The sequence below is a fragment of the Microbacterium sp. JAI119 genome, from assembly GCF_013410135.1.
Classification (GTDB): Bacteria; Actinomycetota; Actinomycetes; order Actinomycetales; family Microbacteriaceae; genus Microbacterium; species Microbacterium oxydans.
The window spans coordinates 339860-561615 of record NZ_JACCCK010000001.1; the positions used below are offsets into that span (position 1 = coordinate 339860).

General features: G+C 69.1%; 229 protein-coding genes, 1 tRNA gene and 1 riboswitch (2 of these 231 running past the window's edge). Of the genes, 126 read left to right on the top strand and 104 right to left on the bottom strand.

The window, feature by feature from the left end; translation table 11 throughout:
* Together HDC31_RS01510 and HDC31_RS01515 are read left to right on the top strand one after the other, a co-directional pair.
* Nucleotides 1-132, top strand: the 3' end of a protein-coding gene (locus HDC31_RS01510) for a serine hydrolase (protein ID WP_179515755.1). It extends 996 nt beyond the left edge of the window; only the last 132 of its 1128 coding nucleotides appear in the window; its start codon lies off the left edge, out of view; the stop codon is at nt 130-132.
* The gene (locus HDC31_RS01515; protein ID WP_061015772.1) at nt 129-1757 is read left to right on the top strand and encodes an ABC transporter ATP-binding protein; all 1629 of its coding nucleotides are present in this window, start codon (nt 129-131) and stop codon (nt 1755-1757) included. Before HDC31_RS01510 ends, HDC31_RS01515 begins: the two co-directional genes overlap by 4 nt.
* A 44-nt stretch (nt 1758-1801) precedes the next feature.
* On the opposite strand, the gene HDC31_RS01520 is transcribed toward HDC31_RS01515, so the two are convergent.
* Genes HDC31_RS01520 through HDC31_RS01540 form a run of 5 tightly spaced genes read right to left on the bottom strand, consistent with a single transcriptional unit; the run spans nt 1802 to nt 4694 of the window.
* Entirely contained in the window at nt 1802-1966 is a 165-nt protein-coding gene (locus HDC31_RS01520) for a hypothetical protein (protein WP_164734122.1), read from the bottom strand.
* Complete coding sequence (locus HDC31_RS01525) at nt 1963-2541, bottom strand: YdeI family protein (RefSeq protein ID WP_179515756.1); 579 nt, start codon at nt 2539-2541, stop codon at nt 1963-1965. Before HDC31_RS01525 ends, HDC31_RS01520 begins: the two co-directional genes overlap by 4 nt.
* A 3-nt stretch (nt 2542-2544) precedes the next feature.
* Complete coding sequence (locus HDC31_RS01530) at nt 2545-3366, bottom strand: HAD-IIA family hydrolase (RefSeq protein ID WP_046747460.1); 822 nt, start codon at nt 3364-3366, stop codon at nt 2545-2547.
* 32 nt (nt 3367-3398) lie between these two features.
* The gene (locus HDC31_RS01535; protein ID WP_046747461.1) at nt 3399-4028 is read right to left on the bottom strand and encodes a metal-dependent transcriptional regulator; all 630 of its coding nucleotides are present in this window, start codon (nt 4026-4028) and stop codon (nt 3399-3401) included.
* 9 nt (nt 4029-4037) lie between these two features.
* The gene (locus HDC31_RS01540) at nt 4038-4694 is read right to left on the bottom strand and encodes a TetR/AcrR family transcriptional regulator (RefSeq protein ID WP_113681522.1); all 657 of its coding nucleotides are present in this window, start codon (nt 4692-4694) and stop codon (nt 4038-4040) included.
* Between the two features lie 81 nt (nt 4695-4775).
* Here HDC31_RS01540 and HDC31_RS01545 point away from each other — a divergent pair, with 81 nt between their 5' ends.
* The gene (locus tag HDC31_RS01545) at nt 4776-6389 is read left to right on the top strand and encodes an amidohydrolase (protein WP_179515757.1); all 1614 of its coding nucleotides are present in this window, start codon (nt 4776-4778) and stop codon (nt 6387-6389) included.
* A gap of 62 nt (nt 6390-6451) precedes the next feature.
* Entirely contained in the window at nt 6452-7897 is a 1446-nt protein-coding gene (locus HDC31_RS01550) for a Na+/H+ antiporter NhaC family protein (RefSeq protein ID WP_046747464.1), read from the top strand.
* 15 nt (nt 7898-7912) lie between these two features.
* Here the strand turns inward: HDC31_RS01550 and HDC31_RS01555 are convergent, their stop codons facing one another.
* Together HDC31_RS01555 and HDC31_RS01560 are read right to left on the bottom strand one after the other, a co-directional pair.
* Nucleotides 7913-8212: a hypothetical protein gene (locus HDC31_RS01555; protein WP_046747465.1), complete on the bottom strand. Its 300-nt coding sequence runs from the start codon at nt 8210-8212 to the stop codon at nt 7913-7915.
* Between the two features lie 19 nt (nt 8213-8231).
* Nucleotides 8232-9500, bottom strand: a complete 1269-nt coding sequence (locus HDC31_RS01560; RefSeq protein WP_113680367.1) for an Nramp family divalent metal transporter — start codon at nt 9498-9500, stop codon at nt 8232-8234.
* 94 nt (nt 9501-9594) lie between these two features.
* Between HDC31_RS01560 and HDC31_RS01565 the strand changes: the two genes are divergently transcribed.
* Nucleotides 9595-10233, top strand: a complete 639-nt coding sequence (locus tag HDC31_RS01565) for a TrmH family RNA methyltransferase (RefSeq protein WP_113680366.1) — start codon at nt 9595-9597, stop codon at nt 10231-10233.
* 19 nt (nt 10234-10252) lie between these two features.
* Here HDC31_RS01565 and HDC31_RS01570 read toward each other — a convergent pair whose 3' ends face one another.
* Both HDC31_RS01570 and HDC31_RS01575 read right to left on the bottom strand, forming a co-directional pair.
* Complete coding sequence (locus HDC31_RS01570) at nt 10253-10564, bottom strand: hypothetical protein (protein ID WP_113680365.1); 312 nt, start codon at nt 10562-10564, stop codon at nt 10253-10255.
* Nucleotides 10565-10682: 118 nt separating this feature from the next.
* Nucleotides 10683-12005: an MATE family efflux transporter gene (locus HDC31_RS01575; RefSeq protein ID WP_058631709.1), complete on the bottom strand. Its 1323-nt coding sequence runs from the start codon at nt 12003-12005 to the stop codon at nt 10683-10685.
* 84 nt (nt 12006-12089) lie between these two features.
* Between HDC31_RS01575 and HDC31_RS01580 the strand changes: the two genes are divergently transcribed.
* The gene (locus HDC31_RS01580) at nt 12090-12659 is read left to right on the top strand and encodes a DUF1992 domain-containing protein (RefSeq protein WP_061017836.1); all 570 of its coding nucleotides are present in this window, start codon (nt 12090-12092) and stop codon (nt 12657-12659) included.
* A gap of 66 nt (nt 12660-12725) precedes the next feature.
* Here the strand turns inward: HDC31_RS01580 and HDC31_RS01585 are convergent, their stop codons facing one another.
* Nucleotides 12726-13214, bottom strand: coding sequence for a DoxX family membrane protein (locus tag HDC31_RS01585; RefSeq protein ID WP_113680646.1), 489 nt, complete (start codon nt 13212-13214; stop codon nt 12726-12728).
* A complete protein-coding gene (locus tag HDC31_RS01590) occupies nt 13211-13666 on the bottom strand; it encodes a DM13 domain-containing protein (RefSeq protein ID WP_113680645.1) in 456 nt (151 codons plus the stop codon). Before HDC31_RS01590 ends, HDC31_RS01585 begins: the two co-directional genes overlap by 4 nt.
* A gap of 167 nt (nt 13667-13833) precedes the next feature.
* Between HDC31_RS01590 and HDC31_RS01595 the strand changes: the two genes are divergently transcribed.
* The 5 genes from HDC31_RS01595 (at nt 13834) to HDC31_RS01615 (ending at nt 19232) form a co-directional block, all read left to right on the top strand.
* The gene (locus tag HDC31_RS01595) at nt 13834-14568 is read left to right on the top strand and encodes a response regulator transcription factor (protein ID WP_058631705.1); all 735 of its coding nucleotides are present in this window, start codon (nt 13834-13836) and stop codon (nt 14566-14568) included.
* Nucleotides 14565-15719, top strand: a complete 1155-nt coding sequence (locus HDC31_RS01600) for a sensor histidine kinase KdpD (protein WP_113680644.1) — start codon at nt 14565-14567, stop codon at nt 15717-15719. The genes HDC31_RS01595 and HDC31_RS01600 overlap by 4 nt, the downstream gene beginning before the upstream one ends.
* Nucleotides 15720-15729: 10 nt before the next feature.
* On the top strand, nt 15730-17694 hold the full coding sequence (locus tag HDC31_RS01605) for a M13 family metallopeptidase (protein WP_113680643.1): 1965 nt from the start codon (nt 15730-15732) through the stop codon (nt 17692-17694).
* Nucleotides 17695-17804: 110 nt separating this feature from the next.
* Complete coding sequence (locus tag HDC31_RS01610) at nt 17805-18770, top strand: serine hydrolase (RefSeq protein ID WP_046747475.1); 966 nt, start codon at nt 17805-17807, stop codon at nt 18768-18770.
* Nucleotides 18771-18812: 42 nt separating this feature from the next.
* On the top strand, nt 18813-19232 hold the full coding sequence (locus HDC31_RS01615; protein WP_046747476.1) for a hypothetical protein: 420 nt from the start codon (nt 18813-18815) through the stop codon (nt 19230-19232).
* A 12-nt stretch (nt 19233-19244) separates the two neighbouring features.
* Here HDC31_RS01615 and HDC31_RS01620 read toward each other — a convergent pair whose 3' ends face one another.
* Complete coding sequence (locus tag HDC31_RS01620; protein ID WP_179515758.1) at nt 19245-20687, bottom strand: MFS transporter; 1443 nt, start codon at nt 20685-20687, stop codon at nt 19245-19247.
* Nucleotides 20688-20756: 69 nt separating this feature from the next.
* Here HDC31_RS01620 and HDC31_RS01625 point away from each other — a divergent pair, with 69 nt between their 5' ends.
* The gene (locus HDC31_RS01625; protein WP_046747477.1) at nt 20757-21446 is read left to right on the top strand and encodes a GNAT family N-acetyltransferase; all 690 of its coding nucleotides are present in this window, start codon (nt 20757-20759) and stop codon (nt 21444-21446) included.
* Nucleotides 21447-21467: 21 nt separating this feature from the next.
* Here the strand turns inward: HDC31_RS01625 and HDC31_RS01630 are convergent, their stop codons facing one another.
* Nucleotides 21468-22937, bottom strand: coding sequence for a peptide MFS transporter (locus HDC31_RS01630; protein ID WP_179515759.1), 1470 nt, complete (start codon nt 22935-22937; stop codon nt 21468-21470).
* A 116-nt stretch (nt 22938-23053) separates the two neighbouring features.
* Between HDC31_RS01630 and HDC31_RS01635 the strand changes: the two genes are divergently transcribed.
* Nucleotides 23054-24439: a glycine--tRNA ligase gene (locus tag HDC31_RS01635; RefSeq protein WP_046747479.1), complete on the top strand. Its 1386-nt coding sequence runs from the start codon at nt 23054-23056 to the stop codon at nt 24437-24439.
* 119 nt (nt 24440-24558) lie between these two features.
* On the opposite strand, the gene HDC31_RS01640 is transcribed toward HDC31_RS01635, so the two are convergent.
* A complete protein-coding gene (locus tag HDC31_RS01640; RefSeq protein ID WP_113680642.1) occupies nt 24559-25515 on the bottom strand; it encodes a YafY family protein in 957 nt (318 codons plus the stop codon).
* A gap of 69 nt (nt 25516-25584) precedes the next feature.
* On the opposite strand from HDC31_RS01640, the gene HDC31_RS01645 reads away from it, so the two are divergent.
* The gene (locus tag HDC31_RS01645) at nt 25585-26733 is read left to right on the top strand and encodes an epoxide hydrolase family protein (protein WP_113680641.1); all 1149 of its coding nucleotides are present in this window, start codon (nt 25585-25587) and stop codon (nt 26731-26733) included.
* Nucleotides 26734-26875: 142 nt separating this feature from the next.
* Here the strand turns inward: HDC31_RS01645 and HDC31_RS01650 are convergent, their stop codons facing one another.
* Genes HDC31_RS01650 through HDC31_RS01660 form a run of 3 tightly spaced genes read right to left on the bottom strand, consistent with a single transcriptional unit; the run spans nt 26876 to nt 29199 of the window.
* A complete protein-coding gene (locus HDC31_RS01650) occupies nt 26876-27301 on the bottom strand; it encodes a DUF1801 domain-containing protein (protein ID WP_061017816.1) in 426 nt (141 codons plus the stop codon).
* Entirely contained in the window at nt 27298-27870 is a 573-nt protein-coding gene (locus HDC31_RS01655; protein WP_058631694.1) for an HhH-GPD-type base excision DNA repair protein, read from the bottom strand. The genes HDC31_RS01650 and HDC31_RS01655 overlap by 4 nt, the downstream gene beginning before the upstream one ends.
* Nucleotides 27871-27903: 33 nt before the next feature.
* Nucleotides 27904-29199: a glutamyl-tRNA reductase gene (locus tag HDC31_RS01660; protein ID WP_061017813.1), complete on the bottom strand. Its 1296-nt coding sequence runs from the start codon at nt 29197-29199 to the stop codon at nt 27904-27906.
* 87 nt (nt 29200-29286) lie between these two features.
* Between HDC31_RS01660 and hemE the strand changes: the two genes are divergently transcribed.
* The 10 genes from hemE to HDC31_RS01710 all read left to right on the top strand — a co-directional run bounded on the left by hemE (nt 29287) and on the right by HDC31_RS01710 (nt 38199).
* The gene (gene hemE, locus HDC31_RS01665; RefSeq protein WP_046747485.1) at nt 29287-30309 is read left to right on the top strand and encodes a uroporphyrinogen decarboxylase; all 1023 of its coding nucleotides are present in this window, start codon (nt 29287-29289) and stop codon (nt 30307-30309) included.
* Nucleotides 30310-30404: 95 nt separating this feature from the next.
* Nucleotides 30405-31997, top strand: coding sequence for an NAD(P)/FAD-dependent oxidoreductase (locus HDC31_RS01670; RefSeq protein ID WP_179515760.1), 1593 nt, complete (start codon nt 30405-30407; stop codon nt 31995-31997).
* 180 nt (nt 31998-32177) lie between these two features.
* Nucleotides 32178-32624: a hypothetical protein gene (locus HDC31_RS01675; RefSeq protein ID WP_046747488.1), complete on the top strand. Its 447-nt coding sequence runs from the start codon at nt 32178-32180 to the stop codon at nt 32622-32624.
* 1 nt (nt 32625) lies between these two features.
* Nucleotides 32626-33033, top strand: coding sequence for a phage holin family protein (locus tag HDC31_RS01680; protein WP_046747489.1), 408 nt, complete (start codon nt 32626-32628; stop codon nt 33031-33033).
* On the top strand, nt 33020-33292 hold the full coding sequence (locus tag HDC31_RS01685; RefSeq protein ID WP_046747490.1) for a hypothetical protein: 273 nt from the start codon (nt 33020-33022) through the stop codon (nt 33290-33292). The genes HDC31_RS01680 and HDC31_RS01685 overlap by 14 nt, the downstream gene beginning before the upstream one ends.
* 113 nt (nt 33293-33405) lie before the next feature.
* Nucleotides 33406-34086 carry a hydrogen peroxide-dependent heme synthase gene (gene hemQ / locus HDC31_RS01690; RefSeq protein WP_046747491.1) on the top strand — a complete coding sequence of 227 codons (681 nt, stop codon included), beginning with the start codon at nt 33406-33408 and terminating at the stop codon, nt 34084-34086.
* Nucleotides 34087-34090: 4 nt separating this feature from the next.
* Nucleotides 34091-35086, top strand: a complete 996-nt coding sequence (gene hemC / locus HDC31_RS01695; protein ID WP_058631692.1) for a hydroxymethylbilane synthase — start codon at nt 34091-34093, stop codon at nt 35084-35086.
* Nucleotides 35083-35880: a uroporphyrinogen-III synthase gene (locus HDC31_RS01700; RefSeq protein ID WP_046747493.1), complete on the top strand. Its 798-nt coding sequence runs from the start codon at nt 35083-35085 to the stop codon at nt 35878-35880. Before hemC ends, HDC31_RS01700 begins: the two co-directional genes overlap by 4 nt.
* A complete protein-coding gene (gene hemB / locus HDC31_RS01705; RefSeq protein ID WP_058631691.1) occupies nt 35877-36854 on the top strand; it encodes a porphobilinogen synthase in 978 nt (325 codons plus the stop codon). The genes HDC31_RS01700 and hemB overlap by 4 nt, the downstream gene beginning before the upstream one ends.
* Nucleotides 36855-36876: 22 nt before the next feature.
* Complete coding sequence (locus tag HDC31_RS01710) at nt 36877-38199, top strand: glutamate-1-semialdehyde 2,1-aminomutase (RefSeq protein ID WP_179515761.1); 1323 nt, start codon at nt 36877-36879, stop codon at nt 38197-38199.
* Between the two features lie 91 nt (nt 38200-38290).
* Here HDC31_RS01710 and HDC31_RS01715 read toward each other — a convergent pair whose 3' ends face one another.
* Nucleotides 38291-39790: an HNH endonuclease signature motif containing protein gene (locus HDC31_RS01715; protein WP_113680362.1), complete on the bottom strand. Its 1500-nt coding sequence runs from the start codon at nt 39788-39790 to the stop codon at nt 38291-38293.
* A 133-nt stretch (nt 39791-39923) separates the two neighbouring features.
* Between HDC31_RS01715 and HDC31_RS01720 the strand changes: the two genes are divergently transcribed.
* A complete protein-coding gene (locus tag HDC31_RS01720) occupies nt 39924-40373 on the top strand; it encodes a hypothetical protein (RefSeq protein WP_046747664.1) in 450 nt (149 codons plus the stop codon).
* Nucleotides 40374-40476: 103 nt separating this feature from the next.
* Here HDC31_RS01720 and HDC31_RS19990 read toward each other — a convergent pair whose 3' ends face one another.
* Entirely contained in the window at nt 40477-42537 is a 2061-nt protein-coding gene (locus HDC31_RS19990; RefSeq protein WP_218867281.1) for an ATP-binding cassette domain-containing protein, read from the bottom strand.
* A 112-nt stretch (nt 42538-42649) separates the two neighbouring features.
* Between HDC31_RS19990 and HDC31_RS01730 the strand changes: the two genes are divergently transcribed.
* From HDC31_RS01730 to HDC31_RS01740, 3 genes are all read left to right on the top strand, one after another.
* The gene (locus HDC31_RS01730; protein WP_113680361.1) at nt 42650-43711 is read left to right on the top strand and encodes an enoyl-CoA hydratase/isomerase family protein; all 1062 of its coding nucleotides are present in this window, start codon (nt 42650-42652) and stop codon (nt 43709-43711) included.
* A 234-nt stretch (nt 43712-43945) separates the two neighbouring features.
* On the top strand, nt 43946-45673 hold the full coding sequence (locus HDC31_RS01735) for an ABC transporter ATP-binding protein (protein ID WP_058631687.1): 1728 nt from the start codon (nt 43946-43948) through the stop codon (nt 45671-45673).
* Nucleotides 45670-47931, top strand: a complete 2262-nt coding sequence (locus tag HDC31_RS01740) for an ABC transporter ATP-binding protein (RefSeq protein ID WP_058631686.1) — start codon at nt 45670-45672, stop codon at nt 47929-47931. The genes HDC31_RS01735 and HDC31_RS01740 overlap by 4 nt, the downstream gene beginning before the upstream one ends.
* Before the next feature lie 79 nt (nt 47932-48010).
* Here HDC31_RS01740 and HDC31_RS20460 read toward each other — a convergent pair whose 3' ends face one another.
* Complete coding sequence (locus tag HDC31_RS20460; RefSeq protein ID WP_061016864.1) at nt 48011-49669, bottom strand: D-alanyl-D-alanine carboxypeptidase family protein; 1659 nt, start codon at nt 49667-49669, stop codon at nt 48011-48013.
* 81 nt (nt 49670-49750) lie between these two features.
* Nucleotides 49751-49860, top strand: a riboswitch (TPP riboswitch).
* Here HDC31_RS20460 and HDC31_RS01750 point away from each other — a divergent pair.
* The 3 genes from HDC31_RS01750 (at nt 49853) to HDC31_RS01760 (ending at nt 52739) form a co-directional block, all read left to right on the top strand.
* Complete coding sequence (locus tag HDC31_RS01750) at nt 49853-50509, top strand: ECF transporter S component (RefSeq protein ID WP_046747499.1); 657 nt, start codon at nt 49853-49855, stop codon at nt 50507-50509. It overlaps the preceding riboswitch by 8 nt.
* 2 nt (nt 50510-50511) lie before the next feature.
* Nucleotides 50512-51963, top strand: coding sequence for an ABC transporter ATP-binding protein (locus HDC31_RS01755; RefSeq protein WP_374939215.1), 1452 nt, complete (start codon nt 50512-50514; stop codon nt 51961-51963).
* Nucleotides 51960-52739 (top strand): energy-coupling factor transporter transmembrane protein EcfT, encoded by a 780-nt coding sequence (locus HDC31_RS01760; RefSeq protein WP_113680161.1) that lies wholly within the window; start codon nt 51960-51962, stop codon nt 52737-52739. Before HDC31_RS01755 ends, HDC31_RS01760 begins: the two co-directional genes overlap by 4 nt.
* Here the strand turns inward: HDC31_RS01760 and HDC31_RS01765 are convergent.
* The 6 genes from HDC31_RS01765 to HDC31_RS01790 all read right to left on the bottom strand — a co-directional run bounded on the left by HDC31_RS01765 (nt 52736) and on the right by HDC31_RS01790 (nt 56441).
* A complete protein-coding gene (locus HDC31_RS01765; RefSeq protein WP_230977790.1) occupies nt 52736-53080 on the bottom strand; it encodes a CHY zinc finger protein in 345 nt (114 codons plus the stop codon). The two genes, HDC31_RS01760 and HDC31_RS01765, sit on opposite strands and share 4 nt — an antisense overlap.
* On the bottom strand, nt 53077-53802 hold the full coding sequence (locus HDC31_RS01770; protein WP_179515762.1) for an aminoglycoside 3'-phosphotransferase: 726 nt from the start codon (nt 53800-53802) through the stop codon (nt 53077-53079). The genes HDC31_RS01765 and HDC31_RS01770 overlap by 4 nt, the downstream gene beginning before the upstream one ends.
* A 33-nt stretch (nt 53803-53835) precedes the next feature.
* Nucleotides 53836-54789: a cytochrome c oxidase assembly protein gene (locus HDC31_RS01775; protein ID WP_257021912.1), complete on the bottom strand. Its 954-nt coding sequence runs from the start codon at nt 54787-54789 to the stop codon at nt 53836-53838.
* Nucleotides 54786-55322 carry a signal peptidase II gene (locus HDC31_RS01780; protein ID WP_113680160.1) on the bottom strand — a complete coding sequence of 179 codons (537 nt, stop codon included), beginning with the start codon at nt 55320-55322 and terminating at the stop codon, nt 54786-54788. Before HDC31_RS01780 ends, HDC31_RS01775 begins: the two co-directional genes overlap by 4 nt.
* Entirely contained in the window at nt 55312-55704 is a 393-nt protein-coding gene (locus tag HDC31_RS01785; protein ID WP_113680159.1) for a hypothetical protein, read from the bottom strand. Before HDC31_RS01785 ends, HDC31_RS01780 begins: the two co-directional genes overlap by 11 nt.
* A 251-nt stretch (nt 55705-55955) precedes the next feature.
* Nucleotides 55956-56441, bottom strand: a complete 486-nt coding sequence (locus HDC31_RS01790) for a hypothetical protein (protein WP_179515763.1) — start codon at nt 56439-56441, stop codon at nt 55956-55958.
* A gap of 169 nt (nt 56442-56610) precedes the next feature.
* On the opposite strand from HDC31_RS01790, the gene HDC31_RS01795 reads away from it, so the two are divergent.
* Together HDC31_RS01795 and HDC31_RS01800 are read left to right on the top strand one after the other, a co-directional pair.
* Complete coding sequence (locus HDC31_RS01795; protein WP_046747505.1) at nt 56611-57369, top strand: SDR family NAD(P)-dependent oxidoreductase; 759 nt, start codon at nt 56611-56613, stop codon at nt 57367-57369.
* Nucleotides 57370-57416: 47 nt separating this feature from the next.
* Nucleotides 57417-58247, top strand: coding sequence for an NAD(P)-dependent oxidoreductase (locus tag HDC31_RS01800; protein ID WP_058631678.1), 831 nt, complete (start codon nt 57417-57419; stop codon nt 58245-58247).
* 184 nt (nt 58248-58431) lie between these two features.
* Here HDC31_RS01800 and HDC31_RS01805 read toward each other — a convergent pair whose 3' ends face one another.
* The 4 genes from HDC31_RS01805 to HDC31_RS01820 form a co-directional block, all read right to left on the bottom strand.
* Nucleotides 58432-59181, bottom strand: coding sequence for a sulfite exporter TauE/SafE family protein (locus tag HDC31_RS01805; RefSeq protein ID WP_113680157.1), 750 nt, complete (start codon nt 59179-59181; stop codon nt 58432-58434).
* Entirely contained in the window at nt 59178-59765 is a 588-nt protein-coding gene (locus HDC31_RS01810) for an ankyrin repeat domain-containing protein (protein WP_257021913.1), read from the bottom strand. Before HDC31_RS01810 ends, HDC31_RS01805 begins: the two co-directional genes overlap by 4 nt.
* Before the next feature lie 174 nt (nt 59766-59939).
* Nucleotides 59940-60578, bottom strand: coding sequence for a bifunctional 4-hydroxy-2-oxoglutarate aldolase/2-dehydro-3-deoxy-phosphogluconate aldolase (locus tag HDC31_RS01815; RefSeq protein ID WP_058631675.1), 639 nt, complete (start codon nt 60576-60578; stop codon nt 59940-59942).
* A 62-nt stretch (nt 60579-60640) separates the two neighbouring features.
* Nucleotides 60641-61180, bottom strand: a complete 540-nt coding sequence (locus tag HDC31_RS01820) for a ribosomal protein L7/L12 (protein ID WP_113680155.1) — start codon at nt 61178-61180, stop codon at nt 60641-60643.
* A gap of 70 nt (nt 61181-61250) precedes the next feature.
* Here HDC31_RS01820 and rlmN point away from each other — a divergent pair, with 70 nt between their 5' ends.
* Nucleotides 61251-62537: a 23S rRNA (adenine(2503)-C(2))-methyltransferase RlmN gene (gene rlmN, locus HDC31_RS01825; protein WP_179515764.1), complete on the top strand. Its 1287-nt coding sequence runs from the start codon at nt 61251-61253 to the stop codon at nt 62535-62537.
* Here rlmN and HDC31_RS01830 read toward each other — a convergent pair.
* Entirely contained in the window at nt 62486-63163 is a 678-nt protein-coding gene (locus HDC31_RS01830) for an NAD(P)H-dependent oxidoreductase (protein ID WP_113680154.1), read from the bottom strand. The two genes, rlmN and HDC31_RS01830, sit on opposite strands and share 52 nt — an antisense overlap.
* Before the next feature lie 65 nt (nt 63164-63228).
* On the opposite strand from HDC31_RS01830, the gene HDC31_RS01835 reads away from it, so the two are divergent.
* The 5 genes from HDC31_RS01835 (at nt 63229) to HDC31_RS01855 (ending at nt 67526) form a co-directional block, all read left to right on the top strand.
* The gene (locus HDC31_RS01835; RefSeq protein WP_113680163.1) at nt 63229-63792 is read left to right on the top strand and encodes a TetR/AcrR family transcriptional regulator; all 564 of its coding nucleotides are present in this window, start codon (nt 63229-63231) and stop codon (nt 63790-63792) included.
* Between the two features lie 132 nt (nt 63793-63924).
* The gene (locus HDC31_RS01840; protein WP_061015089.1) at nt 63925-65565 is read left to right on the top strand and encodes a DUF4407 domain-containing protein; all 1641 of its coding nucleotides are present in this window, start codon (nt 63925-63927) and stop codon (nt 65563-65565) included.
* Between the two features lie 88 nt (nt 65566-65653).
* Complete coding sequence (locus tag HDC31_RS01845; RefSeq protein ID WP_179515765.1) at nt 65654-65926, top strand: hypothetical protein; 273 nt, start codon at nt 65654-65656, stop codon at nt 65924-65926.
* Between the two features lie 10 nt (nt 65927-65936).
* The gene (locus HDC31_RS01850; RefSeq protein WP_257021914.1) at nt 65937-66458 is read left to right on the top strand and encodes a hypothetical protein; all 522 of its coding nucleotides are present in this window, start codon (nt 65937-65939) and stop codon (nt 66456-66458) included.
* Nucleotides 66459-66512: 54 nt separating this feature from the next.
* On the top strand, nt 66513-67526 hold the full coding sequence (locus HDC31_RS01855; protein WP_113680153.1) for an aldo/keto reductase family protein: 1014 nt from the start codon (nt 66513-66515) through the stop codon (nt 67524-67526).
* A gap of 103 nt (nt 67527-67629) precedes the next feature.
* On the opposite strand, the gene HDC31_RS01860 is transcribed toward HDC31_RS01855, so the two are convergent.
* The 4 genes from HDC31_RS01860 to HDC31_RS01875 are packed head-to-tail and all read right to left on the bottom strand — an operon-like array spanning nt 67630 to nt 72119.
* On the bottom strand, nt 67630-68550 hold the full coding sequence (locus HDC31_RS01860; protein ID WP_197077676.1) for a carbohydrate ABC transporter permease: 921 nt from the start codon (nt 68548-68550) through the stop codon (nt 67630-67632).
* The gene (locus HDC31_RS01865) at nt 68547-69509 is read right to left on the bottom strand and encodes a carbohydrate ABC transporter permease (RefSeq protein WP_058631669.1); all 963 of its coding nucleotides are present in this window, start codon (nt 69507-69509) and stop codon (nt 68547-68549) included. The genes HDC31_RS01860 and HDC31_RS01865 overlap by 4 nt, the downstream gene beginning before the upstream one ends.
* Nucleotides 69510-69512: 3 nt before the next feature.
* On the bottom strand, nt 69513-70823 hold the full coding sequence (locus tag HDC31_RS01870) for a sugar ABC transporter substrate-binding protein (protein WP_113680152.1): 1311 nt from the start codon (nt 70821-70823) through the stop codon (nt 69513-69515).
* Between the two features lie 60 nt (nt 70824-70883).
* On the bottom strand, nt 70884-72119 hold the full coding sequence (locus HDC31_RS01875; protein WP_141368423.1) for an aminotransferase class V-fold PLP-dependent enzyme: 1236 nt from the start codon (nt 72117-72119) through the stop codon (nt 70884-70886).
* Between the two features lie 165 nt (nt 72120-72284).
* Between HDC31_RS01875 and HDC31_RS01880 the strand changes: the two genes are divergently transcribed.
* Complete coding sequence (locus HDC31_RS01880; protein ID WP_046747518.1) at nt 72285-72962, top strand: FadR/GntR family transcriptional regulator; 678 nt, start codon at nt 72285-72287, stop codon at nt 72960-72962.
* 118 nt (nt 72963-73080) lie between these two features.
* Here HDC31_RS01880 and HDC31_RS01885 read toward each other — a convergent pair whose 3' ends face one another.
* From HDC31_RS01885 to HDC31_RS01905, 5 genes are read right to left on the bottom strand one after another with little or no spacing between them, the layout of a single operon-like run.
* On the bottom strand, nt 73081-73596 hold the full coding sequence (locus HDC31_RS01885) for a glycine cleavage system protein R (protein WP_046747674.1): 516 nt from the start codon (nt 73594-73596) through the stop codon (nt 73081-73083).
* Nucleotides 73597-73619: 23 nt separating this feature from the next.
* Entirely contained in the window at nt 73620-74678 is a 1059-nt protein-coding gene (locus HDC31_RS01890; RefSeq protein WP_179515766.1) for a PLP-dependent cysteine synthase family protein, read from the bottom strand.
* Between the two features lie 21 nt (nt 74679-74699).
* Nucleotides 74700-75512 (bottom strand): GntR family transcriptional regulator, encoded by an 813-nt coding sequence (locus HDC31_RS01895; protein ID WP_113681632.1) that lies wholly within the window; start codon nt 75510-75512, stop codon nt 74700-74702.
* Complete coding sequence (gene rbsD, locus HDC31_RS01900; RefSeq protein ID WP_113681631.1) at nt 75512-75916, bottom strand: D-ribose pyranase; 405 nt, start codon at nt 75914-75916, stop codon at nt 75512-75514. The genes HDC31_RS01895 and rbsD overlap by 1 nt, the downstream gene beginning before the upstream one ends.
* A 38-nt stretch (nt 75917-75954) precedes the next feature.
* Nucleotides 75955-76917 carry a ribokinase gene (locus HDC31_RS01905; RefSeq protein ID WP_179515767.1) on the bottom strand — a complete coding sequence of 321 codons (963 nt, stop codon included), beginning with the start codon at nt 76915-76917 and terminating at the stop codon, nt 75955-75957.
* 118 nt (nt 76918-77035) lie between these two features.
* Here HDC31_RS01905 and HDC31_RS01910 point away from each other — a divergent pair, with 118 nt between their 5' ends.
* Nucleotides 77036-77698, top strand: a complete 663-nt coding sequence (locus HDC31_RS01910) for a transaldolase family protein (protein WP_113681630.1) — start codon at nt 77036-77038, stop codon at nt 77696-77698.
* 18 nt (nt 77699-77716) lie between these two features.
* On the opposite strand, the gene HDC31_RS01915 is transcribed toward HDC31_RS01910, so the two are convergent.
* Entirely contained in the window at nt 77717-78394 is a 678-nt protein-coding gene (locus HDC31_RS01915) for a FadR/GntR family transcriptional regulator (RefSeq protein ID WP_113681629.1), read from the bottom strand.
* A gap of 47 nt (nt 78395-78441) precedes the next feature.
* Between HDC31_RS01915 and HDC31_RS01920 the strand changes: the two genes are divergently transcribed.
* Nucleotides 78442-79353 (top strand): amidohydrolase, encoded by a 912-nt coding sequence (locus tag HDC31_RS01920; RefSeq protein WP_061017502.1) that lies wholly within the window; start codon nt 78442-78444, stop codon nt 79351-79353.
* A gap of 87 nt (nt 79354-79440) precedes the next feature.
* On the opposite strand, the gene HDC31_RS01925 is transcribed toward HDC31_RS01920, so the two are convergent.
* Together HDC31_RS01925 and HDC31_RS01930 are read right to left on the bottom strand one after the other, a co-directional pair.
* Nucleotides 79441-80223 (bottom strand): SDR family NAD(P)-dependent oxidoreductase, encoded by a 783-nt coding sequence (locus HDC31_RS01925; RefSeq protein WP_113681628.1) that lies wholly within the window; start codon nt 80221-80223, stop codon nt 79441-79443.
* Nucleotides 80205-81065, bottom strand: a complete 861-nt coding sequence (locus HDC31_RS01930) for a fumarylacetoacetate hydrolase family protein (protein WP_046747527.1) — start codon at nt 81063-81065, stop codon at nt 80205-80207. The genes HDC31_RS01925 and HDC31_RS01930 overlap by 19 nt, the downstream gene beginning before the upstream one ends.
* 123 nt (nt 81066-81188) lie before the next feature.
* On the opposite strand from HDC31_RS01930, the gene HDC31_RS01935 reads away from it, so the two are divergent.
* The 3 genes from HDC31_RS01935 to HDC31_RS01945 are packed head-to-tail and all read left to right on the top strand — an operon-like array spanning nt 81189 to nt 83920.
* Nucleotides 81189-82484, top strand: coding sequence for an L-fuconate dehydratase (locus HDC31_RS01935; protein ID WP_179515768.1), 1296 nt, complete (start codon nt 81189-81191; stop codon nt 82482-82484).
* On the top strand, nt 82471-83469 hold the full coding sequence (locus HDC31_RS01940) for an aldo/keto reductase (RefSeq protein ID WP_113681626.1): 999 nt from the start codon (nt 82471-82473) through the stop codon (nt 83467-83469). Before HDC31_RS01935 ends, HDC31_RS01940 begins: the two co-directional genes overlap by 14 nt.
* Before the next feature lie 31 nt (nt 83470-83500).
* The gene (locus tag HDC31_RS01945; protein WP_113681625.1) at nt 83501-83920 is read left to right on the top strand and encodes an RbsD/FucU family protein; all 420 of its coding nucleotides are present in this window, start codon (nt 83501-83503) and stop codon (nt 83918-83920) included.
* A gap of 40 nt (nt 83921-83960) precedes the next feature.
* Here HDC31_RS01945 and HDC31_RS01950 read toward each other — a convergent pair whose 3' ends face one another.
* Nucleotides 83961-84962: a LacI family DNA-binding transcriptional regulator gene (locus HDC31_RS01950; protein WP_179515769.1), complete on the bottom strand. Its 1002-nt coding sequence runs from the start codon at nt 84960-84962 to the stop codon at nt 83961-83963.
* A gap of 227 nt (nt 84963-85189) precedes the next feature.
* Between HDC31_RS01950 and HDC31_RS01955 the strand changes: the two genes are divergently transcribed.
* The 5 genes from HDC31_RS01955 to HDC31_RS01975 all read left to right on the top strand — a co-directional run bounded on the left by HDC31_RS01955 (nt 85190) and on the right by HDC31_RS01975 (nt 90673).
* Nucleotides 85190-86059, top strand: a complete 870-nt coding sequence (locus HDC31_RS01955; protein WP_061015291.1) for a sugar phosphate isomerase/epimerase — start codon at nt 85190-85192, stop codon at nt 86057-86059.
* A 179-nt stretch (nt 86060-86238) separates the two neighbouring features.
* Nucleotides 86239-87741 carry a sugar ABC transporter ATP-binding protein gene (locus tag HDC31_RS01960; RefSeq protein WP_046747533.1) on the top strand — a complete coding sequence of 501 codons (1503 nt, stop codon included), beginning with the start codon at nt 86239-86241 and terminating at the stop codon, nt 87739-87741.
* Nucleotides 87741-88775 carry an ABC transporter permease gene (locus tag HDC31_RS01965; protein ID WP_179515770.1) on the top strand — a complete coding sequence of 345 codons (1035 nt, stop codon included), beginning with the start codon at nt 87741-87743 and terminating at the stop codon, nt 88773-88775. The genes HDC31_RS01960 and HDC31_RS01965 overlap by 1 nt, the downstream gene beginning before the upstream one ends.
* 158 nt (nt 88776-88933) lie before the next feature.
* Entirely contained in the window at nt 88934-89935 is a 1002-nt protein-coding gene (locus HDC31_RS01970; RefSeq protein ID WP_058633100.1) for an ABC transporter substrate-binding protein, read from the top strand.
* 156 nt (nt 89936-90091) lie between these two features.
* Nucleotides 90092-90673 carry a glyoxalase/bleomycin resistance/extradiol dioxygenase family protein gene (locus HDC31_RS01975; RefSeq protein ID WP_113681624.1) on the top strand — a complete coding sequence of 194 codons (582 nt, stop codon included), beginning with the start codon at nt 90092-90094 and terminating at the stop codon, nt 90671-90673.
* 13 nt (nt 90674-90686) lie between these two features.
* Here HDC31_RS01975 and HDC31_RS01980 read toward each other — a convergent pair whose 3' ends face one another.
* The 7 genes from HDC31_RS01980 to HDC31_RS02010 all read right to left on the bottom strand — a co-directional run bounded on the left by HDC31_RS01980 (nt 90687) and on the right by HDC31_RS02010 (nt 96916).
* On the bottom strand, nt 90687-90983 hold the full coding sequence (locus HDC31_RS01980; protein WP_258546503.1) for a putative quinol monooxygenase: 297 nt from the start codon (nt 90981-90983) through the stop codon (nt 90687-90689).
* 74 nt (nt 90984-91057) lie between these two features.
* The gene (locus HDC31_RS01985; RefSeq protein WP_046747536.1) at nt 91058-92029 is read right to left on the bottom strand and encodes a phosphotriesterase; all 972 of its coding nucleotides are present in this window, start codon (nt 92027-92029) and stop codon (nt 91058-91060) included.
* On the bottom strand, nt 92029-92988 hold the full coding sequence (locus HDC31_RS01990) for a shikimate dehydrogenase (protein WP_179515771.1): 960 nt from the start codon (nt 92986-92988) through the stop codon (nt 92029-92031). Before HDC31_RS01990 ends, HDC31_RS01985 begins: the two co-directional genes overlap by 1 nt.
* Entirely contained in the window at nt 92985-93956 is a 972-nt protein-coding gene (locus tag HDC31_RS01995) for a phosphoglycerate dehydrogenase (protein ID WP_218867285.1), read from the bottom strand. The genes HDC31_RS01990 and HDC31_RS01995 overlap by 4 nt, the downstream gene beginning before the upstream one ends.
* Nucleotides 93956-95446 carry a xylulokinase gene (gene xylB / locus HDC31_RS02000; protein WP_179515773.1) on the bottom strand — a complete coding sequence of 497 codons (1491 nt, stop codon included), beginning with the start codon at nt 95444-95446 and terminating at the stop codon, nt 93956-93958. The genes HDC31_RS01995 and xylB overlap by 1 nt, the downstream gene beginning before the upstream one ends.
* Nucleotides 95447-95454: 8 nt before the next feature.
* Nucleotides 95455-96030: a glucose-6-phosphate isomerase family protein gene (locus HDC31_RS02005; RefSeq protein ID WP_046747538.1), complete on the bottom strand. Its 576-nt coding sequence runs from the start codon at nt 96028-96030 to the stop codon at nt 95455-95457.
* Between the two features lie 187 nt (nt 96031-96217).
* Nucleotides 96218-96916 carry an alpha/beta hydrolase gene (locus HDC31_RS02010; protein ID WP_113680580.1) on the bottom strand — a complete coding sequence of 233 codons (699 nt, stop codon included), beginning with the start codon at nt 96914-96916 and terminating at the stop codon, nt 96218-96220.
* Nucleotides 96917-97023: 107 nt separating this feature from the next.
* On the opposite strand from HDC31_RS02010, the gene HDC31_RS02015 reads away from it, so the two are divergent.
* Complete coding sequence (locus tag HDC31_RS02015) at nt 97024-98082, top strand: AraC family transcriptional regulator (protein ID WP_179515774.1); 1059 nt, start codon at nt 97024-97026, stop codon at nt 98080-98082.
* Here the strand turns inward: HDC31_RS02015 and HDC31_RS02020 are convergent.
* The gene (locus HDC31_RS02020; RefSeq protein WP_046747541.1) at nt 98055-98591 is read right to left on the bottom strand and encodes a CGNR zinc finger domain-containing protein; all 537 of its coding nucleotides are present in this window, start codon (nt 98589-98591) and stop codon (nt 98055-98057) included. The genes HDC31_RS02015 and HDC31_RS02020 overlap by 28 nt on opposite strands.
* A gap of 39 nt (nt 98592-98630) precedes the next feature.
* Here HDC31_RS02020 and HDC31_RS02025 point away from each other — a divergent pair, with 39 nt between their 5' ends.
* The 7 genes from HDC31_RS02025 (at nt 98631) to HDC31_RS20120 (ending at nt 105543) form a co-directional block, all read left to right on the top strand.
* Entirely contained in the window at nt 98631-99617 is a 987-nt protein-coding gene (locus HDC31_RS02025; protein WP_113680579.1) for a DMT family transporter, read from the top strand.
* Between the two features lie 40 nt (nt 99618-99657).
* Complete coding sequence (locus HDC31_RS02030) at nt 99658-100323, top strand: GntR family transcriptional regulator (protein ID WP_113680578.1); 666 nt, start codon at nt 99658-99660, stop codon at nt 100321-100323.
* Between the two features lie 3 nt (nt 100324-100326).
* A complete protein-coding gene (locus HDC31_RS02035; protein WP_179515775.1) occupies nt 100327-101853 on the top strand; it encodes an MmgE/PrpD family protein in 1527 nt (508 codons plus the stop codon).
* Nucleotides 101853-102755 (top strand): methylisocitrate lyase, encoded by a 903-nt coding sequence (gene prpB, locus HDC31_RS02040; RefSeq protein WP_058632947.1) that lies wholly within the window; start codon nt 101853-101855, stop codon nt 102753-102755. The genes HDC31_RS02035 and prpB overlap by 1 nt, the downstream gene beginning before the upstream one ends.
* Before the next feature lie 2 nt (nt 102756-102757).
* Nucleotides 102758-103888 carry a bifunctional 2-methylcitrate synthase/citrate synthase gene (locus HDC31_RS02045; RefSeq protein WP_046747546.1) on the top strand — a complete coding sequence of 377 codons (1131 nt, stop codon included), beginning with the start codon at nt 102758-102760 and terminating at the stop codon, nt 103886-103888.
* Between the two features lie 174 nt (nt 103889-104062).
* Nucleotides 104063-104851 carry an MFS transporter gene (locus tag HDC31_RS20115; protein WP_257021915.1) on the top strand — a complete coding sequence of 263 codons (789 nt, stop codon included), beginning with the start codon at nt 104063-104065 and terminating at the stop codon, nt 104849-104851.
* On the top strand, nt 104836-105543 hold the full coding sequence (locus tag HDC31_RS20120) for an MFS transporter (protein ID WP_308472267.1): 708 nt from the start codon (nt 104836-104838) through the stop codon (nt 105541-105543). Before HDC31_RS20115 ends, HDC31_RS20120 begins: the two co-directional genes overlap by 16 nt.
* Before the next feature lie 8 nt (nt 105544-105551).
* Here the strand turns inward: HDC31_RS20120 and HDC31_RS02055 are convergent, their stop codons facing one another.
* The 3 genes from HDC31_RS02055 to HDC31_RS02065 form a co-directional block, all read right to left on the bottom strand.
* Complete coding sequence (locus HDC31_RS02055; RefSeq protein ID WP_113680576.1) at nt 105552-106055, bottom strand: ClbS/DfsB family four-helix bundle protein; 504 nt, start codon at nt 106053-106055, stop codon at nt 105552-105554.
* On the bottom strand, nt 106055-106483 hold the full coding sequence (locus HDC31_RS02060; protein WP_211368704.1) for a hypothetical protein: 429 nt from the start codon (nt 106481-106483) through the stop codon (nt 106055-106057). The genes HDC31_RS02055 and HDC31_RS02060 overlap by 1 nt, the downstream gene beginning before the upstream one ends.
* 98 nt (nt 106484-106581) lie before the next feature.
* Nucleotides 106582-107166: an antibiotic biosynthesis monooxygenase gene (locus HDC31_RS02065; protein WP_046747548.1), complete on the bottom strand. Its 585-nt coding sequence runs from the start codon at nt 107164-107166 to the stop codon at nt 106582-106584.
* A gap of 414 nt (nt 107167-107580) precedes the next feature.
* Here HDC31_RS02065 and HDC31_RS02070 point away from each other — a divergent pair, with 414 nt between their 5' ends.
* The 4 genes from HDC31_RS02070 to HDC31_RS02085 all read left to right on the top strand — a co-directional run bounded on the left by HDC31_RS02070 (nt 107581) and on the right by HDC31_RS02085 (nt 112117).
* Nucleotides 107581-109083 (top strand): CoA-acylating methylmalonate-semialdehyde dehydrogenase, encoded by a 1503-nt coding sequence (locus tag HDC31_RS02070; RefSeq protein WP_113680574.1) that lies wholly within the window; start codon nt 107581-107583, stop codon nt 109081-109083.
* A 41-nt stretch (nt 109084-109124) separates the two neighbouring features.
* Entirely contained in the window at nt 109125-110327 is a 1203-nt protein-coding gene (locus tag HDC31_RS02075; protein ID WP_046747550.1) for an acyl-CoA dehydrogenase family protein, read from the top strand.
* A complete protein-coding gene (gene mmsB / locus HDC31_RS02080; protein WP_113680572.1) occupies nt 110324-111229 on the top strand; it encodes a 3-hydroxyisobutyrate dehydrogenase in 906 nt (301 codons plus the stop codon). The genes HDC31_RS02075 and mmsB overlap by 4 nt, the downstream gene beginning before the upstream one ends.
* A 111-nt stretch (nt 111230-111340) precedes the next feature.
* Nucleotides 111341-112117 carry an enoyl-CoA hydratase-related protein gene (locus tag HDC31_RS02085; protein ID WP_113680581.1) on the top strand — a complete coding sequence of 259 codons (777 nt, stop codon included), beginning with the start codon at nt 111341-111343 and terminating at the stop codon, nt 112115-112117.
* Nucleotides 112118-112213: 96 nt separating this feature from the next.
* On the opposite strand, the gene HDC31_RS02090 is transcribed toward HDC31_RS02085, so the two are convergent.
* From HDC31_RS02090 to HDC31_RS02100, 3 genes are read right to left on the bottom strand one after another with little or no spacing between them, the layout of a single operon-like run.
* Nucleotides 112214-112657, bottom strand: a complete 444-nt coding sequence (locus tag HDC31_RS02090) for a YdeI/OmpD-associated family protein (protein ID WP_061017017.1) — start codon at nt 112655-112657, stop codon at nt 112214-112216.
* Complete coding sequence (locus HDC31_RS02095; RefSeq protein WP_258546276.1) at nt 112654-113166, bottom strand: SRPBCC family protein; 513 nt, start codon at nt 113164-113166, stop codon at nt 112654-112656. Before HDC31_RS02095 ends, HDC31_RS02090 begins: the two co-directional genes overlap by 4 nt.
* Nucleotides 113126-113662 carry a MarR family winged helix-turn-helix transcriptional regulator gene (locus tag HDC31_RS02100; RefSeq protein ID WP_045264412.1) on the bottom strand — a complete coding sequence of 179 codons (537 nt, stop codon included), beginning with the start codon at nt 113660-113662 and terminating at the stop codon, nt 113126-113128. The genes HDC31_RS02095 and HDC31_RS02100 overlap by 41 nt, the downstream gene beginning before the upstream one ends.
* A 157-nt stretch (nt 113663-113819) precedes the next feature.
* On the opposite strand from HDC31_RS02100, the gene HDC31_RS02105 reads away from it, so the two are divergent.
* Genes HDC31_RS02105 through HDC31_RS02125 form a run of 5 tightly spaced genes read left to right on the top strand, consistent with a single transcriptional unit; the run spans nt 113820 to nt 118956 of the window.
* Complete coding sequence (locus tag HDC31_RS02105; RefSeq protein WP_058632939.1) at nt 113820-114596, top strand: electron transfer flavoprotein subunit beta/FixA family protein; 777 nt, start codon at nt 113820-113822, stop codon at nt 114594-114596.
* Between the two features lies 1 nt (nt 114597).
* The gene (locus HDC31_RS02110) at nt 114598-115569 is read left to right on the top strand and encodes an electron transfer flavoprotein subunit alpha/FixB family protein (RefSeq protein WP_058632938.1); all 972 of its coding nucleotides are present in this window, start codon (nt 114598-114600) and stop codon (nt 115567-115569) included.
* A 2-nt stretch (nt 115570-115571) separates the two neighbouring features.
* A complete protein-coding gene (locus HDC31_RS02115; RefSeq protein ID WP_179515776.1) occupies nt 115572-117308 on the top strand; it encodes a cytochrome b/b6 domain-containing protein in 1737 nt (578 codons plus the stop codon).
* Nucleotides 117309-117312: 4 nt separating this feature from the next.
* The gene (locus tag HDC31_RS02120; RefSeq protein WP_113681815.1) at nt 117313-117771 is read left to right on the top strand and encodes an ASCH domain-containing protein; all 459 of its coding nucleotides are present in this window, start codon (nt 117313-117315) and stop codon (nt 117769-117771) included.
* Between the two features lie 33 nt (nt 117772-117804).
* Nucleotides 117805-118956 (top strand): acetyl-CoA C-acetyltransferase, encoded by a 1152-nt coding sequence (locus tag HDC31_RS02125; RefSeq protein ID WP_113681816.1) that lies wholly within the window; start codon nt 117805-117807, stop codon nt 118954-118956.
* 76 nt (nt 118957-119032) lie between these two features.
* On the opposite strand, the gene HDC31_RS02130 is transcribed toward HDC31_RS02125, so the two are convergent.
* A complete protein-coding gene (locus HDC31_RS02130; protein ID WP_045264712.1) occupies nt 119033-119542 on the bottom strand; it encodes a GNAT family N-acetyltransferase in 510 nt (169 codons plus the stop codon).
* A gap of 131 nt (nt 119543-119673) precedes the next feature.
* On the opposite strand from HDC31_RS02130, the gene HDC31_RS02135 reads away from it, so the two are divergent.
* Both HDC31_RS02135 and HDC31_RS02140 read left to right on the top strand, forming a co-directional pair.
* Nucleotides 119674-120234: an acyl-CoA thioesterase gene (locus tag HDC31_RS02135; protein WP_058632957.1), complete on the top strand. Its 561-nt coding sequence runs from the start codon at nt 119674-119676 to the stop codon at nt 120232-120234.
* 87 nt (nt 120235-120321) lie between these two features.
* Nucleotides 120322-121722 (top strand): hypothetical protein, encoded by a 1401-nt coding sequence (locus HDC31_RS02140; RefSeq protein WP_179515777.1) that lies wholly within the window; start codon nt 120322-120324, stop codon nt 121720-121722.
* Here HDC31_RS02140 and HDC31_RS02145 read toward each other — a convergent pair.
* From HDC31_RS02145 to HDC31_RS02155, 3 genes are read right to left on the bottom strand one after another with little or no spacing between them, the layout of a single operon-like run.
* Nucleotides 121677-122276 (bottom strand): hypothetical protein, encoded by a 600-nt coding sequence (locus HDC31_RS02145; protein ID WP_147251399.1) that lies wholly within the window; start codon nt 122274-122276, stop codon nt 121677-121679. The two genes, HDC31_RS02140 and HDC31_RS02145, sit on opposite strands and share 46 nt — an antisense overlap.
* A complete protein-coding gene (locus HDC31_RS02150; protein ID WP_061017035.1) occupies nt 122273-122833 on the bottom strand; it encodes a hypothetical protein in 561 nt (186 codons plus the stop codon). Before HDC31_RS02150 ends, HDC31_RS02145 begins: the two co-directional genes overlap by 4 nt.
* A complete protein-coding gene (locus tag HDC31_RS02155) occupies nt 122830-123525 on the bottom strand; it encodes a hypothetical protein (RefSeq protein ID WP_113681820.1) in 696 nt (231 codons plus the stop codon). Before HDC31_RS02155 ends, HDC31_RS02150 begins: the two co-directional genes overlap by 4 nt.
* A 180-nt stretch (nt 123526-123705) precedes the next feature.
* Between HDC31_RS02155 and HDC31_RS02160 the strand changes: the two genes are divergently transcribed.
* The 6 genes from HDC31_RS02160 to rocD all read left to right on the top strand — a co-directional run bounded on the left by HDC31_RS02160 (nt 123706) and on the right by rocD (nt 131411).
* Nucleotides 123706-127356 (top strand): bifunctional proline dehydrogenase/L-glutamate gamma-semialdehyde dehydrogenase, encoded by a 3651-nt coding sequence (locus HDC31_RS02160; RefSeq protein ID WP_179515778.1) that lies wholly within the window; start codon nt 123706-123708, stop codon nt 127354-127356.
* 51 nt (nt 127357-127407) lie between these two features.
* Entirely contained in the window at nt 127408-127872 is a 465-nt protein-coding gene (locus HDC31_RS02165) for a hypothetical protein (RefSeq protein WP_258546558.1), read from the top strand.
* Entirely contained in the window at nt 127872-128102 is a 231-nt protein-coding gene (locus tag HDC31_RS02170) for a helix-turn-helix transcriptional regulator (protein WP_113681843.1), read from the top strand. Before HDC31_RS02165 ends, HDC31_RS02170 begins: the two co-directional genes overlap by 1 nt.
* Nucleotides 128099-129115 (top strand): NAD(P)-dependent alcohol dehydrogenase, encoded by a 1017-nt coding sequence (locus HDC31_RS02175; RefSeq protein WP_061017042.1) that lies wholly within the window; start codon nt 128099-128101, stop codon nt 129113-129115. Before HDC31_RS02170 ends, HDC31_RS02175 begins: the two co-directional genes overlap by 4 nt.
* Before the next feature lie 215 nt (nt 129116-129330).
* Nucleotides 129331-130209, top strand: a complete 879-nt coding sequence (gene ddaH / locus HDC31_RS02180; RefSeq protein WP_046747564.1) for a dimethylargininase — start codon at nt 129331-129333, stop codon at nt 130207-130209.
* Nucleotides 130206-131411, top strand: a complete 1206-nt coding sequence (gene rocD / locus HDC31_RS02185; protein ID WP_179515779.1) for an ornithine--oxo-acid transaminase — start codon at nt 130206-130208, stop codon at nt 131409-131411. Before ddaH ends, rocD begins: the two co-directional genes overlap by 4 nt.
* Nucleotides 131412-131498: 87 nt before the next feature.
* Here the strand turns inward: rocD and HDC31_RS02190 are convergent, their stop codons facing one another.
* The 3 genes from HDC31_RS02190 to HDC31_RS02200 all read right to left on the bottom strand — a co-directional run bounded on the left by HDC31_RS02190 (nt 131499) and on the right by HDC31_RS02200 (nt 133629).
* A complete protein-coding gene (locus HDC31_RS02190; RefSeq protein ID WP_045264425.1) occupies nt 131499-131786 on the bottom strand; it encodes a hypothetical protein in 288 nt (95 codons plus the stop codon).
* Between the two features lie 62 nt (nt 131787-131848).
* Nucleotides 131849-133183: an MFS transporter gene (locus HDC31_RS02195; protein ID WP_082108607.1), complete on the bottom strand. Its 1335-nt coding sequence runs from the start codon at nt 133181-133183 to the stop codon at nt 131849-131851.
* A gap of 5 nt (nt 133184-133188) precedes the next feature.
* Nucleotides 133189-133629, bottom strand: a complete 441-nt coding sequence (locus tag HDC31_RS02200; RefSeq protein WP_046747567.1) for a MarR family winged helix-turn-helix transcriptional regulator — start codon at nt 133627-133629, stop codon at nt 133189-133191.
* 59 nt (nt 133630-133688) lie between these two features.
* Here HDC31_RS02200 and HDC31_RS02205 point away from each other — a divergent pair, with 59 nt between their 5' ends.
* From HDC31_RS02205 to HDC31_RS02225, 5 genes are all read left to right on the top strand, one after another.
* Nucleotides 133689-134426: a copper homeostasis protein CutC gene (locus HDC31_RS02205; RefSeq protein ID WP_179515780.1), complete on the top strand. Its 738-nt coding sequence runs from the start codon at nt 133689-133691 to the stop codon at nt 134424-134426.
* Between the two features lie 35 nt (nt 134427-134461).
* A complete protein-coding gene (locus HDC31_RS02210) occupies nt 134462-135313 on the top strand; it encodes an alpha/beta fold hydrolase (RefSeq protein ID WP_113681413.1) in 852 nt (283 codons plus the stop codon).
* Nucleotides 135314-135576: 263 nt separating this feature from the next.
* Nucleotides 135577-136314: a DUF1684 domain-containing protein gene (locus HDC31_RS02215; RefSeq protein ID WP_046747570.1), complete on the top strand. Its 738-nt coding sequence runs from the start codon at nt 135577-135579 to the stop codon at nt 136312-136314.
* A 38-nt stretch (nt 136315-136352) separates the two neighbouring features.
* Nucleotides 136353-137402, top strand: a complete 1050-nt coding sequence (locus HDC31_RS02220) for a biotin/lipoate A/B protein ligase family protein (protein ID WP_046747571.1) — start codon at nt 136353-136355, stop codon at nt 137400-137402.
* Nucleotides 137403-137449: 47 nt separating this feature from the next.
* On the top strand, nt 137450-138460 hold the full coding sequence (locus tag HDC31_RS02225) for a DNA-methyltransferase (RefSeq protein ID WP_374939216.1): 1011 nt from the start codon (nt 137450-137452) through the stop codon (nt 138458-138460).
* A 34-nt stretch (nt 138461-138494) separates the two neighbouring features.
* Here HDC31_RS02225 and HDC31_RS02230 read toward each other — a convergent pair whose 3' ends face one another.
* Nucleotides 138495-139064: a TetR/AcrR family transcriptional regulator gene (locus tag HDC31_RS02230; RefSeq protein WP_113681567.1), complete on the bottom strand. Its 570-nt coding sequence runs from the start codon at nt 139062-139064 to the stop codon at nt 138495-138497.
* A gap of 166 nt (nt 139065-139230) precedes the next feature.
* Here HDC31_RS02230 and HDC31_RS02235 point away from each other — a divergent pair, with 166 nt between their 5' ends.
* A complete protein-coding gene (locus HDC31_RS02235) occupies nt 139231-140538 on the top strand; it encodes an MFS transporter (RefSeq protein ID WP_113681566.1) in 1308 nt (435 codons plus the stop codon).
* A 29-nt stretch (nt 140539-140567) separates the two neighbouring features.
* Nucleotides 140568-142076 carry a carboxylesterase/lipase family protein gene (locus HDC31_RS02240; protein ID WP_113681569.1) on the top strand — a complete coding sequence of 503 codons (1509 nt, stop codon included), beginning with the start codon at nt 140568-140570 and terminating at the stop codon, nt 142074-142076.
* A 24-nt stretch (nt 142077-142100) separates the two neighbouring features.
* On the opposite strand, the gene HDC31_RS02245 is transcribed toward HDC31_RS02240, so the two are convergent.
* Genes HDC31_RS02245 through HDC31_RS02255 form a run of 3 tightly spaced genes read right to left on the bottom strand, consistent with a single transcriptional unit; the run spans nt 142101 to nt 144344 of the window.
* Nucleotides 142101-142448 (bottom strand): cupin domain-containing protein, encoded by a 348-nt coding sequence (locus HDC31_RS02245; protein ID WP_058632923.1) that lies wholly within the window; start codon nt 142446-142448, stop codon nt 142101-142103.
* The gene (locus tag HDC31_RS02250; RefSeq protein ID WP_113681565.1) at nt 142445-143848 is read right to left on the bottom strand and encodes an FAD-binding oxidoreductase; all 1404 of its coding nucleotides are present in this window, start codon (nt 143846-143848) and stop codon (nt 142445-142447) included. The genes HDC31_RS02245 and HDC31_RS02250 overlap by 4 nt, the downstream gene beginning before the upstream one ends.
* 28 nt (nt 143849-143876) lie before the next feature.
* Nucleotides 143877-144344, bottom strand: a complete 468-nt coding sequence (locus tag HDC31_RS02255) for an Lrp/AsnC family transcriptional regulator (protein ID WP_046747577.1) — start codon at nt 144342-144344, stop codon at nt 143877-143879.
* Between the two features lie 99 nt (nt 144345-144443).
* Here HDC31_RS02255 and HDC31_RS02260 point away from each other — a divergent pair, with 99 nt between their 5' ends.
* Nucleotides 144444-145895, top strand: a complete 1452-nt coding sequence (locus tag HDC31_RS02260) for a gamma-aminobutyraldehyde dehydrogenase (protein WP_058632921.1) — start codon at nt 144444-144446, stop codon at nt 145893-145895.
* A 26-nt stretch (nt 145896-145921) separates the two neighbouring features.
* Here HDC31_RS02260 and HDC31_RS02265 read toward each other — a convergent pair whose 3' ends face one another.
* Both HDC31_RS02265 and HDC31_RS02270 read right to left on the bottom strand, forming a co-directional pair.
* Entirely contained in the window at nt 145922-146446 is a 525-nt protein-coding gene (locus tag HDC31_RS02265; RefSeq protein ID WP_058632920.1) for a GNAT family N-acetyltransferase, read from the bottom strand.
* Nucleotides 146447-146497: 51 nt separating this feature from the next.
* Complete coding sequence (locus tag HDC31_RS02270; RefSeq protein WP_046747580.1) at nt 146498-147265, bottom strand: M23 family metallopeptidase; 768 nt, start codon at nt 147263-147265, stop codon at nt 146498-146500.
* A gap of 983 nt (nt 147266-148248) precedes the next feature.
* Between HDC31_RS02270 and HDC31_RS02275 the strand changes: the two genes are divergently transcribed.
* From HDC31_RS02275 to HDC31_RS02290, 4 genes are all read left to right on the top strand, one after another.
* Nucleotides 148249-149775, top strand: coding sequence for an HNH endonuclease signature motif containing protein (locus HDC31_RS02275; RefSeq protein ID WP_179515781.1), 1527 nt, complete (start codon nt 148249-148251; stop codon nt 149773-149775).
* Nucleotides 149776-150089: 314 nt separating this feature from the next.
* A complete protein-coding gene (locus HDC31_RS02280) occupies nt 150090-151238 on the top strand; it encodes an ROK family transcriptional regulator (protein ID WP_061015520.1) in 1149 nt (382 codons plus the stop codon).
* A 91-nt stretch (nt 151239-151329) separates the two neighbouring features.
* On the top strand, nt 151330-152259 hold the full coding sequence (locus HDC31_RS02285) for a polysaccharide deacetylase family protein (RefSeq protein ID WP_058632961.1): 930 nt from the start codon (nt 151330-151332) through the stop codon (nt 152257-152259).
* On the top strand, nt 152256-153608 hold the full coding sequence (locus HDC31_RS02290; protein WP_113680805.1) for an MFS transporter: 1353 nt from the start codon (nt 152256-152258) through the stop codon (nt 153606-153608). Before HDC31_RS02285 ends, HDC31_RS02290 begins: the two co-directional genes overlap by 4 nt.
* A 3-nt stretch (nt 153609-153611) precedes the next feature.
* Here HDC31_RS02290 and galE read toward each other — a convergent pair whose 3' ends face one another.
* Genes galE through galT form a run of 3 tightly spaced genes read right to left on the bottom strand, consistent with a single transcriptional unit; the run spans nt 153612 to nt 157057 of the window.
* Nucleotides 153612-154592, bottom strand: a complete 981-nt coding sequence (gene galE, locus HDC31_RS02295) for a UDP-glucose 4-epimerase GalE (protein WP_113680804.1) — start codon at nt 154590-154592, stop codon at nt 153612-153614.
* Nucleotides 154593-154640: 48 nt separating this feature from the next.
* On the bottom strand, nt 154641-155858 hold the full coding sequence (gene galK / locus HDC31_RS02300) for a galactokinase (protein ID WP_179515782.1): 1218 nt from the start codon (nt 155856-155858) through the stop codon (nt 154641-154643).
* A complete protein-coding gene (gene galT / locus HDC31_RS02305) occupies nt 155855-157057 on the bottom strand; it encodes a galactose-1-phosphate uridylyltransferase (protein ID WP_113680803.1) in 1203 nt (400 codons plus the stop codon). The genes galK and galT overlap by 4 nt, the downstream gene beginning before the upstream one ends.
* 162 nt (nt 157058-157219) lie before the next feature.
* Between galT and HDC31_RS02310 the strand changes: the two genes are divergently transcribed.
* The 6 genes from HDC31_RS02310 (at nt 157220) to HDC31_RS02335 (ending at nt 163837) form a co-directional block, all read left to right on the top strand.
* A complete protein-coding gene (locus HDC31_RS02310) occupies nt 157220-158176 on the top strand; it encodes a LacI family DNA-binding transcriptional regulator (protein ID WP_113680806.1) in 957 nt (318 codons plus the stop codon).
* A 147-nt stretch (nt 158177-158323) separates the two neighbouring features.
* The gene (locus HDC31_RS02315) at nt 158324-159487 is read left to right on the top strand and encodes a Gfo/Idh/MocA family protein (protein WP_046747686.1); all 1164 of its coding nucleotides are present in this window, start codon (nt 158324-158326) and stop codon (nt 159485-159487) included.
* A gap of 7 nt (nt 159488-159494) precedes the next feature.
* Entirely contained in the window at nt 159495-160658 is a 1164-nt protein-coding gene (locus HDC31_RS02320; RefSeq protein ID WP_113680802.1) for a dihydrodipicolinate synthase family protein, read from the top strand.
* Nucleotides 160655-161533 carry a sugar phosphate isomerase/epimerase gene (locus tag HDC31_RS02325; RefSeq protein WP_179515783.1) on the top strand — a complete coding sequence of 293 codons (879 nt, stop codon included), beginning with the start codon at nt 160655-160657 and terminating at the stop codon, nt 161531-161533. The genes HDC31_RS02320 and HDC31_RS02325 overlap by 4 nt, the downstream gene beginning before the upstream one ends.
* A 76-nt stretch (nt 161534-161609) precedes the next feature.
* The gene (locus HDC31_RS02330; protein WP_058632968.1) at nt 161610-162674 is read left to right on the top strand and encodes a LacI family DNA-binding transcriptional regulator; all 1065 of its coding nucleotides are present in this window, start codon (nt 161610-161612) and stop codon (nt 162672-162674) included.
* Nucleotides 162671-163837: a glycerate kinase gene (locus HDC31_RS02335; RefSeq protein WP_179515784.1), complete on the top strand. Its 1167-nt coding sequence runs from the start codon at nt 162671-162673 to the stop codon at nt 163835-163837. The genes HDC31_RS02330 and HDC31_RS02335 overlap by 4 nt, the downstream gene beginning before the upstream one ends.
* Nucleotides 163838-163868: 31 nt before the next feature.
* Here the strand turns inward: HDC31_RS02335 and pgm are convergent, their stop codons facing one another.
* Nucleotides 163869-165512 carry a phosphoglucomutase (alpha-D-glucose-1,6-bisphosphate-dependent) gene (pgm, locus tag HDC31_RS02340; RefSeq protein ID WP_141368496.1) on the bottom strand — a complete coding sequence of 548 codons (1644 nt, stop codon included), beginning with the start codon at nt 165510-165512 and terminating at the stop codon, nt 163869-163871.
* Between the two features lie 169 nt (nt 165513-165681).
* On the opposite strand from pgm, the gene pheA reads away from it, so the two are divergent.
* Complete coding sequence (pheA, locus tag HDC31_RS02345; RefSeq protein WP_045264466.1) at nt 165682-166632, top strand: prephenate dehydratase; 951 nt, start codon at nt 165682-165684, stop codon at nt 166630-166632.
* 30 nt (nt 166633-166662) lie between these two features.
* On the opposite strand, the gene HDC31_RS02350 is transcribed toward pheA, so the two are convergent.
* The 3 genes from HDC31_RS02350 to HDC31_RS02360 all read right to left on the bottom strand — a co-directional run bounded on the left by HDC31_RS02350 (nt 166663) and on the right by HDC31_RS02360 (nt 168534).
* Nucleotides 166663-166872, bottom strand: a complete 210-nt coding sequence (locus tag HDC31_RS02350) for a methyltransferase (protein ID WP_113681398.1) — start codon at nt 166870-166872, stop codon at nt 166663-166665.
* An 83-nt stretch (nt 166873-166955) separates the two neighbouring features.
* Nucleotides 166956-167996, bottom strand: a complete 1041-nt coding sequence (locus HDC31_RS02355) for an LLM class flavin-dependent oxidoreductase (RefSeq protein ID WP_179515785.1) — start codon at nt 167994-167996, stop codon at nt 166956-166958.
* A gap of 115 nt (nt 167997-168111) precedes the next feature.
* Entirely contained in the window at nt 168112-168534 is a 423-nt protein-coding gene (locus HDC31_RS02360) for an Hsp20/alpha crystallin family protein (RefSeq protein ID WP_058632973.1), read from the bottom strand.
* A gap of 134 nt (nt 168535-168668) precedes the next feature.
* Between HDC31_RS02360 and HDC31_RS02365 the strand changes: the two genes are divergently transcribed.
* Nucleotides 168669-168995, top strand: coding sequence for a MerR family transcriptional regulator (locus tag HDC31_RS02365; protein WP_046747595.1), 327 nt, complete (start codon nt 168669-168671; stop codon nt 168993-168995).
* 54 nt (nt 168996-169049) lie between these two features.
* Nucleotides 169050-170780: a sodium:proton antiporter gene (locus HDC31_RS02370; RefSeq protein WP_058632974.1), complete on the top strand. Its 1731-nt coding sequence runs from the start codon at nt 169050-169052 to the stop codon at nt 170778-170780.
* A 270-nt stretch (nt 170781-171050) separates the two neighbouring features.
* Here the strand turns inward: HDC31_RS02370 and HDC31_RS02375 are convergent, their stop codons facing one another.
* The 4 genes from HDC31_RS02375 to HDC31_RS02390 all read right to left on the bottom strand — a co-directional run bounded on the left by HDC31_RS02375 (nt 171051) and on the right by HDC31_RS02390 (nt 174127).
* Nucleotides 171051-172475, bottom strand: a complete 1425-nt coding sequence (locus HDC31_RS02375; RefSeq protein WP_174799748.1) for a dicarboxylate/amino acid:cation symporter — start codon at nt 172473-172475, stop codon at nt 171051-171053.
* 142 nt (nt 172476-172617) lie between these two features.
* Nucleotides 172618-172854 carry a helix-turn-helix transcriptional regulator gene (locus HDC31_RS02380; RefSeq protein WP_046747597.1) on the bottom strand — a complete coding sequence of 79 codons (237 nt, stop codon included), beginning with the start codon at nt 172852-172854 and terminating at the stop codon, nt 172618-172620.
* Nucleotides 172851-173498: a hypothetical protein gene (locus tag HDC31_RS02385; RefSeq protein WP_113681399.1), complete on the bottom strand. Its 648-nt coding sequence runs from the start codon at nt 173496-173498 to the stop codon at nt 172851-172853. Before HDC31_RS02385 ends, HDC31_RS02380 begins: the two co-directional genes overlap by 4 nt.
* Entirely contained in the window at nt 173498-174127 is a 630-nt protein-coding gene (locus tag HDC31_RS02390) for a hypothetical protein (protein ID WP_113681400.1), read from the bottom strand. The genes HDC31_RS02385 and HDC31_RS02390 overlap by 1 nt, the downstream gene beginning before the upstream one ends.
* 204 nt (nt 174128-174331) lie before the next feature.
* Between HDC31_RS02390 and HDC31_RS02395 the strand changes: the two genes are divergently transcribed.
* The 4 genes from HDC31_RS02395 (at nt 174332) to HDC31_RS02410 (ending at nt 179149) form a co-directional block, all read left to right on the top strand.
* A complete protein-coding gene (locus HDC31_RS02395; protein WP_046747599.1) occupies nt 174332-176866 on the top strand; it encodes an ATP-dependent Clp protease ATP-binding subunit in 2535 nt (844 codons plus the stop codon).
* A gap of 275 nt (nt 176867-177141) precedes the next feature.
* Nucleotides 177142-177642: an amino-acid N-acetyltransferase gene (locus HDC31_RS02400; protein WP_046747600.1), complete on the top strand. Its 501-nt coding sequence runs from the start codon at nt 177142-177144 to the stop codon at nt 177640-177642.
* A gap of 71 nt (nt 177643-177713) precedes the next feature.
* Nucleotides 177714-178364, top strand: coding sequence for a hypothetical protein (locus HDC31_RS02405; protein WP_046747601.1), 651 nt, complete (start codon nt 177714-177716; stop codon nt 178362-178364).
* Between the two features lie 374 nt (nt 178365-178738).
* Nucleotides 178739-179149, top strand: coding sequence for a hypothetical protein (locus HDC31_RS02410; RefSeq protein ID WP_046747602.1), 411 nt, complete (start codon nt 178739-178741; stop codon nt 179147-179149).
* Nucleotides 179150-179229: 80 nt separating this feature from the next.
* Here the strand turns inward: HDC31_RS02410 and radA are convergent, their stop codons facing one another.
* The gene (radA, locus tag HDC31_RS02415; RefSeq protein WP_058630739.1) at nt 179230-180597 is read right to left on the bottom strand and encodes a DNA repair protein RadA; all 1368 of its coding nucleotides are present in this window, start codon (nt 180595-180597) and stop codon (nt 179230-179232) included.
* Nucleotides 180598-180697: 100 nt separating this feature from the next.
* Between radA and HDC31_RS02420 the strand changes: the two genes are divergently transcribed.
* From HDC31_RS02420 to cydC, 5 genes are read left to right on the top strand one after another with little or no spacing between them, the layout of a single operon-like run.
* Nucleotides 180698-181408 carry a metalloregulator ArsR/SmtB family transcription factor gene (locus HDC31_RS02420; RefSeq protein WP_029259881.1) on the top strand — a complete coding sequence of 237 codons (711 nt, stop codon included), beginning with the start codon at nt 180698-180700 and terminating at the stop codon, nt 181406-181408.
* Nucleotides 181395-182810 (top strand): cytochrome ubiquinol oxidase subunit I, encoded by a 1416-nt coding sequence (locus tag HDC31_RS02425; protein ID WP_029259882.1) that lies wholly within the window; start codon nt 181395-181397, stop codon nt 182808-182810. The genes HDC31_RS02420 and HDC31_RS02425 overlap by 14 nt, the downstream gene beginning before the upstream one ends.
* Nucleotides 182811-182824: 14 nt before the next feature.
* On the top strand, nt 182825-183853 hold the full coding sequence (gene cydB, locus HDC31_RS02430) for a cytochrome d ubiquinol oxidase subunit II (protein ID WP_029259883.1): 1029 nt from the start codon (nt 182825-182827) through the stop codon (nt 183851-183853).
* Entirely contained in the window at nt 183850-185520 is a 1671-nt protein-coding gene (gene cydD, locus HDC31_RS02435; protein WP_179515786.1) for a thiol reductant ABC exporter subunit CydD, read from the top strand. The genes cydB and cydD overlap by 4 nt, the downstream gene beginning before the upstream one ends.
* Nucleotides 185517-187205 (top strand): thiol reductant ABC exporter subunit CydC, encoded by a 1689-nt coding sequence (gene cydC / locus HDC31_RS02440; RefSeq protein ID WP_179515787.1) that lies wholly within the window; start codon nt 185517-185519, stop codon nt 187203-187205. The genes cydD and cydC overlap by 4 nt, the downstream gene beginning before the upstream one ends.
* Before the next feature lie 40 nt (nt 187206-187245).
* Here cydC and HDC31_RS02445 read toward each other — a convergent pair whose 3' ends face one another.
* Nucleotides 187246-188022: a hypothetical protein gene (locus HDC31_RS02445; protein WP_179515788.1), complete on the bottom strand. Its 777-nt coding sequence runs from the start codon at nt 188020-188022 to the stop codon at nt 187246-187248.
* A gap of 128 nt (nt 188023-188150) precedes the next feature.
* Between HDC31_RS02445 and HDC31_RS02450 the strand changes: the two genes are divergently transcribed.
* Together HDC31_RS02450 and HDC31_RS02455 are read left to right on the top strand one after the other, a co-directional pair.
* Nucleotides 188151-189197, top strand: a complete 1047-nt coding sequence (locus HDC31_RS02450; RefSeq protein WP_113681634.1) for a hypothetical protein — start codon at nt 188151-188153, stop codon at nt 189195-189197.
* Between the two features lie 51 nt (nt 189198-189248).
* Nucleotides 189249-189339 (top strand) — tRNA-Ser (locus HDC31_RS02455).
* 214 nt (nt 189340-189553) lie between these two features.
* Here the strand turns inward: HDC31_RS02455 and HDC31_RS02460 are convergent.
* Nucleotides 189554-189694, bottom strand: a complete 141-nt coding sequence (locus HDC31_RS02460) for a hypothetical protein (RefSeq protein WP_179515789.1) — start codon at nt 189692-189694, stop codon at nt 189554-189556.
* On the opposite strand from HDC31_RS02460, the gene HDC31_RS02465 reads away from it, so the two are divergent.
* Nucleotides 189685-189948: a hypothetical protein gene (locus HDC31_RS02465; RefSeq protein WP_257021916.1), complete on the top strand. Its 264-nt coding sequence runs from the start codon at nt 189685-189687 to the stop codon at nt 189946-189948. The genes HDC31_RS02460 and HDC31_RS02465 overlap by 10 nt on opposite strands.
* Nucleotides 189949-189992: 44 nt before the next feature.
* On the opposite strand, the gene HDC31_RS02470 is transcribed toward HDC31_RS02465, so the two are convergent.
* Together HDC31_RS02470 and HDC31_RS02475 are read right to left on the bottom strand one after the other, a co-directional pair.
* Nucleotides 189993-190949 (bottom strand): CPBP family intramembrane glutamic endopeptidase, encoded by a 957-nt coding sequence (locus tag HDC31_RS02470; RefSeq protein ID WP_113681635.1) that lies wholly within the window; start codon nt 190947-190949, stop codon nt 189993-189995.
* A complete protein-coding gene (locus HDC31_RS02475) occupies nt 190946-192337 on the bottom strand; it encodes an FAD-binding oxidoreductase (protein WP_179515791.1) in 1392 nt (463 codons plus the stop codon). The genes HDC31_RS02470 and HDC31_RS02475 overlap by 4 nt, the downstream gene beginning before the upstream one ends.
* A gap of 127 nt (nt 192338-192464) precedes the next feature.
* Between HDC31_RS02475 and HDC31_RS02480 the strand changes: the two genes are divergently transcribed.
* Nucleotides 192465-193661: a peptide synthetase gene (locus tag HDC31_RS02480; protein WP_179515792.1), complete on the top strand. Its 1197-nt coding sequence runs from the start codon at nt 192465-192467 to the stop codon at nt 193659-193661.
* Between the two features lie 14 nt (nt 193662-193675).
* Here HDC31_RS02480 and HDC31_RS02485 read toward each other — a convergent pair whose 3' ends face one another.
* The gene (locus HDC31_RS02485) at nt 193676-194446 is read right to left on the bottom strand and encodes an oxidoreductase (RefSeq protein WP_113680126.1); all 771 of its coding nucleotides are present in this window, start codon (nt 194444-194446) and stop codon (nt 193676-193678) included.
* A gap of 54 nt (nt 194447-194500) precedes the next feature.
* Here HDC31_RS02485 and HDC31_RS02490 point away from each other — a divergent pair, with 54 nt between their 5' ends.
* Entirely contained in the window at nt 194501-194815 is a 315-nt protein-coding gene (locus HDC31_RS02490; protein WP_113680127.1) for a helix-turn-helix transcriptional regulator, read from the top strand.
* A 118-nt stretch (nt 194816-194933) separates the two neighbouring features.
* On the opposite strand, the gene HDC31_RS02495 is transcribed toward HDC31_RS02490, so the two are convergent.
* The gene (locus HDC31_RS02495; protein ID WP_113680128.1) at nt 194934-195545 is read right to left on the bottom strand and encodes a TetR/AcrR family transcriptional regulator; all 612 of its coding nucleotides are present in this window, start codon (nt 195543-195545) and stop codon (nt 194934-194936) included.
* A 90-nt stretch (nt 195546-195635) separates the two neighbouring features.
* Between HDC31_RS02495 and HDC31_RS02500 the strand changes: the two genes are divergently transcribed.
* Together HDC31_RS02500 and HDC31_RS02505 are read left to right on the top strand one after the other, a co-directional pair.
* Nucleotides 195636-196277, top strand: a complete 642-nt coding sequence (locus HDC31_RS02500; protein ID WP_257021917.1) for a hypothetical protein — start codon at nt 195636-195638, stop codon at nt 196275-196277.
* 20 nt (nt 196278-196297) lie between these two features.
* Complete coding sequence (locus HDC31_RS02505) at nt 196298-197224, top strand: CPBP family intramembrane glutamic endopeptidase (RefSeq protein ID WP_113680130.1); 927 nt, start codon at nt 196298-196300, stop codon at nt 197222-197224.
* A 19-nt stretch (nt 197225-197243) separates the two neighbouring features.
* On the opposite strand, the gene HDC31_RS02510 is transcribed toward HDC31_RS02505, so the two are convergent.
* Together HDC31_RS02510 and HDC31_RS02515 are read right to left on the bottom strand one after the other, a co-directional pair.
* Nucleotides 197244-197861: a hypothetical protein gene (locus HDC31_RS02510; RefSeq protein ID WP_113680131.1), complete on the bottom strand. Its 618-nt coding sequence runs from the start codon at nt 197859-197861 to the stop codon at nt 197244-197246.
* 276 nt (nt 197862-198137) lie between these two features.
* A complete protein-coding gene (locus HDC31_RS02515) occupies nt 198138-199079 on the bottom strand; it encodes a LysR family transcriptional regulator (protein WP_046747612.1) in 942 nt (313 codons plus the stop codon).
* Between the two features lie 121 nt (nt 199080-199200).
* Between HDC31_RS02515 and HDC31_RS02520 the strand changes: the two genes are divergently transcribed.
* The 4 genes from HDC31_RS02520 (at nt 199201) to HDC31_RS02535 (ending at nt 203901) form a co-directional block, all read left to right on the top strand.
* Nucleotides 199201-200205 carry a DUF1852 domain-containing protein gene (locus HDC31_RS02520; RefSeq protein ID WP_058630750.1) on the top strand — a complete coding sequence of 335 codons (1005 nt, stop codon included), beginning with the start codon at nt 199201-199203 and terminating at the stop codon, nt 200203-200205.
* Between the two features lie 20 nt (nt 200206-200225).
* Nucleotides 200226-201260 carry a methionine synthase gene (locus HDC31_RS02525; RefSeq protein ID WP_058630749.1) on the top strand — a complete coding sequence of 345 codons (1035 nt, stop codon included), beginning with the start codon at nt 200226-200228 and terminating at the stop codon, nt 201258-201260.
* A 141-nt stretch (nt 201261-201401) separates the two neighbouring features.
* Nucleotides 201402-202151, top strand: coding sequence for an alpha/beta hydrolase (locus HDC31_RS02530; protein WP_179515793.1), 750 nt, complete (start codon nt 201402-201404; stop codon nt 202149-202151).
* 349 nt (nt 202152-202500) lie between these two features.
* Complete coding sequence (locus HDC31_RS02535) at nt 202501-203901, top strand: serine/threonine-protein kinase (RefSeq protein WP_113680133.1); 1401 nt, start codon at nt 202501-202503, stop codon at nt 203899-203901.
* 14 nt (nt 203902-203915) lie between these two features.
* Here HDC31_RS02535 and HDC31_RS02540 read toward each other — a convergent pair whose 3' ends face one another.
* Nucleotides 203916-204350 (bottom strand): hypothetical protein, encoded by a 435-nt coding sequence (locus HDC31_RS02540; RefSeq protein ID WP_113680134.1) that lies wholly within the window; start codon nt 204348-204350, stop codon nt 203916-203918.
* A gap of 216 nt (nt 204351-204566) precedes the next feature.
* Here HDC31_RS02540 and HDC31_RS02545 point away from each other — a divergent pair, with 216 nt between their 5' ends.
* Nucleotides 204567-204905 carry a hypothetical protein gene (locus tag HDC31_RS02545; protein ID WP_058630723.1) on the top strand — a complete coding sequence of 113 codons (339 nt, stop codon included), beginning with the start codon at nt 204567-204569 and terminating at the stop codon, nt 204903-204905.
* 68 nt (nt 204906-204973) lie between these two features.
* On the opposite strand, the gene HDC31_RS02550 is transcribed toward HDC31_RS02545, so the two are convergent.
* The gene (locus HDC31_RS02550) at nt 204974-205123 is read right to left on the bottom strand and encodes a hypothetical protein (protein ID WP_170224116.1); all 150 of its coding nucleotides are present in this window, start codon (nt 205121-205123) and stop codon (nt 204974-204976) included.
* 103 nt (nt 205124-205226) lie between these two features.
* Here HDC31_RS02550 and HDC31_RS02555 point away from each other — a divergent pair, with 103 nt between their 5' ends.
* The 3 genes from HDC31_RS02555 (at nt 205227) to HDC31_RS02565 (ending at nt 206728) form a co-directional block, all read left to right on the top strand.
* Complete coding sequence (locus HDC31_RS02555) at nt 205227-205757, top strand: hypothetical protein (protein ID WP_058630722.1); 531 nt, start codon at nt 205227-205229, stop codon at nt 205755-205757.
* Nucleotides 205758-205822: 65 nt separating this feature from the next.
* Complete coding sequence (locus HDC31_RS02560; protein WP_058630721.1) at nt 205823-206119, top strand: hypothetical protein; 297 nt, start codon at nt 205823-205825, stop codon at nt 206117-206119.
* A gap of 36 nt (nt 206120-206155) precedes the next feature.
* A complete protein-coding gene (locus HDC31_RS02565; protein WP_179515794.1) occupies nt 206156-206728 on the top strand; it encodes a hypothetical protein in 573 nt (190 codons plus the stop codon).
* Nucleotides 206729-206778: 50 nt separating this feature from the next.
* Here the strand turns inward: HDC31_RS02565 and HDC31_RS02570 are convergent, their stop codons facing one another.
* The 3 genes from HDC31_RS02570 to HDC31_RS02580 all read right to left on the bottom strand — a co-directional run bounded on the left by HDC31_RS02570 (nt 206779) and on the right by HDC31_RS02580 (nt 208701).
* Complete coding sequence (locus HDC31_RS02570; protein ID WP_157543558.1) at nt 206779-206949, bottom strand: hypothetical protein; 171 nt, start codon at nt 206947-206949, stop codon at nt 206779-206781.
* 46 nt (nt 206950-206995) lie between these two features.
* Nucleotides 206996-207154 carry a hypothetical protein gene (locus HDC31_RS02575; RefSeq protein WP_157543557.1) on the bottom strand — a complete coding sequence of 53 codons (159 nt, stop codon included), beginning with the start codon at nt 207152-207154 and terminating at the stop codon, nt 206996-206998.
* 146 nt (nt 207155-207300) lie between these two features.
* Nucleotides 207301-208701 (bottom strand): threonine/serine exporter ThrE family protein, encoded by a 1401-nt coding sequence (locus tag HDC31_RS02580; RefSeq protein ID WP_046747621.1) that lies wholly within the window; start codon nt 208699-208701, stop codon nt 207301-207303.
* Between the two features lie 361 nt (nt 208702-209062).
* Between HDC31_RS02580 and HDC31_RS02585 the strand changes: the two genes are divergently transcribed.
* From HDC31_RS02585 to HDC31_RS02595, 3 genes are all read left to right on the top strand, one after another.
* The gene (locus HDC31_RS02585; RefSeq protein ID WP_058630718.1) at nt 209063-209413 is read left to right on the top strand and encodes a hypothetical protein; all 351 of its coding nucleotides are present in this window, start codon (nt 209063-209065) and stop codon (nt 209411-209413) included.
* Between the two features lie 63 nt (nt 209414-209476).
* A complete protein-coding gene (locus tag HDC31_RS02590) occupies nt 209477-209731 on the top strand; it encodes a hypothetical protein (protein ID WP_113680135.1) in 255 nt (84 codons plus the stop codon).
* Complete coding sequence (locus HDC31_RS02595; RefSeq protein ID WP_113680136.1) at nt 209728-210171, top strand: BLUF domain-containing protein; 444 nt, start codon at nt 209728-209730, stop codon at nt 210169-210171. Before HDC31_RS02590 ends, HDC31_RS02595 begins: the two co-directional genes overlap by 4 nt.
* Before the next feature lie 18 nt (nt 210172-210189).
* Here HDC31_RS02595 and HDC31_RS02600 read toward each other — a convergent pair whose 3' ends face one another.
* The 4 genes from HDC31_RS02600 to HDC31_RS02615 form a co-directional block, all read right to left on the bottom strand.
* A complete protein-coding gene (locus HDC31_RS02600; protein ID WP_046747624.1) occupies nt 210190-210840 on the bottom strand; it encodes a TetR/AcrR family transcriptional regulator in 651 nt (216 codons plus the stop codon).
* Complete coding sequence (locus tag HDC31_RS02605; protein WP_113680137.1) at nt 210837-213017, bottom strand: YhgE/Pip domain-containing protein; 2181 nt, start codon at nt 213015-213017, stop codon at nt 210837-210839. The genes HDC31_RS02600 and HDC31_RS02605 overlap by 4 nt, the downstream gene beginning before the upstream one ends.
* On the bottom strand, nt 213014-215965 hold the full coding sequence (locus HDC31_RS20465; protein WP_179515795.1) for a YhgE/Pip domain-containing protein: 2952 nt from the start codon (nt 215963-215965) through the stop codon (nt 213014-213016). The genes HDC31_RS02605 and HDC31_RS20465 overlap by 4 nt, the downstream gene beginning before the upstream one ends.
* Before the next feature lie 66 nt (nt 215966-216031).
* Nucleotides 216032-216586 carry a hypothetical protein gene (locus HDC31_RS02615; RefSeq protein ID WP_058630715.1) on the bottom strand — a complete coding sequence of 185 codons (555 nt, stop codon included), beginning with the start codon at nt 216584-216586 and terminating at the stop codon, nt 216032-216034.
* A 122-nt stretch (nt 216587-216708) separates the two neighbouring features.
* Here HDC31_RS02615 and HDC31_RS02620 point away from each other — a divergent pair, with 122 nt between their 5' ends.
* Nucleotides 216709-217536 (top strand): SDR family NAD(P)-dependent oxidoreductase, encoded by an 828-nt coding sequence (locus HDC31_RS02620; protein ID WP_179515796.1) that lies wholly within the window; start codon nt 216709-216711, stop codon nt 217534-217536.
* Here HDC31_RS02620 and HDC31_RS02625 read toward each other — a convergent pair whose 3' ends face one another.
* Both HDC31_RS02625 and HDC31_RS02630 read right to left on the bottom strand, forming a co-directional pair.
* On the bottom strand, nt 217537-218190 hold the full coding sequence (locus HDC31_RS02625) for an NADPH-dependent F420 reductase (protein WP_113681078.1): 654 nt from the start codon (nt 218188-218190) through the stop codon (nt 217537-217539).
* Nucleotides 218191-218201: 11 nt separating this feature from the next.
* A complete protein-coding gene (locus tag HDC31_RS02630; protein ID WP_179516080.1) occupies nt 218202-219302 on the bottom strand; it encodes an LLM class flavin-dependent oxidoreductase in 1101 nt (366 codons plus the stop codon).
* A 96-nt stretch (nt 219303-219398) separates the two neighbouring features.
* Between HDC31_RS02630 and HDC31_RS02635 the strand changes: the two genes are divergently transcribed.
* Nucleotides 219399-219899 carry a MarR family winged helix-turn-helix transcriptional regulator gene (locus tag HDC31_RS02635; protein WP_113681077.1) on the top strand — a complete coding sequence of 167 codons (501 nt, stop codon included), beginning with the start codon at nt 219399-219401 and terminating at the stop codon, nt 219897-219899.
* 49 nt (nt 219900-219948) lie between these two features.
* Here the strand turns inward: HDC31_RS02635 and HDC31_RS02640 are convergent, their stop codons facing one another.
* Nucleotides 219949-220521 (bottom strand): GNAT family N-acetyltransferase, encoded by a 573-nt coding sequence (locus tag HDC31_RS02640; RefSeq protein WP_179515797.1) that lies wholly within the window; start codon nt 220519-220521, stop codon nt 219949-219951.
* A 2-nt stretch (nt 220522-220523) separates the two neighbouring features.
* Nucleotides 220524-220835 (bottom strand): NIPSNAP family protein, encoded by a 312-nt coding sequence (locus tag HDC31_RS02645; RefSeq protein ID WP_046747632.1) that lies wholly within the window; start codon nt 220833-220835, stop codon nt 220524-220526.
* Nucleotides 220836-220912: 77 nt separating this feature from the next.
* Between HDC31_RS02645 and HDC31_RS02650 the strand changes: the two genes are divergently transcribed.
* On the top strand, nt 220913-221756 hold the 5' portion of the coding sequence (locus HDC31_RS02650) for a formylglycine-generating enzyme family protein (RefSeq protein ID WP_179516081.1). The gene runs 50 nt beyond the window's last position; 844 of the gene's 894 nt are visible here — the first part of the coding sequence; the start codon lies at nt 220913-220915; its stop codon lies beyond the right edge, outside the window.

The window sequence follows — 221756 nt, forward strand, 5'->3', positions numbered from 1 at the left end:
TTCGCCTCCGAACCCGTGCCGACCGAGACGCTGTGGCGCGCAGCGCTCCCCGCGCTCCTGCCCGGCGGCACCGACCCCGGCAACAACGCTTCTGACAACGCTTTCGACACTGAAGGAACGAGTACCCCATGAGCACCACCGAGCCCGTGCTGAGCATCAGCGGCCTCGCCGTCGCCTTCCGGACCGGTTCCGAGCTGGTCACCGCGGTCAGCGACGTCACCATCGACATCGCCGCAGGTGAGACCGTCGCGGTCGTGGGGGAGTCGGGGTCGGGCAAGTCGACCACTGCGGCCGCGGTCAACCGTCTGCTGCCGGAGAACGGCGTGATCACGGCCGGCAGCATCCGCTTCGACGGTCGTGAGCTGACCGATCTGCCCGAGAACGCGATGATCTCGCTGAGGGGCGCCGGGATCGGGCTCGTGCCGCAGGATCCGATGTCGAACCTCAACCCGCTCATGCGCGTGGGCGAGCAGATCGGCGAAGCGCTCGAGGTGCACGGGTACACGCGCGGCGACGCCACCACGGCACGGGTCGTCGAGCTGCTGGAGATGGTGGGGATCGCCGATGCCGCGCAGCGCGCGCACCAGTATCCGCACGAGTTCTCCGGCGGCATGCGTCAGCGTGTCCTGATCGCGATGGGCCTGGCCTGCAAGCCGCGCCTGCTGATCGCCGACGAGCCCACCTCCGCGCTCGACGTGACCGTGCAGCGCCGCATCCTCGACCAGCTCGATTCGCTCACCGACGAACTCGGCACTGCGGTCTTCCTGATCACGCACGACCTCGCCCTCGCCGCCGAGCGCGCCGACCGCATCGTGGTGATGTTCCGCGGTCGTGTGGTCGAGGAGGGCACCTCCGCCCAGGTGCTCGGCGCCCCGCAGCACGAGTACACCAAGCAGCTGCTCGCCGCGGCTCCGAGCCTCGCCTCGCACCGTGACGCCCTGCCGCAGCGCGAAACCTCAACGGGTACACCGTTCGTCGAGATCCGCGACCTCCGCAAGGAGTTCGCCCTGCGCGCGCCCAAGCCGGGGGAGCCCGAGACGTTCACCGCCGTCGACGGGGTCAGCTTCGAGATCCGCCGCGGCACGACGGTCTCGATCGTGGGCGAGTCGGGATCCGGCAAGTCGACCACGGCGAACATGGTGCTCGGCCTCGAGGATGCCACGTCGGGGTCGATCCTGTTCGACGGGCTCGACCTGACCACGCTCCGGCGCAAAGAGCTGTTCGCCCTGCGCCGTCGCGTGCAGCCCGTGTTCCAGAACCCCTACGCCTCGCTCGACCCGCGTTACACGGTCGAGCAGTCGATCGCCGAGCCCCTGCGCGTGCACCGCATCGGCACCGCGGCCACCCGGCACTCGCGCGTGCTCGAGCTGCTGGAGCAGGTGGCCCTGCCCGCGGCCATGGCCGAACGACTGCCGCATGAGCTCTCCGGAGGGCAGCGTCAGCGCGTGGCGATCGCCCGGGCACTCGCGCTCGAACCCGAGCTGGTGGTGCTGGACGAGGCGGTGTCGGCCCTCGACGTGCTGGTGCAGGCGCAGATCCTCGACCTGCTCGCCGACCTGCAGAAGCGGCTCGGGCTCAGCTACCTCTTCATCAGCCACGACCTCGCGGTGGTGCGCATGATCTCCGACGAGGTGCACGTCATGCAGCGCGGTGTCGTGGTCGAGAGCGGCACCCCCGAGCGCATCTTCGACGCCCCGCAGCACCCGTACACGCGAGAGCTTCTCGCCGCGATCCCCGGGGCGTCTCTGGCGTCCTGATCGCGCTCGGTCGTCGACCACCGCCGTCGTCGACGACCGCAGGTTCAGCGCTTGCGGTCGTCGTCGTCCCAGGGGCCTTCCCACCAGCCGGCGCGGTCGTCGTCGCCGGGGCCGCGCCGACGGGAGCGGACGAACTGCACGATGAAGACCGTCAGCGTCGACAGCAGGATCACGAACATCACGAGGAACAGCAGGTCGCTCTGGTTCATGGGCGTCTCCCTTCCGCAGCGTCCGCCACGATCTTGGCGATGCGCACCGCCCGGGTCTCCGGTCTCTTGGCCATCGCGATGTGGGTGAGTCCGAACTTCTTCACCGACTTCGGGAATGCGTCCCAGTTCGCGCGCGCGACGGGCAGAGCATCGAGCGCGGTGGTGAGTTCGTCCGGCTCGATACCCGCCTCCGGTCCGTCGAGCACGGTCCACGAGCCGTTCGCCTTCGCCATCTCCAGCGCTCGGATGCCGGCGGGTGCGAGCATTCCTGCCGCTTCCAGTTCGGCGATGCGCGCCTTGTTGGTGGCCGCCCACCCGCTGCCGGGACGCCGCGGCGAGAACCACTGCCCGTTGGCGCGGTCGTCCGTCCCGTCGCCGAACACGCGCACGGGGCCGTCGATCCATCCGAAGCAGAGCGCCTGACGGACGGCATCCTCGTAGCCGACGCCGTCCGACGCCCCGCGCACGCTCAGCAGCCAGACCCCCGCCGTGCGCTCGTGATTCTCCTCGAGCCAGGCGCGCCACGCCGCCGCATCAGCGGCCCGGAACCGTTCCCCCTCGTCCAGCGCGCCCACGGGCTACTTCTTCGTCTTGCCCGGCTTCACCGTCGTGATCGTCTCGGTGATCCGCGGCAGCAGGTCGGCCACCGACTGCACGATCTCGTCGGGGCGGAACGGGTACTTCTCGATCTCGGCCTGGTCGCTGATCCCGGTGAGCACCAGCACGGTGTGCAGGCCCGCCTCGATGCCGGCGACGACGTCGGTGTCCATGCGGTCGCCGATCATGCCCGTTCGCTTCGAGTGCGCGCCGATCTTGTTCAGCGCCGAGCGGAACATCATGGGGTTCGGCTTGCCGACGACGTAGGGCTCCTTGCCCGTGGCCTTCGTGATGAGGGCGGCGATGGCTCCGGTGGCCGGCAGTGGACCGTCGGTGCTCGGGCCCGTGGCGTCGGGGTTCGTCACGATGAAGCGTGCGCCGCCGATGATGAGCCGGATCGCCTTCGTGATCGCCTCGAAGGAGTAGTTGCGCGTCTCGCCGACCACCACGAAGTCCGGGTTCGTCTCGGTCATGATGAAGCCGGCGTCGTGCAGGGCGGTGAGGATGCCGGCCTCGCCGATCACGAAGGCCGAGCCGCCGGGGAGCTGCTGCTTCAGGAAGTCGGCTGTCGCGAGCGCCGAGGTCCAGATGCGCTCCTCCGGCACATGCAGGCCGCTGATGCGCAGGCGTGCGGACAGGTCGCGTGCGGTGAAGATCGAGTTGTTGGTGAGCACCAGGTACGGGATGCCGGCGCTCTCCCATCCGGCGAGCAGTTCGGATGCTCCGGGGATGGCGTCGTTCTCATGGACGAGCACGCCGTCCATGTCGGTGAGCCAGCATTCGATGTCGTCACGTTTTGCCATGTGCACAGCCTAGGGGCCGCACCTTTCCGGCGTCAGGCCGTGAGCCAGATCGCGTCGGCGGCGTGCGCGACCTCGGCCTCCGCGCCGCCGACGGAGAAGCCGCCGTCGGTCACCTCGACCTCGACGCCCACGGCGATCCCGGCAGCTTCGACGGCGCGGAGCACCTCGGGGTCCTGGTCGCTCACCCGCAGCACGCGGCCGACGTGTCCGACAGGGGCATCGGCGAGCAGCACGAACGGAGCGCGTTCGATGCGGCCCTCGGCGTCCGGGATCGCGTCGCCGTGCGGGTCGAAGCGGGGGCGTCCCAGGCGCGCATCGATGCCCTCCAGCAGCCGGTCGCTGATGGTGTGCTCGAGCACCTCGGCCTCGTCGTGCACCTCGTCCCAGCCGTAGTCGAACTCCTGCACCAGCCAGGTCTCGACCAGGCGGTGCCGGCGCACCATGGCCAGCGCGCGCTTCGTCCCTGCTTCGGTCAATCGCACCGCTCCGTAGGGCACGTGCGAGACGAGTCCGGCGGCGGCGAGCTTCTTCACCATCTCGGTGACCGACGATGGCGCGATGCCGAGCTTCGCGGCCAGCACCGAGGGGGTGATCGGTGCGTCCTGCCACTCGGTATGCGCGTAGACGGTCTTCAGATAGTCGTCAGCTGCAGGGGATGCCACCCGCCCAGCCTACGTGGTGCTCTCGCGCGCCCATGCGGTGAGTCCGTGGATGAGCGCCCGCACCCCGATCTCGAACGTGCGGCGGGCGGGGTCGGTGCTGAGCCGGGCCCTGGCGGCCTCGGCCTCGGCGAAGGTCGGGAACTGCGGGGCGAGCTCTCCCGGTGCCATGTTGTCGGCGGGGGCGAGGGCGTCCAGCGCGGAGCCGATGATGAACGACTCCAGTGCCACGATGGCGTCCACGATGGTCTCGGTGGGCCACTCGTCGTGCGCGAGCAGGCGTGCGATCTGGTCGTAGTCGGCGAACGAGCCTTCGTCGGCATCGATCGGCGAGGTGGCGAGCATCACCATGGCCTCCGGTGCGGCGATCGCGGCGTCGCGGTAGCTGTGCGCCCAGGTGAGCAGTGCGTCCTCGACGGGCAGCTCGTGGAGGACGGGGGAGACGAGCGCACGGCTGACCTGCCCGCGCATGGCCCGGATCACGGCGTCCCGGTTGGCGAAGTGGTGATAGAGCGCGGAGGTGCGCACGCCGAGCGATTCCGCGAGTGCGGTCATGGTGAACTGTCGCGGCGTGCGCTGGGCGCTCAGCCGGAACGCGGCCTTGAGGATGCGCTCCTCGGTGAGCACCTGGGTCGACGGCCGCCCGACGCTGCGCGGAGATTTCGTCATCGTGCTCGATTCTGCTCAGGTGTCTGGTATTTTATTGAAACTCTTTCAATACTGAACTCTTCAACGGACGAAGGCGCAGTCATGACCGGTTTCGACGCCGACACCATTGTCACCGACGCACGCGTGGTGACGATGGACCCGCGCCGCCCGTTCGCCACAGCCTTCGCCGTGCGCGAAGGGCGCTTCCTCGCGGTCGGGGACGATGCGCTGGTCCGAGAGCTGCGCGGACCTCGCACCCGCGTACGCGATCTCGGTGGAGCGGCCGTCACGCCTGGCCTCATCGACGCGCACCTGCATCCGATCCAGGGGATCGAGCTGACGGCGGGCATCGACCTCGGGGGTCTGACCACCGGGGCGGCGCTGCTCGCCGCCCTTCGCGTCGAGGCCGACCGCGCGCTCGCCGAAGATGCGGACCCGTGGGTGCGCGGCTGGAATCTCGACTACGACGTGTTCCACGACCTGCCGATGACCGCCGCCGCGATCGAGGACGCGGTGCGCGGACTCCCGGCGCTGCTCATCGTGTTCGACGGGCACACCGCTCTCGCCAGCCGCGCCGGCCTGGCCCGGGCGGGCATCACCGGCGCACGCGCGTTCGAGGATTCGTCGTGCGTGGTCGTCGATGCCGACGGCCACCCCACAGGGGAGCTGCGCGAACTCGGCGCCTACGAGCCGGTACGTCTGAGCGCGCCCGCCCGGACCCGTGAGCAGACCCTTGCCATCGGGCACGACCTGCTGCGCGGACTGCGCGACTCCGGACTCACCGGCGGCACGATCATGGACGGCGGCTTCGCCACGCTCGATCTGCTCGATGCTCTGGAGCAGGGTCCGGGTCTTCCCATCCGCATCGTCTCGGCGATCGACCACGAGCCCGGCTTCGACGAGGAACGGACGATCGAGAACCTGCGGATGCGGGACCGACGCGGCGAGCGCTGGCGGGGCGGATCGGTCAAGCTCTACGCCGACGGCGTGGTCGAGACGGGGACCGCCTGGCTGCACGCGCCCGATTCCGCCGGCGAGGGACTGGAGCCGTTCTGGAAGGACGTGGCCGCGTACGGCCGCACCGTGCGCCGATACACCGAGGCCGGGTTCCAGGTCGCGACGCACGCGATCGGCGACCGGGCGGTGGGCGAGGTCGTCGACGCGTACCTCGCGGCCGGCGTACGCAGCGCTTCCGGCGCCCCGCATCGTATCGAGCACCTCGAGACGACGACCGACCGCGATGTCGCTCGCATCGCCGCCGCCGGGATCACCGCCTCGATGCAGCCCCTGCACATGCAGTGGCGCAAGGCGGACGGCTCGGACGACTGGTCCCACCGGCTCGGACCCGAGCGTGCCGCGCGCGCGTGGCGGGTGCGCGACTACTGGGACGCGGGAGCCCCTCTCGCCCTCGGGTCGGACTGGCCCATCGCGCAGAACGATGCTCGTATCGGCCTCGCATGGTCGATGCTGCGCCGACGGCCCGGTGACCCTGATGCGCCCGTGTTCGAGCCCGACCAGGTGCTCTCCCCGTACCAGGCGCTGCACGGCTACACCGTGGGCGCCGCCCTGGCTCAGGGAGATGCCGACCTCGGCCGCATCGCCCCCGGGTTCAAGGCCGACTACGCCGTGTGGGCGGAGAACCCGCTGCACGTCTCCCCGGACGACCTCCCCGACCTTCCCGTACAGGGGACGGTCGTCGGCGGCGTCGAGCCCTGACCCCGGCTCGCCGCCCCCTCGCGCCCGCATCCTCCACACTCCTCCACACTGAGGTGACCCCCATGCCCGAATTCGGCGCTCTCGCGCTCCTGCCCATCGTGGTGATCCTGATCGTCGCGGTCGCCACCAGACGCACCCTGTTCGCCCTCTTCTGCGGCACCGTCGCCGGGGCGCTGATCCTCGGCGGCTGGGGCGGCTTCGACGTCTGGGTCGAGTACACCGGCACAGCCCTCTCCAACGAGACGGCGCAGTGGCTGCTGCTGATCGTCGCGCTGTTCGGCATGCTGATGATGCTGTTCGAGAAGTCGGGCATCGTCACCGATTTCGCCGACTGGGCCGAGCGGTTCGTCACCTCCCGGCGCAAGTCGCTGGTGCTGACCTTCCTGCTCTCGATCGTGCTGTTCGTCGACGACTACCTCAACGTGCTCACCACCGGCACATCGATGAAGCGGGTCACCGACCGCTACCGGGTTCCGCGCACCCAGCTCGGCGCGATCATGAAGATGACGGCCGCGCCGATCGCCGTCCTCATCCCCGTCTCGACGTGGGCTCTGTTCTTCTCCGGGCTCTTCGAGGCGCAGGGGGTGACCGTCGGCGGCACCGGCTTCGGGGCGTACCTGCAGGCGATCCCGTTCATCTTCTTCGGCTGGGCAGCCCTGGCCGTCGCCCTCCTGATGAGCGTCGGCTGGCTGCCGAGGTTCGGCGCGATCAAGCGCGATGCGATCCGTGCCGAGCGCGATGGCGACGTCTTCCCGGTCGGCACGACCGACGAGGAGCGCAGGGCCGAGGGGGCGGCTCTCCTCGCCGAGCTGAAGGCGGACGACCCGGACGGCTCGACCGCGCAGCGGGTGGCGACAGCCCTCGCGACGTCGACCGAGACCGGGAGAAAGCCGCAGCCGTGGGGATTCCTGATCGCCATGGCCGTGCTCGTCGGAGTGACGATCGCGACGAACGCCAACGTGGTCGCCGGCACCGCCGCGTCTCTCGCGGTGACGATCGTGATCGTGCTCGTGCAGCGCCGACTCCGCATCCGCGGGGTGCTGGACGCCGCGCTCGAGGGCATCGAGAGCATGCTGTTCGTGATGGTGCTCACCGTGCTCGCGTTCATGGTGCAGGAGATGAACATCACCCTGCAGCTGGCGGAGTTCGTGATCCAGGTCACCGAGCCCGTGCTCACTCCGGCCCTGCTGCCGGCGATCGTGTTCGCGGTGTGCGGCGTCTACGCCTACGCGACGGGATCGTTCTGGGACCTGGCCGCCGTCATCACCCCGGTCGTCCTCCCTCTCGCGATCGCGCTCGGAGCGGATCCGATCCTCGCGGGTGCCGCCGTGTTCTCCGGTGCGGCGCTCGGCAGCACCACGTGCCTGTACGGCGACGGCATCATCCTCGCGTCGCGGTCGATCGGCATCAAGCCGATCAATCTGATGCTCGCGATCCTGCCCTACGCGGGGATCGCGGCCGGATTGTCGTTCGTGCTCTACCTGGTGACGGGATTCGTCACGGCGTAGTGCCGTCAGCGCGGGTCAGTTCGCGACGGCGACCAGGATGCCGAACGCGGCCTGACCCGCGAAGAAAACGACGAGGAACCCGAGGAGCGCGGCGGCCAGAGACAGGCGGCCGTCGAAGTCCTCGATGTCGGCCATGCCGATCTTGCGTGCCCGGAACGCCAGCACGAGCGTGGCGATTCCGAGGGCGAGCTGCACCCACGGGCTCGCGAGGTCGATGACCTTCGGGAAAGCGATCAGCACGGCGCCGATCACGCCCGTCGCGAAGCCGGTCCAGGTGAGGATGCGGACGTTGCGGCGGGCGTTCTCGGCAGACATGTGTCGAGCCTATCCGGGCTCAGGCGCCCGTCAGCACCAGCCAGAGCAGGGCGCCGTTGAGCGCGATCAGGAGCACGGAGGCGATCACACCTGCCGCCGTCGTCCAGCGGCTGTTCACCCAGGAGCCGAGGGTGCGTCGCTGCGCGGTCAGGGCGACCAGGGGGATCAGTGCGAACGGGATCCCGAACGACAGCACCACCTGGCTGAGGACCAGCGCGAGCGTCGGGTCGAAGCCGATGCCGAGGATCACGAGCGCCGGGATCAACGTGACCAGTCGACGGGCGAGCAGGGGGATGCGCACATGCAGCAGGCCGTGCATGATCTCCGCCCCGGCGTAGGCGCCCACCGAGGTCGACGCCAGCCCTGAGGCGAGCAGACCCACGGCGAAGAAGGTCGCCACGACCGGCCCGAGTCCGGCAGCGAGCGCGGCGTGCGCGCCCTCCAGGGAGTCGGTGCCCTCGACTCCCGCGAGGTTCGCGGCGGCGAGCAACAGGATGCACAGGTTCACGGAGCCGGCGACCACCATGGCGATCGACACGTCCCAGCGGGTGGCCGTGAGCAGGCGGCGGATGCGCGACGCCTCGGTGCGCACGGCCTCGTCGCCGATGTGGTCGGTCGCGGCGCCGAAGCGGTCGCGGGCCAGGGAGGAGTGTGCGTAGATCGCATGCGGCATGATCGTCGCGCCGAGGATGGAGGCGGCGAGCAGGACCGAGCCGGTGTCTTCGAACCGGGGCACCATGCCGCCGATGACGCCCGCCGGGTCGGGGGGCGCGACGAACACGCCTGCGACGAAGCCGATCGTGATGATCGCCATGAGCGCGATGATGACGAACTCGAACGGACGGGCACCGCGACGGCTCTGCACCGTGAGCAGGATCATCGAGACCGCGCCGGTGATGAGGCCGCCGAGCAGCAGCGGCACGTCGAACAGCAGGTTGAGGGCGACCGCGCCTCCGATGACCTCGGCCAGGTCGGTCGCCATCGCGACCAGCTCCGCCTGCAGCCAGTATGCACGGCGGGCCCAGGGGCGCGTGAGCCGTGAGCCCAGCAGCTCCGGGAGGCTCTGCCCGGTGACGACCCCGAGCTTGGCCGACAGGTACTGGATCAGCCAGGCCATCACGTTGCCCGCGACCACGACCCACACCAGCAGGTAGCCGTACTGCGCCCCCGCGGTCATGTTGCTGGCGACGTTGCCGGGGTCCAGGTAAGCGACGCCCGCGACGAGGGCCGGCCCGAGCAGCCACAGACTGCGCGGAGCCCTGGCCGGGGGAACGGTCGGGTTCGTCATCGGAGCGGAAGCATTTTTAGGCACACCGAAACCGTAGCGTATTTTTCGGTGGACCTAAATATCCCCGGACGTGTGGCGGCGCTAGCCTGGCGGGATGGATGACGCGAGCACAGGATCGATCGCCCAACCCGGGTACGGCGTGGGCCCGTGGCCCGGAGGCGAGACGGCCTGGCCGGAGGGCGAGCAGTACGACCCTGAGCTCCTGGCGGCGGGGGACACCCGCAACGTGATCGACCGCTACCGCTACTGGCGGATGGAGGCGATCGTCGCCGACCTCGACACCCGGCGGCATCCGTTCCACGTCGCGATCGAGAACTGGCAGCACGACATGAACATCGGGTCGATCGTGCGCAGCGCCAATGCTTTCCTCGCCGACACCGTGCACATCATCGGTCGCCGCCGCTGGAACAAGCGCGGTGCGATGGTCACCGACCGCTACCAGCACGTCGTGCACCACGAAGACGTCGAGACGTTCGCCGCCTGGGCTGCGGCCGAAGGAGTCCCGATCATCGCGGTCGACAACGTCGAGGGAGCGGTACCCGTCGACAAGGCCGATCTGCCGCAGCGCTGCGTGCTGCTGTTCGGGCAGGAGGGTCCCGGCCTCTCGGCCGAGGCGCTCGCCGCTGCGTCCGCCCACATCGAGATCACCCAGTACGGATCCACGCGCTCGATCAACGCCAGCGCCGCGGCCGCCGTGATCATGTACGAGTGGTGCCGGAGACACGCGGCCTGAACCCGGCTCGTGTGATCGGTCAGCCGCGGTCGATGCCGAAGATGTGGCGATAGATCGCGCTCACGTCGCGATCGAGATGATCCATGCGCTCATGCACCGCCCGGATCTCCGTGCGCACGCCGGCGAACTCGCTGCCCGTCTCGGTGCGCACGCTCGCGAACTCGCTCCGGAACTCGGTGCGCACGCTCGCGAACTCGTTCCGCATCTCCGTGCGCACGCCATCGAACCCGTTCTGCATCGTGCGCAGGAACATCGTCGAGATCAGTGTGATCGTGCCGAACATCCCCGCGGCGAAGACGCCGATCAGAGTCCATACCTGTGGCTCCGTCATCCCCAACATCCCTTCAGTGTCCCTCGATCCTCGTCGAGGGCGCCAGGGGTCGGAGACGTAGTATTCCGCGGATTCCGGGCGTTGTGGAGAAGTCGTGATCGCCGGGTTCGGTGCAGTGTCAGGCTGTGGCGGAGAGCCAGCGCCCCGAGCGCACCCGCCAACCCAGAGTCCCGAGTCGCGCGAGCAGGTACACGCCGAAGAAGGCGACCGCGAGCCAGACGAGTCCCGCAGTGCCGTCGACCCCCGTCGCCGTGACGATCCACAGGGCGGGGAGGAACGGCACGAGGTTCAGGCCGCCGGCGATCGCGAGGTATCGGGCGTCGTTCGCGCCCATGAGCACCCCGTCGAGCACGAAGACCACACCGGCGATCGGCTGGGCGACGGCGAGCACGAGCAGCGCCGGTTGCACGAGGGAGGCGATCTCCGCTGATCCGGTGAAGACGATGCCGAGCACCCCCGACAGCGCGGCGATCAGCGCGCCGACGATCACGCCGAACCATGCGCCCCAAGCGACGGTGCGGGCCAGCACACGGTGCACCTGCTGCTCGTCTCCGGCTCCGAGTTCCTTGCCGATGAGCGCTTGCGCTGCGATCGCGAGGGCGTCGAGCGCGAACGCGGCGGCCGAGAAGATCGTGAAGACGATCTGCCATCCGGCCAGCTCGTCCGTGCCGATTCCGGTGGCGACGCCCACGGTCGCGAGCAGTGCGACGCGCAGGCTCACGGTGCGCAGGAACAGCCAGCCGCCCGATGTCGCGGTGCTGCGAAGACCCGCGCCCTGTGCGCGCAGCGAGGCGCTGTGCCGGGTGGCGAGACGACGGACGACCAGCACGTAGGCGGCGACCATCCCCCATTGCGCGGTCACGGTGCCGGCGGCGGAGCCCGCGATGCCCCAGCCGAGTCCGTAGATGAAGAGCCAGTTGAGCAGGGCGTTCGCGCCGAACCCGAGGCCCGCGATCCACAGCGGCGTCATGGTGTCCTGCATTCCGCGCAGGAGTCCGGTCGCGGCGAACACGATGAGCATGGCGGGAAGACCCCACATCGAGATCACGAGGTACTCGTTCGCCTGGGCGGCCACGGCTTCGCTGGCACCGAACAGCGAGACCAGCCACGGCGAGGAGACCGCTCCGATGACCGCGAGCACGGCGCCGAGCCCGAGGGCCAGCCACATGCCGTTGACTCCCACCGAGACGGCCTCTCCCGGCTGCCCCGCTCCGAAGCGCCGGGCGACGGCCGGCGTCGTGGAGTAGGCGAGGAAGACCATGAGTCCCACGATCGTCTGGAGCACGGCTCCTGCGATGCCGAGCCCGGCGAGCGGTGTGGTCCCGAGGTGCCCGACGAGCGCGGCATCCACGATCAGGAACGCGGGCTCCGCGATCAGCGCGCCGAGAGCGGGGATAGCCAGCCTCAGGATCTCTCGGTTGAGGGAGGCGCGCGCGGTCATCCTCCGAGCCTATGACCTGGCGCCGACCTCGCCCGCTGCCATGGACGTAGGGTGAAGGAGACCCGGATGTCACGGAGGTGCATCATGACGGACCCCAGAGACGCGGCGGCGCGGTACCTCGCACGCAGGAGCGAGCGTGCGGACGCCGACGGGAGCGCGGACGGCGACGCGAGCGAGGAGTCGGGGGCCGCACCGGGTTTCGCCGCTGCCGTCGATCCTGCGGCGTTCATCGAGACGGCGATCCAGGTGGCGATCCGTCGCGGAGAGTTCGACGATCTCCCCGGCGCGGGCAAGCCTCTCGAAGGGCTCGGGACCCACCACGATCCCGACTGGTGGATCCGCCGCAAGATCCAGACCGAGAACCTGACCGGCCTCGGGCCGCCCGCGATCCTGCTGCGCACCGAGGACAGGGAGTTGGACGACCAGCTCGACCTGCTCGGGCGCGAGTCCGATGTGCGCGACGTGCTGGAGGACTTCAACCGTCGCGTGCGGGAGGCGCGTCGCCAGCTTCAGGGCGGTCCGCCGGTCGTGACACCCCTCCGTGACGTGGATCACGAGGTGGCCGCCTGGGCCGAGCGCCGTGCCGCACGCCCGGCCCCCGCCCCTGCCGAGCAGCCGCGTCGCCGACGCTTCCGCGCGCGACGACGCGACTGACCCGGACGCCCGCCCCTCCGCGACGCGATCCGGTCCCCTCTCGGCAGGTTCAGCCCTCCCGTCGCTTCAGCCCTCCCACAGGCCTGAAGCCGTCTCGGTGCCTTGTGCGCGACGCGCACGAAGCCATCCATCCACTCCGAGCCGTGCAGCGGCCGGGACGAGGAGCACGACGGCGGAGAGCATGACCATCGCCGGATACTGGGCGATCAGCTGATCGGCGCTCCAGTAGAGCATCAGTGTTCCGATCGACAGGAAGGCGGTGATCCTGGTCAGCAGGCCCGCGACCAGCAGCACGCCGAGGGCGACCTCGAGGGCGGGCATCACCACGCCGAACAGCTCGGGCGCCGTCCCCATGAACGACCCGAGCGGGGCGAAGAACCACGGCACCCGAGGGTTCCCCTCCGTGCTCTGTGCCACCAGCTCGATGTCGGCCGCCCCGAACCCCGCGCGGTACTTGAGGATGCCCTCGATCAGCCAGAGCACCCCGACCGCCACCCTGGCCCCGCCGCCGAGCAGCGAGAGGACCAGGGCGCGTGCCGGCCGCGCTCCGCTCATGAGAGCTCGGCTGCCCCGAACACGGCCTTCGCCTTGTCGCAGTGGATCACGACGTAGGAGTACTCGGACGTGTCGATGCCGTCGAGGGCGAAGGTCTGCGTCGTGGTGTCGAACGAGACCGCATCGACGAGCATGCCGGCGGAGACCGCGGCCTCGTCGGTGCCGTTCGTGAGGTAGACGTGCAGGTCGGGTCCCTCGTCGGAGGAGAACCCGGACAGGGCGATCTCGTCGTCGGACACGGTCACGGTGCCCGAAACCTTCTTCTCGTTCAGACCCATGAAAGTGCCGGTCTTCTCGGACATCTTCATCTCGGTCGTCGACGTGCCGGGATCCGCGCTCTGCGACGCCGACGACGAGGGCTTGGTGTCCTCGGTGGTGGCGGGGGAGCTGCACGCCGCGAGGGCGAGAGCGAGGGTGACGGCCGCGGTGGCGGCGAAGGCGGTCTTGCGCATGAGGTTCTCCTGTTCACGGTGTGTGCGACTGTGTGTCCGGAGCGACGGAGGCCGCGGCGGATCGCACTTCGAAGAACGCTACGAACGCGCGGAGGGCGATGGGGGAGACCTTTCAGAACCGTAAGGAACCGCCCGACGGCGCTGAGCCCGCGACTAGTGTCGACCCCATGCAGCAGGAGACCCCCAGGGGGCAGGAGGCACCCGGGCAGCAGACGACCGAGGTGGTGGTCGTCGAGGACGACCCCACCGTCAGAGCGGCCGTCGGCGCGTACCTGCGGGCCAACGGCTACGAGGTGTCGAGTTTCGGAGACGGTGTCTCGGCGCGCACAGCCCTGCGCGAGAGGACGCCGGACGTGGTGATCGTCGACCGCATGCTGCCGGGGATCAGCGGGGACGAGCTCTGCCGCGACCTGCGCTCGTTCTCCGATGTGCCGATCATGATGCTGACCGCTCTCGGGCAGGTGGACGACCGCATCGAAGGGTTCGAGTTCGGCGTCGACGACTACCTTGCCAAGCCCTTCTCGCTGCGGGAGCTGTCGATGCGCGTCGGCGCCCTGGTCCGCCGCGCGCAGGCCGTCCAGGCCGCGGCGGGCGAGGTGCGCGCCGGAGTGTTCGCGATCGATCCGCTGCGTCGCCGTGTCTGGGTGCGTGGCGAGGAGATCGCCCTCACCGGCCGGGAGTACGATCTGCTGCTCTTCCTCGCGCGCAACGAGGGGCGAGCACTCGGGCGGGAGGAGATCCTGCGCGAGGCGTGGGGGTGGAGCTTCGGCGAGGCATCGACCGTCACGGTGCATGTGCGCCGGCTCCGGGAGAAGATCGAACAGGATCCGCGCGACCCCGTCCACCTGCGCACGGAGTGGGGCGTCGGCTACCGGTTCTCGACCGACGGGGACCGATCATGATCGTGCTCGCCGCACCCGATGTGCTGCTGATCGTGCTGACGTGCCTGCTGGCGGCCGTGGTCGTCGCGGCGCTCACCCTCGCCCTGTTGCGAAAGCTCCGGCGCCGGTCGGTCCGTGCGCAGCTCATGCTGGTCGCCAGCGCAGGGGTCGTCACGATGGCGGCTTCGGTCGTCGCGATCGCGGTGGAGATGTACATCTCCACACACGACCTCACGGTGCTGCTCGCCGTGATCGGGGTGTCCCTCGTCCTGGGGCTGGCGACCGCCTGGGTCGCGGCGAGAGCGATGAGGGCGTCGTTCGACCGTTTCTCGGCATCGCTCGAGGAGATGGGCCGCGGCGGAGTGATCGTCGCGGGAGCCGGCGGATCCCGCGAACTGGACGGCCTGTCGATGCAGCTGGCCGAGGTCTCGGCGAAGGTGGATGCCGCCAACGCCGAGCTGGAGCGTCTCGATTCGGCCCGGCGGCGCTTCTTCGCCTGGATCTCTCACGACCTCCGCACTCCCCTGACGGCGGTGCGCGCGCTCGCCGAGTCGATCGAGGACGGGGCTGCCGACGCACCGGAGCGCTTCGCCGGGCAGGTGCGGGCGCAGGTGGAGACGATGAGCCGCATGGTCGACGAGCTGTTCGAGCTGTCGAAGCTGACATCCGGCGCCGTGCAGCTGCAGACGCAGCAGGTCGAGCTGCTCGATGTGGTCTCCGACGCGGTCGCCGACGTCGCGGTCGCGGCTGCCGCACACGACGTGCGCATCGTCGAGCGCGGGGTGGGTGGGCACGTGCTCTGGGCCGATCCGCATCAGCTCGGGCGCATCATCGTCAATCTGCTGACGAACGCGATCCGGCACGCGCCACGCGGCACGGAGGTCGTCATCTCCGCCACCGAGGCGGACCGGAACAGACTCGTGCTCGGCATCCTCGATCACGGAGCCGGAGTGGCGGTGGAAGACCTCGACCGCATGTTCGACGTGGGCTGGCGCGAGGACGCCGCCCGCACCTCGGCCGGCGATCAGGGCGGTGTCGCTTCCGGAGCGGGGCTCGGACTGTCGATCGCCCGCGGCCTCGCCCGTGCCCACGGCGGCGAGGTGTTCGCCGAGCGCACCGACGAGGGATTCCGCATGAACGTGCTCCTGCCGTTCGGGGGAGGCGGGTCATAGGCTGGAGCGCATGACTGACGTTCTTCCCGTGGGCCTCGCCCTTGATGAGTTCAGCTCCGACATCCGCCCCCAGGACGACCTGTATCGCCACGTGAACGGCGCCTGGCTCGCCCGTACCGAGATCCCGGGCGACAAGGCGCGCTGGGGCTCGTTCCACCTTCTCGCCGAGCAGGCGGAGAAGGATGTGCGCGCCATCATCGAGGAGTCGCAGGACGCCGCGGAAGGCACGCTCGCCCGCAAGATCGGCGACCTGTTCGCGAGCTTCATGGACACCGAGCGCATCGATGCCGCCGGTGTCGCCCCGCTCGCCGAGACGCTCGCCGAGATCGATGCGATCGCCGACGTTCCGACGTTCCTGCGCACGGTGGGCGCCTACGACCGCGACGGCCGCGCCTCGATCATCGGTCTCTACGTCGACGGCGACCCCGGCAACCCCGAGCGCTACCTCCCCGTGCTCGTGCAGGCGGGTCTGTCGCTTCCCGACGAGAGCTACTTCCGGCTCGACACCTTCGCCGACACGAGGACCGCGTACCGCGCGCACCTCGAGCGTCTGCTGACCCTGGCCGGCGTGGGCGATGCCGCGGCGAACGCCGACCGCGCGATCGCTCTCGAGACCGAGTTGGCGGGCCACCACTGGGACAACGTGCGCAGCCGTGACGCCGTGGCGACGTACAACCTCAAGACCTGGGACGAGCTGCAGGCACTCGCGGGCGTCGACCTGGCTCCGTGGCGCGAGGCGGTCTCGCCGTCGAACCCCACCGCTTTCGACGAGGTCGTCGTCGCGCAGCCCAGCTTCTTCGAGGGGCTCGGTTCGCTGCTGACCCCCGAGCGGCTGGACGACTGGAAGGCCTGGCTGCGGGCGAAGGCCGTGCACGCCGCCGCCCCGTACCTGACCGACGACCTCGTGCAGGAGAACTTCTCGTTCTACGGCACCGAGCTCACCGGAGTGCCGACGATCCGGGAGCGCTGGAAGCGTGGGGTCTCGCTCACCGAGGGGGCGCTCGGCGAGGCCATCGGCAAGGTCTACGTCGAGCGGCACTACCCGCCGACGGCGAAGGCCGCCATGGACGAGCTGGTCGCGAACCTGATCGAGGCGTATCGGCGGAGCATCACCGACCTCGAGTGGATGACGGCCGAGACCCGCGAGCGCGCGCTCGCCAAGCTCGACTCGTTCACCCCGAAGATCGGGCATCCCGAGGTGTGGCGCGACTACTCCAGCCTCGAGATCGACAGGGGAGACCTGTTCGGCAACGTGCGCCGGGCGTCGATCTTCGAGCACGACCGCAACGTCGACAAGGTGGGCAAGCCCATCGATCGCGACGAGTGGCACATGCCGCCGCAGATGGTCAACGCGTACTACAACCCGTCGATGAACGAGATCGTCTTCCCCGCGGCCATCCTGCAGTACCCGTTCTTCGACGCAGGGCGTGACGCCGCGGCGAACTACGGCGGCATCGGCGCGGTCATCGGTCACGAGATCGGGCATGGCTTCGACGACCAGGGCAGCCGCTACGACGGCGATGGACGCCTGCAGGACTGGTGGACCGATGCCGACCGCTCGGCGTTCGAGGAGCGCACCAAGGCGCTCATCGCGCAGTACGACGCGCTCGTCCCGGAGGGCCTCGACGCCGAGCACCACGTGAACGGCGCGCTCACCATCGGCGAGAACATCGGCGACCTCGGCGGTCTCGGCATCGCGTTGAAAGCATACGAGCTGTCGCTGGACGGCCAGGAGGCCCCGGTCATCGACGGGTACACGGGGGTGCAGCGCCTGCTGCTGTCATGGGCGCAGGTGTGGCAGCAGAAGAGCCGTGACGCCGAGACGCTGCGCCTGCTCACGATCGACCCGCACTCGCCCAACGAGTTCCGCTGCAACCAGATCGTGCGCAACATCGACGCCTTCTACGAGGCGTTCGGCGTGACCGAGTCCGACGCGCTGTGGTTGCCTGCGCCGTCGCGTGTGACCATCTGGTGACAGATCGTCGCACTCTGTGAATCATCCCCCGGCGGTGGGGTTACGATAGCCCTGCCGCCGGGGATCGCCTTCCCGCGGTATCCCGCACATCCACCCCCCTAAGGATCAGCGTGGGCGCTCTCGAGCCTGGTGAAGGCTTCCGCAACTCCTCGGCCCCCGAGTCTCTCGACGGTGCCCAGGAGGCCTCGGGTGCTGGGCGCCGTTCGCAGCGCACCAGCCGCCGGCTTCCGCGCCGCGCGGCGGCGGGACGACGCTCGTTCACGGCCACGCTCCGTGCGCTGGAGGGGCTGGTCGATTCCGGAGCGCAGGTCTCGGTGCACGTGGTCGACCTCGACAACCATGTGCATGTGCTGGCCGGCGACGACCACGTGACGATGCCGATCGCCGGTCTCGGCGTGGTGCCGCTTTTGATCGAGGTCGCTGCGGGCTTCCAGAGCGGTGCTCTCGATCCGTTCGAGATCGTCGAGCGCGAGAGTGTCGACGCCGTGGAGACCTCGGGGCTGTGGCGGCATCTGCACGCGCCGGCGCTGCCCCTGGAAGACCTCGCGGTGATGGCGGCGACCGCGGGCGATCCGATCGCGGTGAACGCCCTGCTGCAGCGGGTGGGGCATGATCGCGTGCGTGAGCGCATCGAGTCCCTCGGACTGCGCCGCACGGCTCTGCTCGATCGCTTCCGCGACCGCCGCGGCCCCGACGACGCCCCGCAGGTGGCCGTGGGGTCGGCGCGCGAGCTCGCCGGGCTGTTCTCCGCCCTCGTGAACTCGCAGGTGGTCGATGTCGCCGTCAGCGCACAGGTGTCCGAGTGGCTCAGCCTCAACCAGGATCTGAGTCTGGTCGCGGCCTCCACCGGCCTCGACCCTTTCGCACATGATCACGATGCGCACGGCCTGCTGTTCGTGAACAAGACCGGCAGGGATCGCGGAGTGAGGGCTGAAGCCGGCGTGCTGGCCGGGCCCCGAGCCGGTGTCGCGTACTCGCTCATCGTGTGCTTCGACGACCTCTCGATCACCCACCGTCTGCGCGCGCACGACGCCTTCCGCGTGCTCGGCGTCGAACTCATGGAGTACACGCACTGACGTCGACGCGGGCGAGCTCACCCGCACCGCTAGCATCGGGGGATGCCTCGATCTGACTGGACCCCGCATCGTCGCGACGACGGCGAGCTGCTCGGGTGGATCCATCCCGAGGGTGAGGGCTGGGTGGCGGTCGACGTGCTCGGACGCCCCGCGTCGGTTCCCACCGAATGGCTCGACGCCGAAGCGGCACTCGAGGAGCACGGCATCGCCTGGCTCGCCGACCCCTGGATGCTCGAGGGCGAGGCGCTGTCGGACGGCGAGGCCGACCGTCCGCTCCGGGTGCGCATCCTCGAGGTGACCCCCGACGAAGACGGTTCGCCCGGTCGAATCGTCGTGAAGATCGACGACTTCGGCGACATGACGCGTCCGGCTGCTGCGCAGTTCGTCCTGGCATGGCCGATCCCGGACCGCCTCCGCCCGCCGCGCGCCGACGACCCCGACCCCCGCACGATCGCCGGCTGACGCCGACGCGTCTCAGCCCGGCAGCGAGGGGCGCTGCTCGGAGCTCCGCTGCTTCGGGATGAACAGCGACAGCACCACCGCGATGATGCCGGCGGCGATGGCGAGCCAGAAGCACACCTCGAAGGCAGCGCGTGTCGGGACGGCGACTCCGCCGACGTCGACGCTCATCGCGGCGAGGACACCGCCCATCACCGCCGAGGCGCTGGATGTGCCGACCGATCGGAACAGGGCGTTCAGTCCGTTGGAGGCTCCGGTCTCGTTCGCCGGGACCGAGCGCATGATGATCATCGGCATGGCCGCGAACGTGAACCCGATGCCCACTCCGATGAAGATGTTGGCCACGAAGATGTGCCACACCTCGGAAGACCACAGCAGCACGAAGACATAGGCGAGCACGATCGCGCCGGCACCGACCGTGAACAGCGGACGCGGTCCGACGGTGCGCTCGAGCCAGCCGGAGAGGGGCGAGATGACCATCATCACGAGACCGGCCGGCATGATCACGAGGGAGGCGGCGAGCATGTCGAGACCGAACCCCGCACCGCCGATCGTCGGCATCTCGAGCAGCTGTGGGAACGTGACGTTCGAGGCGAAGAGCGCGAAACCCATCCCGATCGCGGCGATGTTCGTGAACAGCACCGCGGGGCGGGCGGCGACACGCAGGTCGAGCAGCGGATCCTTCGTGCGCAGCTGATACCAGCCCCACACCAGCAGCACCACGAGTCCGCCGATGATGCAGGTGAGCGTCAGGGGAGACGTCCATCCCCATTGCGCACCCCGCGAGACGAAGAGCAGGATGCCCGTGAGGCCGATCGCGAGTCCGATGGCTCCGATCACGTCGAGCCGCCCGGGAGAGCGCAGCACATCTTCGGGGATCACCGCCAGCACCAGGGCGAGGCCGACGACACCGAGTGCCGCGGCGAGCCAGAAGAGCATGTGCCAGTCGGCGTTCTGGGCGAGGAGTGCAGCCACGGGCATCCCGATCGCGCCGCCGACGCCCATCGTGGCGCTCATGAGGGCGACCGCGGTGCCCAGCCGTTCGGGAGGGAGCACGTCGCGCATGATCGCGATGCCGAGTGGGACGACGCCGGTCACCGCACCCTGCAGCGCGCGGCCGATGATCACGCCGACGATCGAGCCGGAGACGGCGGCGATCATGGACCCGAGGATCAGGATCGCGAGCAGGGCGATCACGACTCGACGCTTGCCGTACATGTCGCCGAGCCGGCCGGAGATCGGAGTGGCGACCGCGGCGACGAGCAGCGTGATCGTCACGACCCAGGTGGTGTCCTCGCGGGAGGCGTTCAGCAGCTGGGGCAGCTCGGCCTGCAACGGCACGACCAGCGTGAACATGAACGACGAGCAGAGCCCCGCGAAGGCGAGGACCGCGACGATCGCCCAACGGGGAGGAGTGCGGGAGAGACGCTTCCTCGCTCTGTCATCGCTCGCACCCACCGGCTCAGGCTATCGCCGAATCCTCGTGCCGGATTCCTCGAACGGGCCGAGGAGGGGCAGACTGGGTGCGTGCGAACCATCCGTGATCTCGACACCGTTGAACTCATCCTCGACGCCCAGGGCCTGCTCGACTCCATCAGGGGTCCGCAGCGCGTGGTGGATGCCGGAACCCTGCGCGCCCTGCAGCAGTCGGGCAACTACGTCGTCGGCTTCTTCGACGGCGAGGGCGAAGACGAGCGCATGGTCGGCGCGTCCATCGCCTTCTTCGGCGAGCCGGCCCGACGTGCGATGCACTCCCACATCACCGCCCTGCTGCCCGAGTACCGCGGGCGTGGCTGGGGCCGCGAGCTCAAGGAGCATCAGCGACAGTGGGCGTTCTCCCGCGACGTCGGCCGCATCACGTGGGTGTTCGATCCGCTGGTGGCGCGCAACGCGCACTTCTTCTTCACGGTGCTGGGCGCCCGTGCCACCGGATACTCGGTCAACCGCTACGGCATCTTCGGCGGCGGTGACGCGGGCGACGAGAGCGACCGACTCGACGTCGAATGGGCACTCGCCGACATCGCCAAGCCCCCGGCCGACGACGCGGTCGTGGAGACCCTCCAGATCCCGGCCGACATCGAGGCGCTGCGCGTCTCCGATCCTGCGGCCGCCCACGAGTGGCGCCTGCGCCTGCGTGCGCAGATGGAGGGCCTGCTCGGCAGCGGCCTCCGGATCGCCGGGTACGACACCGAACGCGGCTACCTCTTCACGGCGTGATGCGGGATGCGCGGGGGATGCTCAGCGCACCCCGCGCATCAGCTTCAGCACGGGCTTCACGCTGAGCAGCAGTCCGATGCCGACGACGATCGCGATGCCGCCGAGGATCGAGAAGAACGGCACCTCGTCGTCGGGGTTGTAGAACCGCACGAGCTCGCCTGAGATCGCCGTGCCGAGCGCGATCGACAGGAAGAACAGCGCGACCATCTGGGTGCGGAAGACGGTCGGTGCGAGCTTGGTGGCCGCCGACAGACCGACAGGGGAGATGAGCAGCTCCGCCACGGTGAACACGAAGAGGATCCCGACGATCGCGAGCAGCGGTGTGGAGTTCTCCCCGCCACCGGCGAACGGCAGGAAGAGCAGGAACGCCGACCCCATGATGATCGCCGCCAGGGCGAACTTGACCGGCGTCGAGGGCTGACGCTTCCCCAGACGGGTCCAGATCGCCGCGAAGACGCCCGACAGGATGATGATGAAGACCGGGTTGATCGACTGCACCCACGACACGGGCATCTCCCAGCCGAACAGGTTCCGGTCCAGGCGCTGGTCGGAGTAGATCGTCAGCACCGTGAACTGCTGCTGGTACAGCGACCAGAACGCGACGCTGGTGATGAAGAGCGGCAGGAAGGCCCACACGCGCGAGCGTTCGGTGGCGTCGATCCGACGGCTGCCGAGGATCACCGAGAAGTAGGCGACGGCGGCGATGATCGTGACGCCGATCACGAGGGCGGCCAGGTTGTCCGGGCGGATCACCCCGGTCAGCACCAGGACGGCGATGACCACCACCGCGGCCCCGGCGATGACTCCGACCAGGAGGTACCGGGACTTCGGGAGCGGATTCGGCACCTCACGCGCCGAGGCGGGGAGGGACTTGCGGCCGAACGAGTACTGGATGAGTCCCAGCGTCATGCCGATGGCCGCGAGGCCGAAGCCGCAGTGGAAGCCCAGCGACGACTGCAGGATGCCGGTGAGGATCGGGCCCAGGAACGCGCCGAGGTTGATCCCGAGATAGAAGAGCGAGAAGCCCGCGTCGCGTCGAGGATCGTCTTCGCTGTAGAGAGTGCCGACGACGGACGACGCATTCGCCTTGAGTCCACCGGATCCGACGGCCACGAGCACGAGACCGACGCCCACACCGACCGCGCCGGGGAGCAGCGCGAGGGCGAGGTGTCCCGCGACGATGACCATCGCGCTGACGAACAGCACCCGCTCGGCGCCGAAGAGGCGATCCGCGAGCCAGGCTCCCAGGATCGTCGACAGGTAGACCGATCCTCCATAGGCGCCAACGATGCCGCCGGCGACCGCCTTGGGGATGCCGAGGCCGCCCTCGGTCACCTCGAAGTACAGGTAGATGAGCAGGATGCCCTGCATGCCGTAGAAGCTGAAGCGCTCCCACATCTCGACGCCGAAGATGTGCACCAGTGCCCACGGCTGCCCGAAGAAGCGGGTGTCGTCGTCGCGGGTCCGCGGTGTTCGCGCTGCAGTGCTCATCCCCAGGACGCTACTCCGGCGCGGCCGCGGAGGCCAGGGAGCGCGCGGGAACGACGGATAGAATGGGATGCCCGTGTTCGCGGGTTCTCCTCCCGCATCCGACCATTGGAGCCACCATGGCCGAACAGTCCCGCCTCGACAAGGTCATCGCCCTCGCCCGCCACCGCGGGTTCGTGTTCCAAGCGGGTGAGATCTACGGCGGTTCCCGGTCGGCCTGGGACTACGGCCCCCTGGGCACGGAGCTCAAGGAGAACATCCGCCGCCAGTGGTGGCAGACCTTCGTGCGGGGTCGCGGCGACATGGTGGGCCTGGACTCCAGCATCATCCTCCCCAAGCGCGTGTGGGAGGCGTCGGGCCATGTCGCGACCTTCACCGACCCGCTGGTCGAGTGCCTGCAGTGCCACAAGCGCTTCCGTGCCGACAACCTCATCGAGGACTTCGAGGCGCGCAAGGGCCGCAAGGCCGAGAACGGTCTGGCCGACATCCCCTGCCCGAACTGCGGCACCAAGGGGCAGTACACCGAGCCGAAGGCCTTCTCCGGTCTGGTGAAGACGTATCTCGGCGTGGTCGACGACGAGTCCGGCCTCTACTACCTGCGCCCCGAGACCGCGCAGGGCATCTTCGTGAACTTCTCGAACGTGCTCACCGCGAGCCGCAAGAAGCCTCCGTTCGGCATCGGCCAGGTCGGCAAGGCCTTCCGCAACGAGATCACTCCCGGCAACTTCATCTTCCGCACGCGCGAGTTCGAGCAGATGGAGATCGAGTTCTTCACGCCGCCGGCTGAGGCCCAGGAGTGGTTCGAGCACTGGGTCGAGGCCTGCTGGAACTGGTTCATCGACCTCGGCATCGATCCGGAGAACATGCGTCAGTTCGACGTGCCGGAAGACGACCGCGCGCACTACTCGGCCGGCACGATCGACGTCGAGTACAAGTTCGGCTTCGCGGGCAAGGAGTGGGGCGAGCTCATGGGCGTCGCCAACCGCACCGACTACGACCTCTCCAGCCACAGCGAGGCATCCGGCCAGAGCCTGACGTACTTCGACCAGGCGACGGGCGAGCGCTACACCCCGTACGTGATCGAGCCGTCGTTCGGCCTCACCCGCGCGATGATGGCCTTCCTGGTCGACGCCTACGTGGAGGAGCAGGTGCCCAACGCCAAGGGCGGTACCGACGTGCGCACCGTGCTCAAGCTCGACCCGCGTCTCGCACCGGTCAAGGCCGCGGTGCTGCCGCTGTCGCGCAACGAGAAGCTGTCGCCGCTCGCCCGCGAGGTCGCCGACACCCTCCGCAGCTCGTGGGCCGTCGACTTCGACGACGCGGGTGCCATCGGCCGCCGCTACCGTCGCCAGGACGAGATCGGCACCCCGTTCTGCGTCACGGTCGACTTCGACTCTCTCGACGACCGTGCGGTCACCGTGCGCGACCGCGACACCATGGCGCAGGAGCGCGTCTCGATCGACGAGCTGCACGCCTACCTCGCGGAGCGTCTGCGCGGCGCCTGAGCGCTCTCACCTCTCTCTCTCGCTCGCCCTTCGCCGAGACCCATCCCCACCGCCGAGACCCATCGTGATCGGAGCACGTAGGAGTGGGTCTCGAAGGGGAGGGTGGGTTTCGATCCCCGTCATGATCCCCGCACGGCGCGCGCGTAGCGCTCGGAGAGGAGCTGCAGGCGGGGGAGCAGCTCGGGCGGACTCTCGACCGTGAAATCCATCATCAGCATCCCGATGTAGGCGGCGATGGTGTCGAGGCTGTCGGCACCGGTGACGAGGATGCAGTGCTCGTCGTCGACGGGTTCGACCACCCCGACCGCGGCGTGGATGCGGTCGAGCACGGCCTCCGCCGGCGCGTCGATGCGCAGTCGGGCGTGCACGATCCACCCGCTCACCGCGATGGTCCGCATCGCGAAGGCCGTGTAGTCGCCACCCGGGAGCGGTCGCGCGTCGAAGCGGCGGTGCGTCGGCATCCGCAGGTGCATCCAGTCGACCCGGTACGTTCCCCACTCGTCGGCGTCGGGGTCGCGTGCTACGAGGTACCAGCGCCGCACCCAGGTGAGCAGCCGATACGGCTCGACCAGCCGGGGAGCCCCCTCGTAGTCGAAGCGCAGCCACTCCTGGTCGCGGATGGCGCGCGCGATGGCCTGCAGCGACGCGGCGTCGACTTCGGGGTCGGGCGCGTCGGTGTCGTTGTTCTCCGGGGCGCGGTCGACGCTGGAGCGGAGCGCGTCGACGGTGGGGCGCAGGTGCGACGGCAGCACCTGCTCCAGCTTGGCGAGCGCTCTCGCCCCCGACTCTTCGACCCCCGCGATGCCGGCGGCGGCGCGGAGTCCGACCGTGACCGCCACGGCCTCCTCATCGTCGAGGAGGAGCGGAGGGAGGGTGCCGCCCGCCCCGAGACGATATCCGCCGACGGATCCGCGCGTGGCATCGACGGGATACCCGAGTTCGCGCAGTCTCTCGATGTCGTGCCGCACGGTGCGCGAGGAGACACCGAGTCGGACGGCGAGGTCGGTGCCGGAACGCCCGGGGCCGGTCTGCAACAGGGCCAGCAGCGCGAGCAGTCGAGCGGTCGGATCGGCCATCGGAACTCCTCGAAAAGTCGTGCATCCATTAGGAACGAATCCAACCTAATGCCCTTCTACCTTCGAGATATGGAAAACACGACGCTCACCTTCCGTCCCTTCACCGTCTCGGTCTCCGCTGCCGAGGTCGCCGATCTTCAGGATCGCCTCGCCCGCACCCGCCTTCCGCAGCCCTCGCCGACGGACGACTGGGATGCGGGCACCCCCAACTCCTACCTGCGTGAAGCCGTCGCCGCCTGGCGCGACTTCGACTGGGCAGCCGCTCAGGAGCGGATCAACGCCGTCCCGCACTTCACCACCGAGATCGACGGCCAGACGATCCATTTCCTCCACGTGCGTTCGGCTCACGAAGGTGCGATCCCGCTGCTGCTCGCCCACACCTACCCCGGCTCCTCGATCGACTACCTCGACCTGATCGATCGGCTGGTCGATCCCGTGGCGCACGGCGGTCGAGCCGAAGAGGCGTTCGACCTCGTGATCCCGGATGCACCGGGCTACGGGTTCTCTCAGCCTCTGGCGTCCGCGGGGTGGACGACGGCGCGGGTCGCGGAGGCGTACGACCGCCTCATGCGCGGTCTCGGTTACGAGAGCTACGGCATCCACGGTTCCGACAACGGCGCCATGGTGGCTCGAGAGCTGGGCCTTCGGGAGCCCGCGGGCTTCCTCGGACTGCACGTGCTGCAGCTGTTCTCGTTCCCCTCGGGTGACCCTGCAGAGTTCGAGAAGCTCGAGCCTGCGGACTACGCCGGCCTGGAGCACATGCAGTGGTTCCAGTCCGTCGGCGGCTACAACGCGATGAACTCGTCGCGTCCGCAGACAGTCTCGGTCGGGATCAGCGATTCCCCGGTGGGGCTGCTGGCCTACAGCGAGCTGTTCAACTCGTTCGGCAACGGTACCTCCCTGGTGCCGCTGGAGAAGATCCTGCTCGAAGTCAGCGTGAACTGGTTCGCGAACGCGGCATCGGGCATGAGCCGCAGCTACCTCGAGAACGCCAGGGCGGATGCCGCTGCCGAGGGTGCAGAGCCGCAGATCAACGCCGCGCGCACCGGGGTCGCGGTGTTCGCTGACGACTTCCAGACGATCCGGGTCTTCGCCGAGCGCGACAACTCGAACATCGTGCACTGGAGCCGCTTCGACGAGGGCGGGCACTTCGCCGCCCTGGAGCGCCCCGACCTGCTGGCCAGCGACATCCGCGCGTTCTTCGCCCCGCAGCACTGACTCCTGTCACGTCGGGCCAGACCCACGCTCCTCGCCGAGACCCATCCGCGCAAACGCTGTTGCGGATGGGTCTCGGCGCGCAGCATGGGTCTCGAACCTCGAACCTCGCGAGCATGCTCGTGGCGCGACTCTTCGCCCGGACTCAGCCCGTGACCGTGAGGCGCACGCCCTCGCTGCCGCCGGCCTCGACCCAGGCCAGCGAGCGCTCCAGGATGCCGCGCAGCACGTCCAGATCGACCTGCTCCAGGTCTTTGATGTACAGGCAGCCGACACCGGTCGTGTGGGGGCCGAGTTCCGCCAGAGCTTCGGTGTGCGCGTCCACTCCGTCGAACAGGTAGATCGTCGTCGCGGCCTTGCGCGGGGCGAAGCCGAGCAGCCCGCTGTCGCCCTCCGTGCCGGTGGGGTAGCGGTAGTGGCAGGAGCCGAATCCGATGATGGTGCCCCAGGTCTGCGGCTCGCGACCGGTGATCTCCTGCATGAGCGCGGTCAGCGTCTCGGCGTCCCTGCGGCGCACTGCGGGGGAGGAGCGGGCGATGAGCCCGGCTACGTCATCCCCCGTCGGCTTCACTTCGTGGCCTTCGCCGCCGCCTTCATGGCCTTCTTGTGCTCGCGCACCTTGGCGAGGGAGTCGGGCGAGACGATGTCGGCCACGCTGCGGTACGACCCGTCCTCGCCGTAAGGGGCTGATGCCTCGCGCCAGCCCTCGCCGGTGAAGCCGTACTGCTTGCCGAGGAGGGCGAGGAAGATCTTGGCCTTCTGCTCTCCGAACCCGGGGAGTGCCTTGAGCCGCTTGAGCACCTCGGGTCCCGACGGGTCGCCCTGGGTCCACAGCGCGGACGCGTCGCCGCCCCAGTCGTCGACCAGGGTCTGGCACAGCGTCTGAACGCGCGTCGCCATCGACCCGGGGAACCGGTGTACGGCGGGGGTCTGCTTGAAGGCCTCGAGGAACTCGTCCGGCGCCATGCCGGCAATGGTGGCGGCATCAGCCGCTCCGGTGCGCTGCTCGATCTTGAGCGGACCGGCGAACGCGGTCTCCATCGGCACCTGCTGGTCGAGCAGCATCCCCACCAGCAGAGCCAGCGGGTTGTCGGTCAGCAGCTCGTCGGCGGCGGTGTCTCCGGTGATGTGAAGGGCCATGCCTCCAGTCTGCCACCGCGTGGGCTGAGCGTGTCAGGCGCTGGCGGCGTCGTCCACGGAGTCGGCCTCCGGCGCGATGCCGTACAGGGCGGCCAGCGCGGCGGTGAACTCGTCGGCGCGGCCCGCGGCGGCGAGTTCGTGCGCACGCACGGTCGGGGTGTGCAGCAGCACGCCGGAGAGGTGTCGCAGGGCCTGCTCGACCTTGCCGTCCTCGTCGCCGCGTGCGCGGGCCCGGGCGATCTCCCGCTCGAGCAGCTCGAAGATGTGCGAGCGGAAGGCCACGACCGACGGGGTCACGCTCTGGCGCGCGCCCACCACGTGGAAGGTCTCGGCGGCCTCGCGGACGACGCTGCGAGCGGCATCCGTCGCCTGCAGCTCTTCGAGGGGCGCGTGCAGTCGGATGGTCTCGAGGTCGAGCAGTGCGACGCCCTCGAGCGACGCGACGGCGGGGTCGACGTTGCGGGGCATGCCGAGGTCGACCACGAGCTGACTGTGCGTGCCGACGGGGCAGCCCGCCGCGGCGGGGCCGGTCGGCAGCTGCAGGTGCTCAGGGCCGAGGACCGGTTCCGTGGCGGTGGTGCAGGTGATGAGAAGGCTCGACCGTGCCGCGGTGCGGGCGTACTCGTCGGCGGTGATCGGCCGGATGCCGTGCTTCGCGGCGAAGACCTCGGCACGGCCGGAGGGCGAGTACACCGAGATGTTCACGGCGCCGCGCTCGCGGAGCGTCGCGAGGGTAACGGCCGCGTAGGCGCCGGTTCCGACCAGCAGCACACGCTCCGCAGACCAGTCGGCGATGCGGCTGTCGGCGAGTTCGAGCGCGAGGCGCACCAGCGAACGACCGGCGCGGCCGAGGGCGGTCACGTTCTTGACCTTGCGCTGAGCCTGGCTGGCGCGCTGGAAGAGGCGCTCGAGCTCGGGCGAGGTGGTGCCGTCCTTGCGAGCGGACTTGAGGGCGCGGCGCACCTGACCGGCGATCTCGCCCTCTCCGGAGACGACGGACTCGAGCCCGGATGCCACGGAGAACAGGTGCTCGGCGACGCGGCGTCCGGCGTGGACGGTGTAGGCGCCGTCGAGGTCGGCGGCGGGGATGCCGGTGGCGGACTCGACCGCTTCGATCACGGCTTCGACGCCGATGGCGCCTGCGGCGGTGACCGGTTCGTCCATTTCCACGTACGCCTCGAAGCGGTTGCACGTCGCCAGCACGACCGCACCCTGCACACACGGCGTCATGCCCACGATGGTGGGAGCGACGTCGTCGGGGGTGCGGCTCAGGCGTTCGAGCAATTCGAAGGAGGCGGTCTTGTGACTCGCCGTGACACACAGCAGCACAGATCGATTGTACCGGAGCGTCTGCGGGCGAAGGGTCGGCAGCTCGAACTCGGCGGCTCCATAAGGGGTGGATGGGAGGATGGGAGTATGGCCCTCTCCGATGCCCCGCTCCTGCGCGCCCTCGCCGGCGACCGTCCCGCACACGCCCCCGTGTGGTTCATGCGGCAGGCCGGCCGCTCCCTCCCGGAGTACCGTGAGCTGCGTGTGGGCACCCGGATGCTCGACGCCTGCCTGACTCCCGACCTCGCCGCGGAGATCACCCTGCAGCCGGTGCGCCGTCACGGTGTGGACGCGGCCGTCTTCTTCAGCGACATCGTCATCCCGCTGCGGCTCGCCGGGGTCGAGGTGGAGATCGAGCCGGGTCGCGGTCCGGTGTTCGCGAACCCGGTGCGCACGGCGGCCGACGTCGAGCGCGTCACCGCGATCGATCCGGACGATCTGGACGGCACGGCCATCGCCGAGGCCGTGCGGCTCGTCACGGCCGAGCTCGGCGACACCCCGCTGATCGGATTCGCGGGCGCCCCGTTCACCCTCGCCGCCTACCTCGTCGAGGGAGGGCCATCCAAGGAGCACCTGCGGGCCAGGGCCATGATGCATTCCGACCCGGAGTCGTGGAACCGCCTCGCGGGCTGGTTGGCGCGTGTCTCCCGTCGCTTCCTCGAGACCCAGCGCGACGCCGGGGCATCCGTCGTCCAGCTCTTCGACAGCTGGGCCGGTTCCCTCAGCACGGCGGACTACCGCGCCTTCGTGGCCCCGCACTCGCACGCCGCCCTGTCCGGCATCGGCCTGCCGACGATCCACTTCGGGGTCGGGACAGGTCCCTTCCTCGCCGACATGCGCCTCGACGGTGTTGCCGACGGCGTGGGTGTCGACTGGCGGCTGCCCCTCGACGAGGCCGCTGCGATCCTGGGGCCGGATGTCACGGTGCAGGGCAACATCGACCCCGCGCTGCTCTCCGCCCCGTGGCCGGTCCTGGAGGCCCATGTGCGCGACGTCGTCGAGCGGGGTCGCGCGGCGCGCGGGCACATCCTGAACCTCGGCCACGGCGTGCCGCCGGAGACCGACCCGGATCAGCTCACCCGCATCGTCGAGCTGGCGCACACGATCTGACCGTCACCGCCCCCTGCGAATCCGGCGCGTGAGGCGCAGGTCCGTGAGGGTGAAGCGTCCGGGCGGGAGAACGGGGCGGTGCGAGAATTGACGGCATGAGCCCTGAGTCCTCGTCCGCTGAGCCCTTCGACCTGGCCGCCCGCGCGGCCGAGAAGCACGTGGTGGTCGTCGGCGGGGGCATCGGAGGGCTCGTCGCCGCGCGCGAATGCGCCAAGGTCGGGATGCGCGTCACCGTCCTCGAGGCCGAAGCGGCGCTCGGGGGCGCGATCCGCCGGGTCGACCTCGACGGGGTCACGGTCGATGCCGGGGCGGAGAGCTACGCCACCAGGGGCGGCCTCGTCCGCGCCCTCGTCGAGGAGCTCGATCTCGCCGATCGCATCGTGGTGCCGCAGGCCGGTGGCGCCTGGCTGGCCGGCATCCCCGGTGTCGGAGCTGCCCCGCTTCCGGCGGGCGGCATCCTCGGCATCCCTTCGAATCCGTTCCAGCCCGAGGTCCGTCGCATCATCGGGTGGTCGGGTGTCTGGCGCGCATACCTCGATCGGGTGCGTCCGCCCCTCACGATCGGGCACCAGCTGAGCCTCGGGAAGCTCGTCGCGTCGCGCATGGGGGCGAAGGTGCGGGATCGACTCGTCGCCCCCGTGACGACGGGCGTCTACTCCGCGTCTCCGGACGACGTCGACATCGACGTCGCGGCCCCGGGGCTCAATGCCGCCCTGACCAGGGTCGGCTCGCTCTCCGGCGCGGTGCAGACCCTCCGCGACGAAGCCGCGGCGAAAGCTGCGGCGACAGCGCCGGAGGCCGACGGCACCGCCCCAGTCGTGGCGAAGACTCCTGGAGCTGCCGTCGAGGGCCTCTCCGGGGGGATGAGTACCCTCATCGATGCGCTCGCCGCCGACCTGAAGCGCCTCGACGCCGACGTGCGCACGGGCGTTCGGGTGCGCAGTCTCCGCAGGACGGGTGCGACGTGGTCTGTCGAGGCCGAGTCCGCGGCGGATGCGGAGCACGGCGGTGAACCGGCGCTCGAGGGTGCACCGGCCGATGAGGACGTCGCGGCGGAATCCGCGCCACCGGTGATCGAGGAGCTCGACGCGGACGCCGTCATCATCGCGACGCCCGAGTCGACGGCGCGAGGACTCCTCGCCGCGGTGATACCGGACCTCCAGAAGACGCAGGCCGCGGACTCGCCGGAGATCGAGATCGTCACGCTTCTCCTCGACGCCCCCGAGATCGCGTCCGCCCCACGGGGAACAGGTGTGCTCACCGTTCCAGGGAGCCACACGGCCAAGGCCCTGACGCACTCGACCGCGAAGTGGGGCTGGGTGGGGACTGCGGCGGGTTCCCGGGAGATCGTCCGCGTGTCGTTCGGAGCTCAGGGCGAGCCGGCCGCCACCGCTCGGCTGACCGACGACGCGGCGGCTGCACTGGCGCGGAGCGAGGCGGCCGCCCTGCTCGGAGTCGCCATCGCTCCCGAAGCCGTGATCGCCTCGCATCGCGGTCGGTTCGTCCAGTCGCAGCCCGCATCGATCATCGGATCCGGTGAACGGCGCACGGCCGCGCGCGCAGCGATCGAGGCGGTGCCCGGCATGGCCGTGGTCGGCGCCTGGCTTGCGGGGACAGGGCTCGCCCAGGTGATCCCCGACGCCAGGGATCAGGCCGACCGCCTCCGGCGCTTCCTTCTGTGGGACTGAGCGCTTCGACGGACTGAGCGCCATGACGGAGAGAGCGCTCCGTGTCAACCCTCTGACCCATAGATGCCGAAATCGGCATACGGGGTTACGCTGGGTACCTGGCCGCGGGGTGCGAGAGCCTGCGACCGATCCCAACCGGGCGAATCTGGCCGGACTACCGGAACAAGGTGAGGAGACCCCATGAAGGGGAAGATCGGACTCGTCGTCGGACTCGGCGTGGGCTACGTCCTCGGCACCCGTGCCGGACGTGAGCGCTACGAGCAGATCAAGACGCAGTGGCTCAAGGTGTGGCACCTCGATCCCGTGCAGGAACAGGTCACCAAGGTCAAGGGCTTCGTCGGCGACAAAGCCGCAGCCGTCCCCGGTGCGCTCTGGACCGGCGTCGTGAAGGTCGCGAAGTCCGTCAGCGGCAACGGCACGCCGGGTCAGCGCCTCGACTCCGCGATCGCGACCGGTCGTGAGGCCGCAGAAGACCTGGCCGAGGCGACGGAGGAAGCGGTCGAGGCGGCGAAGGCCACGGCTTCGTCCAGCAAGACCTCGACGTCCGCCTCTTCCAAGCCCGCCGCGAAGAAGCCGGCTGCCAAGAAGCCCGCCGCGAAGTCGGCCACCAAGAAGTCCGGCGCCTGACATGCCCCGCGGATACCGTGATCGTGCCGACGACAGTCTGCTGACTCTCCTCGGGGATCTGCCGGAACTCGTCACGAATCTGGTCAAGGCCGAGATCGACGCGGCGAAGGCGTGGATCTCGCGCACCTCGAAGGACGCCGGCATCGGTTCCGTGTGGTTCCTCGTCGCGCTGTTCTTCCTGTTCTGGGCCGTGCCGGTGATCCTGGTCTTCGCGATCGCGGGTCTGTCGTCATGGTGGCCCGTATGGCTGTCCGCGATCGCGGTGTTCGGCATCCTGATCCTCGCGGTGCTGCTGTTCGCTCTGCTGGGCGTCCTCAAGTTCCGCAAGGTGCTCGCGCGCCAGAATCCGGCTCAGGCCGTAGCCGAAGACATCCGAATCGTGAAGGAGGCCGGCGATGACGAATTCTGAGTCGCTGCCGCGCACCGCCGTCCCCGGCGGGATCGTCGACCCGGTCGCCTCGGCTCGTGCGGAGCTGAAGGCCGCCCTCGCCGCGATCGAGATCAAGGGGAACATCCCGCGCCGGGTCGAGAAGGCGTCGACGCGAGCGGTGGCCAGGGCGCGCGTGTTCGCCGACCGCAACCCGATCGGGGCGGTCGCCGCCACCGTCGGCATCGCGGCGGCGGTCGGCGGCGCGGTCTGGGCGATCGCACGCTTCATCTCGCGCTGACACGCATCTCGCACTGACACGCATCTCGCACTGGTGCGCAGCATTCCAGGATGTCGTGAGGCACCCGTCCGGGTGATTAGCGGCTCCTGCGTAAACGAGGCAGACTGGGGAGCATGATGTCCGAAGAGCGCGATGAGAACCCGTCCGGCTTCACCCTCTGGGCCGTCTGGCGACGAAACCCCGACGTCCCCGTGACGGAGAACGACTCGACCGAGCTCGAGACGATCGTCTCCTACATCGAGGATTCGGGCGTGACCGTCCGCGGCTTCTACGACGTCTCCGGGCTCAAGGCCGACGCCGACCTCATGGTGTGGCTGCACGGTGACACGGCGGAGGAGCTGCAGAAGGCGCTGCGCCGCCTGCGTCGCACCGAGTTGCTGCGCTCCCTCCTCCCGGTGTGGAACGTGATGGGCGTGCACCGCGACGCCGAGTTCAACCGTTCGCATGTGCCGGGCTTCCTCCGCGGCATCGGCCCCAAGGACTGGCTCTGCCTCTACCCGTTCGTGCGCACGCCGGAGTGGTACCTCGCCCCGGAGGAGGAGCGTCGCACCATGCTCGCCGACCACGGACGCAAGGGCGCGGCATTCAAGGGCGTGCTCGCCAACACCGTCGCCTCGTTCGCGCTCGGCGACTACGAGTGGCTGCTTCCGCTCGAGGCCGATGAGCTCACCGACCTCGTCGACATGATGCGCGATCTGCGGTACACCGACGCCCGCCTGTACGTGAAGGAGGAGGTGCCCTTCTACACGGGGCGCAGGCTCCGGTTCGACGAGATCGCGGACGTCCTCCAGTAAGCGCATGAGCACTCCCATCCGTCTCGGTACCCGTCGAAGCGCGCTCGCGCAGGCGCAGTCGGGTCATGTCGCCGCGGCTCTCGAGAAGCTGTCGGGGCGCCGGGTCGAACTCGTCCCGATCACCAGCGAAGGCGACACCAACCGCGCGTCGCTCTCCGAGATCGGCGGGCAGGGCATCTTCGCGACGCGTCTTCGCGAGGCGTTGTTCGCGGGGGAGTGCGACTTCCTGGTGCATTCGCTGAAGGATCTCCCCACCGCCATCCCTGAAGGGCTCGTGATCGCGGCGACCCCGAAGCGCGAAGACCCGCGTGACGTGGTCCTGACCCGTGACGGCACCGCGTTGCACGAACTCCGCTCGGGAAGCACCGTCGGCACCGGCTCACCGCGACGCATCGCCCAGGTCCACCGGCGAGCACCCGGCGCCGAGGTCGTCGACATCCGCGGGAACGTCGATTCCCGGCTCGCCAGAGTCGTCTCCGGTGAGCTGGACGCGGTGATCCTCGCGGCAGCCGGTCTCTCGAGGCTCGACGCGAAGTCGCCGCTCCGACGCGAAGAGCTCGGTCTCGCAGAATGGCCCACCGCGCCGGGACAGGGTTCGCTCGCGGTCGAGACCCGGGCGGACGCCCCGCAGGAGCTGCTCACGGCCCTCGCCGGTCTCGACGACACCGACACGCGTCTGGCCATCACCGTCGAGCGCGCGATCCTGCAGGGCCTGGATGCCGGGTGCCAGGCACCGATGGCCGCTCACGCCGTCGTCGACGGCTCCTCGATCCGCGTCAGGACCGTCGTGTACGCCGCTGACGGGGGTCGCCGGATCGGCCTCGACGTCACGGAAGACCTGAACGGGGAGTATATTCGTCGGAACGGCAGTGGCAATGGAGCGGATGCTGCCGATGGTGCAGACCCGATGCACGCAGCGCGCGAGCTCGGGTTCACTGTTGCCCGTCGGCTGCTCGATCAAGGGGCGGCCGGCCTCGTATCCCGAGAGCAATCCTCATGACCACTTCCGAAATCAAGCAGGACCGACCGCTGGACGGCTGGCGCATCCTCGTGCCCCGTGGCGGGCCGTGGGGCGACAGCGTCGCCGCGAGCCTGCGCGCGCTGGGCGCGGTCCCCGTCGTCGCCCCGCTCATCAACTTCGCGCCGACGACAGACCAGGCGACGCTCGACTCGGCGTTGGCGCAGCTGGCCGCCGGGGAGTTCGACTGGCTGACGGTCACGAGCGCCACCACCGTCGACGTGCTCTTCGCCCACAGGGCGGTCGTGCCGCGTTCGACCAAGATCGCCGCTGTCGGCGAGACGACCGCGGCGGCTCTGCAGGCGGTCGGCTACGAGGTCACGCTGGTCCCGGAGCAGGACAACTCCGCAGAGGGGATGGCACAGCAGCTCATCGCCCTCGAGAAGGAGCCGCGCCGCATCCTCGCGCTGCGCAGCGAGATCGCGAAGCCCGTGCTCAGCCGGCTGCTCTCCGAAGCGGGCCATGATGTGCACGGTGTCGTGGCGTATCGCACGGTCGGCGTCCCGGTCACGGAGCGGATCCGCCGCGATGTGGAGAACGGTCGGATCAACGCGATCCTCATCACGAGCGGTTCGGTCGCCGAGCAGGTGCGCGAGCAGTTCCCGGAGATCCCCGACGACACCCTGCTCGCGGCTATCGGCCCCCGCACCGCGAAAGACGCGCAGCGCGCCGGGCTTCCCGTGTCGGTGGTTGCCGACCGTCAGACGATCGACGCCCTGATCGAGGCCGTCTCGCACTTCACCCTTCCGCACGCGGCCGACGAGTTCGCGCCGTGAGCTTCCCCGACGTGCGACTGAGACGACTGCGGCAGTCTCGCGCAGTGCGCGATCTGGTGCGCGAGACCTCGCTGCTGCCGGGGCAGCTCGTCCTCCCGCTGTTCGTGCGAGAGGGCATCACGGAGCCCGTGCAGATCGGGTCGATGCCCGGTGTCGCTCAGCATTCTCTCGATTCGCTGCGTGCGGCCGCGGTCGAGGCTGCGGAGGCGGGGGTCGGCGGCGTGATGCTGTTCGGCGTCCCCGAGGTGCGCGACGCCCTCGGCTCGGGTGCCGATGATCCGCATGGGATCCTCAACGTCGCAACCGAAGCGCTGGCGGCAGAGGTCGGCGACGCGCTCGTCGTGCAGACCGATCTGTGTCTCGATGAGTTCACCGACCACGGACACTGCGGCGTGCTCGCGGCCGACGGCTCCGTCGACAACGATGCGACGCTCGAACGGTACACCGCGATGGCTCTCTCCCAGGCGCGCGCGGGGTCGCAGCTGCTCGGGCTGTCCGGCATGATGGACGGCCAGGTCGCCGTGATCCGCAAGGCGCTCGACAGTGAGGGCTTCACGGACACGCTCCTGCTGGCCTATGCGGCGAAGTACGCGAGCGCGTTCTACGGACCTTTCCGGGAGGCAGTGGACTCTCAGCTGAAGGGCGACCGCCGCACGTACCAGCTCGATCCCGGAAACCGTCGCGAGGGTGTGCGCGAGGCAGTGGTGGACGAGGCGGAGGGTGCGGACATCGTCATGGTGAAGCCGGCGATGGCCTTCCTCGACGTGCTCCGCGAGGTGCGCGACACCGTGAGCATTCCGGTGTGGGCATATCAGGTCTCCGGCGAGTACGCGATGATCGAGGCCGCCGGTGCGAACGGGTGGATCGATCGTCGAGCAGCCGTTCTCGAGTCCCTTCTCTCCATCCGCCGCGCCGGTGCGGATGCGGTGCTCACCTACTGGGCCACCGAAGCGGCCGGCTGGCTGCGCGACTGATTGACCGAGGAGCACTCCTTTCATGAACGACCGTAACGACGACCTGTTCTCCGCTGCCCGCGCGGTCATCCCCGGTGGGGTCAACTCCCCGGTGCGTGCTTACGGTTCGGTGGGCGGGACGCCGCGGTTCCTCGCTTCGGCAAAGGGGGCGAAGGTCACGGATGCCGCCGGCCGCGAGTATGTCGACCTCGTCGCGTCGTGGGGTCCTGCGCTGCTGGGGCACGCGCACCCGGAGATCGTCGCCGCGGTGCAGGAGGCCGCAGCTCGTGGCCTGTCATTCGGCGCTCCGACGGAGGGCGAGGTCGAGCTCGCCGCGTTGATCGCCGACCGTGTGCGGTTCGGCGAGATCCGTCCTGTCGAGCGCGTGCGTCTGGTCTCCACGGGTACTGAGGCGACCATGACGGCCATCCGCCTTGCGCGGGGCGCCACGGGTCGCGACCTGTTGGTGAAGTTCGCCGGTCACTATCACGGGCATTCGGATGGCCTTCTCGCCGAAGCAGGTTCCGGCGTCGCGACGCTCGCGCTTCCGGGGTCGGCAGGTGTCCCGGCACCGATCGCGGCGCAGACGTTCGTGATCGGGTACAACGATCCCGAGGCGCTGGCTGCGGTGTTCGCCGAGCACGGCCAGCGCATCGCCGCGGTCATCGTCGAAGCCTCGGCCGCGAACATGGGCGTCGTGGCCCCGCTGCCCGGTTTCAACCGTCTGATCGCGGAGACTGCCCACGCCCACGGAGCGTTGATGATCCTCGATGAGGTGCTCACCGGATTCCGGGTGCACCCGGCAGGGTTCTGGGGTCTGCAGGCAGCTGCGGGCGAGTACTACCTGCCGGACATCTTCACGTTCGGCAAGGTTGTCGGTGGAGGCATGCCCCTGGCCGCGCTCGGTGGTCGAGCCGATGTCATGGATCTGCTCGCTCCCCTCGGGCCGGTCTACCAGGCGGGCACTCTCTCGGGGAATCCGCTCTCGGTCGCAGCGGGTCTCGCGACGCTGCGGCTCGCGACACCGGAGGTCTACGCGACGGTGGACGCCGCATCTCTTCGAGTCTCTACCGCCCTCGACGCGGCCCTCACCGACGCCGGCGTGACGCACGCGGTGGCCACCGCGGGCAACCTGTTCAACGCCTCGTTCCGGGCGTCGGCGCCGAGGGACTACGCCGAAGCTCAGGCTCAGGAGTCGTTCCGCTACGCGCCGTTCTTCCACTCGCTGCGTGAGCAGGGGGTGGCGCTTCCCCCGAGCGTCTTCGAGGCGTGGTTCCTGACCGCGGCCCACGGTGAGGACGAGCTGCAGCAGATCGAAGCCGCTCTTCCTGCCGCGGCCGCTGCGGCCGCAGCTGCTCGTCCATAACCGCGCGTTGGTGACTGTGCGTTCGTGAGGGCGCGTCCCAGGACCGCGCGTTCGTGACCGCGCGTCCGTGAGGGCTCGTTCGGGACCGCGGTCAGACGAACATGACGCGGCGCGGTGATGCGTCGGTGTAGCACCGGCCGAGCGGGCTGGTCCACTCGATGTCGCCGCCGGGGGTCTGTCTCGCTCGCCATCGGTGCTTCTCGGCGATGTCGGGATGCTTCAGCGCGTGGTGCCCGACGCAGAAGTGGCTCAGGTTGTCGATCGACGTCGCTCCGCCCTTCGCATGGTCGTGATTGTGGTCGATCTGACACCGGTGGACGGGTGTGCGGCACCCGGGAAATCGACAGTGCTGGTCTCTGGCCTGGAGGTGCCGCCGCATCGCCGCCGTCGGGGCGTAGGCGGCTGTGGCCGTCACGATGCCGGCGGGGTCGAGGAAGAGGCGGGACCAGCCGCCGTTGCGTCCGGCGAGGTCGCGGGCGATGTCGGGGTGCAGTGCACCGATGCCGTCGAGCTCGGCAGGCCGTTCGTCGATTCCGGCCAGCGTCTCGGCAGCGATCGTGACCTGGATGCGGGCGTGGATGCCCTCCAGAGCTGTGCCCGCCGCAGCAGAGGGATCCGTGGTCAGGAGCAGGTCGCTGAGCAGGTCGGTGCGGACCGCATCGATGCCTCGCTCATCGGTCGGGGCGGATGGGGCACCGAGTGACGGATCCGTCGTGAAGGTGTCTCCGTCGCCGAAGATGACGTGGGCGTCGACGCGTGCGTCGCCGGTGTCCGGTCCGCAGGGTGGCTCGCTGTCGTACGGGTGGCTGTTGAGCACAGGGTCTTCGCGATGGGAGTCGTCGGCTCGCAGGTCCTGCAGAAAGACCCGATCGGCGCCCGAGTCGAGGTCGTCCGAGGACAGCGCCGGTGTGTCATCGCCCGAAGAGGGATGGTCGCCTCGTGTGGCGATGACGTGCTGTGCGAGCCGGGTCAGTCGGTCGAGGATCGCGTGGGCGAGATGCTCCGGCAGCACGACCTGCAGCAGCGCGAGGCCGTCGTCGAGCGACCGGAGCGTGACTGACCGCTCCCCGTAGGCCCGCCGATGGCGCTCGACCACGGTCTCGCAGGCGAGGGACGACGCGACGCGGCGCACCATCGCGCGGGTGCGTGCGGGAGAATCCTGCTCCGCGACGACGAGTGCGGCAGTGTCGTACAGGGTGAGCGCCTCGGTGGCGGCCCGACCATCGCGAACGGCCTGCCGCACGATGGCGCCCTCGCGCACGATCTCCCGAACGTGTGCCGCACTGATCGCGCCGCGTCGGAACGCGTCTCTGACGACCGGGTGCTCGGCTTCGAGGAAGAGGGCGTCTGTGAAGGCGTACTCGATGCTGCCCTTCGACACGCGACCGGCCGCCGAGTACTCGGCGATCATCGAGCGGTGGATCGCCTCGCGGTGCTGCGGCTGCTCGTGGACATCTTCTTCCTGCAGCCGCAGACGATCGGCGAGCAGCGCAGACGCTTCTGCCTCGAGGATCGCGATGCGTCGGCGCTTCTCCACCCACGCGTCGAGCAGCGACTCGCGCTGATCGATGTCGTTCGTGGAGGGAGGCATGAGTCGAGTATAGTACATATGTTCGAATAGAGGAAGGGGATGTGGATGACTGGTGCTGATCGACAAGGGATCGTTGCGTTCCTGTGAGCAACTTCCAGACAACTGGCAGGGCCACGCTGGCAGACTGGGGGACATGGTGACGTTGCTGCTGGACCAGACGCAACTGGAGGTCGTGCTCTCGCCGATCGAACGTGCCGCCACCTTCCACCGTGACAACCTCCGGATCGCGCGCGACACCATCGCCAAGGTGCAGCTGACCGAAGATGCCTGGACCTGGCTCCGTGGCGTGCCGAACCCCGGCACGCACATCCCCGGCGTCCTCGCTGCCGGCAGTTGGAAGGCCGCGGGCAGCCTCGACTTCGTGCTGATCCGTCGCCGTCGTCCGAGCGTCGTGATCGATCTCGAGGGCGACGAGCAGTACCGCCGCCTGATCCTCACCACGAGCCACGGGCTCGCGCTCACGCAGGCTCTGCGACTCGACGTGTCGGATGAGCCCGCCAACGTCGAGGAGATCGTGGCGACCGCGCCTGTGCCGGTCTCGAAGGGACGCCGTCGTCCGGTCATCCGTCCTCGGCCTGCCTGACGCGAGGCGGCTCAGGCTTATGAATCCACGGTCGACCCGCCTCTGAATGCGGAACGCCCTCCGGGCCGAGAGGCCGGAGGGCGTTCGTCGTCAGCCGAGTCGCTCAGTTGCGACCGTGTTCGTTGTGACCGTGCTCGTCGTGACGGTGTTCGTCGTCAGGCTCGCTCTGCTCGCCGGCACCGGCGGTTCCGGACTGCTCGGTGCCGTGTTCGTCAGCGCCGAACCCGTCGGGCAGGGACTCCTCGGTGGGCGACTCCTCGGTTGGGGACTCCTCCGTGGGGGCCTCCTCCGTGGGGGACTCCTCAGCGCCCGGCTCCTCAGCTTCGGATGCGGCGGTGTCGCCCGCCTCTTCGGAATCCGTCGATGCGGCCAGCGGCACCGTGTCGATGACACCGGTGGATGCGACGGTCCAGTGCGCGCCCTCGTCGGAGACGCCGCCTTCGCCGTGCTGCTCCTCGGCCGTCTGGTTCTCGGCGCTCAGCGGGTAATCCCTGGGTTCGTCCTCGTAGTAGGCGCGCGCAGCCGCCGCGAGCATGGAGCTCACCGCCGCGGAGCGCGGATCCTCGTCGTCGGCAGTGACAGCAGCGACATCGTCGGAGGAGTCGGAGTCGGAGTCGGATTCGGATTCGGATTCGTCGGAGGTGGACGCGAGAGCATCGTCGTCCGTGGGGCCTGCGCCGAGCTGGTCGTCGGACTCGTCGGTGTCCGTCGATTCGGGTGCGTCGTGAAGATCGGCGAAGACCTCGACACCGCTGTGGTGCTCGTTTCCGTTCGCCGGATCCGCTGCCTGATCGCCTGCTGCCTCGGCCGGTGCGGCGGAGCCGAACAGGATCTCATCGAACGATCGTTCCGGAGACTCCTCGGAGGGTGCCTGCTCGGCCTGCGCATGCTCCGCGTCGTGTTCGGCGGCAGGAGCTTCGTCCGTCGAAGCCGAGGCGTCGGACGAAGGCGCGTCCGATTCGTCCGACGTGTGCTCGGAGCGGTCGCCCGTGTCCACGGATGCGGCGAGGTCGTCGACAGGGGCCTCGCCCGCAGGGGCGGCTGCGGCCTCAGCCGCCCAGGCGGCAGCGGCTGCCACCGGGATCGCGACCACGGAGTCGGCCGGAGCCGGCCCGGCCACGGAGGTCTCCGCCCCGGTGACCTCCGCTGCGGTGTCTTCGGAAGCGGTGTCTTCGGAAGCGATGTCCTCCGCCGCGGTGACCTCCGCTGCGGTGTCTTCGGGGGCCGTCGCAGCGAGCTGCGGTGGCGTCGCCGAGATGCTCGGGGCGAACCGGCCACCTCGCATCAGGTCGATGAAGACGTCTTCGAGTGTCGGCCCTCGCTGGACGAGGGTGCTCAGGGCGATGCCCGCGTCGGCGGCGACCGCTCCCACCGTGCCGGCGTCTCCGCCGCGCACCGTGAGGCCCGAACGCAGCACCTCGATGTCGAAGCCGGCCTCCTGCAGCGCGGTCGTCAGCGCGCTGCGGTCCGCGGCGTCCACGATGACGGATCCGCCCTTGGGGTCGGCGAGAGTCTCGATCCCGCTGGAGAGCACGAGCGTGCCCTTCGAGAGCACGAGCACGTTGTCGGCGACCTGCTCGACTTCGCTGAGGACGTGCGACGACACGAGGACCGTGCGCCCTTCGTCCGCGAGGCGACGCATCAGGAGTCGCATCCAGCGGATTCCCTCGGGGTCGAGTCCGTTGGCCGGTTCGTCGAACACGAGCGCGCCGGGATCGCCCAGCAGGGCGTGGGCGACGCTGAGCCGCTGACGCATGCCGAGGGAGAAGCCCCCGATGCGGGAGCTGCCTTCACCCTCGAGGCCGACCAGGGAGAGCACTTCGCCGACGCGGGCCAGGGGGATGCCGTTCGCCTTGGCGGCGATGGTCAGCTGACGCTCGGCGGTGCGTCGAGGGCGGTAGACCGTCTCCTCGAGCACGGATCCGATGGTGCGCAACGGCTGCCGCAGTTCGGCGTACGCCGTGCCGCCGACGGTCGCCGTGCCCGAGGTGGCGCGCACCTGGCCGAGGAGGATCCGCAGCGTGGTGGTCTTGCCGGCACCGTTCGGGCCGAGGAAGGCGGTCACGGCACCGGGCTCCACGCGCGCGGAGAAGTCCGAGACGGCGGTCACCTCATTGAAGCGCTTCGTCACGTGCGTGAACTCGAGCACCTGTCCTTCAGGCATCCGTGACCTCTCGTCGCATTTGAACAGTTCCTCCCTATCCTGCCGGAAAAGCCTGTCGGATCCCGCATTTCGCGCGGAATACCGCCCATCCGGAAGGGGTAGCCTGGCGATCGTGACCGAATCCCACGCTGCAGACCGCGTCCTCGTCCGCACCGAAGGCGCGCTCGGACGACTCACCCTCAACCGTCCCGAGGCGATCAACGCTCTCGACGTCGACATGATCGAGAGCCTCACTGTGGCCTTGGATGCCTGGCGCGACGATACCGATGTGCAGATCGTGCTGATCGACGGGGCAGGAGAGCGCGGCATGTGCGCGGGCGGTGACGTGCGGGCCCTGCACGCGCAGATCGTCGCGGGTCAGGCTGACCAGACGGCGGAGTTCTTCCGTGCGGAGTACGCCTTGAACGCCATGATCGCCGAGTATCCCAAGCCCGTGGTGGCACTGGCCGACGGCATCACGATGGGTGGTGGCATCGGGCTGGCCGGCCACGCCGCGATCCGCATCGTCACGGAACGCTCCAAGCTCGCCATGCCGGAGACCCGTATCGGATTCACTCCCGACGTCGGGGGAACCTGGCTGCTCGGCCGCGCTCCTGGGCGCCTGGGCGAGTACTTCGGTCTCACCGGATCCACCATGAGCGGCGCTGATGCCGTCTACCTCGGCTTCGCGGATCACTTCGTGCCATCCGACCGTCTGGACGCATTGCGCGAGGCCCTCGCCTTCCGTGCCGACCCGACCGGTCCCAGTGAGATCGTGCTGCTGTTCGACGAGACCCCGGAGGCCTCGCAGCTCCCGGACGCGCGCGCGTGGATCGATGAGGCCTTCTCCGCCCCCACCGTGAGCGAGATCGTCGAACGATTGAAGGCTCAGGGGACGACGGAGGCGGCGGCGACCGCTGACCTGCTCGAAGACCTCGCGCCCACCGGGCTCACCGTGACGCTCGACGCCGTCCGCGAGGCGCGCGACCTGCCGGGGCTCCGCGCGGCGCTGGAGGGCGAGTACCGTCGCGTGATGTGGTTCGTGAACGAGCATCCCGACCTCGTCGAGGGCATCAGAGCGCAGATCGTCGACAAGGACCGCGATCCGAAGTGGAACCCGCCCACGCTCGCCGAGCTCGCACCCGACGCCGGCGCCCCCGCGCGCGACTACGTCCCGCAGCCCACGTTGTTCTGAGCCCTCGGGGTCAGGGCGGGTCGCGGTTCCGCAGTGCGCTGCAATCAGCCGCACTTGTTCGCCCGCGTGCAGAAACCGTAGATCGGGGCGGGAAGCGGTTCGCTGTGAGCGAAGGTCCACCATGAGGGGGATACGAATGTCCGCGGATCGTGGCACTCTGTCTTGTGGCCGATTGTCGGTCGGCATCCGTCTGCCGAGAAATCCGCCGTTTCATCCTTCCTAGAAAGTCCGCCTGTGCTGGGAAAAATCCTCCTCCGTTATCTCTCCCGATACCGATGGCTGCTGCTCGCCGTGCTGGTGTTCCAGCTCGCGAGCGTGGCAGCCACTCTCTACCTCCCGCGCCTGAACGCCGACATCATCGACAAGGGCGTCGCCCGGGGCGACACCGGGTACATCTGGAGCACCGGTCTGTTCATGCTCGCGGTCTCGCTGGGGCAGATCATCGCCTCGGTCACCGCGACCTACTTCGCCGCGCGTGCAGCGATGGGTGCCGGGCGCGACATCCGCGCCGACGTCTTCGGCAAGGTCAGCGGCTTCTCCGAGCGTGAGGTGTCGCAGTTCGGTGCCGGTTCGCTCATCACCCGCAACACGAACGATGTGCAGCAGGTGCAGATGCTGGCCATGATGGGCGCGACCATGCTCGTCACGGCGCCGCTGCTCGCGATCGGCGGCATCTTCTTCGCGGTCCAGACCAACGTCGGACTCAGCTGGCTGATCGCCGTCTCGGTGCCGCTGCTGCTCATCCTGGCTGCCCTCGTCATCGGCCGCATGGTGCCGCTGTTCCGCAGTTACCAGGGCAAGCTCGACAACGTCAACCGCATCATGCGCGAGCAGCTCACGGGCGTCCGCGTGGTGCGTGCCTTCGTGCGCGAGCGCATCGAGGAGGAGCGCTTCCGCGGGGCGAACACCGACATCATGGTCGTGGGCCGCAAGGTCGGCTCGCTCTTCGTGCTGCTGTTCCCGCTGTTCATGCTCATCCTCAACGTCACGGTCGTCTCGGTCATCTGGTTCGGCGGTATCGAGGTGAACAACGGCACGGTGCAGGTCGGCACGCTGTTCGCCTTCATGCAGTACATCGGTCAGATCATGGGCGGCGTCATCATGGCGAGCTTCATGGCGATGATGATCCCGCGCGCCGCAGTCTCGGCCGAGCGCATCGGCGAAGTGCTCGACTCCGAGTCCACCCTCGTGCGTCCGGAGAACGGCGTCACGGAGTTCCCGGTTCCCGGATCCGTGGCGCTCGACGATGTCGAGTTCACCTACCCCGGGGCGGACTCGCCGGTGCTCACGGGCATCAGCTTCGCCGCCCAGCCGGGCGAGACCGTCGCGATCGTCGGCTCCACCGGTTCGGGCAAGACGACGCTGATCTCCCTCATCCCTCGGCTCTTCGACGTCTCGGGCGGATCCGTGCACGTCGGAGGCACCGACGTGCGCGAGGCCGACGTCGAGTCGCTCTGGGACAGCATCGGCCTGGTGCCGCAGCGTCCGTTCCTCTTCACCGGCACCGTGGCGTCGAACCTGCGCTACGGCCGTGAGGAGGCCACCGACGAAGAGCTGTGGCACGCGCTCGACATCGCACAGGGTCGTGACTTCGTGGAGGAGATGCCGGACGGTCTCGATTCCCGCATCGCCCAGGGCGGCACGAACGTCTCCGGCGGTCAGCGTCAGCGGCTCGCGATCGCCCGCGCGATCGTGCACCAGCCGAAGATCCTCGTCTTCGACGACTCGTTCTCCGCTCTCGACCTGACGACAGACGCGCGGCTCCGCCAAGCGCTGTGGCGGGAACTCCCGCACGTCACGAAGATCGTGGTCGCCCAGCGCATCTCCACCATCACGGATGCCGACCGCATCGTCGTGCTCGACGGCGGCACCATGGTGGGCGTCGGCACGCATGAGGAGCTGCTCGAGACGAGCGACACCTACCGAGAGATCGTCGAATCGCAGCTGGGGGTGGACGCATGAGCGCGCAGAACGACGACCAGCGCAAGGCCAAGCGGGGCCGCGGCAAGGCAGCTTCGTCCGTCGCCGAGGTCGAGCTGACCGCCGAGGAGAAGTACGAGGCCGAGCTCGCCGAGCAGGCGCGTCAGAACTCCGGCGACTGGGACAGCGTCGCACCGGGCAAGGCCGACAACTTCGGCCCCAGCTTCGCGCGCATGATCGGGCTGCTGAAGCCCTCGGCCATCTGGTTCGTCTTCGTGTCGATCCTCGGCGCGATCGGCGTGGTCCTGACGGTCGCAGCGCCCAAGGTGCTCGCCGAGGCGACCAACCTCGTCTACAAGGGCTTCATCTCCATCCAACTCGGTCAGCCCACCGACGGCTTCCCCGGCTTCCCCGCCGGCACGTCGCAGGACGTGGTGGTCGACGCGCTGCGGGCAGGCGGACAGGACGACTTCGCGAACCAGGTCGGCGCGCTGGGAGACTTCACGGTCGGCCAGGGCATCGACTTCGACGCGCTGCGGCTCGTCATCGCCGCCGTGCTCGGCATCTACGTGGCCGCCGCCTTCCTCACCTGGATCCAGGGCTACGTCATCAACGTGATCATGGTGCGCACCATGTGGCGACTGCGCGAATCGGTCGAGGCGAAGATCAACCGCCTGCCCCTGGCGTACTTCGACAAGGTGCAGCGCGGCGAGCTGATCTCGCGCGTCACGAACGACATCGACAACATCACGCAGACGATGCAGCAGTCGCTCTCGGGCGCACTCACCTCGGTGCTCACCGTGATCGGCGTGCTCGTGATGATGTTCTCGATCTCATGGCAGCTCGCCCTCGTGGCCCTCATCACGCTGCCTCTCATGGGCGTGATCTTCGGCATCATCGGACCGCGGTCGCAGAAGGCCTTCGGCACGCAGTGGCGCAAGGTCGGGCGGCTCAACGCCCGTGTCGAGGAGGCGTTCTCTGGCCACGCGCTGGTGAAGGTCTTCGGTCGCGAGAAGGACGCACTGGACAAGTTCCAGGACGAGAACGAAGAGCTGTTCCAGGCGAGCTTCAAGGCGCAGTTCCTCTCCGGCATCATCATGCCGGCGATGATGTTCGTCGGGAACCTCAGCTACGTGGGCATCGCGGTGCTCGGTGGTCTGATGGTCGCCAACGGTCAGCTCCGCCTCGGCGACGTGCAGGCGTTCATCCAGTACTCGCAGCAGTTCACGCAGCCGCTGTCCGAGCTGGGCGGAATGGCCGCTGTCGTGCAGTCCGGCACCGCCTCCGCCGAGCGTGTGTTCGAACTGCTCGACGCCGAGGAGCAGGAGGCCGACGACGCCGATGCTCCCGAGCTCGTGGAGGGCAAGGGCGTCATCGAGTTCGAGAACGTCGCGTTCTCGTACACGCCGGATCGTCCGCTCATCCGTGATCTGTCGTTCCGGGTGGAGCCGGGTCAGACCGTCGCGATCGTCGGTCCGACCGGTGCGGGCAAGACGACGCTGGTCAACCTGATCATGCGCTTCTACGAGCTCAGCGGTGGACGGATCATGCTCGACGGGCAGGACATCGCCGAGGTGACCCGCGACGAGCTGCGATCGCGCACCGGCATGGTGCTCCAGGACCCGTGGCTGTTCGCCGGCAGCATCCGCGAGAACATCCGCTACGGTCGCTCGACCGCGACCGATGAAGAGGTCCTCGCCGCAGCCAGGGCCACCTACGTCGACCGCTTCGTGCACGCCCTCCCCGAGGGATATGACACGGTGCTCGACGAGGATGCAGCGAACGTGTCGGCCGGTGAGCGTCAGCTCATCACCATCGCGCGGGCGTTCGTCGCACAGCCGTCGATCCTCATCCTCGATGAGGCCACGTCGGCGGTCGACACCCGCACCGAACTGCTGCTGCAGCACGCGATGGCCGCGCTCCGAGAGGGGCGCACGTCGTTCGTGATCGCGCACCGGCTGTCGACCATCCGCGATGCCGACCTCATCCTGGTGATGGAGCACGGCGACATCGTGGAGAAGGGTACGCACGACGAGCTCATCGCCGCGCAGGGCGCCTATTGGCGTCTGTACCAGTCGCAGTTCGAGCAGGCCGCGACCGACATCGACGCCGAAGACGCTCTCACGGGAACGACGCCGGTCGTCGTCACCGGCGAAGCGGGCGACACCGATGCTGCGGGCGCGGAGGCTGCAGCCGCTGTGGCCGGCGCGTCCGTCGGCGCACAGGTGCCGGCAGTCGAGACGGCCGCGGCGCAGGCCCTGCTGGAAGACGGCGCTGACGGCTCCGATCACCGCTCCTGACCTACGGCATCAACGCACGACGCCCCACCGCCGCTCACGCGGGGTGGGGCGTCGTCGTAGGCGATCGCCGGGGAGTGCGTCAGGGCTGGTCGGCTCTGATCCCGAGCAGCTCGAGCGGGTGGGTCAGACGCCACCAGGGACTCGGCCCCTCGACATCCGCGGCCAGCACCAGCGGAGTCGTCGTGGTGTTGACCGGTCCTGCCGTGGTCAGCGTGCCCACCGTGTCACCCTGTTCGCGTTCTTCGCCGAGGTCGAAGGCGGTCGCGGCGGTCGCGGTCGCGCTGTTCCAGAGCACCACATCGGCGTCGGATTCGGTGATGACGTCGACCTGCTCGCCCCACGGAGTCGTGACGCTGCCGACCACGGTGTCCTTCGCGACGGCCGGCGCCTGCGCCTCCAGTGCGGATTCCGCCTCGGCGAACAGGGAACGCGTGAGAGCGAGTCGCTCGTCGTCTCCGGCTTGATTCAGCGCCGCGGCGAACAGGTGCACCGTGGTGTCACCGATCACGAGGTCCTTCGCGGTGAGAAGGTTCCAGCCGACCAGGGTGCCGGTCTTGATGCCGACGACACCGGGATCGTCGAGCATGCCGTTCGTGTTCACGACGGTGCCCGCACCCGGGAGGTCGACGGACTTGGTGCCGACGATCTCGGCGAAGACCGGGTTCTGCATCGCACGCTCGCCGAGCGCCACCAGGGCCTCGGGCGTGGCCACGTTGCGCTCGTCGAAGCCGGAGGGGGTCACCACGGTGATTCCGGTCAGGCCACGTTCGCGCAACCACACCTCTGCAGCCCTCGCGAACTCGCGCTCGGAGCCCCAGATCTCGGTCGCGAGCCGATCGATGTAGTTGTTCGCGGAACCCATGAGCGTCCCCTGCAACAGCTGGTACTCCGTGAGGACTCCGCCGATGGGCACGTCGAGGGCGGATTGGTCACTGCGCCGGTAGTCCCAGTACTTCACGCTGTCGGCGCGGGTGAACGAGAACTCGGGTCCTTGCTCCCCGACAGCGAGCGGCATGCGGTCGAGCACCATCAGACTGCTGACGACCTTGGTGATGCTCGCGATGCTCACGGCGTCGGGCACCGAAGCCGCCGTCGTCATGCCCGCGATGCCGACGGCACCCGCACCCTCGGTCGGCCAGGTCACGGCGGCGGCAGCGGCGGGAGTCGTCGCGAACTCGACCGACTGCACCGTCGGCGGCACCTCGTGGAGGGGCCAGAGCAGTGTGGTGCCGGCGTAGACGGCGACGAGACCGGCGAGCGTGGCCAGCGGGACCAGGACACCCGGGCGGGCGATGGCGGGGCGAAGACGCGCACCGCGCAGCAGACCGCTCGATCGCTCGGCCTCCGAGGTGTCGTCGAGAGTGGCCGTGGCGGTGTGCTCGGCGACGGTCGCGGCGTCCACCCAGGTGAGAGCGGTGGCCGTCGTGGTGTCGTCGGCCCACTGGGGCGCGGCTGTCTCCGACGCGGTGAGTTCGCCGGAAGGATCCGGGACCGTGCGGTCGCGAGGGATGAACGGCGGCTTCGTCAGCGCGGGGGTGGCCGGTTCCGGGGCGCTCACGGCCTCCGGTGGAACGACGGGCTCCGGGTCTACGACCGTCCCCGGAGCATCCGCTCCAGGCGACGTCTGCTCGGCCGTCAGCACCGATCCGCCTGTCGCGGTGTCGGCGGTGTCGGCGGGGGCAGGGCCGTCGTCGCCGACGACGCCCGTCGCCTCGTCGGCGGGATCTGATGCGGTCACTCGTTTACGGTACCCAATCCCGCGCGTGTTCCGCGGCGCCGGGCCCTGTCGCCACGGGGGTGTCGCCGACGGTAGGATCGTCAGCACAACCACGGGAGTCCGGCGAGCCGGGCTGAGAGGGAGCGAATCGCGCTTCGACCGTCGAACCTGATCTGGGTCATGCCAGCGCAGGGAGGAGTTCAGATGAGTACGCCCACGTCCGCATCCACGCAGCAGGCATCCGCCGCCGCACAGGATCCGCACCGCACATCGATCTGGCGCTGGCGCGTCGTCGACATCGTCGTTGCCGCCGTCCTCGGCGTCGCGATCGGCCTCGTGTTCTGGGGATGGAACACGATCGGCTACGCCTGGTTCGGTGCGGCCGATGCTCTGACGCCGGGACTGGGCGGTATCGCCGTCGGCATCTGGCTGCTGGGCGGCGTCGTCGGCGGCCTCGTCATCCGCAAGCCCGGTGCGGCGCTGGTCGTCGAGCTCGTCGCAGCGATCGTGTCGATGCTGATCGGAAACGTGTGGGGCGTCTCGACCGTGCTGTCCGGCATCGTGCAGGGACTCGGCGCGGAGATCATCTTCGCCCTGTTCTTCTACCGGCGCTTCGGGATCGCGGTCGCCGCGCTCGCCGGTGTCGGTGCAGCGGTGGCTGCCTGGGTGTTCGAGCTGTTCTACGGCAGCTCACCCAACATCCTGAAGTCCGTCGAGTTCAACACGATCTACCTGGTCAGCGTTGTCGTCTCCGGGGCGATCCTGGCGGGTGTCGTCGGTTGGCTGCTGGTGCGCGCCTTGGCCGTCACCGGTGCACTGAACCGCTTCGCCGTCGGGCGAGAGCACGTGCGCGAGGTCTGACCGTGACCATCGCCGCCCCGGCCCGCGTGCAGGCTGCGGGCTGGGGCTGGCGGTACGCCGGTCGGAAGCTCCCCGCCGTCGAGGACGTCTCGTTCTCGATCGAACCGGGTGAGCGGGTGCTGCTGCTCGGCGCCTCCGGTGCCGGGAAGTCGACGCTGCTCGCGGGCCTGGCCGGGGTCCTCGGCGGCGACGACGAAGGGGTGCGAACCGGGTCGCTGCACATCGACGGTGCCGCCCCCGAATCCCGGCACGGTCAGGTGGGCCTCGTCCTGCAGGACCCCGATGCGGGGATCGTGCTGTCGAAGGTCGGCGACGACGTGGCGTTCGGGTGCGAGAACCTCGGTGTGCCCGCATCCGAGATCCCCGGTCGCGTCGCGGAGGCGCTGGATGCCGTCGGGCTCGATGTGCCGCTGCAACGCCCCACGAAGGCCCTGTCGGGCGGACAGAAGCAGCGACTGGTGCTCGCCGGTGTGCTCGCGATGCGCCCAGGGCTGCTGCTGCTCGACGAGCCGACGGCGAACCTCGACCCCGAGGGTGTGCGCGAGGTGCGGGCGAGCGTCGAACATGCCGTCGCCTCCACCGGTGCGACGCTGATCGTCGTCGAGCACCGCACACCGATCTGGGTCGATCTGATGACGCGGGTGATCGTGCTCGCGGCCGACGGCGGACTGCTCGCCGACGGGGAACCGGCCCAGGTGTTCGCGGCATACGGCGATGTGCTGGCGGACGCCGGGGTGTGGGTGCCCGACCGGGGGATCGACCTGCCCGTGCTGGAGCAGGTGTCGGCACCGGACGCGCTCATCGCGTCCGCCCTGACGATCGGACGGGAGCACGGAGCGCCGGTGCAGCGCGGGCTCGACCTGCGCGTGCCGCGGGGGAACGCGACGGTGATCACCGGGCCGAACGGCGCCGGCAAGTCGACGCTCGCCCTCACGCTCGCCGGGCTCATCCCGGAGCAGGCGGGAGAGGTGCGGTCGGCACCGGAGCTGGCGGGGCGCAAAGGCACGCGCCCCATCCGCTGGACCTCGCGCGAGCTGCTCACCCGCATCGGGATGGTGTTCCAGGAGCCGGAGCACCAGTTCCTGGCCCAGACCCTTCGCGATGAGCTCGCGGTCGGACCGCGGGCACTCGGCTGGGATCAGGCGAAGACGGATGCGGTCGTTGACGGTCTTCTCGAACGCCTGGGCCTCGCCCCGCTCGCCCTCGCCAACCCGTTCACGCTCTCCGGAGGGCAGAAGCGGCGGCTGTCGGTCGCCACCGTGCTGGCCGGGGCGCCGGAGGTCATCGTGCTCGACGAGCCGACGTTCGGACAGGATCGCCGCGGGTGGATCTCGCTCGTCGCCCTGCTGCAGGAGGAGATCGCGCGTGGCCGGTCGATCATCGCGGTCACGCACGACGACGCGGTGATCCGACACCTGGGCGGTCATCGCATCGAGTTGGGGTCGTCGTCGTGACGGCGACCGAGACCGTGCGCCCGGTCTGGCTCGACGGTGTGAACCCGGTGACGAAGCTGCTGCTCGCCCTGCTGCTGTCCGTGCCGCTGTTCGCCTCCATCGACATCACGAGCGCGCTGGCAGCGATCGTCCTGCAGCTGCTCTGCTTGCCGTTGACGGGGCTGCGTCTGTCGACGGTGCTGAAGCGCCTGCTGCCGATCGCGATCTTCGCCCCCATCGCCGGTGTGAGCATGCTGCTGTATGCGGAACCGGCAGGGCGCATCTACTGGACGTTCGGCTTCGCGACGATCAGCGACGACTCCATCACGCTCGCGATCGCGGTGAGTCTGCGAGTGATCGCGCTCGGACTCCCCACGATCCTGCTGTTCGGCGGCACCGACCCGACCGAGCTCGCCGACGCGTTGGCGCAGGTGGCCAAGCTCCCGAGCCGCTTCGTGCTCGGCATCCTCGCGGGAACGCGCATGCTGGGGCTCTTCCTCGATGACTGGCGCACCATGAGCCTGGCCCGTCGCGCGCGCGGTGTGGGCGACCGGGGTGTGCTGCGACGGTTCTTCTCGATGGCGTTCGTGCTGCTCGTGTTCGCGGTGCGGCGCGGCTCGAAGCTGGCGCTCGCGATGGAGGCCAGGGGCTTCGGCTCCGGCATTCCGCGCACCTGGTCGCGTCCCTCCCGGTTGCACCCGCGTGATGCGGTGGCGGTGATCGGCGGAATCGCGATCATGGCACTTGCGCTCGCCGCCGCCGTGCTCGTCGGGACGTTCCGTTTCGTCTGGAGCTAGCTCCGGTCGAGCTGGAAGTAGTGCTCACGGTGCAGTGCGCACCGCTCGTTGAACAGCGCCGAACACCGTGGACATGCCGTCGCCGCGAAGTACTCGGCGATCGTGAGCTCATGCCCGCACGCACCGCAGAGGATCGCCCGTCTGTCGCGCTCATGGGCCGCCCATTGCTGTGCCGCATGCTTCACGGTCTCCTCGTGGCAGCGGTGGCACGGGTAGTACTCGCCGCAGCAGGCGAAGCGGATCGCGATGATGTCGGTCGGGCCCCGATAGTGCACGCACCGGGTCATGTCGTCGACGACCGGACCGAGCACACGCGGCCGATCGTCGGGCACGATACTCACGTCTCGTTCCAGAGTCGACGGTAGTACTCGAGGCGCTCGTGATCGGGGTCGACGCCGTAGGCCTCGATCAGTGTGTCCTCCCAGCCTTCGCCGAAGTTCCACATCGTGCTCATCGAGGCCACGGCGATGTCGGCCCAGCGGTCGGCGACACCGAGAGCGGCGAGATCCACGAAGGCGGCCGGCCGGCCTTCCGCGTCGAGAAGCGTGTTCGGCATGCAGGCGTCGCCGTGGCACACCACCAACCGGTCGATCGACGGTACCTGGAGCAGATCCTCTGGCACGACCGTGCCGCGATCGGCGGCGTTGGCGATCCGCCACTGCGTGCTCCACTCCCAGGGGCACTCGGCCACCGGCAGGGCATCGTGCAGCATCCGCAGGCCGACCCCGACCGCTCGCACCGCGGTCTCCGGCTGGTCGGCCCAGCGGGGGTCGACGGCGCTGCGGGCATCGATCGCGACCGTGACGAGCCACTCGTGCGTGTCGTCCTGGCCCTGCTCGATCACCTCCGGTACGGGGATCCACGTTCGTGCCCACCTCATGCGCTCGGCTTCGTCGCGCATGTTCGCCTCGTCGTCGAGTGGGCCCCACTTGATGTACCGCCCGTCGTCGGTGCGGAAGGTCAGCCCGCCGATCCCGTTGAGCCAGACCGGCTCGAGCGCGGCACCGCGCGCGAGCTCGCGAACCTTCATCGGCACGTCGAGGGAAGCGGAGGGAATGCTCATCCGTCCATCCTGCCCGACGGGCACCGCACCGGCTCAGCGGCGGTCGTCACGGAGGCCCTCCAGATAGGCGTTGTAGGCGTCGAGCTCAGCGGTGCCGTGCGCATCGGCATAGCGATCGGCCGCGGCGGCGCGTGCCGTGTCGTCGCGGAACCACCGGTGCATCACGTAGACGAGCATCAGCAGGGTCGGGGCTTCGCCGTACGACCATGCCAGCCCGCCGGCCAGCTGCTGGTCTTCGAGCGGATTCATCCCGAGCGCCAGAGTCGGTGCGACGAAGTGGTCGACGAGCATGGTGGTCGCCATCATCAGGAAGACGCCGAAGAACGCGTGCAGGGCCGCTTCGGCGAAGACGTCCAGGGCGCGACCGCCGTGCCCGAGCCGCACCGGGAGGGGATCGGAGCTCAGTACCGGGACGGTGAAGAGGATCCCGATAACGAGGAACCCGACCTCCAGAGCGAGGTGGCCTCCGGGCGCTGCGAGCACACGATCGGCGAGACCGGCCAGGTACAGCCCGTAGAACGCGATCAGGTACATCGGCAGCGCGATCCACGGGCTCAGGATCCACCGGGCGATCCCGCTGCGGAGCCCTCCGTGCGCGATACGCAGCACGACGGCGCCCAGCCCGCGGTGCGGTGTCACCCGCAGGAGGAGCGTGCCCGGTGAGCCGAGGACCAGCAGCGGAGGGATCGCGATCATGAGCGTGAGCTGCTGGAACATGAACACCGACATCAGGGCATAGCCGTACACCTCGACCCCGAGGCCCGTGGTGGCGGCGAGCGCGATGCACCCCAGGAGGAAGGCGACGGTTCGCCAGACGGGCCACCGACGGTGCTGCCGCCACAACCGGAGCGCCCCGGCCAGATAGGCGACCGCCAGCACTACCGCGACCAGGGGCAGGAGGGGGAACGGCCCAGCGGCCGGAGTGAACAAGACCGGTGTGAGGAAGTCTGCGAAGGTCGGCGGGGCATCGGGCATCCAGTCGTTCATCCGGCCGCGTCCTCCCGCGAGCCGTCCGGCCGGTCGATGGTCTGCGTCGTCCGCGCTGCCGCACGCTGGTCGAGCAAGAGCCCGACGACGAGGACGACCCCCCCGATCGCGAGCGCGACATCGGCGAGGTTCCCGATGAACCAGTTCCCGTAGGCGAGGAAGTCGGTGACGTGACCGCGACCGAATCCGGGGGGTGCGAGCAGACGGTCGAGCACATTCCCGATGGCACCTCCGAGGATGAAGCCCAACCCCCACGCCCGTCCCCTCGTGCGCGCGCGCGTCGCGGCGACGAACAGAGCCGCCACCGCAGCCACGCCCACCACGGTCAGCACCCACGTCGCCCCTGACCCGAGCGACAGGATCGCGCCGGGGTTGAAGGCGAGCTGCAGGCCCAGCGCATCACCCAGCAGGGGTATCCGCTCCGTCCGGCTGAGTCCTGCGATCGCGGCGGCCTTGCTCGCCTGGTCGATGAGCACGACGATGCCGGCGACGACGAAGGCGATCCCGTACCGGGGACTGTTCTCACGCGACATCGGAACCCTCTTCCCTCGCAGCGGCGTCCGCGCGGTCGCGCCGACGCCGCGCGCGCCCTGAGACGAGAATGCCGAGCGCTCCCGCAGCGAGGAGGAAACCGATCCCGAAGAGGAAGGCGACGCCGAGGAAGCCGAGATCGGTGCGCTCCACCGGCTGTTCGCCGTTCTGCTGTTCATGCGTGGTGCCGGTGGTGGGAGTGGGAGTGGAGGTCGGGGTGGGAGTCGGAGCGGTGGTCGTTGTGCGGCTTTGGGCGCCGACGACACTGCGCTGCTCCCCGGCCGCTGCCGACTCCGCACCGATGAACACGATCAGGGCGCTGAGAGCGGCTGCAGCGATCGCCGTGCGGACCGGCCGAGAGGCCGTGCCGACCGGCCGGCTCACCGTCCTCGCCTGTCCGGAGCGAGCGGTTCGCCGTCGTTCGATGTGCGTTTCATGGGGTCTCCTTCGAAGGGGTGAGCGCGGGCGTGGCCTCGGATGTCGTCACGAGGGGGTCGCGGGATTCGGTGCGGGAGCGGGAGCGGGCGTGAGAGCGGGCGCGATCCGGATGCCGGGGCGTGGCCCCTCGAGGCAGGAAGCCGTGGAGCCGCGCGACACCGGCGGAAGACGCCGTTCTGGTGACGGCGCTTCGACGATCAGGTTCGGGAGAGACCCAGCCGGATCAGGGAGACCGCGGTCCCGCAGGGGTGCAGGGGAGACGCCGGATCTGAGCGCAGCGCGCGCGGTGTCTCCCGGAGGGTCGAGAACTGTCCGGGGCGCCCGAGGACGCGAGAAAGCAGGAGCATCGCGGCGAGGCCGCACAGCACCCCGAGAATGCAGAGTGCGGCACCGACGAGGGTGCTCGTGACGGCGACCGGGAATGCGGCCTGGACCTGGGCCTCGTCCGTTTCGGCGTCGGCGCCGATCGCGGCGGTGTCGTCGATAGCGGCGGTGTCGTCGAACGCATCGATGGTCGCGGCGGCGAGCGAGGGGGCCGCGCCGTTCTCCCCGGCATCGCCGTGTGCGGTCACCGCGAAGGCGAAGAGGAGCAGGAGCGCCAGGCTCACGGTGGTAATGAGGCGCATTATCACCGGCTGGTCGACAGTCGCCGTGGATCGGTGGATCCCGGGCGGGCGGCGCATTCTCCGGATCCTACTCCCACGACCTATCGCGTTCCTTCGAGCGGGAGACGGGAACTAGGCTCGGTCGCGACGCAGTTGCTCAGAGTCGTGGTGATACCAGGAACCACGTAGGCTGATACTGCGTTCCATCACGGCATGTCGCACGACGGGGTTCGAAGGAGAACATCAGATGCAGATCAGTGGACAGGGTGCACTCATCACCGGCGGAGCCTCCGGGCTGGGACTCGCCACGGCGCGACGACTGGTCGCAGCGGGCGCGCACGTCACGATCATCGACCTCGCCTCATCGAAGGGCGCCGAGGTCGCGGACGAGCTCGGCGGTCTCTTCGTCGCGGCAGACGTCACGAACGCCGAGGAGGTGCAGGCGGCCGTCGCGGCCGCGCAGTCAGCGGCACCGCTGCGCGTCGTCGTGAACTGCGCCGGGATCGCCCCACCCGCCAAGGTGCTCGACCGTGAGGGCAACCCGGCCGTGCTCGCCGACTTCGAGCGCGTGATCCGGATCAACCTCGTCGGCACGTTCAACGTCATCTCCCAGGCCTCCGCCGTCATCGCGAAGAACGAGCTGCACGACGAGGAACGCGGTGTCATCGTGAACACCGCGAGCGTCGCCGCGTTCGACGGGCAGATCGGCCAGCCCGCGTACTCCGCGTCCAAGGGCGGCGTGCACGCGATGACCCTTCCGGTGGCGCGCGAGCTCGCCCGCTACGGCATCCGGGTCTGCACGATCGCCCCCGGCATCATGGAGACGCCGATGCTGATGGGCCTCCCGCAGGCGGCCCAGGACTCCCTGGGTCAGCAGGTGCCCTTCCCGTCCCGTCTCGGCCGCCCCGACGAGTACGCCGCCCTCGTGCAGCAGATCGTCGAGAACGGCTACCTCAACGGCGAGACCATCCGCCTCGACGGCGCCATCCGCATGGCGCCGCGCTGACCCCGCGCCTGTCCCTCCCCTTCGCGATCGAGAACCCAGGAGAACACATGTCCCTTGCAGGCAAGACCATCCTGATGTCGGGCGGCAGCCGCGGCATCGGCCTCGCGATCGCGCTGCGAGCCGCCGCCGACGGTGCGAACATCGCCATGCTCGCGAAGACCGACACCCCGCATCCGAAGCTCGAGGGCACGATCCACACCGCCGCCGAGCAGATCCGTGCGGCGGGCGGCCAGGCTCTCCCGATCGTCGGCGATGTGCGCGACGACGACGACATCACCGAAGCGGTCCTGAAGACGCAGGGTGAGTTCGGCGGCATCGACATCGTGATCAACAACGCCAGCGTCATCGATCTCTCCCGCTCGCTCGACCTGAGCGCCAAGAAGTACGACCTGATGCAGGACGTCAACGTGCGCGGGACGTTCATGCTCTCCCGCGCGGCGGTGCCGATCCTGAAGGATGCCGAGAACCCGCACATCCTCTCGCTGTCGCCGCCCCTCAATCCGTCACCGAAGTGGCTGGGCGCGCACACCGGCTACACCCTCGCGAAGTTCGGCATGACCATGGCGACGCTCGGCCTCGCCGCCGAGTTCGCCCGCGACGGGATCGCCGCCAACACGCTCTGGCCGCGCACCACGATCGCCACTGCCGCGGTGCAGAACCTGCTCGGCGGCGACAAGGTCATGGCCGCGAGCCGCACGCCCGACATCTACGCGGACGCCGCCTATGCCGTGCTGCTCAAGCCCGCCGCGTCGTACACGGGGCAGACCCTCATCGTGGAGGACGTGCTCGAAGCCGACGGCGTGACCGACTTCTCCCGCTATGCGGCGATCCCCGGCACCCCCGACACCGCCCTGTTCCCGGACATCTTCCTCGACTGAGCTCCCTGCTGCCCCTGCTGCCCCAGCTGCCCGAAGTCGGAGGCCGAAGTCGGAGGCCGAAGTCGGAGGCCGAAACAGAGACCATCCGACGTCAGGGCCGCGTGTCGGGCGACGCCACGCCGCACTGAACTGGTTCGTCTCCGTTTTGGCGGGAGGAGGGTGAGGGCGCGTGGTGTGGGTGTGGTCAGAACAGCAGGTAGACCGCGCCGAGGATGGTGAGGGCGATCACGATGCGGTCGAACACGCGCTGATTCATGCGGCGGGCGACTCGCAGTCCGAGGAGCGCGCCGACGACGACGAGCGGGGCGAGCACGGCATCCATCAGCAACACGGGTGTCTCGAACAGCCCGAGGCCCGCGAGGAAGGGGACCTTGATCACGTTGATGATGGCGAAGAACCAGGCGGACGTGCCGAGGAACACCTGCACGGGGGTGCGGGTGGCCAGGAAGTACATCGACATGACCGGGCCTCCGGCGTTGGCGACCATGGTGGTGAAGCCGCCGAGGGTTCCGTAGGCGCCCGCGAGGATGATGCCGCTGGACGGGGGAGCCACAGCGTCCGCTCTGCTCTGCCGCCACCGACGCCACAGGGTCACGGCGATCATCAGCAGCAGGATCACGCCGATCGCCCGACGGACCACCCCGTCGCCGGCGAGGGCGAGGAACGCGAAGCCGACCAGCAGCCCGGCGATCACCGCGGGAGCGAGCCGCAGCAGCGTCGGCCAGTGCGCGTGGCGACGGTAGGCGGTGAGGGCGAACAGGTCGCCGACCATCAGGAGCAGGAGGGTCGCCGCCGTCGAGGTGCGTGCCGGCAGCACGGCGGCGAACAGGGCGATGGCCAGGATGCTCCCGCCGGGCAGTGCCGTCTTCGAGATGCCGATCGTCACCGCGGCCACCGCGAGCGCGGCCCAGGCCCACGGGTCGAGGGCGATCACCGTTCGAGCTCGGCGACGATCGCGTCGTAGCCCCGTGCTGTGGCGAGATCGACCGGGAGCACGCCGTCCCCGTCGGGGATGCTCGTGTCCGCTCCGCCGTCCATGAGCGCGCGCACCACGTCGACGTAGGTGGAGGAACCGTCGCCGAGAACGATCGCCTCGTGCAGCGCCGTCCAGTTCAGGTCGTTGATGTGGTTCGGGTCGACACCGGCCTCCAGCAGGATGGCGATGGTCGAGAGGAGTCCGCGTTCGGCGGCGGGGATCAGTGCCGTTCCGCCGAAGCGGTTCGTGCTTGCGAGGTCGGCGCCGTTGTCGAGCGTCAGCAGGAGGATCTCGTCGTGTCCCCGCGCACCGGCGTACAGGTAGGCGGAGTCCTGGATGTCGTCCTTGGCGTTGACGTCCGCACCCGCGTCGATCAGAACGCGCGCCGCGTCGACGTGATCGGCCTTCGTCGCGGCGATCAGTGCGGTCATGCCCCCAGGTCCCCGTGCCTCGAGGTCCGCCCCGTCGTCGATCGCCTTCCTGACGGCGGAGGCGTCTCCGGACGCTGCGGCCGCGAGCAGATCGCGAGTGGCGTCGGTCATGGCGGGCTCCTGGGTCGATGAGCGCGGATCAGGTGCCGACGGAGGCATGGCCGACGTGCAGCCGGTCGCGGTCAAGAGCGCGATCGCGACGGCGCCGATCGACAGCATCCGTCGCGCACCCATGCATCCGGTATACCAAACGATGGGGAGTGTGCGGTGCTCGATCGCGTGGTGTCACTCGCGCGTGGCGGTGAGGGCCGCGGCGAATCGTGCGGCGCGCTGCTCGATATCGGTCCAGTCGGCGTTCTTGATCGACGCGCCGTTCGCGAGGTCTCCGCCCGCACCGACCGCGACCGCTCCGGCGGCGAACCAGGCGGCGAGGTTGTCGGGGTTCACGCCACCGGTGGGCATCAGCGGGGCGTCGGGGAACGGTCCGCGCAGGGCGCCGAGGTACGACGGGCCACCGAGCGATGCGGGGAAGATCTTCACGACGTCGACGCCGAGCTCGAGTGCGCCCATGACCTCGGTCGGGGTCATGGCGCCGGTCATCACGACCCGGCCCGTGTCGAGCATGCTGCGCGTGAGGTGCGGCAGGGTGCCGGGGCTCACGAGGAACTCGGCTCCCGCGTCTGCAGCCTGCTCGGCCTGCGCGGCCGTGGTGACGGTGCCGGCCCCGACGTAGGCGGCGTCGCCGTGGCGGGTGATGAGCTCGCGGATGACGGCGGGGGCGTCGGGAGTGGAGAAGGTCACCTCGATGCCCGTGACCCCGCCGCGGATGATCGCCTCCGAGGCCTCGAGGGCCAGTTCAGGGGAGGGGGCGCGGAGGACGGCGAGGATGCCGGTCGTGCGGGCGCGGTCGAGACGGTCGGGCATGGGGCTCCTTCATCGGGCGGGCTCGTCCATTCTCCTGGGCGCAGCCTGTAATGACAACTCGATCAGGACGTGTGGGTGTGCGGCCAGGCGTCGATCACGTTCTTGGACTCCTTGAGTCCGAGCCCCGTGTGCTCGCGGAGGGTCTTGATCGCCGCGATGGCCGAGCCGCCCGCGACCTGCGCGTCGATCGTGGAGGCCACCGACGGCGGCAGCGAGGCGCGGACCGACGACGGGGTCGCGGTGATCGACGAATGCGGCGCGGTCGTGTGAGAGACGGCTGCGGGGTGCGGAGCCGTCGTGCTGACCGACCAGTGCTCGATACGGTCCTTCGCGTCTTTGAGCGAGACGCCGGAGTGATCGCGGTAGAGCTTGATGGCGTGGATCTTCTGACCCGCCACCACGAGGCGGTCGACCTCGGCGACGACCTCCGGGGTCAGCCCTGGAGTCGCAGCGGCGGAGGCGGAAGGGGCGGTGTGCGGGGCGGTGGAGAACCCCGGGGGATCCGGGAGTTTCGGGCGCATCCCCCGGACGGCCACGGCGAGGACGGCGACGACCACGATCAGGCCGACGACGATCGCGATGATCCACAGCACGGCATCCATGGCCTCAGTCTAGGGAGGCAGCCGCTCGCGCCCGGGGTCTTCCCATCCGCCACCGCGTACCCTGGAAGGTATGACCGAGACTCCCCGCACGCGCGAGACGCGCCCCGCAGCACCCGCGTCGTCGCGTTCGGGGGCCGTCCGCGAGACCAAGAAGCCGCAGGTGCGCCCTGCGACCGAGGGCTGGACGCAGCAGAAGGATGCCGAAGGGCGCCCGCTCCTGCAGTTCGCGAGCCCCAAGCGCGGGAAGCCCCCCGTGCACCTCGCCGACCTCACCCCGGCCGAGCGCATCGACAGGGTGAAGGAGCTCGGCCTGCCCGGCTTCCGTGCGAAGCAGCTCGCGACGCATTACTTCCGGCACTACACGTCGGACCCCGAGCAGATGACCGACCTCCCCGCGGACACCAGGGAGCAGCTCGTCGCCGGGATGCTGCCGCCGCTGCTCACCGAGGTGCGACGCCTCGAGACCGACCGCGGTGACACGATCAAGTTCCTGTGGCGCCTGCACGACGGGGCCCTGGTCGAATCGGTGCTCATGCGCTACCCCGGCCGCATCACGCTGTGCGTGTCGAGCCAGGCAGGCTGCGGCATGAACTGCCCGTTCTGCGCGACCGGACAGGCGGGACTGACCCGCAACATGTCGACCGCCGAGATCATCGAGCAGATCGTGCGGGCCAACCGGCTGATCGCCGAGGGTGGCCTGGGCGGCAAGAAGGCCGACGACCACAGCATGGAGCGTGTCTCGAACATCGTCTTCATGGGCATGGGTGAGCCGCTCGCCAACTACAAGCGCGTGATGGACGCCGTGCGCACGATGGTCGCCCCGCAGCCCGACGGCCTCGGCATGAGCGCTCGCGGCATCACGGTCTCGACCGTCGGCCTGGTACCCGCGATCAAGAAGCTCGCCGATGAGGGCATCCCGGTCACTTTCGCCCTCTCGCTGCACGCCCCGGACGACCATCTGCGCGACGAGCTCATCCCGGTGAACTCGCGGTGGAAGGTCGACGAGGCCCTCGACGCGGCCTACGACTACTACGCCAAGACGGGTCGTCGCGTCTCGATCGAGTACGCGCTGATCAAGGACATGAACGACCACGCCTGGCGCGCCGACCTGCTGGCGGACAAGCTCAACCAGCGCGGACGCGGGTGGGTGCACGTGAACCCGATCCCGCTCAACCCGACCCCCGGCTCCATCTGGACGTCGTCGGACAAGGATGTGACGGACGAGTTCGTGCGCAGGCTCAACGACGCCGGCATCCCGACGACCCTCCGCGACACCCGCGGCAAGGAGATCGACGGGGCGTGCGGTCAGCTCGTCGCCACGACCGAGGACGAGGCGGCTTCCGCCGCACTGGCCTGAGGCGTCGAGTCGGCCTGAGGCGTCGAGTCGGCCCGAGGCGTCGAGTCGGCCTGAGGGATGCCGTCGCGGCGTCCGTCAGCGGCGCCGAGTCGTTCGGCGCGGTCGAGCCACCGGGTGATGGTCGCGGGCGTCGCATCCTTGACGCCGAGCATGCGATGGGTGCGCACCGAGCGGATCCCGCAGAAGCGCATCGTTCCGCGGGCGACGTGGGTCTGCGCGGGCAGTCCCGTGAACGGTGCGAAGAACCAGGGCGTGTCCGCGAGCAGCAGCAGCCGGCCGTGCCGCGCCGGCAGCAGCCCGTCGGGGAGCCCGAGCTTGTTGTAGCGGTACTCCTGCTGCGGTAGCAGGGCCCTGTCGAAGAAGCCCTTGAGCAGCGCCGGGACGGAGCCCCACCACAGCGGCGTCGCGATGACCACGGTGTCGGCCTCCTGCAACGCACGCTTCGCGTCGACGAGGTCGGGCTCCAGCGTCATGCGCTCGCGGTAGCCGAAGCGCAGGCTCGGGTCGAAGTCGAGGTCCCGCAGGGCGAGTACGCGTGCGTCACCGTGCCCCGCCGCATAGCGCTGCGCGAGCGACGCGGTCAGGGAGCGGGCGTCGGGGTGGCCGTCGATCACGAGAGCGGGCATGGCTGATTCCTATCTGGACAGTGTCAAGCTGGTGGACACTGTCAAGATAGGAGAGGATGTTGCTCATGTCAAGTTCGAAGGACGGCTATCACCACGGCGATCTCGCCCGTGCGCTCGAGGACGCGGCGATGCAGCTGCTGGAGCGCATGCCCGCGGCCGAGATCAGCCTGCGCGAGGTCGCACGGGCCGCGAACGTGAGCCACAACGCCCCGTACCACCACTTCTCCGACCGGCTCGGACTGCTCAAGGCGATCGCCGAACGCAGCATGGCCGACCTCCTCGAACAGGTGCGTACGGCGACCGAGTCCGCGTCGACGCCCGAGGCCGCGCTCACCGCCGGCGGCGGCGCATACATCCGCTTCGCCGTCGAGCATCCGCATGCGTTCGACGCGGTGTACGACCCCACGGTCTGCATCCCCGGCTCGCCCACGGCCACGATGGCCCCGCTGATCGACGGACTCGAAGCCGTGCTCGCCCAGGCAGCCGTCGGCGCCGGCCTCGATCGTCCGACCGATGCGGTGGCGCTGTGGGGGCTGATCCACGGGCTGGGCACCCTCGCCGCCGCCGGCCACTTCACCCTCGACGCGGCACTCGAGACCTACGCTGCCGCGCTCGACCGGCAGCTCTGACGCCGCTCCGGTCGCGATATGACACCCGAATGGCCGCAGATGGCTGGAATATCGCGACGGCAGCAGCCAACCTGAGAGGCCGCAAAGGACTCTTCCACGTTTTCCACAGGCGATCTTTCGTAGATTGTTCGAATGCCCTATTCCGCCCATCGACCGGGTCGTTACGACTCGCAGGGTCGGATCATCCTCGACAGCGAACCCGACGCCGTCACGGATGACCTCGACTTCCTGCGCGAGTTCGAGCCCACCGGACCCGAAGACGCCGCCCGAGACGCGTCCTCGTCCGAGGCGACCCCGATCGCCGACGCCGTCACCGCAGAAGAGACCGCAGCGCCCGCCCCGGACGCATCCGCCCCGGTGAAGCCCGCACGTGCGCCCCGTGTCCGCCGGCCCCGCAAGAAGCGCGAACCCCGCGCTCCCGGCTCGCGCGCTCGCACCCTCGCGATCCTCGGCGGTGCGGAGGGCGAGATCCTCGACCGTGTCCCCGGTGAGACGCCCCGCTTCGTGCAGATGTTCTTCGTGCTCGCAGGCACCGCGCTGGTGTCCGCGATCTCGATGCTGTTCGCCCTGACCACCGGCGTGCAGGCGGCGGTCTGGCTGGCCGTGCCGCTGGCGCTGGTCTGGGCGCTCATCATCTTCAACCTCGACCGCTTCCTCACCTCGACCATGAGCTCGACGAGGAATGTCTGGCGCCTCATCGGGCTCGCCATCCCGCGTGTGATCATGGCTGCGATCATCGGCTTCGTCGTGGCAGAGCCGCTCGTGCTGCAGATCTTCCACAACGACATCGCCCGCGAGGTCGCCTCCACCAACATCACCCAGTCGCAGTCCGACCAGGAGGCTCTCGAGTCCGGTCCGGAGAAGATCGCGCTCGACGCGGCCTCCGCCAAGGTCGCCGAGCTCGAGAACCAGGCGGCCACGGGCATCGTCGCAGGAACCGACTCCTCGTCGGCCACCGAGTCGGCGGCTCAGGCCACGGTCGATGACGTCACCGCGAAGATGACCGCCCAGCAGGCCGTGATCGATCAGGCTCGGGTGCTGTATCAGTGCGAGCTGACCGGTGAAGGCGCCGGCACTGTTCCCGGCTGCACCGGCGTCAACGGCCAGGGTGCCAGCTCCGATGCCGCCAAGGCCCAGCTCGCCGAAGCACAGCAGACCTACGACGCGCTCGCCGCACAGCTGCGCACCGCGAACGAGGAGCTCGCCGCCGCCGGCACCGCGGCCAAGGAGAACACCACCTCGTCCGAGGCGCAGAACCGTGAGCAGGCGAAGTCGCAGCTGCCGACGGCTCGTGACTCCTACGACCAGGCGCTCGCCGCGTACAACGCGCGCGCCGATGCCGTGGCGCAGGGCAACGCGGGAGCGGTCGGCCTGCTCAGCCAGATCAGTGGACTGAACCGACTCAGCGAGAAGGAGCCCACGATCCTGTGGGCGCACATCCTGATCGCGGCCCTGTTCTTCATGATCGAGCTGCTGCCGGTGCTGGTCAAGGTGCTCACGAGCTATGGCGACCCGAGTCTCTACGAGAAGGCCGCCGCGATCCGCAAGCAGGTCGCCCTCGACAAGGTGACGGCCGAGGGGTTCCGCGACCGTGCGCAGATCGTGACGGATCAATCCCAGGAGATACAGGCGGAGTCCGGTTCCGGCGAGCCGCAGACGCGCGCGGAACGTCGGGAGGCGGCCGAGGCGCAGGAGCGGGAGCGAGCCGAGAAGCGCGCGCAGGCGCAGACGCTCGAGGAGCAGGAGCAGCTGGTTCGTCCGACGATCGGCTGAGCTGAGCCACGTGGCAGGGAGCCGGTCGGCTGGTGCTCAGAGGAGCTCAGGAATCCGCTCCGACATCGGTGGTGCCTGCTCTGGTTCGATGTCGCGGATCCGGGTGGTTCGGAGCGCCGGGTCGTCGCGGACGGCGACGGCGATGGAGCGGATCAGCGCCACGGTGGACGGTGTGCGTGCCCAGTGCGCTCCGGTGATCAGCGTCTCGATCGCCGGAAGCGCCGCGTTCGCCGTGTCGGTCTCGCCGGACGACCATATCCGCATCCCGTTCACCGCGCCCGACGATGTGCTGGAGGAGGGCACCCGCCGTCTCGGTGGGGCGTGGCGCGAGTATCGGGAGACTCTCGGGATGCGTTCCTAGGATGACCCGGATGACCCGGATGACCCGCATGACCCGCATGACACGGATGCAGCGCCGGACTCTGTGGATCTCGATCGTCGGTGTGCTCGCCGTCCTCGCCTACGCCGCGTTCGCCGCCGTGCAGATCCTCGTGCTCAACCCGCTCGCCGCAGCCCCTGGTCGAACGCTCGACGAGATTCGTTTCGCGATGTCGGAAGCCGGGGAGAGCCTGATGCCGGGTCAGGCTCTTCTCGTCCTCGGCATCGGCGTCGCACTCGCCGTGGTGCTCGCGGTCGTCGCGGTCCGCACGGGCGCGCACCCGCTCGTCCCGGTGATGGGATTCCTGGCCTTGCTGATGCTCGGTGCGATCGGCTACTTCGCGGCCTCGTTCGGTGCCGGCATGGGGCTCGCCGACGCCTTCGGCATCAGCGGCGGCGACTACTCGCCCTGGGCTGTGCCGCTCTATGTCGTGAGTGTGCTCTCGGGGGTCGTGCTCGTCGCTGTGGGGGCCGTGGTCTCCGCGCGCCGAAGCGGTGCCGCAGCGCCCGACTGAGGCCGTCCGCCTCCATCCGGCCCCGCCGGCGCGGGCAGCCAGTAGCGTTGATCCATGGTCAACTATCGCTATCTCGGCAACAGTGGTCTCAAGGTATCGGAGATCACCTACGGCAACTGGGTCACGCACGCATCGCAGGTCGAGGACGACGCCGCGGTCAAGACCGTGCACGCCGCCCTGGACGCCGGCATCACCACCTTCGACACTGCGGACACCTACGCGAACACGGCGGCCGAGGTCGTGCTCGGCAAGGCCCTGGAGGGTCAGCGTCGCGAAGGGCTGGAGATCTTCACCAAGGTCTACTTCCCGACCGGGCCCAAGGGTCCGAACGACACGGGCCTGAGTCGCAAGCACATCTTCGAGTCGATCAACGGTTCGCTGACGCGTCTCGGCACCGACTACGTCGACCTCTACCAGGCGCACCGCTTCGACTACGAGACCCCGCTCGAGGAGACGTTCCAGGCCTTCGCCGACGTGGTCCGTCAGGGCAAGGCGCTCTACATCGGCGTCTCGGAGTGGACCGCGGAGCAGCTGCGTGAAGGGCACGCGCTGGCGAAGCAGCTCGGCATCCAGCTCATCTCCAATCAGCCGCAGTACTCGATGCTGTGGCGGGTCATCGAGGGCAAGGTCGTCCCGGCGTCTGAGGAGCTCGGCATCTCGCAGATCGTCTGGTCGCCGATGGCGCAGGGTGTGCTGAGCGGAAAGTACCTGCCGGGTCAGCCGGTTCCGGAGGGCTCTCGGGCGACCGACCCGCACAGCGGCGCCGACTTCATCAAGAGCTTCCTGCAGGACGGCATCCTCACCGCAGTGCAGCGCCTCAAGCCGATCGCGGAGCAGGCGGGGCTGTCGATGCCGCAACTCGCGATCGCGTGGGTGCTGCAGAACCCGAACGTGGCGGCGGCCCTCGTCGGCGCCTCCCGTCCGGAGCAGCTCGCCGAGACCGTCAAGGCCTCCGGTGTGAAGCTCGACGCCGACACGATGACCGCGATCGACGAGGCTCTCGGCGACACGGTCAACCGCGACGCCGAGAACACCTACTCGGTCTCACCGAAGTCCCGGCTCGTCTGACTTCCTGATCCAGACGCCGAGACCCATCGGAAACGCCGAGACCCACTCCCGCTGACGTGTGCGGGGGTGGGTCTCGGCGTTGGGGGTGGGTCTCGGCGCTGGGTTACTCCTTCACCGCGCCGGCGGTCAGGCCCTGGACGATCCAGCGGCTGGCGAGGGCGAACATCACCATCGTCGGGAGGATCGTCAGCACGGCCGCGGCGCTCATGGAGCCCCAGTCGATGTTGAACGTGGAGATGAAGCCGTTCAGCGCCGATGGCACGGTGCGGTTCGCGTCGGTGTTCATCAGCACGACCGACAGGAACAGCTCGTTCCAGCAGTTCACGAAGTTGAAGATGAACGCCGCGATGATGCCGGGGGTCATCACCGGCACGAGCACCCGGAACAGGGCGCCAAGGCGCGAGCAGCCGTCGATCATCGCCGCTTCTTCGAGCGCGTCGGGGACGTTCTCGAAGAAGCCCCGCAGCATGACCGTGGAGAACGGGATGCAGATCGCGATGTAGACGAGGATGAGCCCCGGCTTGGTGTCGACGAGGCCGAGGTCGGTCATCATCGAGTACAGCGGTCCGAGGGCGATGAACGCCGGGATCATCTGCGTCAACAGGAACGCGATGAGCACCGCCCCCTTGCCGCGGAACTCGAACCGCGCCAGCACGTAGGCGCTGAGCAGCGCGATGAGCGTCGCCACCGCCCCGGCTGAAACCGCCACGATGGCCGAGTTCGCCAGGAACGTCCCGAACGAGCTCTTCTCGAACAGGCTCGTGAAGTTGTCCAGCGAGGGTTCGCTCGGCCAGTACTCGATCGGGAAGCGGTTGATGGTCCCCGGCGACTTGAACGCGGTGAGCGTGATCCAGTACAGCGGGAACAGGGTGATCAGCAGCCACAGCCCCAGGCCGACGACACGCACCACACCGCCCGCCGTGACACGGGGCTTCGGGCGCGGTGCGGCCTTCGGGTCGGGGACCGTGATGCGACGGGTCTCCGTGACCGAGGATCCGGTCCGGACGGATGAGGTGATGGTCATCGCTGCACTCTCCGCATCGCCATCAGGTAGAACGCGCAGAAGACCATGAGGAATGCCACGACGATGAGCCCGATGGCGCTCGCGATGCCGTAGTTGCCCTGCTGCGTGTAGTTGATCATCCAGGTCGTGATGATGTGGGTCTGGTTGGCCGGGCCGCCGTTCGTCATCGCGTAGATGATGTCGGGGAAGTTGAAGATCCAGATCACGCGCAGCAGGATCGTCAGCAGCAGCGTCATCGAGATGTACGGGATGATGATGGAGAACAGCTGCCGCACCTTGCCGGCGCCGTCCAGGCTCGCCGCCTCCAGCATCTCGTCCGGCACCGACTGCAGAGCTGCGAGGATCATGATCGCGAAGAAGGTCACGCCGTACCAGATGTTCGCGACGATCACGGCGAACATCGCGAGCTTCGGGTCGGCCAGCCACGGCAGCGGGGCGTCGATCAGGCCCGCTTTCATGAGCAGGTCGTTGACGACGCCGAACTCGGCGTTGAACATCCAGCGGAACAGCATGCCGATCAGGAAGCCGGACACCGCCCACGGGAAGAACACCAGCGCCTGGTAGAGCCCGCGGAAGCGGAAACGCTTGCGCAGCGCGAGCGCGATGAGGAAGCCGATCACGAGCTGCGGAACGAGCGAGCCGACCACCCAGAGCACCGAGTTCCAGGCGACGGTCGGGAAGGCGGGATCCCGGAACACGGCGACGAAGTTGTCGAAACCCACGAACGGCGTCGACGTCAGGTCCCACAGGTTCCAGTCGTGGAAGGCCATGCGTGCGCCCTGCAGCATCGGCCAGTAGGTGAACCAGCAGACGAAGACGATCGCCGGCGCGAGGAACGCCAGCAGCGTGAGCGCCGTGCGACCCCGGAAGGGGCGGCGACGCGATGCCGGGGAAGCCCCGCCGGCCGGCTGCTGCGAAGCAGTGCCGACGGAGCCTCCCTCATGAGCGGTGCGGGCCACGGATCAACCCTTCTCCGCGGCGTACTTCTCGGTCCAGAACGCATCCCACGACGCGAGGAGATCCTTCGTGGACATGTTGCCGAGCAGCACGTTCTGCACGTCCTGGTCGGACTTCTGGATCCACTCGGTCCACCAGCTGACCCCGCGCGGCTGGCGCACGTTGACGTAGGTCTCCGGGTCCTCGGTCATGGTGACGTAGCTGGTCCACGGGCCGGACGAGTAGAAGTCGTCATCTGCGGCGGAGGCGATGATGGGCACCAGGCTGTTGGCCTGCGCGAACTCGGTCGCGGGCTCGGCGGACGACAGGAACTCGACCAGCTTGACCGCCGCCTCCTTGTTCTCGCTGTTCTCGGCGACACCCCAGCCGGCGACGGCGAGGGGCTGCGCGGCCTTGCCGGACGGGCCGACGAGCAGCGGGGCGGTGTCCCACTGGTCCTCGGTCAGCGACGAGTCCTGCACCGTCGCGATGACCTCCGGGTCCTGCAGGAGGAAGGCCGTTGTGCCGTTCGTGAACCCGGCGACCATCTCGGGGTAGCCCCACGACACGGCGGACGGCGGCGACGCCTCCTTGAAGAGGTCGAAGTAGTCGTCGACGGCATCCTGTGCCTCGGGAGCCGCGAAGATCGTCGAGCCGTCCTCCATGAGGAACGCGTCCTCCGTGTCGAGGCCGTCGATCGTGTAGGCCTCGATCGCCGCGACGACGTTGCTGTTCGCGTTCTGGCCGCCGCGGAAGGCGTACCCGTAGATGTTGTTCGACGGGTCCTGGATCGCCGACGCCTGCTCCAGCAGGTCCTTCCAGCTGTGCGGCGGGCCGTCGAAGCCGGCATCCTTCACGAGGTCGGTGCGGTAGAACAGCGACAGCCCGTAGAAGCCGTAGGGGACGAAGTAGCTCTTCCCGTCCTCCGCGACCGAGGCGGACTGCGCGTTCTCGGTCAGCGCGTCCCAGCCGTCCCACTTCTTCAGGTCGGGCCCGAGGTCGTACAGCCAGCCGTTGTTCGCGAACGGCCCGACGGTGATGTCGCGCACCTCGAGCACGTCGACGCCCTTGCCGGACTGCAGCATCTGCTGGATCTTCTGGTCGGCCTGTTCGGTGGGCGGGGAGACGAGGGTGACGGTGATCTTCGGGTTGGCCTTCTCGAAGTCGTCGAGCAGCCCGCGCAGCAGTTCCGTACGGGCGGGGTTGGTCAGGCTCTCGACCATCTGCAGCTGGACGGAGCCGTCGTCGGTGGGGCCGGAGCCTGCGGAGCAGCCGGTGAGTGCGAGGACGGCGACGGTGCCGAATCCCGCTGCGGTCGTCAAGATCTTGTTCTTCACGATGTGCCTCTCGATGGGGGTGGGGGTGGGTGTTGCGGTCGGGTGGACGGACGCTCGCGTTCAGGGAAGGACGAGGGAGTCGGCCTGGCGGATGCCGGCGCGACGGAGGATCTGTGGGATGCAGCGTTCGACGAAGGCCTCGTAGTCGGATGCCTCGTTGTAGAGGTGTGCGGACAGCCGGAAGTAGCCGACGCCGCGGAAGCTCGTGAATGCCGTCTCGACACCGACCTCGTCGAGCAGATCCATCCGGAGCGCGTCGGCCTCCTCTCTCGTCGCGCCCAGGCCGAGCGGGAGGCGCACGAGGCGCATCGACGGCACTGGGGAGGGGAGGGGAGTGAGGGGGTCCTCGTCGCTGTACGGGCGCAGAGCCTCGGCGATCAGTTCGGCGCCGGCGTCGGCGATCTCCGCCATCGCCGTGCGAGCCGCTGCCCATCCGAACTCGCTCTCGATGAAGTCGATGGCGGTCGGAGTGGCCAGGTACGTGGTCGCGTCGATCGTGCCCTGCGTGTCGAAGCGCGAGGGGTACGGCTCGCGCGCGGCCCAGGAGTCGATCAGCGGCCAGAGCTCGTCGCGGTCGGGCGCCGTCGTGACCAGAAGAGCCGAGCCCCGCGGTGCGCACGGCCACTTGTGCATGTTGCCGAACCACCAGTCCCCGCCGGCGACAGCGGCCGCGTCGGGGACCAGGCCGGGGGCGTGAGCGCCGTCGACGAGGGTGCGCACGCCGTGTTCGGCTGCGGCGTCGGCGATACGTCGGGTGGGCAGGAGGCGGGCGGTCGGCGAGGTGATCTGGTCGACGACGATCAGTCGGGTACTCGGCCTGAGCTCGTCGGCGAAGAGCTGCACGATCTCGTCATCGGAGGCGAGCAGCGGCACCGCGACGGCGCGGACCGTCGCGCCGAAGCGCCGGGCGAGGCGTTCGGCGCCCATCGTGATCGCGCCGTACCCCTGATCGGTCACGAGGATCTCGTCGCCGGCGTCGAGTCGCAGGGCATTGAAGACCACGGTCGCGGCGGCGGAGGCGTTGGGCACGAAGGCGCTGTCCTCGGCGCGGGCACCGACGAACGGGGCGGTGCGCTCGCGGGCCTCCTGCACGCGCTCCGCGATGCGCGGGAACCACTCGACGGGGCTGAGGTCCGCGCGGCGGCGCAGAGCGTCCTGCTGCGCGACGACGACGGACGGGACCGCGCCGAAGGACCCGTGGTTCAGGTGGATCACGGACGGGTCGAGGGGCCAGGCGTCGCGCGCTGGCATGCCGGAGGTCAGCGTGAGCGGTGCGGGGAACAGCGGTGCGGGCATCGGTCCTCATCGGTGAGTTCGGGCAAGTTGTTGCACAACTTTGCCACAGGGCTGCCGATTCCGCTACAAAACTCCGGTGATGAAACATACTTGTCATACGAGTTTGCGGAAACACCGCCTTCCGACAGACTTCACGAAGAACGGCGGAGTGTCTGGAGGACGACGATGAGCGCACTCGACACGGCGCTGCACGGGCTGCGGGCCTTGATCGCGGACGGCGCGCTGCGGCCGGGCGACCGGCTTCCCAGCGAGGGAGAGCTCTGCGAGACCCTCGGTGTCTCCCGCGGATCCCTGCGCGAGGCGATCCGTACCCTCGCCGCCCTCGGGGTGCTCGAGACGCGACACGGATCGGGCAGCTACGTCAGCGAGCTGCGCGCCGCCGACCTGATCGGCAGCCTCTCGCTCACCGTCGGACTGCTGCCGATGGCGGGCGTGCTCGAACTGACGGAGCTGCGCCGAGTGCTGGAACCCCACGCCGCTGCACTGGCCGCGGCGCGCATCGACGACGAGACGGTGGAGTCGCTGGACCGCGTGCTCGACGAGATCGAGGCGACCACCGACTTCGAGGCGCAGTCACGACTCGATCACGAATTCCACATGGCGATCTCCGCGGTCGCGGGCAACGAGGCGCTGACCAGCCTCATCGACGTGCTGCGCTCGCGCTCCCGGGCGTATCGCATCTCCGACCCCGAGGATGCCGCGGAGCTCAAGATCCACTCCGATGCCGGGCACCGCGCCATCCTGCGCGGCCTGGCCGCGGCGGATCCGGTGGCTGCGAGTGCCGCGGCCTCCGCGCACGTCGCGTACACGGAGTACTGGGTGCGCAAGTACTCCGGACTCTGACGCCCCCGACACCCAGCGTCGAAACCCATCGTTGTCGCCCAGACCCACGCCCAGCGGCGGCTTTCACCGTGGGTCTCGGCGCGGACCGTGGGTCTCGGCGGGGAGGGGGCGGGAGACCTCAGCCGAGGGTGATGTCGACCTGGATCTCGGCGGCGATGCGCTCGAGGTCGGCGCGCAGGGCGTCGAGGTCGACGTCGGCCGGCACCTTCGCGGTGACCGACGCCTCGAACAGGCGCCCGCCCGCCATCGCGGCATCGCGCGTCTCGGTGGCGAGCTCCTCGATGCTCAGGGCGTGAGCGTTCAGCACGCCGGAGACCTCGCGCACGATGCCGGGTCGGTCGTTGCCGAGCACCTGGATCTCGAGCAGCCGATCGTCGGCGGCGGCTGCGTCCGGACTGCCGGTGAGCACGGCGAGGGTGAGCAGCCCTTGACCCTGGAGGCCGCGGAGCGCCGACGTCAGCTCGGCCTCCTTGTCGTCGGCGACCGAGACCTCGATCACGCCCGCGAACGTGCCGGCGAGCTCGGCCAGCGAGCTGTTCTCCCAGTTGCCGCCGTGCGCATCCACGACATCGGCGACGGCGGCAACGAGGCCAGGACGGTCTGCGCCCGCGACGGTGAGGATCAGAGTAGTCATGCGGCCAGCGTAGCCCGCTGCCCTCACTCCACCCAGACCCCGGTCTCCAGGAACCGCTCCAGCAGGGCGCGGTGCGGGGCGAGGTCCCAGCCCTGCCGTGCGACCCACTCGTCGGAGTAGTAGGTGCCGGCGTAGCGGACTCCGCTGTCGCAGATCAGGGTCACGACGCTGCCGGTCTCGCCCGCAGCTCGCATCCGGGCGATGAGCTGGAACGCGCCGTAGAGGTTCGTGCCCGTCGACCCGCCGGCCCAGTGCAGGGTGCGTTCACGCAGCAGGCGGATCGCGGCGATCGACCCCGCATCGGGGACCTGGATCATCTCGTCGATCACGGTGGGCACGAACGACGCCTCGACGCGCGGGCGGCCGATGCCCTCGATGCGACTCGGGCGTCCGGCCGGCGGATCCACCGTGCCGGCCCAGCCGTCGTAGAAGGCTGAACCCTCCGGGTCGACGACCGCGACCTTGGTGTCGTGCATCCGGTACTTCACGTAGCGGCCGAATGTGGCGCTGGTGCCTCCCGTGCCCGCACCCGTGACGATCCAGGTGGGGATGGGGTGGCGCTCCTGGGAGAGCTGGCTGAACACGCTCTCGGCGATGTTGTTGTTGCCGCGCCAGTCGGTCGCGCGCTCCGCGAACGTGAACTGGTCGAGGTAGTGGCCGGTGCAGTCCGATGCGAGGCGCTGCGCCTCGGGCGACATGTCCTCCGCGCGGTCGACGAAGTGGCAGGTGCCGCCGTAGAACTCGATGAGGTCGATCTTCTCCTGCACCGTCGAACGCGGCACGACGGTGATGAACTGCAGGCCCAGCATCCGGGCGAAGTACGCCTCGGAGACCGCGGTCGACCCACTCGACGATTCCACGAGCGTGGTGTCTTCGCGGATGCGTCCGTTCACCAGCCCGTAGAGGATGAGTGACCGCGCGAGGCGGTGTTTGAGGGACCCGGTCGGGTGCACCGACTCGTCCTTGAGGTACAGGTCGATGCCCCATTCGGGCGGCAGCGGGAACAGGTGCAGGTGCGTGTCGGCGCTGCGGTTGGCATCGGCTTCCAGCAGGGCGATCGCGGTGCTGGTCCAGTCGCTCATGCCCTCGAGACTACCGGGCGGTCAGCCGACCGTTCCGGCGCGCGATGCCCCGCCCTCGCCGTCCACGTGCAGCAGCGAGGCCTGCGACTGCTCCTGCTGCAGCTGGAATTCGAAGCGCGACCGGTCGCCGCGGTGATACGCGATGAAGTACTCGATGGGCGTACCGTCGGCGCTGCGGCTGATGCTGCGCAGACGCAGCAGGGCCGAACCAGCGCTGACCCCGAGATGCTGCGCCTGCTCGTGCGTGGCCACGGTCGCCTCCGCCGAGCGCACGCCGTGCGTCGCGACGATGTCGTTGTCGGCGAGCAGCCGGTACAGCGACGCCTCGGTCAGGTCGGCGCCGAGCGTCACCGAGCCCACGGCTTCGGGCATCCAGGTCGTCGAGAGCGACCACGGCTCGCCGTCGACGTGGCGCAGACGCTCCAGCACGACGACGGCAGAGCCGACGGGCACCTCCAGGGCGAGCGCGACCTCTTCATCCGCCGTCGTCCGCTCGTGGCGCAGCACGTCGCTGTGCACGTGGCCGCCGCGACGCTCGACGTCGTCGTACAGACCGACCAGCGTATGCACCAGGCTCTCGCTGGTGCGGGGCCGGGAGACGAAGGTGCCCTTGCCCTTCACGCGCTCGACGAGCCCCTCGTGTTCGAGCTGGGCGAGCGCTTGACGCACCACGGTGCGCGAGATGCCGTAGCGCTCGCACAGCCGGTGCTCGCCGGGCAGCGGATCGCCGGGCTGCAGGCCGTCGCGGGCGATGCCGTCGATGATCAGCTGGCGCAGCTGGTCGTACATGGGTGCGGCGGAATGCCGATCGATCGCGTCGTCGACGATGGCCATCAGTACGCCACCCCCGCGTGCAGGATCACGTTCGCGTAGGGGGTGAACTCCCCGGAGCGCACGAACGCGCGGGCGCCCTGGCTGAGCTTCTTGAAATCGACGTGCGGGATGAGCTCGATCTCGAAGCCCTCACCGGCGAACCGCTCCCGCAACGCCTCGAGCACTTCGGGACTCTGCTCCGCCACCTCGGCCGAGACGGTGGCGCCCTCGACCACCAGCTCGGCGAGCACGGTGTCGAGCACGTCGAGGAAGGCCGGAGCCCCCGGTCGATACGCCAGGTCGATGCGCTCAGAGCCTGGCGGGATGGGCAGGCCCGCATCGGTGACGACGATCAGGTCGGTGTGCCCGGTCTCGCTGATCACGCGGGAGAGCGCGGGGTTGATCGTGGTGGCGGTCTTTCGCATGGGTCTCCTCGGTTCTCCGGATGCGCGGATCGCGGAGTTCAGCTCGCGACGGATGTGGTGGTGCGCTCGGCCAGGCATGCCTCGACCTCCGCGCGGTGGGGAAGGCTCGGCGATGCGCCCTGCTTGGTGACCGTGAGCGCGCCCGCCGCCGTTGCCAGCCGCACGGCGTCCTCCAGGCTGCTCCCGCTGGCGAGAGCTGCACCGAGATAGCCCGCGTAGGCGTCTCCCGCTGCTGTCGTGTCCACGGCGTCGACGGGGAACGGCGGGATCACGGCGGCGCCCTCCGCCGTCACGACGCATGACCCCTGGCCCGCGAGTGTGATGACCGCGGCGCCCACCCCCTGTGCGAGGAACCAGCGGCCGGCGCGCTCGGCCGAGTCCGCGTCCGTGACCTCGATGCCGCTGATCAGCGTCGCCTCGGTCTCGTTGGGGGTGACGATGTCGATGCTCCGCCAGATCTCGGCGTCGAGCTCGGCGGCAGGGGCGGGATCGAGGATGACCGTCATGCCGTGTTCGCGTCCCCGCGCGGTGATGTGCGCGGTGAGCGCAGAGGGGGTCTCGAGCTGCGTGAGCAGCACCGACGTGGTGGGAGCGAGAGCCGCGAGTGCCTCGTCGATCTGTGCGGCACTCAGGGCCGCATTGGCCAGCGGCACCATCACGATGTCGTTCTGCGCCGAGGAGTCGACGCGGATGTGCGCCACACCGGTCGGGCCGGGAACCGTGCGCAGGTGCGCCAGGTCGACCCCGGCGGCCGTGAGCCCGTCGACGACGAGATCGTGGAAGAGGTCGTCGCCCACGCAGCCGACGAAGCTCGTCCGTGCACCCGAGCGCCCGGCGGCGACGGCCTGGTTGGCACCTTTGCCTCCCAGCATGAGGGTGAACTCGTCGCCCAGGATGGTCTCGCCCCTGGCGGGGAGGCGTCCGGAGAAGGTGGTGACGTCGGCCGTGACGCTTCCGACGATCACGACGCCGGTGCGATCCTGGGGGTGTGCGGGGGTCATCTCGCTCCTGATCTCCTTCGACGGCAGGCGTAGCCGACGCTTTGACAGACCGCGGTGGCTGTCATTACATTAGCCGAATCCGCACCTGTAACGACAGGTTGTCCGCGAGGAGACCCCGATGAACCCGATCGCGCCACGCCTGTACGTCGACAGTGCCGACGTCGACCGCGTCTCCCGCCTGCTCGCCGCCGGGGTGGTGCACGGCGTCACCACGAACCCGACGATCCTCGAGCGCGGCGGTCGCACCGCAGCCGACATCCCCGAGCTTTACGCCCGATGGGAGGCGGAAGGCGCGCGTGAGATCTTCTTCCAGACGTGGGGAGGCGACACGGACTCCTTCCTGCGCAATGCCGAGGGCATCCGCGCGCTGGGCGAACGGGTAGCGGTGAAGGTGCCGGCGACCACTGCGGGTTTCGCCGCGGCATCGAACCTCGTGCGCGACGGCGCGACCGTGCTCGTCACCGCGGTGTACTCGGTCGCGCAGGCGCTCGCGTGCGCCTCGATCGGCGCCCAGTACATCGCGCCCTACCTCGGTCGGATGCGCGACGCCGGCCTCGACGGCGACCACACCATCGCACGGATGCAGGAGGTGTGTGCGGGCAGCGACTCGAACGTGCTCGCCGCCTCGCTGCGTTCGGCCGACGACATCACGGGGCTGCGCCTGGCCGGAGTGCCGTACTTCACCGCAGCGCCCGACGTGCTGGACGAGGTGCTCTTCCACGAGGTGAGCGACAGCTCCGCCACCGAGTTCGACGCCACGATGGTGCGCCTCGGCGCCTGAGCGACGCCCCGGAGCGGATCAGTTCGCCGCGGCCTGACGCAGCCAGCGCTCGACACCCGCGATGTGCGCGGTGGCGAGCGAGGTCGCGAGGGCGGAGTCGTGCTGGGCGATCGCGTCGGCGATGGCCCTGTGCTCCGACAGGGTGAGCTCGACCGCGCCGGCCTCCGTGAGGCCGCGCCAGACCCGCGCACGCACGGTCTGGCTGCTCAGGTGCTCGATCAGGCTCGCGAGATACGCGTTGCCCGACATCGCGACGATCTCACGGTGGAAGCGGATGTCGTGGTCGACGAGCGCCTCGATCGTGACGGCCGCATCGACCGCGTCGACTTCGTCACGCAGCTCGGAGATCTGCTCCTCGGTGCCGAGCGTGGCCGCCAACCCCGTCGCCTGCGACTCCAGCATCCGACGGACCGCGAAGATCTCGAGCATCGAATCGTCGTCGTGCATGTCGACGACGAACGAGATCGCCTCCAGCAGCAGGTGGGGTTCCAGGCTCGTGACATAGGTGCCGTCGCCTCGTCGCACGTCCAGCACCCGGATGACCTCGAGCGCCTTGACCGCCTCGCGCATGGAGTTGCGGGAGAGGCCGAGCCGTTCGGACAGCTCCTTCTCCGGGGGAAGCCGATCGCCCGGGGCGAGTTCGCCCGCCACGATCATCGCCTTGATCTTCTCGATCGCCTCGTCGGTGACTGCCATGGCGTCATCCTAGCGATTGATCGGATGTCTCCGGCAGGATGGGAGCCATGCGTGTTCTCGATTCACATCTGCACCTCTGGGATCCGGAGGCCCTGACCTACACGTGGCTCGACGGGCCGCTCTCAGGACGTTTCGCCGGGGCGGAGCTGGAGCGTGCCCGTGTGGCGCGTGCGGAGACCGAGCGGTCGATCTTCGTGCAGGCGGAGACCGTCGAAGACGACTTCCTCGACGAGGTGCGCTGGGTCGAGGAGCTCGCCCCCGCGGCGGGCGTGATCGGGATCGTGGCCGGCATCCGTCTGGATCGGGGTACCGACACGGTGGTGCACCTGGAGAGTCTCGCGGCGGAGCCTCTCGTCGTCGGCGTGCGTCACCTCCTGCAGGACGGCCCTGACGGGTTGGCCCTCTCCGCCGCATTCGTGACCGGAGCGCGGGAGGTGGCTCGGCGCGACCTCGCCTTCGACGCCTGCGTCCGTGCCGAGCAGCTGCCCGAGGTGGCGCGTCTCGCGGCAGCGATCCCCGAGCTGCGGATCGTGCTCGACCACCTCGGCAAGCCGGCGGTCGGCACGGCTGCTGCGCCGCTCGCGCCCTCAGCCGAATGGGTGCGCGACCTGACGGAGGTGGCGGGCCACGCGAACGCGTTCTGCAAGCTCTCCGGTCTGCAGGCGGAGGCAGGGGGAGACTGGGCGGCGGAGCAGCTGGTGCCGTTCCTCGACGTGGCCGCCGATGCCTTCGGCGTCGAGCGCCTGATGTGGGGGAGCGATTGGCCCGTCTCGGCGATCGGTCCGGCCGAGTCCGCTGCGCCCGACGCACCCGAGCGCGAGAAGGTGGCCTACCAGCCCACGGCACGATCGCGCGGGGCCGATGTCGTCATCGCGTGGGCGGAGGCGCGCGGCCACGATGTCGACGCCCTGTTCTGGCGCAACGCCGAGCGGTTCTACCGGATCGACGCCTCGGCCTGAGGTTTTCGAATCGCGCAACCGGTCCGGACCATGCTTCGGATGTCCAGGGTGCGGATGGAGCCGGTTGCGCGATTCGAAAGCGAGGGGCTACTCCGCGCGCAGGCGCAGCTGGGCCATGCCGCCGTCGACCTCGATGAAGGTTCCGGTGGTCGAGCCGGCTGACGGGCCCACGAGGTAGGCGACCGCCGCAGCGACCTCGTCGGGGCTGACCAGGCGTCCGTGGGGCTGGCGCGCTTCGAGGGCGGCGCGCTCCGCGGCGGGATCGGTGGCCGAGTCGAGAAGTCGCCCCACCCATGGGGTGTCTGCCGTTCCCGGGTTGACGGCGTTCACGCGGATGCCTTCGCGCAGGTGATCGGCGGCCATCGCACGGGTGAGGGCGGAGACCGCACCCTTCGACGCACTGTAGAGCGCGCGCTGCGGCAGGCCGGTGGTCGAGGCGATGGAAGCCGTGTTGCAGACCGCGGCCGCCGGCGACTTCCGCAGCCAGGGCAGGGCGGCAGACGTGACGCGGGCGATGCCGGTCACGTTGACCGAGAGCACTCGGGCCCACTCGTCGTCGTCGTTCGCGGCGATGTCGCCCTGCGCGCCGATACCGGCGTTGTTCACGACGATGTCGATGCGTCCGAACTTCTCGCCGACGGCAGCCACAGCGGCGTCGACGCTCGCGCGGTCGGAGACGTCGGCCGTGAAGGCGGCGAAGGCGGGGTCGGCCGTGGCGGTGTCGCGATCGAGCACCGCGATCGTCGCTCCGTCGGCGTGCAGGCGCTGTGCGATCGCCGCGCCGATTCCGGATGCTCCGCCGGTGACGATCGCCACCAGCCCGTTCAATCCATCCAGTCCGTTCAATGCGCTCACTTCCGGGCCTCCCATGCCACGAACTCCTGTCGCTGACGACCGAGGCCGTCGATCTCGATCTCGACCACGTCGCCCGCGGCCAGGTAGGGGTACTTGCCCGACAGTGCGACGCCCTGCGGGGTGCCGGTGAGGATCAGGTCTCCGGGCTCGAGCGTCACGTACTGCGACAGGTGGTGCACGATCTGCTCGACCGTGAAGATCATGTCGCTCGTGTTCGAGTCCTGCCGCGGCTCGCCGTTCACGAAGCTGCGCAGGCCGAGCGCCTGGTGGTCGACCTCGTCGGGGGTGACCAGCCACGGTCCGGTCGGATTGAAGCCGGCGGCGATCTTGCCCTTCGACCACTGCCCCCCGGAGACCGCCATCTGGAAGTCGCGCTCGGACACGTCGTTCGCGGCGACGAAGCCGGCCACGTGCGCCATCGACTCCTCCGGCGAGTCGAGGTACGCGGTGCGGGTGCCGATCACGATGCCGAGCTCGACCTCCCAGTCGGTCTTCTCGCTGCCGCGGGGGATCGTCACCGTGTCGTCAGGGCCGACGACCGTGTTCGGCGTCTTGAGGAAGAGGATCGGGATGGTGGGCGGCTCCGATCCCGACTCGGCCGCGTGGGCGGCGTAGTTCATGCCGATGCAGATCACGGCGCTCGGCCGTGCGATCGGGGCGCCGACGCGCAGGGAGGAGGCATCCGCGAGCTCGGGGAGTTCTCCGGCATCGCGGGCGGCGGTGACGCGGGAGCCGAAGTCGCTCTCGAGGAAGGCTCCGTCCACATCGGATGTTACGGGGCGGAGGTCGAGGTATCGGTCGCCCTCCACGAGGACGGGGATCTCATTCCCGGGGGTGCCGAGCCGCGCGAACTTCATGTTTCTCCTGATCGGTCGGGAGGCCGCGACGAGGCGGCCGGTCTCGTTGACAGTATAGACATCGGATGTTTACACTCCAAGAGATCCGCACGGAGAAATCACCCGTGCATGGAGAGGAATCCCGTGAGCCGTATCGTCGCCCTCGACACCACCGACATCCGCTTCCCCACGTCTCTGAGCCTGGACGGGTCGGATGCGATGAACCCCGACCCCGACTACTCGGCCGCGTACGTCATCGTGCGCACCGACGCGGACGACGACATCGAGGGGCACGCCTTCGTCTTCACGATCGGCCGCGGCAACGACGTGCAGGTCGCCGCGATCGACGCGCTCGCCGGCCACCTGGTCGGACGCGAGATCGAGCCTCTGCTCGACGACATGGGCGGCACGTTCCGTGACATCATCGGCGACTCGCAGCTGCGCTGGCTCGGCCCCGAGAAGGGCGTCATGCACATGGCCATCGGCGCGGTCATCAACGCGCTGTGGGACATCAAGGCCAAGCGTGCGGGCCTCCCGCTCTGGCAGCTCCTCGCCCGCATGACGCCGGAGGAGCTCGTCGACCTCGTCGACTTCCGCTACCTCACCAACGCCCTCACCCGCGAGGACGCCCTCGGGATCCTGCGGGCCGCAGAGCCCGGTAGGGCCGAGCGGGAGCAGCAGCTGCTCGCCACCGGCTACCCGGGCTACACGACCAGCCCCGGCTGGCTCGGCTACTCCGATGAGAAGCTCGAACGCCTCGCCCGCGAGGCCATGGCCGACGGTTTCACCCAGATCAAGCTCAAGGTCGGCGCCGACCTGCAGGACGACATCCGCCGCTTCCGCAAGGCGCGCGAGGTGTGCGGCCCGGACTTCCCGATCGCGATCGACGCGAACCAGCGCTGGGAGGTGTCCGAGGCGATCGAGTGGGTGAACGCGCTCGCCGAGTTCCACCCCGCGTGGATCGAGGAGCCCACGAGCCCCGACGACGTGCTCGGCCACGCCGAGATCGCCAGAGGCATCGCCCCGATCCGCGTCGCCACCGGTGAGCACGCGCAGAACCGCGTCATCTTCAAGCAGCTGCTGCAGGCCGAGGCCATCTCCGTCATGCAGATCGACGCCGTGCGGGTCGCGGGCGTGAACGAGAACATCGCCAACCTGCTGCTCGCCGCCAAGTTCGGGGTGCCGGTCTGCCCGCACGCCGGCGGTGTCGGCCTGTGCGAGGCCGTGCAGCACCTGTCGATGTTCGACTTCGTCGCCGTCACCGGCACGCGCGAGGGCCGGATGATCGAGTTCGTCGACCACCTGCACGAGCACTTCGTGGTGCCGACCGACATCCAGGGCGGCTCTTACATGGCTCCCACCACGCCGGGCACGGGCATGGAGATGAAGGCTGAGAGCATCGCCGCGTACACCTGGACGGGCGCGCATGTCGGCGTCTGACGGTGTGATCGTGCCGGACCGCCTGACCGTCCCGACTCTCGGCTATGGTGCCGCGAACGTCGGCAACCTCTTCCGTGAGCTGTCCGACGACGACGCGTGGGCGGTGCTGGACGCGGCGTGGGAGAGCGGCATCCGCTTCTACGACACCGCTCCGCACTACGGCCTCGGGCTCTCCGAGCGTCGCCTCGGCGCCTTCCTGCAGACCAAGCCGCGCGACGAGTACGTGCTCTCGACCAAGGTCGGCCGGCTGCTGCGCTCGAACCCCGACCACGCCGGCGGCCTCGACACCGCGAACGACTTCCACGTGCCTGACGACCTCCAGCGCGTGTGGGACTTCTCGGCGGACGGCATCCGGAGGAGCCTGGACGAGTCCCGCGAGCGGCTCGGCATCGAGCGCATCGACCTCCTCTACCTGCACGACCCGGAGCGGCACGACCTCGACCTCGCGCTCGCCGAGGCCCTTCCGGCCCTGGAGCAGCTGCGCGCGGACGGCGAGGTGACCGCGATCGGCATCGGCTCGATGGTGTCGGAAGCCCTCGCGGCATCCGTGCGTTCCGCGGACCTCGACCTCGTGATGGTGGCCGGCCGCTACACGCTGTTGGAGCAGCCCGCAGCGGTCGACGTGCTGCCCGCGTGCCGGGAGACCGGGACCGGGATCGTCGCGGCGTCGGTGTTCAACTCCGGACTGCTGGCCTCGAACGAGCCGCGGAGGGATGGCCGCTACGAGTACGGGCAGCTCCCCGACGAGCTGTGGGAGCGCCTGGTGCGCATCGCCGCGGTGTGCGCCGACCACGATGTGCCCCTGCCGGCCGCGGCGATCCAGTTCCCGTTGCAGTCCGAGGTCGTACGCTCGGTCGTGGTGGGTGGCAGTCGTCCGGCGCAGCTGCAGCAGAATGCGGAGTATGCCGCCCTCGACATCCCGGCCGCGCTGTGGGACAACCTCGCAGCGGAGGGGCTCATCCCGGCCGGCTCAGGCGTCTCCTGAACCACCCGACGGCTCGACGAGAGGAGCACTCGTGCTCGAAGGAATCCATCCCCTGCTGACGGGAGAGCTGCTGCTGCACCTCGACCGCATGGGGCACTCCGATGCCGTGGTCGTCGCCGACGCGCACTTCCCCGCGTGGGGTCTGGGCGCACGTGTGATCGACCTGCCCGGCACCACGACGCCTGAGGTGGTGGCTGTCATCCGCACCGTGCTGCCGCTGGACGACGCCCCCGGCCTCGATCTGATGACCTCGGCCGACGGCGAGGTGCTCGACGTGCAGCGCGAGCTCATGGCGGCGGCGGGCACAGCCGTGGACACGACGGCCTTCGTCGAGCGGTTCGCCTACTACGAGGTCGCGAAGACCGCGTATCTGATGGTGCGCACGGGTGAGACGCGCAAATACGGCAACGCGCTGCTGCGCAAGGGTGTGGTCGGCCACCCCTCGGCCTGACGAAGGAGCGAGGCCTCGCGGCACCCAGAGAACGACCGTCTCAGCGACCGACGGTCGACTCCCGCACGATGAGTTCGGCGGGGAACGGCGTCGTCGCGGGCGGGGGTGCCGAGGGGTCGGCGAGCTGTGCCAGCAGGGCGATCCCGGCGGCGCGGCCGATCTCGTAGCCGGGCTGGCGCACGCTGGTGAGCGGGACGACACCCTGGTGCGCCTGGGCGACATCGTCGAACCCGATGAGTGCGATCTCCTCCGGCACGCGGACGCGGTGGCGCAGGAGCTGCGTGAGCACGCCGAGCGCCACCATGTCGTTCGCGGCGAACACGGCGTCGGGCCGCTCGGCGGGGGGCAGGGCGATGATCCGCATGCCGGCCTCCAGGCCGTCCTCGGTCGCCAAGTGCGGCACTTCGACCGTCGACACCGTCGCGTCCGTGTCGGCGACGGCTTCGCGGAGCCCGGCCAGACGATCGTTCGACTGGCTCACCGCCGGGTTGCCGAGGAACAGGATGCGTCGTCGCCCGAGATCGACGAGGTGCTTCCCCGCGAGGCGGCCGCCGGCACGATCGTCGAACAGCACGGATGCGACCTTCGATGAGTCGGGGATCGGTCCCACCACGACCGAGCGGATGCCGCGATCGGCGAGCGCCTCGAGGCGCAGTACGACGTCGCCGAGCGGATAGATGACGATGCCCTGCACACGGTGCGCCTCGAACATGTCGAGGTTGCGTCGCTCCTGTGTCTCGTCGCGGTCGCTGTTGCTGAAGAAGAGCGACCAGCCGCCCTCGCGCGCCACGTCCTCGACGCCGCGCGAGAGGTCGTGGAAGTAGGGCAGCCAGGCATCGAGGAGGATGAGCGCCAGCGCCTTGCTCGAGCCGGCCCGCAGCTGCCGAGCGGATTCGTTGGGCACGAAGTCGAGCTCTTCGATCGCGGCCCGTACCCGCTCGCGGCTCGCGGCTCCGAGCACGTGCGGGTGATTGAGGTAGTTCGACACGGTGGAGGAGGAGACTCCCGCGAGGGCGGCGACGTCCTTGACGCTCGCTGGCATGGGGCTCCTTCGTCTTCTTCGTCTTCGTCTTCGTTGTCTTCATCGTCGCCGCGGCGATCGGGGCTCCTGACCGCGGTGGCGGCCTCAGGATATCGGAGGAGTTGCAACGTGCCAAGAAAGTTCTTGACACCGCTGCCGCCCCCGACGTAGCGTGACTCGCACACCGGACTTGGCACGTGCCAAGTCCGGGGCGGCGACGGTGCCGGACACCCGCTGTGAGAGGTCTCATGAACATCGGCTGTCACGGTCTGGTCTGGACGGGGAATTTCGATGCCGAGGGCATCCGTCTGGCGGTGCAGAAGACCAAGGAGGCGGGCTTCGACCTCATCGAGTTCCCGCTGATGGATCCGTTCTCCTTCGACGTCGCGGTCGCGAAGGATGCTCTCGAGGAATACGGCCTCGACGTCAGTGCGTCGCTCGGCCTGTCCGAGGCGACCGACGTCACGAGCTCCGACCCCGTGATCGTTGCAGCCGGTGAAGCCCTGCTCATCAAGGCCGTCGACGTGCTCGCGGATCTCGGAGGGAAGCACTTCTGCGGCGTGATCTACAGCGCGATGAAGAAGTACATGGAGCCGGTGACCACCGAAGGGCTCGCGAGCAGCCGGGACGTGATCGCGCGGGTGGCCGACCATGCCTCCGAGCGCGGAGTGTCGGTCTCGCTCGAGGTCGTGAACCGCTACGAGACGAACGTGCTCAACACGGCGCGGCAGGCTCTCGCGTACGTCGCCGAGGTCGACCGGCCGAATCTCGGGATCCACATCGACACGTACCACATGAACATCGAGGAGTCGGATATGTTCGCGCCGGTCCTCGATGCCGCACCCGCCCTGCGCTACGTGCACATCGGCGAGAGCCACCGCGGCTATCTGGGAACCGGCACCGTCGACTTCGACGCGTTCTTCAAGGCGCTCGGGCGCATCGGGTACGACGGCCCGATCGTGTTCGAGTCGTTCTCGTCGGCGGTCGTCGCCCCTGACCTCAGCCGCATGCTCGGCATCTGGCGGAACCTCTGGAACGACAACGTCGAGCTGGGTGCCCACGCGAACGCCTACATCCGCGACAAGCTCGTCGCGGTCGAGTCGATCCGCCTGCACTGAGTCGGCGAAGGGCGGGAAGGATCAAGATGTCATTACAGGTCTTCCCAACCTCGTCGACGTTAGATACATTTAGATACAACTTGCGCTGCCCGTAGCGTAGGACGCAGAATTGATCCGATGTTTGCGACGGAATGATCCGTCGACATCGAAGCAGAACCTTCAAGGAAGCAGGTGAGCGCATGAGTGGACCCATCCTCCGGGTCGAGGGGATCAGCAAAGGATTCCCCGGCGTGCAGGCGCTGAAGGACGTGCACCTCGAGGTGCACGCCGGCGAGGTGCTCGTGCTCGTGGGTGAGAACGGCGCGGGAAAGTCGACCCTGATGAAGATCCTCTCCGGGATCTACACCAAGGACGAGGGGACGATCACGTTCGAGGGTCAGGAGGTCGAGCTCACGAGCCCTCTTCAGGCGCAGGAGCTCGGCATCACGATCATCCATCAGGAGCTCAACCTGATGCCCGATCTGACCGTGGCGCAGAACATCTACGTGGGGCGGGAGCCGACGACGGGCCCGTTCCTGTCGGAGCGCAAGCTCAACGCCCAGACCGCAGACCTGCTGCAGCGCCTCGACATCCACCTGAACCCGCGGCAACTCGTCGGCGAGCTCACGGTGGCCGAGCAGCAGATGGTCGAGATCGCCAAGGCCCTGTCGTTCAACGCCAAGGTGCTCATCATGGACGAGCCCACCTCGGCCCTCACCGACACCGAGGTCGAGACGCTGTTCGTGCTGATCGAGCAGCTCAAGGCGCGTGGCACCGGGATCGTCTACATCTCGCACCGCATGGACGAGCTGCGTCGCCTGGCCGATCGGGTGACCGTCCTGCGTGATGGCACATACATCGGATCACTCGACCGGTCCGAGATCACCATCCCGACGATCATCGAGATGATGGTCGGACGTGTGATCGACGAGGGAACCCGTCCTCAGGCCCGCGAGCACGCCAACGACCCGATCGTCCTCGATGTGCAGGGGCTGTCGACCAGGAACCTTCTCAAGGACGTGTCCTTCCAGCTGCACAAGGGCGAGATCCTCGGGTTCGCCGGGCTGATGGGTGCGGGACGCACCGAGACCGCGAGGGCGGTGATCGGCGCCGACCATCGCGACGGCGGCACCATCGCGATCGACGGTCGCACCGTGAAGATCGCCCAGCCCGCCGACGCGGTGCAGCACGGCGTCGGCTACCTCTCGGAGGACCGCAAGCTCCTCGGGCTGATGCTCGAGCAGGACGTGACGTTCAACACCGTGCTGGCCTCGCTCGGCTCCTACGCCAACGCGATCGGCTGGATGGGCGACAGCAAGGCCAAGAACCGCACCAAGGAGTACGTGCAGCAGCTGCGGGTGAAGACCCCCTCGGTCAACCAGGTGGTCAAGCTCCTCTCCGGAGGCAACCAGCAGAAGGTCGTCATCGCCCGGTGGCTGATGCGCGACTGCGACATCCTCATCTTCGACGAACCGACGCGAGGCATCGACGTCGGCGCGAAGGAGGAGATCTACCGCCTCATGCAGCAGCTCGCTGATGCAGGCAAATCCATCATCGTCATCTCATCCGAGCTCCCGGAGATCCTCCGCGTGGCGAACCGCATCGCGGTGTTCGCCAACGGCCGCATCACCGGGACGCTCCGCAACGAGGAAGCAAGCCAGGAGAAGATCATGCAACTCGCAGCCCACGGGGAGGAAGACTGATGAGCGCTCCGCAGCAGCCCGGATCGTCGACGACGACGATCATCCAGACCGCCGTGAACGAGAACACGGACAAGAGAGACGTCGGCGCGTTCCTGAAACGTCAGTTCCAGCAGTCGCTGGCGTTCGGCACGCTCATCGTGCTGATCATCTTCTTCTCGATCGCCAGCCCGAACTTCTTCACCTTCAGCAACATCGCCACGGTGCTGCTGTCGACGGCGGTCATCGGCATCCTCGCCCTCGGCACCACCTTCGTCATCATCACCGGCGGCATCGACCTGTCGATCGGCACCGGCATGGCGCTGTGCGCCGTGATGACGGGTGTGTTCGTGACCAACATGGGGCTCCCGGTGTGGGTCGGCGTGATCGGCGGCATCCTGACCGGTGTGCTGATGGGGCTCGTGAACGGTGTGAACATCACGTTCCTCCGCCTCCCGCCGTTCATCGCCACCCTCGCGATGATGATGATCGCGGGCGGCCTCGCCCTCGTGATCTCGGGTGTCGCACCGATCTACTTCTCGACGTCGGCCCCCGACTTCAAGAAGATCGCCCTCGGCGTGATCATCCCCGGCATCCCGAACGCCGTGCTCGTGACAGCGGTGCTCGCGGTCATCGCGTACCTGGTGCTGTCGAAGACGCTCCTCGGCCGGTACACGTTCGCGATCGGCTCGAACGAGGAGGCCACGCGCCTCTCGGGCGTCAACACGCGTCGTTGGACGATCCTCATCTACATGTTCGCCGGAGCTTTCACCGGGGTCGCCGGCATCGTCATCGCCTCGCGGCTGGATTCGGCCCAGCCGCAGATCGGCACCGGATACGAGCTGCAGGCAATCGCCGCGGTCATCATCGGCGGCACCTCGCTGCTGGGAGGACGCGGATCCATCCTCGGCACCGTGATCGGCGCCCTCATCATGAGCGTGCTCGTGAACGGGTTGCGCATCATGTCGATCCAGCCCGAGTGGCAGAACATCGTCGTCGGCGTGGTCGTGCTGCTCGCGGTGTTCCTCGACTCGCTGCGCAACCGACAGCGCACCTGAGACCTGGACGGCGGCGAAAACCCGTGCCCGTCGTCGTCCTCCGGCCCCGGCCGACACCCCGCGGAGACATCCGCACAGGCACCTGGAATGTCCACAGCGCCGGCTCGTCCGGCATCCACACAGAACAAACCGAGTCGTACCCAAACAATGGAGTTTTCATGAAATTCGGGAAGAAGACCGCACTCGTGGCCCTGGTGGCCGCATCCGCACTGGTGTTCGCCGGCTGTGCCGGCGGAGGCGGCGACGTGATCGAAGAGGGCTCGAGCAGCGGCGGCAGCAGCGACGGCGAGATGTACATCGCCATGGTCTCGAAGGGCTTCCAGCACCAGTTCTGGCAGGCCGTCAAGAAGGGAGCGGAGGACAAGGCGAAGGAGCTCGGCGTGAAGATCACGTTCGAGGGTCCTGCCGCCGAGACCGAGATCGCGCAGCAGCTCGAGATGCTGACCGCCGCGATCGACAAGAACCCGGACGCCATCGCCTACGCCGCCCTCGACCCCGAGGCGTGCGTCGCCCCGCTCGAGCAGGCCAAGGCGAAGGACATCCCCGTCGTCTACTTCGACGCCCCCTGCAACGGCGACGTCGGGCTCAGCCTGTCGGCCACCGACAGCAAGGTCGCCGGTGCGCTCGCTGCCGAGCACATGGCCGACCTGATCGGCGGCGAGGGCCAGGTCGCCATCGTCGGTCACTCGCAGATCAACTCGACCGGTGTCGAGCGCCGCGACGGCTTCGTCGACAAGATCGAGGCGGACTACCCCGACATCGAGATCGTCGACATCCAGTACGGTGACGGCGACCACCTCAAGTCGGCCGACATCGCCAAGACCCTGATCGCGGCCCACCCCGACCTCAAGGGCATCTACGGCACCAACGAAGGCTCCGCCATCGGTGTCGTGAACGCCGTGAACGAGCTGGGCCTCGAGAAGGGCAAGATCACGATCGTCGGCTTCGACTCCGGCGCAGCGCAGATCAACGCCATCAAGGACGGCACCATGGCCGGCGCCATCACGCAGGACCCGATCGGCATCGGCGCACAGGTCGTGCAGGCCGCCTACGACGCCGCCAACGGCGACTCCGTCGAGAAGTTCTACGACACCGGTTCGTACTGGTACGACAAGAGCAACATCGACGATGAGAAGATCGCGGCCGTGCTCTACGAGTGACACCGCAACGCTGAAGAAGCCCCTCACCTCCGGGTGGGGGGCTTCTTCGTTGCCGGACGCGGGCGGGGGATGGAATTCCACGATCGAGTCCGGGAATCGAGGTCAGGATCTGTCCGCGGTGACTGTCAGAGTGATCGCGACGAAAGGACTCACGCCATGAGCAGCACACCCGCCCGCCCGGCTGGATCGAACACCATCAACCCCTTCCTCATGACCGATGACGCCGCCCGCATCATCGACTTCGTGATCGAGGTCTTCAGGGCGACCGATGTCCCCGAGGCCCGCACCGTCGACACCGACGGACTCATCCTGCATTCCGAGCTGCGCATCGGCGACTCCGTCATCACGGTCGCCGACCGTAAGCCGGACTGGCCCTTCACCCCCGGATTCATCCAGGTGTACGTCGACGACGTCGAGGGAACGCTCGCACGAGCCGTCGGACTCGGCGCCCGTATCGTGACCCGGCCGACGGACTTCTTCGGAGACACGTTCTCGCGCTTCGCCGATCCCTCGGGAAATCTCTGGTGGGTATACGCCCACGTTCCGCAGGAGCAGACGTGGGACGCGGACGGAACGGACGCATCCACGTGGAACGGATCGGCGGAAGACGCGGGCGTGGACGACCGCGATGCCGCCGAGGCGGACTGGTCGAGCTTCACGTCACCCGAGCTCGAGTACATCCACGAAAGCCTCGTCGAGGCGATGGCGTCCTTGCGGGATCCTCGGCTCGATCGCTGACGGCGACGGATCGTCAGATCCGACGGAGGAAGGTGAGCTGCGACGAGGGTTCGACGATGAGCTCCTGCAGCGCGGCGTTGAAGGGGACACCGGCGGGGGCTGAGAGATGGGCGTGGAAGGCCGCCTCATCGCGGTAGACCTCGTACACGAAGAAGCGGTCGGGATCGTCGACGAGCCGGGACGCGTCGAAGACGAGGTTGCCCTCCTCGGCGCGCACGACATCGGCGAACGCACGCAGCAGGGTGGCCACCATGTCCCCGGTGCCTGGTCGTGCAGTGAAGGTGGCATGCAGGACGGTCGGCTCTGACACGGTGTCTCCTCGGGGCTGTCGGATGCGGATGTGGATGCCCATGTGCATGCTCTTGTTCCGGCCCATGCTCGGGTTCAGGTGGAGAGCGTCAGCAGTCGGGCCGGTGTGGTCGCGAGCATCCGGTGCACGGCTTCGTCGCCGATCGCGTCGCGCAGGCGTGGGAGGTAGCGCTCGCCGAGGTAGGCGAGTCCTGGCATGCCGCCGTAGGCGACGTACCGCGTGCGACGAGCCACGTCGCCACCGAGCACGATCCGGTCCCCGGCGCCGCGCTCCACGACAGCGACCGTCAGGGCGAGCAGCTCGGCATCGGAGCGGGTGCGGGGTCGTGCGAAGCCGTCGTAGCCGAGGTGGGCTCCGCGTTCCGCGAGGGAGACGTGCAGGCCGGGATCGGGGTCGCGGTCGGCGTGTGCGAGCACGACGCGGTCGGCGGACACCCCCTCGGCCGCGAGCAGATCGAGCACCTCGTGAGCCGCCGTGCCGAATTCCAGGTGCACCATGACCGGCGCCCCCGTCGCGCGGTGCGCCTCGGCCACCGCGACCAGCGTGGTGCGCTCGAACGGGCTGATGCGCCAGTAGTCGGCGCCGCCCTTGAGCATCCCGGCGCGCACGGGTGCGCCGTCGGGCGCTGCGGCGATGGACACCTCTGGGGCCTCGAAGAGCTCCGCGTCGTCGGCGGGCATGCCGCGTGTGATGTCGGCGATGAAGAGGGCGGCCAGACGGTCGGCGGTCCACACCTGCATCGGATGGTCTGCGCCGTAGTGGGCTTCACGGTGTCGGCCGGTCGTCGCGACGATGTGCAGTCCGGTCGACGCACTGATCCGCGCCAGGGCGGAGGCGTCGCGGCCGACACCGAAGGGGGTGGCATCCACCATCGCCTCGAATCCGCTCGCCTGCAGCAGCGCCGCCTCTTCGCCCGAGGCCTTCTCGTCGTCGAGCTCGTCTCCCGGCAGCAGCGGCGACACCTGGAACAGGTGCTCGTGGTAGTCCACGCGCCCGAGCAGCGCCGGGGCGATGTCCCCGAGCACCGTGCGGACGACGGCGGACATCAGCGCACCGACTCCGCGGCCTCGGCGAGTCGCTCGACGGTCTCGGGTGTGAGATCGAGCTCGAACACGTCGGCGACGACCTGCGACCAGCCGTGGATGAAGTAGCGCCAGCCGTCGACCACGTGCAGGTCGCGAAACGTGGCCTGCGCTTCGGCCTGATGGAGGAACTCGAGCGAGCCGCGGTAGTTGAACTCCCACGCGTACGCGCCATCGGGGAACACCACCGCGTCGGTCAGGGGGGAGCCGGGGCGGTCCTTCCCGAGTCCCGTCGCATTGGCGATCACCGAGCCGGCCGGCGCAGCCGCGACGAGGGCATCGGCTTCTTCCGGCGTCGTGGTGACGACGTATTCGATCAACCCCTCACGGGTGCCGTGCTGGCGGTGCACCTCGCGCAGGTGGTCGAGCTTGTCCTGCGTGCGGGCGGTCACTGTGATCCTCGACGGGGCGTCGGGGCGTTCGGCGAGAGCCCAGCTGAGCGCGGTGCCCGAGCCTCCGGCCCCCAGGATCACGACCGCAGCCCCCGTGCGGGTGAAGTGGTCCGTGGGCAGGAAGTCGTTCAGCGCGAGGTCGACCGTGATCGGGTCCTTGGCCCTCCCCGACAGCGTCCGCCCCCGCTTGGAGATGCTGGAGATCTCGGAGCACGACACCGCGAACGGGTCGAGTTCGTCGAACAGGTCGGAGGCGGCGGCGAACACGTTCATCTTGTGCGTGGTCACCAGGGCCCCGCGGTGGTGCGGATCGTCGCGGATCTGCTCGACCATCGCGCGATACTGCGCCGGGTCGGCATCCATCGGCAGGTCGTGACCGACCAGGGTGCGCGTCGGCAGGTCGAGGATGTCGGCCCAGAGCGGGAACACCTTCATGATCGACGACGAGGCGGTGGTCACCCCGACGAAGCCCATGTAGTCGGCGGAGGCGGTGCCGGATGCGGAGGTCACGGCGTCGGAGGCGGTGGTCATCGGGTCTCCTCGGAGGCGGGGATCGGGACGGGATGCGCGGGCTCGCCGCCGGAGAGGACGGCGATCACGTCGGCGAGCGAGAGGGAGCCCATGTTGTCGACCGCCTGGGTGGTCTGCGCGCCGAGGTGCGGGGTCACGATGACCCGGTCGGCGAGCTCCGGCGCGAGCAGGGGACTCGCGTGCGCTGCGGTGTCCCCGTCGAGCGTGTCGGCCGCGTAACCGGCGAGCACGCCGTCGTGCAGTGCCCTGGCCACTGCGGCCTCGTCGACCAGGTCCCCTCGGGCGGTGTTGACCAGCACCGTGCCTGGCCGCATGCCGGCGAGGCGCTCCGCATCGACGAGTCGCTGGCCGCCCGGGGCGTGCAGAGTGATCACGTCGGCCGCGCGGAACAGGTCGTCGACCGAGGCGGGTTCCGCCCCGCGGGCGCGCACCACGTCGTCGGGCACGAACGGGTCGGCCGCGAGCACGCGCGGACCGAAGCCGCTCAGACGCGCAGCGACGCCCTGGCCGATCCGGCCGAAGCCGACGATGCCGACCGTGGCGGCGCCGAGCTCCCGTCCGCGCCGAACCCCCCAGTCGCCCGCGCGCACCCGGCGGTCGCCGTCCGGCACGAACCGCAGCGCGGCCAGCATCAGACTGACCGCGTGATCGGCCACGGCGTCGGCGTTCGCGCCGGGGGTGTTCGTCACGGGGATGCCGCGAGCACGCGCGGCAGCGAGGTCGACCGACTCGGTGCCCACTCCGTAACGGGCGACGATCTTGAGCTTCGGGGCCGCGGCGAGGTGCGCATCGGTGATGGCGCCGGTTCCTGCGATCCAGGCATCGGCGCCGTGCAGCAGCGACCGCAGCTCGTCCATGTCGTGGTGCGCGGGCCCGCGGAGGACGCGGTGTCCGGACTGCGCTGCCCGCTCCACCAGATCGAGGTCGCCGTCCGAGAAGGATCGGCTGGTGACGAGGATCACAGCCATCAGCGCGGCCGTCCGGCGAACCACGGCGCGAGGGCCGCGTAGGCATCCGTGAACCGCGCGTGCCGTTCGGCGTACACGGCATGGCGGCCGGCATCCGGGGCGAACTCGGCGGTGACCTCGCTGAGGGCACGTGCTGCCGAGAAGTCGGTGATCCCGAGCCCGACCGCGGCCGTCACGGCGGCTCCGAGGCTGTTCGCCTCCTCGACGATCGTGCGGCGACGAACGGGAACTCCCCAGACGTCGGCGAGCACCGACAGGTACACGTCGCTCTGCGCTCCGCCGCCGACCGCATCGATGCGGTCGATCACGGCGCCCGACGCGCGGAATGCCTGGATGCAGCTGAGCAGGTTGAACGCGGTGCCCTCCAGCACGGCGCGAACGAGGTGGGCCCGACCGTGGTGCCGCGAGAGACCGACGAATGCGCCACGGGCGTCCGGGTCCCACAGCGGGGAGCGCTCACCGAGCAGGTACGGGAGGAAGTAGAGGTCGTCGGTGTCGACATCGGCGGAGGCCTCGGCCGTCAGCCGTCCGGTCTCCGGGTGGGCGGGGTCGGGGGAGAGGGCCTCGGCGATCCACTGCACGGAGGCACCGCCGGCCTGCATGGTCGCCGTGGGCACGAACGAGCCGGGGACGACGTTGTCGAACGTGAAGGTGCGCATTCCCGGATCGTGCAGCGGAGCGTCCGCTGCGAACGAGATCCACGACGAGGTGCCGAGGCACACGTAGGCGCCGTCCTCCGGAGCGACCACGCCCGATCCGACCGCGGCCAGGGGGCCGTCGCCGCCGCCCATCACCACACGCACGCCCGTGTGCAGCCCGAGCGAGGTCGCAGCGGCATCCGTCAGCGCTCCCGCGATCTGCGTCGACTCGAGGATCTCGGGGAACAGCGCGCGGTCGAGGCGTGCGGCCCGCAGCACCTCGTCCGACCAGGTGCCGGCCGCCTGGTCGTAGGCGTTGGTGCCTGACGCGTCGGAACGGTCCGTCGCCAGACGCCCGGTGAGGCGCAGCACGATGAAGTCCTTCGCGACACAGACCCGGCGCACGCGCGCCCAGACGTCGGGCTCGTTGTCGCGCACCCACATGATCTTCTCGACCGAGTAGGTGGGGTTCAGACGGTGCCCCAGGATCCCGTACGCGCGTTCGGCGCCGATCGCGTCCTCGAGCTCGCGCTGCTGGGCTCCGGCTCTCGTGTCGGCCCAGATGATCGCCGGTCGCGCGGGCTCGCCCTCGGCATCGAGGAGGACGGCGCCCATCATCTGTCCGCTCACCACGAGTCCGACGATGTCGCTCGTGGGCGTGCTGGTGCGGGCGATCAGGTCACGTGTGGCGGCGACGACCGCGTTCCACCAGTCGTCCGGGTTCTGCTCGGCGACGCCGCCCGCGGCGAAGTGCGCGGGGTAGGCGACGGTGACCGAGGCGACGATCCGGCCGTCGTCGTGGTGCAGGGAGGCCTTGTTCCCCGTCGTGCCCAGGTCGTGCGCGATGATCATGGCGGCGCCTATCCCGCGTACGGACGCAGCTCGACGCCCTCGGGCGACCGGTAAGCCCGCGAACCCATCCCGTGCTCCAGCACCCAGCCGTAGTCGTGGCCCGCTCCACCCGGGTACACCGCGAGGAAGGAGTACGGCTCGTCGCCGGTGTTCACCGAGCGGTGCGCCCACCCAGGCGGGATGTAGCCGATCGTGCCAGGGAGCATGTCGAGCCATTCGGTGCGCTCGCCGTCGAACATGAGCAGTCCGCCGCGACCTTTCAGCGCCAGGTAGATCTCGCCCTGATGGTTCGGGTGCTGGTGGCCCTTGGTCATCCAGAGCTCTCCGCTCGTGTCCCCGGGCATGATCGTGGTGATCGACTGGGGCAGCTCGCGGTCGACCTCGGGCACGGGGGAGCTGACCACGGTGTAGACCACGGGGTTCTCGCCGGCTGATGCCGTTGCCCAGGCCTCTGCGTCGAGGAAGAGCCCTTCGAGGTCGGACATCCGCCGGGTGAGAGTCGGCCCTTCGGGCGAGAGCGTGAGCTTCTCGGCGTCGAAGGCGATCGCCAGGGGGGAGATCGGCGGGGCGTGGAACTCGGGCATCGGTGCTCCTCGTAACGGGTGCTGCGACGCTGCGCAACCTGTAATGACAGGTTCACCCTACCTGTTATGACAGGTGGCGTCCAGAGCGGGTTGCACCCTCGCACGCGATGAGGATGAGCGCGCGCGCAGCGACGGGCTCCCCGGTCCGGTGCACGGCACACCGCGGAGAGCCCGCCCTGTACTCGGGTCAGCTCGCGCCCGACCCCGCGACCGCAGCATCGATGAGGTCGGCGATCGCCGCCGGCTGCGAGGCCAGCGAGGCGTGGCTGGCGTCGAGCTCGACGACCTGACGCGGGTTCATGCGCGTCGCCATGCGTCGTTCGTTGTCGGGATTGATCATCCGGTCGGCGGTCGAGACCTGGTACCAGGTGGGCTTCGCCTTCCATGCGGGCGTCGTCACGGTGTCACCGAACGTCGACCCCAGGGGGGCCTTCTGGGTGACGGCCATGACCAGCGCGTCGTCGGCGGAGAGGTCCTGGGCGAAGCTCTCGTGGAAGCGGTCCTGTGCGATCCACAGATAGCCGTCCGAGTCGGGGGCGATGGCGTCGACCGCGGCCGGTGGGTTCTCCTGAGTGATCTGCCCTGCGCTCTCGCCGGCGTCGGGGGCGAACGCCGCCACGTAGACGAGGCCCACCACGTTGGGCAGGTCGCCGGCCTCCGTGATGACGGCGCCGCCGTAGGAGTGCCCGACGAGGAGGACGGGGCCGTCGATCTGACGGACCATCTTCTGCGTGCGCTCTGCGTCGTCGGCGAGGGAGGTGAGCGGGTTCTCGACCGCGTGCAGATCGTCGTAGCCGCGGCGACGGAGTTCGAGGATCAGGGGACCCCAGTGAGCTGCCCCTCCCCAGAAGCCGTGGACCAGGACGATGGCGGGCTTGTCGGACATGTTCGTCTCCTGTCTTTCGCGGTCGCTCGTGCAGTGCGCGCGTGACCTTCGGTTGGTTCCTGGTCTGGAACCAAGAAGAGAGTAGGTTGGACTCTGGGGCAAAAACCATGACTGATGACCTGCGAAAACATGCCGATCCTGCATCGACTGCCGATCATGCCGTGGACGCGCTCTCGGAAGCACTCCTGCACGCTCGCCTGGACGGGCGGGACGCGATGCTCTACGCGCCGCCCGCTCCTTTCCACGTGGACATCCCCTCGGGCGTCACTCGAGTGCACTTCGCCGTCGACTCGCGGCTGATCGTCCGGGTCGACGGTCAGGCGATGCCGATCGTGCTCGAGCCCCGTGATTTCGTGCTGGTCCGTCAGGGGCTCGCGCACAGCATCGCCACCGCCGATTCGACGGTCCCTGCCCGCGAGCTGGTCGAGTCCGACCGCGGCACCGGCGCGGAGGCGGCGCCGGGCTGGGTCACCGGCGAGTTCCGCGCGCAGAGCGAGCTCGGCGGCCCGTCGATGGCTGCTCTTCCCCCGGTGGTGCACATATCGTCGGCCCGGCCGGGAAACGAGTGGCTGGGGCTGAGCCTGCGACTGCTGCTCGATGAGCTCGGACAGCGCCGACCCGGCGCGTGCATCATGATCTCGCGCATCCTGGACCTGGTCTTCATCCATGCCCTGCGGGAGTGGTCGGCCTCCGACAAGGTCGAGCCGGGGTGGCTGGCCACCGCGCTCGACCAGACCCTCGCGCCGGCCTTGGCGGCGATCCACCGTAATCCCGAGCATCCGTGGACGGTCGACGACCTCGCAGCCCTGACGCACCAGTCACGGTCCGCCTTCGCCCACCGGTTCACCGCCGTCGTCGGTCAGTCGCCTGCCGCCTACGTGGCGGAGCGTCGGATGCTTGCCGCCTCGAAGCTTCTCGAGACCACGGCGATGGCGGTCGGTGCCGTCGCGCATGCGGTCGGGTTCGAATCGGAGGCGGCGTTCTCGCGAGCCTTCCGCCGGCGCTTCGGTCGTTCACCGCTGGCCTGGCGGAAGCACTCCCGCCCGCGCATGGCGGGTGTCGGCGCGGGTGCGTCGGAGGAGGCTCCTGCGCCGGCTCAGGCCCAGGGCTCTGCGTCGGCTCAGGATTCGGCGTCGGCTCAGGACTCGGCGCGGCGCGCGCGGTAGGCGGCGACGGCGTTGCGGTTCGCGCACGTGGTGGAGCAATAGCGCTTCGAGCGGTTGCGGGAGAGGTCGAGCGCGATGGCCTGGCAGGTATCGTCCTCGCAGACCGTGAGGCGCGAGCCCTCGTCAGCACGGATGACGTCGATCAGGGCCATCGCGGTCTCGATCAGGATGCGTTCGGCAAGGGGCTGTTCGTCCGCCACCGCGTGCAGATGCCAGTCCACGCCGTCATGACGGCGCAGCGCGGGGGTGAGGCGGGACTCCGCAAGGGCGTCGTTGACGTGCGCGGCCATCTCGTCGCGCGGCGCCAGCAGCATCGCACGGAGCCGGGGACGCAGTCCGCGAAGCGAGGCGACCTCGGCCTCATCGCGGTCCAGGCGGCCGGTGTAGGGGAACTCGTGGAGGAAGGTGCCCTCGTCGTCGATGTCGGTGAGCGTGTCCGGCTGCTCCGCCGAGTTCGCGAGCCAGACCGCGGAGCGCAACGCCTCTTCCGTGTCATCGGTGAAGATCATATTGACATGTTACAACGCGCGGGAGTAGCGTCATCGATCATGAGTACGGTGAGCAATGACGCGGTTGTGCACTCCGCCAGGGGCGTGCGTCTCGGGCTGCCGCTCGCCCTCGCCGCGGCCTTCGCCTTCGGCATGTCCGGCGGATGGGCGCGGGGGCTCATCGACGCAGGGTGGAGTCCCGGTGCCGCCGTCACCGCGCGCATCTGGGTCGCCGCCCTCGTGCTGCTCGTCCCCACGATCCTGTCGCTGCGAGGACGGTGGACGCTGCTGCGGCGCAATGCGGGCATGATCCTCGCCTACGGGCTGCTCGCGGTCGCCGCGACCCAGCTGTTCTACTTCCAGGCGGTCGCGGTGATGGACGTCGGGCTGGCGCTGCTCATCGAGTACACCGCCCCGGTCGCGGTACTGCTGTGGCTCTGGCTGCGGAGAGGGGAGCGGCCGAGCCGCAAGAGCCTGCTCGGTGCGGCGATCGCTTTCGTCGGGCTCGTGCTCATGCTCGACGTCCTCACGGGTGCCGACGTCAACGTGCCCGGAATCCTGTGGGCCCTCGGCGCCATGGTGGGCGCTGCCGCCTACTTCGTGCTGTCAGCCAAGGCCGACACGGGATTGCCGCCCCTCGCCCTGGCCGGCAGCGGGCTCCTGCTCGGGGCACTGGGGCTCACTGCGGCCGGCGCGATCGGCGTGCTGCCGATCGCATGGACGACCGACGACATCTCCTACCGGTTCGGCAGTGTTCCCTGGTTCGTCCCGGTGCTCGCGATGGGGGTGGTGGCGACCGCTCTCGCCTATCTGCTGGGCATCGCCTCGACGCGCATGCTGGGGTCGCGGCTCGCTTCCTTCGTCGCACTCGCGGAGGTCGTGGCCGCGCTGCTGTTCGGCTGGCTGCTGCTCGGCCAGCTCCCCGACCTGCTGCAGGCCTTCGGCGGTGTGCTGGTGTTGATCGGCGTGGTCGTGGTGAAGCTCGGCGAGCCCGCCCCTCGCGACCGGAGCGGAGTTTTGTATACGTACAGTCGGCGCAGGGGGTGATAGGAGGAGCGCAGGGCGGGTTTATGTATACACTGAGGGGATGAGTCTCGTCGCTGAACGCACCTCCGCGGGTGACCGCGCGTATGCGGCGCTGCTCGACGGCATCCAGTCCGGTGCCCTGCCGGCCGGCTTCGTGCTCGGCGAGGTCGAGCAGGCCGAGCGCCTGGGAGTGAGCCGTACACCGATGCGCGAGGCGCTCCGTCGCCTGATCGCCGACGGGCTCGTGGTGCAGCAGTCTCCGCGCGTCACCGTCGTGGCAGACCTCGACGCCGACGACATCCGCTCCCTCTTCGAGATCCGTCGGGCGCTCGAGGAATCCTCGGCACGCCTCGCCGCCGCCCGGGGCGACGCGCAGCTCTTCGCAGCCCTCGCCGACGAGTTCGCGCATGTCGACCTCGACGCCGTCGAGGGTCGAGACGCCTATTGCGCGCTCATCGCCCGCTTCGACGCGGCCCTCGACGCAGCCGTCGCCAACGACTACATCGCCTCCGCGCTGCGCACCGTGCGCACCCACCTCGTGAGAGTGCGGCGGATGGCCAGGGACAAGCCGGCCCGACTCGCCGCCTCCGCCGCCGAGCACCGCACCATCGCGGAAGCACTCGCCGCCCGCGACGGCGACCTCGCCGCCCATGCCACGCACGTGCACCTGCACAACGCGCTCGCCGGCATCCTCGACTCCCTTGATTCCCGTAACAGTGAAGGATAAGAAATGACCGTCAGCCACCACGTCCGTGTGCACCGGAGCGACGAGAACCTCGCCAGGGAAGACCAGCTCGCCTGGAAGATCGCCGAGGTCGCCGCCGACCGGGTCGAGGTCGAGCAGCCCGTCATCGACATGATCATCAACCGCATCATCGACAACGCGTCGGTGGCCGCCGCTTCCCTCACCCGTGCGCCGATCAACGCGGCTCGTGCGCAGGCGTTCAGCCACCCCGTCTCGACCGGCGGCGTCGGCGCGAACCTCTTCGGCGCCGCGCTCGATCACCGCACCAGCCCCGAGTGGGCGGCCTGGGCGAACGGCGTCGCCGTGCGTGAACTCGACTACCACGACACGTTCCTCGCAGCCGAGTACTCGCACCCCGGCGACAACATCCCGCCGATCCTCGCGGTCGCTCAGCACACCGGCAAGGACGGCCAGGCTCTCGTGCGCGGCATCGCCACCGGCTACGAGATCCAGATGGACCTGGTGCGCGCGATCTGCCTGCACAAGCACAAGATCGACCACGTCGCCCACCTCGGCCCGTCCGCGGCCGCCGGTATCGGCACTCTCCTCGGTCTCGACGTCGAGACGATCTACCAGGCGGTCGGCCAGGCGCTGCACACCACGACCGCCACCCGCCAGAGCCGCAAGGGTGAGATCTCCACCTGGAAGGCGCACGCCCCGGCCTTCGCCGGGAAGATGGCCGTCGAGGCGGTCGACCGGGCGATGCGCGGTCAGACCAGCCCCGCGCCGATCTACGAAGGTGAAGACGGCGTGATCGCGTGGATGCTCGACGGCAAGGACGCCTCGTACGACGTGCCGCTGCCCGCCGCCGGCGAGCCCAAGCGCGCGATCCTGGACTCGTACACGAAGGAGCACTCCGCCGAGTACCAGGCGCAGGCGCTAATCGACCTCGCCCGCAAGCTCGGCCTGCAGAACCCCGCGCTGCGCGACCCTGCGAACATCGAGTCCATCGTCATCCACACCAGCCACCACACGCACAACGTGATCGGCTCGGGCGCGAACGACCCGCAGAAGTACGACCCCACCGCGTCGCGCGAGACCCTCGACCACTCGGTGCCGTACATCTTCGCGGTGGCCCTGCAGGACGGCGGCTGGCACCACGTCGACTCCTATGCCCCCGAGCGCGCTGGTCGCGCCGACACGGTCGCGCTGTGGCACAAGATCACCACGGCCGAGGATGCCGAGTGGACGCGCCGCTACCACTCCGAGGACCCGGCCGAGAAGGCGTTCGGCGGTCGCGTCGAGATCCGCCTCACCGACGGTGAGGTCGTGGTGGACGAGATCGCCGTGGCCGATGCGCACCCCCTCGGAGCGCGCCCTTTCGCCCGCGAGAACTACATCGCGAAGTTCCGTCTGCTGGCGGAGCCCGTGCTCGAGCCCGCCGAGATCGAGCGTTTCCTCGCCCTCGTGCAGCGCCTGCCCGAACTGACCGCTGCCGAGGTCGGCGAATTGTCGATCGTCGCGAAGCCCGGACTGCTCGAAGCCGCCGACGCCCCGAAGGGTCTGTTCTGATGCTGTACTCCACCGTCACACCTGCCGAGAAGAGGCGCCTCTTCCGGGAGCGACTGGCCTCCGGGGAGCTGCTGCGCTTCCCCGGAGCGTTCAATCCGCTGAGCGCCCGACTGATCGAGCAGAAGGGCTTCGACGGCGTCTACATCTCCGGCGCCGTGCTCTCCGCCGACCTGGGGCTCCCCGACATCGGCCTCACCACGCTCACCGAGGTCGCCGGCCGCGCCAAGCAGATCGCCCGCATGACCGACCTCCCCGCGATCGTCGACGCCGACACCGGCTTCGGGGAACCGATGAACGTCGCCCGCACGATCCAGGAGCTCGAAGACGCGGGTCTCGCCGGCACCCACATCGAGGACCAGATCAACCCGAAGCGCTGCGGTCACCTCGACGGCAAGGCCGTGGTCGACGAGAACACCGCGATCAAGCGGATCCGTGCCGCGGCCGACGCCCGCCGCGACGAGAACTTCCTCATCATGGCGCGCACCGACATCCGGGCCGTCGAGGGGTTGGACGCCGCGATCGACCGCGCGAAGGCGCTGGTGGATGCCGGCGCCGACGCCGTGTTCCCCGAGGCGATGCGCACCCTGGGCGAGTTCGAGGCGATGGCCGAGGCGCTCGACGTGCCGATCCTGGCGAACATGACCGAGTTCGGCAAGAGCGAGCTGTTCTCCGTCGACAGCCTCCGCGACGCCGGAGTGAACCTGGTCATCTGGCCGGTGTCGCTGTTGCGCATCTCGATGGGGGCCGCCGGCCGCGCACTGGATACTCTGAACGACGAGGGGCACCTGACCTCGAAGCTCGGCGAGATGCAGCACCGCGCCGATCTCTACGATCTGATCGACTACGAGTCGTACAACCACTTCGACTCGGGCGTCTTCAACTTCACCATCACGAAGGAGTGACCATGACCGAGCCGGACATCAAGAAGGGCCTTGCGGGCGTCGTCGTCGACACGACCGCGATCTCGAAGGTCAACCCCGAGACGAACAGCCTGCTGTACCGCGGCTACCCGGTGCAGGAGCTGGCGGACACCCAGCCCTTCGAGGCGGTGGCGTATCTGCTGTGGAACGGCGAGCTGCCGACCCCCGAAGAACTCGCCGCGTTCCGGCTGGAGGAGCGGAAGCACCGCGCGCTCGCCGACAACGTGAAGGCGGCGATCGACCTGGTGCCGCTCGAGGCGCATCCGATGGACGAGGTGCGCACCGCGGTCAGCCTGATCGGCGCGTCCGATCCCGGCGCCGGGGGTTCGGTGCTCGATGCGGGCGGCAGCCCGGAGCAGAACCTCGAGCGCAGCATCCGGCTGTTCGCCGCGCTGCCGGCCATCGTCGCGTACGGTCAGCGTCGTCGTCGTGGCCAGGAGCTCATCGCCCCGCGCGACGACCTCGACTACTCGGCGAACTTCCTCTGGATGACCTTCGGGGAGGAGGCGGACGACGTCGTGGTCGACGCCTTCAACCGGTCGATGATCCTCTACGCCGAGCACTCCTTCAACGCTTCGACCTTCACCGCGCGGGTGATCACCTCGACGCTGAGTGACATCTACTCGGCCGTCGTCGGTGCCATCGGTGCACTCAAGGGTCCGCTGCACGGAGGGGCCAACGAGGCCGTGCTGCACATCTTCGACGAGATCGGGTCGGCGGACGCGGTGGAGTCCTGGCTTGACAAGGCCCTCGCGGAGAAGCGCAAGATCATGGGCTTCGGGCACCGCGTCTACAAGAGGGGCGACTCCCGCGTGCCGACCATGAAGGCCGCGCTCGACACCCTGGTGGAGCACTACGACCGCCCGGAGGTCGCGGCTCTGTACGACGCGCTCGAGTCGGAGTTCGTCGCCCGCAAGGGCATCTACCCGAACCTCGACTACCCCTCTGGTCCCGCGTACAACCTGATCGGCTTCGACACCCTCACCTTCACGCCGCTGTTCGTCGCGGCCCGGGTGACCGGGTGGACGGCCCACGTGATCGAGCAGGCCGGATCGAACGCGCTCATCCGCCCCCTCTCCTTCTACGACGGCCCTGACGAGCGCCACGTCGGCTGACCCCGCCCTTCGAATCGCGCGAATGGCTCCATCTCCACCCGGGATGGAACCTTCGCGCGATTCCAACGCTGTAGCGCCCCGGAGGCTCCCGGGTCAAGGTGGCTGCGGCGAAGTCGGCGACGGGAGTAGGACAGACCCCGGGGACGGAAGCACGTCCCGTACGAAGGAGGGTCCATGTCCGCATCCGATGCCGCCGTCAAGGAGGTCAGGTCACTCGTCCCCGCACGTATGGACCGGCTGCCGTGGTCGCGATTCCACTGGTTGATCGTCGTCGGGCTCGGGTTCTCGTGGATCCTCGACGGCCTCGAGGTGCAGATCGTCGCCGCGAACGGGTACGCCGCGACCCTCGGCATGGGCCCGGCCGAGGTGGGGCTCGCCGGCACGTGCTACCTGCTCGGTCAGGTCTTCGGTGCCCTCTTCTTCGGACGCCTCACCGATCGCCTGGGACGCAAGAAGCTCTTCCTCGTCTCCCTTGCCGTGTACCTCGTGGGCTCCGCGGTCGCAGGGCTAGCCTTCGCGCCGTGGTTCTTCTACATCTGGCGCTTCGTGGCCGGCGCCGGTATCGGCGGCGAGTACGCGGCCATCAACTCGGCGATCGACGAGATCATCCCGGCGCGCTACCGCGGACGTGTCGACATCGCGATCAACGGCACCTACTGGGGTGGTGCGGCGCTCGGTGCCGTGGCCAACGTGTTCTTCCTGAACACCGACATCCTTCCCGAGGACATCGGGTGGCGGCTCAGCTTCTTCCTCGGACCCCTCCTCGGACTGCTGCTCATCTACATGCGCCGGCACATCCCGGAGAGCCCGCGCTGGCAGATGACGCACGGACGCGAAGAGGCGGCGGAGCGCAATGTCGACGAGATCGAGGAGCGCATCCGCAAGGAGGGCAAGACGACCCACCCGTCGACGAGAGCAAGGCCATCACGGTCAAGGAGTACGGCCGCGTGCCGTTCCTCGTGATCGCGAAGGTGCTGTTCAAGAAGTACCCGCGGCGCACGCTGGTGGGCATCACGATGATGGTGACGCAGTCCTTCCTCTACAACGCCATCTTCTTCACGTACGCGCTGGTGCTGGAGAACTTCTACGACACCCCGCCCGCTTCGGCGTCGCAGTACTTCATCGTGTTCGCCGTCGGGAACCTCGCCGGGGCGCTCATCCTCGGGCACTTCTTCGACACCTGGGGGCGGCGGCGGATGCTGTTCTCGACGTACGTGCTCGCGGGCCTGATCCTCCTCGTCAGCGCGTTCCTGTTCAACGCGGGCGTGTTGAACGCGGCCACGCACACGGCGTTCTGGTGCGCGTCGTTCTTCTTCGCCTCGGCCGGTGCGTCGGCGGCATACCTGACGGTGAGCGAGATCTTCCCGCTCGAACTGCGCAGCCAGGTGATCTCGTACGTCTTCTCGATCGGGCAGCTCGTCGGGGCCATCGCTCCGGTGCTCTACGGGTCGCTGATCGGCGCGAGTGCCGAGTCGGGCGACCGCGGCCCCCTGTTCTGGGGGTACGTGCTCGGGGCGGCGATCATGATGTTCGGCGGCGTCATCTGCGGAATCTTCGGGGTCAGCGCCGCGGGCAAGTCGCTGGAGGACATTGCGGATCCGCTCTCGCTCGTGGATTCGCCCGACGAGGGGGTCTCGCCGGGGAAGGGGACCTGAGCCGGCGCTCAGCGGGCCCGGAGCCAGCGGCGGATGCGACCACGCGCGTTCCGGTAGGGGGATGAGGTGTTGAGCGAGATCATGCGCCCCATCGTCCAGGTGCGGTACCACGGGGCGCCGTAGAGCTCCTGGTCCGAGCGACTCAGGACGAGGGCTTCGATCCGCTGCTCTGCGTCGTCGAGGCGTGCACGCAGCTCCACCCAGGACGCGTTCTCGTGGTCGCGGGAGAAGTGCTGAGCCAAAGCCCCGAGGTCGTTCCAGCCGAAACCTGCCGCCGGCAGCTCGTCGGGGAGCCCGGCGGCGCGACGCTCGTGCCAGGTGAGCACCTGCTCGTTCCAGCCGATCAGATAAGCGAGAAGGTCCGCCGGACTCATCATGGTGTCCTTGACATGACCGGGCAGCACGAGTTCGCGGGCGGAGTCCGTCGGCACCCGATCCAGGTCGGCGCACAAGCGCGCGTACTCCGTCCGGATCGCCGTGAGCAGGTCGTCCTTCGTCGCGGGGACAGCCATCAGTGCGTCCGGCTGTCCCGCGCGAAGAAGGGTCGGGGCCAGGCACCCAGCGCGAGCACCGCCAGCACGGTCTGGATCAGGCCGGTCGCGAAGAAGATGCCGTGCAGCGGCGACCAGACGAGCATCATGGCGATCTCGACGAAGATCCAGATCATCATCGTCAGCCCGGCCGCCGCGTGCATCGCCCACGCGACGCCGAATCGGCCGAACTGCGCGACGAGAGCCAGCGCCTGCACGCCGCCGACGACGACGCCCAGGATGATCCCCGGCCAGACGTAGGAGTCGAAGATGCTGCCGTCGAGCCATTCGGGCGGCAGTCCCATCCCGCCGCCGACCGTCAACCCGACCATTCCGATCAGAGCCGACAGGAGGTTGAGCGCCGCGACGGTGGCGAGAGCGATGCGGAGGGCGCGGGGTGTCGATCGCATGGGCTCACCGTACCGGCCGGTGCCCGCGTGGCGCGGGAGCGGCGGGCGTGGAAAACCGATGCTCGCGGTCGCTCAGGAGCACGACGCCGAGCGCGCGGTCAGCGGGCGAGCCAGCTCCGCAGCGACCGGGTGACGAACGGGAGAACCCAGTACGCCATGATCGGCGTGAGCACGAGCGTGGTGACGAGCACCCGCAACCAGATCGGCAGTTCGTTCCATCCCGGAACCGGGCTCATCGCGTAGGTGAAGGCGAGGTTGACGGGGAAGAAGCCCAGCCAGATCGAGGTCGCCTGCTTCCAGCGCGGCGGGGCGGGTGCGACAGTGACCGTCTCGGTGGTGCCGTCGGAGGACGGAAGCGTGATCGTCCCGGTGGTCGGCTCGTCGAACCAGCCCTCGATCCCGGTGCGGCGCTTGGAGCGCTCGCTGCGCACGAAACCTTCGCCCATCGACAGCCACCATGCCCGCTCGGCCGACTGCTCCCACGCGGTGAGCGAATCCTCGCTCGCGAAGCGGTAGAGCATGTGCCAGACCTGCGAGTCTTCGCCGGCGCGCACCCAGCCTGAGCCGAGGAAGCCCGGATACTTCGTCGCGAGGTTCACCCCCGTCTGCACCCAGGCGGTCGCCTCGACGATGCGCTCGGGGTCGACTTCGCGGCGGATGGACACGGTGAGGGGTTCGGACATGGTGCGGTCCTCGGGAACGGGCGCCAGGGGTCGGGGCGCCGGAGCGGATGCGCCAGGGTGACGGCGCTTGGTCGATTCTAATTCGGTTGCGGGAGGTTCCCGGCCGGATCCGCCCGTGCACAGAGAGACCCCCGCCGACCCGATTCGGCGGGGGTCACGCGGCGTGGGAGCCGCGACGGGAGCGAGAGCGCTCACCGTGCGCGCGGTGGACGTGACACCCGATCCGGTCTGAGTCTCTGTCCGCGCATCTGCAGTTCTACCCGGGCGAGATGGCCGGACGGTGAACGCGATGCGAACACCCAACACTGCCGAGGGCGAGGTTGATCCGGAAGATACGAGGATGTCCTAGTAAATGTCCGGTACTCCGAGTAAACTCCCCAATGTGCCAATGACGGCACGGAGGGATGTCACACAATGACTCGTACTATCCCGCACTTCGTGGGCGGATCGCTTCTCACTCCCGATTCGGGTCGCTTCGCCGACGTGTTCGATCCGAGCACGGGCGCTGTGCAGGCCAGGGTTCCGCTCGCATCGGCCGACGAGGTGCGCCGCGTGATCGCGAACGCCGAAGAGGCGCAGGTGGCGTGGGCGGCGACCAACCCGCAGAAGCGCGCCCGCGTGCTGCTGCGCTTCCTCGACCTGGTGCAGCGCGAGATGACGTCTCTGGCCGAACTCCTCGCGAGCGAGCACGGCAAGACGGTCGACGACGCGAAGGGCGACATCCAGCGGGGGCTCGAAGTCATCGAGTTCTCCGCCGGTGCTCCGCACCTCCTCAAGGGCGAGTACTCCACCGGCGCCGGAGCCGGCATCGACGTGTACTCGATGCGGCAGCCGCTCGGGGTCGTCGCCGCGATCACGCCCTTCAACTTCCCCGCCATGATCCCGCTGTGGAAGGCCGGCCCCGCGCTCGCCGCCGGCAATGCGGTCGTGCTCAAGCCCAGCGAGCGTGACCCCTCCGTGCCGGTGCGCATCGCCGAACTCTTCCTCGAGGCGGGCCTGCCCGCCGGCGTCCTCAACGTGGTGCACGGCGACAAGGAGGCGGTCGACACGCTGCTCACCGACGACCGCATCCGCGCGGTCGGCTTCGTCGGGTCCACGCCCATCGCGGAGTACATCTACGCGACGGCCGCAGCCCACGGCAAGCGCGCGCAGTGCTTCGGCGGTGCCAAGAATCACATGATCGTGATGCCGGATGCCGACCTCGACCAGGCCGTCGACGCGCTGATCGGCTCCGGCTACGGCTCGGCGGGCGAACGCTGCATGGCCATCTCGGTCGCCGTACCGGTGGGGCAGGAGACCGCAGACGCCCTCGCCGCGAAGCTCACCGAACGTGTCGCCCAGCTGCGGGTGGGGCCTTCCCTCGCCGCGGACGTCGACTACGGACCTCTGGTCACGCGGGCGGCCGTCGAACGGGTGGAAGGCTACATCCAGCAGGGGATCGACGAGGGTGCGACGCTGCTCGCCGACGGTCGCGGCTTCACGGTCGAAGGGCACGAAGAGGGGTTCTATCTCGGACCGACCCTGTTCGACCACGTCACCACCGACATGGCGATCTACCGCGAGGAGATCTTCGGCCCTGTGCTCGTGATCGCCCGCGCCGCCGACTACGAGGAGGCGCTGCGCATGGCCTCGGAGCACGAGTACGGCAACGGGGTCGCCATCTTCACGCGCGACGGCGACGCGGCTCGTGACTTCGCCGCCCGCGTCGAGGTCGGGATGGTCGGGGTGAACGTGCCGATCCCCGTGCCGATCGCCTATTACACGTTCGGCGGGTGGAAGCGCAGCGGCTTCGGCGACCTCAACCAGCACGGCACCGATGCCTTCCGCTTCTACACGAAGACCAAGACGGTGACGAGTCGCTGGCCCGCGGCAGGCATCCGCGACGGCGCCAGCTTCGTCATCCCCACGATGCACTGACCCTTCGACAAGCTCAGGGACCCAACTTCTAAGGAAAAGCGATGACCATGACCACCGTCACCACCACCGCCGAGGAGCGCGAGGCGATCATCGGCGCCGTCCGCGAGTTCGCCGAGACCGAGCTCGCCCCCTACGCCGCGGAACGCGACGAGAAGCACCTGTTCCCCCGGGAATCGCTGAACCGTGCAGGAGAGCTCGGGCTCGGCGGTATCTACGTCGACGAGGAGTTCGGGGGCAGTGGACTCAGTCGGCTCGACACCGTCGCGATCTTCGAGGAGCTCGCGAAGGGTGACCCGGCGGTCGCGGCGTACATCTCCATCCACAACATGGTCGTGTGGATGATCGACACCTACGGTGATGACAGCCAGCGCGCGACGTGGCTGCCGCAGCTCACCGCGATGTCGGAGTTCGGCGGCTACTGCCTCACAGAGCCGGGGGTGGGGTCTGATGCGGCCAACGTCGCGACGAGTGCGGTCCGCGACGGCGACGATTACGTGCTCACGGGAGTGAAGCAGTTCATCTCCGGTGCGGGCGAGGCCGCCGTCTACGTCGTGATGGCGCGCACGGGAGAACCGGGAGCACGCGGTATCAGCGCGTTCCTCGTGCCGGGAGACTCCGAATCCCTCAGCTTCGGCGCACCGGAGAAGAAGATGGGGTGGCATGCGCAGCCCACCCGACAGGTGATCCTCGACGGCGTCCGAGTCCCGGCATCCGCCATGCTCGGCGACGAGGGACGCGGGTTCGCGATCGCGATGTCCGCGCTCAACGGCGGTCGGCTCAACATCGCCGCGTGCTCGCTGGGCGGGGCGCAATGGGCGCTCGACAAGGCTGTGCAGTACGTCCACGAGCGGATGGCGTTCGGCGAACCGCTCGCCGAGAAGCAGTCGATCCTGTTCGCGATCGCCGACATGCGCACCGACCTGCACGCCGCACGCCTCATGGTGCGCGATGGCGCGCAGGCGGTCGACGAGCACGCGCCGGACGCGACGATGCGTTGCGCCATGGCCAAGCGGTTCGCGACCGATGCCGGATTCGACGTCGCCAATCGCGCCCTGCAGCTGCACGGCGGCTACGGCTACCTGCAGGACTACGGGATCGAGAAGGTGGTCCGCGACCTGCGGGTGCACCAGATCCTGGAAGGAACGAACGAGATCATGCGTCTGATCGTCGGACGCGAGATGCTGCGACCGGCGGGCTCGGCGTCCGTGCAGCGTGGCGGAGATCAGATGCGGAGCGCATCATGACCGGGTCGTCGTCGAAAGCGGCCGTGGCCTTCCTCGGACTCGGGCACATGGGACTGCCGATGGCGAAGAACCTCGTCGCCGCCGGTCATGAGGTGCACGGCTTCGACCTGGTTCCGGCGGCGATCGAGGCAGCGCGGGCGGCCGGCATCGCGGTGGCGGCGAGCGGGGCGGAGGCCGTGGCGGAGGCGGATGTCGTCATCACGATGTTCCCCGCCGGGAAGCACGTGATCGAGGCGTATCGCACCGAGCTGCTCGCGGCTGCGCGACCCGGCACGCTGTTCATCGAGTCGTCCACCATCGCGGTCGACGAGGCCCGTGCCGCGCACGCGCTCGCTCTCGCCGCCGGACACCGCAACGTCGATGCCCCGGTGTCCGGGGGAGTGGTCGGCGCGGAGAACGGCACTCTCGCGTTCATGGTGGGCGGGTCGGACGAGGACTTCGCCGCGGCACTTCCGCTCCTCGAGGTGATGGGAAAGCGCATCGTGCACTGCGGCGGATCTGGGCTCGGACAGGCGGCCAAGGTCTGCAACAACATGGTGCTCGCGGTCTCGCAGATCGCCGTCGCGGAGGCATTCGTGCTGGGGGAGCGCCTCGGGCTCGAGCACCAGGCGCTCTTCGACGTCGTGTCCCAGGCGTCAGGGCAGTGCTGGTCGATCACGACGAACTGCCCCGTGCCCGGACCGGTGCCCACGAGCCCGGCGAACCGCGACTACCAGCCCGGATTCGCCGGTGCATTGATGGCGAAGGACCTCGGTCTCGCGCTGCAGGCGATCGAGCAGACGTCGACGGATGCGCGGATGGGCCGACTCGCCCAGGAGATCTACGCCGCGTTCGCTGCCGGAGACGGGGCGAGCCGCGACTTCTCCGGCATCATCACCGACATCCGCGACGACCGCGTGTGATGACGGCCGTTCGAATCGCGCGAATGGTTCCATCGGGCACCTGGGAGCCACCATTTGCGCGATTCGAACGCAGGGGTGAAGGTGGAACGCAACCACGACGGAGAGGGCGACATGACCGAGTACGAGACGATCCTGGTCGAGCAGCGCGGACGGGTGGGGTGGATCACCCTGAACCGGCCGGAAGCGCTGAATGCTTTGAACAGCAGAATCGCCGAGGAGGTGACCGCCGCCGCGCTCGCTTTCGATGCGGACGAGGGCGTCGGCGCGATCGTGGTCACCGGGTCGGAGAAGGCGTTCGCCGCGGGTGCCGACATCAAGGAGATGGAGGGCATGTCGGCGGCGCAGATGCTCGAGACCGATCACTTCGGTGTGTGGCATGAGTTCGCTGCGGTGCGCACCCCCGTGATCGCGGCCGTCTCCGGGTTCGCGCTGGGCGGCGGGTGCGAGTTGGCCATGATGTGCGACATCATCCTCGCGGCCGACAACGCCAAGTTCGGGCAGCCCGAGATCAACCTCGGCGTGATCCCCGGCATGGGTGGCACGCAGCGTCTGATCCGTGCAGTCGGCTACTACAAAGCAGCCGAGCTCGTGCTCTCCGGCCGGTTCATGGGGGCGGAGGAGGCCGAGCGCTCCGGCCTCGTGTCCCGTGTCGTGCCGACCGCGGAGCTCCTGACCGAGGCGACGAAACTCGCCGACAGCATCGCCTCGAAGTCGCTCCCGTCCGTGTTCGCCGCCAAGGCCGCGCTGGACGCGGCGATGGAGACGACCCTCGCCGAAGGGCTCGCGCACGAGAAGCAGGCGTTCGCCGCGCTGTTCGACACCGCGGATCAGAAGGAGGGCATGTCGGCCTTCCGGGAGAAGCGGTCACCGGACTTCCAGAACCGCTGACCGCTCGTGGACGACTCCGCAGAACTGAGGGCGCCATGCCGGAAGCGGCGCTCTGCGTGGTGCCCGATGAGTACTTCTGCGGAGTTCGTCACGCCGTCAGCTGCGGAGTGCGTCGACGATCTTCGTGATCCGGCGTTCGCGCGTCGCCTCCTGCTTCGCCTCGGCCACACTTCGCGCGTGCTCCTTGCGCACCGAGTACGACAGGGCGTCGAAGGCGGAGCGCAGTGCGGGGTCGGCGTCCAACGCGGCGGCGAGCTCGGGCGGAACGTCGACCGTGCGCTCGGCCGCATCCACTCTGATCACAGCGTCGATCTCCTGGCCGATGTCGAGCCCGAGGTCGGCGCGGACGGCCTTGCTGAAGCCGATCATGTTCTCGCTGCCCATGCGTGCCAAGCGCAAACGCGCGGTGCGCCCACCGATCGTCACGGCCACGGGGAACGCCTTGCCCGCACCCAGGGACGCGACCTGATCGTCGGTGAGCAGGATGGCCGCCGCGGGGCCGCGGCCGGTGAGGACGGTGTGCAGGCGCAGTTCGCTCATGCCGAAAGAGTACGCCCGGGCTCCCCGAACTCGGCGGCGAGAATCGCGTTGCGCTCGGAGATCAGGCGGCGCATGTATCTGCCGAGGACCAACGCGTCGACCAGCCGACCGAGCGGACCGAACGGTGAGCGGAACGTCACGGTGTCGCGCATGAGCGTGCCGTCCGGATGCTCCTCGAAGCGGTGCTCGTGCAAAAACGCGGCGAACGGCCCGGCGATCTGCCGATCCGAGAACCCGTGCGGCGGATCGACGTCGAACACCCGCGAGCGCAGTCGGAACGGGATGCCGAAGTGGCGTGCTCGCCAGGTCGCCGTCGTCCCCTCGGTGAAGACGCCGCCCGCCGGCGCCTCGACCATCGTCTCGCCGAATCGGGCCATGCTCTTCACGTGCAGTTCGGGGTCGAGCGAGGCGGCGAACACCTCGGCGGGCGTCGCGCCGATGACCGTCTCGAGCGCGAACCGCGGCATGTCAGAGCGCTTCGGGCTGCGGACGCGGGTCGGCGAAGTCACCGGCGTCCTTGCGCAGCCGGGCCACGATCGCCACGAGCTCCGCCGCGTCGTCGCGGCTCAGGCCGGGCTCGGCGAAGACGTCGGCGTTGAGAGCCCGGGTGGCGCGCTCCACGAGTTCCCGACCGGATTCGGTCAGCACGAGGAGTGCGGCGCGTCCGTCGTGCGGGTGCGGCTCACGCGCGATCAGACCATCGCGGACCAGACGCTCGGCCGTGCTCGTGACCGTGGTCGGGTGCACCTGGAGGCGGGCGACCACGCTGGACAGCGGAAGGCTGCCCGCGCGGCTGAACGCGAGCAGTCGCAGCACCTCGTAGCGGGCGAAGCTCAGGGCGAACGGCTTGAGCGCCGCGTCGACGCGTGCGAGCAGCAGTTGCTGGGCCCGCATGACCGAGGTGACCAGGGCCATGCCGTCGGCGGCCTCCGTCCATCCGTGCGCGAGCCACTGCCGCTTCGCCTCGGCGAGCGGATCGATGGGGAGCGGACGGGGTCTGGCCATCTCTCTACGGTAGTGGCGGGAGTGCGGGGCGCGGCGACGGCGCGCGACGCACTCGATCTCGGCACATCTCAGCCCCGGTCAGCGCTGAGTCTCAGTCGCAAGTGGGTTGGTACTCAGTATCGCGGTCTAGAATTGCAGGAGTCGTGAGGAGCAATCGATGAAGATCTTCGTCCTGGTCAAAGAGGTGCCGGACACCTATGGCGATCGCAAGCTGAATCTCGAGACCGGACTCGCCGATCGCGCGGCGGGCGACGTCGTGCTCGACGAGATCACTGAGCGGGCCCTCGAGGTCGCGCTCAGCTACGCCGACAAGAACGACGGCACCGAGGTGGTCGCTGTCTCGATGGCTCCGGAGAGCTCGACCGCGTCCGTGCGCAGGGCTCTCGCGATCGGTGCCGGATCCGCCGTGCACATCGCCGATGAGCAGCTCACCGGCGCCGATCTCGGACTCACCGCCGAGGTGCTGGCCGCGGCCATCCGCCGCGGCGCTCCCGACCTCGTCATCACCGGCAACCTGTCGACGGACGGCTCCGGTGGAGTGATCCCCGCGATGCTGGCCGAGCACCTCGGATTCGCCCAGGCCACCGCTCTCACCTCGGTCGAGATCGCCCCCGACGGCATCTCCGGAGTGCGAGGCGCCGACGCCGGGAGCCAGCCGGTCTCGGCGCCGCTGCCCGCCGTGATCTCCATCACCGAGGCGCTCCCCGACGCACGCTTCCCGAACTTCAAGGGCATCATGGCGGCGAAGAAGAAGCCGCTCGAGGTGCTCTCCCTCGCCGACCTCGACGTCTCGGCCGATCCGTCCGTCGCCCCGCGCACCATCATGACCGCGGTGGCGGAGAAGCCCCCGCGCGCGGCCGGAGTGAAGATCATCGACGAGGGCGACGCCGCCGACAAGCTCGTCGACTACCTCGTGCAGAACAGGCTGGTGTGAGATGACCTCTTCCGAGAACCCGATCCTCGTCCTCGTCGACATCGACCCCTCCGGTTACGTCGCGACCAGCACGGCCGCCCTCATCGGCGCCGCCTCCACGATCGGTTCGCCGGTGGCCCTGATCGTCGGCGGCGGTCCTGCGGCCGTGGATCAGGCAGCGGCGGCGGGGGCATCCGTGGTGCTGACCGCCGACGGGGACCCGGCTGCGCTCACGGTGCCGATCGTCGACGCACTGCAGGCAGCCGCAGCCCAGGTGCGACCCGATGCCGTCCTCATCTCGAACTCGATCTCCGGCCGCGACGTCGCCGGGCGCTTCGCGGTGCGCACGAAGAGTGCGCTGTCGGTCGATGCCGTCGGGGTCTCGCGCGATGACGAAGGCGTCGTGGCCCACCACTCGGTCTACGGCGGGGCGTACCTGGTCGATTCGGCTCCCACGTTCGGGACTCCGGTGATCACGGTGCGTCAGGGAGCTGTCGACGCGCGCGCCGAAGCCGTCGCATCGCACTCGGTCGAGGTGCTCGATGTCACTCCGTCCGGGGCCGTCGCGGCCACGGCGGGCCCGGTCGAGGCGGTGGAGGTCGCCTCCTCCCGTCCCGAGCTGCGGGGAGCCACGAAGGTGGTCTCCGGTGGCCGAGGTCTCGCGTCGAAGGAGAAGTTCGTGCTCGTCGAAGAGCTCGCCGACGCGCTCGGCGCGGCCGTCGGTGCGTCGCGCGCGGCCGTCGACGCGGGCTACATCCCGCAGTCCCATCAGGTCGGACAGACCGGCGTCTCGGTGTCGCCGCAGCTGTATGTCGCACTCGGCATATCCGGAGCGATCCAGCACCGCGCGGGCATGCAGACATCGAAGAACATCATCGCCATCAACAAGGACGCGGATGCGCCGATCTTCGACGTCGCGGACTTCGGCATCGTCGGCGATGTGTTCACCGTGGTCCCACAGGTGATCGCGGCACTCGAGGCACGGAAGAAGTAGCCATGGCGACGCGGATGCTGCGACGCGGTCTGCCGCGCGTGCCTGGAGGAGATCCCTGGCCTCCCGCTGATGCGGTGGCGGAGGATGCCACGGTGGATGATCGGGCGGCGGACGCGGTGACGAGCGCGGCGCCCGACGAGCCCGCGACAGGTTCGGAAGTCGCGGTGTCTTCGGACGTCGAGGTGCCTGTCGGGGTGCCCCTCGAGCCCACCGGCCCCGCCGGCCCGGCATCGCCGGCGACCGTGACGGCTGCTGTTGCAGCGGCCGCTCCGGCAACGGCCGGTGGGGCAGCGCGGATCCGTCGCGGTCTGCCGCGTGTGCCGGGCGGGGAGCCTTGGCCGCCGTCGACGTCGCCGACCGCTCCCACTTCTCCCGCCGAGGTGCCCGAACCCGCTGCGGCAGTACCCGCTCCCTCTCCGGGATCGGCGGTGTCGGACCCCGTGCCGGCTGCGTCAGCATCCGCGCCAGCGCCCGCGGCGTCGACCGCCACAGCGGACATCTCTGCGGCAGAGACCTCCGCCCCCGTCGCGGTGGCCCCAGCCGACGGCACCGGTGTCCGACGCGGCTTGCCTCGTGTCGCCGGCGGCGACCCGTGGCCGCCCGCCGACACTGTTCCCCTCTCTGCTGCCGCCCCAGCCGAGCCCGTCGCGCCCGAGCCAGTCGCGCCCGAGTCCGTCGTGCCGGCCGCAGTCGTTCCCGTCGCGGCTGCCGCGACTCCTGCCGTTGCGACCGGACCGTCGTCCGTGCTCGCCGACGTCTCGACTCCGCTCCCGTGGACGCAGACCGTGTGGAACGGACGAGCGCCCCGACACCTCCCACAGACGTCGGCCCCGACGACCGGCCGCCCGCGCCCGACGTGGACCCAGGTGATCGGCGTGCTGTTCGGAGCCGCTGCGCTCGGGGTGCTCGCCGGAGCCGCCATCGCGTTCGTGCGCACGCTCCTGAGCTTCCCGTTCATGCAGGACTTCCTGGCGGCCTTCCCCGGCGAGTACGAGCCCGGGATCGCCGTCGAGCCGGGATTCGCCCCGTGGATCGGGTGGCAGCACTTCTTCAACATGTTCCTGATGGTGCTGATCATCCGCTCGGGGTTGCAGGTGCGCACCGAGAAGCGTCCGACGGTCTTCTGGACCCCTCGCAACAACGCGAAGGGCAAGATCAGCCTCAACCTGTGGTTCCACCAGTCGCTCGACATCCTGTGGCTCGTCAACGGCGTGATCTTCGTCGTGCTGCTGTTCGTCACGGGGCACTGGGTGCGCATCGTCCCGACCAGCTGGGAGGTGTTCCCGAACGCCCTCTCGGCGGCCCTGCAGTACATCTCGTTCGATTGGCCGCACGAGAACGGCTGGAACAACTACAACAGCCTGCAGCAGCTCGCCTACTTCGCCACCGTGTTCATCGCGGCGCCGCTCGCCGCGATCACCGGCTTCCGCATGTCGGGGCTGTGGCCGAAGAAGGCCGAGAAGCTGTCGAAGGCGTACCCGGTCGAGTGGGCGCGGGCGCTGCACTTCCCGATCATGCTGTACTTCGTGGCGTTCATCATCGCGCACGTGGCGCTCGTCATGTTGACCGGGTTCCTGCGCAACCTGAACCACATGTTCGCGTCGCAGGACGCGGTGACGTGGACCGGATTCTGGGTGTTCATCCTGTCGCTCGTGGTGATCGCAATCGGATGGGCGGCTGCGCGTCCGCTCGTGCTCGCCCCCATCGCCAAGGTGTTCGGCAAGGTCTCGGGTCGGTGAGCAGATGAGCGACGAGGTCATCGCCGAATACTGGCGCACAGTGCGGACCACCCTGCCTCACCTCCCGGAGACGCGGCCGGAAGCCTGGGGGTTCGGGGCGACGCCCGAGCACGCCGACGAGCTGCTGGCACTCGTGCTCGACGGCATCAAGGTCGGCACCGCGTCGTCCCTCTGGGATTACGAAGCGACCGGCGACCCTCTCCCCGCTGTGGGCGAGCTCAGCATCATCCTGGACGGGACCGGCGCCCCGCGGGCTGTGATCGAGACCACGACGATCGACATCACGCCGTTCGACGAGGTCGACGAGGCCCATGCCTTCGCCGAGGGGGAGGGCGACCGCACGCTGACGCACTGGCGCGAGGTGCACGAACGCTACTGGCGCACCCACTCCGAGAACCCGCGCGGCTACGAACCGGACATGCCGGTGGTCTGCGAGCGGTTCCGGCTGGTGTTCCCGGCCTAGAGAGTCCCGAGGGACTGGAGGAGAGGCGCGATCATGGCTGAGGCATACATCGTCGACGCGGTCCGTTCGCCGGTCGGCAGGCGCGGCGGATCGCTCGCCGAGGTCCACCCTGTGGACCTCGGCGCCCACAGCCTTCGGGCGCTCGTCGACCGGGCGGGGATCGACCCCGGTGCGGTGGACGACGTGATCCTGGGCGTCATCGACGCGATCGGCGGCCAATCCGGCAACGTGGCCAGGACGGCTCTGCTCGCCGCCGGATTCCCCGAGCACGTTCCCGGGGTGACCATCGACCGGCAGTGCGGGTCGAGCCAGCAGGCCGTGCACTTCGCGGCGCAGGCCGTGATGAGCGGCACGAGCGACCTCGTGATCGCGGGCGGACTGCAGAACATGTCGCAGGTGCCGTTGACCGCCGCGGCCACCGTGGGGGAGTCCTACGGCTTCACCACGCCGTACGCGCAGTCGCCCGCCTGGACCGACCGCTACGGCGATCAGGAGATCTCGCAGTTCGCCGGTGCCGAGCTGATCGCCGAGAAGTGGGACATCTCCCGCGAGGAGATGGAGCGGTTCGCCCTGGAGAGCCATCGTCGTGCAGCCCTGGCGCAGGACGAGGGTCGCTTCATCGGCGAGATCGCTCCGCTGAACGGTCTCGACCACGACGAGGGTGTGCGCCGCGACACGACGCTGGAGCGGATGGCGGGGCTCGCGCCGCTGCGGGAGGGTGGACGGATCACCGCCGCCGTGTCGTCGCAGATCAGCGATGCGTCCAGCGCCGTGCTCATCGCCAGCGGGCAGGCCGTACGTGACCACGGGCTCTCGCCCCGTGCCCGCATCCATCAGATGACGGTGCGCGGCGACAGTCCGATCCTCATGCTCACCGCTCCGATCCCCGCCACGAAGCTCGCGCTGGAGCGCGCGGAGATGCGGGTCTCCGACATCGACCTGTTCGAGGTGAACGAGGCCTTCGCTCCCGTGGTGCTCGCCTGGATGCGCGAGCTCGATGCTCCGCACGAGAGGGTGAACGTCAACGGCGGAGCCATCGCGCTCGGTCACCCCATCGGCGCGACCGGGACCAGGCTGATGACCACGATGCTCAACGAGCTCGAACGCACGGGCGGACGCTACGGTCTGCAGGCCATGTGCGAGGGCGGCGGGGTCGCGAACGTGACCATCGTCGAACGGCTCTGACGCCCCTGATCCCGCGGTGACGACAGAGCGGGCCGCCTCCCGGGGGAGACGGCCCGCTCTGCACGTGCTCGGAGGGTCAGGGGCGGACGAAGCGCACTTCGGTCAGCGTCTCGCCCAGGAACGGCTCGGTGTGCGATGCGCCGTCGAGGTGGAATCCGTTGCGGGTGTAGAACCGGTGCGCGCGAGGGTTGTCCTCGGCGACCCACAGGTACAGCGGCTCGTCCTTCTCCACGGCGGCGTCGAACAGCTTCTGGCCGATGCCGGTGGAGTGATAGGCGTCGAGCAGGTAGATGAAGTAGAGCTCGCGGAACGCCGGAGCGTCCTTGTCGCGGGCGGGGCCGGAGCCGACGAAGCCCACGATCTCCCCGTCGACCAGCGCGGCGTTCATCTTGAACTCGGGGCCCTGCGAGGCCCAGTGCGTCCACAGTTCGGCCATGCGGCGGGGCGAGACCTTCTCCAGCGCCGCCTTGCTGATCAGGTGGTCGTAGGTCTCGTGCCAGCACTGCGCATGCACGCGACCGAGGGCTTCCGCATCCACATCACGGACCGGACGGACGATGACTTCAGGCTGGGCTTCGGCGCTCATGGTCGTGACTCTACGCGCGGCGTCCGCGAAGGGGAAATCGAGGGGATGTCCGATGACACCCTTCCCGCGGTCATGGAGGTTTCGCACAACGATGTTCGCCGATCGTGCACTCCTGGCTACGATCGATGTTCGTGAACGTGATCTGGCGGACCCTCCTGGTGATCCTCGGTGCTCGCCGCCGCGTGCGACGGGGGAAGGCCCTCGACCCCACCGCCGTCGGCAGCATCACCCTGACCACGCTGCCCACCGACATCGACATCCTGCGTCATATGAACAACGGCCGCTACCTGTCGTTGTTCGACCTCGGGCGCTGGGACCTGCTCATCCGCACCGGACTGTTCGATGCGATGAAGGACCGGGGCTGGTATGCGGTCGTCTCCAGCGAGACGATCACGTTCCGCAAGTCGCTGCAGCTCTGGCAGCGGTTCGAGGTGCAGTCGCGTTTCATCGGGCACGACGACAAGGCGCTCTTCATGGAGCACCGCGCCGTCGTGGACGGCGAGGTCTACGCACGGGCGATCGTGCGGGCCAGGATGCTGCGACGCACCGGAGGGACCGTCAGCAACGAGGAGCTTTTCGCGGCCGTGGGCAAGCCGGAGGGTGTTCCGGAGATCGACGCCTGGGTGCACGACTGGGCAGCGGCCTCGGCGCTTCCTCCCGTGCGGGCGAAGGCCCCGAGCGTCTGGGGCTGAGCGTCTGGGGCTGAGTTCGAAAACCCCTAGGGGCTGAGCGGCAGAGGAACGTTCTCTCCGTCCGCACCGGCGCGGTAGCTTAGGCGTGTGCTGGCGATCCTGACGACGACCGGGCGAGTGCTGTGGCGGCACTGGCCTGCGCTGATGGCGTGGTACCTCGCGGGCGTCCTGGTGCACTACGGGGTCACAGAGATCGCCGGCTTCATCGGAGCCTCGTCGGCGACGTTGGGCTTCCTGGTGCTGCCGATCGCGATCCTCGCCCGGCTGGTGAGCCTGGTGGCGATGTTCCTCGTGCTGCGCGACGGTCTGCGCAACCTGCAGGAGGTGGCACCGCTGCCGGAGTCGCCGGTGGAGCGTCGGCGTACTTTCCTCTCGGCCCTTCTCGCCGGCATCCTGCCGTTCTTCGCGGTGTACTGGGCGCAGGGGCTGCTCGGCGAGGACGTGCGGGCTTACTCGCTCCGCGCTCTCGAGGTGCGCAACGGCATCGTGTGGACGGCGAGCGTGAACGGCGAGCCGCCCGTGAGCTCGGACGACACCGTGCTCAACCTGCCGATCAACGTGTGGACCATCGCGATCATCGTGCTCGCGTTCGCCGGTCGATGGGCGTGGTCGAAGTGGTCGCCGAAGCTCGCGGCCTGGTTGTCGCCGGTGGCGGTGTACTTCGAGGTCGTCTGGGTCTTCTTCTCGGTGATGGTGCTCGGCGACATCTTCGACGCGATCAAGGCCTGGGTCGACAGTCGCGCGGCGATGGCGTACCTCGAGACGGTGCGGGAGGGCATCCTCGACGCCGTGGCTCCCCTGCGCTGGCTGTGGGAGGGGATCGGCTGGGTCCTCTCCGAGGCGGGCCCCGTGCTGCTGGCGCCGCTGGCCTGGCTCACGATCGCCGGAGTCGTCTTCGGACAGGCGATCGTCGCCGAGAAGCTGCGCGTCGAGAGTGAACTCGTCTCGCGGTTCCGTCAGCACACGGAGGCGATCCCCAACCCCCTGGTGCGACGGCTGCGCGACCTCGGCGACGAGCTGGGAGCGCGCTTCCGGCCGATCGGTCGCGCCCTGCTGCTGATGTGGCGAGCGGGTCCCCTGCTGGTCGTCTCCTACGCGCTGCTCTACGTGGCGGTGAAGGCGCTCGAATCGGTCCTCGGCTTCGGTGTCACCCGGCTGATCGGACCGCAGGACTACGTGTTCTGGGCGGTCGCGGCCCCGCTCGTCTCCCTCGTGCCGCTCCTGCTCATCGAACCCCTCCGCATCGCCGTGATCAGCGGCGCCTACGACGCCACGCTCGGACGGCTGCGACGTCGCCAGCAGGCGCGGCCGGACGCCTCGGCCTCCACGGAGGCGGAAGCGGAGATGCGTGCCGTCGCGGATGCGGCCGGACTGCTGCCCTCGTCGGTCGATGCGGTGGCAGCCGCTGTGGTCTCGGCGCCGCCTCGTGACGCCGTCGGCGGTCAGGGTTCGAACTCGAACCTCACGAACGAGCCGCCGGCGCGATAGGGCCGGATGTCGACCCAAAACGGGCCCTCCACGTCGGCAGGAACCACGAACGGCACGATCAACTCGTAAGGGCTCGCCTGCTCGCTGAGGCACGTCTCGGGCTCGTCGGCGCTCCAGTCGAGTCCGATCTCGGCGCGCACCGGACTCCACTCCCGCCCCGTCGACTGCTCCACGAGCACGGGAGCCTCGCACCCGACGCCCTCGGCCTCCGGGTCCACGGGCACCGCGACCGCGATCAGCCGCGTCTTCTCCGGTACGTCGAGGCCGGAGACGTCGTCGATCTCCCCGCCGCGGATCGGGCCCCAGGCTGCGCCGGCGAGGTCCGTCGTCTCGTCTTCCGGCACGACCACCGGGGCGACCGCGCGGGCACCGAACCCGAAGTACTGGTACCACTCCTGCCAACCCACGGCGGCCGCCGTCGCGGGCACGAGGAGGGCGAGTGCGATCAGGGCGACGGTGTTGCGCCGCCACCAGGAATCGCGCTTCGTCGGAACAGCTGCGGCTGCGGGGTCTTCCTGAGGGGCGGGAGGAAAGAGCGGAGGAGGGATCGTCATCGCGCCCACCCGTTCTCGACCAGGAGCACCTCGGCCTCGACGGGGAGAGTCGCCAGGTCGATCGGCAGGTCGATCACGCCGTCGCGCAGCACCTCGAAGCCGCCCGATCCCGGCACGCCCAGGCGCAGGGTGGCCCTGTCACCCACGACGTCGTCGGGGAGCTCGAACGCCAGACTGCCGCTGCGGGGAACCGCGGTGACCAGACGCTGAGCGAGGAAGGTGGTTCCGCGATCCGTGGCGCTGAACGTGCGCTCGCCGATCGTGAGCTCGGCGAGCCTGAGGGTGCTCAACCGCTGCGTGACCCCGCTCGCGGCGTCGAGGTCGATCACGAGCCAGGTGCCCTCGGCGGACCAGCCCTCGGCATCGGTGACCCGATTCGTGAGATGGACATCGGTCACGGTCGCGACGAGGTTGCGTGTGACGGCCTCCTCGCCGATCTGCGCGACCGCGGGGAAGGGGGCATCCGGAGCGTCGTCGGGGAGCGTGACCTTGACGAGGACCCACGCGCACGCGAGCAGCGCCGTGGTGAGCAGCCAGACGAGCACGTGCTTCTTCATCCGGCGCTCACCTCCTCGATCGTGGTCGTCAGCGTCGCGCCGACGCGGGGATCGTTCCAGTAGTCGCCGCGGATCAGGCTCTGCCCGACGTAGTGGTCGGAGTCGGGGAGGGTGAGCGAGACCTCGTCGCCGTCGCGGAAGTCGTCCGGTCCCACGGCCCAGGTGATCAGCACACGGGCCGGAACGTCGGGCTGGAGCGTGGGCGCGAGCTTTCCGTCGTCGGCGCGCGACACCACCCCCTTGGCATCGAGCCCTTCGATGCGGATGCCGTCCAGGAGAGGAGACACCTTCGCGGGTGATCCGGAAGCACGCGGCTGCGAGAAGGTGTTCACCACGTCCACGGTCACGACGAGCAGGCGCTCCCCCTTCTCCTCGTCGGGATAGATCGCCGCCATTCCGCGCTCGTCGCGCAGCTCGACGCCCACCACGGTCATCTCGAATTCGGAGCCGGAGAACGTCTCGCCGATCGTGAGATCGGGGATCGGGTCGACCGCGGCGGCCTCGAGGCCGCCGAACAGGGCGGTGGTCGCCAACAGCGCCGCCCCCGCGCCGGTGATCAACCACGAGGTCGGGATGAGGTCGATGCTGCGCCGCGCCCACCCCAGCACCTTCGCGCGGGCTCCCGCGTTCGAGGCGGTGACCTCCGCCTCACCGCGCGATGCGGAGGTCCTGTCGGGCGGGGTCGTGGTCACGGCAACAGCTTAGGACCGCGCCGTTCGGCGGTGCGGCATGATTCGCACCCCGCCCGGCCGCGCTCCTCCGCTCCGGGGCCGCACCGGGCGGCGAGAACGGCCGCATGCGAAGCGGACGCGGATGGCGGAAAGCGGCGGCGCGGCGCGGAATCCGGGGCGTCCAGACCTAGGCTGAAATCCATGGCAGACCTCCCGCCGGATGCCGTGGCATCCGCATCCCTCGCAGACCGTGCCGTCGAGCTGGCTCGGCGGTGGACGATCGAGGCCGCGGCGACAGAACCAGACCCGGCGGCCGCTCGGCTCGCCGGAGTGCTGCAGGACGTGAACGGACTCCCGTTCACCCTGGGGTTCGTCGACGGCGTCATGCGTCCGGAGAGCCTGATCGCCGCGGCCTCGCAGCTGCACCGCATCGCCCCGATCGTGCCGGAGTTCCTGCCCTGGTACCTGCGCTCGGTGGTACGTCTCGGTGGCGGGGTCGCGCAGATCCTCCCGACGCCCGTGGTGCCGATCGCCCGTCGGGTGCTCCGGGACATGGTGGGGCACCTGGTCGTCGATGCGCGCCCTGCCAAGCTCGGCGCCGCGATCGAGCGGATCCGCGCCGACGGCTCCCGGCTCAACCTCAACCTGCTCGGCGAGGCCGTGCTCGGGGAGGCGGAGGCCCGACGACGGCTCGACGGCATCCACGCGCTCGTCCGCCGTCCGGACGTGGACTACGTCTCGGTGAAGGTCTCGGCGATCATCAGCCACCTGTCGATGTGGGCTTTCGACGAGGTCGTCGACGAGGTGGTAGAGCGGCTCCTTCCGCTGTATCTCGCGGCGGCGGCCGACGGCACCTTCATCAACCTGGATATGGAGGAGTACCGCGACCTCGACCTCACGATCGCCGTCTTCACGCGCATCCTCGAGGACCCCCGACTGGCCGGGCTCGAAGCCGGGATCGTGCTGCAGGCGTACCTGCCGGACGCGCTGCCCGCCCTGCAGGAGCTCACCGCGTGGGCGCAGGACCGCGTGGCGCACGGCGGCGCCCGCATCAAGGTGCGTCTCGTGAAGGGGGCGAACCTCGCGATGGAGCACGTCGAGGCGCGGATGCACGGGTGGACGCCTGCGACCTACGACACCAAGCTCGACACCGACGCGAACTACCTGCGCTGCCTCGACTGGGCGCTGCAGCCGGAGCACACGGCTGCGGTGAAGATCGGCGTCGCGGGGCACAACCTCTTCGGCATCGCCTACGCCTGGCTGCTGGCGGGCGAGCGGGGCGTGCGGGAGGCCGTGGAGTTCGAGATGCTGCTGGGCATGGCCCAGGGGCAGGTGCGAGCCGTCTCGCGCGAGGTCGGACCGGTGCTGCTCTACGTGCCGGTGGTGGAGCCAGCGGAGTTCGACGTGGCCATCAGCTACCTGGTGCGCCGGCTCGAGGAGAACGCCTCGCCGGACAACTTCCTCTCCGCCGCCTTCCGACTCGGCGAGGACGAGTCGCTGTTCGTCCGCGAGCAGGATCGCTTCCTCGATGCGCTCGACAGGGCGGGCGACCCGACGCTGCGCATCGGACCCCGTCGCACGCAGGACCGTCTCGCCCCCGTGCACGAGTCGCTGCGCCCTGCACCCGTCGCCCCGGTGCCGGAGACCGACCTGACCAAGGCGGTGCTCGGCATCTCCCGCGGCTCGGACGACAGCGGCCGGGAGGCGTTCCTGGAGACCGCGGTCTACTCCGCCCGCGAGCTGGAGCAGGACACCGGCGGAGCCCCGGGCTTCGCGAACACCGTCGACAGCGACCCCGCGCTTCCCGCCAACCGCGAATGGGCGCGCGAGGTGCGCGAGCGCATCGCGACCTCCGACCTGGGGTCTGCCACGATCGCGGCGGCGCAGGTGTCCGATGCGGACGAGCTCGAGCGGGTCGTGCACGGTGTGCGTCGCGCGGCCCCGGCCTGGGGCGGGCGACCTGCCGCCGAGCGTGCCGAGGTGCTGTTGCGTGCCGCGGCTGCACTCGAGGCCCGTCGCGGAGACCTCATCGAGGTCGCGGCCTCCGAGACCGGCAAGGTCTTCGCAGAAGCCGACATCGAGGTGAGTGAGGCCGTCGACTTCGCGCGCTACTACGCAGCCAAGGCCAGGGAGCTCGACGCGATCGCCGGCGCCGTGTTCGTCCCGGCATCCGTCACGGTCGTCACGCCGCCCTGGAACTTCCCCGTCGCCATTCCCGCCGGAGGAGTGCTCGCCGCGCTCGCCGCAGGTTCCGGTGTGGTCTTCAAGCCCGCACCGCAGGCCCGTCGCTGTGCGGCGGTGATCGCCGAGACGCTGTGGGAGGCAGGGATCCCCCGCGACCTGTTGGCGCTCGTCGACGTCGAAGAGGGGGAGCTCGGCCGCGAGCTGATCACGCACGCGGCGGTCGACCGGGTGATCCTCACCGGCGCGTGGGACACGGCGGCGCTGTTCCGCTCCTGGCGCCCGGATCTGCCGCTGCTCGCGGAGACCAGCGGCAAGAACGCGATCATCATCACGCCCTCCGCCGATCTCGACCTCGCGGTCGCCGACCTCGTCAAGAGCGCCTTCGGACATGCCGGGCAGAAGTGCTCGGCGGCGTCGCTCGCGATCCTCGTGGGGCCGGTCGGACGCTCGGCCCGGTTCGCCCGCCAGTTGGCCGACGCCGTGCGCTCGCTGCACGTCGGTCCTCCTACCGATCCGCTGGCCGAGGTGGGGCCGGTGATCGAGCAGCCGCAGGGCAAGCTCGCCTGGGCGCTGAGTGAGCTCGAGGGCGACGAGCAGTGGCTGATCGAGCCGTCTCTCGCCGCGGCGGACGACGGCAGCCGACGGCTTTGGCGTCCCGGCGTGCGCGTCGGGGTGCAACCGGGATCGCGTTTCCACACCGAGGAGTTCTTCGGCCCCGTGCTCGGGGTGATGCACGCCCCGACCCTCGCGCGCGCCGTGGAGATGCAGAACGCCGTCGCCTACGGACTCACCGCAGGGCTGCACACCCAGGATCCGGAGGAGCTGTCGTACTGGCTCGACCGGGTGCAGGCGGGCAATCTCTACGTGAATCGCGGCATCACCGGCGCGATCGTGCAGCGTCAGCCCTTCGGCGGCTGGAAGCGCTCCTCGGTCGGCCCCGGCGCGAAGGCGGGTGGGCCCAACTATCTCATCGGCCTGGGATCGTGGCGCTCGCAGTCGGCAGGGCCGGCCTCCAGCACCCTGCACCTGCGCGGGCTCGATTCGCGCATCACCGCGGTGATCGAGGCGGCACAGTCCTCGCTCGCGTATGAGTCGTTCGAGTGGCTGCGGCGCTCGGCTCTCTCGGATGCGCTGGCCTGGGATCGGGAGTTCGGCCAGGTGCGCGACGTGTCGCGTCTGGGAGTCGAGCGCAACCTGTTCCGATATCGCCCCGTGCCCGTCGAAGTGCGCGCGACCGACGACGCCGCGCTGCACGACCTGCTGCGCGTGGTGATCGCCGGGGTGCGCTCCGGCGCCAGGTTCGTCATCTCCACCCCTTCCGGATTGCCCGCCGAGGTGCGCCGAGCGCTCGGAGACCTCGACGCCCCGGTGTTCCTCGAGAGCGACGACGAGTGGTTGCAGCGGCTGCTCCGTCAGGACGCCGACCTCGAAGGCGTCACACTGCCGGCGAGCGATCGAGTGCGACTGGTCGGCGGTCGTGAGGGTGTCGCCGCTCTCCGCGCGAAGCTGGCCTCGGCTTCCGCTGGCGATCCCGACCTCGCGGTGTACGACGGCGAGGTGACGGCGGCCGCCCGCATCGAGCTGCTGCCGTTCGTGCACGAGCAGTCGATCTCGATCACCGCGCACCGCTACGGCAACCTCGACGCGTGGAGCAGCGACGTGATCTGAGCCGCATGTAAAGAATTCTTGACACACCTGGTAAGCGGTCGTACGCTGAGCGTGTCAAGAATCTTTTACATCGGAGGCGTCGTGGTCTACGAAGAGCGCAATGCGTGGGCGGGACTCATCGTGAGCCCCATCGTGATGGTCGTGTACGTCGTGCTGGTCCTCCAGCAGGCTGGAGGAGGGCCGCTCACCGATGTGGACTGGTTCCCGCTCATGCTGTGGGTGATCGGCGGGGGCATCGTCGCGACCATCGTGCTCAGCGTCGTCTGGGGCATGATCGCCGGAATGCGCGACCCCGACGGTGTAGGGCGCTCCGACATCCGCGACCGCGACATCAGCCGCATGGGTGGGCGGGTGGAGCAGGCCTTCATCGTGATCGCCGGCCTCGGGGTGATCGCGCTGTGCGCTGTCGGGGCCGACGTCTTCTGGATCGCGAACACCATGTTCGCGGGCTTCGCGGTAGCCGCGCTCGTCGGCGGTGTCGCCAGGGTGATCGCCTACCGGCGAGGCCTCGTCTGATGGTCAAGCCCACTCTCGTCTCCAACACCATCCGCGCTCATCGCGAGAGGGCGGGACTCACTCAGGCCGAGCTCGCGCGCACGGTCGGCGTGACGCGCCAGACGCTCATCGCCATCGAACAGCAGAGGTACTCGCCGACGCTCGAACTCGCCTTCCAGATCGCCCGTGCGTTCGGCGTGGGCCTCGACGACATCTTCGAGTATCCCGACACGTCAGGAGCAGCATCATGAGCCGGTCGATGAAGGCGTGGACCAGGAAGACGTACGGGCCCGCCGACGGCGTCGCCCTCGAACACACCTCGATGCCGGTTCCTCGACGCGGCGAGGTGCTGCTGCGCGTGCGCGCCACGGCCCTGAACGCGGGCGACGTGCGTCTTCTGCTCGGCGATCCGCTGCTCGTGCGGCCGGTGTTCGGGCTGACACGTCCGAAGCACCCGGTGCGCGGCATGGAGGTCGCTGGCACCGTGGTGGCGCTCGGGGCCGATGTCGTCGGTGCTGAGGTCGGCGAAGAGGTGGTCGGTGAGCTCGTCGGCGGGGGAGGGCTCGGCGAGTATGTCCGGGTTCCCGCCGCTCGGCTGGTGCCGATCCCCACCGACATCGCGGCAGACACCGCTGCCTGCCTGCCGGTCGCCGGTGGTACCGCCTGGCAGGCCCTCGACCTCGCCGGGGTCGGACTCGCAGACGGTGGCCACGCGGCGGGTGGGGCGCCGCGCGTGCTGATCATCGGTGCATCCGGAGGCGTCGGCACGTTCGCCGTGCAGCTCGCGACTCTCCGCGGAGCCGAGGTATGGGCGACCTGTCGCGACCGCAACGCGCCGCTGATCGAGCAGCTCGGCGCGGTGCGCACGTTCGACCACAGGGAGTCGCCGTTGAGCACGCTCGCGGACGGCCGATTCGACGCGATCATCGACATCGCGGGAGGGATGCCGCTGCGCGAGCTGAAGCGTCTCGTCGTTCCCGGCGGCACAGTCGTGCTGGTCACCGGCGACGGCGGCCATGTGCTCGGCCCCGTCCCACGGATGCTGCGCGCGGTGTTCCTGTCGATCGGCTCGCGGAGCATCCGACCGCTCGCCGCGACGCCACGCCCCGAGGTGCTGGCGAAGCTGCTCGACCTCGTGGCCGAGGGGCGGATCGTCCCCGTCATCGAGCGCGAGTATCCCTTCGCCGAGGCATCGGCGGCTCTCTCCCGACTGGAAGCCGGCCACACGGTGGGCAAGCTCGTGGTCGCCGGCACCGCGGTCTGAGCGCTCATCGGCGGTGTTCTGGTGCCGCACCGACAGCGGTGTGGCGGAGCACCCCCCCACCGCGCTCTGGCGGTGCACAGGGGGCGGGTGACAGAATGGACCCCGGCGTGCCCGAGTCGCATCTTCCCCGACGCCCGCTCGATCGAGCGAAGGGTCGAAGGACCGCCGGGCCCCTGGACAGCGTCCGCCGCGCCCGTCCTCCGAGGAGAGCTCCCATGTCGACGCCTGAAGCCGCCGTCTCCACCGCCCCCGCCCGCACCGCGCACCACCGCCACTACCTGATGTGCAAGCCGGAGCACTTCACCGTCAACTACTCCATCAATCCGTGGATGGAGCCGTCGAAGCCCACCGACACCGCGAAGGCGGTCGCGCAGTGGCAGAAGCTCCACGACCTGTACGTCGAGCTGGGCCACGACGTCGAGCTCATCGAGCCCCTCGCCGGATACCCCGACATGGTCTACACGGCCAACGGCGGGTTCCTCATCGACGGCCGCGCCTATGTGCCCGAGTTCCGCTTCGTCGAGCGCCAGGGCGAGGCTCCCGCCTTCGCCGACTGGTTCCGCGGCGCGGGCTACGACACCGTGATGCCGAAGGAGGTCAACGAGGGCGAGGGCGACTTCCTGCTCGTCGGTGACGTGATCCTCGCCGGCACCGGCTTCCGTTCGACCGGCGACAGTCACCGCGAGGTCGGCGAGGTCTTCGGCCGCGAGGTCGTGTCGCTCAACCTGGTCGACCCGCGCTTCTACCACCTCGACACCGCGATCGCCGTGCTCGATCCGGTGCAGGGTCTCGAGAACGGCGGCCCGGAGCACGCGAACATCGCGTACCTCCCCGGTGCTTTCGACGACGCGAGCCGCGCCGAGCTCGAGAAGCGCTTCCCCGACGCGATCCTGGTGTCGGACGAGGACGGCTCGGTGTTCGGCCTGAACTCGGCGAGCGACGGCTACAACGTGATCATCTCCCCGCGCGCGAAGGGCTTCGAGAAGCAGCTGCGCGAGCGCGGTTACAACCCGATCATGATCGATCTTTCCGAGCTGCTGCTCGGCGGCGGCGGCATCAAGTGCTGCACGCTCGAGCTTCGGGGCGCGAAGTGACCGCGCTGGAGGCAGGCGCCGATGTGAACACCGAGCCGCACGTCGCACACAACTATCACCCGCTGCCCGTGAACATCGCCCGCGCAGAGGGCGCGTGGGTGACGGATGTCGAGGGCAAGCGCTACCTCGATCTGCTCGCCGCGTATTCCGCCGTGAACTTCGGTCACCGGCACCCGGCACTCGTCGCCGCGCTCACCGAGCAGCTCGGACGGGTCACGCTCGTCAGTCGTGCGTTCCAGAGCGACCGCCTCGAACCGTTCGCCGCGGCGCTGGCGGAGCTCGCCGGCAAAGACCTCGTGCTGCCGATGAACACCGGTGCCGAAGCCGTCGAGACCGGCATCAAGGTCGCCCGCGCGTGGGGCTACCGCGTCAAGGACATCGCCGAGGGCAGGGCACGCATCATCGTCGCAGCCGGGAACTTCCACGGGCGCACGACCACGATCGTCAGCTTCAGCGACGACGAGCAGGCGCGCGACGACTTCGGGCCCTACACGCCCGGCTTCGACGTCGTGCCGTACGGCGACGCGGACGCCATCGCCGCAGCCATCACCGACGACACTGCCGCCGTGCTCGTGGAGCCGATCCAGGGCGAGGCAGGGGTCGTGATCCCGCCGGAGGGATACCTGCGCCGCATCCGCGAGATCTGCGATGAGAAGAACGTGCTGTTCATCGCCGACGAGATCCAGGCCGGTCTCGGTCGCGTGGGAGAGACGTTCGCATGCGACCGCGAGGGCGTCGTGCCCGACCTGTACCTGCTCGGTAAGGCCTTGGGCGGCGGCATCCTCCCGGTCTCGGCCGTGGTCGGCGACTCCGATGTGCTCGGTGTGATCCGTCCCGGCGAGCACGGCTCGACGTTCGGCGGCAACCCGCTCGCCGCAGCCGTGGGCCTGCGCGTCGTCGAGATGCTGCAGACGGGGGAGTTCCAGGAGCGCGCCCGTGCGCTGGGAGCCCATCTGGAGCAGGCGCTGCAGCCGCTGATCGGCCACGGCGTCACGGCCGTGCGCATCGCGGGACTCTGGGCCGGGGTCGACATCGACCCCGCGAACGGCACAGGGCGGGAGATCGCCGAGAAGCTGCTCGAACGCGGCGTGCTCGTGAAGGACACGCATGGACAGACGGTGCGCATCGCGCCGCCGCTGGTGATCCGTGCGACCGAGCTCGACTGGGCGGTGGAGCAGCTCAAGCTCGTGCTGGGCGCCTGACCGACCCGCCGACACGGACAGCGCCACCGCTGTCACGGCCGTCGACTGGGGATGAGACGGCTGGCGGTGGCGCTGTCCTCGTGCCGCTCAGGCCGGTGGGGAATCCGGGTCGAGCGTCTTGAGGGTGTCCTCTTCGGCGGCGTTATCGGCGTCGAGCTGATCCTCGGTGTTCTCGTCGCCGCCGAGGGCCGCACGATGGCCCTGGCCGGCGTCGCCCTGGATGGCTCCTCCGGTGGACTCGCCGCGCGAGGCATCACCCTGGATGGCTCCGCCGGTGCCGTCGCCCTGGCCGGAGTCCTCGTCCGGTGCTCCGACTCCGGGTGCGCCCTCTGCCGGGTCCTGCGGGTGGGGGGTGCGTTCCGTGTTCTCGTCCATGCGACGACGCTACGTCGGGTGCGGCCCTCCGCAGAGGGCATTGACAAACAGGCCGAGGATGCTCAGTCGTCGGGGTCGCGCCGCTTGGCGGTGCGGATCGGCGTGGTCACGGCGGCCTCGTCGCTGAACTCGATCGGGTCGACCTCGATCACGCTGAGCGGGCGGGTCTCGTCGAGTGTGAGCAGGAAGCGGCGGTTCTCGTCGCGTCGCAGGCGCCCGGACGTCGCCACCCAGATCACACCGATCGCACAGGCGACGAATCCGGCCGTGCCGCCGAGCATGATCGCAGCGCGCGGCCCGAACGTGTCGGCGACCCACCCCGCGATCGGAGCGCCCACCGGGGTCGAGCCCATGATCACCGCCATGTAGAGCGCGAGCACACGGCCGCGCAGGGCGGGATCGGTGGTGATCTGCACGTAGCCGTTGGCGGTGGTGAGGAGCGTCACGATCATGAAGCCGGTGAACGTCAGGGTCACGGCGTACGACGCGTAGCTGGGCATCACGGACGACACGAAGGCGGCGATCCCGAACCCGCCGGCAGCCAGGATCACCACCCGTACCCGGGCCCGGTCGCGACGTGCGGCCAGCAGGGCGCCGATCAGCGACCCGATGGCCAGCACCGAGCTGAGCACACCGTATCCGTCGGCTCCCGCACCGAACTCGAGTGCCATGGTCGAGGCGAAGATCGGGAAGTTCATGCCGAAGGCGCCGATCAGGAAGACCGTGACGAAGACGACCTTCAGGTCGCTGCGTCCCCATACGTACCGGAAGCCGGCTGCCAGGCCACCGCGGCTGCGGTTCTTCAGCCGAGGGGCGAGCAGGCTGCGCCGCATCAACAGGAGCGCGAGGAGCATCGCCAGGAAGGTCGCGGCGTTCACGATGAACACCCAGCCCGAGCCGATCGCCACGATCAGCAGGCCTCCGACGGCCGGCCCCACCATGCGGGCGAGGTTGAACGACGCCGAGTTGAGGGCCACCGCGTTCGAGGTGTCGCCGGTGGAGACCATGTCCGAGACGAACGCCTGCCTGGCCGGGGCGTCGAAGGCGTTCACGATGCCGAATCCGAGGGCGAACCCGAACATCATCGGCAGCGTCATGAGGTCGTTGAGCAGCAGCACACCGACCGCGATGGCCAGGGCCAGCAATGCCGACTGGGTCGCGAACAGGATGTGCCGGCGGTCGAAGCGGTCGGCCACCCACCCCGTCATGCTCACGAGCACGAGGGGAGGCCCGAACTGCAGGGCCATGGTGACGCCCATCGCCGTGGCGTCGTTGTCGGTGAGCTCGGTGAGCACCACCCAGTCCTGCGCGGTGGCCTGCATCCACCCGCCGACGTTGGAGATCAGGGCGCCCGCGAACCAGATCCGGTAGTTGATGTTCGCGAACGAGCGGAACATGGCGCTCATCTCTCCACCACCCGCCGCATCAGGGCGCTCGCTTCGCGCAGTGTGGTCAGCTCGGCCTCGGTGTAGTCGACCTCGCGCAGCATGTCGGCCAGCAGCTCGTCGCGCCGGCGGATGGTCTCGACCACGATCTCGGCACCGGCCGGGGTGATGTCGACCTGCACGCGTCGCCGGTCGTCCTCGTCGGGGGTGCGCACGACGAAGCCCTGCTCCTCGAGGCCGTTGATCGTGCTCGTCATCGACGGCGCGGTCACGCGTTCGCGTTCGGCGAGGGTCGAGACCGTGCGTCGGCCGTTCATGCGCAGGTCGGCGAGCACCGCCAGCTGCGCGTCGCTCATCGAGTCGGCGGCGCGGGCGCAGCGGAGGCGGCGGGCCAGCCGGAACGTGGCCATGCGAAGGTCTGTGGCGGTGAGGCGGAGGGATTCATCAGACGCAGACATTACTTAGATAGCCTATCTAATTTTCCGGATGCCGTCGCGGCAGCGGGCACAATGGAGGGGTGACCCGAACGCTCGCCTTGGAAATCGCCGTGCAGGACCCCGCCGGAGTGCGCATCGCCAAGGAGGTCGGCGCGGCACGCGTCGAGCTCGCGACGGCTCTCGCCCTCGGTGGACTCACCCCGTCGCCCGCGACGATCGAGCTCGCCGTCGAGACGGCAGGGGTCGATGGCCCCGAGGTGCACGTGCTGATCCGCCCGCGCGCGGGCGGCTTCCACTACGACGACGACGAACTCGCCGTGGCCGAGCTCGATGTGCGCCGCGCGATCGCCGCCGGTGCTACGGGCGTGGTCATCGGCGCCCTCGACGCCGAGGGGCGACTCGACCTGTTCGCCATGGCGCGCCTCCGAGATGCCGCAGCCGGCGCACCCGCGACGCTGCACCGTGCGATCGACGTGACGGCCGATCCGGTCGCGACGCTGCGGAGCGCCCGCGAGCTGGGCCTGCGTCGGGTGCTCACCTCGGGGGGAGCGTCGGCCGCGATCGACGGCATCGACACGTTGCGTGCGCTCGTCGCGGCCGCAGAGGGCGAGATCGAGATCATGGCGGGCAGCGGCGTCGATGTGGCGAGCGCTCCGCTGCTCGCAGCCGCGGGCGTGGACGCGATCCATTTCTCCGCGAAGCGTGCCGTGAACGAAGACGGCGGGGTGCGGATGGGGTCGGCCTCCGACGGGGTCGGCGGCTACGAGGTGACCGATCGCGACACCGCCTTCGCGATCCGCGACGCCCTTGCACGGTAGCCGCCTCTTCCGGTGATGGGTAGGCTCGCAGCGTGATGGATACCCGCGAGTTCACCGATGCCTATGGTGTCGACATCGTCTACGACGTCCATCCCGCCGAGGGGACCCCGCGCGGCGTGGTGCAGCTGCTGCACGGCGTCGGAGAGCATGCAGGGCGGTACGGTGCGCTGATCACCGCGCTCACGGCTGCCGGATTCCACGTCTACGCCGACGACCACCGCGGTCATGGCCGCACCGGCATCCGCCAGCACGGCGGCCCGGAGAAGCTCGGCCGTCTGGGCAAGGGCGGGCTGCGTGCGGCCGTGGAAGCCGTCTGGCAGCTGACGGGCATCATCCGCGAGGAGAATCCCGATCTGCCGCTCGTGCTGCTCGGGCACTCGTGGGGATCGTTCCTCGCACAGATGCTCGTCAACGAGCACCCGGACGCGTGGGACGCGGTGATCCTGTCCGGCTCTGCCCTGCGCATGCCGGGCTCACTGAACGCCGCTCCGCTGAATGCGCGCTGGGCAGGTGAGGGCGCGACCGGGCTGGAGTGGCTCAGCAGAGACCCCGCCGTGTGGACCGCGTTCGACGAGGATCCGCTGACCACCGATGTGCCGCTGCTCAAGCTGTTCGGCCCGATCGAGGCGGCGAAGCTGTACGGCCGCTCTGCGAAGGACCTGGGGCACGACATCCCGATGCTTCTGCTGGTCGGGCGGGACGACCCGGTGGGCGGACCGCGCAGCGTGCACAAGCTCGCCGACGAGTACCGCAACCGTTCAGGTCTCACCGACGTCACCACGCTCGTCTACCCCGACGCGCGCCACGAGATCTTCGCGGAGCTGCAGCAGGACGAGGTGCGCGCCGACGTGCTCGCCTGGCTCGACACGCACATCCCCGCACGCTGAGCTCCCGGCTCCACCGCCGAGACCCATGCTCCTCGTCCACACCCACTGTGGCGACCGCTCGCCGCGGTGGGTCTCGGCGGGGAGCGTGGGTCTGGGGCGAGGTGTTCCCGCGTGGTGCGGATGTAACGCGACGTTACGCGCGGTGAAGGCGTGTGACACGGGCGTCTCGCGCGCCGCGGGGTCACCGTAGATTCGGGGCAATATTCCGCGCATGAGCGAGGAGTGCCCGCTCGGCGGCACCCCGCACGGGAGGGAGCGCTCCGATGAGCTTCGTGAAGGACTGGCAGGACTGGCACGCGTCCAGGGAGCGGTACGCGGGATCGGAGTACGGCCCGTCGGCACTCGAGTCGACGAACTGGCTCATCACGGAGGCCGCGGCCGTGGACGGCATCCCCGGGCTCTGGGCGCTCACCGGCGACGGCGGCATCCGCGGCAGCGAGCTGGGCCAGGCGGGATCCACCGTCACGCTGCGGGGCACGCAGAGCATCCGGCTCGGGCGCCGCGAGCTGCGCGTGTTCGAGCGCCACGGCACGATAGCGCTGCGTGTGCTGAATCCGGCTCGTCCGCAGCGCGAGTGGTTCACCGCGATCGATGCCTATGCCCCCGACGAGCGCTGGCGTCTGCCGGCTGTCTTCGAGGAGACACCCGACGAGCAGATCGTGATCACGTCGGTCGACGGCGATGCGCGGGAGACGCCCGTCGCCGGTCGGCTGCGCTTCGAGCTGGCGGGCGCGCCGCAGACGCTCACCGTGACCCGAGGTGCTCAGGGCGGGCTGAGCGCGGTGTTCGCAGACGGGACGAACGGCCTCGAGACCTACCGCTTCCGGTTCCTTCCGGTCGACGAACCGGCCGTGGACGGCACTGCCGTGATCGACTTCAACCGCGCCTATCTGCCGCCGTGCGCATTCTCCGACCAGTTCGTGTGCCCGCTGCCGCCCGCCGGGAATCGATACTCGACCCCGATCCGCGCGGGTGAGCGCGTCGTCGTGCTCGGAGGCTGACCCGCCGTGACAGGGGCCGCGCGCCTTAAGCTGGAACCGTGCACGGTGAATACAAGGTCCCAGGTGGAAAGCTCGTCGTCGTCGACCTCGAGATCGAGGACGACCGGATCTCCCGCTTCCGGCTCGCCGGCGACTTCTTCCTCGAGCCCGACTCGGCGCTGGACGACATCAACGCCGCCGTCGACGGACTGCCCGTGGAATCGGACGCGACGGCGATCGCCGCAGCCGTCCGCGCCGCGCTGCCCGACGGGGCCCAGCTGCTCGGGTTCACACCGGAGGCCGTCGGAACCGCGGTGCGTCGCGCACTCGTGACCGCCCCTGGGTGGCGCGACTTCGACTGGGAGATCGTGCACGAGAAGGCTGCGTCGCCACGCATGAACCTCGCGCTCGACGAGGTGCTCACCTCCCGCGTCGGCGAGGGGCGTCGCCGTCCCACCCTGCGCATCTGGGAGTGGGACCAGTCGGCCGTGGTGATCGGATCGTTCCAGTCGTACCGCAACGAGGTCGACCCCGAGGGAGCTGCGAAGCACGGATTCGACGTCGTCCGTCGTATCTCGGGCGGTGGGGCGATGCTCATGGCCGCGGGGCAGATCATCACCTACTCGCTGTATGTGCCGGCTTCACTCGTGGCGGGGATGACCTTCGCCGACTCCTACGCCTTCCTCGACGACTGGGTGCTGCAGGCGCTGCGTTCGCTCGGCATCGATGCCGTCTACCAGCCGCTCAACGACATCGCGAGCCCGACCGGCAAGATCGGCGGCGCCGCCCAGAAGCGGTTGGCGAACGGCGGAGTGCTCCACCATGCGACCCTGTCGTACGACATCGACGGTCAGGTGATGACCGAGGTGCTGCGCATCGGACGGGAGAAGCTCAGCGACAAGGGGACCGCCTCTGCCGCCAAGCGCGTCGACCCGCTGCGCAGCCAGACCGGCCTCGAGCGCGCGGAGATCATCGAACGGTTCAAGGACACCTTCCGCTCGCTGACCGACGCCGAGACCGGGTCGATCTCGGCCGACGAGTACGCTGCCGCCGAGGCGCTCGTCGAATCGAAGTTCGCCACCGAGGCCTGGCTGCATCGGGTGCCGTGACGGCGCCGGCCCCTCACCTCCCCCCTGCGGCGGACACCCCTGACGTCGTGGCAGACACCGTGTCCGTGTCAGAGCCGGTCGTACCGCAGCCGCTCGTACCGGGTGCGGTGACGATCGTCGAGGGCGACAACCTCGCCGTCGCCGCGACCCTGCCTTCCGGTTCGTTCACGCTCGTGTACCTGGACCCGCCGTTCAACACCGGCCGCACGCAGGAGCGTCAGGTGGTGACCGCACGGCGGACGTGGGCAACTCCTCAAGAATCGGTGCCGGCCACGGAACCGGTCCCGGGGATCCACGACCTCGGGGGAGTGACCGGCACGGATCTGCGGAGTTCTTCACCGGAGCCGGGAGAGACCGCGCCGGCCGCTGACACCGAGGTGCGGCACGGCTTCCACGGCCACGCCTACGAGCGGGTGCGCGGGATGCTGCGCGCCTATGACGACCGCTTCGACGACTACGGCTCGTTCCTGATGCCACGGCTCGAAGAGGCCTGGCGGTTGCTCGCCGACGACGGCACGCTGTACCTGCACCTCGACTACAGGGAGGCGCACTACGCGAAGGTCATGCTCGACGCGGTGTTCGGGCGGGACTGCTTCCTCAACGAGCTGATCTGGGCGTATGACTACGGCGCCAAGTCGCGCAGCCGCTGGCCCACCAAGCACGACACGATCCTGGTGTACGTGAAGAACCCTCGAGGGTACGTGTTCAACTCGGACGAGGTCGACCGCGAGCCGTACATGGCGCCGGGGCTCGTCACCGCCGAGAAGGCGGCGCGCGGCAAACTGCCGACCGACGTGTGGTGGCACACGATCGTGCCCACCACCGGTCGGGAGAAGACCGGCTATCCCACGCAGAAGCCCGAGGGGATCCTGCGGCGCATCGTCACGGCGTCGAGTCGTCCTGGCGACCGTGTGCTCGACCTCTTCGCGGGCAGTGGGACGACGGGAGCGGTGGCCTCGGCCCTCGGACGCGACGCCGTGCTGGTCGACGACAACCCCGAGGCCGTCAGGATAATGAAGACGCGGATGCCGCACGCCGAGGTGACGTCGTTTCGTTGAACCACACTCGGCCGGAGTAGCCGCGACCGTTCCGTCAGGAGGGGCGGAGCAGCACGAGGAACCGCTCGATCTCTGCCGCCATGTCGAGCGAGGGATCGAGCATCCACGCAGCCTGCAGCCCATCGGCCAAGGCATGCAGGGTGCGGACGACCCATGCCGGGTCGAGGTCGGCGCGGATCCGCCCCTGTTCCTGGTCGATGATGAGCTGAGCGCGGGTGAAGGTCTCGATACGCTCGGTGCGCTCGCGGAAGTAGGCGTGGGCGGGGTGGGCAGGATCCCCGGCTTCGGCGGCCAACTGCGCGTAGAGCTGCACGAGACCGGGGACGGATGCGTTGTGACGGATGACCGCGAGGAACGCGGCCGAGGCGTCTTCGCCGGCGTACTGCTGCTCGTCGCGGTCGTCTCTGGCGCGGAGGATCGCGACGAACAGCTCCTCCTTGCTGCCGAAGTAGTGCAGCAGGCCCGCCGGGCTGAGTCCGGCGGCGTCCGCGATCTCCCGGACCGACGCCTTGCGGTAGCCGTGCTCGGCCACGACGGCGAGTGCGGCCTCGAGGATCTCCTCGCGCTTGGCGACGCCCTTCGCGTATGCCCCCCGTGTAGCCATCGCTCCAGGGTAACCGTCACGCTCGGATCACAAAAACCAAACAACGTTCGTGAAACGCTTGCGCGGACAGTCGACGATCTGTCAGCATGTCCGACGAATACCAAACACCGTATGGTATTGACCTGATCACGCTCACCGACCCGATCACGCTCAACGAGGAGCCGACATGTCCGTGTCCCCGCTCGACCCCGCCGCTGAAATCGCCCCGACCGGCACCATCCGCGCCGTTCCGCCCGCCGCGGGGGAACCGGCGGCGAGTCCGCCCGCGAATCGGCGGCTGCTGCCCAGCTTGCTGATCGCCTCGCTGACCCTGTTCGCCACCTACGGCGGACTCATCGCGATCCTGCTGCCCAGCCAGGTGCTGATGATCGACGAGGCGAACAAGGTCGGCAACCTCGCCGTCGTGACCACGATCTCCTTCGTCTTCACGCTGTTCGCGCAGCCGATCGTCGGGGCGTTGAGCGATCGCACGCGCTCGCGGTTCGGACGCCGGGTGCCGTGGATGGTGCTCGGCGCGATCATCGGCGGCATCTTCCTGTTCGGAATGGGCTCGTTGACCGACATCCTCTGGATCACGGTGTTCTGGGTCATCATCCAGGTGGCGCTGAACTTCTTCCAGGCTCCGCTGACGGCCATCACCGCCGACAGGTTCCCGCGGGCTAAGCGCGGCGGCGCGAGCGCGATGATCGGTATCGGCACGCAGGTCGGCATGACGGTGGGCATCATGCTCGCCGGGGCGTTCGCCGCGCAGATCGGCATCGGCTACGCGGCGTTCGGCGGTGCCGTGATCGTGGCGGCGCTGCTGTTCGCCGTGGTGAACCGCGACTGGTCGTCGAAGCACGCCGCGGTGGCCCCGTTCCGATGGGGCGCCTTCTTCCGGGGCTTCTGGATCGACCCGCGCCGCCACCCCGACTTCGCCTGGGCGTTCGGGGCGCGGTTCCTGCTGATCCTCGGCTACTTCGTCGTCAGCTCGTACCAGCTCTACATGCTCACCGACTACATCGGGCTGCCCCTGGCGGAGGCCCAGGGCGCCGTCGTCACGCTCACCCTCGTGGCCTTCATCCCGACCCTGGTCGCCATCGGTCTCTCCGGGTGGTGGAGCGACAGGGTCGGTCGCCGCAAGGTCTTCATCTACGCTGCGTCCGTCGTGATGGTGGCAGGGCTGGCGATGCCGCTCCTGCAGCCGAACATGACCGGCATGATCCTGATGAGCATCATCAACGGGGTCGGCTTCGGGCTCTACATGTCGGTGGATGCAGCGCTGATGACCGAGGTGCTGCCGAACGAGGGCGTCTCCGCGGGGAAGGACCTCGGCATCCTGAACGTGGCGACCAACGTGCCGCAGGCCCTGAGCCCCGCGATCGGCGGTGTCATCCTCACGGCGCTCGGAGGCTACGCGATGCTGTTCGTCTTCGCGATCGTGTTCGTGATCCTCGCCGCCGTGGCGACCGCGCCGATCAAGGGAGTGCGCTGATGACCGGGAACGACCGGGAGAATACTGTCATGACCGATACCGATTCCGAGACGACCGCCGACTTCGTCGAGGTGGCCACGGCCGCGGGACGAGTGCGTGGCCGCTGGCGTCCGACAACGGGAGGGCGGGGCAATCCCCGATCGGCGGCTTTCCTCGGAATCCCGTTCGCCGAAGCACCCATCGGTGCGCTGCGCTTCCAGGCGCCCGTGCCGAAGGCACCGTGGGAGGGCGTGCGCGATGCGCTCGAGTTCGCGGCGACCGCGCAGCGCGGAGACCCCGGCGTCACGCTCATCCCCGAGCCGAGCATCGAGGGTGACGCCACGCTCAACGTGAACGTGTTCACCCCGAACCCGAGCCGCGCGGGGCAGGGGGACGGGCTCCCGGTGCTCGTGTGGATCCACGGCGGCGGCTACTTCGCGGGCTCGCCTGCCAGCCCCTGGTACGACGGCCGCAACTTCAACCGCGACGGTGTCGTCACGGTCTCGCTCTCCTACCGGCTGGGCTTCGACGGCTTCGGCTGGATCGAGGATGCACCCTCGAACCGTGGTGTGCGCGACTGGCTGCTCGCCCTCGAATGGGTGCAGCAGAACATCGCGGAGTTCGGCGGGGATCCGTCACGCGTCACGATCGCCGGACAGTCCGCGGGCGGCGGTGCGGTGCTCACCCTGCTCGGCATGGAGCAGGCGCAACACCTGTTCCACGGCGTCTACGCGATCTCGGGCGCGCTCGCCGATGTGAGTGCCACCCGGTCGGAGGCCTTCGGGCGTGCGCTCGCCGCGGCGGCGGGGGTCGAGCCGACCGTGGCTGGGTTCTCGTCGCTGCGCGAAGAACGCATCCTCGAACTGCAGAAGAAGGCCACGGAGCTCGGTCCCTCGTCCCTGGGCAGCGTGATCGACGAGGGGCTCCCACTCGGGCCGACGGTCGACGGTGATCTGCTGCCGCGCTCCACGCGCGAGGCTCTGCGGGCCGGCGTCGGCGCAGACAAGCCGCTCGTCCTCGGGGCGACGGACGACGAGTTCACGATGGTCCTCTCCGGGGCCGAGAAGAAGCTGCGCTGGGTGCCGAGGTCGCTCCTGCTGAACAAGCTGGGACTGCCGAAAGCCGTACGGAGGGAATACCTCGCCGCGAACGCCGACATCGCCGGCCTCGGCAAAGCGCGCCTGGGCGGGCGTCTGCTGACCGACCGGATGTTCCGGACGGCGCTGCTGAACGTGCTCGCCGACCGCGGCTCGGCACCCACCTGGCTGTACCGGTTCTCCTGGCCGTCAGGGCACTTCGGCTTCGCCGAGCACTGCCTCGACGTGCCGTTCTTCTTCGACTGCCTCGACGGCCCCGCCATGGAGCCACTCGCCGGACCGAACCCTCCACAGGAGCTGGCCGACGAGGTGCACGGAGCGGCCGTCGCGTTCATCGCCGGAGGTGACCCCGGGTGGCCGCGCCATCGGGGTGCCGCGGGCATCGCCCGGGTCTACGACGTGCCGACGCGCGACGTCGCCGATGCCTACGCGTCCGTGCGTCCGCTGCTGCGCGCGACCTGATTCGAGAGCGCCCGCGGTGCGGACTCAGGCGACGTAGATCTTGCGGAGGGTCTCGGTGACGGTCCAGGTCGTGCGCATTCCCTCGGCGAGCCGCACGACGGAGCCGGGTCCGACCTCCAGATCGGGCAGCCCGGACGAGGCGAACGCGATCGTGGCGTGACCGGACAGCACCACGAACACCTCATCGGCCTCGGTGTCGGTCGCGGTGCCAGGGGTCATCTCCCAGACGCCGATCTCGATGCCGCCCAGAGTCGCCAGCTCGCGGATCGCGGTCGTCGGCGTGCCGGAGAGCACGTCGTCGGAGGGCAGCGGCTCATGAGCGAGGGGCAGGGCCCCGACATCCACCGCACTCCCCGCGGCGAGACCGTTCACGAGTCGAAGCCCATGCCGACGGCGTCGAGCGCCTTGAGGAACAGGTTGCGCCTGCCCTGGTTGTGGTCGGCCTGGTTCATGGCGGCGCGCACGAGATTGACGCCGATCGACGCCGCGGGCTCCGGCGGGAACGGGATGGGCTTCTCACGTACCATCCGAAGCTCCGTGCGCTCCGTCTGCTCCCCGGACAGCTTGTCGAGCATGACGTCGGCGGCGAAACGCGCCGCGCCGACCCCCAGGCCCGTGAAGCCGGTCGCGTACGCCACGCGTCCCTTGCGGGCAGTGCCGAAGAACGCGCAGAAGCGGCTCGACGAGTCGATGGCTCCCGCCCAGCGGTGCGTGAATCGGAGACCCTCCAACTGCGGGAAGGTCGTGAAGAAGTGGGAGGCGAGCTTGCGGTGGCTCTCGATGCGGTCCTCGTACTCCGCACGCACCTTGCCGCCGAAGTGGTAAATGGCGTCGTAGCCGCCGAACAGGATGCGGTTGTCCCCGGTGAGCCGGTAGTAGTGGAACTGGTTGGCGCTGTCGGCCAGACCCTGACGATTCGACCATCCGATGGATGCCAGCTGCGCGGTCGAGAGCGGCTCGGTCATCAGCACGTAGTCGTACACCGGAACGGTCATCAGCCGGTTGCGCTTGAGGAGCGAGGGGAAGACGTTGGTGCCGAGGGCGACGGCGTCCGCGACCACACGGCCGTCCGGAGTGACCAGGGTGATCGGACCGGACCCGTCGCCCTCGATCGCGCGGACGATGCTGTGCTCGTGGATCTCGACGCCGAGGTCGGCGGCCACACGTGCCAGCTCGACGCCGAGCTTGGCGGGGTGCACCATGGCGCAGCCGTCGCGATCCCAGTCTCCGGCGAGGAAGGTCTCCGAGTGCACCTCGGCCTGCACGGCTTCGCGGTCGAGGAAGCCGGGCTCTTCGCGATACCAGTCCACCTGATGCGGCTCGACGGCGACCGCCAGCTGACCCGTGCGCTCGAACTCCGCATCCATGCCGTACCGCTCGACCGTCTCACCGATCCCATCGAGGTTCGCGTGGCCCAGCTCCTCGAGCCGGTCGATCTCCTCCGGCCATCGGTTGACGCCGTTCTCATGGCCGTGGGTGAGGCTCGACTCGCAGAATCCGCCGTTGCGCCCGGAGGCGGCCCAGGCGATGCGCGAGGCTTCGAGCAGGACGACACGACGTTCGGGGTCGCGTTCCTTGGCGCGCACCGCGGTCCACAGTCCGGCGTACCCTCCGCCGACGATGGCGAGGTCGGCGCGGACAGTGCCGTTCAACGGCGGGTGCGTCGGCCGCTCGACGTCGTCGAGCCAGAACACCCGCAGGGCGGTGTCCCGGAGCGAGGCGTCGATGACGCTCGCTGAAGGTCGTTGGCGTTCGAAGACGGTGGTGCCCATCGTTCTCTCCGTTCCTCGGAGGCTCGCGTCAGCGCGTGCCCCAGTTGTAGAGGTCCTTGTACAGGCCGGCGTAGAGCAGGCTCTCGGTGTGCGTGATGCCGGGGATCGTGCGGATGCGGGTGGCGATGAGTTCGATGAGGTGCTCGTCGTTCTCGCACACCGCCTCGACGAGGATGTCGAAGGTGCCGAGCGTCACGACCACGTAGGCCAGCTCAGGGATCGTTGTGAGCTCCTGCGCGATCTCGCGCGGGTTACCGGAGACTCGGATGCCGATCATCGACATGCGGTGGAAGCCGAGCTGCATCGGATCGGTGACCGCCACGATCTGGATGATGCCCGCCTCGGTCATCCGCTGCACGCGCTGACGAGCGGCGGCTTCGCTCAGCCCGACCTCCCGCGCGATCTCGGCGTAGGGGCGGCGGCCGTCCTCCTGCAGCAGTTCGACGATGCGCTTCGAGATGTCATCAAGGGCAGGCTGGGACGGCTTCGTGCTCATGTGTCGATATTGTCAGTCGATGTGTGATCCCGCAACTGATTCAGTCGAATCTACGGGAGGTATCTTCAGATTCCGCAGGGATGTCGATACCATGACCCCATGTCGACTCATCTTCTGAAGGATTCAGCGCCGTTGCAGAACTTCATCGGCGGACAGTACGTGCCCGCACACGGCGCCGGTCGGATGCCGCTTCTGGATCCTGTCACGGAAGACGCGTACGGCGAGCTCCCGGTGTCGGACGTCACCGACGTCGATGCCGCCTACGCAGCTGCGGCTGCGGCCTTCCCGATCTGGCGCGACACCACGCCAGGGGAGCGGCAGCTGGCGCTCTTCCGCATCGCCGACGAGATGGAGTCGCGCGCAGACGAGTTCGCCGACCTCGAGTCGCAGGACACCGGCAAGCCGCGCGCGAGCCTGGTCTCGGACGAGATCATGCAGTCGATCGACCAGCTGCGCTTCTTCGCGGGTGCCGCTCGCAGCCTCGAGGGCAGGGCCGCGGGGGAGTACCTCGCCGGACACACCTCGTTCGTGCGTCGCGAGCCGGTCGGTGTGATCGGCCAGGTGACCCCGTGGAACTACCCGCTGAACATGGCGGTGTGGAAGATCGCGCCCGCGCTCGCCGCCGGCAACACGGTCGTGCTGAAGCCCGCCGAGTCGACACCGCTCACGACGCTGCTTCTCGCCGAGATCGTCGCGCTGCACACGCCGGTGGGCACCCTCAACGTGGTGCTCGGCGACCGCGACACCGGTGTCGCCCTGGTGGAGCACCCCACGCCGCAGATGGTCGCGATCACGGGTTCGGTGCGGGCGGGCATGGCCGTCGCACGCTCGGCGGCGAACGACGTCAAGCGGGTGCATCTCGAACTCGGCGGCAAGGCTCCGGCGATCGTGTTCGCCGACGCCTCGATCGAGAAGGCCGTCGAGGGCATCACCACCGGCGCCTTCTTCAACGGCGGACAGGACTGCACCGCCGCCACCAGGGTGCTGGTGCACGCCTCACTCCACGATGAACTGGTCGCCGCGCTGGTCGCGAGGGCGCAGACGCACGCCCGCACCGGGGGGCCGCGCGAGGAGGGTGTGCTCTACGGGCCGCTGAGCAGCGCGGCCCAGCTCGCACAGGTGCAGGGCTTCATCGACCGCCTCCCCGCGCACGCGACGATCGAGACCGGTGGACGCCGCCGGGGAGATCGCGGCTACTTCTGGGAGCCCACCATCATCTCCGGTGTGCATCAGGACGACGAGGTCGTGCAGGGTGAGATCTTCGGACCCGTTCTCACGGTGCAGTCGTTCACCGAGGACGCCGAGGCCCTGGGGATGGCCAACGACGTGCCCTATGCGCTCGCCGCCTCGGTGTGGACCACCGATCATGCTCGAGCGATGCGCTTCTCGCGCGACCTCGACTTCGGGTGCGTATGGATCAACACGCACATCCCGTTCGTGTCGGACATGCCCCACGGCGGATTCAAGCACTCCGGCTACGGCAAGGACCTCTCGCAGTACGGCTTCGACGACTACACGCGCATCAAGCACGTGATGAGTGCGCTCGACTGAAGGGGCCGGCGAGGGGCCCCGGGCGCTCAGGGGGCGAGCTGCTTCACACGACGGTGCTCGCGCAGGGTGAGCTGGGGGCGCTCCTCGATCTTGACCGCGCCGTCCTCGTCCCAGCCGTGGCGTGCGTAGAACGCATCCGCGCGATCGTTCCCATCGAGCACCCACAGGTACGCGCGTGCGTACCCGGCCTCGGCGATCCGCTGCTCCGCCGCCTCGAGCAGGGCGTGGCCCGCACCCGTCGACCAGGCGGCGGGGTCTGCGTAGATGCCGTAGACCTCGCCGTCGGCGAGCCCGTCGGGGTCGCGGCCGGAGCCCAGCGATGCCCAGCCGACCAGGCGGTCGCCCCGCACGGCGACGAGGGTGCCGAGGCCCGTGGGCAGCGGCTCCGCGATGATGCGCCGCCAACCCTCGGCTCGCTCCTCGACGGACAGTCCGTCGAGGACGGACTGATCGATGAGTCCACGGTAGGCCGCCTGCCAGGAGCGGACGTGCACGCCGGCGATGCTGTCGGCATCTTCGGCGCGGGCGTCGCGGATCACCAGCGGAGTCATCCATCCAGCCTAGGGGGATCGCCGTGGCCGGAGGGGGGTGGACGCTGCGGGTCAGCTCACGTTCTTCTTGAGCCAGGGCAGGGGATCCACGGCGACGGTGTTGATGTGGACCTCGAAGTGCAGGCACGACCCGAAGACGTAGCCGGTCGATCCGACGTCTCCGATGTACTGGCCTTCGTCGACGCAGTCGCCGACCTCGACAGCCCGGCTTCCGTAGGTCATATGCGAGTAGACGGTGCTCACGGCCTGTCCGTCGACGATGCTCTCGATCTGGATCGTCACGCCGTAGCCCTGGTAGCTCTCCGTCGATCGGGAGACGCAGCCCTTCATGGCGGCGTTGATCGGAGTGCCGACCGGCGCGGCGAAGTCCTGTCCGAGGTGCGATCGACCCGGTCGTGAGGCGCCGAACCCGTCGGTGAAGGAGTATGTTCCGTCGGCCATCGGCATCACGATGCGTCCGGCGAGGGGGATGTCCAGCGCGCTTCCCAGCGGCATGCCTGCGGCGATCGCGGCGGCCGCGGCACGGGAGCGCGTCTCCTTGATCTCCTCGGGCGTCGTCGCCGAGAAGTTGCCGCGCGGGGCGATCTCCGCCCGGATCTCGTTCTTCGATGTGTAGGACTGGGACATTCCGTCGGCAAGAGTCGAGACGGGGGCGCTGGCAGCAGCCGCGGGGCCGCTGGTGGGGTTCAATGCAGGAAGCGCGGCTCCGGTGATCAGGACCCCGATCGCCAGGGTGGCGCCGAGTGCCTTGGACTTCGCCCACGTGCGCTTCTCGCGGCGGACCCGGGTCTGAGGAGTCGACGCCGCGCGAGGAGCCATGTGTCGGGGGCGCAGGCGAGGATCCCAGGAACGGGGGGCCTGTGCTTCCTGGGGCTGGGGGTCCGTGGTCTGGGGCTGTGTTGCCTGGGACTGCGTTGTCTGGGGTGCCGCGGTCTGGGGTGCCGCGGTCTGGGGTGCCGTCGTCTGGGGCTGTGTTGCGCGCGGTGCCGTCGCTGGAGTCGGCTTCGTCTGGGGCCGTGCCTGAGTCTGCGTCGCCTGCGAGTGGAGGGCTGTCTCGTCCTGGGTCGGGTCCGCGGCTGCGGTCGCTGTGTGAGCTGCCGCGGCTCTGCGGCGTGCGCGCGAGGACCTGAGTGACGGGGCGACAGGCGCGGCGTCTGCGTCGAGCGCGAGGTCGGCTGCGGGTGCGGGGCGGGCTTCGGGTGCGAGGCCTGCTTCGGGTGCGGGGCGGGCTTCGGGCACGAGGGCTTCGGCGGACGAAGAGGTCGCGTCGGCGAGGGGGAGCGTGTCGGCGGCGTTCGACGGAAGGGAGGAGTGCGCGTCTGCGGTCGCCTGGCGTCGACGATGACGACGGAGAAGCGGTCGAGTCGGATCGGGGACTTCTGTCGGAGCTTCCGAGGCTTCGTGAGCGCGCTCGGGGGGCAGGGAATTCGTGACGGGATCCTTCCGGGAGGCAGATGTACGCGGCGGTCGATCCCCCCGGATGCCACCGTTACCGATCTGTAATTTAATTCGTGAACTCGCGAGCGTCAAATCGAGATCGGACGCGTCGGCATCGATGTGGCCTTCGCCGCGCTCTGTCCTCCGTCGATATCCGCGGAGAGCGTGACGCCAGCGGTGTGTCGATTCTGCATCCCGTGCGGAGTGCTCGGGGTGCCCTGGCTTCTCGGTGCGCGGCAGCTGTGGAGTACTCGCTTTCCGCCGGCTTGGTGGAGTGTTGGAGGCCTCTATCTGTGTTCTGGAATATTGCTCTGAACTGGGCTTATCCCGGGATGAATGTCGGTGGCCCCGAGTTGACTTCGGGTATGAACACTCCTGTGGATGCGCTCAGCCAGGTCGTCGCCGACCTGGATGCGGTGCTGCGTTCCGAGGCGGTGGTGGGTTTGAGCGACGAATCGAAGATGGAGCTGCTGCGAATGGCGGGTGAAGCGCAGCGGCGCGTGGAGGCCGTGGTGGTGGGGGTCGTCGCATCGGTGGAGTCACGCCCGGCGGGTTCGGGCGACCTCGCGTTCTGCGGCCTCTTCGGGTGCCGAACCGTCGGCGAGCTTCTGCAGCGGGTGCTGCGGGTGGATGCGACGGGTGCCACCCGGGTCGTGAAGGCCGCGAGGGCGGTGCGGCGGGAGGTCGATCTGACGTCGGGCGGCTGGTTGCCGGCACGGTGGCCGGCATTGCGCGCGTCCCTCCTCGACGGGACGGTGGGGGTCGACGGGGTTCTCGCGGCGATCGGTCCGATCGAACGGGCCGGCGCCAGGGTGGGGACGGCGGACAGGTTGCGGGCCGATGCGGAGTTGGCGGCGTATGCGCGCGGGCTTCCGGTCGCCGAGCAGCGCGCGGATGACCACGGCGGTGCGGAGTCGGGGGTCGACGACGACACCGCTCCTCCGGCGACTCCGGAAGACCTGCGGGTGCTGGCGCAGGTGATGGTGCAGTATCTCGATCCGGATGGTGCCGAGCCTGCGGACGAGATCGCCATGCGGGCGCGGGGGATCGTCCTCGGTCGGGCCAAGGACGGGGTGATCCCGATCCGGGGTGGGCTGCTCCCCAAGGTCGCAGGACAGCTGCGACGCCTCTTCGACGCGTACCTGAACCCGAAGGTCGACGGCCCGCCGCAACCTGGTGTCGCTTTCCGGCCCTCCGACACGGCGCGCACCTCTTCGCCGGAGGTCGAGGGGGCGGATCATGGCTTCCTGCCATCCGAGGACCCGGTGCGGACGATCGACCCCCGGACGCGCGCGCAGAAGCAGCACGACACGCTCGCCGCCGTGCTCTCCATCGCTGCACGTCACGATGACACGCCCCGCCTGGGAGGTGCCGCACCGACGCTGGTCGTCACCGTCACCGCCGAGGACTACGCCACCGGTTCCGGATGGGCTCGCATCGAAGGGATCGACACCCCCGTGTCCACCGGAGTCGCCGCGCACACCGCGTGCGGGGGCGGCGTGCAGCGGGTCCTGTTCGACCCGGCTGGGCGCATCATCGGAATCCACACCTCCGACCGCATCTTCAATGCCCATCAACGCCGGGCGATCACTCTCCGCGACCGTGAATGCCTCATCCCCGGCTGCCATGTGCCCGCGGCCTGGTGCGAGATCCATCACGTGGACGAGCACGCCCGCGGTGGAGCGACTCATACCGACAACGGCGTCGCGCTGTGCTGGCACCACCACCGAACCCTCCCCACCAGTGGATGGGAGATCCGGATGCGACATGGCGCACCCTCCGTCCGCGGCCCTGCCTGGTGGGATCCGAGCCGGCGATGGCGAACACCACGACCGACCAGCGCTGCTCGTTCCCGACCGACGGTTCGACGCGAGGAGCTGCTGCGGACATGAAACCCGGTGGCAGCGGAACCTTTGGTGATGGTGGCAGCGGAACCTTTGGTGATGGTGTCAGTGGAGGTGGAGGTGGAGGTGGAGGTGGAGGTGGAGGTGGCAGTGGAGGTGGAGGTGGAGGTGAAGGAGGAGATGTGCCTGTGCCTGTGCCTGTGCCTGTGCCGGCGCCGGTGCCGGGTTCTGCGCGCATGCGGTCCGACGGAACCGGTCCGGGGTGTCGACTGGTGCGACACGATGTGGCATGCTTGCGGGCACTGCGCCCGGCACAGCCAGTGGTGCACGACGCGACGAAGAGAGGCGACCCCGCAACCCCTATGTCCAGACCACTCGCGGGACCGCAGGGCCTGCTCCGCACGCTCAACGGCCGCGCGATCCTCGAAGCTCTCGCGCGCAGCGGTCCGCAGACCCGTTCGGACCTGATGTCGACCACCGGACTCTCACGGACGGCGGTGACCCAGGTGCTGCGGATGCTCGAGAATGCCGGTGCCGTCGCCCCCGCGGGCATCGACCGTGACACGAGGGGTCCTGCTGCAGGACGCGTCGCCCTGCACCCCCGGCTCGGTTTCGCCGCGGCGGTGCACGTCGATCATCACGCCGCCCACGTCGTGCTGGTCGACGCGACCGGCACTGTGCAGGCGGAGGAACACGGGCCCTTCGCCGAAACGGATGACCGCGTGGCCCACATCGTCGGGCTCGTGGAACGCTGCCGGCGCTCGGTGAATGCGGCGAAAGCGGCCGTGCACCTGGCGGTGGTCGGAGTCCCCGGCATCGTCACGGCGGACGGAGGCATCCGAGACGACTTCGGCCCCGACGGCGGCCTCTTCCGCTCGGCTCTTTCCACGGCCCTGGACTGCCCCGTCCGCGTCGAGAACGACGTCAACCTCGCAGCCCTCGCCGAGCTCACGGGCGGTGAAGGCGGCACGCTCGCGAGCTTCGCGCTGCTGCTGCTCGACGACGGGCTCGGTGCAGGCATCGTCATCGACGGGGAACTCCACCGCGGGTTCTCCGGCGTCGCAGGCGAAGTCATGTACTTGCCGCAGACGCCCATCCCGATCGGTGCGCCCCTCGCCGGCGACGCGGTGGTCGGAGACCTGGCTCTCGGCGTCGGACGAGACCCCGATGCGTCGCTCGACGACCATCTGGAAGCAGCCGAGCGCGGAGACGAGGCGGCTGTCCAGATCGTGTCAGAGCTCGCCCGCCGCATCGTCCTCGTCGCGGGCACCGTGGGGCTGGTGCTCGACCCCGAGGCGTTCATCCTCAGCGGCAAGGCCGCACACCCGGCCCTCGTCGCCGCGATCGAGCGCATCGCCGCCGAGTACGAGGCGCAGCTTCCGCTCCGGTTCCTGGTCTCGTCGTTCGGCACCGAGGCTCCGCTCATCGGTGCGGTCGACCAAGCCGCGGCAGCGCTCCGCAGCGACCTCTTCAGCCGCATCCTCACGCCCGCACCCAAGGGTGGCCGCTGAACGACCACCCTGACTCGACCGCCGAAGCCCACTCACCGGCACCACGCCACGCCTCCGAGCAACGCCGCTCGACCACCGACAGGATCATCCGATGACCGCACCCTCCGAACTCGCCGACCGCCTCGGACTCGCGCCCGGCACGCGGGCCATCATCCTCAATGCGGATGACTTCGGCATGTGCCATGCCGCGAACACCGCCATCGTCGACCTGCTCACGTCCTCGCGCATCGACTCGAGCACCGTGATGGTCCCGTGCTCCTGGTCGCCCGAAGCGCTCGCCTTCGCCGCCTCCCGTCCGGATCTCGACGTCGGTGTGCATCTCGTGCTCACGAGCGAATGGGCGCGCTACCGGTGGCGTCCGCTCACCGGCTCGGACACGAGCCTCGTCGACGCTGCGGGATTTTTCCCGACCGATGTGCTCTCCGTCGAGCAGAACGCCTCAGACGAGGATGTCGCCGCCGAACTCTCCGCCCAACTGCAGACCGCGCTCGATGCCGGCGTGGATGTGACGCACCTCGACAACCACATGGGGTCGGTCTACGGGCTCGTGACGGGACGGGACTTCCTGCAGCCGGTCTTCGAACTCGCCGCACGGCACGGCCTGCCCTTCCGGCTGCCCCGCAGCATGGACGGCGTGGGCGAGAACCCCGCCCTGCAGGCTCAGCTCGATCGCGCCGCAGCGGCCGCCGACGCGTCCGGCGTCGAGATCATCGATCGCCTCTGGTCGCATCCGTTCGAACTCCTGCGCGAAGGCGCACCCGACGAGGAGACGTATGAGGAGGTGCGAGCCGGTTTCATCGCGCTGCTGCGGGCGGTGCCGGCCGGAGTCACCGAGATCTACCTGCATCCGATGGTCGACGACGACGAGCTCCGCGCGGCCGTCGACTTCAGCGCGAGGAAGCGCGGCTATGAGCTGCGTCTGCTGAGCGACCCGGTCGTGCTGCAGGCCATCGAGGATGAGGCGCTCGTGCGCATCGGCTGGCGCGACCTGCGAGACCTGCAGAGGGGCAGCGCCCGGTGACCTCTCTGCGCGAACGCGTACGCGACCGACGACTGGATGCGGCGCCCACCAGAGTGCAGACGATCGCCTTCGGCGCATCCGGCTTCCCGACGCAACTGATGGCGCAGACCTTCTCGGCCTTCGTCGTCTACTTCTACGTCTCGCACCTCGCGGTCCCGGCGACGGGCGTGGCGATCGCCATGATCGCCCACGGGGTGCTGAACGCCGTGCTGAACCCCGTCGTCGGCACGATCTCCGACCGGCTGCGCACGCCCTGGGGTCGGCGCATCCCGTGGATCGGCCTGGGCATCGCGCCACTCGTCGTCGCCTTCGCGCTGGTCTGGATGCCGCCGGAGCTCCCGGTCACCGGCCTCATCGTCTGGTTCCTCGTCGTCGTGGCCGTCTACGACGTGGCCTTCGTGGTGGTGGTGCTGAACATCTCGGCGCTGTTCCCTGAGATCTTCCGCACCACCGAGGAGCGGGCCCGCGGCAACGTGCCGCGACAGATCTTCGCGATCCTCGGCATGGTGCTCGGCACGGCCGGCGCTCCCGCCCTGTACGGCGCCATCGGCTGGCCGGGAATGGCCATGGTGCTCGGGGCCGTCTGTCTCGTGCTGCTCGTGTGGTCGTTCCTCGGAGGCATGATCGAGCGCCGGACGCCGCAGACATCAGCGGAGTCGTCATCGCCCGACAACCCGGGGGAGGCCATGCGCTGGCGTGATCAGCTGACCTATACCTTCCGCAACCGTGCGTTCGTCCCGTACGTCCTCGGCTCGCTGTTCGTGCAGACGTCGATCGCCGTGATCCTCGCCGCCGTCCCCTTCTACGTACGCTACTCGCTGCACGCGCCGGAGGGAGAGGGCAGTCTGCTGCTCGGGGCGATCTTCGTGACCGCGATCCCCTCGATCGTGTTGTGGAGCGCGGTCGTCCGCCGCACCTCGCCGCGCACGGCCATGCTGTGGAGCGTCGCGGTGTTCGGGACGGCCGTTCTCGGCTATCTCGCCCCCTCGACCGTGCTCGGCGCTGCGCTGGTCGGCGTGGCCGTCGGTGTGGGTGTCGGGGGTCTGCTGCAGCTGCTCGAGGTCATGCTCGCGCAGATCATCGACGATGACGCGACCCGCACCGGGCACCGTCGAGAAGGCGCCTACTTCGGGGTGAACGGATTCGTGGTCCGTGGCTCGGTCGTGCTGCAGGCGATCGTCGCCGCAGTGGTGCTGAACGCTGCCGGGTTCGATGCCACTCTCGGCGACGCACAGCCGGACAGTGTCGACGGAGGCATCCGGCTGATGCTCGCGGTGATCCCGCTCGGGTTCACGGCCGTCGCCTGGCTGTGCTTCTGGGCGTACCCGATCCGCACTCGCGACGTCTGACCGTCAGGGGCGAGCTGCCTGTCGGGCCTCCCAGCCCGTGCGCACCATCTCGTCCACCGAGTACCGCATGGTCCAGTCGAGGTCGCGTGCGGCGAGCTCGCCCGTCGCCACGATGCGGTCGGGGTCTCCGGGGCGCCGGGGGCCGACTTCGGGGGTGAAGTCGATTCCGGTCACGCGGGCGACGGCATCCATGATCTGCTTCACGCTGAGGCCGTCGCCGGAGCCGAGGTTGTATGCCGCTTCGAGGGGCTGGCCGGACGTGAGGCGCTGGGCCGCCGCGACGTGGGCGGCCGCGATGTCGCCGACGTGCACGTAGTCGCGTACGTTCGTCCCGTCTTCCGTGTCGTAGTCGTCGCCGTTGATGCGCGGGGTCTTCCCCGCGATCAGCGCCTCGAACACGATGGGGAACAGGTTGTGCGGGCTGACGTCGTAGACCGTCGGATCGGCGGATCCCACCACGTTGAAGTACCGCAGCGAGGTGTGCCGCAGCGGGCGCTCCGAGTCCGCCGTCGCGATCGCCTGGTCGCGCAGCAGCCACTCGCCGATGAGCTTGGATTCCCCGTAGGGGCTGGCAGGCTTCTTGGCGGTGTCCTCGACGACGAGGGCGACGTCTGGGGTGCCGTACACCGCGGCGGACGAGGAGAAGACGATGTTCGCGACACCGGCGGACTCCATGGCCTCGAGGATCACGCGTGTGCCGTCGACGTTCTGCGCATAGGTGTGCAGGGGGCGCTGCACCGAGACGCCGGCGTACTTGAAGCCGGCGACGTGGATCACCCCTTCGGCGTCATGCTCGCGCAGCGTGCTCTCGACGAGCGCGCGGTCGAGGATGCTGCCCTGCACGAACTCCACGCCTTCGGGCACGAAAGACGGGACACCGCTGGAGAGGTCGTCGAGCACGACAGGCGTGAGCCCCGCGTTCGCAAGCGCACGCACGACGTGGGAGCCGATGTAGCCGGCCCCGCCGGTCACGATCCAGGACATTGCTTCCTCTCCTGCCGCGGATTCGTCGCGGCCCGATGGATCATTCTGTCATGCGTCGCGCCGAGGACCGGCTGAGGGGAGGACCGCGAACAGCAGGGGTTCCACGAACCCGTGCGCCGCGAAGGAATCCCTCACGGCCTCCGAAACCGAGGCGACGTCGGACGCTTCGACCAGAGCGATCGCCGCACCGCCGAAACCGCCGCCCGTCATCCGCGCCCCCAGGGCGCCGGCGGCCAGGGCGGTGTCGACGGCCGTGTCGAGCTCGGGGGTCGAGATCTCGAAGTCGTCCCGCATCGATGCGTGCGAGGCGACCAGGAAGTCGCCGATCGCTCGCACGCCCCGCTCGCGCAGCACCCGCACCGTGTCGAGCACCCGCTGGTTCTCGGTCACGATGTGGCGCACGCGGCGGAAGGTCACGTCGTCCATCAGACCCTGCGCCCGCGGCAGGTCGTCCACCGTGACGTCGCGCAGTGCCGGCACACCCAGGAGCGAGGCGCCGAGCTCGCAGGAAGCGCGCCTCTCGCGATAGCCGCCGGTGGAGTGGGCGTGCTTCACGCGCGTGTCGATCACGAGCATCGCGAGGCCCGTCTCGGCGACGGCGAGTGGGACGAGTTCGGCGTCCAACGAGCGGCAGTCGAGGAAGATCGCGGTGTCGGGCTGACCGAGCATCGACGCCATCTGGTCCATGATGCCGGTCGGCGCGCCCACCGCTTCGTTCTCGGCACGGCGCCCGATGCGGGCGAGGTGCGTGCCGTCGAAGCCGGTGTTCCACAGGTCGTTCAGCGCGGAAGCCGTCGCGCCCTCGATCGCGGCGGACGAGGAGAGTCCCGCCCCGACGGGCACGTCGGACGCGATGGTGAGGTCGAATCCTCCGAAGGGCCCGCTCTCCGTCGCGGCCTGTCGCATCGCCCAGGCGACTCCGAGGGGGTACGCGGCCCATTCGGGGACGGCAGGGTGGGCGCCCGCGGGGGTGGGGAAGAGCCGATCCAGATCGTCCAGGTCGACCTCGACCGGCTCCTCGGCGAAGGTGGAGGCGACTCGGACCCGGTCGTCGTCGCGCAGGCCGACGGCGGCCACCGTGCGCTGCGGGATGGCGAACGGCAGCACGAACCCGTCGTTGTAGTCGGTGTGCTCGCCGATGAGGTTCACGCGTCCGGGTGCCGACCAGAATCCGTCCGGCTCGCGGCCGGTGAGGCGCGCGAACAGGGATCCGGCGTCATCGTGTGCGGCGTCGTCGTGTGCGGCGTCGTCGTGTGCGGCGGTCATGCGGAGGCTCCCGGATCGGTCTGGTCGTCTGCTGTGCGCTCGATGGCCTCGCGGAGTCGCGCGGCTCCGACCTCCGGCGGCACCTCTGCCGCCCACGCCCACATCGCGGCCTCCGAGCCGGCGAGGAACTTCAGCTTGTCGGCGGCACGGCGCGGGCTCGTCAGCTGCAGGTGCAGGCGCACGGTGTCGCGGCCCACGTGCACCGGTGCCTGATGCCAGGCGGCGATGTACGGGGTGGGGGAGTCGTAGAGGGCGTCGACGCCGCGCAGCAGACGCAGGTACAGGGGTGCGAGTTCGTCCCGCTCGGCCGCCGAGGTCTCGGCGAAATCCGCCACGTGACGGTGCGGCATCAGGTGCACCTCGAGCGGCCAGCGCGCGGCGAACGGCACGAACGCCGTCCAGTGCTCGCCCCGGAACACGACGCGCTCGGACGCCTGCTCGGAATCCAGGATGCGCTGGAAGAGGTCGGGCGCCGTGCGGTCGATCGACTCCAGCACGCGAGCGGTGCGCGGGGTCACGTACGGGTAGGCGTAGATCTGGCCGTGCGGGTGGGGCAGCGTCACGCCGATCGCCTCGCCGCGGTTCTCGAACGGGAAGATCTGCTCGATGCCGGGCAGCCGGGAGAGCGCGGCCGTGCGGTCGGCCCACGCCTCGATCACGGTGCGCGCGCGGGTGACCGACTGCGTGCCGAAGGAGCCTGCGTGCTCGGGGCTGAAGCAGACGACCTCGCAGCGTCCGACCGAGGTGCGCGTGCGACCGAGGCCCAGGGTGACGAGGTCGTCGAGACCGCGGGGAGCATTCGCAGCCTGCGGTGCGGTGCCCACCGCCTCGGTGAGAGCAGGACCGAATGCGGGGGAGCGGTTCTCGAACACCGCGACGTCGTAGCGGGACGGCACCTCCGACGGATTGCTCGGCGTCTGCGGGGCCAGGGGGTCGGCATCCGAACCCGGCATCATCACGCGGTTCTGCCGGTTCGCGGCCACCGTGATCCAGTCGCCGGTGAGCACGTCGAGGCGCATGGTCGCGGTGTCGGGTCGAGGGTCGAGGGTGCGGGCATCCACGGAGCGCTCCGGTCCGAGTGTCGTCCCCGGGTCGTCGTAGTAGATCAGATCGCGGCCGTCGGCGAGGGTGGTGGCGCGTTTGACGACGCCGGCGCCGAGGGTCTCGGTGCGCGTCTCCGGAAGCTCGGGCGTGTTCACGTAAACATGGTAGGCGCAGCCCCGTGATAACGTCAACACGAGCGAGTCGCGCATCCACCGTGCGCGGGACGGAGGCGGCGGGTGCGAGCACGCGGGAGTGGCGGAGAAGTCGTCGACGTGCCCGGTTCCGACCGCGGGCGTTCGTCCTCCCGCCGGGTGTCGATGGCCATGGTCGCCGAGCGCGCCGGCGTCTCGGGTCAGACGGTCTCCCGTGTCGTCAACGGCAGCCCCCGCGTGGACCCCGATACCAGAGCGCGTGTCGAGACCGCGATGGCCGAGCTCGGATACCGCCCGCACCGCGCGGCCCGCGCCCTGCGCACCGGGCGTTCGCAGACCATCGGACTCGTCGTCACCACGCTCTCGACGGTCGGCAACTCCCGCATGCTCCAGGCGACGGCGGAGGCGGCGGCGGAGCGCGGATACGCCCTCACGCTGGTGACCGCCGCCCGGGGCATCGGTGAGGCGTTCGACCGGCTCGCCGAGCAAGAGGTGGACGGCGCGATCGTCCTGAACGAGGCGTCGGCCCTGGTCTCCGACACCGAGCGCCCGAGCGGGCTCAGGCTCGTGGTCGTCGACGCCCCGACCGAGGCCGGCTTCGCCTCGGTGCACAGCGATCATGCCGGTGGCGCAGCGGCGGCCACGGAACGGCTCCTGGAGCTCGGGCACTCCACGGTCCATCACCTCGCCGGTCCCGCCGACTCCTTCGCCGCCATGGAGCGGGAACGGGGCTGGCGCGAGACCCTCGCCGCTGCCGTCATCGATGCTCCGCCCGTCGTCCGGGGTGACTGGAGCGCCGATTCGGGCCACCGGGCGGCAGCTGCACTGACGGCGGCCACCGCGGTCTTCTCCGCCAACGACCAGATGGCGCTGGGCTTGCTGCGCGCGCTCTCCGACGCGGGGCGCCGGGTGCCGGAGGATGTCAGCGTGATCGGCTTCGACGACGTGCCGGATGCGGCGAACTACCGCCCTCCACTGACCACCATCCGGCAGGACTTCACGGCCCTCGCCCAGTGCGCGGTCTCGTCGTTGATCGACGCCATCGAAGGGGTGTCGAAGGCTCGCGCCGCCTCGGTCGTCGGAACCGAGCTCGTCGAGCGCGCCAGCACGACATCGCGCTGACCGTCACACCCTCCTGATGCGCCTGTTGCAGTTCGCCTCGATGTCGTGCCATGATGCCGGAAAGCGTTTTCCCATCTGGTGGCCGACCAGCAGGTCCGACCACCGGGGAAGCGCACCGACGGCCTCCTGCGACAGAAACGGAACACCATGGCACAGGCGAACACCCGCGAGATCGGGATCATCATGAACGGCGTCTCCGGGCGCATGGGCTACCGGCAGCATCTGGTGCGCTCGATCCTCGCGATCCGCGAGGAGGGCGGCATCGAACTCGCCGACGGCTCCCGCATCACGGTGAAGCCGATCCTGGTCGGACGCAACGAGGCCAAGCTGGCCGAGCTGGCGGCGAAGCACGGCATCGACGACTACACGACCGATCTCGACGCGGCGCTCGCCGACCCGCAGTGGGAGATCTACGCCGACTTCCTCGTGACCAAGGCCCGCGCCTCCGCGATCCGCAAGGCCATCGCCGCAGGGAAGGCGATCTACACGGAGAAGCCCACTGCGGAGTCGCTCGAGGAGGCACTCGAGCTCGCGCGCCTGGCGGACGAGGCGGGCGTCAAGACCGGCGTCGTGCACGACAAGCTGTATCTCCCCGGTCTGCAGAAGCTCAAGCGCCTGATCGACTCCGGATTCTTCGGCCGCATCCTCTCCGTCCGCGGCGAGTTCGGGTACTGGGTGTTCGAGGGCGACTGGCAGCCCGCGCAGCGTCCGAGCTGGAACTACCGCACCGAGGACGGCGGCGGCATCATCACCGACATGTTCCCGCACTGGAACTACGTGCTGGAGAACCTGTTCGGCGAGGTCAAGAGCGTGTACGCGCAGGCCGCCGTGCACATCGCCGACCGCTGGGACGAGAAGGGCGAGCACTACACCGCCACTGCGGAGGACGCTGCGTACGGGATCTTCGAGATCGAGGGCGGCGTGATCGCCGAGATCAACTCCTCCTGGACCGTGCGCGTGAACCGCGACGAGCTCGTCGAGTTCCAGGTCGACGGCACCCACGGATCCGCCGTGGTCGGACTGTTCGGCGCGAAGATCCAGCCGCGCAACGCCACCCCGAAGCCCGTGTGGAACCCCGACCTCGAGGACACGCGCGACTACGACGCCGACTGGCAGGACGTGCCGACCAACGACGTCTTCCTCAACGGTTTCCGCCAGCAGTGGCAGGAGTATCTGGTCTCCTACGTCGAGGGCACCGAATACCCGTTCGACCTGCTCGCCGGTGCACGGGGTGTGCAGTTCGCCGAGGCGGGACTGACCTCCAGCGCCGAGGGTCGCAAGATCGCCCTGTCGCCGCTGACCCTGGGCTGAGGCGCGCATGAGCACTCTGCGCCTCCTCCGCCCCAGCGGTGAGACGTTCGCCGCCGCCCTCAACGACTCGGGCGCATACGCCCGCCCGACGACGCCGCTGCAGAGTCGAGTCGCCTACGCCGCTGCACACGTCGTGCCGAAGGTGCATGCCGACAACACCCCGGGACAGCCCGCCGACATCGACTGGGATTCCACCCTCGCCTTCCGCCGCAACGTGTACTCCTGGGGTCTCGGCGTCGCCGACGCGATGGACACGGCGCAGCGGAACATGGGTCTCGATGCCGTAGCCACCCGTGAGCTGATCGCCCGCAGCGCTCAGGTCGCGCGCGAGGAGGGCGGTTCGGTCGTCGTCGGCGTCAACACCGACCACATCGCCGAGACGCACATCCCCCTCGAACAGGTGATCACGGCCTACACCGAGCAGCTGCACTTCACCGAGGAGCAGGGCGCCGGACCCGTGCTGATGGCCTCGCGCCACCTCGCCCGTGTCGCCGCCGACGCCGCCGATTACCGTCGCGTGTATCGGGAGGTGCTCTCGCGCGCGACGACCCCCGTGGTGCTGCACTGGCTGGGTACGGCTTTCGACCCCGAGCTCGCCGGCTACTTCGGTGCGGAGGATTGGCAGACGGCGTCCGAGGTGCTGCTGCAGATCATCGCCGAGAGCCCTGGCAAGGTCGCGGGTGTCAAGATGAGCCTGCTGAACGCCGACTCCGAGATCGCGGTGCGCTCGCGCCTCCCCGAGGAGGTCAGGATGTTCACCGGCGATGACTTCAACTACGTGGACCTGATCGACGGCGCTGCGGACCGTGCCCACTCCGACGCGCTGCTGGGAGCCTTCGCCGCGATCACCCCTGTCGCGTCCGCGGCGATCCAGGCGTTGGATGCGGGTGACGCTGCGGAGTACCGGCGGGTCCTCGGTCCGACCGAGGCACTGAGCAGGCAGGTGTTCGCGGCACCCACCTTCTACTACAAGACGGGTGTGGCGTTCCTCTCCTGGTTGAACGGGCACCAGCCCGCGTTCCAGATGGTCGGCGGGCTGCATTCCGCGCGCAGCCTGCCGCATCTGAGCCGCATCGTCGAGCTCGCGAACGACTCGCTCGCGCTCGAACAGCCCGACCTCGCCCGCGAGCGATGGCACAGCATGTTGCGTGTGAACGGAGTGGACGCATGACCCGCGAAGCGCAGACTCCGGATCCGCGACTGTCGATCAATCAGGCGACCATCAAGCACGCCGACCTCGCGACGGCGCTGCGGGTCACGGCCGCCGCCGGCGTACGGTCGATCGGACTCTGGCGTGAGCCCGTGAACGACGTCGGGCTCGACGTCGCGGCGCGGATGCTCCGAGACTCGGGGCTCCGGTTCTCGACGCACTGCCGAGGCGGATTCTTCACGCTGCCGGACGGGCCGGAGAGGCGCGCGGCGCTCGACGACAACCGCCGTGCGATCGAGGAGACGGCGACGCTCGCGGCCGCGGGAGCCGCGGGATCCACCGCCGTGCTGGTGCTCGTCGCCGGGGGGCTGCCCGCGGGATCGCGCGACCTGATCGGAGCGCGCGAGCGCGTGCGCGATGCCATCGGCGTGCTGGCCCCCGAGGCGAAGGCGGCGGGTGTGACGCTCGCGATCGAGCCGCTGCACCCGATGTACGCCTCCGATCGCGCCGTCGTCTCGACGCTCGGTCAGGCGCTCGACATCGCGGGCGACTTCGAGCCCGATGTGGTGGGCGCGGCCGTCGACACGTTCCACATCTGGTGGGATCCGCAGGTGCTCGAGCAGATCGCGCGCGCCGGCCGGGAGGGACGCATCGCCACGTACCAGGTGTGCGACTGGAAGACGCCCCTCGCGGACGATGTGCTGCTCTCACGGCACTACACCGGCGACGGGGTGATCGACTTCGCCTCGCTCACGCGCGCCGTGATCGCGAGCGGATACGACCGTGACATCGAGGTCGAGATCTTCAACGCCGACATCTGGGCGGACGCTCCGGATCACGTCGTACGGCGGACTGCCGAGACGTTCGCCGAAGCCGTCTCCCCGTACCTGAGGTGAGGATGTCCGGTCGCCGGCGCCGCGTCGTCCCTCGCGGTGATGCTGAGGCGGGACCGTGGCAAGTAGGATCTGGGTCATGACCAAGCCCGCAACGTCCGCGGAGCGGCCAGCGCGGTCTCCGCGTCATGTGCGAGGGCCCGCCCCCACCCTGCACGACGTCGCACGCGAGGCGGGGGTCTCGCTCGCGACCGCATCGCGCGTGCTGAACGGCTCCGAGCGGAAGGTCGCCGAGTCGTTCCGGGAACGGGTGGAGTCCGCGGCCGGGAAGCTGGGGTACACCGCCAACGTCTCGGCCCAGTCGATCGCGAAGGGCACGTCGCCGGTCATCGCCCTGCTCGTCGCCGACATCGCCGACCCCTATTTCGGACAGATCGCGTCAGGCGTCGCCAGGGGAGCGGACGAGGAGGGGCTGGTCGTGACGATCGCGATCACCGAGAGGGACCAGGCGCGGGAGGCGCGGATCGTGCGCGCCCTGCGCGGGCAGCGGCCCCGAGGCCTGATCCTGGCCGCCTCTCGCACACAGGAGGCCACAGAGGCCGAGACCGCGCACGAGCTCGCGGAGTTCGTGAGGCAGGGCGGCCGCGTCGTGGCGTTCGGACCAGACGGCGAGGGAGAGCGTCACATCGAGATCGACAACCGCTCCGGTGCGGAGGCGTTGGGTCGTCTGATGGCAGAGCGCGGATACCGCCGTGCCATCGTTCTCGGCGCGGCGGACGGGGTGCGCACATCGGATGATCGTCTCGTCGGCTTCCGCGCGGGTTTCGAGCAGGCGGGTGGCGTCGTCGAGAGCGTGCATCGTGGCGACTTCCGCCGGGAGTCCGGGGCTGCCGGGATGAGGGCGGCCCTCGACCGCGGAGTGGAGGCCGGCACCCTCGTGTTCGCGATCAGCGACGTGGTGGCGCTCGGGGCGATGTCCGCGATCCGTGACGCGGGGCGCGAGATCGGCACCGACATCGCGGTCTGCGGTTTCGACGATGTCCCCGCGAGCAGCGATGTCTCCCCGGCACTGACGACGGTGCGCGTGCCGTTGAGCGACGTCGGGTACCAGGCCTTCCGCGCGACGGTCGACGTCGAGTGGGTGCAGGCCCCGTTGCCGCTCGAGGTCATCGTGCGTGCCAGCACTCCGATGGTCGGCTCGTGACCAGGGTCGTGCTGGCCCCCGACAGCTTCAAGGGCACGGTCGCCGCGGTGGAGGCGGCCGTCGCGCTCGCGGAGGGCTGGGCATCGGTCGAACCCGAGGCTGAGTTCGTGCATCGACCGATGGCAGACGGTGGTGAGGGGACCGTTGCGGCTTTCGAAGCGGCGGTGCCAGGCGCGGTGCGGATGCCCCTCGCGGTCGACGGGCCTGCCGGGGTGCGGGTCGACACCTTCTGGCTGCTGCTGCCGCCGACGGTCGACGCCCCCGACGGCACAGGTGTGATCGACCTCGCCTCGACCTCGGGCATCGAGCTGCTGCAGGAGCTGCGTCCCTGGGATGCGGATACGACCGGCCTCGGCCAGGCCCTGGCCGCAGCCATCGATCATGGTGTCTCACGCCTCGTCGTCGGCATCGGCTCCAGCGCGTCCACCGATGGAGGCACCGGGATGCTCTCGGCCCTCGGCGCGCGGTTCCTCGATGCCACCGGCGTTCCGGTCGCTCGCGGCGCGCGTGGCCTCGCAGACATCGCGTCCGTCGATCTCACCGGGCTGCGCGCGGCACCCGACGTGCGGGTGCTCACCGACGTCACGAATCCGCTCACCGGCCCGCGCGGTGCGGCCGCGGTGTTCGGCCCCCAGAAGGGGCTGCGATCGGTCGACGACATCGCCATCGTCGACGACGGCCTCGACCGGCTCGCCGAACTGCTCGCCATCGATCCCGCAGGGCCAGGCTACGGCGCGGCCGGCGGAACCGGAGCAGCCCTCGTCGCGTGGGGTGGCGAGCTCGCTCCCGGTGCCGCGGAGGTCGCCGAGCTCATCGGTCTCGCCGATGCGCTCTCCGATGCCGACGCGATCATCACGGGGGAGGGGTCGTACGACGGCCAGTCCGGAGACGGCAAGGTGCCGTCATTCCTCGCGAATCTCGCGGCCGAGGCCGGAGCCGTGGCGATGCTGGCGGCAGGGCGGTTCACCGCAGACGCCGACACCTCGTCGTTCGCCGACGTCGCGTCTCTCACCGCGCTGGCCGGTTCGTCGGAGGCGGCGCTGGCCGAACCCGTCCGCTGGTTGCGCGCCGCCGGCGCCGTTCTGGCTCGCACCGCCGCAGCTCGCACCGCCGCAGCTCGCACCGCCTCAGCTCGCACCGCATCTGCCGGCGAACCGTCCTGACCGCCGGCGCGAGACCGACGGTCCGCAGCCGTCAGTCGCCGAGCGCGGCGGAGACCACGGCGCGTGCTTCGGCCTGCACCTCGGCGAGGTGCTCAGGACCGCGCAGGCTCTCCGCATAGAGCTTGTAGACGTCTTCGGTGCCCGAAGGGCGAGCGGCGAACCAGGCGTGCTCGGTCTGCACCTTGAGGCCGCCGATCGCCGCACCGTTGCCAGGGGCGTGCGACAGCTTCGCCGTGATGTCCTCGCCGGCGAGCGCGGTCGCCGTCACCGCCTCGGGAGCGAGCTTGCCGAGGGTCGCCTTCTGCTCCGGGGTCGCCGGAGCGTCGACGCGCTGATACGCCGATGCGCCGAAGGCGGTCTCCAGCTCGTGGTACCGCTCCGAGGGGGTCTTCCCGGTGACGGCGATGATCTCGGCGGCCAGCAGGCACAGCAGGATGCCGTCCTTGTCCGTGGACCAGACCGAGCCGTCCTTGCGGAGGAACGAGGCACCGGCCGACTCCTCCCCGCCGAACGCGACCGAGCCGTCGAGCAGCCCGGGGACGAACCACTTGAATCCGACCGGAACCTCCAGCAGGCGCCGTCCGAGCGACTCGGCGACGCGGTCGATGATCATGGACGAGACCAGCGTCTTGCCGATCGCGGCGTCGCGGGGCCACCCCTCACGGTGCGAGAACAGGTAGTCGATGGCGACCGCGAGGTAGTGGTTCGGGTTCATCAGTCCGGCGTCCGGGGTCACGATCCCGTGCCGGTCGGCGTCGGCGTCGTTCCCGGTGAGGACGTCGTAGGAGCCCTTCTTCGCGACCAGGGATGCCATCGCCGAAGGAGACGACGGATCCATCCGGATCTTCTCGTCCCAGTCGAGCGTCATGAAGCGCCATGTCGGGTCGACCTCGGGGTTCACGACGGTGAGGTCGAGGTCGTGCATCTCGGCGATCAGCGACCAGTACTCGACGGAGGCTCCGCCCAGCGGGTCGGCGCCGATGCTGACGCCGGCGCTGCGGATCGCATCGATGTCGATGATCGACGGCAGATCGCGCACGTAGGCGTCACGGAAGTCGTAGCCGGTGAGGGAATCCCAGTCGATGTCGGCGAAGCGCTCCAGCTTCACGCCCTCGAGCCCCGCGGCGATCAGGGTGTTCGCCCGGTCGGCGATCCAGCTTGTCGCGTCGGTGTCGGCGGGCCCGCCGTGCGGAGGGTTGTACTTGAAGCCGCCGTCGCGCGGAGGGTTGTGCGAGGGGGTGACGACGATGCCGTCGGCGCGACCGGGGTCGTCTGCCGCCTTGCCGCGGTTGTAGGTGAGGATCGCGTGGCTGAGGGCCGGAGTCGGCACCCACGAGTCGCGGGAGTCGACGCGCACGTCGATGCCGTTCGCGAGCAGCACCTCGATCGCGCTGCGCTCGGCGGGGAGCGACAGCGCGTGCGTGTCGCGTCCGAGGAACAGCGGACCGGTGATCCCCTGCGCGTCGCGGTAGTCGACGATCGCCTGCGTCGTGGCGAGGATGTGGTTCTCGTTGAAGCTGTTCGACAGCGACGATCCGCGATGGCCGCTGGTGCCGAACACGACGCGCTCTGCGGCCACCTCCGGGTTTGGCGTGCGGTCGTAGTAGGCGGCGATCAGTTCGTCGACGTCGATCAGGTCACTTTCCTCCGCGGGGAGGCCGGCACGGCTCGTCATCCTCTCAGTCTGCCCCCTGTTCGGCGTGATCGCATCCGGAAGAGGCCCTCTTCCTCTCCCGCCTCGCCGTTCTCGTCGCGATATGACAGCCAGAACCGCCGACGAAGGTGGAACATTGCGACGGGAGGGGAAGTCACGCGGGGGAGCGGCGCCGTCACCGAGGGATAAGGTGAAACCCGTGACTGAACGCCGCACCTACAGCTATCTCGGCCCCGCCGGCACCTTCACGGAGGCGGCGCTCGATCAGGTGGCCGAGGCCCGCGGGCAGGACTGGCGCCCCGTGCACAACGTGGGCGAGGCTCTCGCCGACGTGCTCGAGGGGCGCAGCGACGCCGCGATGATCGCGATCGAGAACTCGATCGAGGGCGGGGTGTCCACCACGCAGGACGCTCTGGCGACCCTCCCCGGTCTGCGCATCATCGGCGAGTACCTGGTGCGGGTGAACTTCGTGCTGGTCGCCCCGCGCGGCACGACGCTCGACCAGGTCGAGGTCATCGCGGCGCATCCCGTCGCCTACGCGCAGTGCCACGGCTGGCTCGGCGCGCACCTGCCGTCGCACTCGCACGTGCCGGCCTCGAGCAACGTCGCCTCCGCGATCGGCGTCCTCGACGGAACGCTGCCCGCTCAGGCCGCCATCGCGGCTCCCGGCATCGTGAACCACTACGACGTCGATGTGCTGGCGGAAGGCATCGGCGACAACGCGCAGGCGGTGACCCGTTTCGTGCTGGTCACCCGCACCACCCGTTCACCGGAACCGACCGGTGCAGATAAGACGTCCCTGATCGTCGAGCTTCCGCACGACCACCCCGGATCGCTCCTGGAGATGCTCGAGCAGTTCTCCACCCGCGGCATCAACCTGTCGCTCATCGAGTCTCGGCCCATCGGCGATGAGCTGGGTCGCTACCGGTTCGTGATCGACGCCGACGGCCACATCGAGCACGAGCGCATGGCCGATGCGCTGCTCGGCATCCGCCGGTTCAGTCCCCGCGTCGTGTTCCTCGGGTCGTACCCGCGGGCGGACCGTCAGATCGTGCAGTACCCTGACCGCTACTCGGACGACGTGTTCGTCGAGGCGCGCGATTGGCTCCGCGGTATCCTCTCCGGCGAACCGGAGTCCTGACTCTCCCGGTCCGTCAGGCCGTCGAGCCGCTCATTGCTCCTGGAAGCGCGGCCAGTCGCTCCCCGGCGTCATGTGCGAATGCAGCGCACCCTTCGCCGAGGCGAGGCTCGGGTAGGTGCCCGTCGTCGCGTCGGCCCCGACCATCGTGACCGTGTAGCCGTCCTCGTCGTGGCGGATGCTGCCCACAACGCCGTTGCGTCCGTAGGCCACCCAGAGTGCGAGTGTCTTCGTGGTGCTCATCGTCGAACCCCTCTCTCTGCCGCCGAGGCTACGCCTGCCCGCAGGGGAAGGCCAGGGCTTGACAAGCGGCCGTCACTGTCGGCTCAGAGCGCAGCGGCGATGAGCTCCAGAGTCTGCGCTCGTCCGGTCGGGGCGTCCTTCGGCTCGGCGTCGTAGGCACCGGCGACCGGTGAGAGCATGACCTCGTCGACGCCGTGGCGCTCGGCGAAGGCACGCACCTCGGCCGCGACGCTCTCACCCGTGCCGACGAACCAGCGAGAGCGGGCGGCCTGCACGACCTCGTCGGTCGCCGGGTCGGTGACGGCGGACATCGCTTGCTCGACGGTCTCGAGAGCGGCGAGGGGTTGATTGAGCCGCAGGCGCGCCATCATCCGCAGCTGCGGCAGCGCGCGAGCCTCCGCCTCGTCCTGGGTCGGCGCCGCCACCGCGTTCACGGAGAGGAACGTGCGCGGCTCAGGGTGCTCTTCGCTGGGGCGGTACCCGGTGCGGTAGAGATCGAGCGCGCGTTCGAGACCCTGCCCCGAGAAGTGGTTGGCGAAGACGTAGGGCAGCCCGTGGGATGCGGCGAGCTGGGCCGAGTAGTCGCTCGATCCGAGCAGCCAGACCTCGGGGGTTCCGGTGGCGGCCGGAGTGGCGCGCACCGTGTACTCCCCGCCAGAGGTGAAGCGCAGGGCGGCTCCCTCGCCGGAGAGGAGTGCGGCGATGTCCTGCACATGGCGCGGGAACTGCTCCACGTCGCTCGTCGTTCCCGAACCGCGGAGCAGCTGGGTGATGACCGGGTCGCTTCCCGGAGCGCGCCCGAGGCCGAGGTCGATGCGGCCGGGCGCGATCGCCTCGAGTGCCGCGAACTGCTCCGCGACGATGAGCGGCGCGTGGTTGGGCAGCATCACGCCGCCCGAACCGAGCCGCACGCGCGAGGTGCGGGTGGCTGCGGCCGCGATCAGCACCGGGGGAGTGGTCGACGCGACCGACGGCATGTTGTGGTGCTCGGCGAACCAGTAGCGGCGATAGCCGAGGCGGTCGGCGACCTCCGCGAGAGCGAGCGAGGCGGCGACGGCCTCTGCGCTGGTCTGGCCGGTGCGAACCGGGACGAGGTCGAGGACGGAGAGAGCTGTATCGGGCATCCTCGGTTGCAACGCGTCCGCAGGCGCCGTCATTCCCCGTCTTGCCCGGTTCGCCCGGCGGTGTTCAGGGCCCAACGGGGTGGGGGCGACAGTCACGCCGCCCCCACCCCGTTCGTCAGGCGTTGATCGCCTCGCGCTGATCAGTGGACTCCACCGTGATCTTGCGCGGCTTGGCACGCTCGCTCACCGGGATGATGACGGACAGCACACCGCTCTCGTACGAGGCGCTGATGCCGTCGAGGTCGACACCCTCGCCGAGCGAGAACTGCCGCAGGAAGGAGCCGGATCCGCGTTCACGGGCGAGCCAGCGCACACCGTCACGGGTGTCGGGGGTGCGCTGTGCGCGGATCGTGAGCTGACCGCCGTCGAGATCGACGTCGATCGAGCCGGGGTCGGCCCCGGGAAGGTCGGCGTGGAGCACATACCGGTCTCCGTCGCGGAAGAGGTCCACCGGCATCGGCCGGGGAGCGCGAACGGAGTCCAGCACGCTCGCGGCGAAGCGATCGAGCTGGCTGAAGGGGTCGAAGGTCAGTGCCATGAGGTTCTCCTTTCGTGCTGCCCTGAGGGCGAATCGGTGGTGCAGGAGATCTGCACCATTGCTATAGATTTTTTATACGACAACTCGTGTTAGATTTGCAACTCCGAATCCCGCCGACCTCAGGGGGTGACCGCATGCCGCATCGTGACAGCCGGACGCCGCTCTATGGCATAGCCGTCGCAGCGCAGCTGGTCGAGCTCCCCGAGGCGACGCTCCGCCTGTTCGAGAGCAAGGGCTTGCTCACCCCCGCCCGCAGCGAAGGCGGGACCCGCCGCTACAGCGATGACGACATCGAACGGCTGCGGCGAGCGGCCTCACTGCGCGAAGACGGGGTGAACATCGCCGGGATCGCTCGGATGCTCGACCTGCAGGATGCGAACGACGACCTGCAGGTGCGCAACGAGCAGCTCCGCGAAGCTCTCGATGCTCAGCGCGGGAGAGGCCGCCGCTCCGCCGACTGATCGATGGTGCGACGCGGCCGACCGTCCATCGGGCCCGACCACTACCGTTGAGGCATGGAAGCAGGCATCTTCTACGTCCTCGTCGGCTCGGTCGCCGTCGCCGCCTTCGCGCGGTGGCGTGGATGGCCTGCACCTCTGCTCGTGACGGTGGTCGCGCTCGCCGCGTCGTTCCTCCCGTTCGTGCCCGATCTCGACATCGACGGGCATGTGCTCCTGAGTCTCGTGCTGCCGCCGCTGCTGTACTCGGCCGCCCTCGATGTCTCCTTCGTCGGGTTCAAGCGCAGCCTGCCGCAGATCCGCCGTCTCGGGATCTGGCTCGTGCTGCTCACGGCCCTCGCTGTCGGGTTCGTCGCCTGGTGGATCCTGCCCTCGCTCACGCTTCCCGGCGCACTGCTGCTGGGCGCGATCGTCGCTCCTCCCGACGCGGTGTCCGCCGCGGCGATCGGTCGTCGGCTCGGACTGCCTCGACGCATCATGACCGTGTTGTCGGGCGAGAGCCTCATCAACGACGCGACCTCGCTCACCCTGTACCGGGTGTTCGCGGCGATCCTCGCCGGGGCGACGGTCTCGGTGTGGGGCGGTGTCTTGCAGTTCCTGCTGGCTGTCGGCGTCGGTGTCGCCGTCGGACTCGTCTTCGGGATCGTCCTGCACCAGCTGCGCATGCGCATCAGCGATCCGGTCGTCATCGGCACCTTCGGACTGCTCGCTCCGTTCGGTGCGTACGCGATCGCCGAGCATCTGCTCGGATCGGGAGTCCTCGCCGTCGTGGCGATGGGGCTCTACGTCGGTTACAACTCGCCGCGCACCGACTACACGACGCGCCAACAGGAGAAGCCGCTGTGGCTCTCGGCCGACCTGTTGCTGGAGAGCTTCGTGTTCGCCTACATCGGGCTGCAGTTCCCTCGCGTGCTCAGCGACCTCGGCAGCGAGTCCGTCGGACAGATCCTGCTGCTCTCCGGCGCGGTGCTGCTCGTGGTGGTCATCGTGCGGCCCCTCTACATCTACCCGACCAGTGCGTGGTCGAACTTCCAGGACCGCAAGCGTCTCGAGCGCTGGGATCGCGGTGTGGAATCCGGGGAGTTCGAGAAACGTCACCGCAGGTCGCGTCGCTGGGGGAACTACACGGCGGACGAACTGCGCAGCCACATCGTCCGGGAGCAGATGGCGGGACTCACCCTCACGTGGAAGGACAGCGCCGTCATCTCCTGGGCGGGCATGCGCGGGGTGGTGACGCTGGCGATCGCGGTGGCGGCGGCCGACCTCGCGACCCTCGACACCGAGGCGTCGCACGCGATCGTCGTCGTCGCGTTCATCGTCACGGTGGGCACCCTGCTGCTGCAGGGGCTCACGCTGCCCATGCTGATCCGTGGTCTCGGCATCGAGCGCGACGCGGATGAGGCGGAGGACGAGGCGGCTCTTGCGGAAGTGCGGGAGAAGAGCCGCGAGGCCGGCAAGGCCTATCTCGCCGAGAAGCGCGTGGAGTGGGAGGCGAAGTACGGCGAGGTCGATCTGAGCGTGTTCGACGCGTTCACGAAGCGTATGACCCGGGTGGAGAAGGACACCGACGAGGCGCAGAAGGTCGAGGACGCCGTGACCCGGCCCTCCTATGACGACCTCGTCGCGCTGTCCAGAGGGTGGTTGCAGGTGCGCCGCGACATCCTCCTCGCCGAGCGCGACGCCGGCAATCTCGACGAAGAGGTGATGCGGGAGCTCATCGCCGCGATGGATGCCGAGGAGCTCGCGCTCGACACGCGCGGTGCCACCCGTCAACAGAGCCGCGCCTGACGATCCCTCCCGCTCCCCCTCCTCCCCTCTCCCCCTCTCTCCCCCTCCCCCTCTTCCCTCCTCCCCTCCCGCTCCCCCTCCCCCTCCCCCCCCTCCCCACCTCCGCCGAGACCCATCGTCGTCGCCCAGACCCATCGTCTGAGACGTCTGCGACTGTGGGTCTCGACGACGCGCGTGGGTCTCGGCGGAGGAGAGACGGGGAGGGAGGAGGGGGAGAGGGGGGAGAGGGGGGAGAGGGAGAGAGGGAGAGAGGGAGAGAGGGAGAGGGGGTCAGCGTGCGCTGACCGGCTCCTTGTCGGCGGACGCGTCCGCCTCGGGAGCGTCGTCGTCGCCGGAGTCGTCGGCGAAGGGGAGGCCCTCGCGCGGAGCGTTGTAGAGCTCCTCGTTCAGGATGCCCTCGCGCTTGGCGACGATGGTCGGGATCAGCGCCTGACCCGCGACGTTGACCGCGGTGCGGCCCATGTCGAGGATCGGGTCGATCGCGAGCAGCAGCCCGACGCCCTCGAGCGGCAGACCGAGCGTCGACAGTGTCAGCGTGAGCATGACCACCGCGCCGGTGGTTCCGGCGGTGGCGGCGGAACCGACGACCGAGACGATCACGATCAGCAGGTACTGCACGAAGTTCAGCTCGATGCCGAAGAACTGTGCCACGAAGATCGCGGCGATGGCCGGGTAGATCGCGGCGCAGCCGTCCATCTTCGTGGTCGCGCCCAGCGGCACGGCGAACGAGGCGTAGGAGCGGGGCACTCCGAGGTTGCGCTCGGTCACGCGCTCGGTGAGGGGCAGCGTGCCGATCGAGGAACGGCTGACGAAGGCCAGCTGCACCGCGGGCCACACGCCGGAGAAGTACTGCTTGATCGACAGGCCGTGCGTCTTGACCAGGACGGGGTAGACGACGAACAGCACGAGCGCGAGGCCGATGTACACCGCGGCGGCGAACCAGCCGAGTGAGGCCAGCTTCTCCCAGCCGTACTTGATCACTGCAGAGCCGATGAGGCCGAACGTGCCGAGCGGGGCGATGCGGATGATCCACCACAGCACGCGCTGGATGACCTTGAGCAGCGACTCGGTGAACACGAGGAACGGCTCTGCCTTCTTGCCGGCCTTGAGCGCGGCGATGCCGACGACGGCCGCGACCACGATGACCTGCAGGATGTTGAAGCCGACGCTGGAGCTGAAGGTGCCTTCGACGGCACCGGGGTTGGTGCTGACCGTGAGCCCGAGGAAGTTCTGCGGGATGAGACCCAGCAGGAAGTTCCACCAGGTGCCGACCGTGTACGGGTCGCCGGTCTCGAGGCCCTCACCGGCGCGGTTGCCCGGCTGGATCACGAGGCCGAGGACGATGCCGATGATCACGGCGACGAACGCGGTGATCGCGAACCACAGGATCGTCTGCCCTGCCAGGCGTGCAGCGTTCTGCACGCGGCGCAGGTTCGAGATGCTGGCGACGATGGCCGTGAAGATCAGCGGGACGACGGCGGCGCGCAGCAGCGTCACGTACGAGCTGCCGATCGTGTCGAGGGTCGCCGACAGGCCGTTCGGGTTCTCGGCGGTGGCGCCGAGCTGGCGGCCGATCAGACCGGCGGCGACGCCGAGGACGAGGGCGGCGAGGATCTGGAAGCCGAACGACGTCAGCAGCTTCCGGACCGGTCCGCGGGTGTCTGGCGCCTTCTGGGCGCGTGCGGTGGTGCTCATGGGGTGGGGACTCCAGGATCGCGGCGCGCCGAGTGCGCGCCATGAGGCCCAACGCTATGACTCCCTGAGAATTCCCTGGGTGGATATGACGAAGGATGACGCTCCCGAGCTCAGCGGGGGAGTGAGCTCAGCGGGGGGGAGTTCAGCGGGGAGCGAGCACCAGCAGCTCGCCCACTTCGCAGTCGAGCGCTTCGCAGATCGCGCGAAGGGTGGAGTAGCGGATGGCGCGGGCGCGGTCGTTCTTCAGAACCGACAGGTTCACGATGCTCACCCCGACCGCGGCGCTCAGCTCGGTGAGGGTCATCCCGCGATCGGCGAGCAGCTCATCGAGTCGGCAGTGGATGCCGGTGAACTCGTCGTCGCTCTCCGCCGGGGTCACACCAGCCCCTCCGTTTCCTTCTCGAGCGCGAGCTTCTCGTTCTGCAGGCGGATGCCGCGGCGGAAAGCGACGGCGATCAGGCCCACGGTCACGCCGGTCGCGAAGATCGGAGCGACGCTCCAGAACTCGATCGGATGCGCAGGCTCTCCCTCACCGAGGCCGAGTGCTGAGGTGACGCCGTTGCGGCCCATGGTCTCGAACATGACGATCAGGATCGGCGCCACGACCAGGGTCCAGCCGATCACATCGAACGCGCGGGCGTTGCCGCGCACGAAGAAACGTCCGCGCAGGAAGTTCCAGGCGACCAGCGTGACCGACCCGATCACCAGCAGGGCCGCGAGCGCCCACAGGGTGATGGCGGCGATGATCGCCCCGACCGACACCGTGTTCACACCGGTGGCGAAGACCATCGCATCCTGCGCTATCCCCTCGACGGAGATCGCGCCGGAGTCGGTGGTCGCCGAGATCGGCTGCTCGTCGATCGGGATCGACCACGCGATCCCGGAGTCGCGGAAGGTGCCGGCGACGCGCAGGATCGTGGCGAACGCCACTGCGACCAGAGCCGCGGCGGCGTAGAGGATCACGGTGATCGCGTCCGCCGTCTCGGAGCGGGTGGCCTTGGTTGCGGCTGCGGTGGTGTTCATCAGACGAGTCCTTCCGTGTCGCGCTGTAGGCGTTGACCGATCTCGAACGCGCCGGCGACGACCACGAGCGCGAAGCCCCACCCGAACGGGGCGAGGTCGATCGACATCTCGAACGCCGGAACGCCACCGGAGACGAGGTTCAGCTCGGAGGTGATCTCGCTGAACGCATTCGCGCGCACCGCCTGGCTCATCAGACCGCCCGCCATGACGGCGAGCGCGGCGACGGCGATGCCCCAGGTCGCCGCGCTGCCGAAGGGGCGACCGATCAAGAGCCGGATGCACAGCCAGGCGACCGCGAGGCACAGCACGATCGGGCCCAGGACCGCGAGCGCATCGGCGATGGCGAGCAGGAGGCGGGGAGACAGGCTGAGGCCGGAGGCGGTGAGCGTGACGGTGTCGTACTGTGCATCGGAGATGTTCGAGGACGCCGCGAGCACTGCGGGCGCCTCGGCCGTGCTCAGCGGCATCGACGGGACGGTGACGGACTCGCCCGTCATCAGGACGGCGGTGCGGACGCCTGCGCCGATCAGATCGACGACCGCGATGGCTCCCGCGGCTCCGGCTATGACACCCAGCACGGTCTTCTCCACCAGGCTCGCCGCTCTGGTCGCGGTCGGTACATCGGTCATGGCGCCTCCTTCTCCGTGGCCCGGTTCGGACCCGTTGTTATCGACTTTCGTTAACATAACGACAGTCGATAACCCCGTCAACCTCCGGTATGCCCACGGCGAACACGGGCATACGTGCCGTTCGCGGTGGTTACTCTCGATGTACAGGCGCAGAGAACGCCATAGGTGTCAGCGCTTCGCCCCGTGCGAATAAGGAGTCACAGCATGTTCGAGAGATTCACGGACCGAGCCCGTCGAGTGGTTGTCCTCGCCCAAGAAGAGGCGAAGATGCTCAACCACAACTACATCGGAACCGAGCACATCCTGCTCGGTCTCATCCACGAGGGTGAAGGTGTCGCTGCCAAGGCGCTCGAGTCGCTCGGCATCTCCCTCGACGCCGTGCGCGAGCAGGTGCAGGACATCATCGGCCAGGGTCAGCAGCAGCCGACCGGCCACATCCCGTTCACCCCGCGCGCCAAGAAGGTTCTCGAGCTCAGCCTCCGCGAGGCCCTCCAGCTCGGCCACAACTACATCGGCACCGAGCACATCCTGCTCGGCCTCATCCGCGAGGGCGAGGGCGTCGCCGCCCAGGTGCTCGTCAAGCTCGGCGCCGACCTCAACAAGGTGCGCCAGCAGGTCATCCAGCTGCTCTCCGGCGCTCCCGGTCGCGAGCCGGCGTCCGTCGGTGCGCAGACCAACGACTCGCAGGCGGGCGCTCAGGGCGGCTCGGCCGTGCTCGACCAGTTCGGTCGCAACCTCACCCAGGCCGCACGCGACAACAAGCTCGACCCGGTGATCGGGCGCGAGAAGGAGGCGGAGCGGGTCATGCAGATCCTCTCCCGCCGTTCCAAGAACAACCCCGTCCTGATCGGCGAGCCGGGCGTCGGCAAGACCGCCGTCGTCGAGGGGCTGGCCCAGGCGATCGTCAAGGGCGATGTGCCCGAGACGCTGAAGGACAAGCAGCTCTACTCGCTCGACCTCGGCTCGCTCATCGCCGGTTCCCGCTACCGCGGTGACTTCGAGGAGCGTCTGAAGAAGGTCACCAAGGAGATCCGCACGCGCGGCGACATCATCGTCTTCATCGACGAGATCCACACCCTCGTGGGTGCGGGCGCCGCCGAGGGTGCGATCGACGCGGCCAGCATCCTGAAGCCTCTCCTCGCCCGCGGCGAGCTGCAGACGATCGGTGCCACCACGCTCGACGAGTACCGCAAGCACTTCGAGAAGGACGCCGCGCTCGAGCGCCGCTTCCAGCCGGTGCAGGTGAACGAGCCCACGCTGCCGCACGCGATCAACATCCTCAAGGGTCTGCGCGACCGCTACGAGGCGCACCACAAGGTGCAGATCACCGACGGCGCGATCGTGGCCGCGGCGAACCTCGCCGACCGCTACGTCTCGGACCGCTTCCTCCCGGACAAGGCCATCGACCTGATCGACGAGGCCGGCGCACGTCTGCGTCTGTCGATCCTGTCCAGCCCGCCCGAGCTGCGTGAGTTCGACGAGAAGATCGCCGCCGTGCGCGAGCAGAAGGAAGTCGCCTCCGAGGAGCAGGACTTCGAGAAGGCCGCCTCCCTGCGCGACGAGGAGAAGAGCCTCCTCGCGGAGCGTCTGCGCCTCGAGAAGCAGTGGCGTGCGGGCGACGTCGCGACCCAGGCGGTCGTCGACGAGGGTCTGATCGCCGAGGTGCTCGCCCAGGCGACGGGCATCCCCGTGTTCAAGCTGACCGAGGAGGAGTCCAGCCGACTCGTCTTCATGGAGAAGGCGCTGCACCAGCGCGTCATCGGTCAGGAGGAGGCCATCGCCGCCCTCTCCAAGACCATCCGTCGTCAGCGTGCCGGCCTCAAGGACCCGAAGCGTCCCTCCGGCTCGTTCATCTTCGCCGGCCCCACGGGTGTCGGAAAGACCGAGCTGGCCAAGGCTCTCGCCGAGTTCCTGTTCGACGACGAAGCTGCGCTGATCTCCCTCGACATGAGCGAGTTCGGTGAGAAGCACACCGTGTCGCGTCTGTTCGGTGCCCCTCCCGGATTCGTCGGATTCGAAGAGGGTGGCCAGCTCACCGAGAAGGTGCGGCGCAAGCCGTTCAGCGTGGTCCTCTTCGACGAGATCGAGAAGGCGCACCCGGACATCTTCAACTCGCTGCTGCAGATCCTGGAAGAGGGTCGTCTCACCGACGGTCAGGGTCGGATCGTGGACTTCAAGAACACGGTCATCATCATGACCACCAACCTCGGTGCGCGCGACATCGCCGGTGGACCCGTCGGCTTCCAGATCGAGGGCAACGACTCGACCAGCTACGACCGGATGAAGGGCAAGGTGAACGAAGAGCTCAAGCGGCACTTCAAGCCCGAGTTCCTCAACCGTGTCGACGACATCATCGTGTTCCCGCAGCTGTCGAAGGAAGAGCTGGTGCAGATCGTCGATCTGTTCACCAAGCGCCTCGGCGAGCGTCTGCTGGACCGCGACATGACGATCGAGCTGTCGCAGGCCGCCAAGGAGCGTCTGATCGAGATCGGCTTCGACCCGGCCCTGGGCGCCCGACCGCTGCGTCGCGCGATGCAGCACGAGGTCGAGGACCGTCTGTCCGAGAAGATCCTGCACGGTGAGCTCAACTCCGGAGACCACGTGAAGGTCGACGCGAAGGACGGGCAGTTCCTGTTCGAGCACGGCCCGCGCGATGGCGGTCCCGTCGCGGTCGGTGTGAACACCGGCGGCGGCGCGATCTCCGGCACCCCCGACCTGGCGGTCGCCAGCGGGGAGTGACCTCCCGGAACCACGAGAAGGGGCGGATGCTGCGGCATCCGCCCCTTCTTGCGTCCCCGCCTCTTGCGTCCCCGCCTCTTGCGTCCCCGCCTCTTGCGTCCCCGCCTCTTGTGTCCCCGCCTCGTGTGTCCCCGCTTCGTGCGAAAACCCAGACCATGCCGCGGCGCCTCGGCGCGTCCAGGCCGGACACGCCTCGAGGGCATCGGATGGTCTGGGTTTTGGCATACCGACCCCGGCTGAGGGACATGCCCAGGGGTGGGTTCTAGGCTTGTGGTGTGAGCGAGTACATCGTCCGTCCGGCGCGCAGCGCCGACATCGTCGGCATCCGTGACCTGCTGCAGCCGCTCGTCGAACAGCGCATCCTGCTCGGCAAAGACCTGGCGGTGCTGTACGGCGCGGTGCAGGAGTTCGTCGTCGCAGAGGCCGATGGCGTGCTGATCGGATGCGGTGCGCTGCACGTGTTCTGGGAAGACCTCGGCGAGGTGCGCACTCTGCTCGTGCGCGACGACTGGCTGCACCACGGTGTCGGGCGCGCGATCGTCGACCGTCTGGAGGAGAACGCCAAGACGCTCGGCCTGACCCGCCTGTTCTGCCTCACGTTCGAGGTCGACTTCTTCGGGCGGCGCGGTTACACCCCGATCGGCGAGCAGGTGGTCGACTCGGACGTGTACTCGCAGCTGTTGCGCAGCGGTGACGCGGGTGTGGAGGAGTTCCTCGACCTCGCCCACGTCAAGCCGAACACGCTCGGCAACACGCGCATGCTCAAGGTGCTCTGACCACGCACGTTCGTCCGCGTGTGCCGTGGGGCCTCCCAGGCTGAGCGCGGCGGATCGCTTAGCCTGGAGTCATGCCCCGTCGCTCTGCCGCCGTCTACCGTCGTCGGCGACTGGTCGTCATCCTCGGTCTCATCCTGGCCGTCGCCGCGATCGGCATCGGCGCCTGGTTGCTGATCGCCCGCCCGTGGGCCTCGGCCGACACGTCATCGACGCCGACGTCCACCCCCTCCACGTCGCCGTCACCGTCCGCGGGCGCGACGACCGAGGGGCAGTCGCCCTCTCCCGATCCCTCCTCCGAGCAGACGCCGGCGATCGTCGCCTGCGAGGCGGCGGACATCGAGGTCGCCGCCGTGACCGACGCCGAGAGCTATGCGCCCGGCGTTCTGCCGAAGCTCTCGATCTCGCTGACCAACAAGGGCACGAAGGACTGCACGCTCGACGTCGGTTCCGCCACCCAGGCGTTCACGATCTCCAGCGGCTCGGACGAATGGTGGCGTTCGACCGACTGCCAGGAGAACCCGAGCAGCATGATCGCCACGCTCACGGCGGGTACCACGGTCACGAGCAAGGACCCCGTCACCTGGGATCGCACCCGGTCGAGTGTCGAGACCTGTGCCCAGGAGAATCGACAGCGAGCGCCTGGGGGCGGAGCCTCGTACCACGTCGAGGTATCCATCGGCGGTTTCACGAGCCCCTCGAGCGCGCAGATCCTGCTCTACTGAACGACGTCGCACCGACGACCGATCGCTGCGCAGCTCCGTCCCGCTGAGTTCGAAGCGATCTCAGTCGGCGCCTTCGAAATCCGTCGTCGCTCGACGGGTATCGCACGAAATGGAGCGATGTCGCCTGCCTTCGCCGCACGATGCTGACATCCCCCACTCTTTGGGATACCATAGAAGCGACTCTCCGCATCTGCGGCAACAAGCCATCCCCAGTGGCGTCGAACTACAGCGTCCCCAGCGCTTCGACATCGCCGCACGAGAGTCCGAGGGCCCTCTCGAGTACCCCAGTCCCCAATGTGGGACTCGAGAGGGCCCCAATCGTCTCCGCTGTCGGATCGGCACTCTGCGCCCGGCGCTCTGCATAAGCTGGATGCATGGCAGCGAAGAAGGCGAAGTCCGGAAAGAACAAGCCGGCACCCGAGGATTTCCGTTCGGACGCTCTGGCGCAGGCTCTGGAGAAGCAGGATGTCGCTGCGGTCGCGCTCGCCCTCCGGCACGGCACCACGATCGTCCCGCTCATCAAGCCCGGCGCGCGGGACAACCCTCTCGACAGCGGCGAGGTGTGGACGTATCGCGACCCGAACACCGGTGACCTCGCCCTGCTGCTCTTCAGCGACGCGAAGAACAAGCCTGCCAACCTGCCTCCAGGAGTGGGCATCTACAGCGCGGACTGGCTGCGGAAGTTCCTCGCGGCGCACCCGATCACGACGGTGTTCCTCGATATCGCCGGACCGCACCCGATGCAGGCCGATCCCGCTGAGCTGCTCAAGGCGCTCGACGCCTGACACGCGACGTCAGACACACGGCGTCAGACCCTCCATGCCTGACCTTCGACGTCAAAACCGCGACGCGGAAGCGCGGGCGGTCAGAACGGGGGGATGTCGCGGTCGGATCGGCGTGAGGTGTTGCGCGCGCGCACATCGCTCAGCGCGGCTCGGAGCGTCTTCGAACGATCGTCGACCACCTGCTCATAGCCGAGGCGCGCGGCCTCGGAGCGTCGCTGGGCCGCCTGCGTGACCGGCCTGATCTCCCCGGCGAGGCTCAGCTCGCCCACCGCCGCGACCGTGCGCGGAACCGAGATCTGCTGGATGGAACCCGCCACGGCGATGGCGATCGCGAGGTCGGCCGCGGGTTCGGTGAAGCGCACACCGCCGACCGTGGACACGTAGACGTCGAGGCTGCCGGTCGCGATGCCGGCTCTCTTCTCGAGGATGGCCAGCACCATGGCGACCCGCGAAGAGTCGACGCCGTGCACGATGCGGCGCGGGTTCGGGGCGTTGCTCGGCACCGTGAGCGCCTGCACCTCGACGGGAAGGGCGCGTCGACCCTCGAGCGAGATCGCCACGCACGTGCCTGGCTCGGTCGCCCCCTGCGAGAGGAAGAGCCCTGAGGGGTCTGGCACCTCGGCGATGCCGTCGCCGGTCATCTCGAAGCAGCCCACCTCGTCGGTCGGACCGAAGCGGTTCTTGAGCGCGCGGACGAAGCGCAGCGAGGTCTGACGGTCGCCCTCGAAGTGACACACCACGTCGACGAGGTGCTCGAGCACACGGGGCCCGGCGACCTGACCGTCTTTTGTCACGTGGCCGACGATGATGATCGGCAGGTCGCGATCCTTGGCGATGCGGATCAGTGTGGCAGCCACCTCTCGCACCTGGCTGGGCTGCCCGGCGGCGCCGTCGATCAGGGACGACGAGACGGTCTGCACCGAGTCGACGATCACGAGCTGCGGCTTGACCTCGTCGATGTGGCCGAGGATGGTCGCCAGATCGGTCTCGCTCGCGAGATACAGCTCGTCGTGCAGCGCGCCAGTGCGCTCGGCACGCAGGCGCACCTGACCGGGGGATTCCTCGGCGCTCGCGTAGAGCACACGGCGTCCGCCGCGAGCCGCCTGCGCTGCCACCTCCAGCAGAAGCGTGGACTTGCCGACGCCGGGTTCACCGCTGAGCAGGATCGCCGCCCCCGGCACGATGCCGCCGCCGAGGACACGGTCGAACTCGCCGACGCCGCTCGAGCGACGAGGTGCATCCTGCGTCGTGATCTGCGTGATGGGCCGGGCGGCACGGTCGGCCGTCGGCGCGACCGGCCCCACCCGACGGAGGATGCCGGTCTGCGCTGCCTGCTCCTGCACCGTTCCCCACTGCTGGCACTCGCCGCAGCGTCCGACCCACTTGGCGGTGGTCCACCCGCATTCCGTGCACACGTACGCAGGAGGAGCGGGTTTCCGGGTGGCCATGCCCCCAGGCTATCGCCGGCATCAGACATCCCTATCGGCCAGGTGTTTATTCACGGCCCATCCTCTCGGCAAACTCGCAGTGTCGCGGGATACTGGGTTCATGGCCAACGGCGGGCCCGTCTGCGGGCCGATCTCGAGCTACTCCCGGGTGCAGATCCTGCACTTGCTCTTCGAAGCGGGAAGTTCGCAGACCCGGGGCGAGCTCTCCATCACCCAGCTGTGCGAAGCCACAGGGCTGCACCCCAACACGATCCGCGAGCACCTGCAGCGCCTGATCGAGGGCGGCTACGTGATCCCGACGATCGAGCACCGCACGACGCGGGGCCGACCGCGCACGCTGTACAGCGCGGCGACCGGAGCGCCAGGGGCCTCCAGTCCCGTTGCCCGAGACAAGGCGAAGGCGGCCGCCCGCCGTGGCGACCTGATGCGGAGCATGCTCCCCGACGCGGCGTCCGGACTCGGGCGCGAAGCCACCTATCAGCTCGATGCGCTCGTCGAGCACCTGGAGGAGAGCGGCTTCGAGCCCGTGCTCGACGACCGCAGTCTCACGGTCGACCTCAGCCCGTGCCCGCACGCCGCCGGACGGTCGGAAGACCGCCCGATGCTGTGCCGCGTGCACCTGGAACTCATGCAAGGCGTCCTGAACGAGGCAGGCGGACCACTCGAAGCCGAGTGCGTGCGCGACGCTGTCCTCCCGTCGGACTGCACCGTGCAGCTGCGCGACACCACCGCGCCGCTGGTCGAGGGAACGCTGCGTCACAGCACGAAGCAGCGGCACCACAGAACAGGAGTCGTGCATGGAATGGCTTGATCCGCTCGCTCTGGCCCGATGGCAATTCGGCCTGACGACCGTCTACCACTACCTCTTCGTGCCGCTCACGATCGGCATGGCGCTGGTCGCGGCGATCTTCCAGACCGCGTGGGTGCGCACCGGCAAGGTGCAGTACCTGCACCTGACCCGCTTCTTCGGGAAGATCTTCCTGATCAACTTCGCCATGGGCGTCGTCACCGGCATCGTGCAGGAGTTCCAGTTCGGCATGAACTGGTCCGACTACTCCCGCTTCGTCGGTGACGTGTTCGGCGCCCCGCTCGCCTTCGAGGGCCTGCTGGCCTTCTTCTTCGAGGCGACCTTCATCGGCCTCTGGATCTTCGGCTGGGACAAGCTCCCGCAGAAGCTGCACCTCGCCACGATCTGGTGCGTCTCGATCGGCAGCATCCTGTCGGCGTACTTCATCATCGCCGCCAACGCCTTCATGCAGAACCCCGTCGGGTACACGTTCAACGAGGCGACCAACCGCGCCGAGCTGACCGACTTCTGGGCGCTGCTGACCAACCCCGTCGCGCTCGCCGCGTTCCCGCACACGATCTTCGGTGCGTTCATGTTCGCCGCCGGTGTCGTGATCTCGGTCTCGGCCTGGCACCTCTCGCGCGGCCAGCACTTCGACACCATGCGCATCTCGCTCAAGTTCGGGCTGTGGGCCATGATCGTCTCGACCGCGGGCGTCGTGCTCACGGGCGACCAGCTGGGCCTCGCGATGTACGCTGCGCAGCCCATGAAGATGGCGGCGGCCGAGGCCACGTTCAACACGGTCTGCGGTCCCGATGCCTCGTTCAGCATCTTCACGCTCGGCACCCCGGACGGCAGCTCCGAACTGTTCTCCATCCGCGTGCCCTATCTGCTCTCGCTGCTGTCGACACACACCCTCGACGCGTGTGTGCACGGCATCAACGATCTGAACGCCGAGTACGCGCAGACCTACGCCGCCACCGGTCTGACCGACTTCGCCCCGGTGCTGTGGATCACGTACTGGGCCTTCCGCTGGATGATCGGCCTGGGCATCGCCGCGGCGCTCGTCGCCGTCGCGGGCCTCTGGGTCACCCGCAAGGGCGCCAAGAAGCCGGTCGCACCGTGGATGTGGAAGGTCGCCATCTGGTCGTTCCCGCTCGCGCTGGCCGCCAACATCATGGGCTGGGTCTTCACCGAGATGGGCAGACAGCCCTGGATCGTGTTCGGGCTGATGACGACGCAGGACGGTGTCTCGCCGGGCGTCAGCGGGCTCGAGGTGCTGATATCGCTCATCGCGTTCACCGCGATCTATGCGGCGCTCGCCGTCGTGGAGATCCGCCTCATCATCCGGGCCGCCCAGAAGGGGCCCGACACCGAAGAGAAGCCGCATGACGAGACGGCCCAGCTGCCGTCGGTCGTCTACTGAGAGGGAGGAGCATCATGGATCTCGCAACACTCTGGTTCTTCATCGTCGCCTTCTTCTTCGTCGGCTACTTCGTCCTGGACGGCTTCGATTTCGGAGTCGGCATGTCCCTGCCGTTCCTCGGCAAGAACGACGTCTCGCGCCGACAGGTCATCAACACGATCGGCCCGGTCTGGGATCTCAACGAGACCTGGGTCATCGTGGCCGGCGCCGTGCTGTTCGCGTCGTTCCCCGAGTGGTACGCCACGCTGTTCAGCGGCTTCTACCTGCCGCTGCTGCTGATCCTGCTCGCGCTGATCCTGCGCGGTGTCTCGTTCGAGTACCGGCACCAGCGCGACAGCGCGAAGTGGAAGGCCGGCTTCGACCGGATGATCGTGATCGGCTCTGTCGTTCCCGCGCTGCTGTGGGGTGTGGCGTTCGGCAACATCGTGCAGGGCGTCGCGATCGACGAGAACCACATCTTCGTCGGCGGCTTCTTCTCCCTGCTGAACCCCTACGCACTGCTGGTGGGCGTCACCACGCTGCTGCTCTTCTTCCTGCACGGGGTGCTGTTCGTGGCACTCAAGACGGATGGTCAGGTGCATGAGGATGCGCAGAAGCTCGCGAAGAAGGCCGCCATCCCGACGATCCTCGTCGCAGCCGCGACGGTGATCTGGACGGTCGCGATCGCGATGGGCCGCGAGGCTCCGCTGCTCTGGCTGGTCATCGCAGCCGGTGCGCTCGCGGCGGTCAGCCTGATCGCGGCGGTCGGCTTCTCGCTCGTCCGTCGCGACGGGTGGGCGTTCTTCGCCGGCATGCTCACGGTCATGTTCGCCGTGGTCATGCTGTTCTCCGCCCTGTTCCCGTACGTGATGCCGTCGACGATCGACCCGGCCTACAGCCTCACGATCGCCAACGCCTCGAGCACCCCGTACACGCTGCAGATCATGAGCTGGACGGCCCTGATCGCGATGCCGCTCGTGCTCGCGTACCAGGCGTGGACCTACTGGGTGTTCCGCAAGCGCGTCACCCGGAAATCCATCGAGGGGGCTCCGGCGCACGCGTGAAACCCGTCGATCCGAGACTGCTGCGATACGCGGGTGCCGCGAGGGGTTTCCTCGCGGCATCCGCCTTGATCGGCGTCGTCCAGACGGCGGTCACGATCGTCTTCGCGTGGCTGCTGACCGACGCGATCACGGGGGCCCTCGCGGGGCGTGACGTCACCTCGTCGCTGCTCTGGCTGCTGCTCACGGCTCTGCTGCGCGGCCTGCTCATCGCGGCCTCGGATGCCGCGGGCACACGGGCGGCCGCCAAGACGGGGATGCAGCTGCGCACGGCGCTCGTGGCTGCGGTCGGGAGGCTCGGGCCAGGGTGGCTCGCGCAGCGCAATCAGACGGCGCTCGCGGTCACGGCCGGTCACGGGCTCGAAGCTCTCGACGCCTACTTCGCCCGGTACATCCCGCAGCTCGTGCTGACCGTGATCGCGACGCCGGTGCTCGTCGCGGTCATGTGGTGGCAGGACTGGCCGAGCGGACTCACCGCAGTGATCACGCTGCCGCTGATCCCGTTGTTCCTCATCCTGATCGGCATGGCGACCCGCACCGTGCAGACCCGGCAGTGGCAGACGCTGCAGCGCCTCGCGGCACGCTTCGCCGACACGGTGCAGGGGCTGTCGACGCTGCGACTGTTCGGACGCGACCGGCGTGCGGCCGACCGCATCGAGGTCACCGCCGACGAGTACCGCCGCGAGACCATGAAGGTGCTGCGGTTCTCGTTCCTGTCCGGCTTCGCGATGGAGTTGCTGGCCTCGATCGCGGTGGCCCTGATCGCGGTGTCGGTCGGCTTCCGGCTGCTGTCGGGCGATCTGACCCTCGAGGTGGGGCTGTTCGTGCTGCTGCTCGCTCCCGAGGCGTTCCTGCCCATCCGGCAGGTGGGGGTGCAGTTCCACGCGGCGGCCGAGGGGGTCGCGGCGACGGAGGACGTGTTCGAGGTGCTCGATGCGGCGGGGGAGCGCGCGCGGATGCAGGAGCTTTCGACGGATGTCGGAGGAATCGCCGCCGAAACCCCCGGCATCCGTGAATCGGTCATGCATGTGGACACCACCGTGGAACCGGCGAACGGCGGAAACCTCGTGGTCGAGGGTCTGCGGGTGCGCGACCTGCCGCCCGTGTCGTTCGCAGCCGGGCCGGGGACCATCACCGTCATCGAGGGGCCGAGCGGGTCGGGGAAGTCGTCGCTGCTGGCGGCACTCCGGGGCGCTGTCGAGTTCGAGGGGACGGCGTTCTACGGCGGCGCGGACGTGCGGGGGATCGCGCCGTCGGTGTGGCTCGCCTGGGCCGGACAGGCACCTGGACTGACGCGCGGGACAGTGGCGGCGAATGTCACCCTCGGTGATCCTGAGCCGGACGCAGGTCGGGTGCGCGCTGCGCTCGACGACGCCTGCGCCGAGGGGATCGACCCCGCGCTGGAGCTCGGCGTGCAGGGGGCGGGACTGTCGGGCGGGCAGGCGCAGCGGGTGGCCGTCGCCCGCGCCCTGTATCGCCAGGCAACGGCGTCCGGACGGGTGCTCGCACTCGATGAGCCGTCGAGTGCGCTCGACCCCGAGACCGAGGACCGGCTGTGGCGATCGTTGCGCGAGAAGGCGGATGCCGGGGCGACGATCCTCCTCGTCTCCCACCGTCGGACCGCACGGGAGATCGCGGATCAGATCGTGGCGCTGGGGGTGAACGCATGACTGCACCCCGCACAACCGATGCCGCGCATTCCCGCGGTCACCGGGTCGGCGCCATCCTGCGACTCGCGCAGCCGCCACTCGGCCGCTTCGTACCGGGACTGATCTGGGGTCTGCTCTCGGCCGCCGCCGCCGTGAGTCTGCTCGCGGTCAGCGGGTGGCTGATCGTGAGCGCCTCGATCGTCGATTCGCTGGTGCCGCTGTCGATCGCCGTCGTCGGTGTGCGCTTCTTCGCCGTCTCGCGCGCGGTCACCCGCTATCTGGAGCGCCTGAGCGGACACGATGCCGCGCTGCGTCAGCTCGCCTCGACTCGTGCCGACATGGTGCGCCGGCTGATCCCTCTGTCGCCGGCGGGACTCGGCTCGACGGACCGCGGGCAGGTGCTCGCAGCTCTCGTGGACGACGTCGAGAACCTGCAGAACCTGCCGCTGCGAGTGGTGCAGCCGCTCGGTGTGGCGGCGCTCGTCGCGGTCGGAGCGGTGGGCTTGCTCGCGTTCGTCTCGCCCCCGGCCGCCCTCGCTCTCGCGGTCTGCCTCCTGGCCGCCGCAGCTGCAGCGATCGGACTCGGTTGGGCGTTCGGCTCGCACGCCGAAGCACGGGTCTCGGAGCGTCGGGCAGAGCTCTCGGCAGCTCTCGTCGACTACCTCGGGAGCCTCGACGTGCTCATCGCCTACGGGGCGGAGCAACAGGCGCGGGCGCGGATCACCGCCGCCGATGCGGCTCTGCGACGCGTGGTCGACCGTGCCTCCCTCGCTCAGGCCGTCGCGGCGGGTGTCGTGTCCGCCGTGGCCGGGGCGGCATCGGTCTGGGCGCTCGCCGTTGCGGCTCCGGGCCTTGCGGACGGCTCGATCGACGGTCCGTGGCTGGCCGTGGCGGTGCTCGTGCCGATGGTGGTCTTCGAGGTGTTCGGAGCGGTGCCGATCGCTGCGGCATCCTGGCGGAGCGTGCGCGCGAGCGCCGGGCGCATCGTCGACGTGCTCCCGGAGCGGATGCCCGAGGAGTTGCGTTCCGACGAGGGGGATGACGTGGAGTTCGCGCGCACTCCCGAGCTGCATCTGCGCGGCGTCAGGGCGACCTGGCCCGGCGGCACGCCCGCGCTGAAGGGAGTCGACCTCGACCTCCGCGCCGGTGAGCGCGTGCTGGTCGCGGGACCGAGTGGGGCGGGCAAGAGCTCGCTCGCGGCGACCCTGGTCGGCTTCCTGCGCGTGGAGGGCGAGTATCTGGTGGGTGGTCGCGACGCCGCAGAGCTCTCGGGCCCGGCGCTGCGACGCGTGATCGGACTGTGCGAGCAGAGCCCTCAGCTGTTCGACGAGGACATCCGCCAGAATCTGCTCTTCGCGCGCGACTCCGCCTCGGACGAGGAGCTGCTGGCGATGCTCGACCGGGTCGGACTCGGTCACTGGGTGCGGGAGCGCGGGGGCCTCGATGCGAGGGTGGGTGACCGCGGCGCGCTGGTGTCCGGCGGTCAGGCGCAGCGGATCTCGCTCGCCAGGGCGCTGCTGCGCGGCTTCCCCGTGCTGGTGCTCGACGAGCCGACGGCGGGCGTCGATCCTGAGGCATCGGATGCCCTGCTGCGCGATCTGCTGCTGGCCGCGGGGGAGCAGTCGGTGCTGCTGATCTCGCACGTGGCGCCGCCAGCGGGGACGGTCGACCGCGTGGTGCGGATCCACGACGGCCGCACGGTCTGACACCGTTGGCTCCGTGCGGGGAGACCCGCCGGCCGACGTCTCAGACGTTCATGTCCACGGGCGGTTCCATCACGATGCCCTGTGCTTCGAACGCGCGACGGCGCTCTTCGATGCGGCGATGCAGCTCGATCTGGGCAGCGTCGACGAACCGGGGATCGAGGTCGACGGTCTTGGGGTGCGGGTCGCCGTGATTGGCGGCGATGTGCGCGTCGAGCTCGGGGCCGCTGGTCCACGAGGTGATGAGGGCGTACCGCGGTGCCGTGCCGCGGTGCCAGACCGCGTGCCAGAAGCGCTGCGTGTCGACGATGATGCGGGAGCCGGCGCGCAGCGGCAGGCGGATCTCGGTCGCGGGGTCGAAGCGGTCGGAGCGCAGGATCAGCATCGACTCGGTGTCGTCGGAGAGGTTGAAGAACCCGCGCACGACCCAGCCGGTGCCCTCTTCGTTGAGGCGGTTGTTGTCGTCCTGGTGCAGGTTGTAGATCGCGTCGGCGTACTCGTTGGGCTGCAGCTCGATCACGCGGCATCGGCCGATGCCCGCGCCCGGTTCCTGGGCCCGGCGCTGGAGCGTCGGGGCGATCGCGACCTGCGAGTCGACCCAGACACCGTCCTTGTCGGTGCGCGGCGGGGTGTGGTTCCAGAAGCCGTTGCAGTCGACGTCGCCGGCATAGCTGGTGAGCGGGGCGAAGCGCGTGATGCCGGAGGAGCGCCAACCGACGTACTCGAGGCCCAGCCATTCAGCGGGATCGGTGGCGGAGGTGTGGTCGTCGAGCACGACGTAGCCGGTGTCGGCCAGTGCCTCGGACGTGATGAAGCCCATGATGGAACCTTCCCGTCATCGCTGCCCCCACAGGCGGCGGGTTGTAAGGCCATCCTAACTCGATCATCCCCGTCCTGGCGGAGCCGCTGCCGGGGAAAACGCCGCCGACCCGCCGATATTCTGGGGGCATGACTCAGCCGCAGGGTGCCCTCCTCGTGGGCAGCGTGAACTACGACGACGCCGAGACCACGATCCGCACCGCCGCGGAGACGCTCGGCACTCGACTCCGCCGCATCCCGGACGGCGAGGTCGGCAAGCGGTTCCACTGGATCATGTTCCAGCCCGACGTGATCGGTCAGGCCGAGGGCATCGAGCGCATCGGCGATGAACCCATCCCGTTCCCCGCCGGCATCGATGCCCGGGGTCTGCGCATCGGCGAGGGCGCGGATGCCTCGGCCATCGAGCTGCCGCCGCTCGGCTACGCAGCCGCCGCGATCGAGTCGTACGCGGTGTTCGAGCGACTGCGCGCCGAGGGTGCGGTTCCGGCGGAGGTGCGATTCCAGGTGTCGTTGCCCACGCCGCTCGCCGTGATCGCCTCGTTCTTCCACGGCGATGATCGCGGCGCCATCGAGCCCGTCTACACCGCCGCGATCCTGCGCGAGCTCGAGGAGATCCTGGCCGCCATCCCGCACGAAGACCTCGCCGTGCAGTGGGACGTCGCCAGGGAGATGGGCATCATCGAGCGCGCGGCCGGGTACGGATCCGTGATGGAGGCCTGGTGGTCCGACGACCCGTTCGACGGACTGGTCGCACGGCTGGCCGCCCTGGTCGACGCGGTGCCCGCCGACGCAGAGGTGGGCGTGCACCTCTGCTACGGCGACGCGGGGGAGAAGCACTTCTTCGAGCCGCGCGACGCGGCGAACCTGGTCCGGTATGCGAACGCCGTCGTGGCCGCATCCGCGCGTCCGCTCACCTGGCTGCACCTCCCCGTGCCGATCGACCACGACGACGAGGCCTACTTCGCCCCGCTCACCGACCTCGCACCGGTCGACGAGCTGTACCTGGGGCTCGTGCACCGGGAGGACGGGGTCGAGGGTGCCGCACGTCGCATCGCCGCCGCTGCTCCGTTCGTCTCCGCGTTCGGGGTCGCGACGGAATGCGGCATCGGCCGCGCACCCGCCGGATCGACCGAGAGCATCCTGCGCACGCACGCCGAGGTCGCCAGCACCTGGTGAGCTGCTGCTCTCGATTCGCGTGGACGCCCCGCGTCGCGTAAGCTGTTCTGCGGTGACGTGTCCGAGCGGCCGAAGGTGCAACTCTCGAAAAGTTGTGTAGGGTAACCCCCTACCGTGGGTTCAAATCCCACCGTCACCGCCACCACGAAGGCCCCGAATCCCCTGGAAACACTGGGATGCGGGGCCTTCGTCACACTCGAAGGGCTGGCTGCGGTAACGCAGCAGTATCCAGCTCATGATCCGTTGGGCCCGGGTCGCCGGCCCGCGAGCCCAGTCTCTCCACTCGCTTGGGCCTAGGCTGGATGAGATTCACCTCGCGAACTCTGTGGCTGGCGCGGGCTGCTCGTGCGCGGGCGTCACCGCAGCGGCGCAGCGCCGATCGGGAGGGAGCCGTTGGGTGCGAGTTCGACGCGGAGGCGTCCGGCGTCGTTGAGCAGCTCTCCCGGTTGCAGGATCGTCCACGACAGTCCGCTCGCTCCGCCTGAGCATGTGGGCACGGTTGGAGCGACCTTCCGCGCTGTCTGAGCCCAGCGACGTGTATTCCGCCAAGGTGGACGGGGTGCGGGTGGCGAGCCCGGGCGCTCTGTCGCCGGTCGATGTCCTCGTCTTCATCTACGCGATCGCGCAGGCCTGGCAGCTCTCTCCGACCGGCCTCACGGGGCTCGAGGGTGCGCACGACGCCCCCCGCCGCATCGCGGCGCATCGGCGCGCGGTCGTCGCAGCCGTCGAAGGCATGCTCCGAGACGCGTGATGCCCTCGGGGGCGAGCGAGTCGCATCCGAGGGCATCGTGACGATCACGACGGACGGTCGGCTGAGCCGTTCGGCGCCGGGGTGCGCGCAGGACCGGTCCTCCGCGTGATCCACCAGACGGCGGCGGTGATCAGGGCCAGTGCCGCGCTCGGGATGAGGGTGGCGATGGATCCTGCGATCTCTCCCCGGCTGTTGAGCGCGCCGCCGAGATCGACGTGCAGCGTCGTGCCGAGCACGAGGGCCGACACGTTGTAGACGACGTGGAGGACGACGGCGGTTTCGAGTCCGCCGGTGCGCCAAGTGACGATCGCCAAGGATCCGAACAGCACGAGGTAGGAGGTGAGGATGTACGGGTCGAGCGAGCCGTGGAAGAGCGAGAAGAGGGCCGTGGGGATGACGATGCCGATCACCGCGCCGAGGCGGGCGCCCCTCGTCCACCCGCCGATGATGCGGAACATGAACCCGCGGAAGCCGTATTCCTCGCCTGCTGCCGCTAGTGGTGTCAGCAGCATGCCGATCACGAAGTAGGCGACGAGGTCGAATGTCGACCAGGGCACTTGGTCGACGGGCTCCAGGAGGAAGCCGACAGCGACGACCAGGAGCAGCACCGGGCCGAAGGCGAGCAGCGCTCGTCCGAGCACGCCGTATCGGAAGCGTCCGGCTACGGAGTGCATCGACCGGAAGGGGACTCCGTAGAGCACGCGCTGCAGCAGCATGGAGTAGGGGATGAGCAGGGCGAGCGACAGCGCGCCCGCAGCCTGCTGGAGCGGCGTGAAACCAGAGCGCCCCAGGAGCTCCGTATCGACGAGGCGCGCCCCCACCACGAACAGTTGCGCGAAGACGACCATCCCGACGACCACCAGGATGATCGCGAGGATGCCGCGGAGGATGCGACGCTTCTCGCCGGCATATACGCGGTGGTATTCGACGCCAGACGGCACCCGAGGACTCGGGACGGGTTCGTCCGACTGGAGGAGCCAGTTCGGCGCGGTGTTGGTCATGGGTGATCTCCTTGGTTCGTCTGCTGGTGAGGATGAGGCAACCCGATGGGGATGCCGGTGAACCTGCCTGTTGGGTCCCGGTCTCGTTTCACAGCGTCGAGGTGGTAGATGCTGCTGTCGTAGGTCGCGGCGGCGCGTGCGGTGTCGCCAGGTGGGAGAAGGTTCGGGTAGGCGGCAGGGAGGGCGAGGGGGCGGAGCGCGTCGAGAATCCGATCCGCCCAGGCGATCTGCTCGTCGTGACCTTCCGTGTCGGCGGTGGCTGCGATGATCTCGACCATGAGGTGCGGTTCCCGGAGCGCCCATGCGGAATGGTCGGCGCTGATGCGGGTGGCGGCGCCGTGGAAATGGTGGATGTTGATCGCGCTCAGCGGAGACGTGCGGCGTCGCTCTCCGTCCGCCAGAACCTCGATGACCTCGGGGGTGAGGCCGGTTAAGGATGCCGTGCGGAGTGTGTAGTGACGCCCGGAGGGGAACATGCCGTCGAGCGCGTGGAGCGCCTGCTGTGGCGTGGCGGGTCCGATCGTGGATGCCAGAGGCGTTCCCAGACGTTCGATCGCTCGCACCCACCCGGCCCCCTCGTCAGTTTCGCCGCTCCAGTGCAGTGTCACGAGCAGCGCGGCGTGGCCGTCGGGGCCGCTGCCGATCGCGGGGCTGACGGCGAGCTGATCGGGGAAGGTGGGGAGGACCCGGTCGAGGGAGGTGAGCACTTCGCTCATGTCGGCCGTCGGGAAGACGACGGTTCCGGCGAGCATGGCTGGGACTTCCTCCAGGGAGATCTCCAGAGAGGTGACGACGCCGAAGTTCCCGCCCCCTCCGCGAAGTGCCCAGAGGAGGTCCGCGTTCTCCGCATCGGAGGCTGCCACGATCGACCCATCGGCAAGAACGACTTCTGCCGAGATGATGGTGTCGGTTGCGAGGCCGAGAATCCCGAGATAGGGGCCGTATCCGCCGCCGAGGGCGAGCCCGGTGAAACCGACCTCATTGACCGTGCCCACTGCGGCAACGAGGCCGTGTTCCGCGGCGGCATCGATCACGTCCTCCAGCCGGGCCCCGCCCTGGACCGTGGCGGTTCGTGCCGTCGCATCGATCTGGACGCCGCGCAGCTGGGAGAGGTCGAGGGTGACGCCGCCCTTCGCCCGCGCTCGGCCGACCCAGTCATGGCCGCCGCCTCGGACGGCGATCGGCACGTCGCCCGGGACCGATTCGAGCACGTATCGGACATCTGCAGTGCTCGCGACTTGGGCGATGATCTCCGGGCGATGCGTCGGGTGTGCGCTCCAGAGTGCGACAGCCGTCGCGAACGAATCACCTCCCGGCCGGAGCACGCGCTCTCCCATCGCATCGCGCAGACGGCTTGCCAATGCGTCCCAATCGATGTCTCTCGTCATCGTCTCTCCTCTTCGTTCAGGCGGGGGCACCGAGTCGAGCGGCACGGCGTCCCCTGGGGCGAGCTAGCACACTGTGCTAGCTTCTGAGTACGCTAGCACGCTGTAATAGACCGGAGAGCCAATGAACATGCCCCTCACATCGACCCTTCGTCCATTGGGAGGCTTCGAGCGGATCATCGACCTGTACATCTCCCGCAACCCGGTGCAGTTCTCACTCGCCGTCGAACTGGCCTCACCGGTCTCTCCGGAGCAGCTGAGGCACGCGCTCACGGAGCTGCAAGCTCGTCATCCGCTCCTGGCGGCCCGCATCGACCGAGGGGGCGACCGCCCGACCTTCCGTCGGGACCATGCCCCGATTCCTGTGAGGCACGCGCGGGTGAGCGATTGGCAGACCGAAGCCGCCGCCGAGCAGACTCGTCCCATCGACCCCGAGGGCAGCCCGCTGGTCCGTGCAACGCTGATCACCGACGCCGGGCCGACGTGCGCCTCGGCGGTGGTGCTCACGTTCTCTCATCAGATCAGCGACGGACGCGGGGCCCTCCTCGCCGTTCACGATCTGGTCGCCCTGCTGGCAGGACGAACGCGGCGGGCGCGCACCGTCCCGGACGCGCAAGAGGATCACGTGCAGTTCTTGCCTTCCGCCGAAACGCCGTCGGCCAGCCTGCCAGCCGACGAGGAGGCGCCGAGACCCGCTGCTGTCCGGCCCTTCGATGCCGCATCGCCCAGGATCGACGTCGCCGAGCTCGACGCGGTCACGACGAGACTCCTTCGTGCCACCGCCCGAGCGAATGATTCGACGGTTCAGGGGGTCCTGTGTGCTGCTGCGGCACTGGAGATGCTCGACGGCTCACCGCAGGGGCAGGTCCGCATCAACGTGCCCATCGATCTACGTCCGCTCCTCGGGCTCGACGACGCCGTGGTCAATCGATTCGTCGCGACCACCGTGATGCTGAGTGCGACGGCGGAAGACGACTTGTGGTCGCTGGCGCGGCATGCCTCCATGCAGCTGCGGTCCGCTCGGGACCGCGCGGCGGAATCGGTCGCGATGCTCGCGTCGCTCCCGCCCGGCGACGCGGCGGCGGCCGAGGCGGCGATGCTCGCCGCGACGGCCGCCGACCTGGAGATCAGCAATCTCGGTGTCTCCGTCGATGAGGGCGCCGACGTGCCTGCGATCTGGGGGCCGACGATGACGACGCAGGTGAGAGGCGAGCGCATCCTCGGTGTTCTCACGCATGGTGATCGTCTTCGGCTCACCCTCACGACGCACGAGCAGGTCGGAACGCTCGTCGCCGGCATCGTTCGCAGGGTGACGTCTGCCATCTAGTGTGAGCGTGCCTCCTACAGTGTGGGGATGATACCGCCGTCGACGCGGTACTCGGCGCCGGTCAGCCAACCTGCCCGATCCGAGGCGAGGAAGGCGATGAGCTCGGCGGCGTCCTCCGGCCTGCCCGGCGTGCCGAGCGGGATCGAGAGGTGCTCGACGATCCGCTGTTCCATCTCGCTCGCCGAAATGCCGTGACTCGCCGCAGCGTCGCCGATCGAGGCGGCCGCGCCCTCGGTCTTGATGAAGCCGGGGACGACCACGAGGACGCGCACCCCGCTCCTCCCGGTCTCCACCGCGAGGGTCCGACTGTACGCGTTGAGTGCCGCTTTCGAGGCGGCGTAGGACGCCTGCCCCGGCTGCGGGTAGTGGCTCGATATCGACGAGACGTGCACGACGACACCGCCCTCGCGCTCGATCATGCTCGGCACGATCTCTCTGTCCAGCCGGACGACACCGAGAAGATTGGTGGCGAGGTCCGCCTGCCAGGCCTCGTCGCGGAGGCTGAGGGTCGGTGCTTCTTCGGTGAGCACAGCGGCATTCTGCACCAGGACATCGACATGTCCGTCTGCGAGAACGGCGCGGGCGAAGTGCTCGACACCGTCCGCGTTGCTGAGATCCGCGGGAATCCAGGATGCTTCGACCCCGGCGGGTGGTGCGGACCTCGACCCGATGACCACGGTTGCCCCTGCTGCGGCGAACCGCCTGGCGACGGCGAGCCCGATACCGCGCGCTCCTCCTGTGACGACGACGCGTCGGCCGCTGAACTCGTGCTGTGTGTCTGTCATGCGGACTACTCTATCGATGATCGTCGATTATCGATCTTTTGCTAGGATCGACTTGTGCGCTCGATACATCACCCATCGCTCGACGAGATCGAACTCCATCAGGTCCTGCATGCTCTCGGCAGTCCGGTCCGGCTGGCCGTGGTCGCGGGCCTGCTCGATGGGGGAGTCCATCAGGGGAGCGAGTTCGATGTGGGGGTTTCTCAATCCACGTTGAGCCATCATGTGAAGATCCTTCGCGAGGCGGGTATCGTCCAGAACGATCCGGAGGGCACGAGATGCCTGCTCTCGTTGCGGACCGTGGACCTCGAGAAGCGGTTCCCCGGTCTCGTCGACTCCTTGGGAATGCTCGTGCAGGGTGCGAAGGCGTAGACACCACGATCTCCGCGGACGGACGCGCCTTCACTCGGCGATGAGGTGGACGTGGACGACGGAGACGATCGATGAGGACGCGTTGTTCACGGTTCGGGCGCCAGGGCGGTGGCGATCATCATGCGGCGGGCCATTCGCTCATGACCGCGTGGGCTGCGAGCCGCAGAGTCGTCGTCTCGGCCTCGATGCCCACGGCGTCGAAAGGCAGCGCGCGTTCGGTCATGAGCCCCGCCAGCACGGTCGAGAGGAACCGTGCTCGCTCCTCGACTCGACCGCCGGGGATCACGCCCTCGTCGATCAAGGTGGTCAGCCACTGCGAGATCCGATGTCGCCCCATGCGGTCCAGGGCTAGGTAGGTGGCTGCCTCGTCCTCGGACGGGGCGGTGGCTACATAAGCCTCGTAGAGCGCCTCCCACTGGTTCCGCGCGCTCTCGCCCACGCCGATTTGGCGGAGGATGAGCTGCAAGCACGCGATGAGCCTCTCCCCCGCCGTCAGAGAACGATCATTGATCGGATCATCGGGGATCTCCAGGTCGTACATCGCGGCCACCACCGTCTCGATGAGTTCCCGCTGCGTCGGGAAGAAGTGGCGTAGCGACCCCGTGCTCACCTGAGCGCGGGCGGCCACTGCTCTCACGCTCAGACGTGCGGTCGGGTTCTCGCCCAGCATGGTTGCCGCGGCGATGAGGATCTTCTCCCGTGTTCCCGGTTCCTTCGGCGCTTCGTCCATTTTTCCCTCATGAGCCATCCGTCTATAACAGTGTGCTAGTTTAGCCCGTCGTTGGCTATCACGCTGTATTAGATTCTGGAGGGCGAGATGATGGCGGGAAAGAACTGGCGCAACCGTCGCGTTCGTGTCGGTTCCGGCGAACCGCTGCGCCGCTATCGCTGGTGGCAGATGTTCGGTCGGTCACTCCGATCGATCACGCTGCGCTCTGCCGACGGCACGACGTCGACGTACACGGTCGACGTCCGTCATGCCGGCGATATGACCGACGGTGAGATCCGTGCGCGTCTCTACGTCGACGGAGCGCTGCAGTCCTACGCGAAGATGCCCACGCGCTTCGCGGTGCCAGGCGGACACATCGAGGTGGCGATCACCGGGTTCGGGCTCAAACGGTGCCACTATGTGCGGGCAGACGGTGTGGAACAGCAGCTGTCGCCCGATCCTCGATCCGCCGAAGGGCGTCGCGCTCTCTTGCACGAGCAGCATCCCGGAGTGAGCCGTGTGATCGGCCTCGTCTCCATCGCGTTCGTCGTGGCCGGCCTCACTGTCGAGGTCCCTCAGATCATCGAGGCCCTCTCGAAGATCCCCCTGATCGCCGACTCGATCGGTACCTTCGCCTCGCCCATCCGACTCCCGCTCGAGCTCAATCTGCTCGTCGGTCTCGCCGCTGTCCTCGGCAGCACGGAACGAGCCCTGCGAATGCGTTCGAGTTGGATCGACGAGCTCGCCAGCTGACCTCCCCGAAAGGAACGACCATGCACCAGAGCGACCCTGCCACACGACCCGCAACGCAGGACGCCGACAGTCGAGTCGCGGGAGGAAGCCGCCCGTTCGGTGTGCACTTCCGGATGGCGTGGTGGAAAGTGCTCATCGTGATCGTGGCGCTGCCAGCGACGCTCCTGGTCACTCAACTCGGGCTGTACCTGCTCGCGGGCCTCGTCGAAAGCGGGGACCCGTTCGCACCCGAGCTGACGCCCCTCAAGCTGCTGGCGGCGAACGTCAGCACCGGACTCACGGCCCTGTTGGCGCTCGCCCTGGCCGGGTGGTTCGCGAAGGTGCCGTGGCGCGTCGTCTTCAGTGCGCCACGCAGTTTCGACCGCCGTCGGCTCGTGACGTACTTCTTGGGCTCGGTTGTGGTCGTCGGCCTCGCGATGGGGGTGGTGGGGCTGACAGCGTCGGAACAGGTCGGCTGGATGGGATTGTCGATCACCGGCACGACGGCCGGACTGCTCATCGTCATGCTCCTGTCGACACCGGTGCAGACCGTCGGTGAAGAGATCATGTTCCGTGGCGTGCTTCTGCCTGCTACCGGGTCATGGTTCCGGTCCGCGAAGCCGGCCTTCCTCACAGGCCTCACTCTCTCGAGTGCGATGTTCGCCCTCCTGCACGGCTCCAGCGACCCGATGCTGTTCGCTTACTATCTCTTCTTCTCCGTGTGCACCGCGGTGATGGGATTGCTCACCCGCGGGCTCGAAGCAGCGATCGCCTTCCACACGGCGAACAACCTCCTGACGACGACACTCAACGCGATCTTGAGCGGGGGCGGTGCTGTCGCTGTCGATCGATCAGAGGGCTCCACCGGCGGCTTCGCCCTTCTCCTGCCCGCAGCCGGGAGCCTCGCAGCGCTCGTCATGGTCGGGGTCCGGGAGCGGTCGCGCCACCGCGCCGGGACGCACCGCTAGTTTCCCTGGGACGGCGACGCTATCGTCCCGCTGTCACATTCGCGAGACTCTCGGCGAGCTCCTCCGCGCCTTCAGAGACATCGAGCGCGGTGTGACGAGGGAGCTCCCCGTCCTCGCCGCGAGCGTAGAACGCGGCCAGGAGCGCGATGATGTTCGGGTACTTTCCCTCGGGTCCGTCCCACTGTGATGCATACTGCGAGTTGCCGACCAGGCGGCCGGTGCAGACCAACACCCGAACGAGGATCTGCTCGACTTCGGCGATCGAGGGTGCGGGCCCGGTCTTCAGTCGTTCGAACACCGGAAGGACGGAGCGACCCTCCCACTGGATGTCCTGCTGGAGGATCGCCTGGGGGTCGAAGGTCGCTGGGTCGTAGTGGAAGCTGTGCCGCACCCCGTCGTTCTCCGTGATGAGCGCCGAAAAGCCGACCCCGATTCGATCGATGTAGCCCTCTGCGGCGATGCGCACTTCGTCCCGGCTGCGCTGAGCCGAGGCGGCGGTACCGATGTAGAGGATGTCGCGGTCGGGAGCGGCATAGATGTAGGTGTTCTCGGGGTGAGCCTCGTCGGCACGCACCAGCGCGATGCCGGCGCCGCGGGCGATCGCGACGAGATCGTCGACCTTCATGAGTTTGACCATGGTGTCACTGCTTCCTGTGGGTGATCATTCGCCGGAGTCATGCGTGACTATCGGCGCGATCGCCCGTGTGGGAAGCCATGCACGAGGGGTGCCGCAGTCGGTGCAGGAGCGTGACCCGGGAATCTGCCCGAGCTCTCACCTCCTTCGATGCCGGCGACGAAAGGCACAGTCCGATGCCGAAGGGGGCGAGTGGTGATGCTCCGGGCGCTCGACGCCGCCTTCGGGCTTCACTGAGCCGCCGCTCCGGGAGGGGGGATGGGCGATGAGGTCTCGACCTCACCCGAGCAGTTCCACGCCGAACTCGGAGACGACGGCGCGCAGTTCGGCGAGGTAGCGCTGTGCCTGCTCGGTGAGCGGGATCGCCGAGTGGCCGATCCAGCCGATCTCGATGTTCTCGTCGACGTCGAGCGGGATGGCGACGATCTCGGGGTCGAGGTCGTCGCTGATGATGCCGGTCGAGATGGTGTAGCCGTCGAGGCCGATCATCAGGTTGAAGATGGTCGCGCGGTCGGAGACGCGGATGTCCTGCGGGCTCGAGAGGGTGGAGAGGATCTCCTCGGCGAAGTAGAAGGAGTTGTTCGCGCCCTGGTCGAACGTGAGCCTCGGCACGTCGGCGAGATCGGCGAGCGTTACGCGCTTCCGCGCGGCGAGGGGGTTCTTGCGGGAGATGAAGATGTGCGGGTCTGCGACGAAGAGCGGGTGAAAGGCGAGCCCGGAGTCGCGGAGCAGCTTGTCGATCACGTTGCGGTTGAAGTCGTTGCGATAGAGGATCCCCAGCTCGCTGCGGAGGGTGCGGACGTCTTCGATGATGTCCCAGGTGCGCGTCTCGCGCAGGGAGAACTCGTACTCGGTCGCCGCGGTCGCCTTCACCATCCGCACGAGGGCGTCGACAGCGAACGAATAGTGCTGGGTCGAGACGCCGAGGAGTCGTCGGGACGGCGGACGACCGAGGTAGCGCTGCTCCAGGAGCGCCACCTGCTCGACGACCTGCCGGGCGTACCCGAGGAACTCGACACCATCGGTGGTGAGCGTCACGCCCCGGGCGGAGCGGATCAGGAGTTCGCGCCCCACTCTGCCCTCGAGATCCTTCATCGCCGCGGACAGGGTGGGCTGGGCGACATAGAGCAGGTCGGCGGCGGCACTGATCGATCCCTCCGCGGCGACTTCGATGTAATAGGTGAGCTGCTGGAGGGTGATGCCGTTCGAACGCTTGGCCATAGATTCAACCTATGCCACGGCATAGTCGACGCGCATTACCCGATGGGCCCTTGCAGTCGTCATCATGGAGAAACCCCCGATCGAGGCCGAGCCCGGCCGATCTTCCACCGATTGGCCGCTCATGGCATCCGAATTCACGTTCCGCATCACGACGACCCGTTTCGACGAGGACTACTCGCCGTCGGACGACTCGCGCATCACCACGAACTTCGCCAATCTGGCGCGCGGCGAGCACCGTCAGCAGAACCTCCGCAACGCCCTGACGATGATCGACCGGCGGTTCAACGATCTGGCGCACTGGGACAACCCGAGCCGCGATCGCTACACGCTCGAACTCGAGATCGTCTCGGTGGCGATCCAATTCGCCACGGAGGGGGAGGATCGGGAGTTCCCTCTTCTCGAGGTGCTGGAGGTGACCATCGTCGATCGGTCGACGGGCACGCGCACTCAGGGCATCGTGGGCAACAACTTCTCGTCGTACATCCGCGACTTCGACTTCAGCGTGCGGTTGCCGGCGGCCACCGCGGCCGCGGGAGGCTTCACCGTTCCCGACGACTTCGGCGACCTGCACGGCAAGCTCTTCCAGCACTTCCTCGACTCCGAGGCGTACCGGGAGCGGTTCACGCTGTCGCCCGTCATCTGCATCAGCGTCTCGACGAGCAAGACGTACCGTCGCACCGAGAACCACCACCCGATCCTCGGTGTCGAGTACGAGCAGAAGGACGGCTCGCTGACCGACGAGTACTTCGGCAAGATGGGCCTCTCGGTCCGCTACTTCATGCCGCGAGGCAGCGTCGCCCCGCTGGCGTTCTACTTCCGCGGGGATCTGCTCAGCGACTACACGAACCTCCAGCTCATCGGCACGATCAGCACGATGGAGACCTTCCAGAAGATCTATCGACCGGAGATCTACAACGCGAACTCCGAGGCCGCGAGCATCTACCGGCCGACCCTGGAGCAGCAGGACTACTCGGTGACCAAGATCGCCTACGACCGGGAGGAGCGCAGCCGGCTCGCGGCCGAGCAGGGGCGGTACGCCGACGCGCATCTGATGACCCCGCACGGCGAGCTCCTCGAGAGGTGGGCCGTCGGCCGTTCCGCAGACTCGCTGGTGTCCGTCGGATGACGAACGGACGAGCCCCGATCATGCCCGAGATCCTTCCCACCTCCATCGTCGGCAGCCTGCCGAAGCCTTCCTGGCTGGCCGAGCCCGAGACGCTCTGGTCCCCGTGGAAGCTGGAGGGCGATGCCCTGGTGGAGGGCGTGCAGGACGCGCTTCGCCTCACTGTGCACGAGCAACGTCAGGCCGGCATCGACATCATCAGCGACGGGGAGCAGTCGCGCCAGCACTTCGTCACGACGTTCATCGAGCACCTCTCCGGTGTCGACTTCGACCAGCGGGAGACCGTGCGGATCCGCGACCGGTACGACGCCAGCGTGCCCACCGTGGTCGGTGCCGTGAGCCGCGAGAAGCCCGTGTTCGTCGAGGACGCGAAGTTCCTCCGCCAGCAGACCGACCAGCCCATCAAGTGGGCTCTGCCCGGTCCGATGACGATGATCGACACGCTCTACGACCGTCACTACAAGAGTCGCGAGAAGCTGGCGTGGGAGTTCGCGACGATCTTGAATCAGGAGGCGAAGGAGCTCGAGGCGGCCGGGGTGGACATCATCCAGTTCGACGAGCCGGCCTTCAACGTGTTCTTCGACGACGTGCAGGACTGGGGCGTGGCCGTGCTCGAACGCGCAGCCGAGGGTCTGCGCGCGGAGACCGTGGTGCACATCTGTTACGGGTACGGGATCAAGGCGAACACCGACTGGAAGGCGACCCTCGGCTCGGAGTGGCGGCAGTACGAGAAGTCGTTCCCGCTTCTGCAGCAGTCGAGCATCGACACCGTCTCGCTGGAGAGTCACCACTCGCACGTGCCCCTGGACCTCATCGAGCTCATCCGGGGCAAGAAGGTCATGCTCGGAGCCATCGATGTGGCGAGCCCCATCATCGAGACTCCGGAGGAGGTCGCCGACACCCTGCGGAACGCCCTCCGCTTCGTCGACGCGGACAAGCTCGTGCCGAGCACGAACTGCGGGTTGGCGCCGTTGTCGCGTGACGTCGCCCGCGGCAAGCTGCGGGCGCTCAGCGCAGGTACTGCTCTCCTTCGTGAGGAGCTCGGCTCCGCGCTCTGATAGCCTCGAGCTTCCGTGCAGCAACCTGAGGAGGTGGTACCCGTGAACGAACTCACGTCGGTGCTCCTCCAGGGAGACACGGTCGGGCGATAGGTCGTCCGGGAGCGCCGCTTCTTCGCCGCACTCCCGAGAGGCACGACCATGCATTTCACTTCACGACGAATCCTCGACGACCGCATCACCGAGCGCACGTTCACACTCGGCGACGTCTCCGGCATCCTGTGGACGCCGCCCGCCGCAACGCCGACCGCTCCCGTCCCGCTCATCCTCATGGGCCAGCCCGGCGGCATCGGCATGCGGCGCATGTATCCGAGACTGGTCGCGCGTGCCCGCAGCGCCAGCGCGCAGGGCTTCGCCGCCGCGACCATCGAGTTGCCGGGGGCAGGCGAACGCGCTCCACTGCCCGGCGCCGAGCTCGCCCGGGCCGACCTCGTTCGAGCGATCACCGCGGGAGAGAAGCCTTCCGCGGATGTCGTGGACCGGCTGATCCTCCCTCTGGTCGACCGGGCTGTTCCCGAATGGCAGGCGACGCTCGACGAGGCCCTCGAGCTTCCGGAGATCGGCGACCGGGTCGCGTTCTCCGGAGGGGTGATCGCGATCGGCACCCGCCTCGCCGCGATAGATGCACGCATCGTGGCCGCCGGACTCTTCGCCGGCAGCTTCGTCCCACGCTCGACGATGGCAGAGGCCCGACGGGTGACGATCCCGCTGCACGTGCTGCTCCAGTGGGACGACGAGGGCAACGACCGCCAGATGGCACTCGACCTGTTCGATGCATTCGGCTCGACGGAGAAGACGTTGTACGCCAACATGGGCGGCCACACCGGAGTTCCGGCGTTCGCCGGGGAGGACGTCGCCCGCTTCTTCGACCGTCACCTCGGGGGTGCGTGAGGGCAGGAGGCCGAGTGATCTGACCGGGGCGCGGAGGCGAGGCGCTCGCCGAGGGGGAGGGATCCGGCGAACGCCCCGTCTGCACCCGATGCCTGCGAGCGCGGCCCCCCACGATCTCGCGCTACGACCGGAGCACGATCAGGATGCGCCTGATGGAGCCGGAATGCAATGCACTTCCGCGTTTAACGGCACAGTCTGGACAAAAGTCACTGCCGAGAACCGCACGACCGTGGCGCCGGATCCGTCCGGACGGTTCCCGCTCCTGTCAAGGCCCGATACGTCGAGGACGGATCATCCTAAAGTCATCGAATGCCGCCCTTGACCCGACGGGTGGCAGGAGGACTCGCCGATGACCGAAGACTCTGCGCCCACCGACTCTGTGCCCACGCAAGAGCTGCTGGGCGGGCGCTATCAGCTGCGGGAGTGCGTCGGACAGGGCGGAATGGCCCGCGTGTACCGCGCCGACGATGTCCTGCTCGGCCGGACAGTGGCGATCAAGCTGCTGAACGGGGGGAGCGAGGGCGTTCCGTCCGAACGCGCGCGCAGCGAGATGACGCTGCTGGCCTCGCTCAACCACCCCGCGATGGTCACGCTCTACGACGCCCAACTGGTGCCGGGCAAAGCCGAGTACCTGGTGATGGAGTTCGTCGACGGCCCGACCCTCTCCGCCCGCATCGCCCAGGGCCCCGTGCCGCCGACCGACGTGGCCATGATCGCCGCGGATCTCGCCGAAGCGCTGCATGTGGTGCACGGTGCCGGCGTGGTGCACCGCGATGTGAAGCCGTCGAACGTGCTACTCTCGCCCACCTCGCTTCCGGGGAGCCGTTCGGGCGCGAAGCTCGCCGACTTCGGTATCTCCGTGCTCGTCGATGATGCCCGGCTGACGTCGCCCGGTGTCGTGATCGGCACTGCTGCGTACCTCGCCCCCGAGCAACTCCGGGGCGCGCCTCCTGCTCCGGCGGCCGACATCTACTCCCTGGGACTCGTGCTGCTGGAGGCGCTCACCGGGAAGCGGGCGTTCGGCCAGGCGGAGGGGATCGGTGCGGCGATGGCGCGTCTCATCGAGGTCCCTGAGGTGCCGAGATCCGTGGGTCCGCAGTGGGCGGATCTGCTGACCCGGATGGTGGCGATCGCGCCCGAGGACCGGCCCAGTGCTGCTGCCGTGTTCGCCGCGGCGTCCATGCTCGCGTCTGCGCCGGCCATCCCGCCTCGCCCTCCCGTGCCGGTGATCGCCCCTCCGGTCCCGGCCATGAGCGCCGCTTCCGCTGCCAGCACCGCACCGACACTGCTCCTCTCCTCGAAGCCTTCGGACCGTGTGGTGCCCACGCGTCGCCCGACGCGACGGTGGGGAGTGATCGGCACCGCCGCTGCCGCGGTCGTCGCCGCCTCCGTGCTCGTGGGGGTGTGGGCGGCAGGTCAAGGGTTCGGAGACACCGGCGACCTGGAGACCGGCGATGTCGATTCCGTCGTCACCGAGCAGACGCCGGGAAGCTCGCCCTCGCCGGATCCGACACCGGATCAGGCTGACGCGCAGCAGGACACCTCCGGGACTGTCGTCCCCGTCGTCCCGGCTGAGAACACGCAGCCGACACACGTCGATCAGGTCGTCGATCAGACGAAGGACGAGCGCAAGGCGGCGGAGCAGGCGGCCAAGGACGAGCGCAAGGCGCAGGAGGAAGCCCAGAAGAACGCAGACAAGGAACAGGAGAAGGCGGACAAGGAGCAGGAGAAGCGGGACGCGAAGAAGTAGCGCCCCCGACCCGATCAGCCCGCGGCGGCGCGCTCGCCGTCGGAGTTCGGCGTCCAGCCGTACCAGCCGCCGTCCGTGACCATCACGCTCCAGCCGCCGCAGACGAAGACGGTCTTCGCCTTGTACGGATCGGGGGCGCCGTCGAGCGTCCAGGACGGTGCCGACTGCCGCTCGACCTCGGTGCAGGCATCGGCCAGGTCGGAAGCGCTGGTGAGGAGGATGACCGCGTCCTCGGCCTTCTCGACCGTCGAGGTGCGCACGGTGATCTGCGAGGAGTCTGCGGGAATCCAGTCCGCGTCGACCTCCGCCCCCTTCGCGAAAGCGGCCGCATCGTCGAAGGTGGAGGTGGACTGCTTGTGGACGATGCTGTCGAAGGCAGAGCATCCGCTGAGGGAGAGTGCGCCCACGACGATCAGGGCGGAGGCGGCGAGAAGCGGTCGTACGTTCATGCCCCCAGCCTCGCGGCTGTGACGCCCTCGCGGCATCCCTCGCGCGAGGTATCGGCGTACCTCGGACGGATGACTCGTGGGTCGTGTCGTGAGTCGTTCCGCGACGCTCGACGGTCCGGATGTCCCCCATGTGTGCGATGCTGGAGAGGACCACTCAGCGATCATCTCGGTCGCGCCTCTGGCACGGGTTCCCGTGGCGAAACAGAGGAGCGCCTCATGGGCAGGTTCATCTATGAAGGCGACGTCAAGACCGAGATCGAGGATCGTGCGCTGACGCACATCCAGCTCGTCATGACCGCGAAACTCCGTCGAGGCGAGCCGTTCGGTTTCAGCTGGAAGGAAGACGTCAGCATCGGCGGCGGACGCACGACCGTCTGGGTGCATGGCGGCAGCGCGCTCGTCTTCAAGTACAGCGGGAGTCGTCAGCCCTCGATCAATCGCGAGTGGATCGAAGCGCTTGCTTTCACCGCGAACTCGCCGAGCGGTCTGTATCTCGTGCCAGAGCCGGTGGACGCCGGGCCCCGCGAGCCGAACCGGGTGCTCGAGCGGGCCTGACCCAGAACGACGCATCCGCCCACGGTCGATTCGGCCGCGAACGGATGCGTTCGTCATCTGCCGGGCGTTCAGCCGCCGGACGGGTTCTCGAGCGGTTTCCCGTCTTCGTCGGTGGTCTCGTCCTCGAGCACCTCTTCGGTGTCCGGCGCGCCGCCCGATGCGGTGTCGGCCTCCTCATCGGAGCCGGGGGTGCCCTGGGTGTTCTTCGGATCGCTCATGCTTCTCTCCTCTCGTCGGGACTGGCGACGGTAGTCCTCGGAGTCGATCGACATCAGGGGGTTGACCGGCCACGGGTGCAGGGGTGCTGATAATCTGCGGGCCATGCAGCCACCCGAAGACGAGCATCCTCGATCGGGCGGAGAGTCGGCCGACGTCGTCACCGCCGCGATCAAGGAGCGGATCTACGCCACCTTCACCGGCCTCGCCATCGTGCTCGTCCAGAACTCGAACGTCGAGCACACCAGCGCCGCGCGGGCGAGCATCACCCTTCTCGTCGGCATCGTCGCGATCGCGGTGGCCGGGTTCGTGGCAGAGCTCCTTGCCCACCTGGCCGTGCACGCGACCTTCCCTGACCGGCGGGAGTTCGGGCGGATGCTCCGCCTCACGAGCACGGCGATCGCCTCGGCGGCCATCCCGCTCCTTGTCCTCCTCCTCGCGGTGGTGGACTGGATCGAGCTGGGCACCGCTCTCACGATCGCTTCGATCGTCTACGTCGCCATCCTCGGGTTGATCGGGTACATCGCCGTCCGTCGCACCCGAGCGCCTTGGTGGAAGCAGGTGATCGCGCTGGGGATCCTGGTCGCCCTCGGCGGGCTGGCCATCCTCATCCAGCAGCTCGCCCACGGACACTGAGGGCTCTGCTCTCGCGTCGGGCGCCGGAACCCGAGAAATGTCCTGCTCCGGAGTAATCTCAGAGGATGGGAACTCTCGAGTACAACAGCTCTCGTCCTCCGATCAAGGTCGACGACGCGACGTTGGCGCACCTGAAGATCGTGATCGGCACCAAGCTGCGTCGACACGAGAGTTTCATGATGACGTGGCTGCCCGAGGAGAAGAACCCCGCCGGTCGTCTCACCATCTGGATGCACCCCGCGATCCCGCTGATCCTCGCGTTCGACGGCTCGTCCATGCCCGAGATCGACACCAAGCGGATCGAGCGCATGATGGAGCACCTCAACGCGCGCGGTGAGCTCGTCCTCGATCAGCTCGGCTGAACACGTCCGCTCGTCCCGCTTCCCTATAGTGGGGTCATGCGACGTCGCTCCGCCCTGGCCCTCGGTCTGTCCGCCGTCCTTCTGTTGACGGGGTGCGCCTCCGCGGTGGGCGACGGCTCCGCCGCGCCCACGTCCGAACCCACCGCCACGCAGAGCGCACCGCCCGCGGGAGTCGACGCAGCAGCCGAGGAGCAGGCACAGGCCTGGCTGGATGCGGCCGTCGTGCCGCCGGGGGCTGTGCGCGTGACCGAGAAGCCGGTCTCGTTCGGCTCCTACCAGGGGTGGCCGTGCCAGCCGGTCGCCCAGCTCGAGGGCTACTGGACCGTGGCCGACTCGACGGTTGCAGGGGCTGCGAACTGGTTGCGAGAGAACCCGACAGCGGATCTCGTCAGCACGGCATCGGGCATGGCGTGGCCCGAGGATCCGAACCTCGACGGCGTGCTCATCGGCTACATCCCCGCCGACGAATCGCAGCAGGGCGTCGTCTACACCGTCGCGAAGATGGACTCGGGCGTCGCGATCCGGGCGGAGGTCGCGGCCCTCAGCGCTTCGGCGACGTGTCCTTCCCTCGCGCCCGGAGAGATGCTGGGCAAGCCGGGACAGGGCTGAGCGCCCCCGCGGAAGTCCGCGAAGGCGCTCCTCTCACCTGCTGAAGGCCGTCAGTCTTTGCCGGGGTTCTCGGCGTCGGTGCTGTCGTCCGTGCCGGCGTCCTTGTCCGTCGGCGGCACGGTCGGCGGGGTTCCCTTGCCGTCCTCGGCCCCGAGGTTGTCGTTGTCCTCTGGCCCGGGAGAGGGCTCGGTGCTGATGTCGTTCCGGTCGTTCGTGCTCACGGGAGCCTCCTTGGTCGCTGTGGGTTCTCGACGCGCGTCGACGTTCTCAGGGCAGGTCTTCGACGTCGATGCCGTCCTCGTCGGTGTCCTCGTCCTCGTCGGTGTCGTCGTCGTCGATGTCGTCGTCGGTCGATGGCATGTCCGGGTCGATGCCCTGGGCTTCGACCTCGGGGGTGTCGTCTGAGTGGTGCTGGGGATCTGACATGCGGTTCTCCGATCGATCAGTGGGCTGGTCGACCAGTGTCGCCTGACTTCCGTGCGGTCCGTCTGCCCGTTGACAGGTGGGCGCCCGCGAGCGGACAATCCCGGTTGCAGCTCGGCGGGCGTGCGCTCGGGGGAAAGGGGGCGGGGTCAGCGGCGGGTGCGGGCTCGGGTCTTCGCGACGCTGGCGAGGGTGGCGCGGACGGGGGTTCCGAGGTAGAGGCCGAGCGAGGCACCGGAGGCCAGACCGATCCCGATCACGGCCGCATCGATGAGGGAACCGCCGGCGAGCAGCATCCCCGTCGACGTGCCCGCCGCGTGGACCATCTCGAGCAGGCCCTGGAACACGGCCACTCCGGGAACGAGCGGCACGATCGCCGCCGTGGTCACCGCGACCGAGGGGACATGCAGGTTTCGCGCGATCAGCATCCCGAGGAAGCTCGCCAGCAGCGCGCCCACCGCGCTCGCCGCCGCGGGGTGCAGGTTCAGCGCCACCGATCCCGTGTAGCCCGCGAGGGTCACGGCGCTCAGGAGCGCGCTGACCAGGATGATCCGGATGCCGGCGCCGTTGAACACCGCGACGGCGACCGCGATGATGATCGCACCGGCGAACTGGTTCACGGGTGGCCCGAACGGTGCGGGGTCGTCCGGGAGGTCCATCGTGAAGCCCAGGACGCCGCCGAGTTCGAGGCCGACGAGGATTCCGATCACCACGCCGAGGGTCTGCATGGTCAGATCCAGGATGCGCCCGCCTGCGGTGAGGGCGAAGCCGTCGATCGCATCCTGTGCCGCGCCGACCACCGTGAGACCGGCGAGCATCAGCACGATGCCCGAGGCCACGATGATCGATGGGCGGATGCCGACGAACGGCTCGATCCCCGCGGTGCCGAGCGCCGAGACCACCACGGCCACGATCGTCGTCACCAGGCCTCCCGCGATCTGGCTGAAGAACAGGGGGACGCGGAGTCGCGCGAGCCCGGCCTGGGTCAGGGCTGCGCACAGCGCGGCGACGAATGTGAGTCCGACGATGATCGGTGCGGCACCGAGCATGATGCTGACCCCGACCGCGAGCAGAGCGCGCGCGACGATCACGACCGGCTGCTGGTAGCGGAACGGCACACGCCGGATGGCGCGGAACGTGGTGCGGGCGGATTCGAGGTCGAGGCCGCCGTCGATGTCGGCGACCAGGGCCTGCACACGCTGCAGCTTCGCGTGATCGGGCGCGGTCACCCGCACCACCCGCACCAGGGTCTCGGGCCAGACCTCGCCGCTCAGGTGGAACGACACCGTGATGGAGTTGTACGTGACGTCGACCTGCACGCCGCGCATCCCGTAGGCGTCGCACACCCGCGTGATCGCGAGCGTGACCTCGTGCGCGGAGGCGCCGACGGCGAACATCGACTCCCCGATGCGCGTCGCGAGGTCGAGCACGCGGGGGACCGTGCGCTCGTCGATGACGGGCATGGCCTCGGTGTGCGCGACCGTCGAAGGATCGGTGTGCAACAGGCGACGTACGGAGGAGAGCAGCGGCCGGCGGGAGTTCGCGGACATATGGTCCATTCTCTCGCCGGTGCCGCCGATCGCGGGGAAGACTGTCCGGTCCTCCGCGACCCGAACGCGGAGGACCGGCGAGATCGAATGAGCGGGTGCGTATGCGCACCGGCCCCCGAGCCGCCGCCCGGACCCGAGAGAGAATCCGAGCACGCCGCCGGTTCGACCGGCGTAGAGCGCTGAAGCGACTCTTCGCTTCGGCCACGATACGCGGGAGCCGCGGCAACACTGCCATCGGACACCCTCCCTTGACGGAAACCCCGACGCGCTGGTAGCGACGCGGTGGGCATGGTTAGCGTTCGAGAGGGCCACGATGCAACCCCCTTGGGTGTGCTGCGCCGATCGTGGCACCGTCGCGGATATGAAACTCGTGTCCTATGCAGGCCAACAGGTGGTCACGACCGATGACGTCGCCGACGCGCTCGTCGCGCTCGCCGCCGCCATCGCGAGCGAAGGCGAGTCGGCGGCGCTCCGGCTCCCGATCGTCATCGATGGGAAGAAGGATTCCGCCGATCTGATCGTCGGCGTCGGCAACGACCTCCTGGTCGGGCCGCAGACCTCCGACGGCGACGATCCGGACTTCTCCGACGAGGCAGCGGAGATCCGACGCCACCCCCTCTTCCCCCAGCGCGCCACCGGGGATGAGGATGAGGATGATGAGATCGGGATCGCGTCGATCGACTTCGACATCGACCACGGGGCACGTGCGTAGCGCACCGACGCGACCGCTGTAAAGGGGAGCGCGTAACGGATACCGTGCGCCTAGTCTGCTGAGGTGCTGAACTCCGCCCTGCCCGATCCCGACGTCCTCTGGGCATGCGTCGAGGAGGGTTTCCATGTCGGGAGCCGCCGCGGCGACTTCCTCGGATACATCGACAGGCAGCCGGACGGCGAGTACCGCGCATTCGATGCCCGATCACGGTCGCTCGGCGACTTCCCGACCCTGCGGGCAGCGACCGCCGCGGTCGAGCAGCCGACAGACGCGGCATCGTCCGAGATCCACGACGGCGGGCAGGGGGCCGCGCTGTGAGCTCGGCTTCGGCCACCGGTCTGGTGTCGCTCGTCTACACCAGCACGGCGGCACAGCCGTTCAGGGAGACCGCGCTCGAGCAGCTGCTCGCCGTGTGTCGTCGCCTCAACGACGGGCGCGGCATCACCGGCATGCTCCTTCACCGAGACGGTCGCTTCATCCAGGTGCTGGAGGGGCAGGCGGACACGATCGCCGGCCTCGTCGACACCATCCGCCGTGACTCCCGGCACCGCGACCTGCGCGTGCTCCTGACGCAGTCGATCACCGAGCGCCGCTTTCCGGACTGGACCATGGGGTATCGCGCCCTGCACGTCGGCGAGAGCCGCCCTTCGGGCTTCCGGGACTCGTTCGCCGACCTGGACGCCGGTGCAGACGTCGACACCACGCTCAGGGCACTGAACGAACTCACCCTGTGGTTCCGGGTACGGGCGCGCGACTGAGCACGCGTCAGCAGGCGCTCAGCCCCGGGCGAAGATCTCGGGATGCGCGTCGATGAGCTCGGCCTGCTCGGTCCAGGAGAGCCCCACGATGCTGAGCACCACGCGCACGACGGTCGCGTCGGCGTCGGTCGTGGTCAGCCGCAGCTCGCGCAGCGTGGCCCTGGCCGTCTCCTCGATCAGGAAGGCGAGCAGTTCAGGGGGCATGTCGCCGCGGAAAGCTCCCGATCCCACCCCCACTGCGGTCAGGTCGCGGATGCGTCGTCGCAGCGGAGCCAGGGCGCGGACGGTGTCCGCCAGATGCGCGTCGTCGAGTGCGATGTTCGCCGAAGCGCGCACGGCCGAAGCCTCCCGCCAGAGCCGAGTCGCCATCCGCGCCAGGGTCACGCGCGGATCGGACTCGTCCGTGGTCTCGGCGATCGCGTTGAAGCGCTGCGCCCCCACCGCGATCACCTCGCGCAGCAGGCTGTCGCGGTCGGCGAAGTGGCCGTAGACGGCTCGGCGTGTGAGACCCGCGGCCTGCGCGATCGCATCGAGGGAGGCTGTGGGATTGGTCGCGAGCACCGATTGCGCCGCCCGCAGCAGGGACTCTCGGTTGGCCAGGGCATCGCGACGCCGGCGCGGAGCCGGAGCGGCGGTCTCCTGCCCGTCTCGCGGAGTCGCGGTGCTCACGACATCACCTTGGTCGAGGCGAGAGCATCGACCAGCTTGCGGTTGTAGTTCACGAGCGGTCGCCGCAGCACGAGACCGAGGAGGAGAGCGGGGACGATGAACAGCGCGAGAGCACCGAGCGACCACCAGAAGTCGCCCTGATAGACGCCGGCGATCGCCGAGCGAACCATGTTCACCGCGTAGGTCGCGGGAAGGAAGGGGCTGATGCTCTGGAACCAGTCCGGCAGCAACTGCAGGGGGTACGCGCCGCCCGAGCCCGAGATCTGGATCACCAGGAGCAGCACCGACAGCGCCTTGCCCGCGTTGCCGAACGCCACGACCGCGGTGTAGACGATCAGGGTGAACACGGTCGAGATCGCCCACCCCGCCAGGATCAGCAGCAGCGGATGCGCCGGTTCGATCTGCACGAACAGGATCAGTCCGAGCGTCAGGAGCGTGCTCTGCGCGAGGCCCACCAGACCGAAGACGCCGTAGCGGCCGAGGTACTTCTGCGTGGGGGTGAGCTCCGGCCGGTCGGGCAGCGTCTCGGCGTTCACGTCCGTGCGGATCGTCACGGTCATCAGAAGAGCGCCCACCCACAGGGCGAGGATCATGTACAGCGGAGCCATGGCCGCGCCGAAGCCTGCCACGGGGAACACCGCCGTGCGGTCGAGACGCACGGGCTCGGCGAGCGAGGTCGCCAGCACACCGGGGTCCGCGCCGACCAGGGCACTGAGGTCACCGGTGTCGGCGGCTTTTCCGATGGACTGCTGCACGCCGTCGAACCTGTCGGCCAGGGAGTTCAGCGCCGCCGACAGCCCGGTCGTGGCCTCCTGGGCACGGGACAGGGTGGACAGTACGGAGTCGGACGCCCCGGACAGACCCGACGTGATGCCGGACAGGTCGGAGCGGATCGCCGAGACGTCGGAGCCGATCTGCGCGAGCGTCGACGAGAGGGCGTTCAGCTTCGTCTTGAGCCCGTCGTCGTACGCGGTTCGCGCGTCGGCGATCGCCTTCTTGGCGTCGGCGATCGCGGCGCTGATCTCCTGGTGGGAGCCCTGCGCCGCGTCGTTGCCGGCCGCGATCTGCGTCGCCGTGTCCTGGAGCCGCTGCTGCAGGGCCTGCTGGCGCGCGATCGCCTCGTCGAGTCGGCTGATCACCGCGTCGAAGTCGGACTGCGCGGAATCCGGCAGGTTCGGTCCGACCTGGGTCTCCAAGGTGTTCTTCACGGCCTGGTACTGGTCGATCTGCTGCTGCACGCGCTCGGCGAGCGTGGTGATCGCCTGCACCTGGCTTCCGCTGAGCGAGTCCGCGCCGGCGTACAGCTCGTCGATGCGCTGACCGACGGCGTCGTAGCTGCTCGACGTCGCCGCGAGGGCGTCCGCCAGCGACTGCGCGGCCGTCTGCAGGGTCGACTTGAGAGCGCCCGCCGCATCCACACCGCTGCCGAGGGCGCCAGAGGTGTCCTTGAACGCATCGCCGGCCGAACCGACCAGGCCAGAGGCGCTTTCCAACAGAGGACGACTCGCCTCGAGCAGAGCGGTGAACGTGTCGGCGGTCGTCGCTCCGGACCGCAGCTGATCTCCGACGCTGCCGAGTCGCGCCTCGATGCGGTTCAGCGCCGCCTGCGTGTCGTCATCCGTGAGGTAGTCCGACATCGATGAGACGAGGCCGAGCGCCACGTCGCCGAGGGTCTGGGCGAACGTGTCGCTGATCGCGGACGACACTCCTTCCGCACCCTGCCCCGTGATCTTGGGGGCCAGGGCATTCTTCTTCTCGTTCGTGTAGAGCGCGATGTGGGTGCGGTCGCCGCCGTCGGCATAGAACGTCAGCATGTCGGCGCTGAACGTCTCCGGCAGCACGATGGCGGCGTAGTACTCGCCCGACTTCGTCCCGTCGATCGCATCGCGCTCGTCCGTGATGACCCAGTCGAGCTGGTCGTTCCCGCGCAGCTGTGAGAGCACCTGCTCGCCGACGTTCACGCGGATCGGCACGAGATCGCTCTCGTACCCGGCATCCGTGCTCGCGACCGCGATCTTCAGATCCTTGGTGTTGGCGAACGGATCCCAGCTGGCGATGACGTTGAACCACGTGAACAGCGACGGGATGACGACGAGGCCGAACAGCACGATGCAGGCCATCACGTTCTGGGTGGCGTGACGTACGTCGCGGCGCGTCAGATCCAGGATGTTCTTCACGCGCGGTCCTCCCCTTCGGCTCGCTCGGCGGTGTCTTGTTCTGCGGTGTCTTGTTCAGCGGTGTCTTGTTCTGCGGTGTGTTCTTCGGCCGTGTCGTCTTCAGTTATGAGTTCGGGCGCGGTGTCGGGTTCGGCGGTTCGGCGCTCTGCGGGTCGGCCCTCAGCGGTGGCGGATGCGGAGCTGTCGGGCTCGGGGGCCGGGCCCTCGGGCTCCTCGACCGACTCCGTTTCTCCTTCCGGCTCGAACCACTCGGTGAGCAGCGCGTGTGCCTCGGCACCCGAAGCCGTCTCGGTGTCGGCAGCGGGCGCGGTGTCGGCAGCCGTCTCGGTATCGGCAGCGGGCGCGGTCCTGGTGAGCGGAGCGGTCGTGGCCACGTCGTGGGCAGCGGTCCCCACGGGCAGGGCCGCGTCCCGGACTGCGGGTCCGGCGAGCGCGAGGCGGCGCAGCTCGGTGTCGTCGAGCGCCGCGACCTCGGCACCGTTCTCGAAGCTGTGCTTGATGTATTCGATGGCGACGAGGAATCCGATGACGAGGAGGATCCACAGGGTCCACAGGCCCAGCAGCAGGGCTTTGGATCCGGGGAGAGCCCAGGTGAGGACACCGAGCACGACGAGGCCCGCCACCCCGGTGAGCACCGTGCCCTTCAACAGCATCGGGTACCGGCGCGTGAACGGTTCGGCGCGCCGTGCCAGATCGTCGCGGTAGTCGCTGCGGTTCGAGAGGGCGCGGATCACGTCGGTGAGCCGGTATCCGTTCCCGACGACCTGCACCTTCTCGCCGATGAGCAGGTCGGTGGCGAGCACCTGTCGGTTGAAGAGCAGGGTGAAGTTCGCGAGACGGCGGCGCAGGACGAGTCCGATGAGGAAGGCGAGCACCACGAACACGGCGAGGGCGCCGAGGAAGCGCCAGTAGTGACCGTCGTAGAAACCGCCGATGGTCTCGCGCATCGCGTCGATGCCGTAGGAGAACGGCAGGAGCGGATAGATCGCGCGGAAGAAGCCTGGCATCAGCTCGATCGGGTACAGGCCGGAGGCGCCGGGGATCTGCATGATCACGAGGAGGATGCACAGTCCGCGGCCGACGTGCCCGAACGCCACGCACAGGGCGTAGACGATGCTCACGTAGGCGAGGGCGATGAGCACACCCGTGCCGACGAAGGCGAGTGCGCTGACCGTCTGCACCCCGATGATGAGGTTCCCGGTGCACACGATCAGCGCTTGGCCGACGGCGAGCGTCGCGAAGAGGAAGAAGCGGCCGAAGTAGGCCTCTCGCACCGTCACACCCTCGACCCCCTCGGTGTCGACCTCGACGCGGAAGATGACCATGAGCACGAAAGCGCCGATCCACAGTGACAGGTTCGTGAACAGTGCTGCCATCGCCGAGCCGTAGGTGTCGACGGGGAACACCAGGTGCTCGTCCACCTCGACCGGGGAGGAGATGAACTGGGCGATCTGCTCGGGCTCCAGGTCGGTGAGGGTGCCGAGCAGACCCCATTCGGATGCGGCGTTCAGCGCGACCACGTCGGTGCGCGAGGTCTGCAGGCCCTGTTCGATGCCGGCGAGGTCGCCGTCGAAGCTCGTGAGTGCCGCGGAGGTCGCGACGAGCTGTGAGTCCAGTCCGCCGAGCAGCTGGTCCGCCTGGGCGAGCACACCCTTCTGCGCATCCAGTGCGGCGGAGAACGAGCCGACGCTCGCCGACAGCTGCGCCATGGCGCTGTTCAGCGCGGGGACGGTGCCGGTGAGGATGTCGCGCATCGAGGACGACGCGTCCCTGGTGTCCTGCATCGCGCGGTCCACGGCATCGGCCGTCGCCTGGATCGAGCCGACGGTGTCGGCGGCGCCGGCCTTGAGGGTCTTCAGGTCGGCGAGCAGCTGCTGGTCGGTGGCGTTGCGCTCCTGCAGGGAGGCGATCACCTCGGTCAGGCGCTGCTTCGTGTCCTCGCTGAGGTCGGTGTCGTCGAGGAGCGCCTGCAACCGGGCGGCTGCCGCCTCGTTCGCCTTCAGCACGGTGGAGACGTCGTCGATACCGGCATCGATGCGCACGCCTGCCTGCTCGAGGCTCTGGGTGAGGCGCGTGATGGAGACGTTCGCCTTCGAGGAGGCGTCGGCGAGCAGGGTCGTCCCCTGCAGGAACGCGGTGGTGGCGCTGTCGGTGAAGGTGATCACCTCCTTCTGCGTCTCGGCGATGATCGACTGCGTCTGGGCGAGCGATCTCTGTACGTCACCGAGGGTCGTGTCGACGTCGCCGAGGGTGCTCCGTGCGGACGAGAGCGTGTTGCGGGAGGAGGCGAGACCGTCCTGCGTCTCGGCGAGGTTCTCTCGAGCCGAGGCGAGTGTCTGCGCTGCCTGGTCGAAGGCGTCGAGGGTGTTGTCCCTCGCGTTCAGCAGGCGGAGCTCGGTGGAGTCGCCGACGTCTTTGAGGGCGTTCGTCGCCGCCAGGGCGACCTGTTCCTTGAAGGCGCTCGTGACCTGCTTGTCGAGCTCGGAGGCACCGACATCCGTGATCTTCGGGGCGATCGCCCCGGCCTTCTCGTTGACGTAGTACTTCAGCGCCGGCTGCGTGAAGTCGTCGCTGGTGATGCTGATCAGGTCTTCGCTGAACGACGCCGGGATGACGATGGCGGCGTAGACGTCGCCGCTCTTCACGGCTTCCTGGGCTTCGTCCTCGCCCATGAACGTCCACCCGAGCTGGTCGTTGTCCTCGAGCTGTGTCGTGACCTGCTCGCCGATGTCGATGTGACCGGTGAGATCGGAGGTGGCGCCCTCGTCGAGATCGACCACCGCCACGCGGATGTTCGCCGTATTGGCGTAGGGGTCCCAGAACGCGTTGATGTTGAACCACGCGTACAGGGCCGGCGTGATGAGCACGCCGATGATGATGATCCACGCCTTGGGCACGCGGGAGAGTCTCTTGACGTCGCGCTTGTAGACCCGCCAGCTCTGTTTCACAGGACGAGTTTACACATTACGTGCACACCAACGTGCAAGTTAGCTGAAGAAACGGCGTCGCGCACATCAGTCGAGAGTGGTGACGGTCATCTCGTTGGTCGCGGTATCGCACATCGTCAGCTGCCACGACGGTGCGCCGTCCTTCATGACGCGCGCCATCTCGACGATGAGCGGACTCGGATAGGTCTCACCCGAGAGCTGGGCCGCGCTGTAGGCGCTGCTGCCGTCCATCTGCTGCTCCGCTGCGGTGAGCTCGGTCTCGCCCGTGGCGATGACCTCCAGCGTGCGGACATCGACCAGGGACTCCTTGCCGAAGCTCGGATCGTCGACCGGCTCGCCGAACATGTCGTGCCGGGTGTCGGCGCTGCGCAGGCGCCAGACGAAATCCCCGTCGACCCACTCGAGGCGAAGGCCGACGATGCGCCCGCCGATCGCCTCGGACTCCCCGGGGAGGGATTCGAGGAAGTCGGAGGGCCACGAGACCTCCGCAGGCAGGCAGGTGCCGGGGAAGCCGTCGCCGACGGCCGTCGGCGCGCTCGGGATCGCGGCGGAACACCCGGCGCACGCCAGGACTCCGGCGAGGAGGAGCGCGCTCGCGCGCAGGCGGGGGGAGCTGGGCATCGGTGCCTCCATGGTCGGTGGTGCGCGTCGTGATCGGCCGCTGACGGGCCGCGTCGTCGCGCTCCTGGGATCCTAGCCGTGGGCTCTCGCCCGGTCGGCGGCGACAGGTCTAGAGTCACCCCATGAACGACATCGCACTGATCACCGGCACTTCATCGGGCATGGGGCTGCACGCCGCCGTCGAGCTGGCACGGCACGGGCTGCACGTCGTCGCCACGATGCGCGACACGGGGAAGGCCGCAGCGCTGCGGGAGGCGGCGGCCGTGGCCGGCGTGGAGCTCGACGTGCGCGCCCTCGACGTGGTCGACCACGGGGCGGCGGCACGTCTGGTGGCCGAGGTCGAGGCCGAGCTCGGCGGTATCCGCGTGCTGGTGAACAACGCGGGGCAGGGGAGCGTCGCCACCGCGGAGCAGCTGACGATGGCTCAGATCCAGGCGCAGTTGGACGTGAACTACCTGGCACCGGTCAACCTCGCCAAACTCGTGCTGCCCGGCATGCGCGAGCGCGGCACCGGTCGCATCCTCACCGTGACGAGCGTGGGCGGGGCCGTCGGGCAGCCGTTCGCCGATGCGTACTGCGGGGCGAAGTTCGCCGTGGAGGGATTCATGCAATCGCTGGCGGTGGTCGCCGAGCGCTTCGGCGTGGGGGTCAGCGTGATCGAGCCGGCCGCAGTCGCGAGTGCCTTCGTCGAGAACGCCGTGCGTCCGGAAGGCGGTGGACCTTACGGCGCGCTGTTGGATGCGTACATCGCACGGACGACCGGCGCCTTCGCGAACGCGCAGACAGCGGAATCGGCAGGGTCCGCCATCGCCGCCGCAGCGCTGGCGGACGAGTACCGGTTCCGTTGGCAGAGCTCGGAGGGGGCGACGCGATTCGTCGGCGTCTCGCTCGCCGACACCGACGGCGGCGCGGTGCTCGACTTCACCCGCCCATGGATCGCCGCGGGCTGATCACCGCGCCGCCACCTGCTGCGGGATCAGCCCGCGCAGCTCCGCCGCCGTGACGTCGGCGCCGAAGGCGCGTGTGCCCGGCTGCAATGCGGCTCCCGATGCCAGGGTGTCCATCACCACCGGATCGAAGCCGAGCCTGTCGATGAGCGCCGCGACGACGGCGGTGTCCGAGGCGTCGTCCCCGGCGATGGCGATCGCCTTCCGTCCCGGCGCTCCTGCCGGTCGGGCCTCGTCTTCCAGATCGTGGTAGCCCATGTGGTTCAGTGCCTTCACGACGCGTGCGCCCGAGAGGTGCTCCTGCACCAGCTCGCTGGTCGAGGTGCGCGGATCGCTCAGATCGTCGCGGATGCCGTCGGTCTCCCACCAATAGTTCATGGCATCGAGCACGAGCGTGCCGCGCAGCTGCTCGACCGGAAGGGTGCGGTACTTGCCGAGCGGGAGAGCGAGGATCACGGCGTCCGCTCCGGCTGCCGCCTCCTCGGATGTCGTCGCGACCGCACCGGGGGCGAACACGTCGACGGTCAGGGCGATGCGCTCCGGAGCGCCGGAGCCGGCGATGAGCACGCGGTAGCCCGAAGCCAGCGCCAGGCGTGCGATCGTGGTGCCGACCTTGCCGGCGCCGAGGATCCCGATGGTCTCGATCGTGTCGTTCATGACGCTCTCCTTCAGGCGTGGACGGCCTTGCCGTCCTTCGTGATGCGGGCGAGACCGGGGTCGGCGAACGCGCCCTCTCCCCGGTCCTCCGCGAGCAGTTCGCGCACGCGCGGCGCGACCACCTCCCCGAAGAGACGGATGCTGCGCTCCCGCACATCCTTCGGCAGGTGCATGATGTCGTACTTCAGGTCGAACCGCGACAGGTGGTTGCTGCGAACGGCCGCCGCGACCTTGTGCGCGACCGACTCGGGGGAGCCGACGTAGAGGGCGCCGGTGTCGACCTCCTCCCGGTAGCGCTCGAGGGTGGGTGCATAGAAGCCGCGCTCCTTGCTCATCTGCGTCACGACCGGCTCCCAGAACTTCCAGTGCACGTTCTTGGCCTCGTCGTCGGTGTCGGCGATCAGGCCGATCGAGTGCTGCCCGATCGGGAGCTCGGGCCGACCGAACTGCTCCAGTGCGCGCAGGTACAGGCGTGCGTGCCCGGCGAACCGCTCAGGACGACCGCCGATGATCGCCATCATGAGGGGCAGCCCGTGCTCGGCGGCACGGATGACGGAGTCGGGGCTGCCGCCGATGCCGATCCACGCGGGGATGCCGCCCTCCGGCATCCGAGGGTGCAGTCGCACGTTCTCCAGGGGACTGCGGTAGGTGCCGTTCCAGGTGACGCTGTCCTCCCGCATCAGGCGCAGGAACAGGTCGAGCTTCTCCTCGAAGATCTGCTCGTACTCCGCGATGTCGTAGCCGAAGAGGGGGAACGACTCGATCGCCGATGCGCGCCCCAGGATGAGCTGCGCTCGGCCGTTCGAGATGCCGTCCACCGTGGCGAACTCCTGGTACAGCCGCACCGGATCCTGCGTCGACAGCACGGTCACCGACGTGCCGAGCCCGATCGTCGACGTCGCCTGCGCCGCGGCAGCCAGCAGTACGGGGGTCGCGGAATCCACCTGCCCCTCGCGGTAGTGCTCGCCGATGCTGAACACGTCGAGGCCGACGGACTCCGCCAGCTGCGCCTCGTCGATGAGCAGCCGTACCGTCTCGCCGTCGGACATGACCCGGCCTGCGTCCGTCGCCACCTCGCCGAAGGAGTTCAGTCCGAACTCGAGTTCCTTCATGTCCGCCACGACCTTTCTCGCGTCACCGGCCACTCCGGATTGACGTGTCAATAGGCTGCAACCGTAGGATTGACACATCAATTCCCGGGAGGTCGCATGACCGACGAACGTCATCGCCGTACGCCGACACCCGAGCAGCTGCGCGTCTGGCGAGGCTTCGTCGAGACGTCAGCGACGCTGCGGGAACGACTCGCCGCCCGACTGCAGACGTCGTCGGCGCTCTCCACCGGCGATTACCAGGTGCTCCTCGCCCTGAGCGAAGCGCCAGGACACACGGCGCGGTCGTCGGAGCTCGCTGCCCTCATCGACTGGGAGCGCAGCCGCCTCTCGCACCACCTCAGGCGGATGGAGAAGAGGGGCCTCGTGCGACGGGCCCCACGTGCCGACGGGGTGCACGGGGTCGAGGTGCACCTCACCGACGAGGGCGCCGCCGCGTTCCGGTCCGCGAACGTGCCGCACCTCCGCGCCATCCGCGACGTGTTCGTCGACGCGCTGTCCCCGGAGCAGCTCGCGAACCTCGACGACATCACCTCCGCCCTGCGTCGGCACCTCGACCTCGAGAGGGAGGACGGGGACGACGGGCCGGGTCGGCGGTAGCGCCGATCAGAGGTCCCGCCTGGGCGGACGACCTTCCGTCTCCTCCCGATCAGCGTGCGGGGCGCTCGTCCGTGCTCAGCGCCGACATGAGGATGGAGTCGACCCACTCGCCGTCCCAGAACAGCGTGTGGCGTTGCCGCCCTTCGTACCGGAACCCGGCCTTCTCGTAGGAGCGCTGGGCGCGGGGATTGAACGAGAAGACATCGAGACTCACGCGGTGCAGCCGGATGCGGTCGAACGCGTGGTCGAGAACGGCGTGCGTGGCCTCGGTGCCGAAGCCGCGTCCGAGGCGACCGGGGTTCAGGGCGATGCGGAAGTTCATCGCCGCATCGTCCACCTCCAGTTCGTTGAGCACGACCTCGCCGACGTACCCGCCGGTCTCGAGGTCGATGATCGCCCAGTCCGCGCGGTCGTCCCTGCCGCCGATCGATTCGAGATGCCGCACGACCGCCTCGCGGGTGAACGTCTGGCGCGTGCCGGTGAGCCGCATGCTCTCCTCGTCGAACAGCCCCTCCCACACGCCGTCGATGTGCGCGATGCCGAGCGGTTTCAGTCGCAGCCGTGGGGTGGTCAGGGTGGCGACGTCCGTGAGCGCGGAGACGTCGACGGCCGGTGCGTCCACGCCTACGCTCCGTCGAAGACCGGGCTGAGGAAGCGGCGCTCGTATCGACGGATGCACTGCGTCCTGCGCGCGAAGTCGAAGGCCTCGATGCACTCCGGATCGGTCTTGGATGCCGTCCGATACACCTCGTACTCCGCGAGGGAGGGGAAGGTGAACAGGGCGAAGGCCTCGTCGCTGTCGCCCTCGCTCGGCAGGAAGTAGCCGTGGTGGGTGCCGCCGTGCTTCTCGACGAGACGGATCCAGGTGCGGCCGTAGTCGGTGAACTCGTCCAGCTTGTCCGGATCGATCTCGTAGCGCAGATGAACGGTGATCATGCGGATGATCTTCCCAGATCACCCGGACCGCGGGCGAACCGGACACTACGCTCGGTCTCGTGACGAACTCCCGCGACATGGTCCACATCCCCGGCGGTACGTTCCTGATGGGATCCGAGGACTTCTACCCCGATGAGCGCCCGGTGCACGAGCGCGAGGTCGCCTCGTTCTTCATCGATCGTTACCAGGTGACCAACGCCCAGTACGCCGAGTTCGTCGATGCGACCGGGTACGTCACGGTCGCGGAGCGTCCACTCGATCCCGCGGCCTTCGCCGGTGCGGATCCGGCCGACCTCGTGCCCGGGGCCATGGTGTTCACGCCGACGTCGGGCCCGACGAACCTCGGGGACTGGCGCAACTGGTGGCGCTGGCAGCCGGGAGCGTACTGGCGTCGGCCGTTCGGCCCTGACTCGTCGATCGACGACCGGCTGCAGCATCCGGTCGTGCACGTCGCGTTCGAGGATGCGGTCGCGTACGCCGACTGGGTGGGGATGCGACTGCCCACCGAGGCCGAGCACGAGTACGCGGCCCGCGGCGGTCTCGAGGGTGCACGTTTCGCATGGGGTGACGAGGCCTACCCGGGCGGCGTCGCGCAGGCGAACTCGTGGCTCGGACGCTTCCCCTACGACAACCAGGGGGTGGGCGGCACGGCCCCGGTCGGCTCGTACCCTCCGAACGGCTACGGCCTCTACGACATGATCGCGAACGTCTGGGAGTGGACGACCGACTTCTACACCCCGCGCCACCTCCGCCTTTCGGACACCCCCGTCGATGCCGGCAAGCGCACGAACCTCCTGGCCGCCGCGAGCGCGCAGGAGGGATTCCCCGACATCCCGCGCCGCGTTCTCAAAGGCGGATCGCACCTCTGCTCGCCCGACTACTGCCTGCGCTTCCGGCCGGCGGCGCGCTCGCCGCAGGCCG

Excerpts from the sequence above, each read along its gene's own strand:
- HDC31_RS01515 (WP_061015772.1), top strand. The coding sequence starts at position 129 with ATGAGCACCACCGAGCCCGTGCTGAGCATCAGCGGCCTCGCCGTCGCC.
- HDC31_RS01520 (WP_164734122.1), bottom strand. The coding sequence starts at position 1,966 with ATGAACCAGAGCGACCTGCTGTTCCTCGTGATGTTCGTGATCCTGCTG.
- HDC31_RS01530 (WP_046747460.1), bottom strand. The coding sequence starts at position 3,366 with ATGGCAAAACGTGACGACATCGAATGCTGGCTCACCGACATGGACGGC.
- HDC31_RS01540 (WP_113681522.1), bottom strand. The coding sequence starts at position 4,694 with ATGACGAAATCTCCGCGCAGCGTCGGGCGGCCGTCGACCCAGGTGCTC.
- HDC31_RS01545 (WP_179515757.1), top strand. The coding sequence starts at position 4,776 with ATGACCGGTTTCGACGCCGACACCATTGTCACCGACGCACGCGTGGTG.
- HDC31_RS01550 (WP_046747464.1), top strand. The coding sequence starts at position 6,452 with ATGCCCGAATTCGGCGCTCTCGCGCTCCTGCCCATCGTGGTGATCCTG.
- HDC31_RS01555 (WP_046747465.1), bottom strand. The coding sequence starts at position 8,212 with ATGTCTGCCGAGAACGCCCGCCGCAACGTCCGCATCCTCACCTGGACC.
- HDC31_RS01560 (WP_113680367.1), bottom strand. The coding sequence starts at position 9,500 with ATGACGAACCCGACCGTTCCCCCGGCCAGGGCTCCGCGCAGTCTGTGG.
- HDC31_RS01565 (WP_113680366.1), top strand. The coding sequence starts at position 9,595 with ATGGATGACGCGAGCACAGGATCGATCGCCCAACCCGGGTACGGCGTG.
- HDC31_RS01570 (WP_113680365.1), bottom strand. The coding sequence starts at position 10,564 with ATGACGGAGCCACAGGTATGGACTCTGATCGGCGTCTTCGCCGCGGGG.
- HDC31_RS01575 (WP_058631709.1), bottom strand. The coding sequence starts at position 12,005 with ATGACCGCGCGCGCCTCCCTCAACCGAGAGATCCTGAGGCTGGCTATC.
- HDC31_RS01580 (WP_061017836.1), top strand. The coding sequence starts at position 12,090 with ATGACGGACCCCAGAGACGCGGCGGCGCGGTACCTCGCACGCAGGAGC.
- HDC31_RS01585 (WP_113680646.1), bottom strand. The coding sequence starts at position 13,214 with ATGAGCGGAGCGCGGCCGGCACGCGCCCTGGTCCTCTCGCTGCTCGGC.
- HDC31_RS01590 (WP_113680645.1), bottom strand. The coding sequence starts at position 13,666 with ATGCGCAAGACCGCCTTCGCCGCCACCGCGGCCGTCACCCTCGCTCTC.
- HDC31_RS01595 (WP_058631705.1), top strand. The coding sequence starts at position 13,834 with ATGCAGCAGGAGACCCCCAGGGGGCAGGAGGCACCCGGGCAGCAGACG.
- HDC31_RS01600 (WP_113680644.1), top strand. The coding sequence starts at position 14,565 with ATGATCGTGCTCGCCGCACCCGATGTGCTGCTGATCGTGCTGACGTGC.
- HDC31_RS01605 (WP_113680643.1), top strand. The coding sequence starts at position 15,730 with ATGACTGACGTTCTTCCCGTGGGCCTCGCCCTTGATGAGTTCAGCTCC.
- HDC31_RS01615 (WP_046747476.1), top strand. The coding sequence starts at position 18,813 with ATGCCTCGATCTGACTGGACCCCGCATCGTCGCGACGACGGCGAGCTG.
- HDC31_RS01630 (WP_179515759.1), bottom strand. The coding sequence starts at position 22,937 with ATGAGCACTGCAGCGCGAACACCGCGGACCCGCGACGACGACACCCGC.
- HDC31_RS01635 (WP_046747479.1), top strand. The coding sequence starts at position 23,054 with ATGGCCGAACAGTCCCGCCTCGACAAGGTCATCGCCCTCGCCCGCCAC.
- HDC31_RS01640 (WP_113680642.1), bottom strand. The coding sequence starts at position 25,515 with ATGGCCGATCCGACCGCTCGACTGCTCGCGCTGCTGGCCCTGTTGCAG.
- HDC31_RS01645 (WP_113680641.1), top strand. The coding sequence starts at position 25,585 with ATGGAAAACACGACGCTCACCTTCCGTCCCTTCACCGTCTCGGTCTCC.
- HDC31_RS01655 (WP_058631694.1), bottom strand. The coding sequence starts at position 27,870 with ATGGCCCTTCACATCACCGGAGACACCGCCGCCGACGAGCTGCTGACC.
- hemE (WP_046747485.1), top strand. The coding sequence starts at position 29,287 with ATGGCCCTCTCCGATGCCCCGCTCCTGCGCGCCCTCGCCGGCGACCGT.
- HDC31_RS01670 (WP_179515760.1), top strand. The coding sequence starts at position 30,405 with ATGAGCCCTGAGTCCTCGTCCGCTGAGCCCTTCGACCTGGCCGCCCGC.
- HDC31_RS01675 (WP_046747488.1), top strand. The coding sequence starts at position 32,178 with ATGAAGGGGAAGATCGGACTCGTCGTCGGACTCGGCGTGGGCTACGTC.
- HDC31_RS01680 (WP_046747489.1), top strand. The coding sequence starts at position 32,626 with ATGCCCCGCGGATACCGTGATCGTGCCGACGACAGTCTGCTGACTCTC.
- HDC31_RS01685 (WP_046747490.1), top strand. The coding sequence starts at position 33,020 with ATGACGAATTCTGAGTCGCTGCCGCGCACCGCCGTCCCCGGCGGGATC.
- hemQ (WP_046747491.1), top strand. The coding sequence starts at position 33,406 with ATGATGTCCGAAGAGCGCGATGAGAACCCGTCCGGCTTCACCCTCTGG.
- hemC (WP_058631692.1), top strand. The coding sequence starts at position 34,091 with ATGAGCACTCCCATCCGTCTCGGTACCCGTCGAAGCGCGCTCGCGCAG.
- HDC31_RS01700 (WP_046747493.1), top strand. The coding sequence starts at position 35,083 with ATGACCACTTCCGAAATCAAGCAGGACCGACCGCTGGACGGCTGGCGC.
- HDC31_RS01710 (WP_179515761.1), top strand. The coding sequence starts at position 36,877 with ATGAACGACCGTAACGACGACCTGTTCTCCGCTGCCCGCGCGGTCATC.
- HDC31_RS01715 (WP_113680362.1), bottom strand. The coding sequence starts at position 39,790 with ATGCCTCCCTCCACGAACGACATCGATCAGCGCGAGTCGCTGCTCGAC.
- HDC31_RS01720 (WP_046747664.1), top strand. The coding sequence starts at position 39,924 with ATGGTGACGTTGCTGCTGGACCAGACGCAACTGGAGGTCGTGCTCTCG.
- HDC31_RS19990 (WP_218867281.1), bottom strand. The coding sequence starts at position 42,537 with ATGCCTGAAGGACAGGTGCTCGAGTTCACGCACGTGACGAAGCGCTTC.
- HDC31_RS01740 (WP_058631686.1), top strand. The coding sequence starts at position 45,670 with ATGAGCGCGCAGAACGACGACCAGCGCAAGGCCAAGCGGGGCCGCGGC.
- HDC31_RS01750 (WP_046747499.1), top strand. The coding sequence starts at position 49,853 with ATGAGTACGCCCACGTCCGCATCCACGCAGCAGGCATCCGCCGCCGCA.
- HDC31_RS01770 (WP_179515762.1), bottom strand. The coding sequence starts at position 53,802 with ATGAGCATTCCCTCCGCTTCCCTCGACGTGCCGATGAAGGTTCGCGAG.
- HDC31_RS01775 (WP_257021912.1), bottom strand. The coding sequence starts at position 54,789 with ATGAACGACTGGATGCCCGATGCCCCGCCGACCTTCGCAGACTTCCTC.
- HDC31_RS01780 (WP_113680160.1), bottom strand. The coding sequence starts at position 55,322 with ATGTCGCGTGAGAACAGTCCCCGGTACGGGATCGCCTTCGTCGTCGCC.
- HDC31_RS01790 (WP_179515763.1), bottom strand. The coding sequence starts at position 56,441 with ATGCGCCGCCCGCCCGGGATCCACCGATCCACGGCGACTGTCGACCAG.
- HDC31_RS01795 (WP_046747505.1), top strand. The coding sequence starts at position 56,611 with ATGCAGATCAGTGGACAGGGTGCACTCATCACCGGCGGAGCCTCCGGG.
- HDC31_RS01800 (WP_058631678.1), top strand. The coding sequence starts at position 57,417 with ATGTCCCTTGCAGGCAAGACCATCCTGATGTCGGGCGGCAGCCGCGGC.
- HDC31_RS01810 (WP_257021913.1), bottom strand. The coding sequence starts at position 59,765 with ATGACCGACGCCACTCGCGATCTGCTCGCGGCCGCAGCGTCCGGAGAC.
- HDC31_RS01815 (WP_058631675.1), bottom strand. The coding sequence starts at position 60,578 with ATGCCCGACCGTCTCGACCGCGCCCGCACGACCGGCATCCTCGCCGTC.
- HDC31_RS01820 (WP_113680155.1), bottom strand. The coding sequence starts at position 61,180 with ATGGATGCCGTGCTGTGGATCATCGCGATCGTCGTCGGCCTGATCGTG.
- rlmN (WP_179515764.1), top strand. The coding sequence starts at position 61,251 with ATGACCGAGACTCCCCGCACGCGCGAGACGCGCCCCGCAGCACCCGCG.
- HDC31_RS01830 (WP_113680154.1), bottom strand. The coding sequence starts at position 63,163 with ATGCCCGCTCTCGTGATCGACGGCCACCCCGACGCCCGCTCCCTGACC.
- HDC31_RS01835 (WP_113680163.1), top strand. The coding sequence starts at position 63,229 with ATGTCAAGTTCGAAGGACGGCTATCACCACGGCGATCTCGCCCGTGCG.
- HDC31_RS01840 (WP_061015089.1), top strand. The coding sequence starts at position 63,925 with ATGCCCTATTCCGCCCATCGACCGGGTCGTTACGACTCGCAGGGTCGG.
- HDC31_RS01845 (WP_179515765.1), top strand. The coding sequence starts at position 65,654 with ATGTCGCGGATCCGGGTGGTTCGGAGCGCCGGGTCGTCGCGGACGGCG.
- HDC31_RS01850 (WP_257021914.1), top strand. The coding sequence starts at position 65,937 with ATGACCCGGATGACCCGCATGACCCGCATGACACGGATGCAGCGCCGG.
- HDC31_RS01855 (WP_113680153.1), top strand. The coding sequence starts at position 66,513 with ATGGTCAACTATCGCTATCTCGGCAACAGTGGTCTCAAGGTATCGGAG.
- HDC31_RS01860 (WP_197077676.1), bottom strand. The coding sequence starts at position 68,550 with ATGACCATCACCTCATCCGTCCGGACCGGATCCTCGGTCACGGAGACC.
- HDC31_RS01875 (WP_141368423.1), bottom strand. The coding sequence starts at position 72,119 with ATGCCCGCACCGCTGTTCCCCGCACCGCTCACGCTGACCTCCGGCATG.
- HDC31_RS01880 (WP_046747518.1), top strand. The coding sequence starts at position 72,285 with ATGAGCGCACTCGACACGGCGCTGCACGGGCTGCGGGCCTTGATCGCG.
- HDC31_RS01885 (WP_046747674.1), bottom strand. The coding sequence starts at position 73,596 with ATGACTACTCTGATCCTCACCGTCGCGGGCGCAGACCGTCCTGGCCTC.
- HDC31_RS01890 (WP_179515766.1), bottom strand. The coding sequence starts at position 74,678 with ATGAGCGACTGGACCAGCACCGCGATCGCCCTGCTGGAAGCCGATGCC.
- HDC31_RS01895 (WP_113681632.1), bottom strand. The coding sequence starts at position 75,512 with ATGGCCATCGTCGACGACGCGATCGATCGGCATTCCGCCGCACCCATG.
- rbsD (WP_113681631.1), bottom strand. The coding sequence starts at position 75,916 with ATGCGAAAGACCGCCACCACGATCAACCCCGCGCTCTCCCGCGTGATC.
- HDC31_RS01905 (WP_179515767.1), bottom strand. The coding sequence starts at position 76,917 with ATGACCCCCGCACACCCCCAGGATCGCACCGGCGTCGTGATCGTCGGA.
- HDC31_RS01910 (WP_113681630.1), top strand. The coding sequence starts at position 77,036 with ATGAACCCGATCGCGCCACGCCTGTACGTCGACAGTGCCGACGTCGAC.
- HDC31_RS01915 (WP_113681629.1), bottom strand. The coding sequence starts at position 78,394 with ATGGCAGTCACCGACGAGGCGATCGAGAAGATCAAGGCGATGATCGTG.
- HDC31_RS01920 (WP_061017502.1), top strand. The coding sequence starts at position 78,442 with ATGCGTGTTCTCGATTCACATCTGCACCTCTGGGATCCGGAGGCCCTG.
- HDC31_RS01925 (WP_113681628.1), bottom strand. The coding sequence starts at position 80,223 with ATGGGAGGCCCGGAAGTGAGCGCATTGAACGGACTGGATGGATTGAAC.
- HDC31_RS01930 (WP_046747527.1), bottom strand. The coding sequence starts at position 81,065 with ATGAAGTTCGCGCGGCTCGGCACCCCCGGGAATGAGATCCCCGTCCTC.
- HDC31_RS01940 (WP_113681626.1), top strand. The coding sequence starts at position 82,471 with ATGTCGGCGTCTGACGGTGTGATCGTGCCGGACCGCCTGACCGTCCCG.
- HDC31_RS01950 (WP_179515769.1), bottom strand. The coding sequence starts at position 84,962 with ATGCCAGCGAGCGTCAAGGACGTCGCCGCCCTCGCGGGAGTCTCCTCC.
- HDC31_RS01955 (WP_061015291.1), top strand. The coding sequence starts at position 85,190 with ATGAACATCGGCTGTCACGGTCTGGTCTGGACGGGGAATTTCGATGCC.
- HDC31_RS01960 (WP_046747533.1), top strand. The coding sequence starts at position 86,239 with ATGAGTGGACCCATCCTCCGGGTCGAGGGGATCAGCAAAGGATTCCCC.
- HDC31_RS01965 (WP_179515770.1), top strand. The coding sequence starts at position 87,741 with ATGAGCGCTCCGCAGCAGCCCGGATCGTCGACGACGACGATCATCCAG.
- HDC31_RS01970 (WP_058633100.1), top strand. The coding sequence starts at position 88,934 with ATGAAATTCGGGAAGAAGACCGCACTCGTGGCCCTGGTGGCCGCATCC.
- HDC31_RS01975 (WP_113681624.1), top strand. The coding sequence starts at position 90,092 with ATGAGCAGCACACCCGCCCGCCCGGCTGGATCGAACACCATCAACCCC.
- HDC31_RS01985 (WP_046747536.1), bottom strand. The coding sequence starts at position 92,029 with ATGTCCGCCGTCGTCCGCACGGTGCTCGGGGACATCGCCCCGGCGCTG.
- HDC31_RS01990 (WP_179515771.1), bottom strand. The coding sequence starts at position 92,988 with ATGACCACCGCCTCCGACGCCGTGACCTCCGCATCCGGCACCGCCTCC.
- HDC31_RS01995 (WP_218867285.1), bottom strand. The coding sequence starts at position 93,956 with ATGGCTGTGATCCTCGTCACCAGCCGATCCTTCTCGGACGGCGACCTC.
- xylB (WP_179515773.1), bottom strand. The coding sequence starts at position 95,446 with ATGATCATCGCGCACGACCTGGGCACGACGGGGAACAAGGCCTCCCTG.
- HDC31_RS02005 (WP_046747538.1), bottom strand. The coding sequence starts at position 96,030 with ATGCCCGAGTTCCACGCCCCGCCGATCTCCCCCCTGGCGATCGCCTTC.
- HDC31_RS02010 (WP_113680580.1), bottom strand. The coding sequence starts at position 96,916 with ATGTCCGACAAGCCCGCCATCGTCCTGGTCCACGGCTTCTGGGGAGGG.
- HDC31_RS02015 (WP_179515774.1), top strand. The coding sequence starts at position 97,024 with ATGACTGATGACCTGCGAAAACATGCCGATCCTGCATCGACTGCCGAT.
- HDC31_RS02020 (WP_046747541.1), bottom strand. The coding sequence starts at position 98,591 with ATGATCTTCACCGATGACACGGAAGAGGCGTTGCGCTCCGCGGTCTGG.
- HDC31_RS02025 (WP_113680579.1), top strand. The coding sequence starts at position 98,631 with ATGAGTACGGTGAGCAATGACGCGGTTGTGCACTCCGCCAGGGGCGTG.
- HDC31_RS02030 (WP_113680578.1), top strand. The coding sequence starts at position 99,658 with ATGAGTCTCGTCGCTGAACGCACCTCCGCGGGTGACCGCGCGTATGCG.
- HDC31_RS02035 (WP_179515775.1), top strand. The coding sequence starts at position 100,327 with ATGACCGTCAGCCACCACGTCCGTGTGCACCGGAGCGACGAGAACCTC.
- prpB (WP_058632947.1), top strand. The coding sequence starts at position 101,853 with ATGCTGTACTCCACCGTCACACCTGCCGAGAAGAGGCGCCTCTTCCGG.
- HDC31_RS02045 (WP_046747546.1), top strand. The coding sequence starts at position 102,758 with ATGACCGAGCCGGACATCAAGAAGGGCCTTGCGGGCGTCGTCGTCGAC.
- HDC31_RS20115 (WP_257021915.1), top strand. The coding sequence starts at position 104,063 with ATGTCCGCATCCGATGCCGCCGTCAAGGAGGTCAGGTCACTCGTCCCC.
- HDC31_RS02055 (WP_113680576.1), bottom strand. The coding sequence starts at position 106,055 with ATGGCTGTCCCCGCGACGAAGGACGACCTGCTCACGGCGATCCGGACG.
- HDC31_RS02060 (WP_211368704.1), bottom strand. The coding sequence starts at position 106,483 with ATGCGATCGACACCCCGCGCCCTCCGCATCGCTCTCGCCACCGTCGCG.
- HDC31_RS02065 (WP_046747548.1), bottom strand. The coding sequence starts at position 107,166 with ATGTCCGAACCCCTCACCGTGTCCATCCGCCGCGAAGTCGACCCCGAG.
- HDC31_RS02070 (WP_113680574.1), top strand. The coding sequence starts at position 107,581 with ATGACTCGTACTATCCCGCACTTCGTGGGCGGATCGCTTCTCACTCCC.
- HDC31_RS02075 (WP_046747550.1), top strand. The coding sequence starts at position 109,125 with ATGACCATGACCACCGTCACCACCACCGCCGAGGAGCGCGAGGCGATC.
- mmsB (WP_113680572.1), top strand. The coding sequence starts at position 110,324 with ATGACCGGGTCGTCGTCGAAAGCGGCCGTGGCCTTCCTCGGACTCGGG.
- HDC31_RS02085 (WP_113680581.1), top strand. The coding sequence starts at position 111,341 with ATGACCGAGTACGAGACGATCCTGGTCGAGCAGCGCGGACGGGTGGGG.
- HDC31_RS02090 (WP_061017017.1), bottom strand. The coding sequence starts at position 112,657 with ATGAGCGAACTGCGCCTGCACACCGTCCTCACCGGCCGCGGCCCCGCG.
- HDC31_RS02100 (WP_045264412.1), bottom strand. The coding sequence starts at position 113,662 with ATGGCCAGACCCCGTCCGCTCCCCATCGATCCGCTCGCCGAGGCGAAG.
- HDC31_RS02105 (WP_058632939.1), top strand. The coding sequence starts at position 113,820 with ATGAAGATCTTCGTCCTGGTCAAAGAGGTGCCGGACACCTATGGCGAT.
- HDC31_RS02110 (WP_058632938.1), top strand. The coding sequence starts at position 114,598 with ATGACCTCTTCCGAGAACCCGATCCTCGTCCTCGTCGACATCGACCCC.
- HDC31_RS02115 (WP_179515776.1), top strand. The coding sequence starts at position 115,572 with ATGGCGACGCGGATGCTGCGACGCGGTCTGCCGCGCGTGCCTGGAGGA.
- HDC31_RS02120 (WP_113681815.1), top strand. The coding sequence starts at position 117,313 with ATGAGCGACGAGGTCATCGCCGAATACTGGCGCACAGTGCGGACCACC.
- HDC31_RS02125 (WP_113681816.1), top strand. The coding sequence starts at position 117,805 with ATGGCTGAGGCATACATCGTCGACGCGGTCCGTTCGCCGGTCGGCAGG.
- HDC31_RS02130 (WP_045264712.1), bottom strand. The coding sequence starts at position 119,542 with ATGAGCGCCGAAGCCCAGCCTGAAGTCATCGTCCGTCCGGTCCGTGAT.
- HDC31_RS02145 (WP_147251399.1), bottom strand. The coding sequence starts at position 122,276 with ATGACGATCCCTCCTCCGCTCTTTCCTCCCGCCCCTCAGGAAGACCCC.
- HDC31_RS02150 (WP_061017035.1), bottom strand. The coding sequence starts at position 122,833 with ATGAAGAAGCACGTGCTCGTCTGGCTGCTCACCACGGCGCTGCTCGCG.
- HDC31_RS02160 (WP_179515778.1), top strand. The coding sequence starts at position 123,706 with ATGGCAGACCTCCCGCCGGATGCCGTGGCATCCGCATCCCTCGCAGAC.
- HDC31_RS02170 (WP_113681843.1), top strand. The coding sequence starts at position 127,872 with ATGGTCAAGCCCACTCTCGTCTCCAACACCATCCGCGCTCATCGCGAG.
- HDC31_RS02175 (WP_061017042.1), top strand. The coding sequence starts at position 128,099 with ATGAGCCGGTCGATGAAGGCGTGGACCAGGAAGACGTACGGGCCCGCC.
- ddaH (WP_046747564.1), top strand. The coding sequence starts at position 129,331 with ATGTCGACGCCTGAAGCCGCCGTCTCCACCGCCCCCGCCCGCACCGCG.
- HDC31_RS02190 (WP_045264425.1), bottom strand. The coding sequence starts at position 131,786 with ATGGACGAGAACACGGAACGCACCCCCCACCCGCAGGACCCGGCAGAG.
- HDC31_RS02195 (WP_082108607.1), bottom strand. The coding sequence starts at position 133,183 with ATGTTCCGCTCGTTCGCGAACATCAACTACCGGATCTGGTTCGCGGGC.
- HDC31_RS02200 (WP_046747567.1), bottom strand. The coding sequence starts at position 133,629 with ATGTCTGCGTCTGATGAATCCCTCCGCCTCACCGCCACAGACCTTCGC.
- HDC31_RS02210 (WP_113681413.1), top strand. The coding sequence starts at position 134,462 with ATGGATACCCGCGAGTTCACCGATGCCTATGGTGTCGACATCGTCTAC.
- HDC31_RS02215 (WP_046747570.1), top strand. The coding sequence starts at position 135,577 with ATGAGCTTCGTGAAGGACTGGCAGGACTGGCACGCGTCCAGGGAGCGG.
- HDC31_RS02230 (WP_113681567.1), bottom strand. The coding sequence starts at position 139,064 with ATGGCTACACGGGGGGCATACGCGAAGGGCGTCGCCAAGCGCGAGGAG.
- HDC31_RS02235 (WP_113681566.1), top strand. The coding sequence starts at position 139,231 with ATGTCCGTGTCCCCGCTCGACCCCGCCGCTGAAATCGCCCCGACCGGC.
- HDC31_RS02240 (WP_113681569.1), top strand. The coding sequence starts at position 140,568 with ATGACCGATACCGATTCCGAGACGACCGCCGACTTCGTCGAGGTGGCC.
- HDC31_RS02250 (WP_113681565.1), bottom strand. The coding sequence starts at position 143,848 with ATGGGCACCACCGTCTTCGAACGCCAACGACCTTCAGCGAGCGTCATC.
- HDC31_RS02255 (WP_046747577.1), bottom strand. The coding sequence starts at position 144,344 with ATGAGCACGAAGCCGTCCCAGCCTGCCCTTGATGACATCTCGAAGCGC.
- HDC31_RS02260 (WP_058632921.1), top strand. The coding sequence starts at position 144,444 with ATGTCGACTCATCTTCTGAAGGATTCAGCGCCGTTGCAGAACTTCATC.
- HDC31_RS02265 (WP_058632920.1), bottom strand. The coding sequence starts at position 146,446 with ATGACTCCGCTGGTGATCCGCGACGCCCGCGCCGAAGATGCCGACAGC.
- HDC31_RS02270 (WP_046747580.1), bottom strand. The coding sequence starts at position 147,265 with ATGGCTCCTCGCGCGGCGTCGACTCCTCAGACCCGGGTCCGCCGCGAG.
- HDC31_RS02275 (WP_179515781.1), top strand. The coding sequence starts at position 148,249 with ATGAACACTCCTGTGGATGCGCTCAGCCAGGTCGTCGCCGACCTGGAT.
- HDC31_RS02280 (WP_061015520.1), top strand. The coding sequence starts at position 150,090 with ATGTCCAGACCACTCGCGGGACCGCAGGGCCTGCTCCGCACGCTCAAC.
- HDC31_RS02285 (WP_058632961.1), top strand. The coding sequence starts at position 151,330 with ATGACCGCACCCTCCGAACTCGCCGACCGCCTCGGACTCGCGCCCGGC.
- galE (WP_113680804.1), bottom strand. The coding sequence starts at position 154,592 with ATGTCCTGGATCGTGACCGGCGGGGCCGGCTACATCGGCTCCCACGTC.
- galK (WP_179515782.1), bottom strand. The coding sequence starts at position 155,858 with ATGACCGCCGCACACGACGACGCCGCACACGACGACGCCGCACACGAT.
- HDC31_RS02310 (WP_113680806.1), top strand. The coding sequence starts at position 157,220 with ATGGCCATGGTCGCCGAGCGCGCCGGCGTCTCGGGTCAGACGGTCTCC.
- HDC31_RS02315 (WP_046747686.1), top strand. The coding sequence starts at position 158,324 with ATGGCACAGGCGAACACCCGCGAGATCGGGATCATCATGAACGGCGTC.
- HDC31_RS02320 (WP_113680802.1), top strand. The coding sequence starts at position 159,495 with ATGAGCACTCTGCGCCTCCTCCGCCCCAGCGGTGAGACGTTCGCCGCC.
- HDC31_RS02325 (WP_179515783.1), top strand. The coding sequence starts at position 160,655 with ATGACCCGCGAAGCGCAGACTCCGGATCCGCGACTGTCGATCAATCAG.
- HDC31_RS02330 (WP_058632968.1), top strand. The coding sequence starts at position 161,610 with ATGACCAAGCCCGCAACGTCCGCGGAGCGGCCAGCGCGGTCTCCGCGT.
- pgm (WP_141368496.1), bottom strand. The coding sequence starts at position 165,512 with ATGACGAGCCGTGCCGGCCTCCCCGCGGAGGAAAGTGACCTGATCGAC.
- HDC31_RS02350 (WP_113681398.1), bottom strand. The coding sequence starts at position 166,872 with ATGAGCACCACGAAGACACTCGCACTCTGGGTGGCCTACGGACGCAAC.
- HDC31_RS02355 (WP_179515785.1), bottom strand. The coding sequence starts at position 167,996 with ATGCCCGATACAGCTCTCTCCGTCCTCGACCTCGTCCCGGTTCGCACC.
- HDC31_RS02360 (WP_058632973.1), bottom strand. The coding sequence starts at position 168,534 with ATGGCACTGACCTTCGACCCCTTCAGCCAGCTCGATCGCTTCGCCGCG.
- HDC31_RS02365 (WP_046747595.1), top strand. The coding sequence starts at position 168,669 with ATGCCGCATCGTGACAGCCGGACGCCGCTCTATGGCATAGCCGTCGCA.
- HDC31_RS02370 (WP_058632974.1), top strand. The coding sequence starts at position 169,050 with ATGGAAGCAGGCATCTTCTACGTCCTCGTCGGCTCGGTCGCCGTCGCC.
- HDC31_RS02375 (WP_174799748.1), bottom strand. The coding sequence starts at position 172,475 with ATGAGCACCACCGCACGCGCCCAGAAGGCGCCAGACACCCGCGGACCG.
- HDC31_RS02385 (WP_113681399.1), bottom strand. The coding sequence starts at position 173,498 with ATGAACACCACCGCAGCCGCAACCAAGGCCACCCGCTCCGAGACGGCG.
- HDC31_RS02390 (WP_113681400.1), bottom strand. The coding sequence starts at position 174,127 with ATGACCGATGTACCGACCGCGACCAGAGCGGCGAGCCTGGTGGAGAAG.
- HDC31_RS02395 (WP_046747599.1), top strand. The coding sequence starts at position 174,332 with ATGTTCGAGAGATTCACGGACCGAGCCCGTCGAGTGGTTGTCCTCGCC.
- HDC31_RS02405 (WP_046747601.1), top strand. The coding sequence starts at position 177,714 with ATGCCCCGTCGCTCTGCCGCCGTCTACCGTCGTCGGCGACTGGTCGTC.
- HDC31_RS02410 (WP_046747602.1), top strand. The coding sequence starts at position 178,739 with ATGGCAGCGAAGAAGGCGAAGTCCGGAAAGAACAAGCCGGCACCCGAG.
- radA (WP_058630739.1), bottom strand. The coding sequence starts at position 180,597 with ATGGCCACCCGGAAACCCGCTCCTCCTGCGTACGTGTGCACGGAATGC.
- HDC31_RS02420 (WP_029259881.1), top strand. The coding sequence starts at position 180,698 with ATGGCCAACGGCGGGCCCGTCTGCGGGCCGATCTCGAGCTACTCCCGG.
- HDC31_RS02425 (WP_029259882.1), top strand. The coding sequence starts at position 181,395 with ATGGAATGGCTTGATCCGCTCGCTCTGGCCCGATGGCAATTCGGCCTG.
- cydB (WP_029259883.1), top strand. The coding sequence starts at position 182,825 with ATGGATCTCGCAACACTCTGGTTCTTCATCGTCGCCTTCTTCTTCGTC.
- cydC (WP_179515787.1), top strand. The coding sequence starts at position 185,517 with ATGACTGCACCCCGCACAACCGATGCCGCGCATTCCCGCGGTCACCGG.
- HDC31_RS02445 (WP_179515788.1), bottom strand. The coding sequence starts at position 188,022 with ATGGGCTTCATCACGTCCGAGGCACTGGCCGACACCGGCTACGTCGTG.
- HDC31_RS02450 (WP_113681634.1), top strand. The coding sequence starts at position 188,151 with ATGACTCAGCCGCAGGGTGCCCTCCTCGTGGGCAGCGTGAACTACGAC.
- HDC31_RS02465 (WP_257021916.1), top strand. The coding sequence starts at position 189,685 with ATGTGGGCACGGTTGGAGCGACCTTCCGCGCTGTCTGAGCCCAGCGAC.
- HDC31_RS02470 (WP_113681635.1), bottom strand. The coding sequence starts at position 190,949 with ATGACCAACACCGCGCCGAACTGGCTCCTCCAGTCGGACGAACCCGTC.
- HDC31_RS02475 (WP_179515791.1), bottom strand. The coding sequence starts at position 192,337 with ATGACGAGAGACATCGATTGGGACGCATTGGCAAGCCGTCTGCGCGAT.
- HDC31_RS02480 (WP_179515792.1), top strand. The coding sequence starts at position 192,465 with ATGCCCCTCACATCGACCCTTCGTCCATTGGGAGGCTTCGAGCGGATC.
- HDC31_RS02485 (WP_113680126.1), bottom strand. The coding sequence starts at position 194,446 with ATGACAGACACACAGCACGAGTTCAGCGGCCGACGCGTCGTCGTCACA.
- HDC31_RS02495 (WP_113680128.1), bottom strand. The coding sequence starts at position 195,545 with ATGGACGAAGCGCCGAAGGAACCGGGAACACGGGAGAAGATCCTCATC.
- HDC31_RS02500 (WP_257021917.1), top strand. The coding sequence starts at position 195,636 with ATGGCGGGAAAGAACTGGCGCAACCGTCGCGTTCGTGTCGGTTCCGGC.
- HDC31_RS02505 (WP_113680130.1), top strand. The coding sequence starts at position 196,298 with ATGCACCAGAGCGACCCTGCCACACGACCCGCAACGCAGGACGCCGAC.
- HDC31_RS02510 (WP_113680131.1), bottom strand. The coding sequence starts at position 197,861 with ATGGTCAAACTCATGAAGGTCGACGATCTCGTCGCGATCGCCCGCGGC.
- HDC31_RS02515 (WP_046747612.1), bottom strand. The coding sequence starts at position 199,079 with ATGGCCAAGCGTTCGAACGGCATCACCCTCCAGCAGCTCACCTATTAC.
- HDC31_RS02520 (WP_058630750.1), top strand. The coding sequence starts at position 199,201 with ATGGCATCCGAATTCACGTTCCGCATCACGACGACCCGTTTCGACGAG.
- HDC31_RS02525 (WP_058630749.1), top strand. The coding sequence starts at position 200,226 with ATGCCCGAGATCCTTCCCACCTCCATCGTCGGCAGCCTGCCGAAGCCT.
- HDC31_RS02530 (WP_179515793.1), top strand. The coding sequence starts at position 201,402 with ATGCATTTCACTTCACGACGAATCCTCGACGACCGCATCACCGAGCGC.
- HDC31_RS02535 (WP_113680133.1), top strand. The coding sequence starts at position 202,501 with ATGACCGAAGACTCTGCGCCCACCGACTCTGTGCCCACGCAAGAGCTG.
- HDC31_RS02540 (WP_113680134.1), bottom strand. The coding sequence starts at position 204,350 with ATGAACGTACGACCGCTTCTCGCCGCCTCCGCCCTGATCGTCGTGGGC.
- HDC31_RS02545 (WP_058630723.1), top strand. The coding sequence starts at position 204,567 with ATGGGCAGGTTCATCTATGAAGGCGACGTCAAGACCGAGATCGAGGAT.
- HDC31_RS02550 (WP_170224116.1), bottom strand. The coding sequence starts at position 205,123 with ATGAGCGATCCGAAGAACACCCAGGGCACCCCCGGCTCCGATGAGGAG.
- HDC31_RS02555 (WP_058630722.1), top strand. The coding sequence starts at position 205,227 with ATGCAGCCACCCGAAGACGAGCATCCTCGATCGGGCGGAGAGTCGGCC.
- HDC31_RS02560 (WP_058630721.1), top strand. The coding sequence starts at position 205,823 with ATGGGAACTCTCGAGTACAACAGCTCTCGTCCTCCGATCAAGGTCGAC.
- HDC31_RS02565 (WP_179515794.1), top strand. The coding sequence starts at position 206,156 with ATGCGACGTCGCTCCGCCCTGGCCCTCGGTCTGTCCGCCGTCCTTCTG.
- HDC31_RS02575 (WP_157543557.1), bottom strand. The coding sequence starts at position 207,154 with ATGTCAGATCCCCAGCACCACTCAGACGACACCCCCGAGGTCGAAGCC.
- HDC31_RS02580 (WP_046747621.1), bottom strand. The coding sequence starts at position 208,701 with ATGTCCGCGAACTCCCGCCGGCCGCTGCTCTCCTCCGTACGTCGCCTG.
- HDC31_RS02585 (WP_058630718.1), top strand. The coding sequence starts at position 209,063 with ATGAAACTCGTGTCCTATGCAGGCCAACAGGTGGTCACGACCGATGAC.
- HDC31_RS02615 (WP_058630715.1), bottom strand. The coding sequence starts at position 216,586 with ATGCCCAGCTCCCCCCGCCTGCGCGCGAGCGCGCTCCTCCTCGCCGGA.
- HDC31_RS02620 (WP_179515796.1), top strand. The coding sequence starts at position 216,709 with ATGAACGACATCGCACTGATCACCGGCACTTCATCGGGCATGGGGCTG.
- HDC31_RS02625 (WP_113681078.1), bottom strand. The coding sequence starts at position 218,190 with ATGAACGACACGATCGAGACCATCGGGATCCTCGGCGCCGGCAAGGTC.
- HDC31_RS02630 (WP_179516080.1), bottom strand. The coding sequence starts at position 219,302 with ATGAAGGAACTCGAGTTCGGACTGAACTCCTTCGGCGAGGTGGCGACG.
- HDC31_RS02635 (WP_113681077.1), top strand. The coding sequence starts at position 219,399 with ATGACCGACGAACGTCATCGCCGTACGCCGACACCCGAGCAGCTGCGC.
- HDC31_RS02645 (WP_046747632.1), bottom strand. The coding sequence starts at position 220,835 with ATGATCACCGTTCATCTGCGCTACGAGATCGATCCGGACAAGCTGGAC.